207 protein-coding genes, 1 tRNA gene, 1 other RNA gene, 1 pseudogene and 2 riboswitches (2 of these 212 cut by a window edge) are annotated in these 230686 nt (G+C 34.7%); of the genes and pseudogenes, 154 read left to right on the forward strand and 56 right to left on the reverse strand.

Annotation, left to right across the window (positions count from 1 at the left end; translation table 11 throughout):
• Positions 1-356 carry the 3' portion of a DHHW family protein gene (locus tag QO263_RS08600; protein WP_285628869.1) on the forward strand. The gene continues 769 nt to the left of window position 1, outside the view, so 356 of the gene's 1125 nt are visible here — the last part of the coding sequence; its start codon lies off the left edge, out of view; it ends in the stop codon at positions 354-356.
• A 120-nt stretch (positions 357-476) separates the two neighbouring features.
• Here QO263_RS08600 and QO263_RS08605 read toward each other — a convergent pair whose 3' ends face one another.
• The 4 genes from QO263_RS08605 to QO263_RS08620 all read right to left on the reverse strand — a co-directional run bounded on the left by QO263_RS08605 (position 477) and on the right by QO263_RS08620 (position 6955).
• Positions 477-1868 (reverse strand): MATE family efflux transporter, encoded by a 1392-nt coding sequence (locus QO263_RS08605; protein WP_285628871.1) that lies wholly within the window; start codon positions 1866-1868, stop codon positions 477-479.
• A 304-nt stretch (positions 1869-2172) separates the two neighbouring features.
• Positions 2173-3111 (reverse strand): AAA family ATPase, encoded by a 939-nt coding sequence (locus QO263_RS08610; RefSeq protein ID WP_285628873.1) that lies wholly within the window; start codon positions 3109-3111, stop codon positions 2173-2175.
• A gap of 162 nt (positions 3112-3273) precedes the next feature.
• The gene (locus QO263_RS08615) at positions 3274-5619 is read right to left on the reverse strand and encodes a DUF4129 domain-containing transglutaminase family protein (RefSeq protein WP_285628874.1); all 2346 of its coding nucleotides are present in this window, start codon (positions 5617-5619) and stop codon (positions 3274-3276) included.
• Positions 5612-6955 carry a DUF58 domain-containing protein gene (locus tag QO263_RS08620; protein WP_285628875.1) on the reverse strand — a complete coding sequence of 448 codons (1344 nt, stop codon included), beginning with the start codon at positions 6953-6955 and terminating at the stop codon, positions 5612-5614. The genes QO263_RS08615 and QO263_RS08620 overlap by 8 nt, the downstream gene beginning before the upstream one ends.
• 238 nt (positions 6956-7193) lie before the next feature.
• Between QO263_RS08620 and QO263_RS08625 the strand changes: the two genes are divergently transcribed.
• From QO263_RS08625 to QO263_RS08635, 3 genes are all read left to right on the forward strand, one after another.
• Complete coding sequence (locus tag QO263_RS08625) at positions 7194-8276, forward strand: ArsR/SmtB family transcription factor (RefSeq protein ID WP_285628876.1); 1083 nt, start codon at positions 7194-7196, stop codon at positions 8274-8276.
• A gap of 22 nt (positions 8277-8298) precedes the next feature.
• A complete protein-coding gene (locus QO263_RS08630; RefSeq protein ID WP_285628877.1) occupies positions 8299-10095 on the forward strand; it encodes an ABC transporter ATP-binding protein in 1797 nt (598 codons plus the stop codon).
• Between the two features lie 335 nt (positions 10096-10430).
• Positions 10431-10724 carry a hypothetical protein gene (locus QO263_RS08635; RefSeq protein ID WP_285628878.1) on the forward strand — a complete coding sequence of 98 codons (294 nt, stop codon included), beginning with the start codon at positions 10431-10433 and terminating at the stop codon, positions 10722-10724.
• 189 nt (positions 10725-10913) lie between these two features.
• On the opposite strand, the gene QO263_RS08640 is transcribed toward QO263_RS08635, so the two are convergent.
• Both QO263_RS08640 and QO263_RS08645 read right to left on the reverse strand, forming a co-directional pair.
• Positions 10914-11357 carry a winged helix-turn-helix transcriptional regulator gene (locus QO263_RS08640; RefSeq protein ID WP_285628879.1) on the reverse strand — a complete coding sequence of 148 codons (444 nt, stop codon included), beginning with the start codon at positions 11355-11357 and terminating at the stop codon, positions 10914-10916.
• A gap of 113 nt (positions 11358-11470) precedes the next feature.
• Positions 11471-12769, reverse strand: a complete 1299-nt coding sequence (locus QO263_RS08645; protein WP_285628881.1) for a cytochrome c biogenesis protein/redoxin — start codon at positions 12767-12769, stop codon at positions 11471-11473.
• Between the two features lie 218 nt (positions 12770-12987).
• On the opposite strand from QO263_RS08645, the gene QO263_RS08650 reads away from it, so the two are divergent.
• The gene (locus QO263_RS08650) at positions 12988-14208 is read left to right on the forward strand and encodes a MalY/PatB family protein (RefSeq protein ID WP_285628882.1); all 1221 of its coding nucleotides are present in this window, start codon (positions 12988-12990) and stop codon (positions 14206-14208) included.
• Between the two features lie 205 nt (positions 14209-14413).
• A complete protein-coding gene (locus QO263_RS08655) occupies positions 14414-15589 on the forward strand; it encodes a cation diffusion facilitator family transporter (RefSeq protein ID WP_285628884.1) in 1176 nt (391 codons plus the stop codon).
• 188 nt (positions 15590-15777) lie between these two features.
• Here the strand turns inward: QO263_RS08655 and QO263_RS08660 are convergent, their stop codons facing one another.
• From QO263_RS08660 to QO263_RS08705, 10 genes are all read right to left on the reverse strand, one after another.
• Positions 15778-16623 (reverse strand): alpha-helical endospore appendage domain-containing protein, encoded by an 846-nt coding sequence (locus QO263_RS08660; protein ID WP_285628885.1) that lies wholly within the window; start codon positions 16621-16623, stop codon positions 15778-15780.
• A gap of 158 nt (positions 16624-16781) precedes the next feature.
• Positions 16782-17276, reverse strand: coding sequence for a BclA C-terminal domain-containing protein (locus tag QO263_RS08665; RefSeq protein WP_352169725.1), 495 nt, complete (start codon positions 17274-17276; stop codon positions 16782-16784).
• A gap of 50 nt (positions 17277-17326) precedes the next feature.
• A complete protein-coding gene (locus tag QO263_RS08670; protein WP_285628886.1) occupies positions 17327-19009 on the reverse strand; it encodes a recombinase family protein in 1683 nt (560 codons plus the stop codon).
• 87 nt (positions 19010-19096) lie between these two features.
• Positions 19097-19357 (reverse strand): DUF6870 family protein, encoded by a 261-nt coding sequence (locus QO263_RS08675; RefSeq protein ID WP_285628887.1) that lies wholly within the window; start codon positions 19355-19357, stop codon positions 19097-19099.
• Positions 19358-19790: 433 nt separating this feature from the next.
• Positions 19791-20042, reverse strand: a complete 252-nt coding sequence (locus QO263_RS08680; RefSeq protein ID WP_285628888.1) for a helix-turn-helix domain-containing protein — start codon at positions 20040-20042, stop codon at positions 19791-19793.
• On the reverse strand, positions 20035-20466 hold the full coding sequence (locus QO263_RS08685) for an RNA polymerase sigma factor (RefSeq protein WP_285628890.1): 432 nt from the start codon (positions 20464-20466) through the stop codon (positions 20035-20037). The genes QO263_RS08680 and QO263_RS08685 overlap by 8 nt, the downstream gene beginning before the upstream one ends.
• Positions 20467-20926: 460 nt before the next feature.
• A complete protein-coding gene (locus QO263_RS08690) occupies positions 20927-22207 on the reverse strand; it encodes a hypothetical protein (RefSeq protein WP_285628892.1) in 1281 nt (426 codons plus the stop codon).
• Between the two features lie 145 nt (positions 22208-22352).
• Positions 22353-23753 (reverse strand): sensor histidine kinase, encoded by a 1401-nt coding sequence (locus tag QO263_RS08695; RefSeq protein WP_285628894.1) that lies wholly within the window; start codon positions 23751-23753, stop codon positions 22353-22355.
• Positions 23737-24405 (reverse strand): response regulator transcription factor, encoded by a 669-nt coding sequence (locus QO263_RS08700; RefSeq protein WP_285628896.1) that lies wholly within the window; start codon positions 24403-24405, stop codon positions 23737-23739. The genes QO263_RS08695 and QO263_RS08700 overlap by 17 nt, the downstream gene beginning before the upstream one ends.
• 51 nt (positions 24406-24456) lie before the next feature.
• Positions 24457-24630, reverse strand: a complete 174-nt coding sequence (locus QO263_RS08705) for a helix-turn-helix domain-containing protein (RefSeq protein ID WP_285628898.1) — start codon at positions 24628-24630, stop codon at positions 24457-24459.
• Positions 24631-24785: 155 nt separating this feature from the next.
• On the opposite strand from QO263_RS08705, the gene QO263_RS08710 reads away from it, so the two are divergent.
• From QO263_RS08710 to QO263_RS08740, 7 genes are all read left to right on the forward strand, one after another.
• Positions 24786-25139 (forward strand): helix-turn-helix transcriptional regulator, encoded by a 354-nt coding sequence (locus QO263_RS08710; protein ID WP_285628901.1) that lies wholly within the window; start codon positions 24786-24788, stop codon positions 25137-25139.
• A 231-nt stretch (positions 25140-25370) separates the two neighbouring features.
• Positions 25371-25700 carry a plasmid mobilization protein gene (locus tag QO263_RS08715; protein ID WP_285628903.1) on the forward strand — a complete coding sequence of 110 codons (330 nt, stop codon included), beginning with the start codon at positions 25371-25373 and terminating at the stop codon, positions 25698-25700.
• The gene (locus tag QO263_RS08720) at positions 25661-27010 is read left to right on the forward strand and encodes a relaxase/mobilization nuclease domain-containing protein (protein ID WP_285628906.1); all 1350 of its coding nucleotides are present in this window, start codon (positions 25661-25663) and stop codon (positions 27008-27010) included. The genes QO263_RS08715 and QO263_RS08720 overlap by 40 nt, the downstream gene beginning before the upstream one ends.
• A 77-nt stretch (positions 27011-27087) precedes the next feature.
• Positions 27088-27339, forward strand: a complete 252-nt coding sequence (locus QO263_RS08725; RefSeq protein ID WP_285628908.1) for a helix-turn-helix domain-containing protein — start codon at positions 27088-27090, stop codon at positions 27337-27339.
• 2 nt (positions 27340-27341) lie between these two features.
• The gene (locus QO263_RS08730) at positions 27342-27662 is read left to right on the forward strand and encodes a hypothetical protein (RefSeq protein ID WP_285628911.1); all 321 of its coding nucleotides are present in this window, start codon (positions 27342-27344) and stop codon (positions 27660-27662) included.
• Position 27663: 1 nt separating this feature from the next.
• Positions 27664-28032, forward strand: a complete 369-nt coding sequence (locus QO263_RS08735; protein WP_285628914.1) for a DUF6050 family protein — start codon at positions 27664-27666, stop codon at positions 28030-28032.
• A 60-nt stretch (positions 28033-28092) separates the two neighbouring features.
• Positions 28093-29403, forward strand: a complete 1311-nt coding sequence (locus tag QO263_RS08740; protein WP_285628916.1) for a hypothetical protein — start codon at positions 28093-28095, stop codon at positions 29401-29403.
• A gap of 169 nt (positions 29404-29572) precedes the next feature.
• On the opposite strand, the gene QO263_RS08745 is transcribed toward QO263_RS08740, so the two are convergent.
• The 20 genes from QO263_RS08745 to QO263_RS08840 all read right to left on the reverse strand — a co-directional run bounded on the left by QO263_RS08745 (position 29573) and on the right by QO263_RS08840 (position 51637).
• The gene (locus tag QO263_RS08745) at positions 29573-29938 is read right to left on the reverse strand and encodes a cysteine-rich VLP domain-containing protein (RefSeq protein WP_285628919.1); all 366 of its coding nucleotides are present in this window, start codon (positions 29936-29938) and stop codon (positions 29573-29575) included.
• Complete coding sequence (locus QO263_RS08750) at positions 29935-30141, reverse strand: transposon-transfer assisting family protein (RefSeq protein WP_285628922.1); 207 nt, start codon at positions 30139-30141, stop codon at positions 29935-29937. Before QO263_RS08750 ends, QO263_RS08745 begins: the two co-directional genes overlap by 4 nt.
• A gap of 2 nt (positions 30142-30143) precedes the next feature.
• Entirely contained in the window at positions 30144-31088 is a 945-nt protein-coding gene (locus QO263_RS08755) for a hypothetical protein (protein WP_285628925.1), read from the reverse strand.
• A gap of 4 nt (positions 31089-31092) precedes the next feature.
• Entirely contained in the window at positions 31093-34515 is a 3423-nt protein-coding gene (locus QO263_RS08760; protein WP_285628928.1) for a YodL domain-containing protein, read from the reverse strand.
• Positions 34516-34661: 146 nt separating this feature from the next.
• Positions 34662-36770 carry a DNA topoisomerase 3 gene (locus tag QO263_RS08765; protein ID WP_285628930.1) on the reverse strand — a complete coding sequence of 703 codons (2109 nt, stop codon included), beginning with the start codon at positions 36768-36770 and terminating at the stop codon, positions 34662-34664.
• Positions 36767-37408, reverse strand: a complete 642-nt coding sequence (locus QO263_RS08770; protein WP_285628933.1) for a DUF4366 domain-containing protein — start codon at positions 37406-37408, stop codon at positions 36767-36769. Before QO263_RS08770 ends, QO263_RS08765 begins: the two co-directional genes overlap by 4 nt.
• A complete protein-coding gene (locus QO263_RS08775; protein ID WP_285628936.1) occupies positions 37398-37655 on the reverse strand; it encodes a DUF4315 family protein in 258 nt (85 codons plus the stop codon). The genes QO263_RS08770 and QO263_RS08775 overlap by 11 nt, the downstream gene beginning before the upstream one ends.
• Before the next feature lie 32 nt (positions 37656-37687).
• Complete coding sequence (locus QO263_RS08780; protein WP_285629254.1) at positions 37688-39745, reverse strand: CHAP domain-containing protein; 2058 nt, start codon at positions 39743-39745, stop codon at positions 37688-37690.
• Between the two features lie 38 nt (positions 39746-39783).
• Positions 39784-40734, reverse strand: a complete 951-nt coding sequence (locus QO263_RS08785) for a DNA-methyltransferase (protein ID WP_285628938.1) — start codon at positions 40732-40734, stop codon at positions 39784-39786.
• Positions 40731-43130 (reverse strand): VirB4-like conjugal transfer ATPase, CD1110 family, encoded by a 2400-nt coding sequence (locus tag QO263_RS08790; protein WP_352169647.1) that lies wholly within the window; start codon positions 43128-43130, stop codon positions 40731-40733. Before QO263_RS08790 ends, QO263_RS08785 begins: the two co-directional genes overlap by 4 nt.
• Positions 43096-43482: a PrgI family protein gene (locus QO263_RS08795; protein ID WP_195199042.1), complete on the reverse strand. Its 387-nt coding sequence runs from the start codon at positions 43480-43482 to the stop codon at positions 43096-43098. The genes QO263_RS08790 and QO263_RS08795 overlap by 35 nt, the downstream gene beginning before the upstream one ends.
• Before the next feature lie 26 nt (positions 43483-43508).
• A complete protein-coding gene (locus QO263_RS08800; protein ID WP_285628940.1) occupies positions 43509-44378 on the reverse strand; it encodes a VirB6/TrbL-like conjugal transfer protein, CD1112 family in 870 nt (289 codons plus the stop codon).
• A gap of 16 nt (positions 44379-44394) precedes the next feature.
• The gene (locus QO263_RS08805; RefSeq protein ID WP_006773673.1) at positions 44395-44610 is read right to left on the reverse strand and encodes a Maff2 family mobile element protein; all 216 of its coding nucleotides are present in this window, start codon (positions 44608-44610) and stop codon (positions 44395-44397) included.
• Positions 44611-44805: 195 nt separating this feature from the next.
• Positions 44806-46644, reverse strand: a complete 1839-nt coding sequence (locus QO263_RS08810) for a VirD4-like conjugal transfer protein, CD1115 family (RefSeq protein WP_285628943.1) — start codon at positions 46642-46644, stop codon at positions 44806-44808.
• Positions 46641-47123: a PcfB family protein gene (locus tag QO263_RS08815; RefSeq protein ID WP_285628946.1), complete on the reverse strand. Its 483-nt coding sequence runs from the start codon at positions 47121-47123 to the stop codon at positions 46641-46643. The genes QO263_RS08810 and QO263_RS08815 overlap by 4 nt, the downstream gene beginning before the upstream one ends.
• A gap of 41 nt (positions 47124-47164) precedes the next feature.
• The gene (locus QO263_RS08820) at positions 47165-47377 is read right to left on the reverse strand and encodes a DUF5348 domain-containing protein (protein ID WP_285628949.1); all 213 of its coding nucleotides are present in this window, start codon (positions 47375-47377) and stop codon (positions 47165-47167) included.
• Between the two features lie 15 nt (positions 47378-47392).
• Positions 47393-48292 carry a DUF6017 domain-containing protein gene (locus tag QO263_RS08825; RefSeq protein WP_285628952.1) on the reverse strand — a complete coding sequence of 300 codons (900 nt, stop codon included), beginning with the start codon at positions 48290-48292 and terminating at the stop codon, positions 47393-47395.
• 332 nt (positions 48293-48624) lie between these two features.
• On the reverse strand, positions 48625-49272 hold the full coding sequence (locus QO263_RS08830) for an alpha-helical endospore appendage domain-containing protein (RefSeq protein WP_285628955.1): 648 nt from the start codon (positions 49270-49272) through the stop codon (positions 48625-48627).
• A 38-nt stretch (positions 49273-49310) separates the two neighbouring features.
• The gene (locus QO263_RS08835; protein WP_285628958.1) at positions 49311-50423 is read right to left on the reverse strand and encodes a BclA C-terminal domain-containing protein; all 1113 of its coding nucleotides are present in this window, start codon (positions 50421-50423) and stop codon (positions 49311-49313) included.
• A gap of 95 nt (positions 50424-50518) precedes the next feature.
• Positions 50519-51637 carry a glycosyltransferase gene (locus QO263_RS08840; RefSeq protein WP_285628961.1) on the reverse strand — a complete coding sequence of 373 codons (1119 nt, stop codon included), beginning with the start codon at positions 51635-51637 and terminating at the stop codon, positions 50519-50521.
• A 181-nt stretch (positions 51638-51818) separates the two neighbouring features.
• On the opposite strand from QO263_RS08840, the gene QO263_RS08845 reads away from it, so the two are divergent.
• Entirely contained in the window at positions 51819-52928 is a 1110-nt protein-coding gene (locus QO263_RS08845; protein ID WP_285628963.1) for a tetratricopeptide repeat-containing glycosyltransferase family 2 protein, read from the forward strand.
• Positions 52929-53015: 87 nt separating this feature from the next.
• On the opposite strand, the gene QO263_RS08850 is transcribed toward QO263_RS08845, so the two are convergent.
• The 4 genes from QO263_RS08850 to QO263_RS08865 all read right to left on the reverse strand — a co-directional run bounded on the left by QO263_RS08850 (position 53016) and on the right by QO263_RS08865 (position 55510).
• Entirely contained in the window at positions 53016-53549 is a 534-nt protein-coding gene (locus QO263_RS08850) for a nitroreductase family protein (RefSeq protein ID WP_285628966.1), read from the reverse strand.
• Positions 53550-53667: 118 nt separating this feature from the next.
• Complete coding sequence (locus tag QO263_RS08855; protein WP_285628969.1) at positions 53668-54450, reverse strand: hypothetical protein; 783 nt, start codon at positions 54448-54450, stop codon at positions 53668-53670.
• Positions 54444-55142 carry an ABC transporter ATP-binding protein gene (locus QO263_RS08860; RefSeq protein WP_285628972.1) on the reverse strand — a complete coding sequence of 233 codons (699 nt, stop codon included), beginning with the start codon at positions 55140-55142 and terminating at the stop codon, positions 54444-54446. The genes QO263_RS08855 and QO263_RS08860 overlap by 7 nt, the downstream gene beginning before the upstream one ends.
• The gene (locus QO263_RS08865) at positions 55139-55510 is read right to left on the reverse strand and encodes a GntR family transcriptional regulator (RefSeq protein WP_285628976.1); all 372 of its coding nucleotides are present in this window, start codon (positions 55508-55510) and stop codon (positions 55139-55141) included. The genes QO263_RS08860 and QO263_RS08865 overlap by 4 nt, the downstream gene beginning before the upstream one ends.
• Positions 55511-55867: 357 nt before the next feature.
• Here QO263_RS08865 and QO263_RS08870 point away from each other — a divergent pair, with 357 nt between their 5' ends.
• The 11 genes from QO263_RS08870 (at position 55868) to QO263_RS08920 (ending at position 72779) form a co-directional block, all read left to right on the forward strand.
• Positions 55868-57250, forward strand: a complete 1383-nt coding sequence (locus tag QO263_RS08870) for a TraB/GumN family protein (RefSeq protein WP_285628979.1) — start codon at positions 55868-55870, stop codon at positions 57248-57250.
• 209 nt (positions 57251-57459) lie between these two features.
• On the forward strand, positions 57460-58983 hold the full coding sequence (locus QO263_RS08875) for a YfcC family protein (RefSeq protein WP_285628982.1): 1524 nt from the start codon (positions 57460-57462) through the stop codon (positions 58981-58983).
• A 69-nt stretch (positions 58984-59052) separates the two neighbouring features.
• A complete protein-coding gene (locus tag QO263_RS08880; RefSeq protein WP_285628985.1) occupies positions 59053-60501 on the forward strand; it encodes an aminoacyl-histidine dipeptidase in 1449 nt (482 codons plus the stop codon).
• A gap of 203 nt (positions 60502-60704) precedes the next feature.
• On the forward strand, positions 60705-61157 hold the full coding sequence (locus tag QO263_RS08885; protein ID WP_285628988.1) for a MarR family winged helix-turn-helix transcriptional regulator: 453 nt from the start codon (positions 60705-60707) through the stop codon (positions 61155-61157).
• 26 nt (positions 61158-61183) lie between these two features.
• On the forward strand, positions 61184-62986 hold the full coding sequence (ftsH, locus tag QO263_RS08890) for an ATP-dependent zinc metalloprotease FtsH (RefSeq protein WP_285628991.1): 1803 nt from the start codon (positions 61184-61186) through the stop codon (positions 62984-62986).
• 177 nt (positions 62987-63163) lie between these two features.
• Positions 63164-63973, forward strand: a complete 810-nt coding sequence (locus tag QO263_RS08895; RefSeq protein WP_285628994.1) for a glycosyltransferase family 8 protein — start codon at positions 63164-63166, stop codon at positions 63971-63973.
• Positions 63974-64146: 173 nt separating this feature from the next.
• Positions 64147-64677, forward strand: a complete 531-nt coding sequence (locus tag QO263_RS08900) for an RNA polymerase sigma factor (RefSeq protein WP_285628998.1) — start codon at positions 64147-64149, stop codon at positions 64675-64677.
• Positions 64674-65513: a hypothetical protein gene (locus QO263_RS08905; RefSeq protein ID WP_285629001.1), complete on the forward strand. Its 840-nt coding sequence runs from the start codon at positions 64674-64676 to the stop codon at positions 65511-65513. The genes QO263_RS08900 and QO263_RS08905 overlap by 4 nt, the downstream gene beginning before the upstream one ends.
• Before the next feature lie 480 nt (positions 65514-65993).
• Complete coding sequence (gene helD / locus QO263_RS08910) at positions 65994-68285, forward strand: RNA polymerase recycling motor HelD (RefSeq protein WP_285629003.1); 2292 nt, start codon at positions 65994-65996, stop codon at positions 68283-68285.
• Between the two features lie 554 nt (positions 68286-68839).
• The gene (locus tag QO263_RS08915; protein ID WP_285629005.1) at positions 68840-71500 is read left to right on the forward strand and encodes a cation-translocating P-type ATPase; all 2661 of its coding nucleotides are present in this window, start codon (positions 68840-68842) and stop codon (positions 71498-71500) included.
• Between the two features lie 208 nt (positions 71501-71708).
• Positions 71709-72779 (forward strand): DNA polymerase IV, encoded by a 1071-nt coding sequence (locus QO263_RS08920; RefSeq protein WP_285629007.1) that lies wholly within the window; start codon positions 71709-71711, stop codon positions 72777-72779.
• A 74-nt stretch (positions 72780-72853) separates the two neighbouring features.
• On the opposite strand, the gene QO263_RS08925 is transcribed toward QO263_RS08920, so the two are convergent.
• From QO263_RS08925 to QO263_RS08940, 4 genes are all read right to left on the reverse strand, one after another.
• Positions 72854-73624 (reverse strand): protein-glutamine gamma-glutamyltransferase, encoded by a 771-nt coding sequence (locus QO263_RS08925; protein WP_285629009.1) that lies wholly within the window; start codon positions 73622-73624, stop codon positions 72854-72856.
• Positions 73621-74427, reverse strand: a complete 807-nt coding sequence (locus QO263_RS08930) for a hypothetical protein (RefSeq protein ID WP_285629011.1) — start codon at positions 74425-74427, stop codon at positions 73621-73623. The genes QO263_RS08925 and QO263_RS08930 overlap by 4 nt, the downstream gene beginning before the upstream one ends.
• A gap of 579 nt (positions 74428-75006) precedes the next feature.
• The gene (locus QO263_RS08935) at positions 75007-76101 is read right to left on the reverse strand and encodes an FAD:protein FMN transferase (RefSeq protein WP_285629013.1); all 1095 of its coding nucleotides are present in this window, start codon (positions 76099-76101) and stop codon (positions 75007-75009) included.
• A 123-nt stretch (positions 76102-76224) separates the two neighbouring features.
• Complete coding sequence (locus QO263_RS08940; RefSeq protein ID WP_285629014.1) at positions 76225-77316, reverse strand: hypothetical protein; 1092 nt, start codon at positions 77314-77316, stop codon at positions 76225-76227.
• Between the two features lie 553 nt (positions 77317-77869).
• On the opposite strand from QO263_RS08940, the gene QO263_RS08945 reads away from it, so the two are divergent.
• The 13 genes from QO263_RS08945 to QO263_RS09005 all read left to right on the forward strand — a co-directional run bounded on the left by QO263_RS08945 (position 77870) and on the right by QO263_RS09005 (position 91465).
• Complete coding sequence (locus tag QO263_RS08945) at positions 77870-78154, forward strand: 5-oxoproline transporter, DUF979 family subunit (RefSeq protein WP_285629015.1); 285 nt, start codon at positions 77870-77872, stop codon at positions 78152-78154.
• Positions 78155-78409: 255 nt separating this feature from the next.
• Complete coding sequence (pepF, locus tag QO263_RS08950; RefSeq protein WP_285629017.1) at positions 78410-80227, forward strand: oligoendopeptidase F; 1818 nt, start codon at positions 78410-78412, stop codon at positions 80225-80227.
• A gap of 134 nt (positions 80228-80361) precedes the next feature.
• Positions 80362-80874 (forward strand): spore coat protein, encoded by a 513-nt coding sequence (locus QO263_RS08955; RefSeq protein WP_285629019.1) that lies wholly within the window; start codon positions 80362-80364, stop codon positions 80872-80874.
• Between the two features lie 143 nt (positions 80875-81017).
• Positions 81018-82139, forward strand: coding sequence for a coiled-coil domain-containing protein (locus QO263_RS08960; protein WP_285629021.1), 1122 nt, complete (start codon positions 81018-81020; stop codon positions 82137-82139).
• A 23-nt stretch (positions 82140-82162) separates the two neighbouring features.
• Complete coding sequence (locus QO263_RS08965; protein WP_285629023.1) at positions 82163-82846, forward strand: cell division ATP-binding protein FtsE; 684 nt, start codon at positions 82163-82165, stop codon at positions 82844-82846.
• Positions 82830-83717, forward strand: coding sequence for a cell division protein FtsX (locus QO263_RS08970; RefSeq protein ID WP_285629025.1), 888 nt, complete (start codon positions 82830-82832; stop codon positions 83715-83717). Before QO263_RS08965 ends, QO263_RS08970 begins: the two co-directional genes overlap by 17 nt.
• A 115-nt stretch (positions 83718-83832) precedes the next feature.
• On the forward strand, positions 83833-84042 hold the full coding sequence (locus QO263_RS08975; protein WP_285629026.1) for a DUF1657 domain-containing protein: 210 nt from the start codon (positions 83833-83835) through the stop codon (positions 84040-84042).
• A gap of 312 nt (positions 84043-84354) precedes the next feature.
• On the forward strand, positions 84355-85449 hold the full coding sequence (locus QO263_RS08980; protein WP_285629028.1) for a DUF3810 domain-containing protein: 1095 nt from the start codon (positions 84355-84357) through the stop codon (positions 85447-85449).
• Between the two features lie 331 nt (positions 85450-85780).
• Positions 85781-87418 carry a peptide ABC transporter substrate-binding protein gene (locus tag QO263_RS08985; RefSeq protein ID WP_285629030.1) on the forward strand — a complete coding sequence of 546 codons (1638 nt, stop codon included), beginning with the start codon at positions 85781-85783 and terminating at the stop codon, positions 87416-87418.
• A gap of 115 nt (positions 87419-87533) precedes the next feature.
• Positions 87534-88472, forward strand: coding sequence for an ABC transporter permease (locus tag QO263_RS08990; protein ID WP_285629032.1), 939 nt, complete (start codon positions 87534-87536; stop codon positions 88470-88472).
• The gene (opp3C, locus tag QO263_RS08995) at positions 88472-89485 is read left to right on the forward strand and encodes an oligopeptide ABC transporter permease (protein ID WP_285629034.1); all 1014 of its coding nucleotides are present in this window, start codon (positions 88472-88474) and stop codon (positions 89483-89485) included. The genes QO263_RS08990 and opp3C overlap by 1 nt, the downstream gene beginning before the upstream one ends.
• Positions 89486-89502: 17 nt before the next feature.
• A complete protein-coding gene (locus tag QO263_RS09000; RefSeq protein ID WP_285629036.1) occupies positions 89503-90552 on the forward strand; it encodes an ABC transporter ATP-binding protein in 1050 nt (349 codons plus the stop codon).
• The gene (locus QO263_RS09005; protein ID WP_285629038.1) at positions 90542-91465 is read left to right on the forward strand and encodes an ABC transporter ATP-binding protein; all 924 of its coding nucleotides are present in this window, start codon (positions 90542-90544) and stop codon (positions 91463-91465) included. Before QO263_RS09000 ends, QO263_RS09005 begins: the two co-directional genes overlap by 11 nt.
• A 115-nt stretch (positions 91466-91580) precedes the next feature.
• On the opposite strand, the gene QO263_RS09010 is transcribed toward QO263_RS09005, so the two are convergent.
• Positions 91581-92123, reverse strand: a complete 543-nt coding sequence (locus tag QO263_RS09010) for a hypothetical protein (protein WP_285629040.1) — start codon at positions 92121-92123, stop codon at positions 91581-91583.
• Positions 92124-92526: 403 nt separating this feature from the next.
• Here QO263_RS09010 and QO263_RS09015 point away from each other — a divergent pair, with 403 nt between their 5' ends.
• The 12 genes from QO263_RS09015 to QO263_RS09070 all read left to right on the forward strand — a co-directional run bounded on the left by QO263_RS09015 (position 92527) and on the right by QO263_RS09070 (position 105293).
• On the forward strand, positions 92527-94524 hold the full coding sequence (locus QO263_RS09015) for a S9 family peptidase (protein ID WP_285629042.1): 1998 nt from the start codon (positions 92527-92529) through the stop codon (positions 94522-94524).
• A 71-nt stretch (positions 94525-94595) separates the two neighbouring features.
• On the forward strand, positions 94596-96293 hold the full coding sequence (locus QO263_RS09020; RefSeq protein ID WP_285629044.1) for a M3 family oligoendopeptidase: 1698 nt from the start codon (positions 94596-94598) through the stop codon (positions 96291-96293).
• A gap of 285 nt (positions 96294-96578) precedes the next feature.
• Positions 96579-97019: a GNAT family N-acetyltransferase gene (locus QO263_RS09025; RefSeq protein ID WP_285629046.1), complete on the forward strand. Its 441-nt coding sequence runs from the start codon at positions 96579-96581 to the stop codon at positions 97017-97019.
• Between the two features lie 167 nt (positions 97020-97186).
• Positions 97187-97717, forward strand: coding sequence for a sigma-70 family RNA polymerase sigma factor (locus QO263_RS09030; RefSeq protein WP_285629048.1), 531 nt, complete (start codon positions 97187-97189; stop codon positions 97715-97717).
• Positions 97710-98018, forward strand: a complete 309-nt coding sequence (locus QO263_RS09035) for a DUF5345 family protein (protein ID WP_285629050.1) — start codon at positions 97710-97712, stop codon at positions 98016-98018. Before QO263_RS09030 ends, QO263_RS09035 begins: the two co-directional genes overlap by 8 nt.
• A gap of 234 nt (positions 98019-98252) precedes the next feature.
• Entirely contained in the window at positions 98253-98966 is a 714-nt protein-coding gene (locus tag QO263_RS09040; protein ID WP_285629052.1) for an ABC transporter ATP-binding protein, read from the forward strand.
• On the forward strand, positions 98959-100557 hold the full coding sequence (locus QO263_RS09045; RefSeq protein WP_285629054.1) for a putative ABC transporter permease subunit: 1599 nt from the start codon (positions 98959-98961) through the stop codon (positions 100555-100557). The genes QO263_RS09040 and QO263_RS09045 overlap by 8 nt, the downstream gene beginning before the upstream one ends.
• Positions 100558-100749: 192 nt before the next feature.
• Positions 100750-101364: a hypothetical protein gene (locus tag QO263_RS09050; RefSeq protein ID WP_285629056.1), complete on the forward strand. Its 615-nt coding sequence runs from the start codon at positions 100750-100752 to the stop codon at positions 101362-101364.
• Positions 101365-101599: 235 nt separating this feature from the next.
• Positions 101600-102841, forward strand: coding sequence for an HD-GYP domain-containing protein (locus QO263_RS09055; protein WP_285629059.1), 1242 nt, complete (start codon positions 101600-101602; stop codon positions 102839-102841).
• Between the two features lie 18 nt (positions 102842-102859).
• Complete coding sequence (locus tag QO263_RS09060) at positions 102860-103429, forward strand: DUF5317 domain-containing protein (RefSeq protein WP_285629061.1); 570 nt, start codon at positions 102860-102862, stop codon at positions 103427-103429.
• 201 nt (positions 103430-103630) lie between these two features.
• On the forward strand, positions 103631-104224 hold the full coding sequence (locus tag QO263_RS09065) for a GNAT family N-acetyltransferase (RefSeq protein ID WP_285629063.1): 594 nt from the start codon (positions 103631-103633) through the stop codon (positions 104222-104224).
• Between the two features lie 151 nt (positions 104225-104375).
• The gene (locus QO263_RS09070; protein ID WP_285629065.1) at positions 104376-105293 is read left to right on the forward strand and encodes a DMT family transporter; all 918 of its coding nucleotides are present in this window, start codon (positions 104376-104378) and stop codon (positions 105291-105293) included.
• A gap of 189 nt (positions 105294-105482) precedes the next feature.
• On the opposite strand, the gene QO263_RS09075 is transcribed toward QO263_RS09070, so the two are convergent.
• Positions 105483-106094 (reverse strand): DNA-3-methyladenine glycosylase, encoded by a 612-nt coding sequence (locus QO263_RS09075; RefSeq protein ID WP_285629067.1) that lies wholly within the window; start codon positions 106092-106094, stop codon positions 105483-105485.
• 236 nt (positions 106095-106330) lie between these two features.
• Here QO263_RS09075 and msrC point away from each other — a divergent pair, with 236 nt between their 5' ends.
• Positions 106331-106828: a free L-methionine (R)-S-oxide reductase MsrC gene (gene msrC, locus QO263_RS09080; protein ID WP_285629069.1), complete on the forward strand. Its 498-nt coding sequence runs from the start codon at positions 106331-106333 to the stop codon at positions 106826-106828.
• A gap of 107 nt (positions 106829-106935) precedes the next feature.
• Here the strand turns inward: msrC and QO263_RS09085 are convergent, their stop codons facing one another.
• Complete coding sequence (locus QO263_RS09085; RefSeq protein WP_285629071.1) at positions 106936-108549, reverse strand: DEAD/DEAH box helicase; 1614 nt, start codon at positions 108547-108549, stop codon at positions 106936-106938.
• Positions 108550-108812: 263 nt separating this feature from the next.
• Here QO263_RS09085 and mnmA (QO263_RS09090) point away from each other — a divergent pair, with 263 nt between their 5' ends.
• The 20 genes and pseudogenes from mnmA (QO263_RS09090) to trmB all read left to right on the forward strand — a co-directional run bounded on the left by mnmA (QO263_RS09090) (position 108813) and on the right by trmB (position 128615).
• Complete coding sequence (mnmA, locus tag QO263_RS09090) at positions 108813-109901, forward strand: tRNA 2-thiouridine(34) synthase MnmA (protein ID WP_285629073.1); 1089 nt, start codon at positions 108813-108815, stop codon at positions 109899-109901.
• Positions 109902-109991: 90 nt separating this feature from the next.
• A complete protein-coding gene (locus QO263_RS09095; protein WP_285629076.1) occupies positions 109992-112262 on the forward strand; it encodes an ATP-dependent Clp protease ATP-binding subunit in 2271 nt (756 codons plus the stop codon).
• Positions 112263-112382: 120 nt separating this feature from the next.
• Positions 112383-113060: an L-serine ammonia-lyase, iron-sulfur-dependent subunit beta gene (gene sdaAB / locus QO263_RS09100; RefSeq protein ID WP_285629078.1), complete on the forward strand. Its 678-nt coding sequence runs from the start codon at positions 112383-112385 to the stop codon at positions 113058-113060.
• Between the two features lie 4 nt (positions 113061-113064).
• Positions 113065-113937, forward strand: coding sequence for an L-serine ammonia-lyase, iron-sulfur-dependent, subunit alpha (gene sdaAA, locus QO263_RS09105; RefSeq protein WP_285629080.1), 873 nt, complete (start codon positions 113065-113067; stop codon positions 113935-113937).
• Positions 113938-114039: 102 nt separating this feature from the next.
• Positions 114040-115143, forward strand: coding sequence for a tRNA 2-thiouridine(34) synthase MnmA (mnmA, locus tag QO263_RS09110; protein WP_285629082.1), 1104 nt, complete (start codon positions 114040-114042; stop codon positions 115141-115143).
• Positions 115144-115163: 20 nt separating this feature from the next.
• A complete protein-coding gene (locus QO263_RS09115; protein WP_285629084.1) occupies positions 115164-116621 on the forward strand; it encodes an aminoacyl-histidine dipeptidase in 1458 nt (485 codons plus the stop codon).
• A gap of 118 nt (positions 116622-116739) precedes the next feature.
• Positions 116740-117105, forward strand: coding sequence for a DUF1292 domain-containing protein (locus QO263_RS09120; RefSeq protein ID WP_352169669.1), 366 nt, complete (start codon positions 116740-116742; stop codon positions 117103-117105).
• A 192-nt stretch (positions 117106-117297) separates the two neighbouring features.
• The gene (locus QO263_RS09125; protein ID WP_285629087.1) at positions 117298-118599 is read left to right on the forward strand and encodes a M18 family aminopeptidase; all 1302 of its coding nucleotides are present in this window, start codon (positions 117298-117300) and stop codon (positions 118597-118599) included.
• A 106-nt stretch (positions 118600-118705) separates the two neighbouring features.
• Positions 118706-119341: a regulatory protein RecX gene (locus QO263_RS09130; RefSeq protein ID WP_285629089.1), complete on the forward strand. Its 636-nt coding sequence runs from the start codon at positions 118706-118708 to the stop codon at positions 119339-119341.
• A 25-nt stretch (positions 119342-119366) separates the two neighbouring features.
• Positions 119367-120203 carry a Cof-type HAD-IIB family hydrolase gene (locus QO263_RS09135; RefSeq protein WP_285629091.1) on the forward strand — a complete coding sequence of 279 codons (837 nt, stop codon included), beginning with the start codon at positions 119367-119369 and terminating at the stop codon, positions 120201-120203.
• An 84-nt stretch (positions 120204-120287) separates the two neighbouring features.
• The gene (locus QO263_RS09140) at positions 120288-120476 is read left to right on the forward strand and encodes a DUF378 domain-containing protein (protein ID WP_285629093.1); all 189 of its coding nucleotides are present in this window, start codon (positions 120288-120290) and stop codon (positions 120474-120476) included.
• A 142-nt stretch (positions 120477-120618) separates the two neighbouring features.
• A complete protein-coding gene (locus tag QO263_RS09145) occupies positions 120619-121365 on the forward strand; it encodes a peptidylprolyl isomerase (RefSeq protein WP_285629095.1) in 747 nt (248 codons plus the stop codon).
• A gap of 506 nt (positions 121366-121871) precedes the next feature.
• A complete protein-coding gene (locus QO263_RS09150; protein ID WP_285629097.1) occupies positions 121872-123470 on the forward strand; it encodes an ATP-binding cassette domain-containing protein in 1599 nt (532 codons plus the stop codon).
• Complete coding sequence (locus QO263_RS09155) at positions 123457-125043, forward strand: ATP-binding cassette domain-containing protein (RefSeq protein WP_285629099.1); 1587 nt, start codon at positions 123457-123459, stop codon at positions 125041-125043. Before QO263_RS09150 ends, QO263_RS09155 begins: the two co-directional genes overlap by 14 nt.
• 166 nt (positions 125044-125209) lie before the next feature.
• Positions 125210-125485, forward strand: a complete 276-nt coding sequence (locus QO263_RS09160; RefSeq protein WP_285629101.1) for a helix-turn-helix domain-containing protein — start codon at positions 125210-125212, stop codon at positions 125483-125485.
• A gap of 56 nt (positions 125486-125541) precedes the next feature.
• Positions 125542-125721, forward strand: a complete 180-nt coding sequence (locus QO263_RS09165) for a hypothetical protein (protein ID WP_285629103.1) — start codon at positions 125542-125544, stop codon at positions 125719-125721.
• A gap of 217 nt (positions 125722-125938) precedes the next feature.
• Positions 125939-126466, forward strand: a pseudogene (locus tag QO263_RS09170) (oligopeptide/dipeptide ABC transporter ATP-binding protein); the annotation flags it as partial.
• A 34-nt stretch (positions 126467-126500) separates the two neighbouring features.
• Entirely contained in the window at positions 126501-126692 is a 192-nt protein-coding gene (locus QO263_RS09175; RefSeq protein WP_285629105.1) for a hypothetical protein, read from the forward strand.
• A gap of 212 nt (positions 126693-126904) precedes the next feature.
• The gene (mnmL, locus tag QO263_RS09180; protein ID WP_285629107.1) at positions 126905-127864 is read left to right on the forward strand and encodes a tRNA modification radical SAM protein MnmL/YtqA; all 960 of its coding nucleotides are present in this window, start codon (positions 126905-126907) and stop codon (positions 127862-127864) included.
• A gap of 112 nt (positions 127865-127976) precedes the next feature.
• The gene (gene trmB, locus QO263_RS09185; RefSeq protein ID WP_285629109.1) at positions 127977-128615 is read left to right on the forward strand and encodes a tRNA (guanosine(46)-N7)-methyltransferase TrmB; all 639 of its coding nucleotides are present in this window, start codon (positions 127977-127979) and stop codon (positions 128613-128615) included.
• A 29-nt stretch (positions 128616-128644) separates the two neighbouring features.
• Here the strand turns inward: trmB and QO263_RS09190 are convergent, their stop codons facing one another.
• Positions 128645-128818 (reverse strand): DUF1540 domain-containing protein, encoded by a 174-nt coding sequence (locus tag QO263_RS09190; protein ID WP_285629110.1) that lies wholly within the window; start codon positions 128816-128818, stop codon positions 128645-128647.
• A gap of 132 nt (positions 128819-128950) precedes the next feature.
• On the opposite strand from QO263_RS09190, the gene QO263_RS09195 reads away from it, so the two are divergent.
• The 4 genes from QO263_RS09195 to QO263_RS09210 all read left to right on the forward strand — a co-directional run bounded on the left by QO263_RS09195 (position 128951) and on the right by QO263_RS09210 (position 131866).
• A tRNA-Val gene (locus QO263_RS09195) sits at positions 128951-129026 on the forward strand.
• Positions 129027-129113: 87 nt separating this feature from the next.
• A complete protein-coding gene (locus QO263_RS09200) occupies positions 129114-130478 on the forward strand; it encodes an RsmF rRNA methyltransferase first C-terminal domain-containing protein (protein ID WP_285629111.1) in 1365 nt (454 codons plus the stop codon).
• A gap of 24 nt (positions 130479-130502) precedes the next feature.
• Complete coding sequence (locus QO263_RS09205; RefSeq protein ID WP_285629112.1) at positions 130503-131237, forward strand: pseudouridine synthase; 735 nt, start codon at positions 130503-130505, stop codon at positions 131235-131237.
• Between the two features lie 68 nt (positions 131238-131305).
• Positions 131306-131866 carry a DUF6648 family protein gene (locus QO263_RS09210; RefSeq protein WP_285629260.1) on the forward strand — a complete coding sequence of 187 codons (561 nt, stop codon included), beginning with the start codon at positions 131306-131308 and terminating at the stop codon, positions 131864-131866.
• A 119-nt stretch (positions 131867-131985) separates the two neighbouring features.
• Here QO263_RS09210 and QO263_RS09215 read toward each other — a convergent pair whose 3' ends face one another.
• A complete protein-coding gene (locus QO263_RS09215) occupies positions 131986-132549 on the reverse strand; it encodes an MltG/YceG/YrrL family protein (protein WP_285629114.1) in 564 nt (187 codons plus the stop codon).
• A gap of 184 nt (positions 132550-132733) precedes the next feature.
• Between QO263_RS09215 and QO263_RS09220 the strand changes: the two genes are divergently transcribed.
• The 5 genes from QO263_RS09220 to QO263_RS09240 all read left to right on the forward strand — a co-directional run bounded on the left by QO263_RS09220 (position 132734) and on the right by QO263_RS09240 (position 137419).
• A complete protein-coding gene (locus QO263_RS09220) occupies positions 132734-133708 on the forward strand; it encodes an RluA family pseudouridine synthase (protein WP_285629116.1) in 975 nt (324 codons plus the stop codon).
• A 38-nt stretch (positions 133709-133746) separates the two neighbouring features.
• Positions 133747-134181, forward strand: a complete 435-nt coding sequence (locus tag QO263_RS09225; RefSeq protein ID WP_285629120.1) for a CBS domain-containing protein — start codon at positions 133747-133749, stop codon at positions 134179-134181.
• A 145-nt stretch (positions 134182-134326) separates the two neighbouring features.
• Positions 134327-135961, forward strand: coding sequence for a nucleoside kinase (locus tag QO263_RS09230; RefSeq protein ID WP_285629262.1), 1635 nt, complete (start codon positions 134327-134329; stop codon positions 135959-135961).
• A gap of 17 nt (positions 135962-135978) precedes the next feature.
• On the forward strand, positions 135979-136896 hold the full coding sequence (glsA, locus tag QO263_RS09235; RefSeq protein WP_285629121.1) for a glutaminase A: 918 nt from the start codon (positions 135979-135981) through the stop codon (positions 136894-136896).
• Positions 136897-136963: 67 nt separating this feature from the next.
• Complete coding sequence (locus QO263_RS09240) at positions 136964-137419, forward strand: NUDIX domain-containing protein (RefSeq protein WP_285629124.1); 456 nt, start codon at positions 136964-136966, stop codon at positions 137417-137419.
• Positions 137420-137447: 28 nt separating this feature from the next.
• Here QO263_RS09240 and QO263_RS09245 read toward each other — a convergent pair whose 3' ends face one another.
• From QO263_RS09245 to QO263_RS09255, 3 genes are all read right to left on the reverse strand, one after another.
• Complete coding sequence (locus tag QO263_RS09245) at positions 137448-137672, reverse strand: YgaP family membrane protein (RefSeq protein WP_285629126.1); 225 nt, start codon at positions 137670-137672, stop codon at positions 137448-137450.
• 81 nt (positions 137673-137753) lie between these two features.
• Positions 137754-138866, reverse strand: a complete 1113-nt coding sequence (rodA, locus tag QO263_RS09250) for a rod shape-determining protein RodA (protein ID WP_285629128.1) — start codon at positions 138864-138866, stop codon at positions 137754-137756.
• Positions 138867-138930: 64 nt separating this feature from the next.
• Positions 138931-140346, reverse strand: a complete 1416-nt coding sequence (locus QO263_RS09255) for an aminotransferase class V-fold PLP-dependent enzyme (RefSeq protein WP_285629130.1) — start codon at positions 140344-140346, stop codon at positions 138931-138933.
• 218 nt (positions 140347-140564) lie between these two features.
• Here QO263_RS09255 and QO263_RS09260 point away from each other — a divergent pair, with 218 nt between their 5' ends.
• From QO263_RS09260 to QO263_RS09520, 52 genes are all read left to right on the forward strand, one after another.
• Positions 140565-141092, forward strand: a complete 528-nt coding sequence (locus QO263_RS09260) for a TIM barrel protein (protein ID WP_285629264.1) — start codon at positions 140565-140567, stop codon at positions 141090-141092.
• A gap of 172 nt (positions 141093-141264) precedes the next feature.
• Positions 141265-141828, forward strand: a complete 564-nt coding sequence (gene lepB / locus QO263_RS09265) for a signal peptidase I (protein ID WP_285629131.1) — start codon at positions 141265-141267, stop codon at positions 141826-141828.
• A gap of 11 nt (positions 141829-141839) precedes the next feature.
• Positions 141840-142955 carry a tRNA epoxyqueuosine(34) reductase QueG gene (gene queG / locus QO263_RS09270; protein ID WP_285629133.1) on the forward strand — a complete coding sequence of 372 codons (1116 nt, stop codon included), beginning with the start codon at positions 141840-141842 and terminating at the stop codon, positions 142953-142955.
• 174 nt (positions 142956-143129) lie between these two features.
• Positions 143130-144320: a glycine C-acetyltransferase gene (locus QO263_RS09275; RefSeq protein WP_285629135.1), complete on the forward strand. Its 1191-nt coding sequence runs from the start codon at positions 143130-143132 to the stop codon at positions 144318-144320.
• A 184-nt stretch (positions 144321-144504) separates the two neighbouring features.
• The gene (locus QO263_RS09280) at positions 144505-145314 is read left to right on the forward strand and encodes a nitroreductase family protein (RefSeq protein ID WP_285629137.1); all 810 of its coding nucleotides are present in this window, start codon (positions 144505-144507) and stop codon (positions 145312-145314) included.
• A 160-nt stretch (positions 145315-145474) separates the two neighbouring features.
• Complete coding sequence (locus QO263_RS09285) at positions 145475-145756, forward strand: DUF503 domain-containing protein (RefSeq protein WP_285629139.1); 282 nt, start codon at positions 145475-145477, stop codon at positions 145754-145756.
• A 16-nt stretch (positions 145757-145772) separates the two neighbouring features.
• Positions 145773-146423 carry an endonuclease III gene (nth, locus tag QO263_RS09290; protein ID WP_285629140.1) on the forward strand — a complete coding sequence of 217 codons (651 nt, stop codon included), beginning with the start codon at positions 145773-145775 and terminating at the stop codon, positions 146421-146423.
• A gap of 93 nt (positions 146424-146516) precedes the next feature.
• Positions 146517-148502 (forward strand): cell division protein FtsA, encoded by a 1986-nt coding sequence (locus QO263_RS09295; RefSeq protein WP_285629141.1) that lies wholly within the window; start codon positions 146517-146519, stop codon positions 148500-148502.
• Between the two features lie 39 nt (positions 148503-148541).
• Complete coding sequence (locus QO263_RS09300; RefSeq protein WP_285629142.1) at positions 148542-149219, forward strand: DUF2225 domain-containing protein; 678 nt, start codon at positions 148542-148544, stop codon at positions 149217-149219.
• Complete coding sequence (locus QO263_RS09305; protein WP_285629145.1) at positions 149209-149757, forward strand: methylated-DNA--[protein]-cysteine S-methyltransferase; 549 nt, start codon at positions 149209-149211, stop codon at positions 149755-149757. Before QO263_RS09300 ends, QO263_RS09305 begins: the two co-directional genes overlap by 11 nt.
• Before the next feature lie 147 nt (positions 149758-149904).
• Complete coding sequence (locus QO263_RS09310; protein WP_285629147.1) at positions 149905-151236, forward strand: lipase family alpha/beta hydrolase; 1332 nt, start codon at positions 149905-149907, stop codon at positions 151234-151236.
• Between the two features lie 105 nt (positions 151237-151341).
• On the forward strand, positions 151342-152301 hold the full coding sequence (locus tag QO263_RS09315; protein WP_285629149.1) for an ABC transporter substrate-binding protein: 960 nt from the start codon (positions 151342-151344) through the stop codon (positions 152299-152301).
• Positions 152302-152319: 18 nt separating this feature from the next.
• Positions 152320-153372, forward strand: a complete 1053-nt coding sequence (locus tag QO263_RS09320) for a FecCD family ABC transporter permease (protein WP_285629151.1) — start codon at positions 152320-152322, stop codon at positions 153370-153372.
• Positions 153373-153493: 121 nt separating this feature from the next.
• Positions 153494-154006: a chemotaxis protein CheX gene (locus QO263_RS09325; protein ID WP_285629153.1), complete on the forward strand. Its 513-nt coding sequence runs from the start codon at positions 153494-153496 to the stop codon at positions 154004-154006.
• 99 nt (positions 154007-154105) lie between these two features.
• Positions 154106-154576, forward strand: a complete 471-nt coding sequence (gene trmL / locus QO263_RS09330; protein WP_285629155.1) for a tRNA (uridine(34)/cytosine(34)/5-carboxymethylaminomethyluridine(34)-2'-O)-methyltransferase TrmL — start codon at positions 154106-154108, stop codon at positions 154574-154576.
• Positions 154577-154634: 58 nt separating this feature from the next.
• Entirely contained in the window at positions 154635-156239 is a 1605-nt protein-coding gene (locus QO263_RS09335; RefSeq protein WP_285620377.1) for a Na/Pi cotransporter family protein, read from the forward strand.
• A 181-nt stretch (positions 156240-156420) separates the two neighbouring features.
• A riboswitch (glycine riboswitch) is annotated at positions 156421-156523 on the forward strand.
• 1 nt (position 156524) lies between these two features.
• A riboswitch (glycine riboswitch) is annotated at positions 156525-156599 on the forward strand.
• Between the two features lie 75 nt (positions 156600-156674).
• Entirely contained in the window at positions 156675-157052 is a 378-nt protein-coding gene (locus tag QO263_RS09340; protein WP_285620381.1) for a GrdX family protein, read from the forward strand.
• A gap of 144 nt (positions 157053-157196) precedes the next feature.
• On the forward strand, positions 157197-158141 hold the full coding sequence (trxB, locus tag QO263_RS09345) for a thioredoxin-disulfide reductase (protein WP_285620384.1): 945 nt from the start codon (positions 157197-157199) through the stop codon (positions 158139-158141).
• Between the two features lie 46 nt (positions 158142-158187).
• On the forward strand, positions 158188-158505 hold the full coding sequence (trxA, locus tag QO263_RS09350; RefSeq protein WP_285620387.1) for a thioredoxin TrxA: 318 nt from the start codon (positions 158188-158190) through the stop codon (positions 158503-158505).
• 116 nt (positions 158506-158621) lie between these two features.
• Entirely contained in the window at positions 158622-159908 is a 1287-nt protein-coding gene (locus QO263_RS09355) for a glycine/sarcosine/betaine reductase component B subunit (RefSeq protein ID WP_285620390.1), read from the forward strand.
• 41 nt (positions 159909-159949) lie between these two features.
• A complete protein-coding gene (gene grdA / locus QO263_RS09360; protein WP_285620393.1) occupies positions 159950-160426 on the forward strand; it encodes a glycine/sarcosine/betaine reductase complex selenoprotein A in 477 nt (158 codons plus the stop codon).
• A 43-nt stretch (positions 160427-160469) separates the two neighbouring features.
• Positions 160470-161780: a glycine reductase complex selenoprotein B gene (gene grdB / locus QO263_RS09365; RefSeq protein WP_285620396.1), complete on the forward strand. Its 1311-nt coding sequence runs from the start codon at positions 160470-160472 to the stop codon at positions 161778-161780.
• 313 nt (positions 161781-162093) lie between these two features.
• Positions 162094-163632, forward strand: a complete 1539-nt coding sequence (grdC, locus tag QO263_RS09370; protein WP_285620398.1) for a glycine/sarcosine/betaine reductase complex component C subunit beta — start codon at positions 162094-162096, stop codon at positions 163630-163632.
• A gap of 11 nt (positions 163633-163643) precedes the next feature.
• The gene (grdD, locus tag QO263_RS09375) at positions 163644-164828 is read left to right on the forward strand and encodes a glycine/sarcosine/betaine reductase complex component C subunit alpha (RefSeq protein WP_285620400.1); all 1185 of its coding nucleotides are present in this window, start codon (positions 163644-163646) and stop codon (positions 164826-164828) included.
• A 571-nt stretch (positions 164829-165399) separates the two neighbouring features.
• The gene (locus QO263_RS09380; protein WP_285620403.1) at positions 165400-167046 is read left to right on the forward strand and encodes a gluzincin family metallopeptidase; all 1647 of its coding nucleotides are present in this window, start codon (positions 165400-165402) and stop codon (positions 167044-167046) included.
• Between the two features lie 621 nt (positions 167047-167667).
• Positions 167668-167817 (forward strand): hypothetical protein, encoded by a 150-nt coding sequence (locus QO263_RS09385; RefSeq protein ID WP_285620406.1) that lies wholly within the window; start codon positions 167668-167670, stop codon positions 167815-167817.
• A 91-nt stretch (positions 167818-167908) separates the two neighbouring features.
• Positions 167909-169534, forward strand: coding sequence for a gluzincin family metallopeptidase (locus QO263_RS09390; RefSeq protein ID WP_285620408.1), 1626 nt, complete (start codon positions 167909-167911; stop codon positions 169532-169534).
• 569 nt (positions 169535-170103) lie between these two features.
• Positions 170104-170256 carry a hypothetical protein gene (locus tag QO263_RS09395; RefSeq protein ID WP_285620411.1) on the forward strand — a complete coding sequence of 51 codons (153 nt, stop codon included), beginning with the start codon at positions 170104-170106 and terminating at the stop codon, positions 170254-170256.
• Between the two features lie 122 nt (positions 170257-170378).
• The gene (locus tag QO263_RS09400; RefSeq protein WP_285620414.1) at positions 170379-172019 is read left to right on the forward strand and encodes a gluzincin family metallopeptidase; all 1641 of its coding nucleotides are present in this window, start codon (positions 170379-170381) and stop codon (positions 172017-172019) included.
• Between the two features lie 41 nt (positions 172020-172060).
• Positions 172061-173419, forward strand: coding sequence for a radical SAM/SPASM domain-containing protein (locus QO263_RS09405; RefSeq protein ID WP_285620417.1), 1359 nt, complete (start codon positions 172061-172063; stop codon positions 173417-173419).
• Positions 173420-173462: 43 nt separating this feature from the next.
• Entirely contained in the window at positions 173463-174395 is a 933-nt protein-coding gene (locus tag QO263_RS09410; protein WP_285620420.1) for a M55 family metallopeptidase, read from the forward strand.
• Positions 174396-174404: 9 nt separating this feature from the next.
• The gene (locus QO263_RS09415; protein ID WP_285620423.1) at positions 174405-176078 is read left to right on the forward strand and encodes an ATP-binding cassette domain-containing protein; all 1674 of its coding nucleotides are present in this window, start codon (positions 174405-174407) and stop codon (positions 176076-176078) included.
• A 51-nt stretch (positions 176079-176129) separates the two neighbouring features.
• Positions 176130-177458, forward strand: coding sequence for a radical SAM protein (locus tag QO263_RS09420; protein WP_285620425.1), 1329 nt, complete (start codon positions 176130-176132; stop codon positions 177456-177458).
• Between the two features lie 283 nt (positions 177459-177741).
• The gene (gene rpoN / locus QO263_RS09425; protein WP_285620428.1) at positions 177742-179121 is read left to right on the forward strand and encodes an RNA polymerase factor sigma-54; all 1380 of its coding nucleotides are present in this window, start codon (positions 177742-177744) and stop codon (positions 179119-179121) included.
• A gap of 576 nt (positions 179122-179697) precedes the next feature.
• Positions 179698-180735 carry a sugar-binding transcriptional regulator gene (locus QO263_RS09430; protein WP_285620431.1) on the forward strand — a complete coding sequence of 346 codons (1038 nt, stop codon included), beginning with the start codon at positions 179698-179700 and terminating at the stop codon, positions 180733-180735.
• A gap of 29 nt (positions 180736-180764) precedes the next feature.
• Entirely contained in the window at positions 180765-181775 is a 1011-nt protein-coding gene (gap, locus tag QO263_RS09435; protein WP_285620433.1) for a type I glyceraldehyde-3-phosphate dehydrogenase, read from the forward strand.
• Between the two features lie 86 nt (positions 181776-181861).
• Complete coding sequence (locus QO263_RS09440) at positions 181862-183058, forward strand: phosphoglycerate kinase (RefSeq protein WP_285629266.1); 1197 nt, start codon at positions 181862-181864, stop codon at positions 183056-183058.
• A gap of 12 nt (positions 183059-183070) precedes the next feature.
• Complete coding sequence (tpiA, locus tag QO263_RS09445; RefSeq protein ID WP_285620435.1) at positions 183071-183814, forward strand: triose-phosphate isomerase; 744 nt, start codon at positions 183071-183073, stop codon at positions 183812-183814.
• A gap of 12 nt (positions 183815-183826) precedes the next feature.
• On the forward strand, positions 183827-185359 hold the full coding sequence (gpmI, locus tag QO263_RS09450) for a 2,3-bisphosphoglycerate-independent phosphoglycerate mutase (RefSeq protein ID WP_285620437.1): 1533 nt from the start codon (positions 183827-183829) through the stop codon (positions 185357-185359).
• A 139-nt stretch (positions 185360-185498) separates the two neighbouring features.
• Positions 185499-186794: a phosphopyruvate hydratase gene (eno, locus tag QO263_RS09455; protein ID WP_285620440.1), complete on the forward strand. Its 1296-nt coding sequence runs from the start codon at positions 185499-185501 to the stop codon at positions 186792-186794.
• A gap of 170 nt (positions 186795-186964) precedes the next feature.
• Complete coding sequence (gene secG / locus QO263_RS09460; RefSeq protein ID WP_285620442.1) at positions 186965-187198, forward strand: preprotein translocase subunit SecG; 234 nt, start codon at positions 186965-186967, stop codon at positions 187196-187198.
• 27 nt (positions 187199-187225) lie between these two features.
• On the forward strand, positions 187226-189241 hold the full coding sequence (locus QO263_RS09465) for a sodium-translocating pyrophosphatase (RefSeq protein ID WP_285620444.1): 2016 nt from the start codon (positions 187226-187228) through the stop codon (positions 189239-189241).
• 255 nt (positions 189242-189496) lie between these two features.
• Entirely contained in the window at positions 189497-190270 is a 774-nt protein-coding gene (locus QO263_RS09470; RefSeq protein WP_285620446.1) for an alpha/beta fold hydrolase, read from the forward strand.
• A gap of 90 nt (positions 190271-190360) precedes the next feature.
• Positions 190361-192004 (forward strand): UDP-N-acetylmuramoyl-tripeptide--D-alanyl-D-alanine ligase, encoded by a 1644-nt coding sequence (locus tag QO263_RS09475; protein WP_285620447.1) that lies wholly within the window; start codon positions 190361-190363, stop codon positions 192002-192004.
• A 130-nt stretch (positions 192005-192134) separates the two neighbouring features.
• Entirely contained in the window at positions 192135-193304 is a 1170-nt protein-coding gene (locus QO263_RS09480) for a D-alanine--D-alanine ligase family protein (protein WP_285620450.1), read from the forward strand.
• A gap of 537 nt (positions 193305-193841) precedes the next feature.
• Positions 193842-195953, forward strand: a complete 2112-nt coding sequence (gene rnr, locus QO263_RS09490; protein ID WP_285620454.1) for a ribonuclease R — start codon at positions 193842-193844, stop codon at positions 195951-195953.
• 73 nt (positions 195954-196026) lie between these two features.
• A complete protein-coding gene (gene smpB, locus QO263_RS09495; protein WP_285620456.1) occupies positions 196027-196491 on the forward strand; it encodes an SsrA-binding protein SmpB in 465 nt (154 codons plus the stop codon).
• A 125-nt stretch (positions 196492-196616) separates the two neighbouring features.
• Positions 196617-196965: a transfer-messenger RNA gene (gene ssrA / locus QO263_RS09500) on the forward strand.
• A gap of 454 nt (positions 196966-197419) precedes the next feature.
• Entirely contained in the window at positions 197420-197947 is a 528-nt protein-coding gene (locus QO263_RS09505; protein ID WP_285620459.1) for a helix-turn-helix domain-containing protein, read from the forward strand.
• The gene (locus QO263_RS09510; RefSeq protein WP_285629268.1) at positions 197890-198786 is read left to right on the forward strand and encodes an IS3 family transposase; all 897 of its coding nucleotides are present in this window, start codon (positions 197890-197892) and stop codon (positions 198784-198786) included. Before QO263_RS09505 ends, QO263_RS09510 begins: the two co-directional genes overlap by 58 nt.
• Before the next feature lie 675 nt (positions 198787-199461).
• A complete protein-coding gene (locus tag QO263_RS09515; RefSeq protein ID WP_285620462.1) occupies positions 199462-200124 on the forward strand; it encodes a response regulator transcription factor in 663 nt (220 codons plus the stop codon).
• Positions 200109-200675: a sensor histidine kinase gene (locus tag QO263_RS09520; RefSeq protein ID WP_285620467.1), complete on the forward strand. Its 567-nt coding sequence runs from the start codon at positions 200109-200111 to the stop codon at positions 200673-200675. The genes QO263_RS09515 and QO263_RS09520 overlap by 16 nt, the downstream gene beginning before the upstream one ends.
• 83 nt (positions 200676-200758) lie before the next feature.
• On the opposite strand, the gene QO263_RS09525 is transcribed toward QO263_RS09520, so the two are convergent.
• The 3 genes from QO263_RS09525 to QO263_RS09535 form a co-directional block, all read right to left on the reverse strand.
• Positions 200759-201352 carry an SOS response-associated peptidase gene (locus QO263_RS09525; RefSeq protein WP_285620470.1) on the reverse strand — a complete coding sequence of 198 codons (594 nt, stop codon included), beginning with the start codon at positions 201350-201352 and terminating at the stop codon, positions 200759-200761.
• Between the two features lie 299 nt (positions 201353-201651).
• Positions 201652-203115, reverse strand: a complete 1464-nt coding sequence (gene gltX / locus QO263_RS09530; protein ID WP_285620474.1) for a glutamate--tRNA ligase — start codon at positions 203113-203115, stop codon at positions 201652-201654.
• Positions 203116-203313: 198 nt separating this feature from the next.
• The gene (locus QO263_RS09535) at positions 203314-203499 is read right to left on the reverse strand and encodes a hypothetical protein (RefSeq protein ID WP_285620477.1); all 186 of its coding nucleotides are present in this window, start codon (positions 203497-203499) and stop codon (positions 203314-203316) included.
• 197 nt (positions 203500-203696) lie between these two features.
• On the opposite strand from QO263_RS09535, the gene QO263_RS09540 reads away from it, so the two are divergent.
• The 8 genes from QO263_RS09540 (at position 203697) to QO263_RS09575 (ending at position 213241) form a co-directional block, all read left to right on the forward strand.
• On the forward strand, positions 203697-204455 hold the full coding sequence (locus tag QO263_RS09540) for an REP-associated tyrosine transposase (RefSeq protein WP_285620479.1): 759 nt from the start codon (positions 203697-203699) through the stop codon (positions 204453-204455).
• A gap of 314 nt (positions 204456-204769) precedes the next feature.
• The gene (locus tag QO263_RS09545) at positions 204770-205903 is read left to right on the forward strand and encodes a BMP family lipoprotein (RefSeq protein WP_285620481.1); all 1134 of its coding nucleotides are present in this window, start codon (positions 204770-204772) and stop codon (positions 205901-205903) included.
• Between the two features lie 164 nt (positions 205904-206067).
• Complete coding sequence (locus tag QO263_RS09550; protein WP_285620484.1) at positions 206068-207615, forward strand: ABC transporter ATP-binding protein; 1548 nt, start codon at positions 206068-206070, stop codon at positions 207613-207615.
• On the forward strand, positions 207605-208801 hold the full coding sequence (locus tag QO263_RS09555; RefSeq protein ID WP_285620486.1) for an ABC transporter permease: 1197 nt from the start codon (positions 207605-207607) through the stop codon (positions 208799-208801). The genes QO263_RS09550 and QO263_RS09555 overlap by 11 nt, the downstream gene beginning before the upstream one ends.
• Positions 208801-209766 (forward strand): ABC transporter permease, encoded by a 966-nt coding sequence (locus QO263_RS09560; protein WP_285620489.1) that lies wholly within the window; start codon positions 208801-208803, stop codon positions 209764-209766. The genes QO263_RS09555 and QO263_RS09560 overlap by 1 nt, the downstream gene beginning before the upstream one ends.
• Positions 209767-209961: 195 nt before the next feature.
• A complete protein-coding gene (locus tag QO263_RS09565; RefSeq protein ID WP_285620491.1) occupies positions 209962-211248 on the forward strand; it encodes a glycoside hydrolase family 18 protein in 1287 nt (428 codons plus the stop codon).
• A 285-nt stretch (positions 211249-211533) separates the two neighbouring features.
• Positions 211534-212586, forward strand: coding sequence for an inorganic phosphate transporter (locus QO263_RS09570; protein ID WP_285620494.1), 1053 nt, complete (start codon positions 211534-211536; stop codon positions 212584-212586).
• Positions 212587-212617: 31 nt separating this feature from the next.
• Positions 212618-213241, forward strand: a complete 624-nt coding sequence (locus QO263_RS09575) for a DUF47 domain-containing protein (RefSeq protein WP_285620497.1) — start codon at positions 212618-212620, stop codon at positions 213239-213241.
• Positions 213242-213316: 75 nt separating this feature from the next.
• Here QO263_RS09575 and QO263_RS09580 read toward each other — a convergent pair whose 3' ends face one another.
• Complete coding sequence (locus QO263_RS09580; protein ID WP_285620500.1) at positions 213317-214765, reverse strand: aspartate ammonia-lyase; 1449 nt, start codon at positions 214763-214765, stop codon at positions 213317-213319.
• 486 nt (positions 214766-215251) lie between these two features.
• On the opposite strand from QO263_RS09580, the gene QO263_RS09585 reads away from it, so the two are divergent.
• The 14 genes from QO263_RS09585 to QO263_RS09650 all read left to right on the forward strand — a co-directional run.
• Positions 215252-216094 (forward strand): fumarate hydratase, encoded by an 843-nt coding sequence (locus QO263_RS09585; protein WP_285620501.1) that lies wholly within the window; start codon positions 215252-215254, stop codon positions 216092-216094.
• Positions 216095-216123: 29 nt separating this feature from the next.
• The gene (locus QO263_RS09590) at positions 216124-216660 is read left to right on the forward strand and encodes a Fe-S-containing hydro-lyase (RefSeq protein ID WP_285620504.1); all 537 of its coding nucleotides are present in this window, start codon (positions 216124-216126) and stop codon (positions 216658-216660) included.
• Between the two features lie 20 nt (positions 216661-216680).
• Positions 216681-217856, forward strand: a complete 1176-nt coding sequence (locus tag QO263_RS09595) for an NAD(P)-dependent malic enzyme (RefSeq protein WP_285620505.1) — start codon at positions 216681-216683, stop codon at positions 217854-217856.
• A 137-nt stretch (positions 217857-217993) separates the two neighbouring features.
• Complete coding sequence (locus tag QO263_RS09600; RefSeq protein ID WP_285620507.1) at positions 217994-219457, forward strand: sigma-54 interaction domain-containing protein; 1464 nt, start codon at positions 217994-217996, stop codon at positions 219455-219457.
• Positions 219458-219738: 281 nt separating this feature from the next.
• Positions 219739-220593, forward strand: a complete 855-nt coding sequence (locus QO263_RS09605) for a 3-hydroxyacyl-CoA dehydrogenase family protein (protein ID WP_285620509.1) — start codon at positions 219739-219741, stop codon at positions 220591-220593.
• Between the two features lie 89 nt (positions 220594-220682).
• Positions 220683-222251 carry an acyl CoA:acetate/3-ketoacid CoA transferase gene (locus QO263_RS09610; protein WP_285620512.1) on the forward strand — a complete coding sequence of 523 codons (1569 nt, stop codon included), beginning with the start codon at positions 220683-220685 and terminating at the stop codon, positions 222249-222251.
• 46 nt (positions 222252-222297) lie between these two features.
• Positions 222298-223614, forward strand: coding sequence for a GntP family permease (locus QO263_RS09615; RefSeq protein ID WP_285620515.1), 1317 nt, complete (start codon positions 222298-222300; stop codon positions 223612-223614).
• 236 nt (positions 223615-223850) lie between these two features.
• Entirely contained in the window at positions 223851-224612 is a 762-nt protein-coding gene (locus QO263_RS09620) for an enoyl-CoA hydratase/isomerase family protein (protein WP_285620520.1), read from the forward strand.
• 18 nt (positions 224613-224630) lie between these two features.
• Positions 224631-225770 carry an acyl-CoA dehydrogenase gene (locus tag QO263_RS09625; RefSeq protein WP_285620523.1) on the forward strand — a complete coding sequence of 380 codons (1140 nt, stop codon included), beginning with the start codon at positions 224631-224633 and terminating at the stop codon, positions 225768-225770.
• 13 nt (positions 225771-225783) lie between these two features.
• Positions 225784-226572 carry an electron transfer flavoprotein subunit beta/FixA family protein gene (locus tag QO263_RS09630; protein WP_285620527.1) on the forward strand — a complete coding sequence of 263 codons (789 nt, stop codon included), beginning with the start codon at positions 225784-225786 and terminating at the stop codon, positions 226570-226572.
• 18 nt (positions 226573-226590) lie between these two features.
• A complete protein-coding gene (locus tag QO263_RS09635; protein WP_285620529.1) occupies positions 226591-227598 on the forward strand; it encodes an electron transfer flavoprotein subunit alpha/FixB family protein in 1008 nt (335 codons plus the stop codon).
• A 25-nt stretch (positions 227599-227623) separates the two neighbouring features.
• Positions 227624-228085 carry a MaoC/PaaZ C-terminal domain-containing protein gene (locus QO263_RS09640; RefSeq protein ID WP_285620532.1) on the forward strand — a complete coding sequence of 154 codons (462 nt, stop codon included), beginning with the start codon at positions 227624-227626 and terminating at the stop codon, positions 228083-228085.
• A gap of 354 nt (positions 228086-228439) precedes the next feature.
• A complete protein-coding gene (locus QO263_RS09645; protein ID WP_285620534.1) occupies positions 228440-229999 on the forward strand; it encodes an acyl CoA:acetate/3-ketoacid CoA transferase in 1560 nt (519 codons plus the stop codon).
• 122 nt (positions 230000-230121) lie between these two features.
• A protein-coding gene (locus QO263_RS09650; protein ID WP_285620536.1) for a thiolase family protein crosses the window boundary here: on the forward strand, positions 230122-230686 show its start. The gene runs 647 nt beyond the window's last position; the window shows 565 of its 1212 coding nt (coding positions 1-565); the start codon lies at positions 230122-230124; the stop codon falls past the right edge of the window.

The following is a 230686-nucleotide window of genomic DNA, read 5'->3' on the forward strand; positions in this document are numbered from 1 at the left end:
AAATAAAATATAAAATAAAGATTAATGGCAAGGAAGAAACTCACAGCTTATATGATGAGACTTATTTAAATAAGACAGACAAATATTCATATTTTTTAAGTGGAGATAAATCATTAATAGAAATAGAAACATCAGTAAAAAACAATAAAACCTTATTAGTAATAAAGGATTCTTTTGCAAACAGCTTTATTCCATTTCTGATAAATCATTATGAAAAAATTATAGTGGTAGATCCAAGATATTTTAATATGGGTATGGAAGAGCTTGTAAATGAAAAGGGAGCTGATGAAGTATTACTTCTTTTTAATGAACAAAACTATGCGAAGGAAAAGTCTTTATTTGTTTTGGGAATGTAAAGGAGTCACCGGTTTAGATTATTATTTCTTAAAGATATATGAATCCATGAAACAGTGAGAAGGAGCAGGAGACAAAAGCATTTTAAATCTGCTCCACTTTCATGTTTGTAGCTTTTTTTATCAATGAGACTCGTTAACAAGTCCTTTTGTGCGCCATTTACCTTTCTTGAAGTAAATCGTAGTTATAATTGCTCCCATCGTCCAAGAAACTAGCAAGGAAATGAAAGTAGCTTCAGGTCTTCCAGTAGGATAAGCAGCACTTCGTGTTAAATAGGCAATACTATAGGCTACAGGTACACGAATAACAACTGTAGTGATAAGTGAAATCCACATAGGTGTCATTGTATCTCCTGCACCACGCATGACTCCAGATAAGCTTTGAGTTACTGCCATTGCAATATAGCCTACTGCAAGAATTCTCATCATATGCATACTTAAATCAATCAATTCTATAGTGTCTGTGAAAACAGCCATAAGATATCTGCCAAAAATCAAAATTAAAATAGTTATCATAGTAGAAACTCCAACAGCAATCATAGTACCATCTTTAGTGCCTTTTTCTACTCTATCTATTTTCTTAGCACCTATGTTTTGCCCAGTATATGTTGTCATTGCACTTCCAAAAGAGAAGTTTGGCATCATAGCAAATCCGTCTACACGCATAACAATGACATTGCATGCAATAACAAGCTCACCAAAACTATTGGTCAAGGATTGAACAACAATCATAGCAAGAGAAAATATTGCCTGTGTCAAGCCTGATGGCAGACCAAGCTTTATGAGTCTATAAGAGTATTCCTTATTTAGCTTCAACATTTTCCACTTTAATTCAAAATTACTTTTCATTTTTATTAATTTAATAATACAGAGTACTGCCGATATTCCTTGAGCAATGATAGTTGCCAATGCAACTCCAGGAACTCCCATATTTAGCTTTGCAACAAACAAAATATCAAGTATTACGTTTATAATTGTAGAAGCAAGTAAAAATATAAGTGCTGATAAGGAATCGCCAAGACCGCGCAGAACACCGGACAAAATATTATAGTAGGCAAAACCTGCAATGCCAACGAAATAAATGATAAGGTAATCTGCACACCAGTCAATGATAGTATCTGGCGTATTAAGAAAATTAAGTAATGGTCTAGTGACAATAGGGCCGATGATCATAATTGCTATAGAGGCTATAGCAGTAAGGGATATACATATACCAATGGTATGAGAGAGCTTTTCACGGTCTTTAGCTCCGAAATACTGAGCTACCATAATACCTGCACCAACAGAAATACCGACAAAAAGTACAAGTAAGAGATTTAATATGGGAGCGGCACTGCCAACGGCAGCCAGTGCAAAATCGCCAACGTATTTACCAACAATAATGGAATCAGCAGTATTATAAAATTGTTGTGCTATATTACCAATCAGCATTGGTATTGCAAATTCAGTAATTCGTTTCCAAGGAGTACCTTCTGTTAAATCCTTTGGGGCAAACAATTCTTTGAATTTTGTCATATATCTACCTCCTAAAAATTAATAAGTTGTAAAAATCGATTATTCCTTTTTCTTCGTCTATATAAACTCAGATAGAATCTAGTTTATATTAATAGCCTCAATTTGTCAATTTAGCGCAGTGAAACAAAATGAGTGTTCCTATAATCGGAGCACACATTTTGTTTCACTTCAACTTTTCCTGTATTCTGCTTTCACAAACTTAAGATGGTAATAAGTTACAGGATTCCAATTCGTAATGAGTTTCTCCATACTGCTGAGGATAATTTAGATATCCCATTAATTTAACTACCAGCTTTAAATCTAATCATTTTATTTTCACGGGTACAAAGACACTATTTAGAACTCTACTTAGAACATCTTCAGTATTTCTTTTCTCGATTTTAGCCTCTGGTGAAAGAATCAGTCTATGTCCCAGGACAGATGCTGCCATACTTTTCACATCATCTGGAATAACATAATCGCGACCTGATAAAAATGCCCTTGCCTTTGCGGCCTTTAATAAATCAATAGAGGCTCTAGGGCTAACTCCTAGCTGTAAATCCTTATAATTACGAGTTGCATTGGAAATACCTACAATATAGTCCATAATATCATCATGGACTGTTAAATCATCTACTCTAGATTGCATCTCTAATATATCATCATTTGATGCAACAGGTTCAATAAGGTTGAGATTTTTTATTGATTGATAGTTCTTTAGTATTTCTATTTCATAGGATTTTCCTGGATATCCAAGTGACAAACGCATCAAAAAGCGATCAAGCTGTGCTTCTGGCAATGGGAAGGTTCCCTGATATTCAAGCGGATTTTGAGTTGCTAGAACCATAAATGGCTTCTCCAAAACATAGTGACCTTCTTCTGTAGATACTTCTCCTTCCTCCATAGCCTGTAGTAAACTAGACTGAGTTTTTGGAGAAGTTCTGTTAATTTCGTCAGCCAAAAATATTTGATTGAATATGGCACCTTTTTTAAAAGAAAAGGTTCCGGTGTCTTTGTCATAGATACTAACTCCTATAATATCTGAAGGCATTAGATCAGGAGTAAATTGAACTCTTTTATAAGATAAATCCATACTTCTTGCAAGGGCTTTAACAAGAGTAGTTTTACCGACTCCAGGCACATCTTCTATTAATAAATGACCTCTTGCAAGTATAGCAATCAAAACTTTTTCCAATACATCGTCCTTACCAATTATGACTTTCTTTAGATTTTCTAAAATATCCAATGCTTTTCTATTATTCATGTCTTCCCCCATTTCAAAATTGACATAAAATTTGAAATAATCTTGTTATTATAAATATATCATTTTCTAAATTAAATAAAAATGTTAAGTGAATTTGTTTCAAAAAATTAATGTAGCTTTTATTTTAGATATCTTTTTATTGTTGTAACTCAATTTGTGATATTATTTAATTTTGCTTACCGAATGTCCTTTTTTCATATATTTACGATAATAATAGACTATAGGATTCCTGTTTCTAAGATATTTTTCAAGATCTTTTCTGTATTCCTTTAGCTCCATTATATCTTCATCAGAAGCAGGGAAGCCTCCGTATTTACTTCTAACAAAGATATCTGTTATCTCAAATGTTCCTTTTACATTGTATGTGTACAATCTGTGTACAGTTCGTTTAGCATATTCATAGTGGGTCTCTCCAGATTTCTGAGGATAACCTAGAAATTCTATAAGCTTAACTATTTGTCCATACAAACAAATAACTCTATCATTATTTGATAATTTTTTAGTCTGAGCTTCCTGATAAACATATTTCGAAAATCCTATCAAAAACCGCATGGGAAGCATCAATAGCAAGACAATTAGGAGACTATCTGCAATCTTTTTTCGCAATTCAAATTCATTAGGTATATTTTTGGCTGGCTCGTTATAGGCTGGATTATTTTCGTCGTATAAAATATCTATGCCATTGTCTATTATTTGATTATAGAAATTAATCACAGGGCTTTTATTATTCAAGTCTATTTCATCAGTAGTTTTATCATGTAAGTCTATTCCATTGATAGTTATATCGTCAACTTTATCTTCAACAGGCTGATAATCTTCTAATCTAGGCTGTACAGGATAAGCAGGTGTAGGTTCAAAGGTCATCCAGCCAACGGGCTCTATAAATGCTTCCACCCATGCATGAGCATTTTTACTTCTCACCTCATATATTCCAGGCTCATCTGTTTCCTGAGTCAAATATCCTTCAACATATCTGCTAGGTATTCCTTCAAGCCTAAGCATTATTGCCATAGAAGTAGCAAAATAGGTACAGTAACCCTCTTGTTCCTCAAATAAGAAATAATCAATGAACTCCTTCCCTTCCGGTACCTGGTTTACATTTAGATTATATTTATAGTTATTTCGAAGAAAGCCTTCAATGGCTTGTGCTTTTTGAAAATCATTGTGTGAATCCTTAACTATTTCCTTAACTAGGTTTTTTGTCCTTGATGTTATTCTATCTTTAGGTATCTGGAGGTATTCTTCTATACTGGTCATATATGTCCTTTTTTGATTTATACCAAGGGATATCAACATCCCATATGGAAGTGGCTTCAGTGCTTTGACAGTATAACTTTCCCTATCATGGACTCCCTCTGAGAAAAATAAAATATTATCACGATTTACATTCAAAATGTGGTAGTCTTCAGAGTAGACTTCTACTGCTCTATAAGGGCTAAAAATAGTTGTTGAGGCAAAGGAACGATTAGTAATAGTAATATATTTTTCATCATAGTAGGTTTCTTGTTCGTATTCCGAAAGTCCGCTAAAATCTTGTTTTAGTTTATAATTTCTTAAAGGACCTGTGATTGTCTTCCATTGATCTCCAGTATATGTATGCTTTACACTTCCTCTGAGATATATATTATCGTCTGAATATACTGTCATGATTTTCTTGTCGCTTAAGCTTACAGGTCCCCCTAATTTTGAGCTACTTTCGTGATAGTCAGTAAATGAAAAATCAAATATTGAGGCTTTGCTTGACTCTCTATCAGAAATATCATTGGAACGTAAGTCTTCAATACCTGGAAAGGCATTATAAACTGCTTGATACAGCCAAGGCCATCCTATATAGCTGTTACTTTTAGGCAAAAGCAGTGCTATAGAGACAATTAATATACTATACGTAATAGCTATTTTAAGCCAGCGTACATAGGAGCCTTCGAAAGAGTAGCTTGTTGAATTTTTAACCTTCGTTCTTTCCTTGCAATATTTATTTAAACCCATAAGAACAAAAAAGAATATAAAAAATATAGAAATCATCAAATATGCCTGATCGTAGTAATTGTACCAGTAGACAAGGAATAAGCCTATATAAACAGGGAGCAGCCAATAGATACTTTTACTTTTAAACAGTATGAAGGCAGTAAAAAATGATAGGAAAACTATTAATATTCCCCAGAGCAGAAGTAAATTATCCGAGGCAATGTTTTCTTTGCCTTGGAGATTATTGATAATATTATTGAACAAATAAATAGCTTTATCTGCCATAAGAAAGGCTATAGGTGTGATAAAACGATGTACTAGAATAATTCCTAAAACACAAGCAGTTAAAAGAGTAAATAAAACAATTGGATTTAGTAAAAAAAACTTGACTACCATACTTCCTATAAAAACTATCAGAATTTGCATTATAATATTTAACCTTAAATCCATTCCCAAACCAAGCATGTACACGAGGCTAAACACTAGAGAAGCATAAGCAAGGTTAAATATAAGCTTTTGAATTCTATCTGATAATCTATACATTATATACCTCCAATGCCTCTCTAATATTAGTATTGTGATCTAAGATATATATAGGTATATTTTCTCGCCTGAGCATTATCTCAATTTCTCGATCAATATATCCCATGCTATTTTCCATATCAGTTATAAGGATGAAAAGAGGGTTGAAATTTCTCATTTTAAGTTGAATCCCTAGTGTACCCATCTCTTTATCAAAATTTGGAGTTATAATAATCACTGTTGAATTTTTTTTTAGAGTCTCAATTCTAGTTATGAGTAGAGACTTGAAGTCAATAGCACCATTACCCTTAAATCTTGCTAAAGCTTCAAGAAAAGGCTTATAGTCAGATTTTTGTTGACCTTGTATTTGTATATATTTCTGAGCATCCTGAGTTTCTAGACTTACGTCTATGCCTTGATCTAAACAGTAATTAATTATGCTGAGAGCAGCACTTGCAGCTTTATCCTCAATATGGCGATTTACATCGCGTTTGTAGTGCTTTGATTCATTGTCAATGAATATTGTAGCGTAGGTATCACCGTAGTTTTCATATTCTCTAATAATAGGGATATCTTTTTTTGCTGTAAGCTTCCAATGGATAGCCTTGACAGAGTCACCTTCTTTGTATTCCCTTAAGGATGCAATCCTGCTTTTATCCTGAAATACTGTGTTTTGTATCAGAGCCTCTCCAGATTGATGGCTAGAGGTTATTTTAAATGTGGATAGTTTAGTTGCTTTTGGATAGACCAAAATAGAAGTGGTACTACTAATCTTTTTCTTGAAAGAGTAAAATCCTAATACGTCATGTACTGTTACAATCATCTCTTCAAGTTCATAATAACCTCTTCTTTTTAAAGTTATAGTTTCACTATGGGCAAAGGTTCCTTTTTTTTCTAATGATAGAGCTACAATAGGAGAATTATTTCCTATGAGCTGTTTTGAGATATTACTATGAATTTCTAAATAGGGAATATGAAAAATACTATCGTTTTTCACCTCATATTCTAAGATAATGCTTCCACCAGCGAATAAGGATTCACTTGGAACCCTAATATAGCCTTTTAAATTCATGAGAATAACTAGATTATAAATTAGTGGGATAAGGAATGTGAGCAAAAATATATAGAATAAAAAATAGGGAATAGTTCCGCCGACGAGAAGTACAAAGATAAAAATAGTTAGAAATATTAATAAGAAACCGATTTTAAATTTGCTCATTTTGTTGCTACTAATCAAGATTCCCTTTAGAACATCTTTGGCATTTCGTTTTTTGATTTTAGCTTCTGGAGAAAAAATAAGTCTATTTATGATTTTCTTTAGATTTTTTAAAATATCTAATGCTTTTCTGATGTACATATCGTCCTCCTATTTTGAAATTGACGAAAAATTAGAAATAATCTTGATATTATAACTATACCATTTTCTGATTATATTGAAAATGATAAGTAAATTTGTTTCAAAAAATTAAATTATATGGAAGAATACCTACCTTTAACTACATAGAAAATTATATTTGACATACATAAAACATATTTGACGTTCATCTAATATAATGATATATATAAATTAAGACGAAGAAAGGAGAGCATTATAAATGAACTATAGTATTCGCAATACACCAAATTGGCTATTTGAAGCAGCAGCATGTATTTCAGAGCAATATTTAAATCACGAAGAAAAAGTAATAGAGAATCATAACAAGTTTGGAATGACAAAGGAAGAAATGACAGTTTTTTTTAAGAATTATAAGGCTTATAAAAAAGCTGTACTTGAAGAAATTACGCCTATTTGTAATAATTATTCCTCATTAAAATGGCTCTTTGAACCATTGAAAACTGAAACAGAAGAGAAGGACCCCATTGGACTTTCTATAGTAACCTTTTGGGAGGATAGAATATCTTCAGATATAAATGAAGAGGAGATTGATGAATTTTTAGATGAGCTTATATCAAGTATAATATCCGAATATACAACTGACACAGAAAAGAAAGATTTGGTTATTAAAAGTCTTTCGGATTTAGTAAATATACTTGATAATGATAATATTGACGATAGCTTTAAAATGCAGTTAATAAAGCTATATAACAATAGATATGAAGTCTTTGGGAAACTGTGGGAAATGCTCCATTTATGTATTCCCATTTGCCAAAAGCATTTTTATATTATAAAGGAAGATTTTGAGAGAGCCTTAGAGTCATTAGAAAAAATAGACGACTTGGGAAAATTTATTGATTCATCTGTGGCTATAAAAATAAACACAAATCTCAACTATAATATCTATCTCAGCATATTACATTTTAATGGATTTAGGATGGAGCTTCATAGTGCTATGGATTATTGTTATATAGGTATTTACTTTTTCTCATTAGTGGATTTAAAAGAAAAAAATAGATTCAATGATAGTGATATGATTACTGACTTAAAGGCTCTTAGTGATGTTACAAGGCTTAAGATGATACATATTCTTTTAGAAAAAAATATGTATTTGCAGGAGCTAGCTGAAAACTTAGGGCTAACTCCTTCAACTGTTTCTCATCACATTAATATTTTACTAAAATCAGAATTGATTTCAATTACAATGGTTAGAGATGAGAATACAAGAAAAGTTTTTTATGAAATAAATAGAGCAAAGCTGGAGAGCATAGGAGACTCTATAAAAAAACTAGCAGCAATTTAAGATTAAGAGGAGGAATTTGAATATGAAGGGAAAAATTGATTATCCTTTTTTCAAAATGATAAAGCGCTTACTTAAAAATGTAAGAAATCAAAATAAAAAGATATATATTTGTTTTGTGATTTATACTATTGCAGCGACAATATATCCTCTTTTTTCAGTTGTACTTCCCAAGCTTTTAATTGGAGAATTATCTCTTGGCAATGCTGCAAATGTGGAAAATATACTTGCTATTATCTTAGGATATTTATTGCTAACGTCTATTTTTGGATTTATCAGGACCTATATGAAGGATTTTGCCTATCCTCAAATTACAAGACTTAGAATAGATTATATAAGAGATACCTTTGATAAAATTGTAAGCATTGATTATAAGTATATGGAGGATGCAACCTTTTTTGAGAAAAATGGCAAGGCTATGGAGGCTACAAGCAGCAATAATAACGGAGTAGAGGGAGTATATCATAAGCTCTTTGAGACTCCATCTATGCTTATAACCACAGTGATTTTTGTAGTATTCATAGGCATGTTAAATATCTTCATATTATTTGGATTAATATTGAATATTATTGTGTCCATGTGGATAAGCAGACGAGTTCATCACTATAGATATGGTAAGCAAGAAGAACTTACCCATGCAGAAAGAAGAAAACGCTATTATTATACAACAACTCATGACTTTGCCTATGGTAAGGACATTAGAATTTATAACTTCAAAGATAGAATTTTAAACAATTACTCAAAAGAAATATTGGGCTATATAAATATACATAAGATGATAGCGAATAAAGAATATGCATTGGGTTTTTTAGGGCTAATTACACTTTTATTAAGTGATTTAGCTACTTATGGCATACTTATCTATAAAACAATAAATGGCATGTCCATAGCAGATTTTTCTATGTATCTGGCGGCAATAGTTAGCTTATCGCTTCTTTTGAAGACACTAATAGAAAACATTTCTTTTACCATAAATGAAGGTCAGTATGTCCATGACTTCTACGAATTCATGGATAAGGACTTAGGTGAAGAGGGAGGAGCAAGAGGGGCAATAAAAGATGATACCCTTGAAATTGAGTTTAAGAATGTAAGCTTTAAATATCCTAACACAGATAGATACATATTTAAAAATTTAGACTTTAAAATCAATAAAGGTGAAAAATTAGCTATTGTAGGTATTAACGGAGCAGGCAAAAGCACATTGATTAAGCTGATGACAGGACTTTTTGATGTTACAGAAGGAGAAATCCTAATAAACGACATACCTATAAAGGAATTCAATAAAAAAGAATTGTTCTCCATGTTTTCAGTAGTTTTTCAGGATGTCAATATTCTTGCATATACAATAGGAGAAAATGTTGCATGCACCTCTAATGAAATAGATAAAAATCGGGTTATGACTGCACTTGATAAGGTTGGATTAGGAAGCAAAGTAAAAGACTTTTCAAAAGGACTTAATCAAATGATGCTTAAGATAATCGAAGAGGATGGTACTGAGTTCTCAGGCGGTGAAAGTCAAAAGCTTGCCATAGCAAGAGCCCTTTATAAAGATGCTAATATGGTAATAATGGATGAACCAACTGCTACATTAGATGCACTAGCAGAAGCAGAAATCTATGAAAGCTTTAGCGAACTTGTTAAGGGGAAAACAGCTATTTATGTTTCTCATAGAATGTCTAGCAGTGTTTTCTGCGATAAAATACTTATAATTGATGAAGGAAAAATATCTGACTTTGACAGCCACGAAAATCTTATGGAGAAAAAGGATAGCTTGTACTATAAATTATTCCAATCTCAGGCTGTTAATTATCAATTTAACTGATAAAGAGTGAAACTTGATTTGAAGAAAATATGATATTAGATATTTTTGATTTAAAAATTCTGTTCGCAACTAATCAAGTAAAAATCAGGCTCTATTAAATTTTATAGAATAAAGGGAATTCTCGACAAGTATAGAATTATTATTGTAGCTATAATTGCATACAATACAATTAGGGCGAATAATGAAAGGAAAAAAGCTATTTATCTTTGCCTTACTGAAAATGACTATTTTAGGTCGTATGACCAACAAATCAGTTTTTAATTCGTACAATTGAGTGCTTCAAGGTACAAGATTAATAGAATTGTGAATGAGAATATTATAAAGGGGGACTTCAAATGACATTTCATAACCTGAACGACCCAGTAGGATTCCCAAGTAACAACCATAATCGAAATTATTATAATAATAGTGGTAGAGGCGGTGGGGGCACTGATGATGTTGTTTCTATTGGTACATGGGTTTTAATACTAATACTGACAGCTATTCCAGTTGTAAATATTATCTCTTTATTTGTTATGGCTTTTGGAATAGGCAATCAAAATATTAAGAACTATGGTAAAGCAGCATTGATAATTATGGGAATTGGAATAGTTTTAGCCATGCTTTTAGGTGCTTGCTCTGATTTTTAGATAACAAATAATCGAGTAGGAGGAAAATAATTATTTATTTTCCATCCTCTCGTACAAACAAGAAAACTATTAGATACTTGGCAGTTTGTTAAGACAGTTTAAAAATTGATCTGACTTAGCAAATTGGATAATTAAACTAAGCTCTATTTACTTATGGCTATCATAAACATTTAAACAGTATAATATGCATTAATGAGGATAATCTTCACCATTTTTTACGGTTATTTCCCTTTTATCAATAGCTTCATTACAATGAGGACAATAATATTGTATATTGATTTTATGGTTACATGAACTGTGAACAAGCTCTTTATAGCATTTATTTAAATGCCTTTCACCCCATAGGATTATACTATAAAAAACATTATCTAAATCCTTGCCGCTCTCAGTAAGTACATATCTATAGCGAGGAGGATGAGATTGGTATAGAACTGGTATAATTAAACCGTCTTCCTCTAAGCTTTTTAATCGATTGGAGAGTAGGTTGCTGGGAATACCCTCTAGATTCTCCAGTATAGAATTATAAGTGTCATATCCATTAGACAATTGGCGTAAAATAAGTAATGTCCACTTATCTCCTATAATGTTTAAAGTTTGTGCAATGTTACAGGGTAAATTATATTGATTTTTCATATGTGAAAAACTCCTTCCTACGAATACTAATCATTCCTAATTAACTACTAGGCATTGCTTAAAGCTTGTAAGCTTTTTTAGGCTACTCAAAGCTTATTTTGCTAACAAAATCTTTAATCTTTGGTATCTAAGGCTTGCTCTATAACGCTTTTCATAATGTCCTTTGTAAGCATTCCAGGAGCATAACCAATAATATTACCTTCCTTATCTATTAAGAAAGTAGTAGGCAAGGAAGAAATACCATAGATACTAAAAATTTCACCGGATTCGTCAAATACTACAGGAAAATTTAATTCGTTATCTTCTAAAAACGTGGTTATTCCTTCTTTATCAGTTTCACGGGTATTTAAGTTATATTCACTTCGTGGATTAGCAACTCCTAAAAATACTACATCATCTTGATTTTGATTATATTCATCATAAAGTGCTTGTATATCTGGCATTTCTTTTCTACAAGGAGGGCACCAAGTTGCCCAGAAATTCAAAAATATTACCTTTCCTTTATAATCGGAAAGCGTGTGATTGCTGCCATATTGATCTGTCAATGTAAAGTCAAAGGCAGGTATAATCTTTGGGTCAGAACTATTTTCATCTTCTGTCTGTTTATTATTATCGACGCTTGACGAATCTAAATCATCATTTAGGTCTTCTTGATGTGTACCGTTGCTTTCTGTTGAAACGAAAGAATTTAAGTATCCTGAGATGCCGTTCATCCATCCTGTAAAGGTCATGATTCCCATGATAATGAGGATAACCCCTCCAGCTTTTACTGTATGCTTTAATAATTTTTGGTGTTTATCTAAAAAGTTTAGTGCTTGGGTAGTGAATAAACCTAATATCATGAAAGGTATAATAAATCCTATGGCATATAAAAACACTAGTAAATTTCCCACAAGAGAGCTGCTGGCACTTGATGCTAATATTAGTACAGAAGAAAGGGCAGGGCCAACACAAGGAGTCCAAGCGAAGCTAAATGTAAATCCCATGATAAAAGCAACTAATGGATTAGTTTTCTTTTGACTTAAATTGTAATTAAATCTTCTGTCACGATGAAGAAAACTCAACTCAAATACACCAAGCTGAAATAAACCTAAAACTATAATAAGTATTCCAGCTAAACGAGTAAACAACAACTGATTATTTTGAAAAAATGAGCCTACAGCAGTAAAAGACATTCCTAAAATAAAGAATGCGAAGGATATTCCCAATACAAAGAATATAGTATGAAAAAGTACTTTTCTTCTATTATAGCTAATGCTCCCATCCTCTCCTATATCATCTGTATTTCCAGCTAAATATCCCATATAGATAGGAATTAACGGAATGATACAAGGTGAAAAGAAGGATAAAAAGCCTTCAAGAAATACGAGAATAAAGCTGATACTATTTGTGGATATCAATGAATTAAACATAGAATCACTCCCCAACTATTTGCTTTATTTTATCATAGTAACTTTATATATTCAAGTAGGTTTATTATATAAAGTTACATAAAAAATAAGACGAGCTGTGTTATAAATTATTTTAATAAGGAATGATTTTTCTATATCGTTTTATGATACAGAAGATCATTTTATTGTGGTATATTAATTATATAAGAGAATACTTTTTTTGTGAGGAGGATTGTTTCGTGAACAATGAAGCATATAAGAAATACGATTTTGAGACAGTTATTGATAGGAAAAATACAGGATCAGCAAAATGGGAACAATTAAAGGAGTGGAATCCTAATGCCTCAGAGAGAGCTGTTCCATTTTCAGTTGCTGACATGGAATTAAAGAGTCCGCCTGAGATAATAAAAGGGCTTCAAGAATATATTGGTTCAAGTATTTTGGGATATACTATACCTACGGAAGATTATTATGGTGCAGTATGTGGATGGATGAAAAAAAAACATAATTGGGATATAAAGCAAGAATGGATTGTTAATACTCCTGGTGTAGTCACAGCCTTTTATGCTGGGATAAAGGCTTTCACTGAACCTGGAGATGGAGTAATAATCATGCCACCTGTTTATTTTCCATTTTATAGTGCAATAGAGCTAAATGATAGAAGCATAGTAAAAAACCCATTAATAAATGCAGGAACAAGGTACGAAATAGACTATGAAGATTTAGAAAAAAAAGCCAAGGATCCTAAAAATAAGGTTTTATTATTCTGTAGTCCTCATAATCCTACTGGTAGAGTGTGGAGAAAAGAAGAATTAGAAAAAGTAGCAGATATATGCTTAAGAAATGATGTATTTATTATATCGGATGAGATTCATGGTGACATTATTATGCCAGGCCATGAGCACACTGTATTTGCCACTATTTCTGATGAAGCTGCAAATAATATGATAGTTTGTACGGCACCAAGCAAAACCTTTAATATAGCAGGCTTGCAAAACTCAAATATTATTATTCCAAATCAGCATATTAGGGAAAAGTATCAAAGGATTCTTGAGTCGAATGCTATAGGTCTAGTAAATATGGTTGGTATGAAAGCCTGTGAAATAGCTTATACGAAATGCGAAGATTGGCTTGAACAATTGTTGAAGTTAATACAATACAACCATTTAGAATTAAAGAAATTTATTGAAGAAAATATTCCGCAAATTAAAGTATATGATCTTGAAGGTACTTATTTACAGTGGTTAGATTTTAATGCTTTTGGATTAAGTAATGAAGAACTAGAGGAATTAATGCATAAAGAAGCAGAACTGTTTTTTGATGAGGGATATATTTTTGGTGAAGAAGGCAATGGATTCGAACGATGGAATATTGCTTGCCCAACTAAGGTTATGATGGAAGGCCTAAAGAGGTTGAAAAGTACATTGCCTTTATTTCAAGAGAGAATTGAGAAAATCTAGCATGAAAAAAGCTAGTAAATATAGTAGACTTTAATAAAGGATATTAGGTATGAGTATAGGGGATGATTGCAAGCAGCATACAGATCGTCTCCTTATGTTATGCTTTATTTAAAGACTATTTTTAGACTGTTTAAGGAAATAATAAATAGAATGATACTTTATAAAGTTATTTACATTATACTTTATGGCTAATAGGGGTGAAGCTTTGACAAATTTGTTAATTAAGCTATTCGTAAAAGATCATCAAAATACTTCTAATTTTCGTGTACGTGAACGTTATGGTAAGCTTGCTAGCATTATGGGAATTGCCTCCAATTTGCTGCTTTTTATTATTAAGATCATTGCAGGAATTCTTTTTAACAGCATTTCCATAATTGCGGATGCTATAAATAACCTTTCCGATTCAGGATCTTCACTTATAACACTAATTGGATTTAAGATTTCTGGTAAGCCAGCAGATGCAAATCATCCTTATGGCCATGAGCGTATGGAATATATTTCTGGATTGATTGTATCCTTTATTATATTAATTTTAGGATTACAGCTTGTTAGAAGCTCTATAAGCAAAATAATCAATCCACAGGCAACTAAATTCAGCATGATTTCTGTATTTATATTAATCATATCTATTATTATAAAACTCTGGCAAAGTATGTTTTATAGGAAAATAGGGAAAGCAATAAATTCTACAACTCTTATAGCAACATCTATTGATAGTCGAAATGATATTCTTTCAACATCTGCTGTATTGATTGCAACAGTTATCACTTATTTAACTAGATTTAATTTGGACGGCTACATGGGTGCTGTAGTTGCTTTGTTTATTATAGTATCTGGCACTAGCCTAGTTAAAGAAACTATAAGCCCGCTTCTTGGTACGGCACCTACAAAGGAATTGGTTGACAGCATATATGAAAAAATTCTAAGCTATGAAGGTATTATAGGACTCCACGACTTGACAGTACATAGCTATGGGGCAGGACAATGCTTTGCAACTGTCCATTGTGAGGTATCTGCTGAAAATGATATTATGGTTAGCCACGATATTATTGATAATATTGAGCGCGATTTTTTAAAAGAGAAGGGTATTAATTTAGTTATTCATCTTGATCCTGTTGTCATTAATGATCCTAAAACCAATAAATTAAAAGCTGAAGTAGAAAATACACTTAAAAATTTATCACCAGAAATAAGTATGCATGATTTTCGCGTTGTATGGGGTGTGAGTCATTCTAATCTAATTTTTGATGTGGTGGTTCCTTTTGATTTTCAGTGGAGCGATGATGAACTGATTAAACTTATTTCTGATAGAATTTATGATTTCGATGCTAATTATCACTCGGTAATTACTGTTGATCATGACTATATACCTAATAACTGATAATAATATGAAAACCGATATATCTAGTGTCATAAAGCAAACCTGTTATATCTGTTGCTGCAAACACATATAACAGGCTTGTTTTATCAAACTTTATGGGTTAATAAGAAGCAGTTAACCATTCTTCTCTCTTTTAAGGAAATACTCTTAAAGGAAAAAGTTAAATAGATACTTTTAAATTGATTTTTCTAGAATAAGGGGTGTTTTTTTCTTGGGATATTTTTTATCTCTAAGTCACCTGAAGATACTAATACTATTCCACTATCATGATTAAATTCTAGTTTTTTAGAACTGATTACCATTTGAAGCTTTTGTTCACATCCAGTATCCCATATTGTAAGGGTAAAAGAAACGGTACATTGGGAAATATTATTCTCTGTTTCTTTTATTGACATTACTCCCTGACCCTTCATGATTAACATATTGAAATCATGGCTAGTATTGCATGGTCTCGTTTTATTGGTGCAGGTAACTTCTATACTTTCTGGAATAGCCATCATAATGACTAAATTAGGTCTACAAGTTCCTTCCTGTTTTTTAGATAATATATATTCTAGTGAAAAAGATACATTATTCTCTGAATCCACACATACACTGGACTCAACCGAAGCCGTGAAGCCATAAAAAGCATCTGTCTTATTGATGATGTATCCACTTCCACAGCCTATAAGTGCACAAGGTGGATGACAGCTAGGTGGCTGAGGACAAGGTGAAGGCTTATGCTTGCATGAGCACTCTTTTTTTTCTTCGCTTAAAATCATAACACTTTCTAGTTTTTCTTGAAGCAGCATTTGTAGTTTGGTCACATCCCGAATGATTCTGTCTATTCCTTGGTTAATATCTTTGATGTCATGAATTGATGCAGATCTACTTATCTCAGACTTCAATACGTATTGTATTTTTTCCCCTTCCGCATTAATGATATGAGCAAGCCCCATTTCCTCCATTGCTATGGAGGCTATTAGCATGTTAAGGGCATCTTCTCTGCTAATATCAATGATTGGAGTTATGTTTGGAATAGTGGGCAACGACATTTTTTATCCTCCTTAAACAATATTATGTAAGCTTTTTGCATTTTGGTTATTACTTGCTCATATTAATTTTACTTATTATGAATTATATAAGGAGAATAAGGCTGCACTACAATTGGCAGCCTTTATCCTTAATTTCCTGCATTTGAAATGTATCAAATTTAACTGAGTCGAATTATCATTAGAGAAGCACCTGCTGCTCCATTTAATAAAACTGCAGTTACGATAAGACCAAACAATTGCAGTGAGATAGTTGAATTTGCTGCTAGGTCAATTACAATTTCATTTGAAAAATTTGATAAGGATAATCCTGATGAAATTGTAGAAGCTGTATTAGGAGATCCATTTATAAAGAGCCTAGAACCTGCTCCTAGAGCAGCTGTAGTATTAATATGATAAGAAATACGATATCTGCCAGCTGTATTAATTGTGAAAACGGTATTAGCTCCATTGACCGAAATATCTGGAGAAAGCAATTGTGCGTTTGGAAGAGCAACTGAAACTCCTCCGAGTGCAACCAAATAACTTGAACCACTTGTATTTGCTGCAAAACCAGCTGTTATTGTGGGATTTGGACCTAAAGCGCCAGTAGCACCAGTAGGGCCAGTGGGACCAGTAGCACCCGTAGCACCAGTAGGGCCAGTGGCGGCATGTATTTTATGACAACGTTGTGTAAATTAAAATGAGAATGGATAAAGCCGCTTGTTTAGCCGACTTTGTTATTCTCTACAACGGTTAGTTCTTTTCTGTTGTTTTCGATAAACTCCACTATGCGGCGGTGTTGGTCTGCAAAGTTAAAGTCTATCGTTACGTCGCCGCCCTCGTGGATATGGATAACTTTGATTAGCTCTGCAACAATACCCCGGTCAAGGCTGCATATGTTCTTGTACTTGCGGAAAGCCTCAAAGTAAGGATTATCAGAAGTTACCCCCTGCGCCATATCCTTATTTTCTTCTTCAAGGTTGGCTATATCCTGCTTTAGCTGCTGTTCCTTTTCCTCAAACTCTTTTTTCATGCGGTGGTATTCCTCACGGGTAATATCGCCGTTTTTCCAATCCACATAAAGCCCTGTGCTGATACCCGAAATCTTTTCAAGCTCCTGTTTCCGCAGCTTGATAGAAGCGGTCAGCCGTTTGGAAACGGTGCGGGGGGCGGGAGCATTGTTTATGTCGTTGATAAGCTCTGCCATGCCGTCAATCAGTGCAATTTGCTTTTGAATGGTTTCCAGAACAATACTTTCGAGCTTATCATTTCTAATGGAGTGTCGGGTACATAATCCCGTCGTGTTATTTGTTCTGCAAGCATAGTACACAAGATTTTTTGATGTTCTGCGTCCCATTGATTTTCCGCAATCGGCACAACGTAGGAAACCGGAAAAGGTGTATAGCTGCCCGGACTGTGGAGCGGTTCGCGTGTCCCTCTGCATTAGCCCCTGTGCTTTATCAAAGGTTTCTTTGTCAATAATCGGTTCGTGGGTGTTCTCAACAATAAACCATTCGCTTTCAGGTGTGTTAATCCTTTTATGCACCTTATAGCTCTTTACTTTCTGCTTTCCCTGCACCATATGACCTAAGTACATTTGATTGGTAAGAATAGCGGTAATGCTGCGGGCAGACCATAGCGGTTCATTGTTCACAATGGCGGGGTTATGGTACTTCATGCCGTTTTGCCGCTTATAAGCAGCGGGGCAAAGGGTTCCCATGCCAATTAGCTTTTTCACAATCCCGTTTTTGCTCATTCCGTCCCGAACAAACCAGTGAAAAATATCCTGCACAATCGGGGCGGTTTCATTATCCACAATTAAGCAATGTTTGTCGTCAGGGTCTTTTAAGTAACCATATGGTGCAAAGGCTCCGATAAACTCACCCTTTTTGCGCTTCATGTTAAAGGTTCCTCGGACTTTGATTGAGGTTTCCCGGCAGTGGTTTTCATTGTACATACTCTGGATAGAAACGCCCATTTCGTACACTTCATCAGGGTTTTTATAACTATCCAGTTTAGGAAGCTCCAAAGAGATAAACCGTACATCTTTTACAACAAACAGATGTTGCAGATACTTTTTGCACTCCCAGTCGTTACGGCTCAAACGCGACAAGTCTTTGACTATGACACAATTTACAATGCCCTTGTCAATATCTTCAAGCATACGCTGAAAGTTTTCCCGGTCGCTGTCTGTGCCAGTGCAGCCATCGTCAATATAGATATCCACAAGCTGCATTTCTTCCTCAAGCATGAGGTTTTCCAAATACTCTTTTAATCGTTGACGTTGGTTTTTTACGCTGTAACTTTCGTCGTTTCCGTCCTCTCTGGATAGCCGGATATACAAAGCCACTTTCCATAGAGCGAGGATTTGTTTGGTTTTATCAAGGCTTTTTCTTACACGAGCCATTATACCTCCCGTCCTCTATAATCACATTATAATTATACCATAGTTGAGCTAAAAAGTCACTGTGTATGATGTGTAAGTTCCTATTATTTAGACTTTTTTTAAGCTGATAAAAAAGTCTTTCAGCTTGTTTTTTAGCTCGTCACCCGCAGGCTCAAACCTTACACGAACAGCACTGTCACCGAACAAAAAGCAATAAGGGTTTTTCACCTGCTCTAAATAATTTATCATTCTCTGTTCCGGGGGCAGGTTCGTATCAATCTTGATTCCACGAATATCCACAAGCCCGGTTTTATCTATCTTTTCTATTCCTGACTGGCTCATTTCGTCCAGTTGTTTTACTGTCAACATTTGTTCCCCCTCCTTTTAGGTATTCCATACAGCATATGCAAAACCGCTTGTACGGTATGTTGTCAAAAAAAGAGGCTTTAATCGGACGGTTTTAGCAAAACCTCACGGGAATTTCACCCCTGCATGGTTCTCATGCAGCCCTACCCATTGCCTGCGACGCTTTAAACGCTCGGACTATGGCTATAAGGGAGTATCATTATACCTTTTTGCGTGTTGTCGCCCGCAAGCCGCTACACTTGCATTGAGTTGTGATGTTGTTCGCTCTCTCTGAAATAAAGGTCATGGCGCACCCAACCTGTGGCTCGGCACAAAAAGAACGTATCCGATTTGCCTTATGATGCGTTGGTGTTTTCTTCCGACGCTTTCTTTGTCAAGGAGCAAAAGCAGGGTAAGGTTTTACACTCTGCGGAAAGGGGGGCGCAGGGTGCTTAACTCAAACCTTGAATGAAAGGACAGCCCGCATGAGCTTTGACCGCAAGCGGTCCCGTATGTCCTCATCTATGCCGTAGTAGGTATTGCCGCGCTCGTCGCGGAGCTTTCGCATAGACAGGCTGGCTATGTAGCTTTCGTACTTCTGTACGACAATTTTCATAGCTTCCGGGTCGCCCTTTGTTGCGGCTATGATTACCGGGTAGGGTAACAAGCCGCGTTCGTCTTGTTCGGTGTTACCAATCATTTCAATCATAGGCGCGTTCCTCCAAATAGCGTTTTAGTAACTCAAAAGAGCTTGTCCGTCGATACTGTACGGTGCTTCTCGGAATTTTATAGAGTTCTGCGATTTCCACGTCGCTCATTTCAAAGAAATAATACAGTAAGACGGCGTTGCGTTTTTCTTCCGGCAAGCTGTGCAGGGCTTCGGCAAGCAGCTTTGCGGTGATTTCCTTTCCCGCCACACAAAAGGATTGTTCAGCTTCATCATCTGCAAAATAGCGGTCATAGGTGTAAAGCTGATTTTCCTCCTGCGGGGTAAGGTCTGAAAAAGTTACCTCGCGTAACTGCTGCCATTTCGTCTGCTTGTGGGCGTTGGCTGCTTCGTTCTTCAACGTCCGTTTGCAAAAGCCGTTAAAGGCGCAACGGATTTGCCACTGGGTACGAACAGGTTCATTCATGGTATTCACCTCCTTTCGCAACCGCGAAAGCGGGTGATGATTTCCCCTTTCGTAAACCCTCAACAAATGGAATTTGAGAACTGCCAAAGTTTCCGATAGATTTCTTGAAAAATTTTTGAGAAAAATCAAAAAAAGCCCGGCTGAAAAATACAGCCGGGCATGAGTGGAACTATTAGATTTTAGTCGGTGATGTGTGTGTTCATATTGATAGCCGTAATATCCCATTGGAGAGAATAGGCTTTTTTTGATAAGTTGAAATTAGGTGGAGCATGGGGATTAAAAATAGACACGGCGATACCTCCTTTGATACCGCCGTGTCCTTAAAAAAGGGCGCAATTAATACACCCTCCGTAATTCGTCTTTTTCAAAAGGAAAACGGCGGTTATGCTTTAACCGCCGTTGTGCGTGACCAATGTAAACAAAATCACCATTACAACAACGGTTTAGTTTTTAGGTGTTGTCAATTCAATGATTGGATATTGCTCTGTAAATCATGGGCTTGAAAGGCGGCAATATCAATGTTTGCTTGAATTTCAGTGTTGTTAAACTGTTGTTCCAGTCTGCTTGTTTCTGCCTTTAACGTCAGTTCGCCATTTATAAGCTCATTTTCTGTTTGTTTATCAATGAAAGTCTTAATCCCGTCCGTAATCCCAATAAGAAAAGTGTCCCGTTCTTGAACGCTAAGACCTTTACTATCCAACACGGTATAGTTGAGGATATAATCAATGAATAATTCAAAAACAGGAATTTCCTGCCCGTCCACTACCTCGGTTTCCCTTTTTTCAATGCGGTATCGGAGGGACGGCGTTTTGCTTTTGTTCTGAAATTTTGCGGTAAACTCCTGACTTGTTGCTTCCAAAGTAATAGTGAGAAAAGCCCGTTCTTCATCAGAAAGCGTTACTTGAATGTCATTCATTGAAATATCTCTTTGCACTCTTGCATAGCTGTCCTGAAAGCCCTCCTTTTGCACCAATTCAATGTAGTTCTGAAAAAAATCCTCTACGGACATTTCTTGATAGCCCTCTGCTTTAAGAGATAATAGTAGACGATAATCTGCTTCTGTGCCTACATCGCCCCGCTGCTCCGTAACCGTTTCCCCGTTAGGGAGTATCCTTTCTGATGGAGCATTATTTACCCGGTAAGATAGCTCTGCCATAATTTGAAAAGCAGCATTACTAAATTCTTCTGATAGTTTTTGGGCTTTTATTTCCAGAGCCTTTTGCATTTCAATCTCATTAGAAAGCTGCTCGGCTGTGCCGCCATTTACAACATCTTCAAAACCTGCCACCATTTCAGAAATGGCGCGGTTTCGTTCATCCATCAAAATATTTTCCGCGTTATCAATGGCATAATGGATTGTGTATTCCGTTGTGGAAATATCCTTTATGACAGAGCCTTGAAAGCTCCATTCATTCCATTTTTCAGCGACCGTCGGGACAAGAACATATTTGACAAAATAAGCGTCTGTATTGGTGTCGTGTATGCTTACATCTTTACCAACGCTATCAAGTAAAGAAAAATAGCCTTTTTCATCTGTTGAAATAGTCTGCCATACTTTTCCCCGGTATTCTGCTATGCTCATGTTCTCATAGTCATCAAACCGCAAAGCCAAAATCTCGGCGGGTACATCTGAAACAACGGAATCTGTGGTTGAATATGGCTGTGCCATATCGGAGCAGCCCCCAAAAAATCCAATGCAAAGCAACATAGCTAAACTTGATATAATCCTTTTAATTTTCATAGATAAACCTCCTGTTTTATTGGAATGATTTCAGTTTATTCCTGTTGTTTGGATTGGAATTGAATTGATTATGGAGCAAATATGGAGTTGAAAAAGGACTATCAAGTTTTTAACTTGATAGCCCTTTTTCTGCGAATGTCTGTATTTAGAACATAATAGTAAAAATCACACCGTCTTTTGAATTTTCCATACCGTATTTTGCTTCGTGCATATCTAATACGCGCTTCACAATGTATAATCCTAAACCGCTGCCCCCGGTTTGACGGCTGCGGGAGTGGTCGGGGCGGTAAAACGCTTCAAAAATCCTGCTTAAATCTTCCTCCGCAATATGCGTACCCGTATTCTCAATCGAAAAGTAAATGCTTTCGTCCCTTGTCGTCATAGAAACCGATACCCTGTTTCCGGCAGGGGAATATTTTAATGCGTTAATAATCAGATTGTCAAATACTCTTTTTAATAGCTGAATATCGCCATTATAAATTACATTGTCGGGTAAATCTGTATTTAGCTGCATTTCATTCTGTATAAAAGCGTCCTCCTGCGCGATAAGGCATTGCTTTACCAATAAAGCTAAGTCAAAAGGCTTACGACTACATACATATTCCGGGGCTTCCATTCTTGAAATTATCAGCAATTCCTGTACCATTGTTTCCAACCCATTCAACGCTTGAAGTGATTGAATGAGGTATGTGTCCCGGTCTTTATATCTTCCAATACCGCTAATCATGCCTTGAAGCTGTCCCTTTACAATGGTAATCGGTGTTTTAAGCTCATGGGATATGGCAGAAAAAAGCTCTGTCCGCTGCTGCTCCAGTTGCCTTTCTCGGTTAATGTCGTCTGATAATTGAGCATTTGTTTTTTCAAGCTCTTTCAAGGTAAAAGACAATTTTTCTGCTAAAGCAGACAGATTATGATATACCGTCCCTAATTCGTCCGTTCGGCTCGTTTTATAGTTCAGGTCAAAATCCAAGGCAATCATTTTTTTAGAAGCCTTGCTGATTTTCACAATGGGATAGGTAATGTACCGGGAATATACAAAGGCTGCAAAAATAGAGATTACTAAAACCATAACAATAAGGTACGGAAATATGCGGTTTACAGCTTCCACCGCATAATTAACAGCCTGTGAGCCGTCGGCAAAGAAAAAGGTAAATTCTTCTGTGTTGTCCGCGAAAGTAAAGCGGTATTCTCTTGTCCGCTGGATTGCATAATAATCCTTTATGTCTTTCTTCAAGGAGCCGTTTCCAAAAACTTCTAATCCGCTTTTGTCAAATATGTGAAGCTCCACACCGTCACCATATCTGTCTTGTGCGGTTTTTTCAATATCCATTGCGATAACCATAATATCATCATAATCAACATGTTTTAATTCTTCCGTGATATTATCCGCAAAAGATTTGACAGCTTCCAAGTCTACCTGATTAGGATAGGTTTTGGGAATAAGCCATGCGATAAAGGCATATGTGGCAATACAGCATATCGTCAGTAAGAGCATAGTCAAAAGAAAAATCTTTGTCGTCAAAGAGCTTTTATATTTCTTTATCAATTCTGTACCCCACCCCTCTAATGGTATCTATCAAATCTATGTCTAATTTTTTACGCAAGTTTTTTATATGAGTGTCTACAATACGCTCGTCACCGTAAAAATCATACTTCCACAAAAGATTGATTAAATTATCCCTTGTTAGTATTCTTCCCTGATGGGAAAGAAGCTCCCGCAATATTTCAAATTCCCGTGGCGTTAGCTCAATGTTATTACCATCAACATAGGCTTTGTAAGCGTCAACATCTAATTGCAAATTTTTATATTTTATAAACTGGCTGTCTTTATCGTTCGCTGATGTGCGCCGTAAAACAGCAGTAAGTTTCCGCATTAATACAGGCATTGAAAAGGGCTTCGTCACATAATCGTCCGCTAATAAATCAAACCCTTTGATTTGATCATTCTCACTATCCATAGCGGTCAAGAAAATAATTGGAATATTTGACCTCTTTCTAATTATTTCACAAACGCTATACCCATCTATTTTAGGCAGCATAATATCCAGCAGAACCAATTCAAAATTATGTGTTGAGAAAAGCGTTACAGCTTCCACGCCGTCCGAGGCTAAATATACCTCAAATCCCGCTTCCTGAATATAATCGTGCAATAGCTCTTGTATAGATATATCATCTTCAACAATCAAAATTTTCTGCATTGTGACACCTCCCATTCAAATCTATCATTCTAATTTGTAGTACATATGGAGCTACGGATTATTTTTATATCGCTCATCTTTCGGTTTCTCTGCGTCTTTTGGAATAAGCCACATACGACTAAAACGGGCAACGCCCGGTATTCTGTTTTCTTCGCAAAGTTTTTGCACTCGCCGCTCTGAAATACCCCACTTTTTTGCGGCTTCCGGGGCAGAGATATATTCCATACTCACCCGTCCTTTCATTAGCATTATCCTATATTATATACGGCGAACCGAATAATAGCAAGTATATTTTATGATTTATTTAAGTCAATCATATGCTATGTGTAATCATATCTAAAGCATGGGGTGAGCAGTAAAATGTAGTAGGGTGAAATAATATGAATCGAAAAATCGACAAATACGATTTTAAGGCTTTCGGTCAAGCCATAAAAGCAGCACGAAAAGCAAAGGGAATATCGAGAAACCAATTAGCAGAACAAATGAACATAGCCCCTCGATATATTGCGTCCATTGAGAACAGCGGACAGCACCCAAGCCTACAAATCTTTTATGAGCTTGTTACTCTTTTAGATGTATCGGTAGACCAATTCTTTTTTCCAAATAAGGTAACAGAAAAATCCACGCAGCGCAGACAGCTTGACAGTCTGCTTGATGATATAAGCGACAAGGGATTACAAGTTGTCACCGCCACCGCAAGAGAGATTAAGGAAGTCGAAACAGGGGACGCATGAATGTCCATACCACAATCGAATAATTATTGAAAAGCGTTGCAACCTTTGAGGATTGCAGCGTTTTTTCTTTTGCGCTTCTTTGGCAAAATGGGTTTTTCTTTTGTTGTAGGTAGTAGGGAAAAAGAAACGTAGCAAGCATAGGAAAGGGGTACCCTTTCCGTATTTTGCCCTACAAAATTGCTTGTTGGGAAGTATCCCAAACCCTCTAAAAACGGAAAGGAGCGGCGGCGTATGAACGGACGAAAAAGGACAGTGCAAATCAAGTTTCGTGTGACGGAAGAAGAACGCACATTGATAGAGGAAAAAATGAAGCTCATACCCACCCGCAATATGGCGGCGTATCTGCGGAAAATGGCAATCGACGGGTACATCATTCAGATAGACCATAGCGACATAAAGGCAATGACAGCAGAGATACAGAAAATCGGGGTTAATATCAATCAGATAGCGCGGCGCGTGAACAGTACAGGCAGCGCATATCAAGAGGACATAAACGAGATAAAGGGGGCGTTAGATGAGATATGGCGGTTACAAAGATTAAGCCTATTAAAAGCACATTGAGCAAAGCCCTTGACTATATTCAAAACCCGGACAAGACAGACGGAAAAATGCTTGTTTCCTCTTTCGGCTGTTCCTTTGAAACGGCAGACATTGAGTTTGGATTTACCCTTTCGCAAGCGTTGGATAAGGGAAACAACCTCGCTCACCATTTAATACAATCCTTTGAGCCGGGGGAAGTGGATTATCAGACCGCCCATGAAATCGGGCGGCAGCTTGCCGACGCTGTTACCAAAGGGCAGCATGAGTACGTTTTGACGACGCATATTGACAAGGGTCACGTCCATAATCACATCATTTTTTGTGCGGTCAATTTTGTAGACCTCCACAAGTACAATTCCAATAAAAGAAGCTATTACGGCATACGGAACATGAGCGATAAGCTGTGCCGGGAACATGGCCTATCCATTGTCGTTCCGGGCAGAGGAAGCAAGGGAAAAAGCTATGCGGAGTACCAAGCAGAAAAGACCGGGACGAGTTGGAAAGGAAAGCTGAAAATTGCGGTTGATACCCTTATCCCCCAAGTGTCCGATTTTGAAGAATTATTGCGCCGATTGGAAGCGGCGGGCTATGAAATCAAGCGGGGAAAATATATATCATGCCGCGCACCCGGACAAGAACGGTTTACCCGTTTGAAAACCCTCGGCGCAGATTATACAGAGGAAGCCCTAACAGAACGTATCAAGGGCAGACGCACCCGCGCCGCTAAAGCCCCACGGACAGAGAAAAAGGGCGTTTCCCTGCTGATAGATATTGAAAACAGTATCAAGGCGCAGGAGAGCCGGGGATATAAGCAATGGGCGAAAATCCACAATCTGAAACAGGCGGCAAAGACGCTGAACTTCTTAACGGAAAACCGTATAGAACAGTATACGGACTTGACCGCTAAGATTGCGGAAATCGCGGCAGAGAGCGAACAGGCCGCCGACGCATTAAAGACCGTCGAAACCCGGCTTGCGGACATGGCGGTGCTGATTAAGAATATCACTACCTACCAAAAGACAAAGCCCGCCTATGACGCATACCGCAAAGCAAAAAACAAAGAGAAATACCGCGCAGAGCATGAAAGCAATATCATTCTGCATGAAGCGGCAGCCAAAGCGTTAAAGGCGGCGGGTGTGTCCGGCAAGCTCCCGAATGTCGCCGCCCTGCAAGCAGAGTATGAAAGTCTGCAAGAGGAAAAAGAAAAGCTATATGCCGAATATGGCAAACTGAAAAAACAGGTCAAGGAGTACGACGTTATCAAACGGAACATAGACAGCATTTTACGGCAGGACAAAGAGCCTGAACGGGGAAAGGAAACGGAACGGTGATAATGTATATTTATGGTAGAAATACAGTGAAAAAAGTGATACGATATAATTATCCAACAATAACAGGAGTTTTCAGAATGGCAGAAAAGAATATGCCGGATTACGATACAATCCAAGCCGCCGTTGCAGGTAAAGCATGGGCAGTGAAAAAGGTGCTTGACTGTTATTCAGGCGAATTAGACAAGCTCGCAACGGTTGAAAAGAAGCAGCCGGACGGAAGCATGAAAAAGGAAATTGACGCGGATATGCGGCAAACTCTTGTGCTGAAGCTCATAGAAGCTATCCCGCAATTTCTGTCTGCTTGGCGAAATGGAAAGAGAAGCGTATAGCAATGGGAACAAAAAACCATAAACAGATAAACGGCAAACTTCTACGGACAGATAAGCAATTCCGGCACTTAAAGCAGCGGCAGAAAGAGAACATCAGCGCATGGCTGTATGAGGAATACCGCCGCTTATGGATAGAAACCGGGCATGAGCCACACCAACGGAACAACTGGAAAATCGTAGCTGCTGTCATGGAACGGATAGAAGCTGCGGATATATGGATACCGGAATTTGAGGTACGCGATTATTTCTATCGGCGCAAAAGCCACTACCGCAATCGGATTGAAAAAGAGCTTCAACAGGCAGAGGAAACGGAGGGATTATGATATGACACGCGGGGAAATATGGAAAGATTTTTTCAAGAAAACGGTTTTGCCCGCCGCTATTGCATTATTTCTATTCTTCATGTTCAAATCAGTATTTACCAATAACAGCGAAACAAATTATTTTTATGTATGGCTGTGCTGCGGTATCCCATTTGGTATTCGCCGTATGTTTGTCTGGCTTGTGCCGCATGGGTATGACTTAGGCGGTACGGTGGGAATTATCGCCCTCAATTTCATTTTGGGCGGTATCATTGGCGGCATCATTCTGATATGGCGGCTTCTTTGCGCCGCGTGGTACATACCTTTGACAGCGTACCGATTGTTGACGATAGGCAAAGGCAATACGGTTGAAATCAACTTTAAGGAATAAGCGCAAAAAAGAACGGGACAGGTAGAAAAATACATAAGATTTCAGACATAGGGGGTTCAAATGTGCAGATGTATATACTGTAATTCAGAGGATTTATCAGTTTCCGATATTATTTCATACGCTTTAACTGGTGCTAAATTAACAAAAAAGTTTGTATGCCATAAACATAATGCGTTTACAAATGAAAATTTTGAAAAAACAGCAATAGCCAATCTTGTTTTTTTTCGCAACTCATTAGGGTTGACAGAAAGAACTGGTAATGACATAAAATATAAAGCTAATTTAATTATTGATGGGATTACTATACCCAACGTATTTGTAAGTAACAGGGCTTCAATTTATGAAGATAAAAAAAGGCTTTTTCCTGCTGAACAAGATGGTAAAAAAGTCTTAATAGGTAATACTGATAAGTTGAAGCAAAAGCAAGGGGTCACTGACGATAATATTAAAATTTTAGATATAAAAGACAGTATTGTAAGTGTTACATTTTCCATAGAGAAATTATTTGCTTCAGATGAAATGTTAAGAACAATTTCTAAAATTGCATATGAATGGTACTGCTACACTAATGAAATTAATAATTTTTTGCCTGAAACGTACCAAGACATTGTTGATTGCATTTTAATGAAGCGTCCTGTTACTGAATTTGTAGAAATTGTTGTTGATGGAAATCTTGATTATGCTTTAAAGGATATTTGCTATTTGGGAAGCCACGGGTTGTTTGAATATATTGATGTTGATGGATACAAATATGTAATTTTGAATTTTTGGGGTATTGTCTACTATAAAATTCGTATTTGTAACTTAAATAATCCTAATTTGGATTTAGCTAACTATTATAATTTATACCTATATGGCATAGATGGAGAAAAATCACAATCTTGTTTTGGCACATTAAGAGTGACAGAAACAGTAGAAAAATCCTCCTTTGTTTCAATGCCTGCAACACAGGCGATACAACAATTTCATAAGGTATATACATCTAAGTTGGAGCAGTTAGTGAAAACAACTGTCCTTACCCTATCTAAAACGAAAGATTGTGTAGATTCATTACGTAAATCTATAAATGCATATCAACAATATCATGATTTTGCTCGTCTTGTTGAATACGAAGATAATGAACGAGTATCTACAATTCGTTTGCTTCTGTTTTTGGTGGAGCATAAAAACGACTATGCAATGGATAAAACCTTTAACGAAAACCTTAAGGGATTGTATAAAATCGAGGACACTTTAACGGTGACTGTAGAAGAAAAAATAGAATACCTCAAATATTTGCTATCATTGCATGAGAGAGATTCATTACTTAATATAATTGCAGATGGAATAGAGTTTTTTGATAAAATATATGCCAATGAGAAAGGAATATAAAGAACGGGACGCGGCAGCCGATAGTGGCCACCGCGCCCCGTCTTTTTATGGGTGCAGTTTTAAGTGTCCGTTACGCAGTAGAACACCATTTTTGAGGGGATAGGTATAAATACCTTACCCTATGAAAAACAAGCTGAAAAAGTGGCATGATACAAGGCTTTTTTCGCCCCTACTGCGTAACAAGGACGCGTCTTTTTCTCATGCGCTCTGCGGCCTGCCTGTTGGTAATACGCTTGCGGCAATCTGGGCAGTATTTGACATTGTTAGAGCTTGACGCAAAGGACGCGCCGCACACCAAGCAACGCCGCTTGTCCTCGGCTGCGTAAAGCTCGGCATATAACACTTTATCAAGGGGCAGGACAGCGGCGCGAAACCATTTGCAAAGCAAGGAGTATGAAATAAGCTGCGGACAAACGCACTCGTCCCCGTCGTCAAGCAATATGCAATTCCCGTCAAAGCAGTTGCAGCACTCTTTTTTCACAAGGGCGTTTACCCGTCTGCTTTGGGGCGGTGTCAGCCGCTTAATCTCACTCATATTTCATCGGCGGCGTAAACGGCAAGCTCCGCGTACTCCGCTTCACTCAACGGGGCGATTTTTTCAAGGGTACGCGCCGCAAGCTCCCGTATATCCGCGTCCATATAGGGCAGCGCGGCGTTGATGTTGGTGGTAACCTCCTGCTTGCCGCCCTCGTTATAAATGCTCAAAAGGTTTGTTTCCTCAATGGTAAATCTATTCATGCTCATACCTCCAAATCGTGATTTTTTGATTTTGCCGCCGCCTTTTTCGTGGCGGCCTTTTCCTTGTCCTTTGCAAGCTGCGCCCGGATTGACTGGTGGGGCTTGCGTAAGCCCTTGTCCCGGTTCTCGTCCTTTGCAACCATAGCGTAAATGCCGCGTCGGTCTTTCAGATTGCCAAGGGTCAGTGTCTTATAGGGCAGCATGGCAAGCAGACGGTCGGTGTCTTTGCTTGACGCAAGCTGCGTAAAATACGGCGATACTTCTATCATGAAATGGGTCGTATTAGGGCTGTTCGGCTCTTTGAGGGTTTGAAGCCCGGACAAAATACGTCGGGCTTCGCTTTCAATCCGGCTGCCCTGCAGGGCGGCGATATGCTCTTTGAAATTTCCCTGCGTCAGCTTATCCCGGCGGTGTTTTTCCTCTTGCAGAAGATAGCGCAAGGCTTCGGGGTCATTGGGCTTCGCTTCAAAGCGTTCAAACTTGCCAAGCTGCGGGTCGGGTGTTGCGTCAAAAGGCTGCTTCGCGGGCTGCTCCCGTTCTCCGTTCTCATAAATCAGCGTGTAGGTGTCGGCGGGCAAAGCATGGTCGATAACATGCTTGAAATGCTGCGGGTAGTCAAGCTCATATAAGCTGCCTTTCATTTTCCCGTCCTCGCTGCCGGTGATTGTAACAGCATAGGCAAGGATATGGTCGCGGGTCTGCTCGGCATAGAAACGCCATGTATTATGGGGTCCGGTGTCCTTTAGAAAAACGTCGCGCTCTCTGAAACAATGCGTCCCCGACGGGCGGGAAAGCCAAAGCAGCGTTTTATCCTCGGCGGCGGGGCTTGCCGCCGCCTTTTGGATAATCTGTTTGTCAATCTCAAAATCGCTTTGGTAAAATGCGGTGTTCTGCCGCATGATAGCGTCAAGGGATACGAAAACGTCCACATTTTCAAACTTGTGCATAGGGTCAACTCCTTTCCAAATCCTGCGTTTTATTCTTTGCGGGCTTTTTCTGCGCCCGTTCCTTATCTGTCCTAAGCTGCGCCCGGATAGAGGGCTTTTCTTCCTGCTTGCCGACGCGCTCCTTGTCGGCTTTGATGGCATTTGCAAGGTCAGTAAGGGAAATCGGCTCACCCGCCTTTGCTTTCTGCTCCAATTCGCCTACGGTGGGTGTCTGTGGCGTGTTATTGATAATCCCGTCAAAGTTGTTGTCGTTTTGCTCTACGGTGTCCTCGATATGCTTCAAATAATTTTGGGGCTGCTCAACCGCTACGGCAAAAGCCCGTGTACCATTCCCCATGATGTAATATTTTCCGTCGTCTGAATTGTGATGAACGCCGTACCCGGCTTCTTTCATCTGCTCCATGCTCATAGAGGTTAAGCGGAAGCTGCCGCGCGGCGTTGTGATTTTCTCCCCGGTCAAAAATTCGTCCGGGGTCAGTTCTTTTTGCTGCTCCTGCAAAAACTCCGGCACTTGCCGATAGCCGAAACTGTCTACATAATGGGCGGCGTCCTGCCCGTTCTGATGAAGCACCACTACGTCGGAAACGGAAAGGCTATGTCCCTTAAAATCTTTCGGGTGGTCGATATTAAACTTTTCCAAAATGCTTTCAAGGGTCATATCCGGCGCAAGGGGCGCGGAATAGATAAGGTCATAGTTCGCAGGGGCAACCGTGTGTCCCTCCGCTTGCAGACGGTCGTAAGGCTCAAAGCGTAAATCCCGCGTTTCGTCGCCACGCTTCAACTGATAAATGGAGTAGGTATTTTCGTCCTGCCCGGTTTCCTGTGTCGGCTGCTCCTGCGATTTTGCGAAAAGCTCCTTTACCTGTCCCTGTGTCAGTTCTCCGGCGGTAAGCCGGCCCATAAGCTCGCGGCATTTTCCCGGTGTACCGACAAACAGAATATCGCCAATCTTTGCCGTTCCGTCCTCCTGCGGAATGTAGGCTTGCAGCAGATAGCGGTTTTCTATACTGTCGCTGCGGGGGTTGGCGTGTACCTTGTAGATGTATTCTTGCGGCTGCTCCTGCTTGACTTCCTGCGCCTTTTGGATTTCTGCCATATGGGTATCAATGGAATTGATAATCTCGGCGGCGGTGCTGCGGATTGTTTCAAGAGAGCTTTTCAGTTCCGCAAGCTCCTTTCCGCTGCTCCACCCGGCAACATATCCAAAGGAATAATCCGACGTATCAAGTCCGTAATGCTGGCAGACAGTGTATGCGATACTTTCCGCTTCCACTTCGCGGGTGCGGCGGTCGGGGCGGTTTTGCTGTTCTTCTTTTGGGGCGGTCAAATCAATGTCGTGCAGCTTCGCATGGGCGATTTCATGTATCAAGGTTTTAAGGGTCTGCAACTGGCTTGCGCCCTCTAAAAGCGCAATCCGTTTATCCTCCAAATGGTAGTAGCCCTGTGTGCCGCCTGTCATTTCCTCAAAGCCTACGGGAACGGGGGAAGTTTTTTCAAGGGCGGCGAAAAAATCCTTGTACTGTTCCACATCACCCGTCAAAGCGTCCACGGCAATGTCGGGCAATTCCTTTCCCTCGGTCTGCGAAACATCAAAGACGGAAACCACCTTAAAAGCGGGAATGGTAATTTCCTTTTCTTCGGTAACGGGCTTTCCGTCTTTTCCGATAACGGGCTTCTGCGTATGCGGGTCGATTTTCTCCATTTCCTTTTTTACTTTGAATGGGGACGGGGCAATGATTTTGATACCCTTTTCACCTTTTTTTACATTGCGCTCAAACTGATTTTTCCAAGAGGAAAAGCCCGCGATAAGGGAAGCGTCCGGTTTCTGCATGGCGATAAGCAGGGTATTGTTAAAGCTGTAATTGTGAAACTTTGACATGACGCTTAGATACTCTTTATAGCGGTTACTGTCAAACAGTTCAGAAATACCCTGCTCCAAGCGGTCGGTAATCTCTTTGAGCTTTTCGGCGGGTTTCTCGGAAGTAAGGACAAGAGGGATAACAGGGCGCGGCTGCGGCGGCTCTGCGGTCTGCATTGCGCTGATAGCCTCCATATCTGCCTTTTCGGGGTCGGGTCGCTGCGGCTGCGGGAAACTCATAATGCGGTATTCTTGCGGGATTTCCGTTATCGGCTTCCATTCCTCACCGTTTGGAACGATATACCCATACTCGGTAAACACGCCTTTTTCATGCTCGGCGGCAAGCTGCCCCAACATTTCAATGTCAACCGCTGCCGCCCATTCGTCGGGTATCTGTATCAAGCCGGAATGTTCAAAGGTATGCTCCCCAAGCTGTATATTGCTGAAAATATCAGGGTGAAAATCATAAACACCCGTGTTCTGCGTAAGCTCAACAAGTCCGTGAACGTCGTAACGGCCTGTCATAAATTTGGTTGCGGCGTTCAGCTTGTCAATCTGCCTGCTATCGCGTGATTGCAAAGCCGCCGCCAAATAGTTCAGCTCATCCACTCCTGCGCTTCGCACATTTTCAAGAGATAGACGGGTAACGCTGTCAAGGACGCTTTCAAAATCCTCAATTAAAAAGTCTTGCGGGTTGTTTGCCGTAATATCCATTGCTTTCATAGCTTCGTGTAGCTGCTCGGCGGTGGCGGGAAGTTTCAGCCAATACCCGTGTTCGCCGTTTTCATATTTCGCGCTGTTGCTTATCCGTATAGATAAAGGGTCATTCATGCCCTCACGCTCCTTTCGCTGTTCCGTATTTTGTTGCTGTGAAATAAAATCGCCGCCGTTATTTTCTACGGCGGCGTGGTCGGCTTGTTTCGGTTCCTCACCCTCTATGGTGTAGCCCGGTAAAAGCTGCCCGTTTACCTTGAATTGCTGTGCATATTCCTGCGGGATAGGCGGCGATATTTCTATGAACAGGTGGGAATATGCCTTGATACGCCCATTCAGATATTTTTCCATAGCCGCCTTGTCTGCAAATACCTTTCTGTCCTGTACGGCAATCCGCGCCTGTCGGTACCCGTCCGGGCTGTTTGTGCGGACGCTCCATGTCAAACTCCAAGAGTAAGGAACAGATTGCTTTGTTTCCCTGTCATACCGGGTATTCTCGTAAATGTGGTAATTCATTTGATAAACCATGTTGCTGATAGCATGGTGGTATTCCTCGGCTTCCCATTGATTAGAGGTGTGCTTGACGGTGGGGGTTCTCGTGTACTCAATCGCTTTGTCAAATAAAAGCGTTTTGCCCGCCTGTTCCTCCCATGCGGCAGCGTGTTCTTGCAGACTTTGAAAAATTGTCTGTTCAGCAGCCGCGCTTTCCTCGCGCATTTTTTGTAGCTGTTCCAACGGCAAAGCGGTTAAGGTGGAAATATCCGCTTTTTCGCTTTCAAAATACATTCTGCGCTCTATCCTCATGCTTTCGGCTGGGTCTAAGTTATCGTGTTCATAGGCAGAATAAGATTTCATTTAGCACGTCCTTTCTCAAATTTATTGGTTTGGCGTTTTTCGGTTTTTATAGAGGGTTTGGGAAACTTCCCAACAAGCAAATTCCCGCCGTTCTCTGCGAGAAAAGGCGGGGATTTGACGGAAAGGGTACCCCTTTCCTATGCTTGCTACGTAAGTTCTTTGTCCCTCTGAATGGTAATGCGGTAGTTGACGTATTTCCCGCCTGTGTCGGCTAAAAGCACTGTTCCGTCGTAGGTTTTGTCCGTCTTTGGGGAGTAAATCCCCTTGACCTTTGCCTTACCGTTTTTTAGGAGAGCGGCGGCAATTTTAGAGGTAAAAGCGGTTTTCCGTTCCTCAAAGAAGCGGTCATTTTTCCACATAACAAAAGCGCAATCCTTGTTTTCGCAATAGTAATTTTTCTTGCCCTCATAGACATTGCCGCAGCAGCGGGGGCAGTTGCCGATAACATGCTTTTCGTCCTTGAAACGCTCCTTGTCCGTATCGGAAAGGGACGGATAGGCTTTCACAAGTTCCCGCGCCATTTCTTCAATCCCATGCATGAAGCTGTCCGGGTCGGCGGTTCCCTTTGCAATCTGCGTCAGGGCGTTTTCCCACTGGGCGGTAAGCTGCGGAGAGGTCAGGCTATCCGGCAGCACACAAACAAGGTTATTTCCGTCTGTGGTGGGGATAAGCTGCTTGCCCTTGCGCTGCACAAAGCCGGATTTTACCAACTTTTCAATAACGGCGGCACGGGTGGCGGGTGTACCAAGCCCGCGGCGTTCCGCGTCCGGGTCGGTGTCCTCATTTCCGGCGCGTTCCATAGCGGAAAGCAAGGTCGCTTCGTTGTGGGGCTTCGGCGGTGTCGTGTCATGCGCCGTTACCCTTGCGGCGGGGCGGTCAAAGGTCTGCCCCTCGGCAAACGGCGGCGCGTCAAGCTCCAATACCTCGTTGTCGTCGTCCTCTGCGTCGGGTTTTGCTTTCAGCGTAGCCCGGTAACGGCGTTCAAGCTCTTTCCACCCGGCGCAAAGTACCGTCTTGCCCTTTGCGGTAAACTCCTTGTCGGCGCACATAAAAACTACCGTAACCGCTTCAAAGGTGTGCGGTTCAGCAGCGGCAAAGAGCAGACGCGCCCCGGCAAGGATAAGGATATTCCGTTCGCTTTCCGGCAGCGCGGCAAGGTCGGTTTTCCCAAGCTCGGCGGTAGGGATAATGGCGTGGTGGTCTGATACTTTTTTACTGTCAAGCAGACGGGAAACGTCCGGGGAAAAGTCCACGCCCTGCATGAAAGGCAGCTTGCCGCAAAGCAGGGCGGCAATACCCGCCGCCGTACCGCCCATGTCGTCGGTCAGAAATGCGCTGTCCGTTCTCGGATAAGTCAAAAGCCGCTTTTCATATAGGCTCTGTGCAAGGTCAAGGGTCTGCTTCGCGGTGTAACCGTGAATACGGTTTGCTTCCCGCTGCAAGCTCGTAAGGTCAAATAACCTCGGCGGGGCAACGGTTTTCTTTTCGCGGGTCAGAGAAAGGCAAACGGCCTGCGACGCTTCGCAAGCCGTTTTCAGTGTGTCCGCTTCCTCGGCGGCGCGGATCCTCGCGCTTGCCGCTTCCGCGCCGCCTATGCTAAGGCGCACATGGTAGTATTTTTCTTTTTGAAAACCTGTGATTGCCGCGTCCCGGTCTACAAGCATTTTCAGCGTCGGGGTCTGCACCCGTCCCACATTCAGGGTCTTGCCGTACAAGCAGGAAAAAAGACGGGTGGCGTTGATACCGATAAGCCAATCCGCTTTTGCCCTGCATAGGGCAGACGCAAAGAGGGGGGCATACTCCCGTCCATCTTTGAGCGCATTAAACCCTTTTTTAATTGCCGCGTCCTCCATAGAGGAAATCCAAAGGCGGCGCATAGGTTTTTTGCACCCTGCCACATGGTAGACGAAACGGAAAATCAGCTCGCCCTCACGCCCTGCGTCGCAAGCGTTGATAACCTCGGAAACGTCGGTGCGGCGCATAAGGTCTTTTAAAATTTTGAATTGCTTTTGTTTGTCGGCCGCAACGGTGTATTTCCATTCCTGCGGCAGAATGGGTAAGGTTTCATAGCTCCATTTTTTGTACTGCTCCCCATAGGCGGCAGCTTCGGAAAGCCCCACCAAATGACCGACACACCAAGAAATAAGATAGTCCGCGCCCTCGATATACCCGTCCTTTTTTCCCTTTGCTCCAAGAACGGCGGCAATAGTCTGGGCGACGCTCGGTTTTTCTGCAATGACTAACGCATAGCTCATTCCTCGTCCTCCTGTTCTTCTTCGTCAGTTTCGGGCTGTTCGTCCCCGGCTTCCTTGTCGTACTCGTCAAAATCAAATTCGTCAAGGTCGGTATTGCCCTTGACCGCCTGTTTCGGCTTCAAAACCTTAAAGTAATAGAACGCGCCGCCAATCCCGGCAAAGAGCAGCAGCACCATGAGCAGCGTACCGCCCGTATTGCTTTTTTCCTCTTTGGGCTGTTCCGGCTCCGGCTGCGGTGTGGGTTCGGGGGTCGGCTGCGGGGTGGCTTCTGAATTTTGCGGTAGTTTATCCTCGTCTATGAGAGCCATTAAGTCGGATTCGTCCACCTGATTGAGGAAATGGACGGTGTTTTCGCCCTGTGCGGCGTTGTCAATAATGATGTAAAAGTAGTTGCCGCCCTTGCTTTGCACAACAATAAACTGCTTATCCTCGGCGGCGGCGCCCGCTATGTCGTCCACAAGGCTCATGTTACCCTCCGGGGTAAGGGGCTGCGGCTCGGCGGTTTCTACAATTACGTTACTGTCGTCGGTGGGAATGTCCTCACCACCGCCCGCATAGGCGGTAACAGAAAAGCCGCCCATCAAGATAAGGGCGGCAAGCAGTACAAAAAAGCTGCGGAAAAGTTTTTTATTCTTCATTCTCGGTGTCCTCCTGTTCGTCATAGTCTGCGGGAACGGCAGCAATGCCGGGGATAGGCTCGCCGGAGAGCATAGCGGTAAGTTCCGCAGGTGTCAGGCGCATAGAGCGCACAAGCTGAACGATTTGCAGATTTTCCGCTTCTGTTTTCTGCGCTTCAAGCCCTTTCAATTTGTTCTGATACTCTGTAATTTTTTCGCGGGTCTTTTGGATTTCCCGGTCGATACGGTCAATTTTGTTATTTGCCATTGTGTCATACTCCTTTCAATTTTCAAAAATAGTCAGTCCCAATTCATCAGCCCATAGCCTTTGATACAAGCATAGTCAAGGGAATAGCTCTTGATTTTGCAGGCGTCGCCGGAATTGCCCTCAACGGTGTAAACACGGCTTCCGTCTGTGCCGATAACAAGCCCTACATGGTCTGCACTCCCGTCTGAATCCCAATCGAAAAAGATAGCGTCGCCGGGGGCTATGTTGCTGTAATTTCGGTCACCCCATTGTCCGCGAGAGGTAAACCACGGAATCCCCTGCGACTGGCAGGCTGCAAAACGCGGCTCGGATAAGCCTGCTTGCCCGTAGCACCAGGATACGAAACAGGCGCACCATTCCACGCGGCTGTTAAAGCCGTACCAGCTCCAATAGGGAGCGCCGCCCACATTCCCGACTTGTGACTTTGCAAGTTCTACAAGCTGCGGATTGCCGGGACGTGTGCCGTTTACCAAGTGAACGCCGCTTAAATCCTCGGACGGGTTCACATCGGGAGAGCCGCCGCCGAACAGTAACGGCTTGTTGCCGCTTGTTTCCAAGTAAACGCGGTACATTTCAAGCTGTTCTGCCGTTAAAAGCTCCGGCACGAAAGAGGATATCGCCTTATTTGTCAGCTTGACATTGAGAATGTAATAGTTGTAGGGTACTTCGACGGTATAGGTGTCTGTATGGGTGTTTCCGTCCTCGTCCGTCCATGTATCGGTACGGGTTTCCGTCCGATAGCGTACCTCCACGGTTTCGGTGAGCGTCAGCGTATACTGCCTGTCAAAGACGCGCTGCAATTCTGCCTGTGCGCTCTGCGGGGTGTAACTCTGCAAAAGGGCGGTCAGATAGGAAGCCAGTTCGTGGGGGTTATGCCCGATATTATCAAGGTCATAGCGGTATTCATCATAGCCGGGGTTATCGCGCTCAATATTGTCTATCCTGTATTGCAGTTCATTTTCCTTTGCGGCATAGCTGTTTTCCACCGCCACAAGGTCGCTGTCCTCCGACGTGTACGACGTTCCCAATATGCCGTTTAAGGTGCCGGAAAACATAGAGGAAAAAGAGGACAGTCCCGCAAAAATAATAATGAACAGCAGCAGCGCGGCAATGGCAATGATGACACCTGTCGGGTGCCGCGCCACAAATGCAAATCCTTTCCGCGTCTGCTCGGCGGTTTTCTTTGCTGCCTTGCCGACATTCTTTGCGGTCTTTACACCGCCCGACTTTACCGCTTTTGCATACTGCCGCTTGATTCGCTGCTTCTGCCAAAGGCGGGAAAGGGGGTTGCTTTTAAGCTGCGGGTTATTATGCAGCGTCTTATGATACTGAAAATCCACGTTTGCCTGAAACGCTGCTTTTTCCGCTTTGGCTGCCGCCCTGTAGGGTTTCAGCCTATGGCTGCGGTAGCCCTGCCGGATTTTCCGCGCCCCGTATTTTGCGCCGCGCTCCGCTAATTCCTCGGATTTGTGCGCTCCCTCAACGCCGGAATTGTCCTTTTCAACGGAATGTATCTTGTTATGGATAAAACTACCCGCTTCCTGCGCGGGGCGGGGCAACGGGTTTTTGTTGGTTTTTCCGGGCATGGGCTTTTCCCGTTCTTCAAAGTGCAGGCGGGTTTTGCCTTTACCTGTGGCTTCGTCAAAGGTGCGCTCCGCAGCAAGTTTCTTTTTCTTCGGAATAGCCGCCTTTGCCGCGTCTAAGCGGTCAGCCGCTTTGTCGGATTTCCTGATATACTTTTCAAGCTCCGGGTTATGAAGTTCCTCGTCGGTAAATTGCAGACGGGACGATTTCATTTGTGCGGCAGCTTCCCGCTGCGCCCGCTGTACCGCCTTTTTGGACGCTTTGCGGGTATGCGCTGCGTCTATGCGGTGAAAAAGCTGCTCGGCATCTCCCGTGTCCTGCCTGTGGGATAGTTCGGGCGCAGGGGGCAAAGGGGCAGCATTGGAAGATACAGGGTCAAGCTGCGCCGCGTCCTGTGCCGCCTGTTGTTCCGGCGTTTTCTGAAAATCCGGGTCTTGCTCCCGTTTACTCACGCGCTCGGTTTCGCCTGTGGTTTCGTTTTGCCTCATCAGCCCGTCACGGCTCATTTTCTGCGTGATTTTGTCACGGGGCTTTAAGGGGTCTTTCAAGAGTTATCACCTCCAATCCGCGCCCTTGCAAGGGCGCAATACTCGGTATTTAGTTCAATGCCAATATAGCGGCGGTCAAGGGTTTTCGCCGCAAGCCCCGTCGTGCCGCTTCCAAAGAACGGGTCAAGGACAATGCCGCCTTTCGGACAGCCCGCCATAATGCAGGTTTCCGCTAACTTCGGGGGAAAGGCAGCAAAATGACCGCCTTTGTAGGGTACGGTATTGATAAGCCAAACGTCGCGCTTGTTGCGTATGGTGGGGATAAGCGCGTCGTCATAATAGCCGCCTTTTCTCGCCCTGTTGATACCTTGTACCTTGCCTTGTCCGGGTACTTCCCCGGCGTATTTGTGATTTGCGCCGCGCCCGGATTTGTATCGCGCCGCCGTTGTGGGGGCTATGGGTTCGGCAATAGCGGCAGCGTCATAGAAATACTTTTTTGACTTCGTAAGCAAAAAAATGTGTTCATAGCAGCGGCTCGGACGGTCTTTGACGCTTTCGGGCATGGGGTTGTCTTTCTGCCAAATAATATCGCTGCGTAAAAACCACCCGTCAGAGCGCAGGGCAAAAGCTAAAAGCCACGGAATACCGATTAAATCTTTTTGCTTGCAGCCCGCCGCCTGTCTTGCGATATATACGCCTTGCCCGTTCCTGCCTTTGGGGTTTTTGGGGTCGGTGTAGCTGCCCTTACTGCCTGTGCCGCAATAGGTGTCCGCGATATTTAACCAGAATGTACCGTCTGAACGGAGTACCCGGCGCAGTTCCCGAAAAACCGCAACAAGCCTTTCAATGTACTGTTCCGGCGTGTCCTCGCGTCCAATCTGGGCTTCAAGCCCATAATCCCGCAAAGCATAGTAGGGCGGTGATGTTACGGCACAATGGACGCTTTCGTCGGGAAGCTCCCGCAAGGCAAAGAGCGCGTCCCTGTTGATGATTGCGTCCGTTTTCATGCGCCCCTCACTTCCTCCGGCTTCGTCGTCATGACCCGGTAAAGCTCGGTATTCTGCGGGAAACGGTCTACAAATGGCAGTACCACGTTGCCGTAGAAGATAAGCCCCTCGCCCGCTTCGGTGTGGGTAACGTACTTCATTTGCTGCGGGGAAATGTTAAGCTGCTTTGCAAGGATAGCCCGGTCACCGGCGGCCTGATTGAGCATAAGCACAAAATCGGAGTTTTCAAAAATGTTTTCCACCTCGCGGCTGCTCAAAAGGTCTTTCACGTTCTGCGTGATTGCGGTTGGTATGCCGCCCCACTTTCTGAATCGCTTCCAAATTTCCACGCTGTAAGCGGCGGTCTGTTCCTCTTTTAAAAGTAGATGAAACTCGTCCATATAATAGCGTGTTGCCTTATGCTCGGCGCGGTTGACTGTTACCCGGTTCCATACCTGGTCTTGCACAATGAGCATACCTAACTTTTTTAGCTGCTTTCCAAGCTGCTTAATATCAAAGCAGACAAGGCGGTTTGAAAGCTCCACGTTGGTACGGTGATTAAAGACGTTAAGGCTCCCCGAAACGTAAAGCTCCAATGCCGACGCGATACGCGCCGCTTCCGGCTCCGGCTGCTTTAAAAGCTCGTCGTAAAGGTCGCCCAAGATAGGCATTTTCACCGGGTCGGGGTCGGCAAGAAACGGACGGTAGACGTTGCGGACAGCCCGGTCAATGACCGTTTTATCCACGGGCTGCAAGCCCTCTTTCCCGCCAATGACCAGCTCGCAAAGGGAAAGAATAAAGTCGCTTTTCAATGCAAGGGGGCTGTCGTCCTCGCTGTAATTTAAGTTAATATCCATAGGGTTGACGTACTGTGTGCTTGTGGGCGAAATGCGGATAACCTGTCCGTGAAGCCTTTGCACAAGGGGGTAATACTCGGCTTCCGGGTCGCAGATAATAATATCGTCGTCGGTAATGAGAAACGCATTTGTGATTTCCCTCTTTGCCGCAAAAGATTTACCGCTTCCCGGCGTTCCCAAGATAAGCCCGTTCGGGTTTTTCAGTTTCTTTCGGTCACATAAAATCATGTTGTTGGAAAGAGCGTTCAGCCCATAATAAAGGGCTGCGCCCTCTTGAAAAAGCTCCTGTGTGATGAACGGAATAAAAATTGCGGTGCTGCTCGTCGTTAAGCCCCTTTGAATGGGAATAAGATTTTCCCCAATAGGGACGCTTGATAGAAAGCCCGCTTCCTGCAAGTAGTCAAGACGGGTCAAAGCGCAGTTGTATTTTTGCGCGATACCCTTAACGGCGAACACGTCATTTTCAAGTTTGCGCTTCGTGTCTGCCATGTTCACCACAAGGAACGTAAGTAAAAACATGCGCTCATTCCTGCTCTGTAAATCCTGCAAGAGATTTTTCGCTTCGCTGCCGAATGTGGCAAGGTCGGACGGGATAATATCCATGTCATACCCGCTGCGGACAGCTTTTTTCTGTTCCTCGATTTTCATTTTGTCAAGGTCGGTAATTTTGCGCTTAATGGTCTTGATTGCTTCGCTCTGGTCGATACTGCGGATATGCAAATTGACAATAACGCCCGTTTCAAGGTCGAGAATATCCGCAAGCATACGGTCATTGAGTTCCGGCGCAAGGATTTCAAGGAAGCTCGCCGCACCGATTTTCTTACCCATGCGGAATGTGCGCCCTTCGCCAAAACGAAAAGAGGACGGGGCAATAAAATCCTTTGTAGACAACCCGGACGGGGCAAGCCAAGAAAAATCAAAGGAAAAAGGTTCTCCCTCCGGGTGAAATACGCCATGCAGCATTTTCAGCCGTTCATAGCCCGTCATGGGGCGGGCTGATACGCCAAGCACCTTAAAGTTGTTGAGTACGTCGGTTTCGATACGGGCAAGCCGTGCCTTTGCTGTGGCAAGGTTATCCGCTTCAATGGAAAAGGTAATTGCCTTGTACTTGACAATCCCGTTGTTGCCTTTTTCAAGCTGATTTTTCAGCATGGCTGCATACTCGGCGCGAATGGAGTTGAAAGCGTCCTCCTGCGTGGGAATGTCGATAGCCTTTTCTGCTTCGCTTCGCTGCGTCCCTTGATTGATAAAGGAAAGCTGCACCGATACGGAAGCGTCAAAGTAGTTTAGAAAATCGCACCAGTTTTCAAAAATGGCGGTTTTGTCGTCTGCCTGTGCAAGCTGATAGTTAATATCTTCAAACACAATGCTCTTGCTGTATTTCTTTTCTGTTACCCTGCAAATCCCGTCCGGGTACATGGTAAGATAGGGAATCGTCTGCTGCGCGGTATGCGCTTTCCCGTCGCCCTTTGCCTTTTGGATAATGGCGGCAATCTGCTTTTTCTCGGCGCGGGTCAGCTTGCGCTTATTTCCTGCGGGTTTTGTTTTTGCCGTTGACAATAGCCGATACCTCCTTTTCAAGTTTTCGCTGCCGTTCCAAAACGGCGTAAAAGTTTTCCGTTTGATACGGACGTTCTTTGGGTCGGATAAATTTTGTCTGAATGATGTTTTTTGCCACGACTTCAAGGGGTTGCCCGTGCTTCTCATACATGGCAATGAGGAAGCAGGGCAGCATGACAACAATCATTACAAACGCCGCAAAGCTCGTTCCCGTGCTGTCTTTGAGTAAAAAGAAAAGCGGCAATCCGATTAGGAGAGCCGCCGAAAAGCAGATGATTTGCCGCTTCGTCAGGTTGAGAGCGACTTTTGTTTTGATACGGGATAGGTCTTTTGGTACGGGTACATACGCCATAAAATACCTCCTTTCGGTTCAGTCTGCTAATGGGCTGAAAAAATTGATTTTGCAAGTGTGCCGGATTTGAACAGGGAAAAACAGAGGATAACGGTATAGGCTGCAAGGGAAAATATTGCACTGTGCAGATTGTCCGCTATTATCATGTCGTTTACCAAAACCGCGTAAATGCCGACGCATATCATAATTAAAAAGCCTTGAAAGCCAAGAGCAAACAGGCTTTTAAGGTAGTTGTTTCCTATCTGCCCCCACTCCCGGTTTGTCATGGTTGCGAACGGAATAGGGGATACGGAACAATAAAGGTAAATTTCTATCATACGCCCGTACAGGATTACCGTTATCAGCACCGACATGATTTTCATGCAAAGGCTAACAAGGCTTGTTTCCATAACGAGCAACAGCAGTTCGGGGATTTCCATAGCGTCAAGCCCGGATTGCATGGACGCAAGCGCGGCGGCAACATCAATGTTTGTGTTGCCGCCGATTACGCCCGCCGCACCCGATACGACGTGCTGCGCCATATCGAACACCGCCATAGTGATAGTAAAGGTATTGGTAACAAGAAACACCGCTACCCACGCCTTAAAAAACCACTTAAAGAACATGAACGTATCTATGTCGTGCATGTTGTTCTTTTCCGTTACCATGCTGATAAGCTCGTAGCATAGAACGTAGGTAATCACAAGCCCCGCAATGGGTACGATTACATTTTCCGAAAGGGTCTGAATCATGGAAAAAATATTCGCGTTCCAACCCTGCGGGGTCTTGCCTACCTCGGCGGCGATTGTGCCGACTTTTTCGTTTACGTCCCCGAACATAGTTGACAGATTCCCGTTAATGGCTCCGATAAGGATTTCCTTTATCCATTCGTTAATCGCGTCAAGTATGCTCTGCATAGGCGTTTACCCGCCCTTAACCGAACAGGCCGGAAAGCAAAGGTACAAGGGTTGCGCCAATCAAAGCAACGCCGCCGCCCGCCATGAGCTGCTTCATGCCTTGCGATTTTGCGCCCGGATTGTCGTTGCCATATCCCTCCAAAAGGTTGATAACACCCCAAATTCCCAAACCCGCACCCAATGCGATTACGAGTGTCTGCAAAACTCCTACCGCCGAATTAAAAAATGCCATAAATGACCTCTCTTTCTGCCGCTTTTGCGGCTCACATATTTTTTTGATTTTACTTTTGGGTACAAAAAAAGCGATAGTCCGTAAACTATCGCAAAAGAAATACCGCCCCATAGTTGGCGGCATATTGTTATGAAATTGTAGTAGGGGCGCGTACCCAATAGCCCCATGTTTCTTTATAGATTGTATCACCTCCTGTTACTGCTCCTGCAAAGCGGCTTCGTCGATTTCGTAGTAGTCAAAAACCTCGTCCGGCTTTACGATTGCGGGGCGTCGTCTTAAATGCTTTTCCATGTCAAAAGCATTTTTCGGGTCTGCGTCGGAAAGGTATTGATACTTCGGGTGCCGGGTTATATCGTACTTATCAGAGAGAAACGGGCGCACGCCGCGTAGCTGTAAAATGCACTTCCCGCCGTCCATAACGGCGATTTCGTCCTGCGTCATCAACTCCTTTCCCAATTTCTGATAATTCAGCCCGTGGGAAACTTCCCGCCCTCTGTTTTCGGACGTGTTAAAGCTGTCTATCGTTTCCTTTCCCAAGATTTCAGAGATTTCTTTCAAGGTGGTTTTTTCTTTGCCGCCCAAGAAAAGCGTGGTGTCGCAGTTGCCGATTATGGTATCGGCGTTGTCCTTGTAAATAGCTTTTAGCTGTGACTGGCTCTGCAAAATAATAGAAGCCGAGATTTCCCGGCTTCGTATGGTGGCTATGAGCTTTTCAAACTTTGGTATTTGCCCGATATTCGCAAATTCATCTAACAGGCAGCGGACATGGACGGGCAGCCGCCCGCCGTAAACGTCGTCGGCCTTGTCGCAAAGTAGATTGAAAAGCTGTGTGTAAAGAATGGAAACAACAAAGTTAAAGGTGTCGTCCGTATCGGAAATGATAACGAACAACGCCGTTTTGCGGTCGCCTATGGTGTCAAGCTCCATTTCGTCGGTTTCCATTAGCTCCCGCAGTTCCCGTATGTCGAATGGGGATAACCTTGCACCGCAGGAAATGAGGATTGACTTTGCGGTTTTGCCCGCCGCAAGTTTATATTTCTTGTACTGCTTCAAGGCAAAGTGTTCCGGGTCTTTTTCTTCCAAGCGGTCAAACATGAGGTCAACGGGATTTTGAAAGTCCTCGTCGTCCTCACGGGCTTCCGACGCATTTATCATTTCAAGCAGGGTCGTAAAGTTCTTTTCATTCTCCGGGGCTTCATACCAGATATAGCCGATTAAGGCGGTGTAATAGAGCTTTTCCGCTTTCACCCAAAAATCCTCCGTGCTTTTTTCACCCTCGCCTTTGGTGTTGCTTATAATAGTCGTAACGAGCTTCAAAATGTCCTTTTCGCTGCGGATATAGACAAAGGGGTTGTACCGCATACTTTTCTTAAAATTGATTGTATTTATCACCTTGATACGATACGGCTCATAGACTATTTTCCCATTTCTCATTACGGGTTTCCCGTCCTCACCGATTTTCGGGGTGCCACGGGCAAGCATTTTTCCGCACTCTAATAAAACCGTTCCTTTTGGGTCGGTCACAACATAGCTGCTGTGCATTTGCATAAGGTTAGGCTTGACGAAAAAGCGGGTTTTTCCGCTGCCGCTGCCGCCGATTACAAGCACATTTTTATTTCGTGCATACTTCGGCTGCTTCGGGCGGCTGCTCATCATCAGCCGTTCGGTCTGGGTAAGAATGACGTTGTTTTCAAATACCGGGTCAACATAGGGCTTTATATCTGCCGCGCCGCCCCAACGGGCAGAGCCGTATTCAATGCCCTTGCGGTACTTTTTCGCATTCCTGCCTTTGATATAAACGGCAAGCCGGATAAGTACCGCGCCCCCAATGCCAACGAGTAAATCCACCGGGTTAAAGCTCGGCGCGGCAGAAGAAAAGGCGGCAGTAAACCCGTTCCCGATTGACAGGAGCTTTGCGCTCATGTTAGCCCCCGGCGCAAGCCGGAAAGCCTGTGCCGCTTTGTCAAAGAGATACACAAAGAGCAGATAGGGAATGTTGGGGATAATCAGCTTTTTCAGATTTATATCGCTCATAGCTCAATCCCCCTGTCCTTTTTATTCACCTTGACGCGCTCGCTGTTCTTTGCCGCCGCCTTTTCTTTCATGGTGGAAAGCAGTTTGCGGATAGAGGGCTTTTTATGCTCTGTCAGCTTTTTTGCAGAAAATTCCTTAAAGGCTGCGGTCAGCGCGTCCGCGTCGCGCCCTTTGAAAAACACAAGGTAATGGGGAGGGGTTTCGGAATTGTCCTTTTTCAAGGCAAAGTCAATCCCATACTTTTTCGCGGTACTCTCAAAGGCTTTGATATTTCCGTCGGTGATTTCAATGTTGGAAACGCCTGCGTTCTGCTTCACAAGCTGTTTTAGGGTCTGCTTGCCGTGGGGCGTCGCCTGTTTTTCAAGCTGCTTTCTCATCTGTGAAAGCATGAATTTCATAGCTTTTTGCAGCAACTTTGCAGATAGCTTTGTCGCCTTTATGGATATGGCAATCGTCTTTTCGTTTACTTCATCTTGCATTTACCGTCCTCCTTTCACGGTATGGCGGTGGTTTTGGGCATTTATATCCGCACCCGCAGCCCGTTCAAATCCTCGGCACGGACACCCACAAGATACCAGTTTTCAGCCATTTCAATACGAGTCGGCTTCCATTTGCCGCCGATAAATACGTCGAAACATTCCCCGCAATACAGCCCGCCGTAATAATCGGCAAGGTCAAAGCGAATGTCGTAACGGTCTGTCTGTTCATCAAAAATCAATGCTCCCTGTTTCATGGAATAGCTCCTTTCTCATTCGCCGCCGTACAGGTCGTGGTTGACAAGGGCGGTATAGTAGCTGTCAATGGTGGTCGGGGCGTTAAACAAAACCGCCCGTAGATACTGCTTGATATTGCGGATTTTGGTGGTGTTCTCCCGCATACAATCAAAGACAAATTGAATATGGCTGCTGTTCAGCTTCAAAAACTTAGATTTCACAAGCTCGGCGGGGTAATCGTCCCCGGCAATGCGGATTGTCTTTCTTGCTGTGCATATGGTTTCAAGCATGAGGTCAACAATTTCATTCAGACGGTCGTTGTCGATATGGGGGTCTTGCAGAAGATAGTCGTACTCGATATTGTCCTGTATGATTTCCCGGTATATTTCAATCGCGCTTTGGGTGGACGCTTCCTTTCCGTTCCTTTCCTCATAAGGCAAGGGGTTTAGGGAATGGATAGGAATGGAATCGGTACTTGATAAATCCGTATTTGATTTATCTTTTTTTGGTAGGTCAGTTCTTTGTATCTCTTTATTTAATTGCGTTGGATTTTCCAACGTAGGGTTATCCTGCGTAGGTTTTTCCAGTGTTGGATTATCCAATATTGGATTTTCCAATGTAGGTAAATCCGATATAGGCGGCTGCGGCTGCTCGTAAATCACATAGTCCGCGCCCCGCAAGCGTCCTTTTTCGTCGCGCTCCCTTGACCGCATGATATATCCGGCGCGTTCAAGTTCCCGCACCGCTTCGCGTATCGCGTCAATTTTTTCCCGGTTGATATGGGACAGCCCCGCAAGGGTATAGTCCCAATCCTCCGGCAGGGATAGCATTTGAGATAGCAGCCCCTTTGCTTTCAGGGTTAAATCCTTATTTCGCAGGTGGTGATTGCTCATAACGGTATAACCCTTGTTGCGTTCTACTCGGAAAACTGCCATAGCTTCATCAACTCCTTTGCTGTGGATTCTGTTACGCAGTTAAAGAGCGATTTTGAGGGAAAAGGCATATTCCCCTTGCCGCGCCAGAAACACGCCCGCAAAGCTGCGTAAATCAAGGCTTTTTCTGCTCCTACTGCGTAACATGAGGGCATAAAAAAACGACGTTCCTATCTTCCCAAAAGGGAATTAGTAAACGCCGCCGCAACACTTAAAAACGCCAATTCAAGGGTTGTCCTCCTTGCAATCGGCGTTTTAGGTGTGATTATAGATATGTTTAATTGTCTTTAGATTTTTTGAAAACCCTGTATTCATGCGGTTTTCCGTGGTTGTCATTAAATACACGGTGCGGTAGGTCCAGTAGGTCCAGTAGGGCCAGTAGGGCCGGTATCACCAGTAGGTCCAGTAGCACCAGTAGCACCGGTAGCACCAGTAGCACCAGTAAGGCCAGTAACACCAGTAGCACCAGTAGGTCCAGTAGCACCGGCAGGACCAGTAGCACCAACAGGGCCTATTGCTCCGTCAGTTCCAGTAGGACCAGTAGGGCCTATAGTACCAAGGGGACCAGTGAGGCCAGTAGCACCAGTAGCACCAGTAGGGCCAGTAGCTCCCATAGCACCAGTAGGACCAGTAACTCCCTCAGCAGGACCAGTAGGGCCAGTGGCTCCGGTAGCACCAGTAACACCAAGAATAACAGGTGCACTCAAAGCATTTCCTGCTTTTATTCCTAGAAACATTTGATTACTTGAAATAGTACTGAGCATTTCTTGAACGCTTTCATTTGTAGTTAATACATCGCTAATAGTTGCAGGTCCTCCAGTCATTCCTGGAATTGTCCCTAAAACAAATTGAATTTTTTCTCCTTCTGAATTAATTATATGACTTAATCCGAGCTCTTCCATTGCAATTGAAGATAAAATTAAGTTGATTGCCTCATCCCTTGTTATAGATGGACTAAGGCTTGGAAAACTAGGCTGTGACATGTTTTATAGCCTCCTTTCAATACAATTATCAGGTATCTCTAACTTAAACGAGTAATCATTAGAGAAGCGCCTGCTGCACCGCCTAGTAAAATAGCATTTCCTGCTAAACCAAATAATTGAAGCGTAATGGTTTGCCCAGCCGTAAGGTCTATTAAAATTTCATTTGAAAAATTAGATAAACTTAGTAGAGGCGCTACTGTAGAAGCAGTATTTGGTGTTCCATTTATAAGAAGTCTTGTGCTCATGGCTAGTGCAAGAGTAGTATTAACATAATAGGAAATTCTGTAACGTCCTGCTGTGTTTACGGTAAACACTGTGTTAGTGCCATCTACAGTTATATCAGGAGGTAGTATTTGGTTATCAGGTAGAGGAACTGCTGTTCCACCAACGACAACTGCAATAGTTGGTCCACTTGTGTTTGCCGCAAAAGCAGTGGTAGCAGTCACATTGGAACCAGTAGCACCAGTAGCACCAGTAGCACCTGTTGGTCCAGTAGGTCCAGTAGGTCCAGTAGGCCCTGTATCACCTGTTGGCCCTGTTGGTCCAGTAGGTCCTGTAGCTCCTGTAGCTCCTACAGAACCAGTAGCACCGGTAGCACCAGTAGCACCAGTAGCGCCAGTAGCACCTGTGCTGCCAGTAGGGCCAGTATCTCCAATTGGCCCTATAGGTCCAGTGGCACCGGTGGCACCAGTAGCACCAGTAGGTCCAGTGGCACCAGTGGCTCCAGCAGGACCAATTGCACCAGTAGCGCCTATAGCACCAGTAGGGCCAGTAGGTCCAGTAGCACCAGTAGCACCAGTAGGTCCACCTGCTGGTCCAGTAGGGCCAGTAGCTCCTGTTGCACCAGTTGGACCTTGCATAGTTGAAGAATTCAAGATATTTTGCATTTTACTATTGAGCAAAAGCTGATTTTGTATTGCACTTTCTAGTACTGAACGAACACTATCATTTGCATCAAGGACATCACTAATTGTTGCGGGGGGACTAGTGACACCAGGAATAGTGCCCATCACATACTGTAATTTTTCACCTTCTGCGTTCATTATATGACTTAAACCAAGTTCTTCCATTGCTATTGATGTGAGCAATAGATTTATAGCCTCCTCCCTTGTGATTGGAGGGCTAATGGCAGGAATAGTAGGTTGAGACATAAGGTTAAAACCTCCTTAAACAGATATATTGAAATATAATCTTTTTGCTATATTATACTTACAAGTCATAAAATTGTTACAATTATAGAAATATTCTATGAATCCACATCAGGTTTTCTCATCCTTAACTTAGCTTCCTCATAATCAGGATATAAAGCTAGGGATTGTCTATAAGCTTTTCGTGCCTTTACAGGGTTATCTAGACCTTCGTAGCATCTCCCTATTAGATACCATGATTGATAGCTTCCATTGCCTGTTTTTGTAAGAAAAAGAGGATTATGCTCTTCTCCTAATTTAATGCAATGATAAAATACTGATATGGCTTCCTCATATTTTTTCTGGGCCATAAATATTATTCCCTTGTAAAAATGAAGGTCAACATACTTGGGATACATGGTAATTGCTTTCTCTATACCGGGCCACGCTCCATCAAAGCTTCCGAGAGTAATCAATATATCATATTTTAATTTATATAATAGGGCAGGAGGAAGTTGTTTTTTTTCAATAAACCTTTTGATAGATAGATTCACTAGATCAAAAGCCTTTTCATAGCATTCTTCACGATAGTATTCACTTGCAATATGGTAGTCAATCCAAGGACTATAATCAGAAGCTTCTTTTTCTTTTTGAAGTAAACTAAGGTTGCGTACAGATTTGTTTTTATCTTCTACAACAGAATCCATATAGCCATAATGATGGATTTTGGCAAAGCTCATTATTTCTGGACTGTTTAAATCAGAAATGTCCACAATGTTCAAATGCTCGTGTATATTACCTACAAATTTAAAGCCCTTATGGTTTCTAAAAAGCCTATGACTGGCATAAAGGTAAGCTTTATTAGAATCAGGTGGAAAATTGCCATAATAATTAATTGTAGGAATCAAAACTACGTTATTTTTTGTCTGCTGCAATACATTATGAAATCGGTTTATGTCTTCAATATATAATTCTTCATCTGCATCGATATATAGAATCCAATCTCCATTTACCTTGCTCAGACCAAAATTACGAGCATCTGCAAAGCTATCATTCCAATCATAGTCATATAACTTAACTGGGAAACTCGTACAAATTTCTTTTGTTTTATCCGTGGAGCCTGTATCTACAATGACGATTTCATCAACAATGTCTATTACACTGTTGAGACATCTTTCTAACCATTTTTCTTCGTTTTTTACAATCATAGATAGTGATATGGACAATCTTTTTTCCAATAGTATAATCCTCCTTAAACATAATAAGGATATTTCTCATAATGTACATTTTATGCTATATCTCTACTAAAGGTTCGGACTTAAATATATTAAATCAAGAGATTTATTATTATGGAAAAGCCCATATTTTGTATCTTAGGAATATCTATAGAAGTATAAAACTTTTATTGAGGTGAAATTTGTGAATACTATTAGTCTTTGCATGATAGTAAAAGATGAAGAAAAGGTACTTGAAAGATGTCTAAACTCAGTTTTAGAGCTAGTGGATGAGATTATTATTGTAGATACAGGCTCTAGAGATAATACTAAGAGTATAGCTAAAAAATATACTGATAAAATCTTTGATTTTCAATGGATTGATGATTTTTCTAGGGCACGTAATTTTTCTTTTAGTAAAGCAACAATGGATTATATATTTTGGCTAGATGCAGATGATGTTTTAGAGGAAGAAGATAGAGTAAAATTTTTAAAATTAAAAGAAGAATTAGATAATACAGTTGATTCTGTAACTATGAAATATAATTTAGCCTTTGATGAGGAAGGAAATTTAACTTTTAGTTTGCGAAGAAATAGATTGGTGAAAAGAACTAATGATTTCAAATGGATTGGAGTTGTTCATGAATATCTTCAAGTATGGGGGAATGTCCAGCATAGTAATGTAGCTGTTACTCATAAAAGTATTCACAAAAGTGGAGATAGAAATCTAAAGATATATGAGAAGAGACTTGAAAGAGGGGAGGAGTTCTCACCTAGAGATTTGTATTACTTTGGAAATGAACTATTAGATCATAAGTTTTATGAGCGTGCAGCTGTATTCTATAAAAAGTTTCTGTCAGATGGTAAGGGTTGGGTAGAAGATAATATTGCTTGTTGCAGAAAATTAGCATATTGCTATCAGTATATGAATGATTCAGAAAGCGAAATACAGGCTATACTGCGTTCCTTCCGTTATTCAAGCCCTCGATCAGAATTTTGCTGCTGGTTAGGTAGCTATTTTTTAGAAAAACAGGATATTATGTCGGCTATTTTCTGGTATCGTTTGGCAATTCAACAAAAACCAGATGATACTTTTATAAATTTTTACAACCCAGCCTTTTCCACATGGCTGCCTCATCTACAGCTTTGTGTCTGTTATGATAAAATTGGTGCAGATAAGCTAGCTTATCTGCACAATGAGGTAGCACTGCAATACAAGCCTAATGATTTAAATATACTGAAAAACCAAGCTTATTTTTATTCTATTCTTGGTAAAGAGATAATAGATGAATTAATGTCTCAAATTAAAGGTTAAAATTCCACAAAAAATATACTTTTAACCGAATAAAAAAATTCCTCCAAACAAGAAATACGAAGGTGCTATTTGGAGGAATTTTTAAAACTATTTAATGTAATTTGTTGAGATTTTATTAGCAGGAATATCCCTTTCAACTAACTTTTCTGTTGGATATCCAAGTGTAATAGCAGAAGTTGGATTGTAACCTTCTGGTATTCCTAATTCTTGCTTTAAGCTATCGTTAATTGCGCCTGCTCTTATAAATCCAAGTAGATAAACACTGCCAAGTCCAATATCAGTTGCTGCAAGGTGCATGTTTTCGACAATACAAGCAGCATTTGCATATGTAGTACCGATTTTGGAAGCATCCTTTAATTTAGTAGACACAATAACAATAGTTGGTGCCCCATAGAATGGATTAGCATCTGGATTTTTAGAGACTTCTGCTGTAGATTTTACGATTCTATTTAATAAATCAGAATTTTGTACAACAGTAAGATGAACATCCTCATATAATCCATTTCCAACAGGTGCTGCATAAGCTGCGTATAATACTTTGTCTAGCTCTTCACTTGTAATTTGTTCTGGTTTGTAGCTTCTTGTTGATCTTCTCATTTTTATAGTCTTAGTAAATTCCATATAAATCACTCCTTTAATATATATTATACATTTTTAATAAAAAAATTAAAGTATATACATAAGTAGGAAATACAAATTTCCCTCTGCCATCGTACATGTGACAGAGGGAATATTGTGTCTAATCCAAGTTCAACTTATTTTCAAAAATATGATTAGTTGCTGTATAAAAGGCTATACAAGTTAATGAAATAATTAGAATGATAACAGGAAAGATTTGAGGAATTATGTTTGTGAAGTCTATATTTCCAGATAGAATAAAGCTTAGGATAACTAGTACAATTATCATAATCAGCTGTATAGCGTTATAAATAACAGCGTAAGATACAAAAGATGCGATAATCTTATGTTTACTAAATAACTGTCCTATTGCAATAGAAGTATAAACCATTAGTATATTTGAAATAAAACCTACAAGTATCAATAGAATCAGTTCAAAAAGTAACAGTGACCATTTTCCACCGAAGGCAACATTTAATTCTGCAAAAGCATTTTGTATTTCTGCTATTATTAGACTCATATTATTTGAGGTAATAAAGGCTATATATAGTGATGACAATATAATTATTATACTAACAAATGTCCAAAATAGCGTAACTATAAGCTTAGATATAATCAATTGATGAGTATTCACTGGTAAAGTAAACATCAAGTATCCTTCGTCGCTTAGAAGATTTTTATAAAATCGAGTTATCATAAATAATATTGTTGTGATCAATATTACAACAATAATCAAAATCTGAGTAGTTGCAAGAAATCCAGCAAAAATTTTAAAGATTGTTCCCTCAATACTTGTTTGAAATATAAAGCGATTTATTGTTGATATAAATAATAAAACTAAATATAAAGGTACCAATAATCTTGAAGTTGCATTTAACTCATGCTTCATCAATTTTCCTAGCATTTGAACACCTCCCTAAATAGTGAATCAATTGATTTGTTTTCCTTTATCCTCACATCATCCACAGAAGAATGAAGAGTGACAGTTCCGTCTTTAATGAAAATAACTTCATCTAATACCTTCTCAATATCCGCAATAAGGTGTGTAGATATTAATATGGTTGAGTTTTCTCTATAGTTGTTAATAATAGTATTTAGTATATAATCTCTTGATGCAGGATCGACTCCACCTATAGGCTCATCAAGACAGTATAGATCTGCTTTACGGCTCATAACCAAAATTAATTGAACCTTTTCCTTTGTACCCTTTGACAAGGTCTTTAGCTGCTTATTTGGATTAATCTTAAGATCTATCAGCATCTCATAGGCTTTTTTAGAATCAAAATCTTGATAAAAGTCTTGAAAAAATTCAATGACCTGAGTAACCTGCATCCAGTCTGCTAAGTAGGTTTTTTCGGGTAAATAAGAAACGATTTTTTTAGTTTCAACCCCTGGATTGTTACCTGAAATACTAATTGTTCCACTATCAGGTACTAGAAGACCATTAATCAATTTAAGCAAAGTAGTTTTTCCACTTCCATTTGGTCCTAAAAGTCCGATAATACGACCTCTTTCTAATGTTAAATTTACATCAGAGAGGGCAGTAAATCCTGAATATCTTTTTGTTAATGATTTGCACTCTATAATAGGATTCATTTTTTCATCTCCTCTAATATTTTTGTTATACTTTCAAGAATCTCTTCTTCCTTATAGCCAATCTGCTTCATTTTTTCTATAAAATCTAGAATTATATTTTTAGCAGATTGCTTCTTTAATTTCTTAATAATTTCCGCATCTGAAGTTATATATCTGCCACTAGTTCGATTAGTAAAAACCAATCCAGTTTGCTCTAATTCAGCCAATGCCCTTTGCATGGTATTAGGATTGACTCCAGCTTCAGCCGCTAATTCTCGAACTGAAGGCAGCTTATCTCCAAGATTAAAATGACCTGAAATAATACCTGCCTGTATCTGCTCAATTAACTGAATGTAAACTGGTCGTTCAGAGTCAATATTCCATTGCATTCCATCACTCCTATTGTACTATTGTATTAAGCGCTTAATACAATAGTACAATATATTTTTATAAATTGCAATAGGAAATTTATAAAAATTAAGAATTTGTTTTATATTTGGAGAAGATAAGGTTTTATTAAAGTATAGTGAAGTATTCAATGTAAACCATAAGCTTATTATTGAAAGAAATAATTCTATTGCGTTAGAATATCATTTTATGATTGACTTTTCTTAAAGATAGAACAATAATGGTAGTATGGACATTAGCTTCGATATTTTTTTAATAAGCAAATATCTTTCTAATAGTCTTATGCTATAAATCCATAAGTTAGGGTAAAAAATATTTTGAGTGTGAGGAGAGATAGTATGGACAGAATATTTAAGAAGCCATCAAGAAAGGGTATAGTAACCTTATTGTTATTAGTAATGATGACTTTAACCACAGTTATGCCAGTTTGGGCTGAAGAAATACAAGCTCCTGATATTAGCCAATGGGCTATAGGAGACTTAAATGAGGGAGAAAGATATGGCATCTATCCTATAGAATGGTACTATGATAGCTTTAGAACCGAAATTTCTCAAGAAAGATTAGAGATTTTGTTAGAAAATACTTCTAATAAAATAGAAGTATTAGAATTAAACAAGAAAGCAGATTTTGTGCCAGACTCACATAATGGAGCTAGTACAAGAGGAGATGTCATAACAAGGCTGTATAACATCTTAGCTCAATATGAGTTAGCTGGAGGAGAATCACCGGTTGACTATATGCAAGAACGAAAAATACTCGTAGGAACTACTAAAGGATTAGAACTAGATCAAATCTGTACTACAGAACAAGCTGTAATATTTGCAACTAGATTAATTCAAGATACATATAATCAATTACAAGCAGGATCAAAAGGACTCGCTTGGAAAGTAGAACATAATGACAATACCATATATTTCTTAGGCTCAATCCACGTAGGCAGTAGTGAGATTTATCCATTGAATCAAAGACTAAAACAAGCATTTAATGAATCTGATGCATTGATTGTAGAAGCTAATTTGTTTGATCAACAAGGTGGAATGGATTATTATATGGAAAAAGCTATATATCAAGATGGCACTACGCTAAAAGATAATTTAAGCGAAGAAACTTATCAAAAATTACAAGTCATATTTGGAAAATATGGATTACCAGAAGAAGAGTACAACCAGCTTAAACCTTGGAGTATAGCAAACAACTTAACTGTTATTTCTATGACTAATTCAGATAACCTTCAACAGGGAGCTCAATCAGCTAATTTAGGAATAGATATATATTTCCTTTCAAATGCATTGTTAGCTCAGAAGCCAATTATTGAACTAGAAGGCATGAAATATCAAACAGATTTGTTTGATGGATTATCTGCTGAATTTCAAGAGGTTTATTTGAATAGTATAATAGATAGTATTTTAGAACCTAAAACTGAAGAAACTATTGACTCTGCAAAATTATTAGAGGAATGGTTAATTCAATGGAAAAATGGAGATATTGAAGGATTTACCAACAGCTATGGTAATACCACAGAGGAATCTGAAGAAAATGAGCTCACTAAAATGTTATTCGGGCAGAGAGATAAGGATATGGCTGAAAAAATAATCGAGCTTTTAGAATCAGAAGGAGAAGGTACATATTTTGTTGTTGTAGGAGCAGGTCATTTAGCACAAGAAAATACAGTATTTCAACAATTAATTGAAAAAGGCTATAATGTTGAAATATTACAATAAGCAATAAAAAAATCACCTATCATTTATTAAGGTAAATGGTAGGTGATTTTTTTATTTATAAAATAGAATATAAATACTCATACTGTAAAAAAGAGAAATATTAAATATATATAATAACTAAAGCACTTTTACATATAATAAGTAAAATTGAGTATAAAAGTTTATAATACATTATTTTAAATCCACTTAACTCACGAGGAGATGAAAGTATGAAAAAACAAGAGAAAAAGAAAAGAAGACTTCAGTTTCCGACAGCTTTTACAGTACTATTTATTATTCTAATACTGGCTGCTGTACTAACTTATATAGTTCCAGCAGGGCTCTATTCAAAATTATCCTATGATTCAGAGCCGAATATATTTTTAGTAGAAAATCATCTGGGAGAAGTTACTACTTTTCCAGCTACACAGGAAACACTAGAGAATTTAAATATAAAGATGAATATTAGCAAGTTTGTAGATGGCAGCATTAAAAAACCTATTGCTATTCCGGGTACCTATCAAAGAATTGAGCAATCACCTCAAGGATTGTTATCAGTTATAATGTCACCTATCCAAGGAATAATGGATACTGTCGATATTATGGTTTTCGTATTGATACTGGGAGGAATTATTGGCTTAATCAATAAAACAGGCACATTTGACGCAGGAATTGCAGCACTATCAAAGAGAACTAAAGGGAAGGAGTTCTTATTAGTAGTCTTTGTTTCTTTGTTGATAGCAATAGGTGGTACTACCTTTGGATTAGCTGAGGAGACCATTGCCTTATATCCCATACTAATGCCCATATTTCTAGCAAGTGGATATGATGCTATAGTCTGTATTGCAGCTATATATATGGGTTCTTCTATTGGCAGCATGTTTTCAACTGTAAATCCTTTTTCGGTAGTTATTGCTTCAGATGCTGCTGGAATATCATTTAATGAAGGACTTGCATTTCGTGGAATAAGCCTTGTACTGGCTATGATAATAACACTTATATATATTTATCGTTATGCAAGAAAAATAAAAAATGACCCACAAAGTTCTCTGATTTACGAAGATAAAGAAAAAATAGAAGAAAAGTTCTTAAAGCATTATGATCCCGAAAATGTAGTTCCATTCAATTGGAGAAGAATTCTAATGCTTGTCGTATTTTTAGGTGCATTTCCAGTTATGATTTGGGGAGTATCCACAGGGGTTTGGTGGTTCCCAGAAATGTCAGGCTTATTTTTAACAGTGACGTTCATAATTGCATTTTTATCAGGATTTTCTGAAAAAGAAGCCGTTAATACATTTATAGAAGGTGCAGCAGATTTAATAGGTGTTGTACTTATCATTGGTGTTGCAAGGGCAATCAATATAGTAATGGACAACGGGGTGATTTCTGATACATTACTTAACTATACATCATCAATTATCGGGAATATGAATAGAGGCGTTTTTTCAGCAGTTCAGATGGTGCTATTTAGCTTCTTAGGTTTTTTTGTACCATCTTCATCAGGACTTGCAACGCTATCTATGCCTATAATGGCACCATTGGCAGATACGGTGGGGTTATCAAGAGCTGTTGTAGTTACTGCATATAACTGGGGTCAAGGCTGGATGGCATTCATCACTCCAACAGGGCTAATATTGGCGACCCTTGAAATGGTGGATGTAACCTATAATAAATGGTTAAAATTCATACTTCCGCTAATGGGTATAATTGGAGTTTTCTCTATTATAATGCTTGTACTTCAAACAATGTTATAAAAGATAATATATTGTACACTATCTGATATAATTAATATTAGCTACTAAAATCGAGAATGGAGGGAATTTATGATTAAATTAGAAGATTTAGAGCCGAGAAGAGTTTTTTATTACTTTGAGCAAATATCCAAAATACCGAGATGCTCCTATGGTGAAAAAAATATTAGTAATTATATAAAAAATGTAGGAGAAAAATTAGGGCTTGAGACGATTCAGGATGATGTGCTTAATGTTATAATCAGAAAGCCTGCTACATCAGGATATGAAAATTCTGAGGGAGTTATCATACAGGGACATATGGATATGGTATGTGAAAAAGAAGATGACAGCAGCCATGACTTTAGCAAAGATCCTATTAAATTAATAATAGATGGTGACTATATACATGCAGATAAAACTACATTAGGGGCAGATAATGGAATTGCAGTAGCAATGGGTTTAGCCATACTTGAAGATAACTCCCTAGAACATCCCAGTATAGAATTGCTTGTTACATCGTCTGAGGAAACTGAGATGGACGGGGCTCTCGGGTTATCGGAAAATATTTTAAAGGGTACTAGATTACTCAATATAGATTCAGAAGAAGAAGGCGTACTTATATCTGGTTCTGCTGGGGGAGAATTAATTGAAGCAAGAATACCAGTTGAATATGAAGAAGTTACTGATTATATTGAAATAGACATAACAGTACGAGGTTTAATGGGAGGACATTCTGGTGGGGAAATCCATAAGCCTAGAGGTAATTCCAATAAGATTTTAAATGATATGTTAAAAAAAATAGCAGAGACTATAGATATAAGGCTGGTATCTATTACAGGTGGAACGAAGGATAATGCAATACCAAGGCAAGCTACAGCTAGGATTGCAGTAGAATCAGAAAAATTATCTGAATTTAATAATAAAATCGAGGAAATAAAAAATAGGATTGTAGCTACATATAAGACAGAAGAGCCAGATATAGACATAATCATAACTAAAGGTGGATTAGTATCAAAAGCCTTAAGCAAGAGCGTTCTTGATTCCACAAATTTACTTCTTGATTCTATTCCAACGGGAGTATTCACATGGCTGCCTCAAAATAAAGAGATAGTTGAAAGCTCTAGTAACCTAGCCATAATTAAAACAGAAAAGGATAAAATAATCATCCAAGTATCCATTAGAAGCTCAGTTGAAAATGTATTATTGGAGCTACGTAAAAATATTATAGAAAAAACAAATGAAGCTAATGCTGAATACAGTATTAGTGGTAATTATCCAGAATGGGAGTACAATTCTAAGTCAAAATTAAGGGATACAGCATTAGCTTTATATAAAGAGATGTTTGAGAAGGAAATGATATCAACAGTTATTCATGCTGGACTAGAATGTGGAGTATTTGCAAAGAAATATCCTAAGTTAGATATCATATCATTTGGACCTAATATGTATGATGTTCATATACCTAAGGAAAGTCTTAGTATCTCATCTACTAAGAGAGTATATGAATACTTAATTGAGCTGTTGAAGAGACTAAGATAGTAATATGCCTCCATAGATTAATACCAGACTTATATGCGGCGAGTGATATATTTATGACACTTGTCGCATATTTTATTCTCTGGATATTTTGCCAATGGTGATTTTAAGAAGTAACATGATATTTCCAAATTATATATTGACCACTTTATATATAAACTATATTATATATATATAATAAATAATATAATTCATGGAGGAAAGACATGGATGTATCTGATTTTAGAAATATTATTATGGATTATACAAGGCAAATTACAGATAGTTTAGGAAATATTCTTAGTCCATTATGCGATCAATATGGATTAACAATGCTGCAATTAAGAATTCTTATGGAATTATATCAGTATGGCTCTCACACAGTAGGAAGCTTAGCAAATAATATGAAGGTTGCAGGAGCCAATATATCTCCTATGTGTAAAAGACTTGAGAGTAAGAGGCTCTTAGAACGTATCAGAGATCAAGAGGATGAGAGGGTAGTAAAGATTGCTCTCACAAAAATGGGAAAAGATATGGTATTGGAAATAGATAAAGAATTAAATGAAAAGTTTTCACAGCAAATAAATAATGAGACAGAAGAAGCTTTTGAAGATATTATTTTAGGATTAGAAAAGCTAAATACATTGCTGCAAAAAATCAATCAAACTGAAAATAAGTAAATATTATTAGCGAAGGAGATTATCATATGAAAGAACAAAAAAACCCTAAGAAGCCAATTATTTATTATTATGTTATTGCAATTACTATTGTAATGCTACTAAACGCTTTTGTATTTCCTCATATATTAAAAAGACAGATTATTGAGGTGGATTATGGAACATTCTTAACCCAAATTGAAGCTGGAAAGGTAAAAACTGTAGAAGTAGGAGATAATCAAATTGCTTTTGTAGCCATTGATGAGAAAGGAAAAGAAAAAGTATACATTACTGGCCGTATGGATGACTCAGAGCTAGCTAATCGTCTTTATGATGCAAAAGTTAAGTTTTCTAAGGTTATACCAAAAGAAACTTCGCCACTACTGAATTGGATAATTTCAGCAGCTATTTTTATAGGAATTGGTCAGATTTTTGCTTACTCAATGCGAAAGAAAATGGGTGGAAATGCAATGACCTTTGGGAAAAGCAATGCAAAGGTTTATGTTGAGGCACAAACAGGTAAAACCTTTTCTGATGTTGCAGGACAGGATGAAGCTAAAGAAGCTTTAACGGAGATTGTAGATTTTCTTCATAATCCTGAAAAATACAAGAAAATAGGTGCTATTATGCCAAAGGGAGCTTTACTAGTAGGACCTCCTGGAACTGGTAAAACACTTCTTGCAAAGGCTGTTGCAGGAGAGGCAAAGGTTCCTTTTTTCTCAATCTCTGGCTCAGAATTCGTTGAGATGTTTGTAGGTATGGGAGCAGCAAGAGTGCGTGACCTTTTTAGTCAAGCTCAAAAGAAAGCTCCATGTATTGTGTTTATTGATGAGATTGATACTATCGGGAAAAAACGAGATAGTGGCAGCCTAGGTGGCAATGATGAGAGGGAGCAGACGTTAAACCAGCTATTGACTGAAATGGATGGGTTTAGTGGAGAAAAAGGAGTTGTAATACTTGCAGCAACTAACCGACCTGAGTCACTGGATAAGGCATTACTTCGTCCAGGAAGATTTGACCGTCGTATACCAGTGGAATTACCTGATTTAGCAGGACGTGAAGCAATTTTAAAGGTTCATGCTAAAAAAGTAAAGCTTGATAAAGATGTGGACTTAAATGCCATAGCAAGAGCAACTTCTGGAGCTTCAGGTGCAGAGCTTGCTAACATCATAAATGAAGGAGCCTTAAGGGCCGTAAAATGTGGGCGTATGCAAGTAGAGCAAAATGATTTAGAGGAATCAGTGGAAATTGTAATTGCTGGATATCAACGAAAGGGTGCTGTTATTTCACCAAAAGAAAAACAGATTATTGCATATCATGAAATTGGACATGCCATTGTTGCAGCAAAGCAGACTGAATCTGCCCCTGTTCATAAGATTACAATAATTCCAAGAACATCAGGTGCCCTTGGTTATACGATGCAAGTATCTGAGGGAGAAAATGTGTTAATGACTAGAGATGAAGCCTTTAATAAAATTACTACTTTTACTGGTGGACGTGCTGCTGAGGAATTGGTTTTTAATATTTCTACTTCAGGTGCTTCTAATGATATAGAGCAGGCAACTAAACTTGCACGTGCTATGGTGACTAGAATGGGCATGAGTAGAAACTTTGATATGATGGCTCTAGAAACTGTCTCTAATCAATATCTTGGAGGAGACCATTCTTTATTATGCTCATCAGAAACTGCAACAAAGATTGATGAGGAAGTACTTGAAATAATTAAAAAAGCGCATGAAAAGGCCATTAACATATTAAAGGATAATATTGACAAGCTTCATGAGCTATCTTTGTACCTTCTTGAAAAAGAAACTATAACTGGCGATGATTTTATGAGTATATTGTCAAGATAGCTTGATAAAAGTGCAACCATTAGTGTTGCACTTTTTAAATACATTAGAGGTTTTTACTATATTTTGTTGAATTAACATATTGAAGCTGATAATATCTTATTGATAATCAAATTAAATCACATGATAGATTAAATTATTAGCAGTAAATTAGAATAGCTTATAGAAAAGGAATGATTTATGTTGAATGTACTTGTTACTTTAGATTCTAACTATATTAAACCTTTGAAGGTTATGCTTAAATCGCTTTTTTTAAACAATCAAAAAGAAAGGTTTACAATCTATCTAATGCACTCAAGTCTTACCTCAAATGAGTTAAATGATTTAGATGACTATATTAAAGCTCATGGCAGCCAATTGCAAATCGTAGATATTGATGATAGCTACTTTGTAAATGCACCAACCTTACTTCACTATACTAAAGCTATGTATTACAGATTACTAGCATTTAAGTTTTTGCCTGAGGAGCTTGATCGTATTTTATATTTAGATCCTGATATTTTAGTAATCAATTCAGTTAATGAATTGTATAATACTGATATTAAGAAATATCTATATGCTGCTGCATATCATGATTTAATTCCTATTAAAGAAGTTAATAGGCTAAGACTAAATCAGTACAAGATTGATGCATACTATAATTCTGGAGTACTTTTAATGAACTTAGAAAGACAGAGATTATCTATCGATGAGAATACTATTTTCGAGTTTGTAGAAAAAAATCATTCAAAACTAATCATGCCAGATCAGGATATATTAAATGCTTTATATTCAAAGCAGATAAAAGCCTTAGATGAAAAGCTATACAATTACGATGCAAGATATTATCGTTATTATAAAATGAAGACTAATGGAATATGTGATATGGATTATGTCATAAAAAATACAGTCGTTCTTCATTTCTGTGGTAAAAGAAAGCCGTGGAAAAAGAGCTATAGTGGTAAATTCCATGCATTATATAAGCATTATGAAAAGCTGGCATTATATTAAGTACGATATAAAGGAGATTTTATACAGCGAGCATAATTGGTTTGCAGAATCTACAAAAAGGTCATTTTCCTATGGGGAGGCCTTTTTTTATTTTAATATGTCACAAAAGCTAGCTTTAAACCGTCTTATATATGAAAATGCATTTTCAATAAAATTATAAGGAGGCAGATAAGGTGATTAATATTAGAGACTTCATTAATGGCAGTGAATATGAGTTAGAGCTTGTTATAAAACGATTTACTGTACCTTTAATGAAGTATTGCTATAGTATTCTATGCAATTACAGTGATGCAGAAGATGCAGTTCAAATGACTTTTATCAAGATATATGATAGACGAAAAACATTAAAGAAGGACGAGGCATTTTCATCATTTCTTTACAGAACAGCGTATACTACTTGTATAGATATAATAAGAAAGAGAAAATTTTTAATGATTCCTTTTAAAGAAGAACAAGAAGATAGACTAAACTATATGTCTGAAGAACTTGAAAATGCTTTGAAGAAACTGTCTTTACTTGATAGAGCCTTGATTTATGGAAGAGTAATAGAAGAATATTCATATGAACAATTGTCTATCATTCATGGAAAGTCAGAGGCAAGCTTACGTAAAAGATATCAGCGTGCAAAAGAGAAATTAGCAAAGAATTTAGAAAATGATGAATATAACTATTATATTTATTCAAATAAGGAGGAATCAATATGAATAACCGAGAAGAAATAATTATAAAAAGAGCATATCAATCTATGAAACTACCAGAAATGGATTTTACTGACTCTGTTATGAATAAAATTAGAAATAAAACTTCCAATAAGCCTCAGTCTTATATGAGGATAGCAACTGTTGTAGCTACTATATGTTTAGTGGTTATAATAACATTTAAAGGAACGGCTATTACTACTTTTGCCAAGAATTTGATTGCAAGCTGGAGTTCCAGTATTACTGTGGAAAATGGAACAGTAGGGATTGGAGACAGTATAGATATCATCAAAATAAAGTCAATTGAAGGCTTAGATTATAAAGGACGCAAAAAATATAATTCCTTTGCAGACATTGAGAAAGAACTTGAAGTTGAGTTATTAGAAAGCTCTTTATCTCAAAATACAGGCTCAGAATTGATTTGTTTGGAAGCCTATAGATTAGATACAATTAATGCTGTTCGAATTTTTGCTCCGTATTACATACTAGGAGATATAGAAGATATTGAATACTATGGTGATGATTTTCTACCTGGTGCTTCTTACAAGCCAGGAAGAGAATATTATTCACCAGTGAAAGCAACACTATTTTTTGTGACAAGTGAGGAAAATACCATAAAAGAGGAACGTCGTGCTAGAGGAATTGAATTTAAAGAAACCTATTTAAGCAAAGAGAATGACATTGAAGCATATTTTTTTATAAATAATGAATATTATGATGATTTGAATGGAACAAGAAATGCTTTAATAACTGCTTTATTCGTACATAAGAACGTAAAATACGAACTAGAGGGTATGGTTTCTATTGACACAATGAAGAAGATAATTGATTCATTCAACTAAAATAAAGGAGAATCAAAAATAGGAAAAATAAAATTAAAGAAAAATAGAATATCTAAACCTTTATTAATATAAATAATTACCATGAAAATTTTAATATTAAAGCAAGTTTCAATATATGTGATTCCAATTTATAAACCGGGAATATAATAAATAACAGGATTATTATATTATTTATGAAGTTAACGCAATTAGTTTACATAATACAAAAAAGAAGGTTAATCTCCTAGCGAGAAGACCTTCTTTTTCTTTTCTGAGTATAGTATAGCCTAAAAACACTAAACATACAAGAAATATTTTGAAATAGTAAGAATTATAAAGATTACGTGATATAATAATTTTCTTGTATATTGGTGTCCTATATTTATTGATTACATGAGCTTTATTTTTCTTGATGTATTGTATAGAATTAATATACTGTCATTTCACCGCATGAAGTATTTTAAAGTTTAATTATGAATTATTATAGGAGGTGTAATGTATATGCAGGCTCAGAAGCACCCAGCATTTGATGAGGAAAATGGGTATTTAAAGGATACTTGCCAGTGTATGGATAAGGAGATAGATTATCTTGAAAATGAAATAGAGCAAATGAATAAAGACTTATCAAAGCTGAAAAAATCTGTAGGTGGCAATTATAGTGATGATGTCATTGTGCAAACTACCATTCATGAAACTAATAAGAAAAAACTTAATCAGCTTAAGAGAGCTGAAGGGAAACCCTATTTTGGAAGAGTAGATTTCAAAGACCTTGAAAAGTCTGAATATGAAACATTCTATGTTGGCAAGACTAGCCTAACCAGAAGAAATGATGATAAGATAATAGTTCTTGACTGGAGAGCCCCTATGGCGAGCTTATACTACAGTGGTGAAATAGGAGAGGTAATGTATAACGCGCCTGATGGGCTGATAATAGGGGATTTGAAGCTTAAAAGGCAATATGAGATAGAGAATAAAAAATTAATTAATATTTTTGATAAGGGGCTTACTCCCATGGATGAGTATCTTCAAACTGCATTATGGGAAAAGAAGGATAATAGACTAAGGGATATAGTCAATACCATACAAGGTGAACAAAATGATATAATAAGAGCAGACAAAGGAAAGGTTCTCATAGTGCAGGGAGTAGCAGGTAGTGGAAAAACTACAATTGTATTGCATAGAATAGCATATCTTATGTATACTTACCAAGAGGTATTTGATGCTGAAAAGCTACTTATCATAGTACCTAATAATCTTTTCTTAAACTACATTTCTGATGTACTGCCAGATTTGGGAGTAGAGGAAATAAAACAATCTACTTTTGAAGACCTCGCAATGTCATTATTGAATACCGAATATAAGCTAGTTGACATTGAGACTAAATTTTATCAGCTACTAGACTATCAAAAATTATCAGAAGAATATAGAAAGAAGCTGCAATTTAGCTCATATTTTAAAGGTTCAATGACATTTAAAAATATAATAGATAAATACGTTGCGCATCTGTCTTCAAGCTTTGTTCCCAAAATTGATCTCAAAATAAATGATTTTATCGTATATTCATACGATGAAGTACTTAAAATGTATGAAGAAGACTATAGGTACCTTCCTATTGTATCCCGCTCGAAAAGAATTCGAAAATATATGGAATCAAATGTATCAGATAGGGTTAAGAATATTCAATCAAGGATTACAAAACAATATGATGCTAAAGTAAAGCTTTTAAAGGCTTCTGTAGAAGATATTGAATCCATAAGAAATGAACTTATACAGCTATATGATAAGAGAGATAATATTAATCGTGAATTGGAAGATTCTAAGCATAAGGCTATAAAACAATATTTTGAACAATGGCAGAATCTTGATGTAGGCATGCTGTATAAAACACTATTATCAGATTGCAAAAATTTTAAACTATATACTGATGGTGAATTTCATGATGAAAACCTTGAATTTATCAGTAACTATTCTAGAAATATATTTGATAATGGAATGCTGGAGAGAGAAGATTTAGCTGCGCTATTATATCTGCATTTAAAACTTGAAGGTCTATCTTTAAAAGGGAGATACAACCATATAGTAATAGATGAAGCTCAAGACTATAGTGAACTCCAAATGTATATATTAAGGCAGCTTAGTAGCAATGATTCTTTTACGATAGTGGGAGATATTTCGCAAGGGATACACTCATATAAGGGTATAGGGAATTGGAAAGAGCTGATGGAGGATGTATTTTCAGATTGTGATAAGGAGCTATTGAACTTAAAAATATGTTATCGTTCTACAATGGAGATAATGAATTTTGCCAATGAAGTTATAAAAAAATGGAGAAAAGATAATATTACTCTTGCAGAGCCTGTTTTAAGATCGGGAGATAAGCCTCTTATTATGAAAAAAAATAGTGAGGATGAGATTATAAACGATATTGCATTAAGAATAAAAGAGCTTAAAGGCGAAGGACATAAGTCAATTGCTATAATATGCAAGACTACGCAGGAGAGCATAGATGTATATGAAATATTGAATAAAACTGTAGATGACAGCATAAATATAATTACTCATAAGGATACCTCCTATGGAGGCGGAATAGTGGTGATTCCAACATATCTGTCAAAGGGATTAGAGTTTGATGCAGTCATAGTATTCAACTGTTCAAATGATAATTATATCGCCGATGAACTTCATATTAAACTATTATATGTTTCTATAACAAGGCCTTTGCATAAGCTTCTTATATATTATAAAGATAGGCCGTCAGTTTTACTAGATATCGATAGCAAATATTATCAATAATACTCAGTTCTCAAATAATAAAATTAAATATGCTACACTTTTTATGAAAGTGTAGCATATTTTTTATTATATTATTTTTTTGCAATTTTTAAAATTTTGCTAGTGTATAAGTGCTTTACTTGAATTCAATACCTCACCCATATTTGGGAAAACACATAAATTAACTAGCAGAACAAATTAAATTTAAAAACATATTGTATTCGTATGACAAAAATGATATCCTAATAGTATTAAGATATTAAATAATATTTGTTTGTTAAAGGGGAGTAACTTCCTTAGGGTGATAAAGTCAACAACCGGTAGAGATAATACTGCCTGGCTTTATCCTTTGACATGTCAAAGAAGTAAGACCTTTAGCAATATTTTATCCTTTTAGGATAAGATACTGCTAAGGGTCTTTTTTGTTTGATATTTATTTTATCTAAATTAATTCTGAGGAGGTGGGTAAAATATAAAGTGTGACAAATGAATAGCAAAATCTCTTATGGTAACAACAGGCTTAATACTAAAAAGTAAAAAACAAATTCGTATTTGATAAGGGAGTGTGATTAAATATGTGGTTTTCAAAATCACAGGAGGAAGTACTGAAAGAATTCAGTGTAAATCCAGACACAGGACTGACTACTGAAGAAGCTAATTCCAGGCTTCAGAAGTATGGTGAAAATAAATTAAAAGGTAAACCAAAGAAAAGCTTAATATCATTATTTCTTGCACAGCTTAAAGATATGCTAATCTATGTTCTTTTAGGTGCTACAGTTATAACAATTGCAATTGGAGAATATGGAGATGCTATAATAATTCTTTTAGTTGTAATCCTAAATGCAGTAATAGGAGTGGTGCAGGAATATAAGGCAGGAAAAGCTATTGAGGCACTACAGCAGATGACTACTCCAAAAACTCTCGTAAGACGTGATGGTGAAGTCAAGGAAATAAATTCAGAACAAATAGTACCGGGAGATATTGTTATTATAGATGCTGGTAGATATATACCTGCAGATATTAGGTTAATAGAAAGCGCAAACCTTCAAATAGAGGAATCTGCTTTAACAGGTGAATCTGTGCCTACAGATAAGGAGGCAAATGACATTCATGAAGATCCCAAGACTCCTATAGGTGATAAATCCAATATGGCGTTTATGTCTACTCTTGTTACTTATGGTAGGGGTGAAGGCGTTGTTGTGGCAACAGCAATGGAAACCGAAATGGGTAAAATAGCTAAGATATTAGATGAAGATGATGAAGAAATGACTCCTTTACAAAGAAGACTAGAGGAGCTTGGCAAAATTCTTGGATTTATAGCTATTGGAATTTGTGCACTTATATTTGTAATTGCTTTATTCCAGAGAAGAGATTTATTCAATATGTTCTTAATTGCTATTAGTTTAGCAGTTGCAGCAATTCCAGAAGGGTTAGCTGCTATAGTTGCTATAGTGTTGGCAATTGGAGTTACTAGAATGTCTAAAATTAATGCCATAGTTAAAAAGCTACCAGCAGTTGAGACATTAGGCTCTGTAAATATTATATGCTCAGATAAAACTGGTACCCTTACTCAGAATAAGATGACAGTTGTAAAAAATTATACACTTAATAATATAAAGGATTTACCTACTGTAGAGACTAGCTTTGAGGCTAATAAGGACGAGGCTGAATTAATTAAGACTTTAGTCTTATGTTCAGATGCTACTTATGAAAATGGCGAAAGTACTGGAGATCCTACAGAGGTAGCCTTAGTAGTATTAGGAGATAAATATAAGCTTACAAAAAGGGAATTAAACTTAAAGCATAAAAGAATTGCAGAAAAACCATTTGATTCAGGTAGAAAGCTAATGTCAACCTTAAACAAAGAAGAAGATGGCTTTAGAGTTCATACAAAAGGGGCTATTGATAATATATTAAAGATTTCGACTCATGCCCTTGTAGATGGTAAGGTAGTTCAATTAACTGAAGAAATGAAAACAAAGTACTTAAAAGTAGCAGAGGAAATGTCAGATGATGCGCTTAGGGTACTGGGTGCAGCTTTTAAAGATACAACTGATATAATAAGTCCTGAGGATATGGAAAAAGATTTAACTATCATAGGGTTAGTGGGAATGATAGATCCTCCAAGAATTGAGGTTAAGGATTCTATAAGAGATGCAAAGATCGCAGGTATTACTCCTGTAATGATAACTGGAGACCACAGAAATACAGCTGTTGCAATTGCTAAGGAACTTGGAATTGCAGATTCTATAGAACAGAGCTTGACAGGTGCTGAAATAGATGAGCTATCAGATGAGGAGTTTTCAAAAAGAATTAATGATTATAGAGTATTTGCTAGGGTTTCACCAGAACACAAGGTAAAGATAGTCAAGGCATATAAATCTCACGGAAATATAGTGTCAATGACTGGTGATGGTGTAAATGATGCACCCTCATTAAAATATGCGGATATAGGTGTTGCCATGGGTATAACTGGTACAGATGTTTCTAAGGGTGCTAGTGACATGATACTTACAGATGACAATTTTACTACCATTGTTCATGCTATAGAAGAAGGCAGAAACATTTATAATAATATTAAGAAGGCTGTAATATTTCTTTTATCATGTAATCTAGGAGAAGTTATTACAGTGCTGGCTTCCATCTTATTCCGTTGGCCAGTTCCGCTTCTAGCTCCACAAATATTATGGATAAATCTAATAACTGATACTTTTCCAGCGATTGCACTTGGCGTTGACCCTGGAGATAAGGATGTAATGAAAAAGAAACCAAGGGATCCTAAGGAAAGCTTTTTTGCTGAAGGAGCAGGAGTTAGGGCTGTTATTGGAGGAACACTAATAGGAATACTTACATTGGCAGCTTTTTACTTTGGATTAAGTGAACATGGATATAGCTTGGGATCAGAGAATATACCTGAAAATGTACTAACTTATGCTAGAACTATGTCATTTGTTGTGTTAGCAGCTTCACAGTTATTTTATTCATTAACAATGAGAAACTCAACTAAGTCAATATTTCAAATAGGCTTATTCTCTAACATGTACCTAATAGGTGCTATAATTATAGGATTTATTCTACAGTTTGGTGTTATTTCAGTGCCATTCTTTGCAAATGTATTCGAAGTGCATAATCTAAGCTTAGGAGACTGGGGATTAGTTATAATATTTGCCTTAGTTCCATTAATAGTAAATGAAATAATTAAAGCGTTTATGAGATTAAAGGAGAAGGCATCATAATAATGTATATTTTAAAGCATTACATAAAATAGATTTAATAACAGTTCGTTTCTATATGAAATGAGCTGTTATTTTTTGAAGCTTTGATGCAGATTGTTTTATATTTAGGTTAGAATTCAGGTTAAAATTCAAACATTTACACGGAACATGAGTTCGGGTATAATGTAAGTAGTACTATCTAGGTAAAGGGGTGATATCAATATATCCTTTGCAAGATGTAATTCAATCAAAACAACTAAGTATTATTCATGTAGATATGGATGCTTTTTATGCATCTGTTGAAGAACATGACAATCCAAATCTGAAAGGACTGCCTATTATTGTAGGCGGCATGAGTAATCATGGAATTGTAACTACTGCCAATTACCCTGCCAGAAAATATGGAATACATTCTGCTATGCCTATTTTTATGGCAAAACAGAAATGCCCGAAAGGATGTTTTTTACCTGTAAGAATGGAGAGGTACAAAGAGGTTTCTAGACAGGTTTTTGATATATTATACAAGGTTACCGATTTAGTAGAGCCTTTATCCATTGATGAGGCATACATAGATGTATCAAATATCAATACTAATCCTATAAAAATTGCCGAGGAAATAAAATGGAAGGTAATGGAATCTACTGGATTAACTATATCTATAGGTATTTCGTATAACAAATTTTTAGCTAAGCTTGCATCTGACTGGAATAAGCCTAATGGGATGAAGATAATAACAGAGGATATGATACCAGATATTTTGCTTCCGCTTCCTGTTAAATCTGTATATGGAATAGGGGCAAAATCTACTAAAAAGCTAAACAATATAGGCATCTATACAGTTGAAGATTTAATGAGGCTATCAGAGGAATTTTTAATAGAATTTTTTGGAAAGGCTGGCAGTGAGATATATAATAGGATTCGTGGTATAGATTCTAGAAAAATCAATATAACTCGTGAAAGAAAATCTATAGGGACAGAAAGCACCTTCTCTGATTATACAAAGGATAAAGAAGTTTTAAAAGATTTTTTGCGGAATTTTTCCATTGATTTAGAATCTTCTTTAGAAATGAAAAATCTGCAAGCTAAGACCATAACCTTAAAGATTAAAGATATAAGCTTTAGAACTCGAACTAAGAGCAAGACTTTAAATAACTACATTAATAGCTTTGATGATATTTTTGAAGTTGCTGCCAATCTATTATATGAAATAGAAATAGATCAAGATATTAGGCTAATAGGTCTAACGGCATCAAATCTAGAAACCTTAAAGCTAGAGCAGCTTTCATTGTTTGATTTTTAAAAAGCTTGCATGAGCTTATAGAACTCAGGCAAGCTTTTTATATTAGTTTTATAATATAGTGGAAGTGGAGAAATTCAATTCGTAGAATGTGTGAAGCTATAATACCTAGAATACAGATATTTAAAACCTGGACGAGTTGCCGAATCCATCAAATAAGCAGATCTTGTTGCACCTACTTTTCTATTTCTATTTAGAGCCCTGATTATTCCATTTGCAGAAGATATTCCTATTCCATGACCATAATAGGTTCCATCGCCTAAATCAATAGTATTTTCGCCTTGCCATTCTGGAGTTAGAGGATTTACATCAGGATTTTTAAAATATCTACAGTCTCCGGGAAAGTAATCAACTTCATCAGAATAATAGCCAATATCAAGGTTTTTGTTAATATAGTGCCAATTCATTAGATGTATACTTGAAAACATTGTATTAAAAAGTTCTTCGGGGTATGAATCCAGTACTGCCTTATAAAAGATTATGACCATTGCTGTAGCACATTCTGTGCCATATTTACGTCCATTTACAAATATATCATTTATTGCATCACTAGGCTTCACATTGCTTTTTAACAGAAAACCACCTTCATTGGTACGAGTCCAATAATCTGTATTACAAAAGGATTTTTTGAATACTCTAAATGAGAAATTGCTATTATTGAGCTGTCTAGCAGCATTAATTATACTCATACGTAAATCCAGTTCAAATTTAAGCTGACTCAAGGATTCATAATCGTATATTCCGTTGCTGGAACTCATTGTGGTGATTATATCTCTTTGAATACTGTTTAATGAATATTGATTACTAATATTTTCGGGAGTAACTGGACGTCCTGAAATCCTAATCATTGTGTCCCTCCTATCCCAGTATTTGCATACATGATTTGATAGGGGATTGGATAGGTTATCCATATATTCCACCAGTTCTTATTCATATGGTGCATTCTGTATGAAAATTGTGAGAGAAGATTTTGTGTATTGTAGTCAAGCTTGTTAAATTCACTTAGCAGCATATGTTCTTTATTAGTTAAGTTTTGCATGAAATGACCTGTATTGACAGATACAGGTTTACATAGATATTTAGCTTCTAATATTACCTCATAAGGAATGGGATTACTTGTCAGGTTATAGCTTTCACCAGTATAATGCAAAAACAAACTATTCTCCTCAAACCAATTAACAAAATATGAATATAGCTGTTCGTTACTTAAAAATTCAGCACTATTCATTTCAGGTATAAAGTCTAAGAGCTCACGAGCCATCGTTACATCCTTTGGTTCTGCAGATAATAGCTTATTTGCTATTAAATATAGACTATTGATGTCACATGATTCAAAAAAAGCCCATATTAAGTCGTGATTAAAGCAGCATTTTCTGTGTCTTTCAAATATTAAATCTGCTATTGTAGGTAGATTTTCCTTATCCTTATATATAACTGCCAGTAATATTGCAGTTTTATCTAATACTTCATCAAGTTGATCTTCTGGAATTTCAATTGTACTTCTAGATTCCAATATCCATTTCAAAGCAGAATAAGATAGCTGTACATTATTAACTGATAGGCTTTCATTGCTTGACATGCTATTAATGCCTGAAATGAATTCTTTAATAAATGTCATAGCCGTCTTTTGTATTAAGCTTAAATCCTCCATATAAACATCTCCTTTTTTTATGATAATAGGGGATATATTATATAGTATTGTTTATATGGCAATTGTGTCCTTAGTTAGACTTAGCAAAAAAACAAAAATGGCTATTAAAATATTCCAATAGCCATTTTCTTAGTATAATGCCTTGTTTCAGGTTTTATTATCTGCCAACTGCAGATGGCTTTTCAGTTCACTTTGAGAAAAAGCCTTTTTCGTCAGGTATTCAGAAGTTTACTTCGCCAGTATTACGGTTGATAATGATGTATTCTTGGCCAGCAGAAAATGACATGATATCACCTCCTTATTAGTAGTTTGACCATATTATAGATAAATATAATATTACATTAAATAACTATAGATAAAATCTATAGCAAATAATTAAACGCTTTTCATTTTTATCTTTTATTCAAATCTCATATTTACAAGTGTTAGAAAATTGTCATATAAAAATATTATGTTTGAGGAGCAAATAATATGATGAATATGGAGCATGACATATTTTGAATATATATTTGAAAAACAATATAGAATCAAGATAAGAAACAAAAAATAGATAATGGAATATTCCACTATCTATTTTCTTTAATTAGGATTGGCACCGGAGGCACCATTACTTTTCATAATTTTTTTCATTCCTTCAGTAGCTTCTACAGTTCCATCCTTTGTAACCCATATGGCTTCTACTCCATCAAGGCTATCTACTAATTTGCGACCTTTTTCATAGGGCATTAGAAATACTGTAGTAGACAAAAAATCTGCTAATCCAGAATCCTCTGTGACTACTGTAACAGAGCGGAAATATTCTCCCGGCATAAGAGTTTGAGAGTCAATTAAGTGATGGATAATTTTATCATCAACAACATAATATCTTTGATAATCACCACTAGTTACTACGGAAGAGTTATTGATAAAAATAGTGTCTAGTAATTCTGAGTCATCAGAAAAAATAAACTTCTTAGGGTCTTGTATTCCTATCCCCCAGCGTTCACGAATGCCATCAAGAGGCTTTCCTAAGACACGTACATTTCCTCCTGCACTTATCATTCCAGATTCAAAGCCCTCAGCCATAATTTCCTTTGCAACAATTTCTGTAGCGAAGCCTTTTGCAACGGCTCCTACGTCTAGATTCATTTTTTTATCTTCTAGATATACTGTACTTTTTTCTGTATCAATTATTACTTTATCTATGTCTGTGTAATTATTGGCTTCCAATAGTTCCTCCATAGGAGGTATTTTAGCATTTTCAGGGTCGTATTCTGCTTCTTCTCGGTAGCGGCTCCATATACGAAGAACAGGCCCCATGGCTATATTTGTCTTCCCATCTGTACGCTTATACCAATCCTTAGAAAAAAGAATAAGATCTATTATCTCCTTGTCTACTTTAACTGGCTTTATACCTGCATTGTCATTAATAGTTTTAATATTGTTTATTCCCTCATAGCTGTCATATATATCATACAGATTATGAAGCTCTCGAAACCTTTTGTGAATTTTATCTACATAAGAATCAAATTCCTCTTCATTTTTGGTATAACCTACGACTTGTGTTAAAGTATCAAAGGTATCAAAAAAACTTTCACTATATTTTTGGTAAGGGTTTTTATCTACTTTCTGACAACCACTAACAACAGAGGCAACTAATAATAAAACTAAAAATCCTATAATTATTCTTCTCATAATATCACCCTTGTTAATAATATCAAAATTATATTTACATAGCAATATTCTAATTTGTGTATCTAAGCAAAACTCCTCCAAAATGTTTGGAGGAGTTTGTAAAGTTTAATCTTATTCTATTATTTATTTTGCGTTTGCATAAGATTCTACAACAGATGAGATATAGCCATCAACAGTTACGGTAACAGATGATGTTAATTCTGCTTCATCTGGTCTTGATTCTTTAAGCTTTATAGCTTTGATTTCATTTGCTGTTTTACCAACCATCCATTTTTCAAGTTCAGCTATTTGCTCGAACCATTCCTTGCCAACCTTAGAATTCTTAATCATTCCATATTCTGGTCCTAGTTCAACTTTAGTTTTGAATACACCTGCTTTATCAGTAGTTAATTTACCATCTTTATCAAATTGAACTTTTGTTTGTGCAGTATCGATTATAGTAGCAACTACTTTACCATCTTTGTCAAATGCTGTAGCAGCCATAGTTGTATTAACCTCTGCTGCTGGTAATGTTTCTTGGCCATCTACGTTTGCATATCCTTTTGATTTACTTATAGATATATCATGTCCAAGACCTAGTGTTACTGCTCCTGAATTAGTATCTATTGCATTATTGTATGCTTCTTCAACAGCTGCGATATAGCCATCAACAGTTACGGTAACAGATGATGTTAATTCTGCTTCATCTGGTCTTAATTCGTTAAGCTTCATAGCCTTGATTTCATCTACAGTTTTACCAATCATCCATTTCTCAAGCTCAGCTGCTTGTTCGAACCATTCTTTACCAATCTTCGAATTCTTGACCATTCCATATTCTGGTCCTAATTCAACTTTAGTTTTATTTTCTGCAGCAAAGTCAGAAATAACTTGAAGATCTTTGTCAAATTCTACTTTTGTTTGAGCGGTATCAATAGTTATTTTAACAACTTTACCGTCTTTGTCAAATGCAACAGCAGCCATTACTGTATCAACTTGACCAAGTGGAAGAGTTTCTCCATCTAGATCCTTAGATTTATCTATCGATGTAATATGTCCAAGCCCTATCTTAACTATGTCTGTCTCATCTGCTGGTGTTGAATTATCTTGAGATGAGTTATCTCCTGATGCAGGAGTGTTATCTTTAGGTGTATTGTTAGCAGGTTCTTTTGGTGAACAACCGATTAGCATAGTTGCCATTAAAATAAGTACTAAGAAAATTGAGATTGTTTTTTTCATGTTATTACCTCCACTTATTAATTAAATGTTTTACATAATGATTATAGCATAATTGTTTATAGATAAACGATTTCCGTGAATAAAGGTCATAAGTAAAGCATTTAATTCATATTGTTCATAAATTAACAAAGTATTTTGTACATAAAATTAAAATTACATTCAAAACTTTTTTGCAAAACATATAGCTTATAAAACTTGAAGAATTAAGGATATATGCCTGTTAAGTAAAATAATAAATAAAAAATATAATCCAGAAATCTATTTAAATTACATATAATAGCTTATTTTTCTCTTAAAACTATACATGCTTTCAATGTAAGAAAAAGAATTAAATTGATAGATAAATAACTATCAATTCATGATAATTGGGAAAATGAGGAATTAATTAAACGATATTTATTAATTAATTATCAAGCAATTGCTATTAACTATGGTAATAGATAAAATTATCTGTCAATATTAGAAGGAACTTTTTAAAAAATGTTTAATTTTTAGTATAAAGCTTTGTGTCTAGAAATATGAAGTAGGCAATAAATCATATGAGGAGGGGATAATGATTAAATTAATTGGTATCATAATAGTTATTATTGGATTTGCATTTAAATTTGATCTTATTGGCATACCTTTTGTTATTAAGCTTGGGTTAAATCAAAATGTAATTGGAATACTTGGACTGACATCAGGCTTTTGTGGAACGCTTATGACTCCAATGGCTGCAAATTATAATGTGGTTCCCGTAGCAGTTTTGGAGATGAAGGATCGCTATGGAGTTATAAAAAAACAAATACCAGTTGCGCTTATATTTCAGATAATAATAATGTATATAATGGGAAGATAGGAGTGAGAGATTATATGAAAATACTTGTTACTGCTTTTGATTTTTTTGGAGGAGAAACTGTTAATCCCGCTTATGAGGCTGTAGTTAGAGAACATAAGAGTTAAAGCAGTATAATAACATTTTGTTGTATAGAAGATATCCTTATATCAGCAGCTAAAAGATAGAGGGAGATTTTTTATGCTTATGCTGTTGAAATATTTCGCCTCCCGTAATATAATTTGTTTTAGAGAGTAAAAATTAAAAGGGGGTAGTGCTTTGAGCAAAGAGTTAAAGGCAAGAAAAGATGTGGATCAATTACTTACATGGGACTTATCTGCAATATTTAAAACTGAAGGGGAATTTAATTCTGCTGTAAATGAGGCACAAGAGCTTACAGAGGAAATTGAAGGAAAGTATAAGGGCAGATTGAATTCAGCTACTGTGATTAATGAATGCCTGGATAAAATGAAAAAAGCAGTACAGGTAATTAATCTAACTAGTACATATGCATATTTATCAGTGGCAGTTGACCAAACAAATACTGAAAATCAAGCTAGACAGATGAAGCTATCAAATATTTTTTCTAATCTTAACAGTAGATTAAGCTTTGTAAAAAGCGAGATTATAGAAGCTAGTGAAGATATTATTAATGAAGCCATAGAACAATCTATAGAAAATAGCGGATATTTAAAGGATATAGTGGAAGCTAAAAGGCACGCACTTCACCCTGAGGCTGAAAGAGTATTATCTGCTCTATCTGGGACATTGAATTCTCCATATAGCATATACAATAGAGCGAAGCTTGCAGATATGGATTTTGGAACATTTACTGCAGATGGGAAAGAATATCCTCTAAGCTTTGTATTATTTGAAAATGAATGGGAATTTGAAAACAATCATGAAATAAGAAGAACAGCATTTAAAGCTTTTTCGAATAAACTTAAAGAATATCAGCATACCGTAGCAGCTGCATACCAAGTTCAGGTTCAAAAAGAAAAGACTATGGCGACTCTTAGAGGCTTTGATTCAGTAATAGATAGCTTGTTATTCCATCAGAAGGTAGATAGAGAATTATATAATAGACAAATAGATTTAATCATGGAAAAACTAGCTCCTCATATGAGAAGGTATGTGAAGCTGCTTCGGAAAATTCACAATATTGATGAAATGACTTTTGCTGATTTAAAGCTAGTAGTAGACCCTGATTTTGAACCTGCAATATCAGTAGAAGAATCTAAAAAGTATGTAGAGGAAGCATTATCTGTATTAGGCCAAGACTATTTAGATATGGTTAAAAGAGCCTATAATGAGAGATGGATAGACTTTGTTCAAAACAAGGGAAAATCTACAGGCGCTTTTTGCTCAAGTCCTTATGGAAGTCATCCATTCATACTGATTTCATGGACTGAAAGAATGAGAGAAGTATTTGTATTAGCTCATGAGCTTGGCCATGCTGGACATTTTTATTTGGCTCATCAAAGCCAAAATATATTTGATACTAGGCCATCTCAATATTTTATAGAATCACCATCTACTATGAATGAAATGCTTATGGCAAACTATTTAATGAAGAATAGTGAGGATTTAAGATTTAAGAGATGGGTATTATCCTCTATGATTAGCCGTACCTACTATCATAATTTTGTAACTCATTTATTGGAAGCTGCTTATCAGAGAGAAGTATATAAGATTATTGATGAGGGCGGAAGTGTACAGGCATCAAGGCTTAGTGCATTAAAGAAAACTGTGCTAGAGAAATTCTGGGGAGATACTGTAAACATAATAGATGGAGCAGAGCTTACTTGGATGAGACAGCCTCATTATTATATGGGATTATATCCATATACATATAGTGCTGGATTAACTATTGCTACTGAAGTAAGCAAAAGAATTTTAAATGAAGGACAGTCTGCGCTAGATGATTGGAAGGAAGTACTAAAGGCAGGAGGAACTAAGACACCAGTAGAGCTTGCTAAAATGGCAGGAGTAGATATAACGACAGAGAAGCCGCTGTTAAATACTATAGAGCATATAGGAAATATAATAGATGAAATTATAGAGCTTACAGAAAAATTAGAAGGTATAAGCTTATAAAATAAGACTCAGTTCAGAGGAGAAAATCCTTTATGAACTGAGTTTTTTATTTTCAGCAGATTTTATTATTCTATATGCTTTTATTTTGAATATTTTTTCCCTTATTGTAAATTCTATATACAGGAGGTGTTATTATGTCACAATTAACTCAAAAAGAAAAATATCTATTAGAAGACCAAAAAAGTCAAGAAGAATTATGTGTTAAAAAGTACAATAACTATGCACAACAAACTCAGTGTCCACAGCTAAAGCAGTTATGCCAACAACTAGCTCAGCAAGAGCAGCAGCATCTAAATACTATCAATCAGATACTTAGTGGGCAAACTCCTAGTATGGGTCAGCAACAAGGGCAACAGCAAGGCCAAAAACAAGGTCAGCAAGGCCAACAACAGGGTCAACAAAATTCAAGTATGCAAAGCATGTCGTCATCAGGACAAACAGGAATGACAAATCAACAGGATGCTGACTTATGTACAGACCTTCTATCAACAGAGAAGTATGTTTCTGGAGTATACAATACAGCAATATTTGAGTTTAGAGACCCAAGTATTCGCCAAGCCTTAAATCATATTCAAAAAGAAGAGCAGCAGCATGGGGAACAAATCTTTAACTACATGCAAAGTAAAGGCATGTACAATCCTAAATAAGAACAGAGAAAAAATAGCACATAGTACATCAATTAATGATGAACTATGTGCTATTTTTTTATTTGGAAGGAAACTTAATCCTAATGTAGAATAATATTATATGAGATAAGAAGTAAGCTGGTTATATTGTTGGGGGAAGATAAATGAGGAAGCTAATGTATTTGGGTTTGATTTTCAGTATGATAGCTGGACTTTTTATTACTAGTATTGTAGCAGCAGCTCCAGATGAGCCTAATAAAGACAAATCCTTATCAGAGATTCATGAAAGTCTGACTGGTGTCTCTGAAGAGGAGAAGGAAGTGCTTGAAAAGCTTTTTCTTCTATCACAGGATATAGAGGAAATGGACAGAAAGAAAGGCCAGATTCTAAAGGAAATAGAAAGCCTCAATGAAGAAGTGAAAAAAATAGAAAATTTGATTGAAGCTGAGACACTTTCCTATGAGGAAAATCTTAGTATAATGGAAAATGTCCTAAAAAACTATCAAAGAAGCGGACCAGGCTCTTTCATTGAGCTCATTCTGAGCTCAGACAACCTAAAGATTTTATTGCAAAGACTTAACGCTTTAGGAGATATAACAAGAAACACCAATAGACTTTTAGAATCTTTACAGGAAAGTAAAGCTAAATTAGATACGGAAAAAAACAGAATAACTAATAAGCTTATACTTGCCCAAAAACAGCAGGAAGAGCTGGAGGAAACCCTTGAAAAGAGTGTTGCTTTAAAGGAGGAGCTTGAAGTTCAGCTGACTTCTTTAGAAGGGGAAAGGACAAAGTATGAGGAATATTTAATTAAAATAGATCAATACTGGTCGCAGCTGAAACCATTGTTTGCTGAGACTGTCAGCGTATTTTCAAATATGCTTCATGACAGTAGTATCCCACCAGACGCTATAAAGATAGAATTTTCTATTTTGAGTGTTAAAGGAATAATAGAAGAAAAGACTTTTAAGGAGATTATTGCAGAGCAATCCTTCCCTACGAAATTAGAACTTGAATTTTCTTCTGATAAATTAGAGCTTATCATGCCTGATGAAAATCTCCACTTGGTGGGAGACTTTGCAATTGTAGATGGAAAAAAACTTATTTTTGAAGTAGATGAAGGCAGCTTTTTCGGAATGCCACTTGAGAAAGCTACTATAGAAGATCTATTTAGTGATGGTTATATGGAACTTGACTTGGAACAGGTATTAGGTAAGAATAAATTAAAATCTATAAAGATAAATGATGATAATATAGAACTACAGATTACTCCTGTGTTTTTTTAATAATATTTAGGGGGACAACTTTTATGATTGAGGCAAAAGACTTATGTTTAATATATGCTGATGGAACATTGGCACTACAGAATATTCATATACATATAGCCACTGGTGAAGTAGTATTTATTACTGGTCCCAGTGGTTCAGGCAAAACAAGTCTTCTAAAGCTCTTAATGGGAATGGAGTATCCCACATCTGGAAGCTTAAGCGTTTTAGGTCAACCTATAATGAAGGATAAAAGTTATGAGATTAGGAGAATGAGAAGGGCTATGGGGCCTATTTTTCAAGACTTTAGGCTGCTTCAAGGTAGAACAGTAATTGAAAATGTCCTTTTAGGCATGAGATTTTTAAGCTTCAATAAGCAGCAAATGATGACATATGCCAATGATGCCATCTATAGAGTGGGATTATCTCATAAAACAAATTCATCAGTAGATAATCTTTCTTGGGGAGAGCGTCAGAGGGTAGCAATAGCAAGGGCGGTGGCTAGAAAGCCTAAGCTAATTATTGCAGATGAGCCTACAGGTAATCTAGATAAAGATAATGCAGTAAATATTTTACAGCTTTTAACCTCATTTAAGGATAAGGATACTACAGTAATTATTACTACTCATGCTACTCATTTAATTGAAAATATGGATGGAGATATGATGATTCAAATTGACAAAGGAAATATACAATGGGGAAGGTTAGGCTATGAAGAGCATTTTTAAAAATATCGGATATTTTTTAAAGGAAACAAAAACTATTTTAATACTAGATTTTCTTTCCAACATTTTTTCTATTCTTAGTATGGGATTTATATTTTTTATGCTTTCAATGGTGGTTTCGGGTGTGTGGATAAGCAGTCAAATGGTTGAGCTAATTAAAGAAGAAGCAGAGATTAATGTCTATTACGATGAAAAATTAGAGGATACTCAGATTCATGACACCATAAACCAAATAGAGGCCATTGATGGTGTTCGAGAAGCAAGGATTATTGATAAGGAGAAAGCCTATGATAGAATGATGGAGATTATGGGCGAGAACTCAGGCATCTTGAAATTCTTTGACCATAATCCTTTTAGTGCTTTTATTGAAGTTAAAATTGAGTTAGATGAAATGGACTCAATAGTTGAAAAAATAGAGAGAATAAGTGATGTTGATTATATTAAGGACAATCAAAGTGTCTTAAATAGGCTTAGAAGTATTTCAAACATAGTAAGAGTACTGGGGATTTTAATAGTTTCAGCAGTTGGTATATCCACATTAGTCATAACATCACATATTATTAGACAAGGTATATATAGTAACAAGGAACAGATTAATACATTGAGACTTCTGGGGGCACCAGAATCTTTCATAGTACTTCCATTTTTTCTAGAGGGACTATTTTTAACATTAATAGCTGCCATATTTGCAGTGGCAATGGGGATTCTTGGACTTAAGTATATTTATATTCAGACAGCAGGGCCATTACCTTTTATTCCGCTTCCAGCTCTGGATAATTTAATCAAAGGTAACATTATAATGATATTATCTGTTAGCATTATTTTGGGGATTATAGGCAGTTTCTTTGGTCTTGCATCGGCAGATAAAAATTAATAGGAGCTTCTTCTCCTTTTTGATTTTTTTGGATAAAGTATTAAAAATACATATCTTAATATTTTTATGAAATATGTAAATACTAAATTTGTAAATAATTAAAGGAGAGAAGATAATGACCACAATAAATAAACTAGAGCAGGCATTAGCAAGTGCAAAAGGTTTGGCAGCAGATTTAAAGACTTTTTCTTTGGATACAGATGATAAAAATGCAAAGCAAATGTTCAATATGTTATCTACAAATGCTGAAAATATGGCACAGATGCTGCAAAACAGAGTGAATTTTGTTAAGAGCGAGGAACCTCAATACAATCAGCCTCAATAAAATACTTACATACATTAATCGAAGAACCACTAAAGCAATAAGGTATGCAAATCTATCAATCTTGCATACCTTATTGCTTTCTAGCTGTTAATAAACTATTCTCAATGATTCTATATTCTTCATTTCATAAATCTTTTAAGAATTGATCCTATTATATAAAAACTGAATTATTGATAGTATTTTATATTTGACGTAAAATATAGCTAAATATATAAAACAGTATTTAGATGATTTTATTATGATAAGCTAAGATTTACTTCAGATGGAAAAATTCATATTCTTTGACTTCATATGAAGAGGAGGCGTTTTGCTTTGAAAGCAAAAATAAAAATTAATAGTATATGGTTTTTAATACTGCTACCTTTGGGATTCATTTTAGTTTTTATATCACAAAGAAATCCTAATCTAGTTGAAAAGTTATATTCAAGTGGAATATATAAATACATAGGAGCTACTATCAGCATAACAACTGGTATCCTTCCTTTTTCATTAGGCGAGGTGCTGGTCATATTTAGCTTATTGTTCATAATTGTGTCTATAATATGGATTCTATATAAAGCCGTGACTAGAAGGATGGGATATAAGAAAGTAATCATATATGTTAGGAATGTACTTGTAGCGCTCAGCATTGTATATTTTTTATTTAATATTTTATGGGGATTAAACTATTATCGTCTGCCATTTTCAAAAATAGCCAATATCGATGCAAGACCAGCAACTATACATGAGCTAGTGGCCTTATGCGACGACTTAATTATAAAAACCAATGAATTGAGAAGGAAAATTGATTTGAGTAAAGATAGTAAGTCCATTGAAAATGACTATAAATACATACTAAAAAACGCCTATAAAGGGTACGAAGTGACTAAAGCCATCTATCCAGAATTAGGAGGAAGCTATGGAAGGCCTAAGGGAGTTTTACTTTCTAAGGCCATGTCTTATATGGGGATAACAGGTATTTATTTTCCCTTTACTGGAGAGGCAAATGTAAATATAGACACTCCTATGATTTCACTTCCCTCAACAGTTACACATGAAATGGCACATCAAAGGGGCTTTGCACGGGAGGATGAAGCAAATTATATAGCCTATATAACCTGTAAGCTGCATCCAGATTTAGATTTTCAATACTCTGGATATATATTAGCTTTAACTCACTCTATGAATGTTCTCTACAGCAATGATAAGGAACAATTTAATGAATTAAGTAAAAAATATAGCAATGGTGTAAAAGAGGACTTAATTAATATAAACAGACATTGGGCACAATACGAGGGTCCTATAGAAAAGGCTTCTAATAAAATGAATAATGCATATTTAAAATCTAACAATCAAAAAGATGGAGTAAAAAGCTACGGCAGAATGGTAGATCTTTTAATTGCAGAGTATAGAATGAAGAATAAATAAAAATTAGAAATGACTTAGGTATATTGCCTAGGTCATTTTTTCTGAAAAAGAAATACATGCAAGTTTGACTTTTGAAAATTGCATTAATTTCAATATACTAAATAACAGATTGATAAATCTAAACAAAGGAAAACCTTTGCCATACTAAGTTTGGCATAAATTAACAAGTAGGGATATAACTAAGATAAAACACGATATGAAAATAAGAAAACGGTATCATGCAGAATTCAGAAAATTTACTATTGACAGTCAATTGCTCGGTATATATAATAACAATAATAAAAAAATTCTAGAGGAAATCAATAATAAACAAAGGAGGCTCTAAATTAATATGAAGAAATCAAAGAAATTATTAATTATTTTATTAGCATTAGTACTAGTATCATCTTTAGCTTTATCTGGATGTGGACAAGGCACTACTTCAGCAAACAGTAACAAATACTTAAGGATAGCAAAGGATGTTGACATAGTATCTATGGATCAACATGTTGCTACAGATGAACTATCCTTCGAATCAATAGCTGCAACAATTGAAGGACTATACACTATAGATAAAGGTGGAAATATAATCCCGGCTATTGCTTTGTCAGATGAGGTAAGCGATGATGGATTGACTTATACCTTTAAGCTTAGAGAAGATGCAAAATGGTCAAATGGAGATCCTGTAACAGCTAATGATTTTGTATATAGTTGGAGAAGATTAGCAGATCCTAATACTGCAAGTGAGTATAACTTTATTATGGATGTAGCAGGTGTAAAGAACGCTGCTAAAGTCACAGCAGGAGAACTTCTGAAGGAAGATTTAGGAGTAGAAGCTATAGATGAGCATACTTTAAAAGTAACCTTAGAGAGACCAACACCATATTTTAGATCCCTTACTACCTTTGCACCATTCTATCCACTAAATGAAAAATTTGTAACTGAAAAAGGTGAGAAATATGCCCTTGAGCCAGAAAATCTATTAGCTAATGGGCCCTATAAAATGGTTGAATGGAATAAAGGATATGGATATAAGCTTGATAAAAATCCAGATTACTATGATGCTAAAAATGTAAAGATTGACGGACTGGATTTCCGTATTATAAAAGATAGCCAGACTGCAGCACTAAAATTTGAGTCAAATGAATTAGATGTGGTGAAGCTATCATCTGAGCTAGTAGACAAATATAAATCCCAGCCAAGCTTTAATCAAATAAGCGGTGGATTTACATGGTATATGTCGCTTTACCATAATACAGAAATATTTAAAAATATTAATGCACGTAAGGCATTTAGCTATGCAATCAATAAAGAGCATATTGCTAACAAAATTCTTAATGATGGTTCCATAGCAGCAGATTTTCTTGTTCCTAATGGGTTGTCAACAGGACCTGACGGAAAAGACTTCCGTGAAACTGCAGGTACCTATTCTAAATATGATAAAGCCTTAGCGTTAGAATATTGGAATAAAGCTAAATCAGAGTTGGGAAAAGATAATTTCGAAATTGAACTGCTATTTGATGATTCAGAAACAGTTAAAAAGATGTCAGAATTCATACAAGCAGAGCTTGAAACTAATTTACCAGGATTAACTGTTAAACTGAAAGCACAGCCAAAGAAGAATCGTCTAGAATTAATGCGTGAAGGAAGCTTTGAAGCTGGTATTACTCGTTGGGGTCCTGACTATGCTGATCCATTGACTTATTTGGAGCTATTCTTAAGTGATGGAGGTCAAAATACCCCTAAATATGTAAGTAAGGAATATGACAAGCTTGTTAACGACTCCAGCCGTGGAGAATTGGCTGGAAACCCAGAGGGAAGATGGGAGGCTATGAAGCAGGCAGAAAAAATATTATTAGAGCAGGATGCTGCCATAGTGCCTATATTCCAAAGTGGCTCTGCTTTATTGATTAACCCTAAGGTAAAAGGAATAGAAGATCATACTGTTGGAACGACATTTATTTATAAAAACGTAGAAATTGGGGAATAGGAGTTTTGTTTTAGACCTGCTGTTTAGAGGAAGCTTTTCTCTAGATGGCAGGTCGTAATAAATAGCTATAATTATTTTTTACTGTTAGATGAAACTCGGAAAGGAGTTGATTAATATGCTTAAATACATTCAGAAAAGATTGATTATTTCTGCAATTACATTATTTATTATTCTAACATTACTATTTGTTTTACTAGAGTTTATGCCTGGCTCCCCATTTAATGATGAAAAATTAAGTCCGGATCAGCGTACTCTTTTATATAAAAAATATAATCTAGATAAGCCATTATATATAAGATATATTGCATATATGAAAAATGTAATATTGAAGGGCGACTTTGGAAATTCATATGCAATACAGAAGGATGCTCCCGTTTCTGAATTGTTGAAGAATAGATTATCCATATCCATTAGACTTGGAATACAGTCGCTTATACTAGGCTCATTTGTTGGACTGGTATTTGGAATAGTAGCCGCAGTTAAGAAAAATTCAAGGCTAGATACTCTCACTACTATATTTGCTGTAATTGGTATATCGGTGCCATCTTACGTATTTGCATTGGGATTAAGTTATTTCTTGGGCTACAAGCTGAAGCTATTTCCTTTTACCTATGATATTTACAGATCTTTTGAATCAAGTATTCTGCCAACCATTGCATTATCTATGTTTGTCATAGCAACAGTTGCTAGATTTATGAGAACAGAGCTTGTAGAGGTTTTAGAAACAGAATATATCCTGCTGGCAGAGGCTAAAGGATTGAAAGCAAAAAAAGTCATTATAAAACATTCCATAAGAAATGCACTTATACCAGTAATAACAGTTTTAGGGCCTATAACTGTAAGCCTAATGACAGGCTCTCTAGTTACTGAGAGGATATTTGGTATACCTGGGATTGGAGATTTATTAGTTACTGCAATAGGTGTAAATGACTTTAATGTAGTGATTTCAATAGCATTTTTCTATAGTGTGTTTTATATTTTAATGATGCTAATAATTGATGTATTATATGGGATAATTGATCCTAGAATTCGTGTGGCAAAGGAGGTAAACTAATGGAAAATATAAGAACATATTTTAATAGCAGCTCCTTTGAAAGAGTATTAAAAGATGAAAAGCTTCAAACTGACGTAGTCTATGAAGGCGTAAGCTTTTGGAAGGACGTAACCTTAAGATTCAGTCAAAATAAGGGTGCATTAGTAGGACTTATTTTGATATCAATAATCATCTTTATGGCATTTGTGGGACCTCAAATGAATCCTCATACCTATAAAAGTATAAAGACAGAGCATATGAATCTTCCGCCTAGAATACCTGTAATAGAGAAATTAGGCATATTTGATGGAGAGATTAATGGGGTAAATGTCTATAAAGAAAATGGATTTGATGATGTATATTATTGGTTTGGTACTGACAATTTGGGCAGAGATATCTGGACGAGGGTATGGGTTGGTACTCAAGTATCATTGTATATTGCTATTCTTGCATTAGTAATAGATATGGTCATAGGTATGAGCTATGGACTTATATCAGGCTATATAGGCGGGCGTGTAGACATAGTTATGCAAAGAGCTATTGAAATACTAAGTGGTATTCCAAATCTTGTAGTAGTTACACTGTTTGTCATGGTTTTAAATCCAGGGATATTGTCAATTTCTTTGGCATTAGTCATAACAGGATGGATAGGAATGAGTAGAGTTGTACGTTCTCAAGTATTAAAGCTAAAAGAATTAGATTTCATTTTAGCATCAAGGACATTAGGCTCAAGTAGTATGCAAATAATTAGAAAGGATTTATTTCCGAATATTTTTGGTCAGGTTATTGTAATGAGTATGTTTTCTATTCCCAGCTCTATTTTTTATGAATCATTTTTAGCTTTTATTGGATTAGGATTACAGCCGCCTATGGCTTCATTAGGAGTATTGATTAGTGATGGATACAAATCTATTTTAGTATACCCTCATATTATAGTGGCACCGGTTATTGTTTTAGGAGTATTAATGCTAAGCTTCAATCTATTAGCCGATGGCTTAAGAGATGCATTAGATCCAAAGATGAAGGTAAATTAAGGAAAGAGAGTGAAAATATGAAGGAAAAAATATTAGAAGTCAAAGATTTACATGTATCCTTTAAAACCCATACTGGTGATATTAAAGCTATTCGGGGAGTTAGCTTTGATCTATACAAAGGGGAAACCTTGGCAATTGTAGGTGAAAGTGGTTCGGGTAAATCAGTAACAACTAAGGTGCTAATGGGCATCCTTGCAAAAAATGGTGTAATTGACAGTGGAGAAGTACTATATAAAGATAAGGATTTAACTAAATTTTCAAAAAGTGAAATGACCTCAATAAGAGGCAAAGAAATAGCCATGATATTTCAAGATCCAATGACATCATTAAACCCAACAATGACTGTAGGGTACCAGATTACTGAAAGTATAGTGGAGCATCAGAGAATGAGTAAACCGGAAGCTAAGAAAAAAGCGATAGAGTTAATTAAGCTTGTTGGTATAACTGAGCCTGAAAAAAGATATAAGCAATATCCACATCAATTAAGTGGTGGTATGAGACAAAGAATTGTAATAGCTATAGCTCTTGCATGTAATCCAAAGATATTGATTGCAGACGAGCCAACTACTGCTCTTGATGTTACTATACAGGCACAGATATTAGACTTAATAAAGGAATTACAAAGTAAAATTGGATTATCTATAATATTTATTACACATGATTTAGGCGTAGTTGCTAACATAGCCGATAGAGTGGCTATAATGTATGCTGGAAAGATTGTAGAATATGGGACTTCAGAAGAAATATTTTTTGATCCACGCCATCCATATACATGGGGACTATTGGCTTCTGTGCCTAACATGGAAAATCAGCAAAAAGAATTATATGCAATTCCAGGAGCACCACCTAATATGCTTTATCCGCCTAAAGGAGATGCCTTTGCCCTGAGAAGTGATTATGCACTTAAAATTGATTTTGAAAAAGAACCTCCTTTCTTTAAAGTATCGGATACACATTATGCCGCAACATGGCTTCTGCATGAAAAGGCACCCAAAATTCAAATGCCTGGAATTTTAAAACAGAGGATTGAAAATATGAAAAAGGAGGTGCCTTCAAATGTCTGTTAATAAAGAAGCTATACTAGATGTGAAAAATTTAAAGCAGTACTTTAGACTTGATAGAAAAAATGTACTGAAGGCTGTAGACGATGTATCCTTTACCGTTTATAAAGGCGAAACCTTTGGACTTGTAGGAGAAAGCGGTTCAGGTAAATCAACGACAGGCAGAAGTATAATTAGACTGTATAATCCAACTGCTGGTGAAGTGAATTTCTGTGGAAAAAAAATCTCAGGTAATATTGATAAAGCTACTGAGAAAATCCTTAGAACAAAGATGCAGATGATATTTCAGGACCCTATGGCTTCTCTAAATCCTAGAAAAACAGTATTGGATATCGTAGCACAGGGACTAGACATTCACGGGCTTTATAGAACAAAGGAAGAAAGAAGGAAAAAGGTCTACGACATTCTTGAAACAGTTGGATTGTCTAGGGAACATGCCCATAGATATCCCCACGAATTTAGCGGTGGTCAAAGGCAAAGAATAGGAATTGCTAGAGCCCTAGTTGTTAATCCAGACTTTGTCATAGCAGATGAGGCAATAAGTGCATTAGACGTTTCTATTCAAGCTCAGGTTGTAAATTTATTAAAAAAATTGCAAAAAGAAAGAAACTTAACGTACATTTTTATTGCCCATGATCTTTCCATGGTAAAATATATTAGTGACAAAATAGGGGTTATGCATTTAGGCAAAATGGTGGAATTAGGACCAGCAGAAGCTATTTATAACAATGCTGCACATCCATATACTAAATCACTTTTGTCAGCTATACCTCATACGAATCCTATTTTAGAGAGAACCAGAAAAAGAATTCATTATGATAAATCAAATATAGATTATGATAAAGGAGAATTCATCGAAATAGAAAGGGGGCACTTTGTTCTAGGAACCAAGGAAGAAATAAAGCAATGGACAGCATGACATATATAAAGCCATAGATTTTATATACACATAAATCTATGGCTTTAAATGGGGTCATGTTTTTATAATTTGCTTTCTGTAGTATGAAGCCTATTCCCCTTGACTTATACTAAGATTACTTGATTTCAGTGACACCAGTTACGGAGCTTTCTTCGTCTATAGTAGCCGAAGTCTTATACTCTTCGTTAGCAAAATATAAATTTCCTTCTATTTTAGCATCTACTAATTGGAAACCATTTGCTTCTACATAAACATCTCCTACAAAAGTACCACTTTGAATTCTAGCATTTTCGCTTTTAACGATTAGTTTTGGTGCTGTTAATGTATATCTTGCAGTTACATTTCTGTTATCATCTTGTTCATAAAGAGCTATTTTACGTGCAGTCTCATTTTTATTAGTAAAATCTCCTTCTAATACAATGTCCTTATCAATAGTTATATCTTCTAATACTGCAATAATCCAAGTACCTTCCTTTCCTGCTGCTTTTAAGAAAGCATCTGCATTATTCACTATTGAAGGTGTTGTTGATACCTCTGCTTGATTTCCTTGTTGCTCTTGCTGCTGCGGCTCTTGTTGTTGTGATTCTTGTTTTGGTGTACATCCTGATAAAAGAGCAGCACCTAAAGCTAAAGATAAAAGCAATGATTTAAACTTCATTAATATCTCCTCCTTATGTATGCTTACTATTCTTTAGTTTTATTTTATCATATATTTTCCATAATAACAATTTTATCATAAAACTAAAAAGATTTATTTTGTTCAGCATTGTAATTAAATTAATAATATTGGTTATTTGCCAATTTTTCATGTTGTAATCTGTAGATTTTATTGATTGCTCACTAATGTCCATTCCATGCATTATTTTTTCAAGCTTATTATATACAAAGTTAAACCTTTTATACAAATATTAGTAAAATAAGAAGGTAAGTTTTATGATTTTCCCTAGTTTTATGGGTGACACTTCGTAGAATATTATTTTTTTTATTTTAACTATTCCTAATCTTCAAAAAAGCTTGTATAATATATTTAGGGTCTCAAAATAATTGACGGGGGTGTTTTTATGGAAAATTTAAGGCTTGATGATTTTACTAAATATAAGTTTTTGTCTGGTATCAAAGCTTCACCAGCAGGACAATATTTAGGTTTTGTGCTTCACCAAATGGATGTAGATGAAAACAAATATCTTTCTAACATCTATGTTCATGATTTAAAAGAAGGAGTATCTATTAAGTTAACTTCATTAGATGAAGAAAGGTCCTTTGTATGGAAAGATGAAAATACTATGCTATTCCCTTCAATACGAAATAAAAAGGATAGGGAGAGAAAAGAAAAAGGAGAACAATTAACCGCATATTATGAAATAAATCTAAAGGGTGGAGAAGCAAATAAAGCTTTTGAAGTTCCACTTAATGTTACCAATCTAGAAATATTAGATGAAGAACATCTGTTGTTAACAGCAGTATATGATCATAATTATCCTAAGCTAGATGAATTAACCAATGAGGAAAAAGAAAAAGCTTTAAAGCAAGTAAAAGAGAACAAGGACTATGAAGTATTAGATGAGATTCCTTTTTGGCTAAATGGTCAGGGCTTTACAAATAAAAAAAGAAATAGGCTATATATTTATAACATAAAAGAAGGCAAAGCTATTGCTATAACTGATGAATATACTGATGTAGGCAGCTATAAGCTTAATCGTGAAAGGACAAAGGCTCTTATAATTGGCTCTACATATACTGACAAGATGGAAATGAAATCAGACATTTATATTTTGGATATAGAAAATAACAGTCTAAAAAATATTTCTATGGGAACTCTTTTCAGATACTCATCAGGAAGCTTTTTAGGAGATAAAATAATATTTACAGGACATGAAGCTAAATCCTTTGGCCTCAATGAAAATCCTAGCTTTTATACAATGAAATTAGATGGTTCAAATGTTGAAAAAATATCGGGTGATTTTGAGTTTAGCATCTGGAATTCAGTTGGCTCTGATTGTAGGTATGGCGGAAGTCAATCCATGAAGATTGATGGCAAGTATTTATACTTTGTGACTACTGAGTGGGATAGTTCTTTTATCAATAGAATAGATTTAAATGGAAATATTGAAAAGCTATCGGCTGGGAAAGGTTCTATTGACGGTTTAGAAGTATTAGATGGTAAAATACATTTCATAGGATTAAGAGGGCTTAAATTACAAGAGCTATACTCTTTAGAAGGAGAGCAAGAAATACAGCTGACACATTTTAATGATTGGGTATTAGAGGAAAAGAAAGTGTCAGCTCCTGAAAAATTATCTTTTGTAGTAGAAGATAATATTACTATTGAAGGATGGGTGTTAAAGCCTGTAGATTATAAGGAAGGTGAGAAATATCCTGCAATACTGGATATTCACGGTGGGCCTAAAACAGCTTATGGTGAGGTTTTCTTCCATGAAATGCAATATTGGGCTAATGAAGGATATGTAGTTTTATTCTGCAATCCAAGAGGGAGTGATGGCAGAGGTAACCAATTCGCAGATATTCGTGGTAAGTATGGTACTATAGACTATGATGATTTAATGAAATTTACTGATTTAGTATTAGAACAATATCTATGCATAGACAAAGACCGAATTGGAGTAACTGGCGGCTCCTATGGTGGATTCATGACAAATTGGATTATAGGACATACAAATAGATTTAAGGCAGCAGCATCTCAGAGAAGCATATCAAACTGGACTTCAAAATTTGCTACTACTGATATCGGATATTACTTTGTAGATGATCAAAATGCAGCTACACCTTGGTCTGATTACGAAAAACTATGGTTCCATTCTCCAATGAAATATGCAGACAAGGTAAGTACACCGACTTTGTTTATACATTCTGAAGAGGATTATCGCTGTTGGCTTTCAGAAGGTATTCAAATGTTCACCTCATTAAAATATCATGGAGTTGAATCTAGACTTTGTATGTTTAGAGGAGAAAACCATGAGCTAAGCAGATCAGGTAAGCCAAAGCATAGAATTAGAAGACTTGAGGAGATTACAAACTGGTTTAACAAATATTTAAAATAATTGTTATAAAGATAGTATTTTTCTCCATAACATGGTAATGTTATATTGATTATATACAAGGAGGGGTTTTGATGATTAAGTTCAAGGATTATGAGTACAATAGACCTGATTTAAATAAAGTCGGAGAACAATTTGAAGGCCTATTGTTAAGATTTAATAATGCAGAATCATTTGATGAACAAAATCAAATAATGGCAGAAGTAAACAAGATTCGTTCCAATGTAGAAACTATGGCAAACCTAGTCTACATTAGACATTCTATTAACACTGAGGACGAGTTTTACGCAAAGGAACAGGACTTTTTTGATGAAAACATGCCTAAATATCAAAATATTACTTCTAAATTTTATAAGGCATTAGTTGAATCAAAGTATAGAAAAGAATTAGAAAGAGTTTGGGGCAGACAAATATTCACACTAGCAGAATTGGAATTAAAAACATTTTCAGAAGAAATTATAGAGGATTTAGTAAAAGAAAATAAGCTAGTAACTGAATACGATAAGCTCATAGCCTCAGCTAAAATAGACTTTGAAGGTGAAGAAAGAAATCTAAGTCAAATGGCACCTTTTATGCAGTCAAAAGACAGGACTATGAGAAAAAAAGCTTATGAGACTTACATAAATTTCTTTAAAGAAAATGAATCAAAGTTTGATGAGATATATGATAGCTTAGTTAAAGTAAGAGATGGAATGGCTAAAAAATTAGGATATGAAAACTATGTAGTTATGGGCTATGCGCGTATGTCTAGATCAGACTATAATGCTGAAATGGTAGCAAACTATAGGAAACAAGTTTATGAAGACTTGGTACCTGTTGTAGTTGAACTAAAAGATAGACAGAGAAAAAGACTTGGGCTTGATGAGTTTAAATATTACGATGAGCCATTAGGATATACTACTGGTAATGCTACTCCTAAGGGTGAGCCTGAATGGATTTTAGAAAATGGCAGGAAGATGTACAAGGAATTATCAAAGGAAACAGACGAATTCTTTACATTTATGGTAGAGAGAGAACTATTAGATCTAGTAAGTAAAAAAGGGAAGATGAGTGGAGGCTATTGTACATATATTTCTGATTACAAATCGCCATTTATATTCTCTAATTTCAATGGAACCAGTGGAGATGTAGATGTGCTAACTCATGAGGCAGGCCATGCTTTCCAATCTTATTTGAGCAGAGATTACGAAGTGCCTGAGTACAGCTTCCCAACGTTAGAAGCATGTGAAATCCACTCTATGAGTATGGAATTTATTACATGGCCTTGGATGGAATTATTCTTTGAAGATGAAGTAGATAAATATAAATTTAGTCATTTAAGCGGAGCTGTAAACTTTATACCTTATGGAGTTACTGTAGACGAGTTTCAACATTTTGTATATGAAAACCCAGAAGCAACTCCAGAGGAAAGAAAGGCTAAATGGAGAGAAATAGAGCGTAAATATCTTCCATTTAGAGACTACGAAGACAATGATTTATTAAACAGAGGTGGCTATTGGTTTAGACAAGGCCATATATTTGGTTCTCCATTCTATTATATTGACTATACTTTAGCTCAGGTTTGTGCTTTCCAATTTTGGATTAAAATAAATCAAGATAAAGAAAAAGCGTGGGAAGATTACACTAGACTATGTAAAGCAGGAGGAAGCAAGTCTTTCCTAGAATTAGTAGAGCTTGCAAACTTAGAAAATCCATTTGTGGACGGTACGATTAAGAAGGTAGTAGGACCAATAAAAGAATGGTTGGACGGAATAGACGATAGAAAGTTCTAGAACAATGAGGCTTAGGCTTTTATAATTTTGTAAAAGCCTAAGCCTCATACACTTTCATAAAAAATGTGAGAGGAAAAGCATAAGATATATAGCGATAAAAAATGTAAGATATAGGAAGATAATAAAGAAATACATAGTAAGAACTATGAATTTACTGCAAATATTGATATAAAAAACGAGAATAGAATTGCTCAGAATGGATTAAAAATTAAATTTGATAAGATTATAAAAGTCTGCCTTGAACTTATAAAAGGTTGATCATCTATGTTAAATAGGAGGAAAGATATGCTAGAGATAAGAAAAGTTAATCCTGAAATGACTTATAGTATTAGACATAGTGTCCTACGTCCGCATCAGACATTTGAGGACTGTAAATATGATACAGACTATGCAGACAACGCATTTCATGTAGGGGCATTCTATCAAGGAAAACTAATAAGCGTCGCATCATTTTGTGTAGAAAAGTATCCAGATTTTTCTATTGAGATTCAATACAGATTAAGAGCAATGGCAACTCTTGATAGTTTTCGATACTTAGGAGCCGGAAGATCAATAGTTAATTATGCTGAAAAATTGTTAAAGGAGCAGGACATTAACTTTTTATGGTGTAAAGGGAGAACTACAGTACAAGAATATTATAAAAAACTAGGCTTTAAAATACATGGTGAAGTATTTGATTATCCTCCTATTGGTCCTCATATCATTATGTATAAAAAGTTGATATAAATGGCCAATGACTAATGAATGAGTAAATATGTATAGGGTCATGCTTTCATAATTTTGTTTTTTACGAAATCATAAAAGCATGACCCTAATTTAAATTTTCACTAAGTGAACAAAATAATATTCTAAACCGTATAACAGATGTAAAGAATATTTAAGAGGTGATGCAGTTGGATGAAAAGACAATTGAATTAATAAAAGCAGCTCAAGGTGGTAACAGATACGCATTGGCACAACTGCTGCATGAAAGCTATACAGCTGTTTATAGGTATCTTCTTAAATTGACTTTAAATGAATATGAGGCACAGGATATTGCTCAGGATGCTATGGTTAAGGCTATAGAAAAAATTAATATATATAATTACGAGAAATCTTCTTTTTCTACATGGATGATTACGATAGCCAAAAACTTATTCATAGATAGAGTAAGAAAACAAAAGCTTTTTGACAAATATGCTATAGAAAACTTACACATTGAACAACATTCTACTCCCTTAGAGGATTTTTTAGAAAAGGATGAAATAATATCGTTTCTAAGCAAGCTTTCACCGAAGTTAAGGGCTCCCATTGTTTTAAAATACGGATTCGATTTTTCCTATGAGGAAATAGCAAAATACCTAAAAATTCCTATAGGAACTGTGAAATCAAGAATTTCAAATGGAATAAAGGCTATGAGAAAGGAGATGGGATTCTATGAATAATGATTCAATAGAAAAAAAGATATCAGATGCTATAAAAAAAATTGATGATATTAAAGTAAAAGAGCCTGAACTAAATTGGTTTGTTGACTTAGTTTCAGATGAACAGCTGAGAATAGCAAAGAGACAAAATAAACAGCTATCAATTTTTTGTGCTTTAGGAGTGATTATTATTGCTTTATCATTTTCCCTATATGCTTTTTTCTTTTCTGCTTTTGTTGTAGTGCAGTCTATGTCATTAATATTCCCTATTGTAATATTTGTTATGGCAAGGCTAGTATCAAAGGAGGCTAGGATACAATGATGCATCCTAATTTAAATGATTGTCCTATTTGGCTACTAGTTATTCTTTTATCTTTAATAGCCATATTGTTATTTACTCAAGCCTTGTGGCTCTTTAGAAATGCACAGAAAAGAGGAATTTTCCCTTGGATTTGGGGACTTTGGGGTTTAATTCAATTTCCGTTGCCATTAATTTTCTTTTATTTTTTTGTAATTAGAAAAAACAAATTAAGGAATGAAGAAAGGAAGATGTGAAATGCTAAAAATAGAGAATGTCTCAAAATCTTATAAGGGTGGTAAAAAAGCAGTAGATGGTCTTAGTCTAAAAATAGATAAAGGGGATATATATGGATTCATAGGTCATAATGGAGCTGGTAAAACCACAACAATTAAATGCATCACAGGAATATTGGATTTTGATGAAGGAGATATTTTTATCGATGGAATGTCAATAAAAGAAAGACCCATAGAATGTAAAAGGATAATGGCCTATATTCCTGACAATCCTGATTTATACGAGAACATGACTGGCATACAGTATTTAAGCTTTATTTCAGATATATTTAGTATCTCCAAAGAAACCCGTGAGAGAAATATTGAAAGGTACTCTGATGACTTTGAGCTAACAAAAAATCTTGGCGATTTAATATCGTCATATTCACATGGAATGAAACAAAAGCTTGCAATTATTTCTGCCCTAATACATCAGCCAAAGCTTCTTGTATTAGATGAGCCTTTTGTCGGTCTAGACCCTAAAGCTGCTCATATACTAAAGGAATATATGAAGGATATGTGTCAGAAGGGCAGTGCCATATTCTTTTCTACCCATATCTTAGAGGTTGCAGAAAAATTATGCAATAAAATTGCTATTATTAAAGCTGGGAAGCTAATTGCTAGCGGAGATACTCAAAAGGTTAAAGGCGACAGTTCCCTTGAACAATTGTTCTTAGAGGTGACAGAAAATGAATAATGTAAAATTACTCATTAAAGCTAATATTATAAATTCCTTTGGCTTAAACAGATTTTTAAAAGAATCCTCTAAAGCAGAAAAAACAAAAATGTTTTTTATAGGTATAGCGATATTATGGGCTGTTGTAGCTGTATTCGCATCTGTATTTGCTTATTTTTATATGATATCAGATGTTCTAATACAGCTCGATGCTTTAGCTATGCTTCTAGTGATTTCTTTTGTAAATGTGAGCCTAATCTCATTATTTATGAGCATTTATAAAGCTTCAGGATATTTGTTTTCTTTTAAAGATTACGATCTACTTATGTCATTGCCAGTAAAAACATCTGAAGTATTCATAAATAAATTGCTGTTATTATATAGTACAAATTTAATGATATCAATTATTATAGGTTTACCTTCATTGATAGTTTACGGTATAAAGTCTTCGAGCGGTACTATATATTATATCTTTGCATTTATAGCAATGTTTTTTATAGCATTGATTCCTATGATTATTGGAGCAGCTCTATCCTTTGTTTTGGGAAAGATATCAACAAGGTTTAAATCAACAAATATAATTATGATAATTGGTTCCTTTGTCTTAATCATATTATTGATGGCAGGCTCTAATCTTTTAAGCAATATGTCACTAGAGTTTGTTCAGAATATTGCTGAATTGATGGAGGCTATATCAAAGGCATATTTTCCCATTATATTTTATGTAAATGCACTAGTTAACCTTGATATTCTTTCTTTAGTAGTCTTCATTGGAGTTACAGTAATACCATTTGCTTTGTTTGTTTCAATATTTGCAAAGAGCTTTAAGTCTATTAATTCAAAGATGAATGAAAGCTTTAAAGCCTCTAGCTATAAGATGAGCTCATTAAAGGTATCATCATCTCTAAAAGCGCTATATAAAAAAGAGATTAGCTTTTACTTTTCATCATATATATACGTTTTAAATACTTCAATTGGTGTCGTGATGATGACTATTTTTACTATAGGAATAGCTATTTTTGGCGGAGATAAAATGGCAGAGGTTTTAGATTTGCCTATGATAAAACCATTCATAGTCCCTGCAGCTACAGCAATTGTGTCTCTATGTATATGTCTAGCCTGTACCACTTCATCTTCAATATCTCTTGAAGGTAAAAATCTTTGGGTAGCAAAATCTCTTCCCATAAAGCCAATAGAAATATTGAAGAGCAAGATATTAGTGAATTTAACAATTATTATTCCAGCTCTACTAATTGATATTGTAATTTTAGCAGTATCATTTAAAATGAAATTACTATCTTGTTTGCTATTTTTAGCTATTACAGCTCTATATGCCTTTTTGATTTCAATGATAGGAATAATAATAAATTTATTCTTACCGAAGCTTGAATGGAAATCTCATATTGAAGTTGTAAAGCAAAGTTCCAGTGTAATTGTTTCAATGCTGGCAGGTGCTATTTCAGTAGCTATACCAATATTGCTATATAAACTTTTAGAACCAACGAACTATGACATGTTTTCTGCTTTTGTAGCAATAGGGTTATTAATAGTAAATATGTTTTTATGGGCAGCTATCAGAACTAAAGGTGTAAAAATATTTAATAGTCTTTGAGATTAACGATAAAAAGCATTCAATCTTTCGGTTGAATGCTTTTTAAATGCGATTAAATCTCACTAAAAATAAATCTGTTTTTAATAGATTAAGATTGTAACACAGATATAATAATGGTAAAATTAAAGTGTATTTGAAAAATAATCATATTTTATGTAATATTTTGATACGATTACGCTTTGGAGGGATAATATGAATGTAGAGATTGTGGAACAGAGTCTAGGAAAATTGGATTCTGTAATATCTTGTAAAATTATTTTAGGTGAGAATAATAGTATTGATGAAATTCATATTGTCTCTAATGGAAGTAGAAATGTTAAGCAGATAGTTAGGGACGTACAATCTGTTCTCATAGCTACATATAATATTCAAATAGATCATAAGAAAATCAGCATTGCTGAGATTATAGATGAAAGCCTTAAAAGAATGGAATGCAGACCTAGAATAATGTCTGTTTCCCGTGAGAACAATGGACAAAAAGCTACAATTAGAGTTGCATTAACTAATCAAAAAGGTGTTTATGAGAATTCAATGACAGGAATTAACACGGGTAGAAATATTGATAGAATACTAGTAGATACTACGCTGAGGACTGTAGAAGAAGCAAGTGGATATGAAGAAATTTTCATATTAGAGGATGTTAAGACTGTGAATATCTCTACTGATGAGGCAGTGCTTGTTGTCATAATATGCATTGAAAATGGACAAGAGCAAAGACTTTGTGGTTCCAGCATGATTAAAAATGATTATAATGAAGCCGTTGTAAAGGCTACATTAGATGCAATTAATCGCTATATAACAAAATAGTTATCAATGCCGGCTAATGATCTTTATTAAAAAGAGCGAAGCGAATATAGCATGCTGCACTAGCGAACCAGCATAGTATCCTAAAAAGGGGGCTATATTCGATGAAAAAAGTATTATTAGTTATACTTAGCATCATTGCTTTAGTTTTATCAGCTGGAGCAAACTGGTCTTTAATCTAATATTTCATATACAGTATTAAAATTAGCCGGCTAAGATATATAGGGAGATGGGTTAGTTGAAGTTAAATAAAAAAACATCTATTTATATTGCCACTCTATCCGTAGTGGCTATATCCTTATATTCTTTTTTATTTAATAGATTTGATATTCCAAGCTTTAAGATGCTATTTTTTTGGTCTTTATTATCTATAGTTGTTGAATCTTTGCTAATACCCTTACCAAATAATACAGTAGGCATATCAGTTGGATATGCTATAAATATAGCCTCTATTATTGTGGGAGGACCATTATTAGGCGCTACATCTGCCTTTTTAGGATTTTTATTTAGAGTACCAAAAATAAAAGGAAGAGGTTATGTAACTCTGTTTAATATACCTATCTATAAAACTATTTTTAATATTGTTCAAAGTATTATTGTAACATCATCTATTGGACTAATCTATGTTTTACTTGGAGGGAAAATTGGGCAGTTTACTTCATTCCCAACTATTCTAATTCTTTTATTAGGTACATTATTTAATACAATAATCATTTCTGGATTTCTTTCTTTAGCAAATGATCAAAAATTTATTGGAATATGGATAAATAATGTGAAGGGAATGTTGATTAGTGCTATTGCTGTAGGTACAATGGGTATTATAATAGCATTAGCTTTTATTAGCTATGGCTATGGTGCTGTTATTCTATTTTTTGGACCATTATTATTAGCACGCTTTTCATTTAGATTATATGTGGACATGAGAAGCCTATATCTTTCAACTATACAGGCTTTAAATAAAACAATAGAGGCTAAAGATCCTTATACAAGTGGGCATGCTTCCAGGGTAGAAAAATATGCTGTTGAATTAGCAGAGGTCTATGGATTGTCCTTCGAAAAAATTCAAGACATTAGAACAGCATCTATTCTGCACGACATTGGCAAAATTGGTGTAAACGATAATATATTAAATAAAACTACAAAGCTAACTCAGCCTGAGTTTCAGGAAATTATGAAACATCCTAGTATTGGATCAGAGATTATCAGCAAAGTGGATTTTTTGAAAAACATACCTCAAATTGTAAGATATCATCATGAGCGATATGATGGATTAGGATATCCAGAGGGCTTAGCAGGAGACAATATACCTATAGAAGCCTGTGTACTTGCTATAGCTGATTCCTATGATGCAATGACCTCTGATAGACCTTATCGAAAAGCTTTAGATAAAAAAGAAGCCTTAGAGGAGATTAGAGTCAATGCTGGAACACAATTTCATCCTGTTCTCGCACAAGTATTTGTAAGTATGCTTAGCCAATAGACTAAGGGAGTGGTTTTCTTGTTTATAGAGCCAATTATTCTTTCGTTTATCGTTGCGAAATTAAGGGGAGGTAGAATTAGACATATTGAACAGATAGATATCAAAGGATGGTATCTATTTATTTTTGCTGCCATTATACAATTTTTAATTTCACTAATAAAAGGTATTGATATTGACACTGGAACGGAATTGCTCAATAAATATTTTATTTACTTCCATGCTTTTACATATCTGCTATTGATAATTGGAATTGCTTTAAACATAAGAGCAAATTCTATGAAGCTTTTTCTCATAGGAATTATTTTAAATCTAATAGTGATACTTTTTAACGGTGGACAAATGCCAGTATCTCTGGAAGGGATAAAAGGCATTAATAATTATGTAGAATTACCAGAGAGACAGTTTGATATAAAGCATAACTCAATAACAAAGGATACTAAACTAGCTTTTTTAGCTGATATTATTGTTATTCCGAAACCCTATCCTTTACCTAAGATAATAAGTGTCGGAGATATATTTATAATGACAGGTGTCTTTTTATTTTTTCAAGAAGCCATGGTCAAAGAAAACCTAAAAAGGAAGGCTTGAAACTAAAAAAATAATTATAGGCAATACTAAATAGAAGCATGATGTAGAATTTAATAGTTTTAATAGTAAAGTATTGGATTAGAAGCAATGAAAGCATATAAATAGTAGTTATATTGGATAAACCGAGTTTGAATTTTTTCGACAAAATGCTAACATATATAATATAGAGGTAAAAATAATATTATATTAGAGGTGTTTTTTATGAACTCAAAAGGTTCAGATGAAGAAGATGGCAGTAATAATAATTGTGATAGCGAGGCCCATAATAATAAGTCAATTTTAAGGCTATCACATTATAAGAAGGAAATAATAATAAATATCGCTGATGTTAACGGAGAGATTGGCTATATTAAAGGAGTTTTACTAAATGTAGACAATATCTTCAATGAGTTAAAGTCAGATGAAATCTTGAAAATCCTTGAATTTACAGACAAGGAAGAGGAGGAGGAAATTAAGTCTTTTTATATTCAGGTCCTTTCAAAGGAAAATTGTAAAGATAATGCATTTTATATTACAGAACTTTTTATTGAAAAAGAATATAGAGGCAATGGGATAGGTAGAAGAATATTTGAACAATTACCAAGATTTTTAGACAGAAATATTTGCGAGCCTGTATCATGTATATATTTAATGCCTGGTCCTTTAGAAAAAATCAATGGAGAAGTTGAATATATAATGAATCCAAAAGATGAAAATATGGTACTTTTAAAACAGAGACTAATAAGATTTTATGAGTCAGTGGGATTTAAGAGAATCGGTGAAACGGATTTCTATTATAAGAAAGAGGCTAGTTAATAAAATGTTAATCTATACATTTAATATATAGTAGTAAGTTTTGAAACCTATTCAGAATTTGAATAGGTTTTTCTAGTTATATTCATTGCCTTTAGCAGTGAAAGTTAATATAATAGGGAATTGGGTAATCATAACAAAAGGAGAGATGTAATTGAAAGAAAAAAATGAAGTAATTTTTACGAAAGCCTACATGGTAATGATATTAGGATTATTAAGCTGTTTTTTATGGGGGAGCGCTTTTCCTTCTGTTAAGATAGGCTATGAGCTTTTTTCTATTGGTACTGCTGATACCTTTGAAAAGATTGTTTTTGCAGGCTATAGATTTTTTATATCTTCAATGATGATATTTATATTTTGCTTAATAACTGGAAGATCCATAAAAATTAAAAAAGAGGACATTTCCAAGGTTGGTTTCTTAGGACTTATACAGACCACAATACAGTATATATTTTTCTATATAGGGCTTTCAAATACTAGTGGAACAAAAGGCTCAATACTTGCAGCTACAACCACATTTTTCAGTGTTATTTTAGCTCACTTCTTTTATGAAGAGGATAAATTGAGTATCAAAAGAGTAGGTGGAGTTATATTAGGATTTTTAGGAGTAGCTATTGTAAACTTAAATGGTGGAGGATTTCAAGGTGGATTCAAATTTGCTGGAGAGGGATTTATTATAATTTCTAGCCTGATGGGTGCACTATCAGGTATATATACCAAAAAAATTGCCAAAAACATATCGCCCTTTGCGGTTTCAGGTTATCAATTATTTATAGGTTCAATACTATTAATATTTGCAGGAATATTAGGTGACGGAAGAGGAATAAGCTTTACATTAAAAGGCTCAATTTTACTCTTGTATTTAGGGTTCATATCTGCAGCTGCCTTTACACTGTGGGCAATTTTGTTGAAGTATAATGGTGTAGGAAAGGTCACTATATATAAGTTCTCTGTTCCATTATTTGGAGTTTTTCTTTCCTATATATTTCTAGGAGAAAGGCTTTTAGGAGTAAATGTAATATTAGGAATCATATTTGTTTCGTCAGGGATAATATTGATAAATAAAGAGTGAGAAGCTTCCATTGCCCCATAGTGATAATAGTAAGCTGCTTAGTCGAGCTACTCCTCCCATTGCGAAATGCTGGGAACACAAGAGTAATCCAATAGTACCTATGCATGAATATTTTAATAGTCATGAAATAGGATAGTGAAAGAAAAAAATAATAGAAAATTCTTTATAGTTTTCTATTATTTTTTTATATTAAGGTCTGCTAATAAATCTATTGTCTTTAATATAGAATCTCCAAGGAAAATCTTTTGCCTCTTCAGCGTAATCTATGCCTACTCTTGTAGTTTCAACTATATGGAACTTTTCTTCTGTATCAGAGCAAATATATAATCTGTCTCTAGTTAAATCCTCACCATTCATTTCTCTTGTTATTCCAAAGGCACTGCATAGCTTTCCTGGACCGTTGGTAAGGCTTATAACTTGTGACTTATTTAATTGATTAAAGGGTTTTTTAAATCTATTTAATGACATTGCTTCAAAGCCTTCAATAGGCTCTAATGCCCTTATGAGAACTGCCTGGGCTATTTCCTTTTCCGCCGCTACTACATTAAAGCAATTATACATACCGTATATTATATATACATATGCATGCCCTTCTTCTCCATACATAGTTTCTACTCTTGGAGTTCTTCTACCATTGTAAGTATGAGCTGCTTTGTCATTAAAGCCCATATAGGCTTCGGTTTCAATTATTTTACCTACTAATTTTTGATTGTTATAATTAAATATTAAATACTTACCTAATAAGTCTTTTGCAAGAACTAGAGAAGTTCTTCTATAAAAGCTTCTTTCAAGTTTTTTCATGATGCTTTCCTTTCCAGTATATTTTAGGTGATATATCAAAATGTTATTGAATGACCTATAAAATTGTTTGTATAGCTATTATTGTGTTTTAGCTCATAAAATATTAGCTCATAAAATATTAGCTAATCCATGTATTAGATGATATAATGAAGCTTAAATTCTACCAATTAAACAGAGCACTCATAGCTTTGTTACATTATTATAATGCATAAAATTATGGAATGGAGGTAATTTTTATGATTAAATTAAACGGAATTGAAAGGATGAGTGACAAACAAAGACTAGAATATTTGCTTATCAGTCTTGAAGGTCAATTAAGCTCAGAAAATAACCCATTAGCTAATATTTCTAATGCTTCTGCACTAATATATGCTATCATAGATAGACTTAATTGGGCAGGCTTTTATTTCATGCGAGAAAATGAACTAGTTTTAGGACCATTCCAAGGCTTGCCAGCATGTAATAGAATAAAGCTAAATGCTGGAGTCTGTGGTACAGCTGCAGCTACTAGAAAAACTCAGGTTGTGCCTAATGTACATGATTTTCCAGGACATATAGCATGTGATTCTGCATCAAATTCTGAGCTTGTAGTGCCTATTGTGAAGGATAACACGGTTTATGGTGTGCTTGATTTGGATAGTCCAGAGCTTGAACGATTTACAGAGCTTGAAGCAAAGTATTTTGAGAGATTTGTTAAAAAGCTTAATCAATATATTGATTGGGATGAACTATAAAATAAAAACACAAAACAAGAAATATAGTAGAAATACTAGAAAAACTTCTTTAATCCAATTGAATCCGAAATAGTGAATGCATATTTCTACTATATTCTTTTATCCATTTACTTTCTATTAGCCTTTTCTATGGAAACTTTCTTACCTTTTATCCTAAAGCTCATTTTTGGTGACAGCACTTCCTGAACATATTCTAAAGGTATATCTACAAAAGAAAACTTATCAAAAATATCTATTGCACCAATTTTCTTTCCAGGAAGACTACTCTTTGAGGCAATAGCTTCTACTATATGTCTAGGCTGTATTCTGTCTCTACTTCCCATGTTAATAAATAGCCTTGCCATACCCTTTTCAGCACCAGTTTCCTTATAATCCAGTTTATCTGAATCAGTAAAATCATTTTTACCATTGTCAGTTACTACTAATTTAAGTAATGCAGCAGCTACATCGATGGTAGTTGTATAATTTTCCTTATTATCTACATGAGTGTCTTCAAGTATTTTTTCAATATAGCTCACATATTTTGAAAGATTATTTCTTGCCAAAACAGCTTTTAAATCACTAATAACATTATTTACTTTACTCTCTTCAATATCAGATAAAGATGGAGGACTCATAAGAGTAATTTTTGATTTTGTGTATCTTTGTATGTCCTTCAATCTATAGAACTCTCTGCCAGATACAAATGTAAAAGCTCTACCTGTCTTTCCAGCTCTACCAGTTCTACCTATTCTATGAACATAGTATTCCTCATCATTAGGAATGTCATAGTTGAAAACTGCTTCAACATCGTCTACGTCAATTCCACGTGCAGCAACATCAGTAGCTACTAAGATTTCAATTGCACCGCTTCTAAATCGTGACATTACCCTATCACGTTGAGACTGCTTCATGTCCCCATGTAGAGCCTCTGCCATGTAACCACTGGATTGAAGCCCAGAAGTTAGTTCATCAACTCGCTTCTTGGTGTTGCAGAAAACAAGCGCCAGTTTAATACCTTCCTTGTCTATAATTCTTGAAAGGACATCTAGCTTTGCAGACTCCCTAATTTCCAGATAATACTGTTCAATCCTTGGAACTGTAAGCTCCTTGTGAACTGATTTAACTAGAATAGCGTCTTTTTGATACTTTGATGTCAAGTCCATGATTTCTTTTGACATAGTAGCAGAGAAAAGAACAGTCTGTCTGTCAACTGGTATTTTTTCAAGAATTTCATCGATATCTTCTCTAAAACCCATATTTAGCATTTCGTCTGCTTCATCTAATACTACCATTTTTAAATCCATTAATTTAATGGTACGTCTTCTCATGTGATCCATCAATCTTCCTGGTGTTCCTATGATGATCTGAGGACGTTTTTTTAGTGCAGCTATTTGACGCTCTATTGGCTGACCACCATAAACAGGAAGGATTTTAATCCCCTTTTTGTATTTGGACACATTCTTTAGTTCCTCTGATATCTGTATAGCGAGTTCTCTTGTAGGACATAAGATTAATGTCTGTATGCTTTCATTTTTTGGGTTTACCATTTCAATAGCAGGGATACCGAAAGCACATGTTTTCCCTGTACCAGTCTGAGCCTGACCTATTATATCTCTTCCATCCATTATGTAAGGTATAGATTGAGATTGTATTGGAGTTGCTTCCTCGAAACCCATTTCAGCAACTGCTCTTTCTATCTCTGAAGATAGATTTAATTCTGTAAAAGCTAAATTTTTCATAATTCTTTTTCCTTCTCTATATATTTTTTATATTAGTATAAACAAAAATAATATATTAATAAGTACAAATTCATAATTTCGTCATATTTCCTGTTTAAACCATACTAATTATAAGTTATTTTATTTACAATAGCAACTAAAATTATTACATTTGAATTATTACATTTGTATTTTGTCTTACAAACATTTCATATATGCAACATTTTATGTATGTTATAATATAGTTAGGCTAAACTAAAACACTTTTATAGAAAGGTGATTTAATGGAGATAAGCAAACAAAAAGTAGCCGTAGGCTTAAGTGGTGGGGTAGACAGTACAGTCGCAGCTTATTTGCTTAAAAAACAAGGATACGATGTTATTGGAATAACTATGTTTCTTTTTGATGACTTGGACGAGGAAGGAAAAATAAGAGAGCCTCAATTTGTAAAAGAGGCTAAGGCTATAGCAAGGCTTTTAGATATACCTCATTTTACAATAGATCTAAGACAGGAATTTGACGCTATGGTGAAAAAAGAATTCATTGAAGAATATGTTAGTGGGAGAACTCCAAACCCCTGTGTTATGTGCAATAAAAGAATTAAATATGGAAAGCTGATTGAGGCTGCAAATGAACTAGGAGCTTACTATATAGCAACAGGACATTATGCAAATATAGTATATGACAAAGAATTAGAAAGATATCGTATATTTTCCGGTCAAACAGGTAGAAAAGATCAAGCTTATGTACTTCATTCTCTTACTCAAGACCAGCTTAAACATGTAATATTGCCTATAGGTACATTTAATTCAAAAAAAGAAGTAAGGGAAATAGCAAATACAATAGATGCAAATATAGCAAAGAAATCGGATAGTATGGGAGTATGTTTCATACCAGATGGAGATTATGGAGGATATATTTCTAAAGAAAAGCCTGAATTAGTGAAGAAGGGATTTTTTGTAGATACAAAAGGAAATATTATCGGTGAACACAAGGGAATCGTAAACTATACAATAGGGCAACGCAGAGGATTAGGAGAGTATTTTAATAAGCCTATGTTTGTAGTCGAGATAGATGCCGAAAAAAATATTGTAATTTTAGGTGCTGATGAAGACACGTATTCAAAAGGCTTAATTGGTAAGGAGGCGAACTTCACCCTTTTTGATGAATTAAAAGAAACTAGTGAAGCTGAAGTAAAGGTCTGTCAATGGGGCTTATCTTTACCAGCAACTATTACAAGCTTAGGAGATAATAGGGTAAAGGTAATTTTTCATAAGAAGGAAAGAGCAGTTGCTCCTGGTCAATCTGTAGTATTTTATAGAGGCAATGAAATCATTGGCGGAGCTAAGATAGAATCTATAATAAGAGATTAATTAAATGTTAGTTAATTTATTCAAATAAGGGTATAAAGTGTGATATACTAAAAATATTGTATTTTCATATAGAAGGTAGAGGTGGTTAAGATGAAGTTATGTTCTATTTGTAAGAAAAATATTGCTGTTATGCTAACTACAAAAATAGAAAATGGGAAAACTGAAATTACAGGCGTATGTATGGAATGTGCAAAGAAAATGGGCCTTCCTGTAATAGACCAGCTTATGCAGCAGATGAATATGAAACCTGAGGATCTTGAAAATATTACAAATCAAATGAACAATGTTTTTCAGGATGAAGACATAGAAAAAATAGATTCAGAAAATCCATTTTTGAGCTTTTTCAATGATACAACATCTGACAGAGATGAGAATATTGAGCCAAAGGCTAAAAATATAGATCCAGATATAAAGGAAGCAGATTCTAATGTAAAGGATGAAAGAAAGCCTCGTAGAAAGAAAAAGAAATACTTAGATACTTATGGAACCAATTTGACCAATAAGGCTATAGATAAACAGGTAGATAGAATTATAGGACGAAATAGAGAAATTGATAGAGTAATTCAGATATTAAATAGGAGAACAAAAAATAATCCTGTACTCATAGGGGAGCCAGGAGTTGGTAAGACTGCAATAGCTGAGGGATTAGCTGTTAGGATAGCAGAGAAACAAGTTCCAGCAAAACTCTATGATGCAGAGGTATATCTTTTGGATTTAACTGCAATAGTAGCAGGAACCCAATTTAGAGGCCAATTTGAAGGACGTATGAAGGCTATTATAGATGAGGCAAAAGAGCTTGGAAATATAATTTTAGTTATCGATGAAGTCCATAATATAATGGGGGCAGGAGAAGTCCATGGCGGAGTAATGAATGCTGCAAATATTCTTAAACCATCTCTTGCAAAGGGAGAAATTCAGGTTATAGGTACTACAACACTAGAAGAATATAGAAAGCATATTGAAAAGGATTCTGCATTAGAAAGAAGATTTCAACCTGTATTAGTTGAAGAGCCTACTGTTGAAGAGACCATTGAGATTTTGAAAGGAATAAAAGGGTATTATGAAGAATACCATGGAGTTCAAATATCAGATGAAGTAATAGAGGCAGCTGCAAGACTTTCTGAAAGATATATAGCTGATAGATTTCTGCCAGATAAAGCTATAGATGTTATTGACGAGGCAGGGTCGAGGGTGAACTTAAAGAATCAAGGATTTGTTGAATTAGAAGCATTAAGAGAAAAATTAAAGAAGATACAGGAGTTAAAGGAATCTGCCGCTTCATCAGATGATTATGAAAAAGCAGCAGAATATAAAATGGAAGAATTCAAAATAGAGGACAAGGTTAGAAAACTAGAGAAAACATGTTCCGAGATACAGGTTACCTTTGATGATGTGGCTTATGTAGTAGAAGCATGGACTAAGATTCCTGTTCAGAGAATCACTAAAGAAGAGGCTGCTAAGCTCCTTAATCTAGAAGATATTTTGCATAAAAGAGTGATTGGACAGCATGAAGCAATAGTAAGCTTATCTAAAGCTATCAGGAGAAATCGTTCTGGTTTTAGAAGAAAGAAAAAACCTGCCTCTTTTATATTTGTAGGGCCTACTGGAGTAGGTAAGACTGAGCTAGCTAAGGCACTTGCCTGTGAATTGTTTGGTAGTGAAGATGCTATGATACGTGTAGATATGTCAGAGTTTATGGAAAAGCATACGGTATCAAAACTCATAGGTGCTCCTCCAGGATATGTAGGTTATGATGAAGGAGGACAGCTAACAGAGAAGGTCAGAAGAAGACCGTATTCAGTTATTCTATTGGACGAAATAGAAAAGGCTCATCCAGACGTATTTAACATGCTTCTTCAAATATTAGAGGATGGTAGACTTACTGACAACCAAGGAAGAACTGTTTTCTTTGAAAACACTATTATTATAATGACTTCAAATGCTGGTACTAGCTTCAATACAAATACTATTGGATTTGCTAGAGAAGGATATATAGCATTAGAAAATAGGGCAAAGGATGCATTAAAGCAGACTTTTAGACCAGAATTCCTTAATAGAGTGGACGAAACAATAGTATTTGCTCATTTATCTACAGAAGAACTTCGCAGTATTGTCGATCTAATGCTTAAAGAAGTATTAGAAGATGTGAGAGCCAAAGAGATGAATATTCATGTATCTGACAAAGCAAAAGACTTCTTAGTTGAAAAAGGATACGACCAGAAGTATGGAGCTCGACCTTTGAGAAGAGCTATTCAAAAGTATATTGAAGATGAAATAGCAGAGTTATATTTAAAAGATGAGTTTACAAGTGGTTATACTATTAATGTTGATGTAGAGGATGGAAATATAACTGTTAGGTAGACTGCTGAAAAATTCAGCAGTTTTCCTTTGAAATGCTGATTAATATCATTGAAATAGTAAATATTTCATGGTAAAATTCGAGAAAAATAATAAAACTCATTAAGGGAGAAATTGATATCTATGAGAGAATATAGTGTTTTTGACATATTAGGACCTATCATGATTGGACCTTCTAGTTCTCATACAGCTGGAGCTGCTAGAATTGGAAAAGTTGCAAGATATATTGCAGGTGATGATTTTAGTTCAGTTGATTTTTATCTTCATGGATCCTTTGCTAAAACATATAAAGGGCATGGTACCGACAAAGCTTTAGTAGCGGGAATTCTTGGAATGGAGCCCTATGATGAGGATTTAAAAAATTCCTTAAAGATAGCCGAGGAGAAGGGTATAAAAGTCTCTTTTTTGGAAGCTGATTTAGGTATACAGCATGAAAATACAGTAAAAATTGTTTTTAATAATAATGATGGCAGTAAAACTGAGATTACAGGCTCATCTATTGGTGGTGGAAACATATTAATTACAAATGTAGATGGCTATAATGTCAAGATGACTGGAGATCATCCGACTTTAATTGTAGTACAAAATGATAAAAAGGGAATAATTAGTAGAGTTACTACAGTACTTTCTCAAAATGACATAAATATAGGAATTATGAAGGTAAAGAGAAAGAAGAAAGGCGTAGAGGCTTACATGATTATTGAAACTGATGATGAAGTCTCTGAAGATGTAGTTAATCAGCTAAAAAACACAGAAAATGTTCTAGAAGTAAAAGTAATTAATCCAGTTAAAAAGGGGTGATAATATGTTTAACCATGGATATGAACTGTTAAAATTAACAGATGAATATAATGCTAAGATATCTGAAATAGTAATAAAAAGAGAGTGTGAGATTTCGGAATTACCAGAATCAGAGTTAAGAGAGAGAATGAAAACTATTTTAGATGTGATGAAAAGCTCTGCTAAGAAGAGTATTGAAGAAGAAGTCAAATCAGTAGGTGGAATCATTGGTGGAGATGCAAGAAGAGTCGAAAGCTACAGGAAAAGTGGAAAAACAATCTGTGGGGACTCAATAAATAAGGCTATGGCTATGGCATTTTCAACATCTGAAGTAAATGCTGCAATGGGAAGGATATGTGCTTCGCCTACTGCCGGTTCCTCTGGAATTATTCCTGCTGCTATAATAACAGTTGCAGAGGAGCTTAGACTAGGAGAAGATGACATGATAGATGCTTTGTTCACATCAGCTGGTATAGGAACTATAATAGCGCAAAACGCTACTGTTTCAGGAGCTGAAGGTGGCTGTCAAGCAGAATGTGGATCAGCTGCAGCAATGGCTGCCGCAGCAATAGTAGAAATGGCAGGAGGAACTCCAGAAATGGCCCTTCATGCTGCAGCAACTGCTTTAAAAAACATATTAGGCTTAATATGTGATCCAATAGCAGGACTTGTAGAGGCTCCTTGTGCAAAGAGAAATGCTTCAGGTGTAGCAAATGCTATGATTTCAGCAGATTTAGCTTTGGCTGGGGTTAAAAGCATAGTACCATTTGATGAAGTTGTAGATGCTATGTATAGAGTAGGGAAATCACTACCTATGGAGCTCAGAGAAACAGCACTTGGGGGAGTAGCTACTACTGAAGCGGGAAAAGCCATAAATAAAAGGATTTTTGGAGAGTAACTAAGGACATAATAGGAATATATTCTTATGATTTCAGAGACGAATGATTACCTAATATTTCTATTGTGTTATGAGATAAATCTATTCTAAGGAATGATGTGAATGGCAAAGAACAATAAAAATATAAAGATCGTAGTAGGTATGTCTGGAGGAGTGGATTCTTCTGTAACAGCGTATCTTTTAAAGGAACAAGGATATGATGTTATAGGTATATTCATGAAAAACTGGGATGAGAAAGATGAGGCAGGAGTATGTACTGCTGAAGCAGACTATGAGGATGTTAGAAGAGTATCTGCTCAGCTAGATATACCTTATTACACAGTTAATTTTACAAAAGAGTATTGGGATAGAGTGTTTTCCTATTTTCTTGAGGAGTATAAAAAAGGAAGAACTCCGAATCCTGATGTAATGTGTAACAAGGAGATAAAATTTAAGGCTTTTTTAGATCATGCTATAAAGCTTGGGGCAGATTATATTGCGACAGGTCATTATGCTAGAGTTGACTATATGGATGGAGAATATAAGCTTTTAAGAGGTGTGGATAATAATAAGGATCAAACCTATTTTCTATGCACTTTAGGTCAATTTCAGCTTTCTAAGAGCATGTTTCCTGTGGGAAGTTTAAAGAAATCAGAGGTTAGACATATAGCAGAGAGAGAGGGCCTTATAACAGCAGATAAAAAAGATAGTACAGGAGTATGCTTTATTGGAGAAAGGGATTTTGATAAATTTTTAGATAATTATCTTCCTGCTAAGCCTGGAAATATTATGACTTTAGACGGGAAAATTGTAGGAAAACATTCAGGTCTGATGCATTACACATTGGGTCAGAGAAAAGGGCTTGGTATCGGAGGCATAGGCACGGGAGAGCCTTGGTTTGTTGTAGATAAAGATTTGAAGAAGAATATTCTCTATGTAGTTCAAGGCGATAAGCACCCTATGCTATACTCTAATGGGCTTATGGCAAGCGAGCTTAGCTGGGTAAGTGACAGACCAAAGGAAGAAAGCTTCAATTGTACAGCAAAATTTAGATATAGACAGCCTGATAATGAAGTAAGTGTTTATTTAACTGATGATAACAAGTGTAGAGTTATGTTCAAAAAACCACAGAAAGCTGTTACTCCAGGTCAAGCAGTAGTATTTTATGACGGAGAAGAGTGCTTGGGCGGAGGAATGATTGATAGTATAATAAGAGAAAAAGAATAATATAATAGGGAGTGAGTATTTTGGGCAGAGTGTTAGAAAATCTTGAACCACAAGCAGTTTTCAGTTTTTTTGAGGATATGACACAGATTCCAAGATGTTCAGGCAGCGAAAAGGCTATAAGTGATTATTTGGTAAACTTTGCAAAAAAAAGAAATCTAGAGGTAATACAGGACAAAGCCTTAAATGTGATAATAAAAAAGCCTGGAACTAAAGGGTATGAAAATGCACCAGTAGTGATATTACAAGGCCATATGGATATGGTTTGTGAGAAAAATAAAAACACAAATCATGATTTTTCCACTGAACCATTAAAGCTGAGAGTAGAAAATGATATGGTCATGGCAACAGGGACTACACTAGGAGCAGACAACGGTATAGCAGTAGCATATGCATTAGCCATATTAGATTCTGACGAGATTTCTCATCCTCCATTAGAGGTGCTCATAACTACGGAAGAGGAAACGGGAATGGGAGGAGCCAATAGTTTAGATCCAAACAATTTAAAAGGTAAGATATTAATAAATATAGATTCAGAAGAAGAGGGTACCTTATTAGTGAGCTGTGCAGGAGGTATTAGAAATACACTCAGTATACCTATTGAATGGAATGCTTGTCCAGATGACTTTTTGGCATATGATTTAAGAGTCAGAGGATTAAAGGGCGGTCATTCTGGAATGGAAATCAATAAAGAAAGAGGAAATTCTAACATTATTTTAGGCAGAATACTCAAAGGAATATCAGCTAATAATGATATTTATATATCACAAGTTAGCGGTGGAGCAAAGATGAATGCCATACCTAGAGAAAGTGATGCTGTTTTACTAGTAAATAGACAGGATAAGGCTAAGCTTGAAAAGGAAATAGAGAAATGGAACAGGATTATTGGAAATGAGTTAAAGACAGCGGATTCAGATGTAAGAATAGAGTTAGAATTATTAAATTCTAAACATGAAAAAGTATTTTCTAAAGAAACTATGAAGAAGGTTTTAGCTGCATTGGTTTTAATTCCTAATGGAGTGCAGACTATGAGTGTAGAAATAGAGGGCCTAGTTCAAAGTTCAACAAATTTAGGAGTGCTGACTACTACTGAAAAAGAAGTATTGCTAGAATGTGCCATAAGAAGCTCAGTTAAGACTTTAAAGCTAGACATTGTCAAGAAAATGGAAGCATTAGCAGATTTAATTGGTGCGAAATCAACTAGTGAAAGCGATTATCCTGCTTGGGAATATAGAAAGGACTCATATATAAGAGATATATTTGTTGATTCTTATAAGAAAATGTATGGAAAAGAACCAATAATAACTGCTATACATGCTGGACTTGAATGTGGCCTATTTGATGAAAAACTTGATAATGTAGATATGATTTCTCTTGGACCTAATATGTTTGATGTGCATACTCCAAATGAGCGTGTAAGTATTTCATCTACAAATAGAGTTTGGGAGTATTTATTAGAGGTGATTAAGTCTATTAAATAGTTTTAAAACTTTTAAAATTTTTATATTTAATCTATATACTAATTTTAGGGAATGATATATTATATAGAATATACATACTTTTTAGGGTATGAAATAAATAATAAAGGAGAATGAAAATATGACAGATAATAAACATAAAGATGGCTGCTGCTGTGGCCATGAACATGAAAATGAGCATGAACATGAAGGTTGCGGCTGTGGTCATGACCACGAAGAAATGGAAATAATGACTCTAACTTTAGATGATGGTACTGATATGGAGTGCCAAGTATTAGGAGTATTTGGGGTAGAAGACGAAGAATACATAGCTCTTCTTCCTTTAGACGATGAGAATGTTTTGCTATATAAATATGGTGAGACTGAAGAAGGAATAGAATTAGAAAATATTGAAGATGACAGCGAGTATGAACTTGTTGTAGAAGCTTTCTATGAATTATTTGGTGACGACGAAGACGATTATGATGAAGAGGAAGACGAAGAATAAATTAAGCTAAAGTACAAGTACTTCGGAAGTGTTTACCGAGGTACTTACTTTTTTATGACCTAACCCGATTTTCCGAACGCTTTTATCGGAAAATTGCTGGTAGGTCAAACGCAACGAGAACCAAATTTGTGCGACCGAAGGGAGTAAACAAATTTGTGTTTCGAGACTGCGGCAAATAGGGGAGGGCAAGATATGATAAAAGAGATAGATTTTGCACAGGAGCTTATTGATTTTATATATGAAAGTCCAAGTAATTTTCATGTAGTGAAAAATATAGAGAATATATTGGATAAAAAAGGTTTCAGGAAACTAGATATTAAGGAAAGATGGAACATTGAAAAGGGCGGGAAATATTATATAGAAAAAAATGGGACTGCATTGATAGGCTTTGTAATTGGTTATGGTGAAATAGAAGAGGAAGGCTTTAGAATCATTGGAGCTCATACAGATGCTCCAACCTTTAGAGTTAAGCCAAATCCAGAAATGCTTGTGGAAAATAATTATTTGAAGCTTAATGTAGAAACTTATGGTGGACCTATTTTGTCATCTTGGTTAGACAGACCGCTTGGATTGGCTGGAAGAGTTAGTTTAAAATCTGAAAATCCGTTGCATCCAAATGCGAAGCTTTTAAATATTAATAGACCCGTTCTAATAATACCGAATCTTGCTATACATATGAATAGAAATGTAAATGAAGGAGTAGAGCTTAATAAACAAAAGGATATGCTGCCTTTACTTTCTTTAATTGATAAAGAATTTACAAAGGATAATTTCTTAATCAAACTCATTGCTCAAGAATTGAGCATAGATGCTAGCGAAATAATAGATTTTGACTTATTTTTATATGAATTTGAAAAAGGAAGCATCATAGGCTTAAATAATGAGTTTATTTCATGTGGAAGATTAGATGATTTAGCCATGGTACATGCTGGAATAGAAGCTTTGGCAGAGTGCAGCGATTCTAAGGCTACTAAAATTATGGTTTGCTTTGATAATGAAGAAGTTGGGAGCAGTACTAAACAAGGTGCGGATTCTCCAATGCTTAAAACTGTATTAGAAAGAGTAGTATATGGTCTTGGAAAAGATAAAGAAGATTTTTTTAGGGCTTTATATAGTTCATTCATTATTTCCTCAGATATGGCTCATGCACTGCATCCAAACCATGCAGATAAACATGATCCTACAAATAGGCCAGTAATAAATAAGGGACCTGTAATAAAGATAAATGCAAATCAGTCATATACAACAGACAGTGACTCAAGTGCTGTATATGAGATGGTATGTGAAAGGGCTGGAGTCCCAGTTCAAAAATTTGTAAACAGGTCAGATTTAAGAGGAGGTTCTACTATTGGGCCAATATCCTCCACACATCTTGATATGTGCTCAATAGATATAGGAAATCCAATGCTTTCAATGCACTCCATTAGAGAACTTGGGGGAGTATTGGATCATAATTATATTAAAAAATCCTTTGATGAATTTTTCAAAATATAAAGTTTAATGGATTTATCAGATCCTTCGCTACATTCAATGTGACTGATTATATTGATTGAGGGAAGGATCTATTATTATCATTCCTAAAAACAGGAAGGAGATATGAATGCATATTATTACGAAAATAGAACAGCAAAAAAAGAATATCCATAGATACTCTGTATTTTTAAATGAAGAATATTCTTTTTCAATCAGTGAAGATACTTTAGTAAAGCTAAGACTTAAAAAAAGTATGGAGATTGACAAGGATAGACTGGATTATATATTAGAGCAGGAAGAAATAGATTCTTGTAAAGCTTATGGACTAAAGCTGTTAAGCTATAAAGCTAGAAATGAATATGAAATAAAAGATAAAATGCTTAAGAAAGGCTATAATGAGAACCATATTGAAGAAGCTATAAAATATTTAAGAGAACAAAATTACATTGATGATGAAGAATATGCAAAAAATTATATACAGGATAGAGTGAAAATTAAAAAACTAGGATACAATCGCATTAAAGGTGAGCTTTTCCAGAAGCGTATTGATGGTGAAATAATTGAGGACACGCTAAATGAGCTTATAGATATGGAGGATGAATATAAAAGAGCATTGGAATTGGCAGAAAAAAAGGTGAATACTACCTATAGAAACGATGATACTCAAGCTGTTTACCGGAAATTAGGAGGTTTTTTGCAGAGAAAAGGGTATTCTATGGACATTATTATTAAAGTACTTAATAAAATATTGAAACATGAATAAATAATATATTCTAAGGGGTGCTGTTGTGTATTATAAACTTGTGGCTATTGATTTAGATGGAACTTTACTTACGGAGGAAAAAAGAATACCTACAAAAAATGCAGATGTATTGAGAAAACTGTCAGATAGTGGGGTAGAAATAATTATAGCAACTGGAAGAAGGTATTGGTCTGCGAGGAAGTTTATGAAAGAGATAGACATGGACTTAACAGTTGTAGCTAATAATGGAACTATTATAAGAAGTATGCACAATGACAAGGCAATATTAAATAAGTATTTAGATAAAGAAGATTTTTACACATTAATAAAAGAGGGTAGAAAAAGAGGATTATATCCTGTTATTCATGTAGATCACTTTGATGAAGACTATGACATAATTATAGAATTAGATAAAGAGCATAAAAAATACTCATCATATTTATATGATATACCTGATAGATACAAGCAAATAGAGGATCTGCTTTTCTATGAAGATCCAAGAGTATTATCAGTAGTATTCCCTGGAGACATTAATCTTCTCAAAGAGTTTCATGGACTACTTAATGATACACATAGAGATAAATACTGTTCTCATATATTAACTAGTTTAAGTAAAGTAGGCCCAATACTGGAGATCATGGGACCCTTAGGCTCAAAATGGAAGACCTTGTCAGATTATGCAACGCAAAAAGGTATAACCCGGGAAGAAATAGTAGCCATAGGTGATGATGATAATGATATAGAAATGATACAAAATGCAGGCTTAGGTATAGGCATGAAGAATTCATCCAGTGGAGTAAAAAAAGTAGCCGATATAATAACTGAAAAGACAAATGATGAATGTGGAGTAGGAGATATTTTAACTAAGATTTTTAGACTATAGATTGCATAATATTTAAGAATATCTGAATAAAAATGTGAATAAGCTAATATATTTTACTAAAGATAAAAATTGGGGGGAGTTTCTATGAATATTGTAACAGGTATTGCTTCCATACTACTCATATTAGGTGCAATAAACTGGGGACTTGTTGGCTTATTTAACTTAGACTTAGCTGAAATATTATTCAGAAGAAAAGACACAATGACAGCAAAAATATTATATTCATTAATAGGATTGTCAGGAGTATATACAGTTTTATATTTGTTTTTTTAGCCCAAGTCAATTACTTGGGTTTTAATTTTGTGCATTTTAAATGTATTACAAACAACAAAATAGACATAAACTCTTATTTCTGATAGTATTAGAGTGTACATGAAATGGTATACTCTATATTAAAATAAAGGAGAGTTTTTTAATGAAAGAAAACAAAATATTGGCAACAGTCAATGGGAGAGAAATCACTGAAAATGAAGTAGAAAACTTCCTACAAAGCCTTGCTCCACAAGTAGCAGTACAATTTGGAGATAAAGAAGGAAGAAAAAAGCTGTTGCAAGAGCTTGTGAATCAAGAATTATTTTATCTTGATGCTATTGATAATAGCTTAGATAAAGAAGAGGCCTTTGTAGCTGAACTTGAACGTATAAAAATAAATGTTCTAAAACAGTATGCAGTTTCTAAGATATTAAATAATATTATTGCTACTGAGGATGAAATAAGAGACTATTATGAGAAATTTAAAGATACATTTAAAAAGCCTGAAAGTGTTAGAGCAAGCCATATACTAGTTGATAATGAGGATACAGCTTTAAGCATAGTAAAAGAAATAAAAGAAGGACTTGAATTTACAGAAGCTGCAAAAAAATATTCTAAATGTCCTTCAAATGCCAATGGCGGAGATCTTGGATTCTTTACTAGAGGAAAAATGGTTCCTGAGTTTGAGAAAGCAGCATTTGAATTAAGCAAAGATGAAGTAAGTCAGCCTGTTAAATCACAGTTTGGATATCATATTATTTTAGTAACTGATAGAAAAGAGGCTTCTGAAAGCACTATGGAAGAAGTAAGAGCTGATTTAGAAAGACAGATTATCATTGTAAAGCAAAATGCTGCATATAGTGAAAAGGCTACAGAATTAGCTAATAAGTATGAAGTGAAAATTCAATAGATTATCTCTATTAAGGGAGTATTGTGGGCTACTTTAAAAAGTAGTTTTGCAATACTCCCTTTTAATATCATTTGATTTAGCTGTATTAGAGAAAAGCAAATTTTTTCTTTTATTATTTAATTTCTAGTGATTTTTTAGGGATTTCTTATCTAAATTTACTATTATTTCATGGAATTTTCTTCTGATATTAGTTAAATAATAAAGTCTTTTTATGTTTTATCAGCACTACAAGGCTTATTTGCAATATAAAGACTTTATACAATTATGTCAATTTTTAAAAAATTCTGGCAACTGCTACGAATATATGTTAAAATGAAACGGAAACTTAGTCTTTTTGGAATGAAAAAGACAGGTTGGACTATTTATTATTACAAGACATAGAATTTTGGTATATACATATATATTGCAATTACAAATAGCTTATTCACATAATATAGTTGCTATTTCATAAAAGATGAGCTTGCAAAAAAATTCTACTAAAATAAGGGAGGTAAAGGAGGGCGTCTGTGCAAACATTTAAAATATACTTAAAAGCTAACAGAACAAAAGTGATTACTCTTCTGCTATTTACACTACTAATCAGTTACCTTAACTTTGTAATATACGATAAATTGGATTCGTTCTTTAAGGAAATCACTGGTGGTACATTGAGCTTCGACTTTAATATTGTCGCTATCTTAATATTCTTATACTTTCTGTTGCTCGGCATCAATATTTTATCGAATTTAATTGAGGTCAAATTACTTCAAAAGGGCATCAGTAATTTATTGAATTTCTTTATGAAAAAGGTATTCTACGGTGAAGATGTATATACATTAAATCAAAATTCAAATCTACTTCTGAGTAAAGCTACCATGAGCTGTAATTCAATTTCAAAATACTACACTTCAATAATTAAAATAGTTTCTTCAGTAATCATTCTAATTGCATATGGAAGTATTATAGCCCAGATAGATTCAACTGTATTGATTCTATGCATATTATTAACACCTTTGATTATTCTTTGTACTATAGGGATTAAGCAAAAGATCACACATTATCAGACAAGATTTTTTGACCACTCAAAAAATAGGACAAGTAGAGTTTTAGATGCTTTTGGCAATATTAAAAACATAAAGGTAAAAAATGAGTATGACTTGTTTAAACGTAAAATTCTCAATGAGCAACTATCACTAAAAAAGAATACAACTATATATACATCTTTTTACTCCTACTTTGATAGCATAGTTAATTTCATAATTAGTCTGGCACCGTTACTAGTCATATATACATATATATTTTTCCTTAAAAACAATACCTTAAGTAGTGCTGAAATTTTAATATTATTTATTTTTATACCTATGTTCTTGTATAGTTTCTCTAATCTATATAGTATTTTTAGAGATTACTTTGAATGCAAACCCTACCTGCTTACTTATAAGGAAATATATGATTTAGATACTGAATTAACAGGTAATCGAATAATTAAGGAATTTGAAGTCTTACAGACAGAAAACCTGACTGTTCAGCTTGATAATGCAAGGGAACTAAAAATACCTGATATGATAGTGAAAAAAGGAGAAAAAGTGCTGATAGTAGGAAAAAGCGGGATAGGTAAATCTTCATTTTTTAACATTCTATTGGGTTTCATAAAAAGCTACGAGGGGACCATTTCTGTAAATGCCGTTAATTTGAAAGAATATGATATCAAATCAATAAGAAATGTGTTCGGAATATCATTTCAAAATAATGGCTTATTTTCACTTAGTCTAGAAGATAATATTACCTTGGGCAGCAAAGTAGAATTTGAAAGTATTCTAAATTTATGCCGATTAGACAAGCTAAAAAATGACTCTAATTCTGTTATCAACAAGAACCAACTATCAGGTGGTGAGAAATCAAGGATAAGTCTGGCACAAAACCTTATAAGAAATCCTGATGTTGTCCTTATAGATGAGTCTTTTTCCAGTTTAGATGAGTGCAATGTAGATTTAATTATGCGGGCGATTCAAAAAAAATATAAGGAATCTACTATTATTTGTATAAGTCATAATTTATCCTTAGAAAAGTACTTCGACAGAACCATAAGTTTTGAAGAAGGGAGTGTGTCTATTGAAAAATGCTAGAATTTATTTAAAAAACAATATCATAAACAATATACTCTTATTTTTAGTAACTGTTTCTGTAGGGGTACTTTCAGTAAAAAACATTTCATTAATAGAAAGCATCTTAGACAAAGTCATAGCAGCGGCAAATAGTTCAGAATTGAATAGGAATATGATTTTATTTCTAATAGCGTCAATATCATTATTCCTACTAAACATTATATTATCAGTACTAAAAACCGTTACTTACTGGAAAGGGTGTACCAATTTTATTGATAATACACTATCTAAGGTATTTTCAGCAGATTATGTCCAATTGTTCCTTAAAAAAGATTCAAGCAAATTATGGACAGATATTAATCTTAGCACCTCATATATATGTATGTATTATGACGCATTCATTAATATGATATATCGCGTAATAAAATTACTGATATATTTTGCAGTTTTAATCTCTATAGATTTATACGCAAGCACGATAATATTGATTGTTTTCATTATAAACATGGTTATAGTAAACAAAATAAAGAAAAAAGTTCAGTACTATCAGCAGCAATTTTTGCTTAGTTCTCAAAATTTAAGTTCCTCAATTGTTGAATATATAAAATTGATTAGAAATATAAAGTCGAAAAACAAAGAAGAGTATTTCGTTGGAAAGATTGATGAAAATCAATATAAGCTTAATGATAACGTAATCAAGAATAGTCTTATACAAAATATATCCGGCAATTTAATTAACTTCATTTCTAACATTACTCCAATTCTCGCTGTTACTGTGATAATCAAGCTCTCAGGACATAGCTTCACTTCAGTAGGGAATATTGTATCAGTGTATTTATACATTCCTATAATCTTAGCGGCATTGCAGGATATTCATTCTCTGATACTCCAAATGATCTCCTCAAAGCCATATATGAAAAGTCTAAGTGATTTGTGTGAAATTGAACCAGAAAAATCAGGTTCCGTTTCGATAACAGATTTTAAGAAGCTTAAAATCAAAGATTTAATGGTCACCCTTGATGACAATACTTCAATAAAATTTGAAGATTTGATTGTCAATAAAGGGGACAAGATCTTAATTAGTGGAGCCAGCGGTTGTGGCAAGTCTACATTCTTCAATATACTTTGTGGATTCATTAAGAACTATGAAGGAACCATAGAAATAAATGATATTGATTTTCGGATGCTCAATTTAACAGATTTGAGAAAAGTCATTGGGATTACATTTCAAGATAATCGAGTTTTCAATCTACCTTTCGAAGAAGCTATTAAATTAAGTACTGATAGTCCCATTGATGATGTTGTGAAGGTATGTGAAATTCAAGATATATATGAGCATAATAAGTCAGGTTGCATTAACAATGACAAACTTTCTGGTGGTGAAAAGTCAAGAATAAATTTAGCTCAAAGTTTGATTAGGGAACCAAAAGTATTACTTATCGATGAATCCCTCTCAGCTTTGGATGAAGAAATGGAAATAAGGATCTTGAATAATATAATCAATAGGTTTAAAGAGATTACAATAATTCTTATCAGTCATAGAAAAGCATCAGAAGGTTTTTTTGATAAAGAAATCTCATTTACTATTCAGTGATTTGGCTAGTTACAAAAGATATTACGTATTAGTATAATAACTTCATGGGCCTCATATAAGGAAATAAAAGATAGATTATTCGATATTGCCACATTTAAAGTAAATGATTTTAATTTCGGTTAATTAAAGCTTTAGACAATATGAATTAATGTGAAAGGAGATGAATATGTTAACACTTAAAGAAGTATCTAAAATTCTTGGAGTAGGTACACAAACAGTGACTGAGTGGTCTGACAAAGGAAAAATTGAATTTATATCTATTGATGGTGAGTACTATTTCACGAGAGATTCTATAGATTCCTTTATTTCAGAAACAGGTATTAAACTAGTTGAGCCTACGGTTCTCAATGTTGAAAAGATAATGAATAAGCACTATGAAGAAAAGAATATTCTAACTCCTGAAGAGATAGAAAACCTATTAAAAGAAGAACAGAAAAAATAGACGTTTATGAAAGTGTTAGAATACAAATTGGGACAGTTAAGAACTATTAACTAAATATGAACAAAAATAATTTTAAGAAAAATACTATCCTTGTAATAAAGAAAGGGGTAGTATTTTTATGCCAAGGCAAGCTTGGAGCTGCAGAAGAAAGCATATTAGAAGTAGCCACCTTTCTAAGCCTTGAACTAGAGTATCTAAAGAACAAGGCTGTATTAAATCTAAGTATTCTTCTATAAAATGAGCCACTAGTCCAGCTAAAGTGAGGCACCATTCCTACTTAAACTGAGCCATTTACATAAAACCCTTTAAAAGTACGATTAAGTCTTTCAATAATCTGCTTTAATGGACGAAGTTCTTTAGAAACAGGATCTTCATTAGTAAGCCCAATAACCTAATAGACATCAAAGAAAAAGAAAATATAATGCCATTTACCATTAACCCTGATGTAAGTTTCATCACCACAAACAGAGCCAGAAAGCTCATAGTGGTGGACAAAGGCAGGGAATAGGCATTGCAAGAGCACTGGCACTAAACCCAGAGTTCATAGTATGTGATGAACCTGTTTCGGCATTGGATGTGTCTATACAATCGCAAGTTATCAATTTACTTATGGATTTACAAGATGAAATGGGCTTAACATATTTGTTTATATCTCATGACTTAAGTGTAGTTAAACATATAAGTGATCGAATAGGAGTTATGTATTTAGGAAGTATGGCAGAATTGGCTCCAAAGGAAGAATTATATTCTCATCCACTTCATCCTTATACACAGGCACTCCTATCAGCTATTCCTATTCCAGATCCAACATTAAAGAAGAGCAGGATTATATTAAAAGGGGATATACCGAGTCCGGCCAAACCACCTAGTGGCTGCCGTTTTCATACTAGATGTCCATATGTAATGGATAAGTGCAAGGAGGTATCACCAGAGTTTAAGGAAGTAGCTACGGATCATTTTGCTGCTTGTCATCTAAAATGACTTTTGCTATAATCAGTTTAACGGAGGGATAATCATGCTTAAGAAACATTTTAAGCAGCATTCTAAGAAATCTTCTAATCAAGGTATAGACGAAGATTTAGATTTTGATTGGAAAGATATTTTAGCATTTACCATAGCATTTTTTCAGGTTTTATTCCCCTACGTGTTACTTTTGATAATATCATTTTTTGTAGTGATGTTAATTATGAGTCTTTGGTTAAACTAAATTAAAGTCAAATATATAAATAGGGGGGGCAACCCTCCTTGCTTTATGACCTAACCCGATTTCCTGAACATTTTTATCAGGAAATCGCTGGTAGGTCAAACGCAACGAGAACCAAATTTATGTGAGCGGCAGTGAGCAAATAAATTTGTGTTTCGAGACTGCTTACTATTGCAGAGTTGCCTAATGGGTGCAATAATTATAAAAAGGAGATAATGATGGAAGAAAAAAATTATTATAGGGTATATTCTGATTATCTAAAAGAAAAATACGGTACAAAAGTGTATAAATTGCCTATAAATCTTCCGCTTACATGTCCAAACAGAGATGGCTGTGTTGGATATGGAGGCTGTGTTTTTTGTGGCGAAGATGGAGCAGGCTATGAAAATCTCTCTAATACTATATCAGTACGAGATCAACTTTTAGAAAACAAGAAATATATTAGAAAAAAATATAAGGCAGAAAAATTCATAGCTTACTTTCAGAATTTCTCTAATACATATATGGACTTGGAGGCCTTTAAGAGGTATGTTAAGGATGCAATTTTAGAAGATATTGTAGAGATAAGCATTTCAACTAGGCCAGATTGCATATCAGATTCATATTTAGAGTTTCTTTCAATTATAAGGGAAGAGAACAATATTAATATAAGCTTTGAGCTTGGATTGCAGACTGTGAATTATCATACTTTAAAAATAATTAATAGAGGACATTCTCTAGCAGAGTTTATTGATGCTGCATTAAGAATCAAACCCTATGGCTTTGATATATGTGCTCACGTTATATTAGATTTACCATGGGATACCATGGAGGATGCTATTGAGTGTGCTAAAATACTATCTGCATTATCAATAGAACAGGTAAAGCTACATTCACTATATATAGTTGAAAATACAGTACTTGAAAGAATGTATAAAGACAGTGAGATTATTTTATTGTCTAAGGATGAATACATAGATAGAGCAATAGCATTTCTTGAGTACCTACATCCTAATACAGTGATTCAAAGAGTCATTGGAAGAGCACCAGAGGAAAACACTCTTTTTGTTAATTGGAATACAAGCTGGTGGAAAATAAAAGACGAAATCCTTGAAAAAATGGCTCAAATGAAAACATATCAGGGTAAGAAATTTGATTATCTTAATGGAAAAGCCCTTAAAAAATTCGATAAATAGCTTAATGTCTTTTTAAGGCAAAGCCGAAAAATTTGTCATTCTGAAGCGAAGCTGAAGAATCTCATGTTTTAATAGGAAAGTTATTTATAAAGCAATGGAGGAAATAGTAGTTATGAGAAGAAGAAAAAAGTCAGGTGCTAAAGATGAATTGTTAAAATTGGATAATATGCTAATACTAAACCCAGAAGAACATAAAGGAAATTGGAAGGATGTTGCTGGGAATAAAAAAATACATGTTGAGCTTGGAACTGGTAGAGGGCAATTTATTAACAGTCTTGCAGAAAAACACAGAGATACATTTTTTATAGGAATAGAAATAAAAGAAGAAATTCTTTTAGAGGCAGTGAGAAAATCAATAGATAAAGATTTAGACAATATAAAATATTTATGGCATGATATTAATGATATTGATTCTATTTTTGATGAAGGTGAAATAGAGAGGTTTTATATAAACTTTTGCGATCCTTGGCCTAAAAAGAGGCATAGCAGCAGAAGACTTATTCATAGAAACTTTTTAGTCAAATACAAGAAGATACTAAATTCAAATGGTGAAATACATTTTAAAACTGATGGAGAAGAACTCTTTGAGTTTTCCTTAAATGAAATGCTTGAGATGGGGTATACTGTGAAAGATGTGTCATTGAATCTTTATAGAGAAGAAAATGTTGATACAATAAAGACTGAATACGAAGAAAAATTTATCGCTCAGGGGAAAAACATATATAGATTATCGGCGCAAAATAATAAATAGGCAGAAAAAATTCTGCCTAAGGAGTAATACTATTTCATTGTTGGAGTGAAAGTTGCGCAATCTGTTTCTTCAGTTGAACTTGCGTTTCTTGGTTGTATCTCAATTTTTGAAGCTTGGCAGTAGTCTCCCTGTGAATGGTAGTGGCAAGTGTTAACTACACATTTAACTCCATCTAAATTTTTATCTGTTTTTTCAATACGCATTGATCATACCTCCTTATTTTAGTATTACCTCAATCATTATTGTGTGAAAAAGCAGAGGAAATATTCATTCATTTGAATAATTTAAATAAAACAGTTGAAAAATATATAAAAAATATGTATGATATCTATTATGGGGAGTTAACTCAGCTGGTAGAGTATCACCTTGACATGGTGGAAGTCGTAGGTTCGAGTCCTATACTCCCCACCATTTATACAAGTATATAAACCGATATACAGCACTCCATAGTGAGTGCTTTCGTTGTCTTATAGATATAAAAAACAATGGGGTGAAAAAATGAAGCTACCTTTAGCTTTTACAGAGAAAATGGAAAAGCTGTTGGGGGATGAATATAATCAATTTATCTCTACATATGATAATGATCATTATAAAGGTATTAGAATAAATACAATAAAAGCATCAGTAGAAGAATATTTAAGAATTACACCTTTTGATCTTAAGCCAATACCCTGGATAGAAGAAGGCTTTTACAATATAAATTATGAGGAACAAGATAGACCAGGAAAGCATCCTCATTACCATTGTGGGCTATATTATATTCAGGAGCCAAGTGCCATGATACCAGTAGAAGTATTGGATCCTAGGCCCGGTGATAAGGTCTTAGATATTAGTGCAGCTCCAGGAGGAAAATCAACTCAGATAGGTGCAAAACTCCAAGGTGAAGGAGTACTTGTAGCAAACGATATTAGTCCAAAACGTACAAAAGCATTGGTTAAGAATATAGAGATTTTTGGAATTAAGAATTCTATAGTTACAAATGAAGAGCCAAGGAAACTAGCATCAAACTTTGAAGAATATTTTGACAAGATATTAGTAGATGCACCTTGTTCAGGTGAAGGAATGTTTAGAAGAGATCCTAAGGCTACTCGAAGCTGGAGTGAATTCTCTGTTAATGAATGCTGCAATATGCAAAAAGATATTTTACAATGGATACCTAAATTATTAAAGCCAGGTGGAAGGCTTGTATATTCCACATGTACATTTTCACCAGAGGAAAATGAAGGCACAATAGACTGGTTTCTAAAGAAGTTTCCTGAATTTGAAATCGAAAATATAGAAGGCATAGAAGGATTAGACGTAGGAAGACCTCAATGGATTCAGGCCAATAGTGAATTAATAAAGGCAGGAAGAGCATGGCCTCATAAGCTTAATGGTGAAGGGCATTTTGTTGCACTGCTAAGGAAAAAGGATAATCCTCTAACTGCCTCTTTTAAATCATTTAGTTTAAATAAAAAAGATTTAGATGAATATCTAAGATTTGAAGAAGAAAATTTAATAATTGATTTTAAAGATAGACTTCATAGGGTAGGAAATAGATTATATGCTATACCATGTGACATACCGGAGCTTACTGGCATAAATGTAGTAAATACTGGCCTATATATAGGAGAGTTTCTAAAGAACAGGTTTGAACCTAGCCAGGCCCTTGCAATGGCATTAAAAAAAGAAGAAGTAGTTAGCTATGTAGACATTTCAAGTGAAAGTATTGAGGCAATTAAGTATTTAAAAGGCGAGACGCTTTTATTAGATGGAGAAAAGGGATGGAAGCTAGTGTGCATAGATGGATATCCAGTAGGATGGGGTAAACAAATTCAAGGCAGCCTTAAAAACTACTATAGAAGTCAGTGGAGAATGTTATAAAGACTGTATGTGGGAGGTGCTCATATGCAAAAAAAAGAAAGATTAGATAAAATTCTTTCTAATTTAGGGTACGGAAGCCGAAAAGATGTGAAGGGCTTAGTTAAGTCTGGCAGCATAGAAATCAATGGGAAAGTGGTTTCAGATAGCTCAATTAAGATAGACCCTTACAGCTCAGTGATAAAGATAGAAGGAAAAACTGTAGAGTATAGAGAGTTTATCTACTTGATGATGAATAAGCCTCAAGGAATAATTTCTTCTACAGATGATTTTAGAGATAAAACAGTAATTGATTTAATTTCTGAGGAGTATAAGGCATTCAATCCTTTCCCAGTTGGAAGACTGGATAAGGATACAGAAGGTCTCATGGTACTTACTAACGATGGACAATTATCTCATCGTGTTTTGTCTCCTAAAAAACATGTTGAAAAGGTATATTATGCTGAAGTAGAAGGAGTAGTGACGGAGGAAGATAAACTGTTGTTTAATGAAGGAGTAATACTTGATGATGGATATAAAACACTTCCAGCCAAACTAGAAATTATGGCTTCTGATAATTTTTCTAAAATATATCTAACAATTGAAGAAGGTAAATTTCATCAAGTAAAAAGAATGTTTTTAGCAGTTGGGAAAAAAGTTGTTTATTTAAAAAGAATGGCTATTGGTGGACTAAGATTAGATGAAAGCTTAGGTCTTGGTGCATATAGAGAATTAACAAAAGAAGAAATATTACTTATTGAAAGAAAAGGATTGTCTGAGTAGTTTCTTTTTCCATAGAAGATTTAATTTTTTGTGATATAATAGATTAAGTGAATACAAGATTAGATAGGGTGTTATTATTGAAACAGTTTAAAAGACAGAGTATTTTTGACAGATTTTTTGAGCATAGAGACTCTCTGATAATCCAGTACAAAAACGGAGACATATCGAAAAGAGAATTTCTAGAGGGAAATTTTGAATTTGTACAGAGAATAAAACTTAAGCCTTTTTCAAAGGTAGATAGTTTTGAAAAGGGTATATACAACTATCAATACAACAATGTACTAGCAAAATATTACAATATGCTTTCAGCTGATATTAAAAATGATCCCAATTTTATAAGGCAATATAAATCCTGTAGATATAAGGCAAATTATTATTATAATGAAAAAGATAAGGCCACATTACAATTACTGAGATTTCTAGAATTTAAAAATGTTGAAGCATATTTTATTAAAGTTGAATCAATTTATCTAAAGGATAAACTCTATGAAATTGTGCTTTTAGATTATGAATATGCAATATTCCACTCTAAAAGTAAATGGCTTATAAAAATTCTTAGAGAAGAAGGAGTATTTTTGGAGAAGAAAAAAACTTCATTGATTGACGGCTATATCAATGAAAAATATTAATAAATTGCTTAAATAAAAAAGATAGGATAAATAGCATCCTATCTTTTTTATTTAAGCTACTGCATAAGCGATTTGCACAGAATCAAAGAGTATGGCTACTCGCCTACACAATATAATCCTTATTTTGCTAATATTCTTATTATCTCCTCTAAGCTAGTTCCTTTTTTAATATTAAATTCCCCAGATTTAAGCTTTGTATCAAGCTTAAGCTCTTGAGATTTTATTAAGAAATCCATTTTATTATCTATAAGCCCCTTCTCGAGCAAAATATTTGCAATAGCAGGAGGAAATGAGCCACTAGGGATTTTAAAAGTGATTATTTCATCTGTGTTAGTTTCTGCATCTGTATTTTCATCTTTATTATCGGATTCTGAGCCATTATTATTTGATTCCTGATTATCTTTAGCTTCAGAGCTATTATCAACAGAATCCTCAGAGTCGTTGTCATCTGTGTCGTTTTTTGCTGCATTCTCATCATCATTATGATTATTATCGTTATTTGACGGCGCATCAGTTATTGGAGCTTTATCATGATCTGCAACAGACTTGTCCATATCTTTGGCAAATAATATATCTAGCCTCCATCCTATAACAGCTACAACACCTACTATTATAACTAATATCAACACATAATCTGTGGCATCATACAAAAAGTCTTTCATCTTTTCCACAAAGTTTTTCATTATGTATACCTCCACTATTTAGTACTAATTAAATAATATCACACATAGTATATAGTTTTCAATAATCTTAGGTGCCAATATTTGAGATTATAAGTATAAATATTAAACTGTTTTATTTTCATAAATAGTTGGATATAATGGAATCACAGTCTAATATGTAACAGAAAAAAGGAGAGTTTAATTAATGAAGGAGATATTAATAGATAAAAATGAACATGATCAGAGGCTAGATAGATTTTTAAAGAAGTACTTACCTAATGCCTCTTTAGGCTTTATATATAAGATGCTAAGGAAGAAGAATATTAAGCTTAATGGAAATAAGGCACAGCCAGAGGATGTTATTAAAGAAGGAGATGCAATACAGTTATATTTTTCAGATGAAACCATTGATAAATTTACTTTAAAGCCAAAGGAAATTAGTAAAGGTAAAAAATTAAATATTATCTATGAAGATGATAATATTGTTCTAATAAACAAGCCAAAAGGCATGTTATCACATGGAACAGGAAAAGCCCATGAGAATAATGTTGTGGATAGCTTAATTAGTTATCTCTATGAAAAAAAAGAATATGTACCAAGGCTGGAAAAGACATTTACTCCTTCAATATGCAACAGGCTTGATAGAAATACTAGCGGTCTTGTTATTGGCGCTAAAAACTTTACATCTCTTAAGCTGATTAATGAGGCTATTCGAGAAGGACACATAAAAAAATATTATATAGCTTTAGTAAAGGGGAAAATAGACAAAGAAATAGAGCTTAAAGGATTTCTTATAAAAGATGAAGAAGAAAATAAAGTACATATAACTAGGAAAAACATAGAAGGTTCAAAGGATATAAATACAATGGTGAAGCCTATGTATACCAATGGTAAATATAGTCTTGTTGAAATTGATTTGATTACTGGCAGAACTCACCAGATAAGGGTTCATTTAGCCTCTATAGGTCATCCGGTAGTAGGTGATTTAAAGTATGGAGATATGGAAATAAACAAAAAGTTTAAGAATGAGTTTAGCCTAATAAACCAGTATTTACATGCTTATAAAATTATTTTTAATGGACTTCCAGAAGAATTATCTTACCTTAACAATAAGGAGTTAATTGCAGAGCTTGACGAACAGCTTGCAAATATTGATGAGAAATTGTTTAAAAATCTTTAAAATTACATATCCTAAACATGAAAATATTAAGGAGGATGATGGTTTTGAAGATTAAAGATATTATGACAAAGGATGTCAAAACAGTTAGTGAAAGCTGCACTATTCAAGAAGTAGCAGAGCATATGAGAAAATTGAACGTAGGCTCAATTCCAGTGTGTAACGAGTCAAATAAGCTTGTAGGAATGATTACGGACAGAGACATGGTTATTAGAGGACTTACTTCTGGAGGAGACTCCAATATGCCAGTAAGCCAAGTAATGTCTACAAATCCAGTTACAATAGGTCCAGATACTGGAGTTCATGAAGCAGCTAGGGTTATGGCTAAAAATCAAATTAGAAGGCTTCCAGTAGTTGAGAATAGTGAAGTAATAGGAATCGTCTCCATAGGAGACCTTGCAATAAGAGATATTTATGTAAATGAGGCTGGAGATGCATTGTCTAGCATCTCAGAACAAAACGGCACGCTGATGTAAAATATAAGTTCCTGCCCTGCAGGAACTTACTTATTTTATGGGACCTCTTGAAAAATGGGGGATAAGTGATATAGAATAGGATTAGATAAAGAATTAAATATGTTAAGAGAGGGGTCTTTTTTTGAGTGCAGAAAAGATTAAAGTAATGATAGAAGGCTATGGTACTGTAGATATAGACAAAGATATAAGACTACTAGATTTAGCAAAGAAGATATTTAAAAATGATTATAAAAAATATTTAGGCGCTATTATAAACAATGAGGTTAAGCATTTAGAATATAAAATAGAGGAAAGCTGCAATATTAGATTAATAGATATGAGCGATAAAGATGGGCAAAGAATCTATACACGAACACTTTGTTTTATATTTGTTAAGGCATGTAAAGATATATTTGATAATTGTGAAGTGACAATAGAACATTCATTAAGCAAAGGTATATATTCAGAAATACATAAAGAAGAAGCACTTACTTCAGATGATACAATTAAGATAATGAAAAGAATGAATGAAATAATAAAATCAGATTACAAAATACACAGGGAAGAAATAGATATAAATAAGGCTAAAGAAATATTCTCAAGACAGAATATGCAAGATAAGATAAGACTTTTAAATCATGTTTCAAAAACAAAAATCCATATATATAGTGTAGATGATTTATATGACACATATTATGGATACTTAGCTCCTTCTACAAGCTATATTAATAAATTTAATTTAGTGTATTATAAACCTGGAATTGTACTTCAGTACCCTCTAAGAAAACAAGGCTTTAAGGTTCCAGAATTTGAAGAACATCAGAAGCTATTTAAAATTTTCAGGGAATCTGAAAAGTGGGGAGATATACTAGATGTAGGTTATGTAGGAGCATTGAATGATAAAATAAAAGATGGATTGATGAGCGAAATGATCAGAATATCAGAATCATTACATGAAAAAAAGATTGCTAATATTGCTGATAAAATATGTGAAAATGATGATATTAAAATAATACTTATAGCTGGTCCTTCATCTTCGGGTAAAACTACTTTTGCTGAAAGATTGAGTATTCAGCTTAAGGTAAATGGGAAAAAACCTATTTCTATTTCCGTAGATGATTATTTTGTGAATAGAGAGGATACTCCACTTGATGAGAATGGAGAGTACGATTTCGAGTCAATTGAAGCAGTAGATTTAGAGCTTTTTAATAGAGATTTATCAAAGCTATTAGCTGGTGAAGAAGTAGAGATTCCTACATTTAACTTTGTTTTAGGCAAAAGAGAATACAACGGGAAAAAGATACAGATAGATGAAGAGCATCCAATTATAATTGAGGGGATTCATTGCTTAAACGATAGACTTACAGCTTCTATACCTCAAAATAATAAGTTTAAAATCTATATAAGTGCATTAACCCAGTTGAATCTCGACTCCCATAATAGAATTCATACTACAGATACAAGACTTATTAGAAGAATGGTCAGAGATTATAAATATAGAGGATATAGCGCAGAAACAACATTAGAACGATGGGATTCAGTAAGAAGAGGTGAAGAAAAGAACATTTTTCCATTTCAAGAGGAAGCAGATATTATGTTCAATTCATCTTTAGTATACGATTTGTCTGTCCTAAAAAAATACGCTGTGCCTCTACTACAGGAAATTGATAAGACCAGCGTACATTATAAAGAAAGCAAGAGATTATTAAGATTCTTAAGTTATTTTGTAGACATTTATGATGAGCAGCCAATACCTTCTACTTCAATAATTAGAGAATTTATAGGAGGGAGCTGTTTTTAAAAGGGGGAAAGGGGTCAATGAATGATTTGTTAAGTAAGATTATTGAAAAAAATAGACACTTAACAAGTAAAGGCAAAGTAGCTAGTTATATACCTGCATTGGAAAGGGTAAATCCTGAATATCTAGGCATATGTATAGCTGATATGAAAGGAAAGCTTCATTTAGCAGGAGATTATGGTCAGAAGTTTACATTACAAAGTATATCAAAGACAATTTCTCTTATGCTTGCTATCATAGACAATGGAACTGAGAAGGTATTTAATAAGGTTGGAATGGAGCCAACAGGAGATGCCTTTAATTCTATTGTTAAGCTTGAGATAATTTCTCCTTCTAAGCCATTAAACCCTATGATTAATGCAGGAGCTATTGCAGTAGCTTCATTAATAAAAGGAGAAGGACCCGAAGAAAAATTTAATAGGCTATTAGCCCTTTTTAGGAAGATATGTCAAAATGAAAAATTAGGTATTAACAAGGAAGTATATTTATCAGAAAAAGAAACAGGAAATAGAAACAGAGCATTAGCGTATTTTATGAAGGATGTAGGAATTATTGATGGAGATGTAGAGGATGTGTTAGATGTTTATTTCAGGCAATGTTCAATCGAAGTGGATTGTGTAGATGTTGCCAGGATAGGATTGTTTTTAGCAAATAACGGTGTAGTTCTTGAGACAGGAGAGAGAATAGCAGAAGAAAAAGTAGCAAAAACCATAAAGACTTTTATGGTGACCTGCGGAATGTATAATGCCTCAGGAGAATTTGCGATTAATGTAGGAATACCTGCAAAAAGTGGAGTCGGTGGTGGAATAATGGCAGCAGTTCCCCTTAGAATGGGTATAGGAGTTTTCAGCCCTGCATTAGATGAAAAGGGAAATTCCATAGCAGGATATGGCTTATTAAAGGATTTATCTGAGGAATTGGACTTGAGTTTCTTTTAGTCCGATGTACCATTAATGACAAATCACTCATAAGATATTATATAACAGTTGTTTAGTAGGTGATAAGATGAGTGAAAATATAGTAGTTAATGGTACTGATGAAGATGTTGAAATCTATTTTGAGAATGAAGTTATTTCAGAGCTTGAAGATTTAGATGAAAGTATTATTTTTATATTTTATAACGACAATTTGGTTATGATATTTGACTCTAAGAAAAAAGTATGGGAATTTCCTTCTGGGAAAAAAGAAAACAATGAAGCTACATTAGAATGCATAAAGAGAGAAGCCTTCGAAAAGGCTGGTGCTATTTTGGAAAATGCTTTTCCAATAGGATTCTATATTACTATGAGGGATACTGACATTATAAAGAGAGCCATTTATTTTGGCAAGGCTGTCAGTTTTGAGACTAGGCCCGAGTGGTGCGAAGCAGAACTAGTAAAGTTATTTGATGAGCTTCCACAGGATGTATTAGACAAAAATATGTATAGTGTGGTTTTAGATTATATTAAATCAAAATATTGAAAAAACAGTCACCTAGGTGACTGTTTTTTCAATAAAATTCCTTGCTAATCTTTATGTTAACACTTTCATCATAAGTTGACAGTCCTAGTAAATATAGTATAGGACAAAATCTAGTTATACCCTCAGCTACCATCATAGAGCCGGCTACTATCATTAAAGTTGATTTCTTTACTATACCTGTACCTAATAAAGTAAATCCACCGCTTAATCTAAGGGTTGCATCAATGTCTCCTACATTTTTTTTATCTCTCAAGATTAACACCGCCTTAGTTTATTATAAAAATAGTCTTCCATATAATAAACAATATTATTAATATAAAAAAGAGATGCTAAATTAAGCATCCCTTGAAAAGCTAAGTCCCTCTCTTTTCATTCCCACACTTAAAACCAGACCGATACAAATCATATTTGAGAGAAGAAAAGTACCGCCATTGCTTATAAATGGCAATGGAATACCTGTAACAGGCATTAATCCCATAGTCATACCAATGTTTTCTAAAATGTGGAACATCATCATGGCAGCTATTCCAACAACCATAACAGAGCCATAAATATCCTTTGAATTCTTAGCTATCTTTATTAATCTATACATCATTATAAAGTATAGGATAATCAATGCCAATCCTCCAATTAACCCAAGCTCTTCACCAATAACGGAAAAAATAAAATCAGTATGCTTTTCTGGCAAAAAACCAAATTGAGTATAATTTCCATTATATAATCCCATACCAAAGATTTGCCCAGAGCCTATAGCAATTTTGGATTGAATAACTTGATATCCTGACCCCAGAGCATCACGACTTGGATCTAAGAAATCAAAGATTCTATTTTTCTGGTAAATGTCAAAAGAAAACCATAGGATAGGAAGACTTACAATACCAGCTATGGCTGCATATAATATATATTTCCAATCTATACCTGCTACAAATAGCATAACAAATATAAAGAAAACAAAAACAATAGCTGTTCCGAAATCAGGCTGTAATAATATTAGTCCTACTGGTATAAAAGCAAAAATAAGAACCTTTAAAAGAGTAAAAATCTGATTTATTTTTTCATGATTCTTTTCAATAAATTTTGCAACGGAAATAATTACTCCTATTTTAACAAATTCAGATGGTTGAAAACTAAAAGAACCCAACTTAATCCAGCTCTGAGCACCCTTATCCTCTACCCCTAAAAATAAAACAGCAATAAGTAATAGGTTAGAAAAGACATATATAACCATGTAGAACTTACCAAATGTCTCGTAGCCTATGAAGACTAAAATAGCAATAGCAATTAATCCTAGTACAAATGCAATACCTTGTGTCTTTAAATAACTCATGCTTCCTTCTCCAGCAGTTGCACTAGAAAGTACAATTAGACCATATATGCCTAGAAGTATTACAGTAAAAAAAAGCGTGAAGTCAAATCTTTTCCAAAAGCCTTTTCGTTTGTTTGACATGTATAAATAACCCTCTCTTTTCTATTACTAGACTACTAAGATTATACCATATTCCAAATATAAATCACAATGTAAACTCAGAGTAAATGTTTTTAGGAAGATTTTTTGGCTCATATCTACCAGCAGAGCTAATATACTTATATTCACTACAAATATCTTTTTTGTTTTTCATTATATAGCTTAACACTTCCATAAATATGTCAATTTCTTGGATTGTATTATACATACCAAAGCTTACTCTTACAAGACCTGGTACATCCTCAAGCCTTCCAAACATCATATCCTGCTGAATTTTACGAATTTCTGTAGGAGAGAGATTCAATAATCTATGGATATAGGGGTGGGCACAGAAACATCCATTTCTTACTCCTATACCTCCTTCATAAGATAGTAGTGCTGCTAAAAGTGAATGATGCAAATCTGGTATATTGAAGGATATTACTCCTGCTGTATCTGGAATTAAAGCTTCATTAGTGTTTGAATAGATTTGTATTTCTGATATTTTCTTTATGTTTTCCAAAAAATACTTAGTCAACATTATTTCATGATCCTTGATATTATCCATACCTATTTCGTTTATGATTTTTATCGATTCAGCTAATGCAACTGCACCGACTATATTAGGAGATCCTGCTTCTTCTCTTTCAGGAGGAGCAGCATAATATACATTATTTTGAGAAACGCTTATTATAGTGCCTCCTCCTGTATATTCAGGCTCTCCGTTTTGAAAAGTAGTCTTTGGGCCTACCAGTACTCCAGTGCCAAAGGGCGCATATAATTTGTGACCAGATAATACTACAAAATCTAAGTGCTCATCAGTCCTATTACCTTTCATATTTATAGCACGGTGAGGTGCTAGCTGAGCGGCATCGACTAGTATCTTAGCTCCATATTTATGACTTAGGCGTGCAATATAATGTATGTCATTGATATAACCAGTAACATTAGAACATCCAGTAACAGTCACAAGCTTTATTCTTCCCTTATGAGCATTTAGCTTTTTTTCTAAATCATTCAAATCTAGGCTGCCGTCTTTAAGTAAATTTATAAATAGAGTATTGCATTTATTTCTCCAAGGCAAATCATTTGAATGATGTTCCATGAGAGAACTAATAACTATATCGTTTTTATCTAGCTGCAGTCTATAGGATAGCTTATTTATAGCCTCAGTAGAGTTTTTTACATATATTACAGCATTTTTTTCAAAATCAGCATTTAAAAAATCAGCAACTATTTTTCTGGAATCATCGTATGTACGCGTTGATATTACTGATTTGTATCCTGCACCTCTATGAATACTTGAATACCATTCTAGAAATTCACTTACTTTCTCTAATACAGGAATTAAGGCGGGAGTACTGGCAGCATTGTCAAAGTAAATATAGTTTGTGCTTTTACCATTTCTAAGGATTACTTTTTTATTTATACCTATAATATTTTTTCTAATATTATCTATAGAAAGCTTATTTTTAAAAAGCATAGCCGGTCCTCCTAAATATTTAATAATGGGTTACAATATCAAATTATGTTATTTATTATACTAATGACACAATTAAAATTGATGGCATTGGTTGTAACTGAATAATGAGGGTATAATAATGCTTAGTGTTAGTGTAAGCTCATTATATAAAGAGGAGTGATGATGTGTATATAGGAAGCCATTTATCTATATCTCAAGGCTTTACAAAGGCAGGGGAAATGGCATTAAGTATAAATGCTAATACATTTCAGTTTTTTACCAGAAACCCAAGAGGAGGAAATGCTAAAGAGCTTGATATAGAGGATATTGAAGAATTAAAGAAAATAATGAAGGAAAACAGCTTTGGCCCCCTTTTAGCTCATGCACCTTATACGCTAAATATGGCATCATATAAGGAAGATACATGGGATTTTGCTAAAAGGGCATTTAAGGATGATTTACAAAGACTTGAAATTATTCCATGTTCATTGTATAATTTCCACCCAGGAAGCCATACAGGAAAAGGGGTTGAATATGGCATAGAGAGAATAAAAGCAATACATTTAAACGATAGTATGAAGGAGCTTGGCAGCAAGAAGGACAGACATGCAGGAATAGGAGAAGGAACCATAGGAATAGATGCCCTAATAAATGTCATAAAACATCCTCAGTTAAAACATTTGCCTTTTTTCTTAGAAACTCCACATGAACCTGAAGGACATAAAAGAGAAATAGAAGCTATAAAAAATATACTTAAAAACGGCTAATGATATCAAACCTCCTAAAGGAGGTTTTTTAGAATTTTTTAACCTATTTATGAATAATAATTTACAAAGATTTCTGTATAAGTAAGTGAAAGGCTATAAAAAATCAAAAAATAGCAATAATACTAACTATACAGTGTCTTAGAAATTATTAACATAGATAGGAAGTGTAAAAATGACTAAGGGATTTTTTTATAATATAATTAAAATAAGCAAGATATTTATATTATTATTGTCATTATTTTTATTTATAGAAAGCTATATAATAGGACTTACAGTAGTAAGCGGTGAATCAATGATGAATACTATTAAAGATAATGATAGAATATTAGTAAACAAGATATCGTATTTTTTTGAAAGCCCATTAAGAGGAGATGTAATTATCTTCAGCCCTCCTATTGATGGCAGAGAAAATGAACTCTTTATTAAGAGAGTAATTGCAATATCAGGAGACTATTTTGAAATAAAGGATAATATATTATACTTAAATGATACAGTCATTACTGAGGATTATATAAATATCAATAAATCTTATAAAAAAGAGTTTAAGCTCCTAGAAGGGAAAGTTCCAGAAGGATATGTATATGTACTAGGAGACAATAGAGACAATAGCAATGATAGCAGAGTATTTGGATTTGTGCCAATTAAGAATATTAAAGGAAAGGCAATAACAAAAGTTTGGCCAATAGGTGGGATTAAAAGCTTAGCAGTACACTATGGAGATAATACAAATGAGTGAGGAACAAAAAAATGAACTTAAAACAATATATTATAGACCAATCCAAGAAGGCTGGTATTGACATAATAGGATTTACAAAAGCAGAAAGATTAGAGGATATGGTCAGCGTTTTAAAAGAAAGAAGAGAAAAAGGATATGATACAGAATTTGAAGAAAAGGACATTATTGCAAGAATAGATCCTTCTCTTTTGCTACCAGAAAGTAGGACAATCATAGCCATAGGTATTTCATATAATATTGAATATAAGATATCATCCCCTAAAGGCATAAAGTGGTATGGATTATTATCTAAATCTTCATGGGGAGAGGATTATCATAGAGTTTTAAGAACTAAAATGGAAATACTAGTAAAGAAAATTAGAAATGTTATAGATTTTAAATACACTATTTGTGTAGATACATCGCCATTAATAGATAGAAATATTGCAAAGAAGGCTGGAATAGGCTGGTACGGTAAAAATTGCTCGATAATAAATGACGATTTTGGTTCATTTATATTCTTGGGATATATATTGACAGATTTAGAGTTAGAAGAGGACGAAAAAACCGAAGAGAAGTGTGGTAACTGTAGGCTGTGCATAAAATCCTGTCCTGCTGGAGCAATACAAGAAGGGTATGTTATTAATACTAAAAGATGTATTTCATATTTGACTCAAACCAAGGATAGAATACCCTATGATTTAAGAAAAAAAATGGAGACAAAGCTTTATGGATGTGACACATGTCAGCAGGTTTGCCCTAAGAATAAGGAAATAAGAAAAGGTAATACAGAGGAATTTATTCCTATAATAACCAATGGAATTATTGATATTGAAGAAATCATGACTATTTCAAATAAGAAATTTAAAGAAAATTATGGAGTGATGTCAGGAGCTTGGAGGGGAAAAAATATTTTAAAGAGAAATGCCATAATAGCATTAGCCAATACAGGGGATAAAAGCTGTGTAGGATTACTGAGAGAAGCGCTAAATGATGAAAGTCCAATGATTAGAGAATATGCAGCCTGGGCACTTATTAGAATTGACAAAGAAATTGGGATAAGACTGGTGCAAGAAAGGCTCTTAAAGGAGAAGGCTGCTGAGACATATGATGAAATGAAAAATTTAATTGAAATACAGGAAATATAGTATTTTAAAAATACTTGTTAAAAAAAAGACTTAAATAGAGGAAATTTGATTTTTATGTAGTAATTTTTATATCATGATGTATATACTTTTTTATCGAGAAATACAATTGAAATATCAAAGAGTGTGTATTGCAATTGTATTTAAAAATCCACAAAAAATTAGGGAGGGTATAAAATGAGCAATATTCACGATTTAGTATTTTTAAAAGAAAAAATACAAGAGTTAAAGGATCAAGGTGTTTACAGAAAGCTGCCTGTATTAGAAGGGGCGAATGAAGCAGAAGTTATACTAAATGGTAAGAAAGTAATTAACCTTTCATCCAACAACTATTTAGGATTTGCGAACCATCCTAGATTAAAAAAGGCATCAATAGAAGCTATAGAAAAATATGGAGCAGGAGCAGGAGCAGTTAGAACTATTATAGGTAATATGGCTATTCATGAAGAATTAGAAGAACTGCTTGCAAAATTCAAAAGAGAAGAAGCAGCAATGGTTTATCAGTCAGGCTTCAACTGTAATGCAGGAACTATACAAGCCGTTACAGAAAAAGGCGACATTATTATTTCAGACGAATTAAATCATGCTAGTATTATAGATGGCTCAAGATTAAGTAGAGCCGACAAAGCTATTTATAAGCATGCTGATATGGATAGCTTAGAGCAGGTATTGAAGGAGAACAGAGATAAATATAGAAACATACTTATTATCACAGATGGTGTATTTAGTATGGATGGAGATATAGCGAAGCTTCCAGAAATAGTTGAATTAGCTGAAAAATATGAAGCTATGACTTATGTTGACGATGCTCATGGTTCAGGTGTTTTAGGCGAAAGCGGAAGAGGAACAGTTGACCATTTTGGACTTCATGGTAGAGTTGACTTTACTATTGGAACACTTTCAAAGGCAATAGGCGTAGTTGGAGGATATGTAGCAGGTAGTAAGACTATGCAAGAATGGTTAAACCATAGAGGAAGACCAATACTATTTAGTACTTCTCTAACACCAGCATCAGCAGGAGCTATTATAGAAGCTATTACCATGTTGATGGAAACAACAGAGTATACAGATAGACTTTGGAAAAATGCAAAATACTTTAAACAAAAACTTGGAGCACTAGGATTTAATACTGGACATAGTGAAACACCAATAACACCAGTAATAATAGGTGATGAAGCTAAAACTATGGAATTTAGCAGAAAGCTATTTGAAAATGGTGTCTTTGTATCAGGCATTGTATTCCCAACTGTACCAAAGGGAACAGGAAGACTTAGATGTATGGTTACTGCTGGTCATACAGAAGAGCAACTAGATAGAGCAGTTGCAGCCTTTGAAAAAGTCGGCAAGGAAATGAACATACTTAAGTAGAAGTCAGAATATTCGATTCTGTACTCTAGTACTTATTCAGTAGCTAAATAATAAAAGATGCAGGGCAACCTGTATCTTTTATTATTATGGTTTATCCTTTGAATGTGATTTAACTCATAATAATTGGATATCTATAGACTAAGAAGCTTTGCTGGAAGTAAATCAAAGAATTGGGAGGATTAAGATGAAGTATACAAATATTATTGAAGATATTAGAACTATAAGGGATTTTAAAAAAGAGGAAGTGCCGAATAATTTAATAGATGAAATAATCATAGATGCACAAGATAGTTTATTAGCAGGTAGAAGAGATGATGTATCAATCACATTTATAAAGAATGGACAAAAGCTTTTCAATACTTTATCAGGAAAAGCAGGATATTTTGGAAAGATGATAGAGGCGCCTCATTACATACTGATATCATCGAAAAAATTTGAAGGCTATGTAGAAAATAGTGCATATATAATGGAAAACTTAAGGCTAAAAGCATGGAATATAGGGCTTGGTACTTGCTGGTTAAGCATTGAAGATGAAAAAGAATTATTCACAACTTTAAATATTGATAAAGAATTTATCCCAATATCGTTAATTGCTATTGGCTATCAATACAAGGGCTTTTTTAAGAAGGATACCTCACCTAGGAGCAGCAGGCTTGGAGTAGAGGATATAATATTTGATGGGCAGTGGGGTAAGCAATGTACTACAGAAATGCTGGAGGCAAGAGGTATTGTAAACATTCTTTATTATTCGAGATTGGCACCTTCTTGGGGAAATCTACAACCTTGGAGATTTATATTGGATGATAATAAGATTGTATTAGCTATTGTGGATAAAGATATTCTACAGCACTTAGATGCAGGTATTGTAATGCTATATTTTGAAAAATCAGCACATGAGGAAGGTATACTAGGGAAATGGAGATTAGACATTTCAAATACAGATAAATATAATATACCTGAAGGATATAAGGCTTTAGGATATTTTGAAGTATAAATAAAATAGATAATAAAAAGACATAAAGCCCTATTAACTTTACTACTAAAGTTGTAGGGTTTTTTACTGTATTAGTGATAAAATAGATTATAGTGTATATTTATATTATTATTTTGTATAATCTATTAAGAAGTACTATTTGTCAAACGAGGTGGACAAAATGATAATTGGTGCATGTTCAGTTGAGCTCATGATATATGAATCAAACTCTTTAAAGGATAAAAGACATGTAATAAAAAGCATAATAGGAAAGATACAATCTAGGTTTAATGTTTCAATAGCCGAAGTTGACTTAAACGATACATGGAGAAGCTCACAAATTGGATTTGCCTGTGTCACAAATGATTCTTCACATGCTAACCAAGTCCTATCTAATGTACTTAAATTTATTGAAGGCGATGGCAGGGTGGAAATAGTTGCCCATCAAATAGAAATACTATGACGAGGATGGTAATGTTATGAAAAAAACTTTAAGCAATAATAAGATAAAAGAGGTGCTGGAGATTCTCGAAGCCACTTATCCAGACGCTACCTGTGAGCTTAATCATACAAATCCCTTTGAGCTTTTAATTGCCACTCTTTTATCTGCTCAATCTACAGATAAGCGAGTAAATATAGTTACAGGAGAATTGTTCAAACAGTATAAGGCTCCAGAAGACTTTCTGAAATTAACTGAGGAACAGCTAGCTGAAAAGATACGGAGTATTGGGTTTTACAGGACAAAAAGTAAGAATATCTTAAAGCTTTGTGACATGCTTGTTAATGAATATGGTTCTAATGTTCCCTCCAACAGAGAGGAACTAATGAAGCTGCCTGGAGTAGGGAGAAAAACAGCTAATGTAGTGATAAGCAATGCTTTTGGGCAAAATGCCATAGCTGTAGATACCCATGTGTTTAGAGTGTCAAATAGAATAGGCCTAGCAAATAGTGACAATGTTCATGATACTGAAGAAGATTTAATGAAGAATATAGAGGAAAATCAATGGTCTAGAGCTCATCATCTTATAATATTTCATGGAAGACGCATATGCAAAGCTAGAAAGCCAATGTGCCATGAATGTCCCTTGACAGACTACTGCTTATATTATAAAGAAAATGTGGAGAAATAAGCAGAAATTTGACAAATTAAGAGGAAATAAAATATAAATGGAGAATAGCATAATGGTATTAACAAATTATATTAAAAGGTGGAATACTGGCCTATGGATGTAATTAATATAAATGAAATGATATTTTCTTTAGATATTGGGACAAGGACAGTCATTGGAGTAGTAGGAGAACTACATGATAATAATTTTAAGATTCTAGCAAGCGAGATAATAGAGCATGAAAAAAGGAATATGTATGATGGGCAGATACATGATGTCAACAGTGTTGTCAACATTGTAAAAAAGGTTAAAGAAAAACTTGAGCAAAAACTGAATATTAAACTGGACAAAGTAGCTATTGCTGCTGCAGGAAGAGCACTAAAAACCTATAGAACAAAATTAGAAAGAGAAGTAGATTCCAGTACTGAAATAGATTCAAGATTGGTTGAAAGTCTTGAAATGGAATCAATACAATCTGCGCAGAATTCTCTAGATGAAAAAACTAAAGATGAAGATACTAGATACTATTGCGTAGGTTATACTGTAATAAATTATTATTTAGACGGCAACTTTATGGAAAATTTAGAAGGGCATAGGGGCAATAGAATCGGAGCTGATGTGCTTGCAACCTTTTTACCTTATACGGTAGTGGACAGCCTGTATACAGTTATGGATAGAGTAGGACTTGAGGTAACAAGTCTAACCCTAGAGCCTATTGCTGCTATGAATATTGCAGTAAAGAAGAGCCTGAGGCTTCTAAATATAGCTTTAGTAGATATAGGTGCAGGAACTTCTGACATTGCGATATCCAGAGATGGCACAATTGTAGCATATGCTATGGCTTCAGTAGCTGGTGATGAAATAACGGAAAGTATTGCCAAGACATTTCTTTTAGACTTTGATGCCGCTGAAAAATTAAAAATAGAATTGGCTTCAAAGGAATTACATAAATTTGTGGATATTTTAGGTTTAGAGCATGAAATTGGAACCGATGAGATTTTAGATAGGATAGATAGCACGATTAAAATTATTGCCAAGGAAATTGCAGCTAGGATTTTGGAATTTAATGATAAGGCTCCTAGTGCAATATTTTTAATTGGTGGAGGAAGTCAGTTACCTAGACTTAATGAATATATTGCAGAGAATCTCGGTCTTCAAAAAGAAAGAGTGGTAATAAGAAACACTAGTATTATTGAAAATATTACTAATATTCCAGAACAATTAAATGGGCCTGATGCTATTACTCCAATTGGTATAGGTTTTTATGCATTGGAGAATGCACATAGGGATTTTATAGAAGTAAAGGTTAATGATCAGAAAATAAAATTATTTAACACTAAAACAATAAAAGTTTCAGATGCTTTGACATTTATAGGCTTTAATCCAAGAAAGCTAATACCTAAAAAGGGAGAAGATATAACCTATTACATAAATGGAGAGGAGAAAAAAGCCTTAGGACAATCTGGAGAAGCAGCTAAGATTTATGTAAATGATCAATTAGCTAGCCTTGAGAGAAAGCTCAAAAATGGAGATAGTGTAAGAGTTATTGAGGCAACTCAGGGTACAAAGGCGGAAATCAAATTGTTTGACTGTATTGATATATATAAAAAGATAATAGTGAATAATAAACTACTTAACTTGATTTTAGATGTTAAAGTAAATCAAAAGACTGTATTTGACAACATCAGGATAAATGACAGAGATATAATAGAGGCAAAAGAAATAAGCTATGTTGAAGAACTTTATGGACAGTTAAACATGGACAAGGATGTTCATCTAGCCTATAAAGCTGGAGAACTTCTAAATAATGACTATGTACTAAAAAACAATGATGTCATTGAAATAAAACCACTGGAAGAATCAAAAGAAATAAAATTGAAACAAGAAAACAATAACACCTTGAAATTAATCATAAATGGAGAAGAAACAGAAATACATCACAGCAAGACAAGCTTTATATTTGTCGATATTTTTAACTATATAGAGATAGATTTATCAAAGCCTCAGGGTGAGCTTATTTTAAATGTAAATGGGACTAAGGCTGAATTTACTCAAGAATTAAAGGAGAATGACAGAGTAGAGGTTTATTGGAAAAATTAATCAACGATTATAATTAACATAAGAGAAGGGAGATTGACAATGGAAGTAGAAGCTTTATACAGTAAAAAGGTAAAATGCCCTGCATGTAATAAGGAATTTACTACTAGTAAAATGAGGACAACTAAGATTAGAGTTGATAGGGTGGACGGAGATCTTATGAATCATTACAAAAGTGAGAATCCTATAAAGTACCATGTTTTTGTTTGTCCTAAATGTGGATATGCAGCAATGGAAGGTAATTTCAATAAACTTAGACCTGCCGAAAGAGAAATAATTAAAGAAAGTATTTCGAAAAAATGGAAGGAAAGAGAATATTCTGGATCGAGGACAGACGATGAGGCGATAGAATGCTATATGTTAGCTCTTTATTGTGGAGAACTTATAGGTTTAAAAAAATATGAATTAGGCAATATTGCTTTAAAGATAGCTTGGTTTTTTAGAACAAAAGAGAGCGACGAAGAAATGCGATTCTTGCAGAATGCAGTTGAGCTTTTTGAACAAGCATTTTTTACAGAAGACCTGTCAACTTTATCCACAGACGAAATAACACTTGGATATTTGATTGGTGAACTTCATAGGAGATTGGGAAGAAAAAAAGAAGCAGTGTTATGGTTTGGAAAAACTGTTTCAAATCCTCGAGTAAAAAATAACCCTAGGATAGAAAATCTGGCTAGAGAACAATGGCTTCTAGCAAAGGAGAAAGACGGTGAAGAATGATACAAAAATTTACTGTGAAAGTATGGAGACAAATATAGGAAAATTATGGATTGGGTTTACGAGTAAAGGTCTTGCAAGATTAGAGTTTTCAACAAGGGAGGATAACTTTACTAAAGAACTAAAAAAAAATTATCATAGTATAGTTGAGTATGATGGAGCAGATTCTGATTATAGTAAACAAATAAAATTATACTTAGACAAAAATTTGAAAAGCTTTGATTTACCCTTAGACTTAATTGGTACACCTTTTCAAATGCAGGTTTGGCAAGAACTACTTAAAATACCATATGGAGAAGTAAGATCCTATAAAGATATTGCAGTTGCTGTAGGGAGAGAACAAGGCTTTAGAGCAGTTGGCATGGCTAACAACAGAAATCCAATATCAATAGTAGTCCCTTGCCATAGGGTCATAGGGAGCAGTGGCGAATTAGTAGGTTATGGTGGAGGAATAGAGACTAAAGTAAAACTGTTAAAGCTTGAGGGGCTGAATATAATAGAAAAGGAACACAATGGAAACAGACTATATTTTATTGCTTAATGTATTCTATATCTGCATTCCTTAAGGTTCATAGCTTAAATCAGTAGTCTCGCAACACAAATTTGCTATAATTATTGTAAGTTTTTGTTACACTTAAGAACATATCCCACATATTATATAATAAAATGTTTTAGAGGTGGGATATTGATGTATTATTATACAGAAAATAGAAGTGCAGCTAAATTACCTATAGTACTTATACCAGGTCTTTTTGGTTCCCTTGGTGATGATATATTGCCAGGAACCGGAGACCTTAATTTTGGTATGGCTGAACATGTATATAGGCCTATAATAGAAGATTTAGAAGAACTAGGCTATAAAGAAGGAAAGGATTTATTTATAGCTTTTTATGACTGGAGAAAAGGCTGTGAATATAACACAGAAAAATATTTAATACCCAAAATAGAAGAGGCTAAAAGAGCAACGATGAGAGCTAAGGTAGATTTAATAGGCCATAGTCTAGGAGGAATAGTAGCTAGAACTTATATTCAAGGCTCACTATATAATAAGGATGTAAGAAACCTTATTATGATGGGAACTCCAAACTCTGGTGCAGTAAATGCATACTACTTCTGGAGCGGTGGACAGATGCCTTATGATAAATTAGAAAAGAACGTGATTTATCAATTGCTGAAAATAGGTTTTTTTTGGATATATAGATTTTTACATGGACCAATAAGCGATGTAAATATTTTGAGAAGACTATTTCCAGTAGCTGAAGAGCTGCTTCCTAGTTATGGATATGGAAATTATCTATTTTATGATGATAATGGCGGGATAAAAAAGCCAGTGCCAATTACTCAAATGGAATCAGTAAATAGGCATTTAAATAAAATGAATAAGACTAGTCATTTAATATTTAACCGAGGGGTAATACCATATCATATAATTGGGACTGGATTGGAAACAACTGATATAATCTGTGTAAATAAAAACAATAGAAGCATGGATAAATGGTTTGATGGAAAGCCAATGTACTCTATATCCATGCCTTATGGAGATGGAACTATAACAATAAGCAGTGCAGAAGCAATATATAGCAAGAATTATTATTTGAGTTCAAATCATGGAGATATATTAAAGAAATCAAAGGATATATTAGCTTCAATACTTATGCGTCCGTCATCTCCTCAAAAAGATTATAGAAAGGAAGCAGAACAAAGCTATGTATATAGTATTATACTGAGAAATGTACCTGAAGCAGAAATTCATTATGCCAATACAGAAAAAGTTTTAAATATAGCAGAAAACACAACTACAAGAGATTATATTACTAGAAAAATGGGAGATAATCTACATTGGATAGTACTCAGCTCAAAGGAAAAGGAAAAAATCAAACTCAATTTTAATCCAAAGAAGGAACAAGACTATGAAATGCTAGTATTTTTTGCAGAAAGGAATGGAGAAATTGAAATGATAAGAAAAAGCTTTAAAAGTAGGAACACAACTATAAGTCTTTTTGGAGCAAACTGTTTGTAAATATGACATATTAGCATATATTGTCTTGAATTAACACATTTGATTTGCTATCATTAGGTTATAAAATAATAATATATTACTTTTATACATGAGAGGAGAAAGGCAATGAACAGCATGACTAAAAAAATTACAACTGTTGCATTAGTATTAATATTGGTTCTAACATTAATAACTGGATGTGTAACACAGGGAGAAGAACCTAAAAACGAAGAAAATCCTATAACATCAGGAGAAAGCAATGATATCTATCCAATGGAAGTGGAGGATCAATTCGGGAACAAAGTAACAATAGAAAAACAACCTACAAGAATAGTTTCCCTTGCGCCAAGTCATACAGAAATTCTTTTTGCATTAGGGCTTAAAAATGAAATAGTAGGGGTGTCTACTTACTGTAATTATCCAGAGGAAGCTACTGAGAAAGAAAAAGTAGGGGATGCTTTTAATGTAAATATAGAAAAAATATTAGAGCTGAATCCAGACTTAGTGATTCAATATGGTTCCGGCAAGGAAGACGTGAATAAAAAATTGAAGGATGCTGGCATAGTTGTACTTAGCTATGAGCCTGAATCTGTAGATCAGGTTATTAGTCTTATAGAAGAAATAGGAAGAATTACAAACAGTATGGTACAAGCGAAGGCCGTAACTACAGATATGATGAGCAAGAGAGATTATATAGTCAATAAGGTAAGTAGTGTAGAAAAAAAAGCAAAGGTATTTTTTGAAGTTTGGAATGAACCATTACAAACGGCAGGTCCAGGTTCATTTATAGACGAATTAATAAGACTAGCTGGTGGAGAAAATATTGCCGGTGATGCAGAAGGAGCTTATGCTCAATTTGATTTAGAACAGCTTATAGAAAGAGATCCTGATGTTTATTTGATGTCTAAGGATCTTGAGACTAAGACTATTGAATCAGTAAAGGCAAGACCAGGATATAGTGAGTTAAGTGCGATAAAAAATGACAGAATATATATTTTAGACCCATTGATATCAATACCAGGACCAAGAATAGTTGAAGGATTTGAAATCGTAGCAAAAAGTATATATCCTGAGCTTTTTGAGTAAAAATAGAGTAGGGATAATATGAACGAAAAAAAAGTGAACAAAAAAAGGTGGAGCTTCATTATTGTGGTTTGCGTAATTACTTTGATTCTCAGTATTATAGTGTTTTCAACCGTAGGCTCAGCTAATATCAAAACCACAGACACCTTTAGAATTGTTCTTTCTAAAATACCTTTAATAGGAAAGCAAATTGATATTTCAGACATGCCAAAATCTTACCAGACTATTATACTCAATGTAAGAATACCTAGAGTTTTAATTGGGGTTATTGTAGGAGCAGCTTTGGCTGGTGTCGGAGCCGTATTTCAAGGCATGTTTAAAAACCCTATGGCAGATCCATATGTCATTGGTATTTCTTCTGGAGCTGCATTAGGAGCGGGATTAGTGATTATTTCAGGAATAACTTGGACAGCCCTTGGAATGTCATCTATTTCAATTGGAGCATTTATTGGAGCTATTTCTTCTACTTTTTTAGTCTATTGGATTTCAAAGGTAAAAAATAAGGTTCCAGTCACTATTTTACTGCTGTCAGGAGTTGCTGTTGGTCAGTTCCTGACAGCTATATTATCATTTCTAATGGTAATATATACAAAAGATATGAGTAAAATAATATATTGGACATTAGGCAGCTTTTCGGGGAAAGGCTGGGAGCATCTGGCTTCTGTATCTATTCCCATGATATTGTCGATGATTATTATTAACTTTTTTTCAAGGGAATTAAATATTATGCTCTTAGGAGAAGAGTCTGCACAAAATTTAGGCATTAACGTAGAGAAAACAAAGATAATTATACTCATAATTTGTTCTTTTATTATATCAATTGCAGTGTCAGTTAGCGGAATAATCGGTTTTGTAGGTCTTATTATCCCGCATATAGTGAGGTTAATAGTAGGACCTGACCATAGAATCCTTATACCTACATCTATGCTGGTAGGTGGAATATTTATGATATTTGCAGATACATTAGCTAGAACCATTATATCGCCAACTGAGATACCCGTTGGGATAATAACAGCTCTCTTTGGGGGCCCATTTTTTATATATCTCTTAAGAAAATCTAAGAAAAGCATATAGCTGTATACTATAAAATCTATAAAATCAACATACAAGATGAAAGAAATGCTATTCAGAATGAGAATAAATAGTTGCATAATACACAATAATAGATTCTAAGGAATAATTCCTGGAGTCTTTTTTGTGTAGATATGAAATTATTGGAGGGATAAAAATTCCAAGTCTAGAGATTGCTGAAATATTTAATAAGAATACAAAAGAAATTTTTAAGCAATTTGTTGATATAGATTTAGATGAGAAGATTTATAAAACATCAGATACCAAGCTTTATGATGGGGTATCTGTGATAGTAAGTTTTTCAGGCATAATTTCAGGGCAAATAGTAATTAGCATTTCAGGTGAACTCTCAAAAGTTATCTACCATAGGTACATGAAAGGCATTTTAGCTATAGAAATTGATAAAGATGTTAAAGAGGCTGTTTTTAAATTATCAAAGCTTATAATAGGAAATTCATGTGCTAGCTTCTATGGGAATGGAGTTTCTATGGAGATATGTAGCTATTGTATAGTTGAAGGCTGTGATATTAAATATACATCAATTGATAAAAATGTCACAATAATTGACTATGAAACCTCATTAATGGATATGAACATAATGCTTATATTGGATATTGATGGGAAAGCAGAAAATTAGTGATTTTAACAATTGACTTTATAAAAAAAGATTAGTAAAATCAATTAGGTTGGTATAAATAACATTTTAATTATGAACGTTGAAGTAGGGGGTTAAATAATGCCACTAAATGTCGTGTTAGTAGAACCAGAAATTCCGCAGAACACAGGTAATATTGCTAGAACTTGTGCAGCAACTGGTGCCTCACTACATCTTGTAAAGCCTTTAGGATTTGCTATAGATGATAAGCATGTAAAAAGAGCTGGACTTGATTATTGGAGCTTGCTAGATTTACATGTGTATGAGAACCTAGATGAATTCTTTCAGAAAAACGATGTAAGTAAATTTTATTTTGCAACAACGAAAGGACGTCAGAGCTATACGGATTTCAAATTTGAAGAAGGAGCTTTTTTATTATTTGGAAAGGAAACAGCAGGGCTGCCAAAGGAGATTCTCTCCAAGTATCAGGAGAGGACTATGAGAATACCTATGGTTGAAGATGAAAGAGCTAGATCTTTAAATCTTTCAAATTCTGTTGCCATAATAGTGTATGAGGTGCTAAGACAGCTTAAATTTTCCAACCTGATATAATTTATGAAATAATTCTTTAGCATTATGAAAGAATATTTTAAAAAACAGGAGGTTTATTATGCAAATTGCTTTTGGTGTATTAGGAGGACTAGGATTATTCTTATATGGAATGAATCTTATGGGGACAGGCCTTCAGAAAGCTGCTGGAGAGAAGCTAAAAAAACTTATAGAGGTATTAACCAGCAATAGATTAATGGGAGTAATTGTAGGTACAGCTGTAACCATGGTTATCCAAAGCAGTAGTGCTACAACTGTAATGGTTATAGGGTTCGTAAATGCTGGCTTAATGACATTAAATCAAGCAGTTGGTGTAATAATGGGTGCTAACGTAGGAACTACAGTAACAGCACAGCTTATAGCTTTTAAATTAAGCGATTATGCACCTGTTGTAGTAGCTATAGGTGTTGCAATTTGGCTATTTTCTTCTAAGAAAAAAAATAAGGAGATAGCTGAGATACTTATTGGATTTGGTATTCTTTTTATAGGAATGGACTTCATGTCTAGCCATTTGAAACCATTAGGAAATTCACAAGTTTTTAAAGATTTGATAACTAGTCTTAAAAATCCAGTTTTAGGAATTATAGTAGGCTTTGGATTGACCACTCTAGTACAAAGCAGTAGTGCTTCTATCGGATTGTTGCTTGCTCTTGCTAGTCAGGGTCTTATAACTATAGATATAGCATTACCCATTCTTTTTGGTGATAACATAGGAACTACGACAACTGCACTTATTTCAAGTATTGGAGCTAATAAAACAGCTAAAAGAGCAGCACTTATGCATTTTCTTTTTAACGTAGTAGGAACTATAATTTTTATGGTTATATTAAGAAAGCCTGTAGAAGCTATAGTAATAAAATTTTCACCAAATGATATACAAAGACAAATTGCAAATTCTCATACACTATTTAATTTACTAAATGTAGCAATTCAATTCCCTTTTGCAGGACTATTAGTTCTAGCTGCTAAAAAGCTAATTAAAGGGGATGAAGAGGAAGTAATTAATGGCTTAAAATATTTAGATACAAGAATTATTGAAACTCCTTCTATAGCTGTAGGTCAAGCAAGTAAGGAAGTACTAAGAATGGGAAAAATAGTGAGAGATAATCTGAGGACTGCCATTGAAGCATTCTATTCAAAGGATGAGAAATTAGTTCAGAAGGTTTTTGAGGAAGAAAAAAGGATAAATGAAATTGAAAGAGATATAACAAAATACCTAATCCAGCTTTCCAATGCACCTCTTACAGATGAGCAGCATTCAACTGTAACTACACTATTCCATGCGATTAACGACATTGAGCGTGTGGGAGATCATGCAGATAATATAGCGGAATTATGTCAAAATAGAATAGATAACAAGCTTTGGTTTACAGACACAGCTCTTGATGAGCTGCATATAATGTTTGATAAGGTGGAGGATGTATTTAGTAAATCTCTATTAGCATTTAAAACTGCCGATCCAAGGATTTCAGAGGAAGTAATCAATCTTGAAGCAGAGGTTGATATAATGGAAAAGCATTATAGAGAAAGTCATATTGAAAGATTAAATACACAATCATGTGAGCCTAGCTCAGGAATCGTCTTTCTTGATTTAATAAGTAATCTTGAAAGAATATCAGATCATTCGTCAAATATTGCAATGTATATTTTAGATGCTCTTAAATAATATGAAAAGCGCAGGTATATGTGCTTTTCTACGGAAATATGGCAAATGTTAAAGATATTTAAGAAATTTTCTTACAAAAACATGAAAAAAGGTATTGTGCACAAATTGTTTATATATTATAATAATTTTAAATACAAACATTGATTTTTATTTAACAATTCTATAATTGAAATAAAACTGGATGAAGGATGCGGAAGAGACCAATATATATTGGCGCCGAAGGAGTAAGTCATAAGTTTGCCATTTATGGAGAAGCTCTCAGGCAAAAGGACCGTATTTGGACAGTTCTCTGGAAAGCCTATGGCACCGAAGGGGCAATTCTTTGAAAAAAGAAGAATCTCTCAGGTTTAGAACAGAGTAGAGGGGCACATAATAATGTTACTTCTATTCTGTTTTTTTGTTCAAAATTTTAAAGGATTGTAAGGGGTGAAACCAGTGGGCAAAATAATAGTTACAAACAATCCATTGATAGGAGAAAGATTTGCAGCCTTATATGAAATAGAATTTTATGATAAAGATTACATAGGTATTTTGGAAACCGTGAGAGACAAAATCCATCTAGGACACGAGCTTTTATCCCATCCTTTAGCAGGCAGTATCAAGCCTAATGAAACTCCATATAGGACTGTTATTATTTCAAAAGATAAAAAACAGTTAGATATGAATTCTTTAACTCTTATAGAAAGTGCTATAGTAACTACTAGGAAATTTATTAGCAATAGACCAACGCCAGATTGGAATAATGTTGCACTTTTTGACTTTCAAACCGTAGACTTATCCCTAATTGAAAATGTACTTAATAACGTGATTTAGCCCTGTATAAAACTTGGCAGATTTGGGTAAATTTTAGTTGGTAATAGGCTTTTTGCAAGCAATGAAGTCACATGTCTATACCTTATAAATGTTAACCATAAAACTTAATGGGTATAATTATTACAAAATAAAGGAGTGAGGCACATGACAAACTTATACGATACAATAATAATTGGATCAGGTCCTGCAGGTTTAGCAGCAGGATTATATGCAGCAAGAGCAAAAATGAAGACTCTAATATTAGAAAGAGAAAAAGCAGGTGGACAAATAGTTACTACTGAAGAAGTGGCTAACTATCCAGGCTCAGTTGAAAACGCTTCTGGACCATCTTTAATTGCAAGAATGGTTGAGCAAGCAGATGAATTTGGAGCAGAAAGAGTACTAGACGAAGTAAAAGAAGTTAAATTACAAGACAAGATAAAAGTGATTAAAGGTGCTAAGGGTGAATACCATGCAAAGTCTATAATAATTGCAACAGGTGCTAAACCAAGACCAATGGGCTGTCCAGGAGAAAAAGAGCTTACAGGAAAAGGTGTTTCATACTGTGCAACTTGCGATGCTGATTTCTTTACTGATTTAGAAGTATATGTAATTGGTGGAGGAGACTCGGCAGTTGAAGAAGCAATGTATTTAACTAAATTTGCCAGAAAGGTTACTATAGTTCATAGAAGAGATGAGCTAAGGGCAGCAAAATCAATTCAAGAAAAAGCTTTTAAAAATGATAAAATAAACTTTATTTGGAATTCAGTAGTTAAGGAAGTAAAAGGTGAAGGTATATTGGAGTCAATGGTACTTGAAAACAGAGTAACTGGTGAAATAACAGAAATAGTTGCAGATGAGGATGACGGTACATTCGGAGTATTTGTTTTCGTAGGATATGACCCAGTAACATCACTATTTAATGGAATGGTAGAAATGGAAAATGGCTATATAATAACTGATGATAATATGAAAACTAATATACCAGGAGTATTTGCAGCAGGTGATTGTAGAGTAAAATCTTTAAGACAAGTAGTTACTGCAACTGCAGATGGTGCAATAGCTGCTACACAAGCTGAGAGGTACATTGAAAGCGTTTTCGAGGAATAAAACAATTTTTTTAAATAAAAAAACAAAAATTATAGGAGGGATATCCATGTTAGCAGTTGATAAGGATACTTTTGAACTAGAGGTACTTAAAGCAGAGGGACATGTATTAGTGGATTTTTGGAGTGAGGGTTGTGAACCATGTAAAGCATTAATGCCACATGTTCATGAACTGGCAGAAAAATATGATGGAAAAATGAAATTTACTAGCTTAGACACGGGTAAGGCTAGAAGACTTGCAATTTCACAAAAAATATTAGGTTTACCAGTTATAGCAATTTACAAAGATGGACAAAAAATTGATGAATTAGTAAAAGACGATGCTACACCAGCAAATATAGAGTCCATGATTCAAAAATATATTTAATATATTTATCTAAAATTTGCTTAGGTAACCGACCTATAGAATAGGTTATAAAACCTATCCTATAGGGTTACAATAAATACATGGCATAAGTGAAATATTAAGAGGAGGTGAACTCTATGCGCCTAGAAATAGGTAACATTATCATTAAGGATGTACAGTTTGGAGACAAAACAAAAGTAGAAAATGGGATTTTATTTGTCAACAAAGAAGAGCTTATTGCAGCAATAAGCGATGACGAAAACATCAAAAGTGTAGAGGTAGAGTTGGCAAGACCAGGTGAAAGCGTCAGAATTACACCAGTTAAGGATGTAATAGAGCCAAGAGTTAAGGCTGAAGGTCCTGGTGGAATATTCCCTGGAGTACTTTCAAAGGTTGAGACTGTAGGTACAGGAAGAACTCATGTACTAAAGGGTGCAGCAGTTGTTACAACAGGTAAGGTAGTTGCGTTCCAAGAAGGTATCATAGACATGACTGGACCAGGAGCAGACTATACGCCATTTTCAAAAACAAACAACGTTGTTTTAGTGATTCAACCTAAAGATGGCTTAAAGCAGCATGACCATGAAAGAACCGTTAGATTTGCAGGCTTAAAAGCAGCAGCATATCTTGGAGAAGCTGGTAAGGATGTAAACCCAGACGAGGTCAAGGTATTTGAAACATTACCTTTACTACAGGGAATTCAAAAATATCCAGAGCTTCCAAAGGTAGCATATGTATTAATGCTTCAAAGTCAGGGCTTAATGCATGATACTTATGTTTATGGTGTCGATGCTAAGCAAACTATTTCAACATTAATTTACCCAACAGAATTATTAGATGGTGCTATCATAAGTGGTAACTGTGTTTCTGCTTGTGACAAGAATACAACTTACCATCATTTAAATAATCCTGTTGTACATGATTTGTTTGAAAAGCATGGCAAAGAATTAAACTTTGTTGGAGTAATTATCACAAATGAAAATGTCTATCTAGCAGATAAAGAAAGATCATCAAACTGGTCTGCTAAATTAGCAGAATATTTAGGAGTAGACGGTGTTGTTATATCACAAGAAGGCTTTGGTAACCCTGATACTGACCTAATAATGAACTGTAAGAAAATTGAAAGAAAAGGTATAAAAACTGTTATAGTAACTGATGAATATGCAGGTAGAGATGGTGCATCTCAATCATTAGCAGATGCCGATTCACTAGCAGATGCAGTTGTAACAGGTGGAAATGCCAATGAAGTAATAGAATTACCGGCATTAAATAAAGTAATTGGATATCTTGAACCAGTAAATATAATTGCTGGTGGATTTGATGGAAGCTTAAAGGATGATGGTTCAATAGTAGTAGAGCTTCAAGCGATTACAGGTGCAACAAACGAACTTGGCTTCAATAAGCTAACAGCAAGAGGATTCTAATAATTGAAAACATATATAAAAAAATGAAAGGAAGTGTGATGATGGGACTATTAGACGGTAAAAAAGTTATCGTAATAGGCGATAGAGACGGTATACCAGCACCAGCGGTAGAAGAATGTCTTAAAAATACTGGCGCAGAAGTAGTTTTCGCATCTACAGAGTGTTTTGTCTGAACGGCTGCAGGCGCTATGGACCTAGAAAATCAACAAAGAGTTAAGGATTTAACTGAAAAGCACGGAGCAGAGAACATAGTTGTTCTTTTAGGTGCTGCTGAAGGTGAAGCTGCAGGTTTAGCAGCAGAAACAGTTACAGCAGGAGATCCAACTTTTGCAGGTCCATTAGCAGGAGTCCAGTTAGGACTTAGAGTATATCACGTTGTAGAGCCAGAAATAAAAGATGAATTTGACGCTGATGTATATGACGAACAAATTGGTATGATGGAAATGGTTCTTGACGTTGATGATATAGTAAACGAAGTAAGCTCAATAAGAAATGAATATTGTAAATTTAATGATTAAGTGATAACCCAAATTACCCAAAAATACGAGAGGGGGGAAACTAATGAGTAAAATTAAAGTTGTTCATTATATAAATCAATTCTTTGCTGGAATCGGTGGAGAAGAAAAAGCTGATCATAGACCAGAAGTAAGAGAAGGAGTAGTTGGACCAGGTTTAGCATTGTCTGCAAGCTTTGGTGATGAGGCTGAAATTGTTGCTACAATCATTTGTGGTGACTCTTACTTTAATGAAAACCTAGAAGAAGCAAAAGCAGAAGTAATCGGCATGATTAAAAAATACAACCCTGATTTATTCATTGCTGGACCAGCTTTTAACGCAGGTAGATATGGTGTTGCATGTGGAACGATTACTGATGCTGTTAAGCATGAACTAGGAATCCCTGTTTTAACTGGTATGTACATTGAAAATCCTGGAGCAGATATGTTCAAGAAAAGTGTATATATAGTTGAAACAAAAAATAATGCAGCAGGTATGAGGCCAGCAGTAAAAACTATGGCGGGCTTAGCTCTTAAATTAACTAGAGGCGAAGAAATTGGTTCACCAGCTGAAGAAGGATATATTTCTAGAGGAATCAGAAAGAATGTATTTGTTGATAAAAGAGGCTCTGAAAGAGCTGTTGAAATGCTTATTAAGAAGCTTAAGGGAGAAAAATTCGTTACTGAGTTCCCAATGCCTGATTTTGATAGAGTAGATCCAAATCCAGCAGTTAAGGATATTACAAAAGCTAAAATTGCATTAGTTACTTCTGGTGGTATAGTTCCAAAAGGAAACCCAGATCACATTGAATCTTCAAGTGCTTCCAAATATGGTAAATACGATATTTCTGGAGTAGAAGATTTAACAGAAGCAACTTATGAAACAGCTCATGGTGGCTATGATCCAACATATGCAAACAATGATGCTGATAGAGTTCTTCCTGTAGATGTTCTTAGGGATATGGAAAAGGAAGGCAAAATCGGAGAATTACACAGATATTTTTATACTACAGTTGGTAATGGTACAGCAGTTGCAAGTTCAAAAGCATTCGCAGCGGAGTTTGCTAAAGAACTTAAAGCTGATGGAGTGGATGCAGTTATACTAACTTCCACCTGAGGCACCTGTACACGTTGCGGTGCAACGATGGTTAAAGAAGTTGAAAGAGCAGGTATTCCTGTTGTTCATATGTGTACAGTAGTACCGATATCTTTAACAGTAGGTGCTAATAGAATAGTTCCAACTATAGCTATTCCTCACCCACTTGGTAATCCAAGTCTAGAAAAAGAACAGGAAAAAGCATTGAGAAGAAAATTAGTTGAAAAAGCTTTAGTGGCTTTAACAACTGAGGTAGAAGGTCAAACAGTGTTTGATAAATAATATCTGCTGGCTGCATTCGCAGCTAGCAGCTGCAATCATTATAAAAGGGTGATTTTGTTTTATCACCCTTTTATAAAACAGCTATTATGACTTAACTTGATATATTGAATAAATCGAAGATAGGTCAAATGCGACAAGCACTAACCTTATTGTAGGTTTATGATAAGGATGTCCATTAGAACCACATGACTGTTAAGGAGTAAGCAATTTTGAGCTGCGAGACTGCAAAGCAGTTAGGACTAATATTATGTCTGTAGCTGCCAGCTGCGAGTATTAAGAAACATATTTTTTAATTATTTTGGAGGTGAAGTATATGTCATTCCCAGTATTAAAAGGTGCTGGATATATTCTAGTTCACACACCAGATATGGTGATACACAATGGTACAACACAAACTTCAGAAAGAGTTATTAACCCTAACTCAGAGTATTTAAAAGAACTTCCAAAGCATTTACGTAGCTTTGAGGATGTAGTAAGCTACCCACCAAATCAAACATATATAGGCTCTATAACTCCGCAAGAGTTAGCAAAATACGAAGCACCATGGCATGATAAAAAAGTAGAAGGTGCTGATAGATTCGGAAAGCTTGGAGAAATCATGCCTCAAGATGAATTTATAGGCCTAATGCAAATATGCGATGCTTTTGATCTTGTTAGGTTAGAAAAGAATTTTGCAGCTGATGTAAAAGGAAAATTAGAAAAGCATCCATTAATTAGAGAAGAGTTAATTGGCAAAATTAAAGAAGGCGAATCAGTAGAAGATATTAAGAAGCTAGTTGATGAGCATCATGCAGAAGCGATTTACAATAACAATGAACTAATAGGCTGTGTAAAGAGAGCACATGAAATAGACATAAATCTAAATGCACATACAATATTTGAAAATCTAGTTGTTAAAGCTTCAGGTGTTCTTGCACTAATGAATCTATTAAATAAAAACGGAATAGATCCAAATAGCATAGAATATGTAATTGAATGTTCAGAAGAAGCATGTGGAGACATGAATCAAAGAGGTGGCGGAAACTTTGCTAAATCTATAGCTGAAATGGTGGGCTGTAGTAATGCTACTGGCTCAGACACAAGAGGTTTCTGTGCAGCACCTACACATTCACTAATAGAAGCATCGGCTTTAGTACAAGCTGGTATATATGAAAATGTAGTATTAGTAGCAGGTGGAGCTTCAGCTAAGCTAGGTATGAATGGTAAAGATCATGTTAAAAAAGGTTTGCCAATACTTGAAGATGCAGTTGCTGGTTTTGCTGTATTAGTAAGCAAAAATGATGGAGTTAACCCTGTATTGAGAACTGATCTAGTTGGACGTCATACTGTGGGAACAGGATCATCTCCACAGGCTGTTATAACATCACTTATTACTACGCCATTAGACAAAGGAAACTTAAAGATTACTGATATAGACAGATATTCCGTTGAGATGCAAAATCCAGATATAACCAAACCAGCAGGAGCGGGAGATGTTCCAGCTGCAAACTATAAGATGATTGCTGCACTTGGAGTTAAGAGAGGCGAACTTGAGAGAACAGATGTAGCAACATTTGGAGATAAACATGGTTTGCCTGGTTGGGCACCAACTCAAGGTCATATTCCATCAGGAGTTCCTTATGTTGGATTTTGTATAGAAGCTATGTTAAACGGCGAAATAAATAGAGCTATGATAGTTGGAAAAGGAAGCTTATTCCTAGGTCGTATGACAAACCTATTTGATGGTGTTTCTATAGTTGTTGAAAAGAATAGCGGGAAAGTTGACGAAGGAAAAGGTGTATCTGAAGAAGAAGTTAAGAGATTAGTAGCAGAGGCTATGAGAGAATTCGCGTCACATCTATTAGGAAATTAGAGGTGATATAAATGTCAGATAATATTAAAAACATAATAGGCAAGGTATTTAATGATATAGCAGATGCTGTAGAGACTGGACAATTTGGACAAAAAGTAAGAGTTGGTATTACAGTCCTAGGTAGCGAGCATGGTGTAGAAAATATTGTTAGAGGAGCTGAATTAGCTCAAAAAAGAAATCCTTCTGTAGAAGTTGTACTAATTGGACCAAAGGCAGATACAGAGCTTAAAATATATGAGGCTAATACAGAAGATGAACAACATAAAAAAATGGAAGAACTTTTAGATAGTGGCCAGATTAATAGTGCAGTAACGATGCATTATACTTTTCCATTAGGAGTATCAACTGTAGGTAGAGTTATAACTCCTGGAAAAGGAAAAGAAATGTTCATAGCTACAACTACAGGCACATCTTCTGCACATAGAGTTGAAGGAATGGTGAAAAATGCTTTATACGGAATAATCACCGCAAAAGCAATGGGAATAAAAAGCCCAACAGTAGGACTTCTAAATGTAGATGGTGTAAGACAGGTTGAAAGAGCATTAAATGAACTAAAAGCAAATGGTTATGAATTTAGTTTTGCTGAATCTATGAGATCTGATGGTGGCTCAGTAATGAGAGGTAATGACTTATTAACTGGAACACCAGATGTAATGGTAACAGATTCATTAACAGGAAATCTTCTTATGAAGATATTCTCATCATATACTACAGGTGGGGACTATGAAGCCATGGGATTTGGATATGGTCCTGGAATAGGAGAAGATTATGAAAGAACAATTCTTATCCTATCAAGAGCATCAGGAGTACCTGTTGTAGCAAATGCAATAGAATTTGCTGCAAATCTTGCACAAGGTAAAGTTATAAGCATTTCAAAAGAAGAATTTGCAAAAGCAAAAAATGCTAGATTTGATGATATACTAAAAGGATTAAAGAAGGATACAAAGAAAGAGAATACTGAGAATGCAGGAGCAGTAGTAGCACCTGCTAAAGAAGTAGTTACTGGTTCAATTTCAGGTGTAGACATTATGGAATTAGAAGATGCAGTAACAGTACTCTGGAAAAATGGTATTTACGCTGAAAGCGGAATGGGATGTACTGGACCAATAGTAATGGTTAATGAAGCAAAAGTAAACCAAGCTATTGCAGTTCTAGCAAAAGCAGGATATATTGCAGGAGAATCTACCTCTTGTTAGCAAAAAAATCTGGACTGATGTCCAGATTTTTTTGCTATTCACAGTTAAATAAAATATGAGACACTCAAAATGATCAGTTTCTATGTCATCCTGAACGTAGTGAAAGATCTCTTTTTTTTATGATATTTTTGTTTATAAAAAATATAGATTTCAGACAATAATATCATTCTACTTTTTTCGAAGAAATAATAATTATTAAGATTTTTTAACATACAACGGCAACGGTTGACAGATTTTGGTTATTCATGCTATGTTAGCTATAAAATTATAAGGTAAGACAATTTATAATTTTACGTATTATATTTTAATGATTTTTTAGGCACTTATTTTATGTCTAGATATGCTCCAAATGGTTTCAAAAACAAAAATTCTTGTTTAAAAGAAAAGAATGTTGAAGAGATCACTGAAAAAAATCTTTTTGCAGGATAAAGGAGTTTTCTCTTTTGAAGCGGTATAAAGAAACTATATGTGGTAAAGTTACCAAAGATTAATGCGAATAAGAGCCTGGAAAGTTAATACAAATAAAGTATCTTAAGAATAGTAGTATAAAAATTTATGTGGGGTGATTTTCATGAAGCGTATAAGTATTATTTTAATACTAACAGTTTTCTTATCAGGCTGTAGTAGCACACAAAGCGTAAGCTATGATTTTAACAATAATTACGAGGGCATAGTACAAAAAGATGGATATATGACAAATTTTGAATATGCATCAACTGATAGATGTACCTACTATTTTGAAGATAATGCTTATAGCGATGAACAAAAAAATGAATTTATCAATGACTTTGAAAAAATATTTGATTATGTAACTAAAGATATGAAAGCAACAATAGACCTACCGATAAATATATATGTGGCTAATAAATTGTTTGTACAAGGCAAGGACAAATCTATATTTTTAAATGATATAAATGCAAAAAATATTAACTCAATAAATGCATTTTTTCAAGGCATTGTAGGTTCAACTCCAAACTATGGCTTAGGATACGGGCTAAGCTTATATGTATACGAAAAAGTATTTAAAGATACATATAAACCAGAGAATGAAATAGCCATGGTATCGGAATATCTTTCAGATGAAAAAAACCTAGATATTTTGGATCTAGAAGTACCTGTATTTGAAGAAGTATATTTTACAAAAGAAGACAATACATATGCACATGATATAGCTTATTATTTAACAAAAGATATAATTAAGCAAAAAGGAGTAGAGTATGCCTTTGAATTATTTAATAAATCAAAGGATTTAGATATTACATTTGAAAAAGAGTATGAAGTTTTAGCAAACGATTGGTTAAAAAGGATAGGTGCACAGGTAAGTTATAAAGCCACTAATGTTCCGCTGAGATATGAAAAGAATGTTGGAAGAAATATAAAGATATACCCATACATAATACAAAGCCCATCTACAGAATCATATATTGAGCTTGGTTTTACGTTAACTAATGATGTTGATATTTTTTCAATGGACTATGGATATATCAAGTATTTTTTCGAATTATTTGAGAAGGATGTTAAAAGCTTGAAAGAAACTGATATATTTTCAAAGTATTTAGAAACTCCTGAGGAGAAACCAATTTGTCAGTTTAGGGAGAAGATTAGTAATATTAAGCTTGGGGGAGGTATAGTTCATAATTATAATGAACAAATCACTATAGAATATAGAGATCCACTATATGCAGGTGTTCACGAATATGCCCATTATCTTGCAATCAAATCTAATAAGCCACGTGCGGGTTGGCTAGAGGAAGGCTTTGCTGTATACTGCGAACATTATTTAGCCGATAGGGGTGTATATAGGCTGATGTATGAATCATGGGGAGATTTTAATAATGCATACAATAATTTTCTAGATAGTGCAAAACCATGTAAACAATTTTATGAAAAGTTAGTAAATGATAAGCCACCATTTAAGAGAAACGAAATTAATTTGTATGCATTGTGTGAAGCACTGGCTTTTCATGCAACTATAGATAAAAGAGTATATACTACTCTTGGGGAATATCGAATGGGTATGGTTGGTGATATTCCAGAAGGATTAGATTTAACCTACCATGAGTCTGGTAGCCTTGTAAATTATCTGATAGAAACATATGGAGAAGAAAAGCTCTGTGAGCTGTTAAAAAACTATGATAGGCTATATGGAATATATGGTAAAACCTTTAAAGAATTGTGTGATGAATGGTATCTTGCACTTAAGGCTAAGTTTGAATAGAAAGAGGTACTTATTATATTAATGACCAGTTTCTGTGTCATTGTCATCCTGAACGCAGTGAAGGATCTTTCCTTTAGCTGTGCATTGCAACGATTTTTTTGCTTATAGAAAAATATAGATTTCAGACAATAATATCATTCTTTTTTTCGAAGAAATAATAATTATTAAGATTTTTTAACATGAAATGTAAGGGTTTGACATATTTCGGCTATGTATGCTATATTAGCTATAAAGTTACAAAGTAAGACAATTTACAATTTTGCATATTGTATTTTTAATGATTTTTCAGGCTCTTATTTTGCGACTAATTATGCTCCAAATAGTTTTAAAGACAAGAAATTTTGTTTAAAAGAAAAAATGTTGCAGAGGTAACCAAAAAAGTTTTTTCCTGTCATCCTGAGCGTTAGCAAAGGATCTCTCTACTAATATTTTTCATAATTTTCAGATATATATACGTAGCAATGATAAACATAAAGCAAACGTTTTCAGACGACTTGATGTAGCAATGCAAGATATTTCAGATGTAAAGGTTTTAAAAACAGATAAACAGAGTATTCTTTAAATAAGATTTTGTTTATCAGTAACGAGTTAAACAAATATTAAATGAGGAGGTGAAATTGAATGGAAACTTTAACTGATCTAATATGGAACGAAGAAGAACTAGATAACAAGGTTTTAGGTGAGCCGAGCGAACCAGTTTTAGCACTTGATTGCCCAATTTGGGGCGTACCAGGCGGACCAATATGTAGTAAACCTGGTTTCAATTCTTAATACAGAATAAGTAAATAAGAGCCTGAAAAATCAATATAAATAGAATCGGAATTAAGAAATAGTAGTATAAAACTTTTGTGGGGTGATTTTTATGAAGCATATAAGTATTATTCTAATATTAGCAGTTTTATTAGTAGGCTGTAGCAGCACACAAAATGTAAGCTATGATTTTAACAATGGTTACGAAGGCATAGTGCAAAAAAATGGGTACATGACGAGCTTTGTATATGCTTCCACTGATAGATGTACTTACTATTTTGAAGATAATGCTTATAGTGATGAGCAAAAAAATGCATTAATCAATAACTTTGAAAAAGTTTTTGATTATGCAATCAAAGATATGAAAGTATCAATGGACCAGCCAATAAACGTATATGTGGCTAATAAATTGTTTGTACAGGGCAAGGATAAGTCTGTATTTTTAGATGATATAAATGCAAAAAATGTTAACTCAATAAATGCACTCTTACAAGGTATTGTAGGTTCAACTCCAAACTATGGATTAGGATATGGGCTAAGTTTACATGTGTATGAAAAAGTATTAGAAGATACATATAAACCAGAGTATGAAATAGCTAAGGTATCAGAATATCTCTCAGATGAAAAAAAACTAGATATATTAGATTTAGCACTGCCTGTCTTTGAAGAAGTATATTTTACAAAAACAGACAATACTTATGCACATGATATAGCTTATTTTTTAACAAAAGATATAATTAATCAAAAAGGAATTGAGTATACCTTTGATTTGTTTAATAAATCAAAGGATTTAGATATTGCATTTGAAAAAGAGTATGAAGTTTTAGCAAACGATTGGTTAAAGAGAATCGGCATACAGGATAATTATAGAGTAATTGATGTCCCACTAAGATATGAAAAGATTATTGGTAAAAACACAAGGATATACCCATATATACTACATTCGCCATCTACAGAATCATATATTGAGTTTGATTTTAAGGCACCTAAGTTTGGCGCTGATGATATTTTAATAGACTATAGCTATACCAAGCATTTTTTTGAATTATTTGAGAATGACATTAAAAGCTTGAAAGAAACTGATATATTTTCAAAGTATTTAGAGACTCCTGAGAAGAAGGTAATTTGTAATTTTATAAAAAGAGCTAATCCTAAATACGGTGGTAGGTATTATTATCAATCAAATACTATAGAGTTAGAAGATCCATTTGGAGCAGGTGTTCATGAATATACACATTATCTTTTAGGAAGACATGCAGAAAATCCAGCTTGGTTGGAAGAAGGAATTGCTACATATTGTCAATATTATTTAGTTGATAAGGGTGTATATAGGCTGATGCATGAAGTATATGATGATTTCAATAATGATTATGAACTTGCAGATACTAGGATAAGGCTATTTTATGAAAGATTAGTAAATGACAAGCCACCATTCGAAAAAAACGAAATTAATTTATATGCATGGTTTGAAGCAGTGGCTTGGAAAGATACTTTACACAAAACAAAAGATCGTACTTTTGAAGGGTATCGAACAGGTGTTAATTTCGATATTAAAGAAGGATTAGATTTAACCTATTCTGAGGCTGGTAGTCTTGTAAACTATCTGATAGAAACATATGGGGAAGAGAAACTCTGTGAACTATATAACAATTATAATAAGCTATATGAGCTGTATGGTAAAACCTTTAAAGAATTGCGTGATGAATGGTATCTTGCACTTAAGGCTAAGTTTGAATAGAAAGAGGTACTTAATTAGATTAATGACCAGTTTCTGGATCATTCTGAAAGTAGTGAAGGCTTTCTCCTTTAGCTGTGCATTGTAACTATTTTTTACTTATAGAAAAGTATAGATTTCAGACAATAATACCATTCTGCGTTTCTGAGGGAATAATAGCTATTAAGGTTTTTTAACATGTAGTGTAAATGTTTGACATATTTCGGGCATACATGCTATATTAGATATAAACTTACAAAGTAAGACAATTTACAATTTTATATATTATATTTTTAATGATTTTTCAGGCTCTTATTTTGCGACTAAGTATGCTCCAAATAGTTTTAAAGACAAGTAATTTTGTTTAAAAGAAAAAAGACGTTGCAGAGATAACCAAAAAAGTACTTTTCTGTCATACTGAGCGTTAGCGAAGGATCTCTCCACTGATAGTTTCCATAATTTTCAGACATATATATACATAACAATGATAAATAATAAATCAAACTTTTTCAGATGTAAAGGTTTTCAACAGAGTACTCTTTTTGTTTATCAGTAACGAGTTAAATAAATATCAAATGAGGAGGTGAAATTGAATGGAAACTTTAACTGATCTAATATGGAACGAAGAAGAACTAGACAACAAGGTTTTAGGTGAGCCGAGAGAACCAGTTTTAGCACTTGATTGCCCAATTTGGAGTGGTGGATGTCCTGTTTTTACTGATCCAAAATGTAGTAATAAAAAATAATGCAAGTGATATGATTAAAATGTAAAAATAATGCAGAATAAACTGATAAGAGCCTGAAAAATCAATATAAATAGAATCGGAATTAAGAAATACTAGTATAAAACTTTTGTGGGGTGACTTTTATGAAGCGTATAAGTATTATTTTAATACTAACAGTTTTCTTATCAGGCTGTAGTAGCACACAAAGCGTAAGCTATGATTTTAACAATAGTTACGAGGGCATAGTACAAAAAGACGGATACATGACAAACTTTGAATATGCATCAACTGATAGATGTACCTACCATTTTGAAGATAATGCTTATAGCGATGAACAAAAAAATGAATTTATCAATGACTTTGAAAAAATATTTGATTATGTAACTAAAGATATGAAAGCAACAATAGACCTACCGATAAATATATATGTGGCTAATAAATTGTTTGTACAAGGCAAGGACAAGTCTGTATTTTTAAATGATATAAACGCAAAAAATATTCATTCAATAAATGTACTCTTACAAGGCATTGTAGGTTCAACTCCAAACTATGGCTTAGGATATGGGCTAAGCTTATATGTATACGAAAAAGTATTTAAAGATACATATAAACCAGAGAATGAAATAGCAAAGGTATCAGAATATCTTTCAGATGAAAAAAATCTAGATATCTTGGATCTAGAAGTACCTGTATTTGAAGAAGTATATTTTACAAAAGAAGACAATACATATGCATATGACATAGCCTACTATTTAATAAAAGATACAATCAAACAGAAGGGAGTGGAATATGCATTTGAACTATATAGCAAATCAAAGGATTTAGATATTGAATTTGAAAAAGAATATGAGATTGTTGCGAATGATTGGTTAAAAAGGATAGGAGCACAGGTAAGTTATAAAGCCTCTGATGTCCCGTTGAGATATGAAAAGAATATTGGAAGAAACACAAGGATATACCCATATATACTACATTCACCATCTACAGAATCATATATTGAATTTGATTTTAAGTTAACGGACTCTTATTTTTATAGGCTAAATAATGATGAAATTTTAATGGACTATAGATATATCAAATATTTTTTTGAATTATTTGAAAAGGATATTAAAAGCTTGAAAGAAACTGAAATATTTACAAGATATTTAGAAATTCCTGAGGAGAAGGTAATTTGTCATTTTCTATGGAGACCTAATGATGACTTTAGGGGGAGATTTTATGAGATGATAAATACAATAGAATATATAGACCCGATACCATCAGGCATTCACGAATACGTTCATTATCTTTCGAGCAAACATAACCCACTTGCAGTTTGGTTAGGAGAAGGCTTTGCTGTATATTGCCAATATTATCTAGCTGATAGGGGTGTATATAGGCTGATGTATGAAGCATGGGGAGATTTTAATAATGCATATAATAATGATTTTGCAGATAGTACGAAACCATTTTATGAAAAACTAGTAAATGATAAGCCACCATTTAAGAAAAACGAAATTAATTTATATGCATGGCGCGAAGCAAGGGCTTGGGAAGATACTTTGGACAAAACAAAAGAAATTACTTTTCAGGGTATATCAAAAGGCGGTTTCGATATTAAAGATGGAGATGATTTAACCTATCCTCAGGCTGGTAGCCTTGTAAATTATCTTATAGAGACATACGGGGAAGAGAAACTCTGCGAACTATATAAAAACTATAATAGGCTATATGAACTCTACGGCAAAACCTTTAAAGAATTACATGATGAATGGTATCTTGCACTTAAGGCTAAGTTTGAATAGAAAGAGGTACTCATTATATTAAAGAAAGACAGGTGAAATCAATGGTTCTATTTAACAATGTTATTGTAAAAATGAAGAATGCTTATATGATGATGAATCTGATATCCTTCCGAAGAAAAATAATATTGGAACAGCAATTTAGTATACTAAAATCACTGAATAAAAAAATAGAAAAAAATTATAGTGGTTTAACTGAGACAGAACAAGACTTCTATAGAGAATTACTTAAAGAAAAGCAGATATTAGATGACAAATCCATAGAATTATTTGAGGAGCAAATTGCTATTTTAAATAAGGAAAGAAAATTGGAGTTAAATATCTCTGATAAAATTCAGATAAATTTAGCTGATGGATGCAATTTTAACTGTACTTATTGCTACCAAAAAAAGTATTCTGCTAAAAATAGAGTACTTAGTCTCGAAGACATAAAAAATATTAAATATGTATGTGATGAGTATATATCAAAAAATGGTTATTCAAATAATATTAAAGAGGTTACTGTAAGTGGCGGTGAATCACTCATGGACAGCCATTTGCCTTTGATTTGGGAAATTAGCAATGTATTTGATAATTCGAAACTAATGATATTGACAAATGGTGTAAATATCAGCAGACTGTGGGATAAATTGCCTTATAAAAAAATTAAGAGTATGCAAGTTTCTTTAGATGGAAAAGATGACGTTATTTCAAAGCTGTCTTTTGGAAATAAGAGCGTTAAATTGTTTGATAGCATAGTAGAAGGTATAGAAAAGGCCTTAGAATACGAGATAGATGTAACTATAAATTCGATTATAACAAAAGACACATATAATAAAAAAGAAGAACTTTTAACTGCCTTAGATAAAAGAAATATTTTATCTAAAGTAAAGCTGAACTTATCCCCAGTTTATGATCATGGAAGTCAAACTGGACTAGATGATAGCTTTTATTCTAAGGATGAGTTTATTGAAATATATAATGAATTAAAAAAACTAGTTGCAAAATATGAAAACGTTTCTTTTTCATCAGGCCTTGCAAATATAAATAGCCTAGCGAACTTAATAAATCGTCCTAATAATACAAAAGTATCAGAATATAGGTTTAATCAGTGTGATGTTGAAAATGGCTTAAAATTAGTTTTTGCTCCCGATGGGAAAATATATTGGTGCAATAAAGTAGTTGATGATCTTGGAGTGGTAGGTAAATTTAAAGAGGATTATTATATTGACAAGGAACTAGTAGCTGCTTATGTAAACAGAAGTTGGCATGAAATTCCAGAATGTAAAAAATGCGAATTTAAATATGTATGCATTGGTGGATGTGTTTTATACAACATTACAAATAATAATGACTTAATGAGCCCAGCATGTGGTTGTTTTAAGGATGAATATGTTTTAGATAACTTGGACAAGCTGTTATAAGATAAGTAAATATGAAATGTACGGAGGTTAATGTGATTTTGCTATGAAAAAAAACATATTAATTATGGCAGATTTAGAAGGCATAATAGGTGTAACTAACCTTTATGACAAAACAGATTGCCAAGAAAAGATGTGCAAGGAAGTAAGTGTTTTACTTGATTGTTTAATAGAAAGAAATGAATTTAATATTTATTTTTGTGATGCTCATGATAATGGTAAGACCACAATGCCATTGTGGGAGCAGTATTCTAATGTAAATTTTATTTCATGCTTTTGGAATATAGATCTTGATATAAAATATGATTATGCAATATTAACAGGCTTTCATGCTAAAAATGGTACAGGCCTTATGGCACATTCCTTTAGGCCTGAGATTGACAAAGTGCATATAGGAGATGTTGAAGTAGGAGAAATAGGAATATTTATTAATTATCTGTCATTTTATAGTATACCAACCATTTTTCTTAGTGCAGAAGAAGAGGCAATTACAGAATTAAATGATATTGGATGCAAATGTGCAGTAAACATATCAAATTACAGTAAAAATGATAAAGAGATAAGCTTAGAAACTAAATACAGACAATACGCTGACAATTTAAACTATGCAATTGATAATAAAGAAAAATATTGCAATAGTTATATTGATGAAAAAATATACATTGAATTTATTCATGAGGACTATTTAAACTATCTAGTTTCCTCTAGTAAATTTAAAATGGAAAACGGAGTTATTAAATTTGAAAACACAATAGATTTTATTGCAAAAGCCTATGGTATGGCAATGTCTCTTAACGAAGTATATCATATTAAATATAATGAGCTTCTAAGAACAATGAGAGCTAACTTTAACAAATTTGATCCTAGTACGATAAAAGATGAAAATTTGAAAAAACTTTTGAATACAGGTATCAGGTCTTATAATTATGATGATTTAAAATACATAAATGATTTATTGTTTAAAGAATTTAACAAGTGAGAGTGCAAGATGAAAAGAATATATTATATTTTCAGAAAAAGCTTTGATTTTTATGAAAATTATAAGATGAAATTTCTGCTTTCAAATATCCTCATTTTATTTATCCTTTTAATAGTTACAATAGAGCCATATATCTTAGCACAGTTAATAACAGCTCTATATAGCTTTAACCAAAATAAGTTTTACACTTTTTTAGGAATTATTATTTTATTAAATCTAAGTAAGTACATAATAAACTATACAAAAGAGAGATTAGATATATTAATCAAGAAAAAAGTAGCCATAAGCATTAAATATAAACTAATGCAAAATATCCTTGAAAGTCATCCTAATACTCTATGTGATTTTACCGAGGGGAAATTATTGACCATAATGTATAATGATTCACTAGTAGTACGTGACTTTGTTTATATTATAAGTGCATATTTTAAAGATTTTATTACCATAGCAATCATTGGAATAATAATGTTAAGGATTAATATTTTTCTGTCTTTCATTGTAATTCTACTATTCCCGTTAATCGCTTATGTAAACAAGCAATTTGGGAATAAGATCAATCAAGAAAGCAGAGAAATATTGAAAAAAACAGATTCTATAATGGAAATGATTAAAAAAAATATAATGTCAATAAATGATATAAAATATAGCAATTCTATGAAAAAAATATTAGCTTTTTTTCAGGATAAAATAAATGAGTTAAATAAAAAAACAATTCATTGTGAGAAAACAAAATTGAATAATTTGTATTTATCAAACATTTTGGGTCTATGCGGTAATATAATATTTTTATTAGTTGGAGGAAGTTTAATTTTTAATAAAACAGTTGAAGTAGGCAATTTTATTGCTTTTTTAACATATTCAAAATATTTTTCTACATCTTTATTTTCAATAACCACAATGTATGGAAATCTACAGCAGCAAATAGTTTCAGCAGAGAGAATTATAGATTTATACAGCAGAACCAAGTGTGATATAGATAATAGAGAAGATATGATGGTGACTAATGATGATATGTGCATAAATATAAATGATGTTTCATTAGCCTTTGGGGAAAAGGTAATATTGAAAAACATTGATTTGGAGATTGAAAAGAATCAAAAAGTGTGCATATTAGGGAAAAATGGTTCAGGCAAAACTAGCTTATTAAACCTGCTGTCTGGTATATACCAAATATCCTCTGGAAGTATCACAATAAATGATACAGATATAAAGCATATAGAATTTAAAGACCTAGTAAAAAACATCACATATGCTAGACAAATACCATATGTTTATAACAATAGTTCTATAAGAGAAAATATATTGCTATCAGATGAAGGCAAAAATATAAGTGAAGATAGACTAAGAGAAATATGCGAGGATTTTCATATAATTGATGACATAATGAATATGCCAGATGGATTTGATACTGTAATAACTGAAAATTATAAACTATCCTCTGGTCAAATGAAAAAAATTCAGCTAATAAGATGCTTTTTGCGTAATACGCCTATTTTATTATTAGATGAGCCTCTATCAAATGTTGACCGAGAATTTATAAAAAGTTTTCCTAAAATAATAGATAAGTATTGTGAAAACAAAATTGTTATTATTTCAACTCATAATTTAAACTGCTATGATAAGTTTGATAAAATCGTAAATCTCAGCCATTTTAATAGATATGATAAACTTGTAGGATACTAGAAGTAGGATATAAATGATGCGGTAGATATTTAACGAAAGGGAAGTGTTGTTATGAAATTAATTTATCACATGTCAATGACGGAACTTGATGCTACAACAAAAAAATGGTTGCTAATCAATGCATTATTTGGTTCTGTGGACATAATTGAAGATAAATATAGCAGAATAATTGATAAATGGTTAGAAAATGATGATATTATCCCAGTAACAGAAGATGAAAATCGTATATATAACTTTTTATTGGAGAGGAAATATTTAATTTCATCATCTGAGGAAGAAAACAATATAAAGGGCAATATTCTAAATAAACTAAGGCTTAACTATAATCATAGGCTAGAAAACATTAGCAATATAGTTCTTGTTTTTAATTATGATTGTAATTTTTCATGCCCTTATTGCTATGAAAATAATAGAGATAATGCAAATAATAAATATTCAATGACCGAAGAAATGGTAGATAAGATATATTTATTGCACTCAAATATTACAGGCATTACTTTATTTGGGGGAGAACCCCTTTTATTAGAAAATATGAGTATTATCAAATATATCATACAAAAATCTCCTAATGCTAGATATAATGTATTTACAAATGGCTATTTTTTAGAGGAATACATACCTTTACTAAAGAAATTAGATATAGGATTTATTCAGGTTACTATAGATGGTGAAGAAGAGGTGCATAACAGAACTAGGATATTAAAAAATGGAGAAGCTACTTATAAAAAAATAATGGAAGGAATCAAAGCTTGCTTAGTAAATAACATTCCTATTAAGATAAGAATGAATATATCAGAAATGAATTTAAACAGCTGTAATATTTTCAAAAAAAATTTCTTAGATGAATTTAGCGATTATAAGCAGAATATTTCATTTGAAATGCAACCACTCTACCAATTAAATGGTAAAGCTAAAATGAAGCTTGATGATGAATTATATTGGAATAGTTCTATTATAGGCAAATATGACGAAGGCTTTACAACGGATAATGTAATATTGAATACAGCATCTCCAATTGTCAAATTATTTTTGTTAAATAACACAAAAATTTATCCACAGTACAGCAGGTGTGCAGTTGAACAAATGAGCAGATTCTATGATTCAATGGGAGATATGTATTCTTGCTTTCTATCGGTAGGTAATGAAAGTGATTCCATTGGAACTTATTATCCTAATTATGCATTAAAAGAGAACTCTTTAATCGATCGCAACATTGAATCAATAGAAAAGTGTTCGAAATGTAGAATTGCATTAATATGTGGTAGTGGTTGTGGAAATGCTGCAAAATCTTCTAACAAAATGATTCCCAATTGTGAGCAAGTTTTAGATGATATATATGTCAAAATTCCGAAGCTGTATAGAATTAAACAGAAGAATTAATATAAGAGAATATTATTTTAGGAGACAAAATACATCCAGCCTTTAAAATAAAAGACCTTTGAGATGTACTCCGAAGAATCTACTCCTTGTTAGCAAAAAAATCTGGACTAATGTCCAGATTTTTTTCTTACTTATAGAAAGACCAGATTTTTTTATATAACATTAAATTTGGCGAAAAAATTATTATCTGTTATAATAGTAATAAAGGACTAATTAACTAGCATAATATATTAAATTACTTTGCATTTATAGATAAAATATTTAGGTGTTAGGAGTGAGCCATATGCGTCTGGGATTTGATCTGACATTAGAACAAGCACAAAAATTAATAATGACACCAGAACTAAGACAAGCTATTCAAATGCTTCAATTTACAAGCCAAGAGCTATGGCAATATGTAGAAAGCCAGATGGAAGCTAACCCACTGTTAGAGTTGGAAAACAAACGAGAAGTTGAAGAACACATTGAAGAGTATGATAATAAGCTTGAGGATGTGGACTGGAAGGAATATTCAGAGCAGTATGATGATATAAGCTATAGGAGTACTGTTAATAGAGATGAAAAGGAGAATACATTTGAAAACTATGTATCGGCGAGAACATCTCTAAAAGATCATTTGCTTTTTCAATTAAATCTATCTATTTTTGATAAAAGACAAAAAGCTATCGGGGAATTTATTATTGAATGTATAGATAAAAATGGGTATTTGAATAATCCAGTGACAGAGATATCTAAGCAATTGAATGTTGAGGAAAATTTAGTTGAAAACGTTATCAAGTTAATTCAAACTTTTGAACCAGCTGGTGTATGTGCAAGAGATTTGAAGGAATGCCTATTGATACAGCTTGAACTTAAGGGGATAAATAATCCTGATATTCGAGAAATAATTAACAATTATCTAGTGGACGTAGCTCAGAATAGATTAGCAAAGATATCAAAGGAATTAAATATTAGCTTGAAAAGTGTTCAATGGATATGTGACTTAATTAAGTCATTGGAGCCTAAGCCTGGAAGAGGATTTGCTCATGATAGTGACGAGATAAAATATATCACTCCAGATGTATACTTATATTATATTGACGGGGAATATGTAATAAGTGTAAATGATTCATCTACCCCAAGACTGATTATTAACAACTATTATAAACAGTTATTAAATAAGTCAAACGATGACGGCACTACAAACTTTCTTACAGAAAGGCTGAACTCTGCTATGTGGCTAATTAGAAGTATAGAGCAGAGAAGAATGACAATCTATAAGGTTGTTGAATCTATATTAAAGTATCAAATAGATTTTTTTGAAAAGGGCAAAAAGTCTTTAAAGCCTCTTACTTTGAAAGATGTAGCAGAGGATATCGGTGTCCATGAGTCTACAGTTAGCAGAGCAACTAACGGAAAGTATATTCAGACACCTAGAGGATTATTTGAACTAAAGTATTTCTTTTCAAGTGGTATATCTAGTAACGATGGCGGAATATCTTCCACAAGTATTAAATCAATTATTAAGGAAATAATTGAGGGAGAAAATCCTAAAAAACCACTTAGTGATCAACAAATAGTTAAAATTCTTAAAGCAAAGGATATAGATATATCTAGAAGAACAGTTGCAAAATATCGTGATGAATTAGGCATTGCCTCATCATCAGGAAGAAGAAGATACTAGAGAACGGAGTCATCCACCTAACCCTATTTTCCGAATGCTTTTGTCGGAAAGTAAAGGAAACTCAGAAAACAAGTTTCTGAGTACTGCAATTACACCAACTTTGATTTTGCTTCTAGAATTAGGAGTGTCCGTCAGGACCAAGTCATAGATTTGGGTAATTGCAGCATAGGTTAAACGCAATGAGTACCAACCTTATTGTAGGCTTATGACAGGGGTGTCTGTTAGGACCAAATTTATGAAGGGTAGCAAGCAAATAAATTTGTGTTGCGAGACTGCGGAAATCTATAAATATGTTTTTTTATTAATAGCAGCGTAAAGGTATTGAATTTTAAATTTATTATAGTATAATAATGGTGAAGATGTTTTTTTATTAGATTACTGGGACAATATTTATATATCTGGGACAATATGAGACCAGCAATGCATGCTGTAATAATAAAAAGTAGCTATAAAGCATAATGATAAAATATATAAGAAATACTATATATTATATTTGACTTATAAGTGGGTAATTATTTTATTGACGGGTCATTTCCCGACATCTTGGACTTATTATGTCCACAAGGAGTGTGTTTTATGAAAGACCTAATAGAACTTCAGAGAAAGATCGCGCCAGAAATAATTGATATTTTAGAGAAACGATATTCAATACTTAGAAATATTTACTATAATCAACCAATAGGAAGACGGGCCTTAGCAAACAATTTAGGGCTAGGAGAAAGAGTTATAAGGACAGAGGTAAGTGTTTTAAAAGAACAAGGACTCTTGGATATTGAAACTAATGGCATGAATGTCACAGAAGAAGGAAAATTAGTAATCGATGAATTAAAAGATTATATTCATGGGTTAAAGGGTCTCAACAGCTTAGAAAAGAAGATTAAAGATATGCTAAGTATAAATAGGGTATATATTGTACCAGGAGATTCAAGAGAAGATATGCTTACCCCTAAAGACATAGGAAAAACGGCATCTATTCTTATAAAACAGGTTACTAAGGATGGAGACATCATAGGAATTACAGGTGGTACAACTATGGCTCAGGTGGCAGAAGAAATGACTGTAGAAAAAGTTAAGAAGGATATTACAGTTATTCCTGCTAGGGGTGGATTAGGAAAGGATCTTGAAACACAGTCAAATAATATTGCTGCAAAATTAGCGAAAAAGCTAGGGGGAAGCTATAGACTCCTTCAAGTCCCAGATAATGTAGGCGTAGAAGCTCTAAAAGCTTTGATGACTGTTCATGAAGTAAAAGAAGTATTAGATATTATTAAGAACATGGATATATTAGTTTTTGGTATTGGTAGAGCAGATGTAATGGCTGAAAGAAGAGAATTACAACAGGATAAGATTAATGAGATAGAAAAGAATGGGGCAGTAGCAGAAGCATTTGGGCACTACTTTAATACTAATGGAGATATAGTTTTAGAAACAAGTACAATTGGATTATCATTAGAAGATTTTAAAAAAATTGACACAGTAATAGGAGTAGCAGGCGGAAAAGATAAAGCAGAAGCTATCGTTGCAATATGTAAATTACATAGAAATATGATACTTATAATAGACGAAGCTGCTGCAAGAAAGATACTGTCAATGTCTAAAAATGCTACTATATAGTAGCTAATAATATAAAAGGAGGAATTTTAATGTCAATTAAAGTTGCTATTAATGGATTTGGAAGAATAGGAAGAAATGTTATGAGGATTGCCTTTGAGAACAATGTAGAAGAACTAGAGATAGTTGCTGTAAATAGCTCACAAAGCCCAGCGAGCTTAGCTCATTTATTTAAGTACGATACTTGCTTCGGAAAATTTGAAGGTGAGGTAGGCTCAACAGATGATGCAATAGTTGTAAATGGCAAGGAGATTAAGGTAGTAAACAGCAGAGATCCAGAAGCTCTTCCATGGGCAGAACTAGGAGTAGATTTAGTAATCGAATCTTCAGGTAAATTTAGAGATAAAGAAAGTAATATGAAGCATATTAGGGCAGGAGCAAAAAAAGTTATAATTACTGCACCGGGAAAAAATGAAGATGCAACTATAGTTATGGGTGTAAATGATAAAGACTATGACCCTGTAAACCATGTAATCCTATCTAATGCATCATGTACAACAAACTGCTTAGCTCCATTTGCAAAAGTAATAGTAGAGAAATTTGGAGTAGTTAAAGGCTTAATGACAACAGTACATGCTTATACAAATGATCAAAGAATTCTTGATGGATCACATAAGGATTTAAGAAGAGCAAGAGCAGCTGCTGAATCTATAATTCCAACAACTACAGGCGCTGCAAAAGCAGTAGCATTAGTAATCCCTGAGCTTAAAGGAAAATTAAATGGTATGGCAATGAGAGTTCCTACACCAACAGTTTCTGTAGTAGATGTAGTATTTGAAGTAGAAAGACCTACAACAGCAGAGGAAGTAAATCAAGCACTTAAGGAAGCAGCTGAAGGCGAGTTAAGAGGTATATTAGGCTTCTCAGATGAACCATTAGTTTCTATAGACTACAGAAAAGACCCTCGCTCATCAATAATAGATGGATTATCAACAATGGTGATTGATAATATGGTTAAAATAGTATCTTGGTATGATAATGAATGGGGATATTCAGCTAGAGTCGTAGACTTAGCAGTATTAATGGCAAATAAGTGGCAATAACATTTAAGACCGGTTTAATAGCCTAGGCTATTAAACCGGCTTTTGAACGCTATGAAATATGTGCTTAAATAGCTACAAGGAGGGATATTATGTTAAGCAAAAAAAGTATAGAAGATTTAAATGTGTCTGGAAAAAGAGTACTAGTAAGATGTGATTTTAATGTTCCTATGAACGATAAGGGCGAGATAACAGATGATAGAAGAATAAGAAGTGCGCTTCCAACCATAGAATACATAATTAATAATGGTGGAAAAGCTATTGTAATGTCTCATTTGGGAAGGCCAAAGGGAGAGCCTAATCCAAAATACACACTAGAGCCAGTAGCAAAAAGATTAGGTGAGCTATTGAACAAGGAAGTAATATTTGCTAAGGATGATATGGTAGCAGGTGAAACTGCAAAAGAAATAGTGAATAATATGAAGGATTCAGACGTTGTATTGCTAGAAAACACAAGATTTAGAAAAGAAGAAGAAAAGAACGGAGAAGAATTTGCAAAGCAATTAGCTTCACTAGGAGATATGTTTGTGAATGATGCTTTTGGTACTGCACATAGAGCTCATGCTTCTAATGTTGGACTTAGCAGTCAATTACCATCTGCATCAGGATATTTAGTTAAGAAAGAAATAGAGATAATGGGTAAAGCAATGTCTAATCCAGAAAGACCTTTTGTAGCCATACTTGGAGGCGCAAAAGTATCTGACAAAATAAATGTAATAGAGAACTTCCTTGACAAGGTTGATAGCTTGCTCATTGGGGGAGGAATGGCATATACATTTTTAAAAGCACAGGGATTAGAAATCGGTAAATCTCTAGTAGAAGAGGATAAGATTGAATTAGCAAAAGAATTAATGGAAAAAGCAAGAGATAAGAAGGTAAACTTAGTACTACCCTTAGATGTAGTAGTGGCTAAAGAATTCAATAATGAGACTGAATTTAAGACTGTTGATATAAATAATATTCCTAAGGATATGATGGGGTTAGATATAGGAGAAAAAGCAATAAGAGTCTTCTCTGAAATAATCAAAGAGGCTAAGACTATTTTATGGAATGGACCTATGGGAGTATTTGAAATGCCAAACTTTGCAAAGGGAACCAATGCTATTGCAAAGGCAATGGCAGAGTCAAATGGAGTAACTATTGTTGGTGGAGGAGATAGTGCAGCAGCAGTAGAGCAGGCTGGTTTAGATGATAAGATGACACATGTTTCTACTGGTGGTGGAGCATCACTAGAGTTTTTTGAAGGAAAGGTTCTTCCGGGTATTGCAGCAATAGAAGATAAATAAGGAGGACTGGATGTGAGAATACCTATTATAGCTGGTAATTGGAAAATGAATAAAACTATAGAAGAAGCTATCCAACTAGTAAAAGAAATAAAAAGCAACTTAAAGGATGGTGTAGAAACTGTAGTTTGTGTTCCATTTACTGCCTTGAGTGAAGTAAAAAAAGAAATATCAGGTACAAAGCTTAAGCTTGGTGCACAAAACATGCATTGGGAAGAAAGTGGAGCTTTTACTGGTGAAATATCACCTTTGATGCTTAAGGAAATTGGAGTGGATTTTTGTATTATAGGTCATTCAGAGAGAAGACAATATTTTGGAGAAACAGATGAAATGGTAAATAGAAAAATAAAATCTGCCTTAAAGCATGGTATTAGTCCCATAGTATGTGTAGGTGAAACTCTAGAGCAGAGAGAAGCAAATATTGAAAAAAAAGTAGTTGAAACTCAGATATTAAAGGCATTTGATGGTATAGTGGCAGAAGAAGTGGAGAAGATTGTAATCGCATATGAGCCGATATGGGCTATAGGCACAGGAAAGACAGCAACTAAAGAAGAAGCCAATGAAATAATTGCATTTATAAGAAAAATAATTATGAATAAATATCAGCAGGAGATATCAGATAAGGTTAGGATACAATATGGAGGAAGTGTTAAACCAGACAATATTACTGATATAATGAATCAGTCAGATATTGATGGTGCATTAGTAGGAGGAGCCAGCTTAAAGCCAGAGGAGTTTATTAAGCTAGTTAGTTTTTAGAGAGGTGTGAATATGACAAAAAACTTAGTAGCAATTATAATACTAGATGGTTGGGGATTAGGAAAAAAATACGAAGGTAATGCAATACTTAAAGCTAAGACTCCTAATTATAAATTATTAGTGGAGAATTACCCAAGTACTAAATTAGAAGCTAGTGGACTTTCAGTGGGACTTCCAGAAGGACAAATGGGAAATTCAGAAGTAGGGCATCTTAATATAGGTGCCGGAAGGATAATATACCAGGAGTTAACGAGAATAACCAAATCAATTGAAAACAAAGAATTCTTTAATAAAAAAGAGCTTTTAGATGCAATAGAAAATTGTAAAAATAACAATTCTAAATTGCATTTAATGGGGCTTTTATCAGATGGAGGAGTTCACAGTCACAATGGCCATTTATATGCACTTTTAGAACTTGCCAAAGCTCATGGATTAAAGGATGTATATGTCCATTGCTTTCTAGATGGCAGAGATGTACCTCCTCAAAGTGGTAAATCATATTTGGAGGAACTAGAAAATAAGCTTGTTGAAATAGGGGTTGGCAAAATAGCCACAGTTTCAGGAAGATATTATGCAATGGATAGAGATAAAAGATGGGATAGAATTAAGTTGGCATATGATGCATTAACTCTAGGTACAGGAAATACAGCAGGTTCATCTCAGGAGATTATTAATAAATCCTATGCAGATAATATAACAGATGAATTTGTAATACCTTCTGTAGTCATAAGCAAGGAAAAACCTATTGCAACAGTTGATGACAAGGATTCTATGATATTTTTCAATTTCAGACCAGATAGGGCAAGAGAATTGACGAGAGCTTTTGTAGATATTAATTTTGAAGGCTTTGAACGTCAAAAAAAGGTTGATACTCATTATGTTTGTATGACTCAATATGACAAGACTATAGAAAATGTGAAAATCGTCTATAAACCTCAAACCTATGTGAATACATTAGGAGAATATATAAGCCTTCTAGGGATGAAGCAGCTTAGAATTGCAGAAACAGAAAAATATGCTCATGTTACCTTCTTTTTCAACGGAGGTGTTGAAAAGCCTAACGAAGGAGAGGACAGAATATTGATACCTTCTCCTAAAGTGGCAACATATGATTTAAAACCTGAAATGAGTGCCATAGAGGTTAAGGATGAAGTAATAGATAAAATTAGGAGTGAGGCATACGATTTTATAGTACTCAATTTTGCTAATCCAGATATGGTAGGCCATACAGGAGATGTTAATGCTACGGAAAAGGCTGTGGAAACAGTAGATGCATGTCTTGATGAAATAGTACAAGAGATTAAAAAAGTAAATGGAAAAGTACTTATAACAGCAGATCACGGAAATGCTGAAGAGATGATAGATGAAAAAACAGGCAGTAGATTAACTGCCCATACTACCAATAAGGTTCCATGTATAATTGTAGGCGAAGGCAATGTAAAACTAAAAGAAGGCATTTTAGCAGATATAGCACCTACATTATTAGATATGATGCAAGTAGAAATTCCCCGGGAAATGACAGGAACATCGTTGATAATAAAGTAGAATCCATTGAGCGTTAAATCATAATTATGAAGTATATTAAAAGAGAGACCTTTCGTTTTACTCAGGGTGACAATCAAGGGGTCATTCTGAGCGTTAGCGAAGAATCTATATTCTTAAAACAAACAAGGAGGTAATAACCATGACAATGATAACTGACATTTATGCAAGAGAAATACTTGACTCAAGAGGAAATCCAACAATAGAAGTTGAAGTTTGGACAGAAAGTGATGGATATGGAAGAGCAGCAGTACCTTCAGGAGCTTCGACAGGAGCATTTGAAGCAGTGGAATTAAGGGATAATAATAAAGAACGATACCTAGGAAAAGGTGTAACTAATGCTGTAAATAACGTCAATGATATAATAGCTCCAGAAATTATAGGTATGGATGCATTAGATCAAGTAGCTATAGATATGAGACTTATAGAGCTTGATGGTACAGATAACAAAGGAAAACTAGGAGCGAATGCAATTCTTGGAGTTTCTATGGCAGTTGCAAAAGCAGCAGCAGATACATTAGGTTTGACACTATACCAATATCTAGGCGGAGTAAATGCAAAAGCTCTTCCAGTTCCAATGATGAATATACTAAATGGCGGAGAGCATGCTGATAACAATGTAGATATTCAAGAATTCATGGTAATGCCAGTTGGAGCTCTAAACTTTAGAGAAGCACTTAGAATGGGTGCAGAGATATTTCATAATCTAAAGAAGGTTCTAAAAGATAAAGGATTAAGTACTTCTGTAGGTGATGAAGGCGGATTTGCACCAAATTTAAGTTCTAATGAAGAGGCTTTAGCTACTATAGTAGAGGCTATTGAAAAAGCTGGCTATAAACCAGGAGAAGATATATATTTAGCATTAGACGTGGCAGCATCAGAAATGTATAGTAAAGAAAGAAAAATTTATTCTTTAGCAGGTGAAGGAAAAGAACTTACTTCAGCTGAAATGATTGATTTTTATGCAGATTTAGTGAAAAAATATCCAATTATATCTATAGAAGATGGCTTAGATGAAGAAGATTGGGAAGGATGGAAGGCGCTAACAGAGAGACTAGGAGATAAAATACAGCTTGTAGGTGACGATTTATTTGTTACTAATACAAAAAGACTAGAACAAGGCATTAAAACAGGAGTTGCTAATTCAATACTGATAAAACTTAATCAAATAGGTACTATTACAGAGACATTGGATGCCATAGAAATGGCTAAGAGAGCAGGATATACAGTAGTTATTTCTCATAGATCTGGCGAGACTGAAGATTCAACAATTGCTGATTTAGTAGTAGCTGTAAATGCTGGTCAAATAAAAACAGGTGCACCTTCAAGAACAGATAGAGTTGCAAAATATAATCAATTGTTGAGAATAGAAGATATGCTAGGAGAAACTAGTCAGTATAAGGGAAAAGAAGTTTTTTATAACATAAAAAGCAAATAAATTAAAGAATTGAATGATTAGCTAAAAAAGCCGAATAATATTAATAGGAGTTTTTTAATATTATTCGGCTATTGCAGTTAAAGATTGAGCAAAATACAAATACTTGTTGATTTTATGCTGTCACTATGTTAAAATTATTGTGTTTATGAAACAGAACAGGAGGTGGGAAGATGCAAATATTATTTTATATTTTAATTGTATTAGCAAGCTTAGTTCTTATTGCTAGTATATTATTACAATCAGGTAAAAGTGCAGGACTATCTGGTAGCATTGGTGGTGGTGCTGAAAGTATTTGGGGCAAGAATAAAGGAAGAAGCTTTGAAGGAATGCTTAGTAAATTAACTACTGTTTCTGCAATAGTATTCGTTATATCAGCACTAGTATTAACTGCATTGCAGCAGTAAACAATATGATTAAGGAGGAAAGAATATATGGATATATTTTTAATCTCAGCACCAGTTGTTGGGATAATTGCTTTATTTTTTGCTTTTTATAAAGCATCTACAATTAACAAAGTATCTCCTGGTAACGATAGAATGCAAGAAATAGCTTCCTATATAGCAGATGGAGCTATGGCTTTTCTTTCAAGAGAGTATAAAACTTTGGCAATATTTGTTATCGTACTATTTATTATTTTAGCAGTAGGAATAAATATATTAACTGCTGTAAGCTTTTTATTAGGTGCAGTTTTTTCTGCTCTAACAGGATTTTTTGGAATGAAGGTTGCTACAAAAGCTAATGTTAGGACTGCAAGTGCTGCAAAAGAGGGTGGCATGAATAAAGCTCTAAGCGTAGCATTCTCAGGGGGAGCAGTTATGGGGATGGCAGTTGTAGGACTAGGACTTTTAGGAGTTGGTATTCTTTATATTACTATAGGTAACCCTGCAATTATTACTGGTTTTGGACTAGGTGCTTCATCAATAGCTCTTTTTGCACGTGTTGGTGGGGGTATATATACTAAAGCTGCTGACGTAGGAGCAGACCTTGTTGGAAAAGTTGAAGCAGGAATTCCAGAAGATGACCCTAGAAATCCTGCTGTTATAGCTGACAACGTAGGAGATAATGTTGGTGACGTTGCAGGTATGGGTGCTGATTTATTTGAATCTTATGTAGGTTCTATTATATCAGCTATCACATTAGGTGTAGTAGTATTTGATGCAAATGGAGCATTATATCCACTAGTTTTATCATCAGTTGGAGTATTAGCTTCTATAATGGGAACATTTTTTGTTAGGGCTAAAGAGGGTTCAGATCCTCAAAAATCTCTTAATACTGGTACTTTAGTTAGTGCACTACTAACTGTTGTAGTTGCATTTTTCTTAAGTAAGTCTTTATTAGATTCATATCAACCTTTTATTGCAGTAGTATCTGGACTTGCAGTAGGTTTAATAATAGCTAGAATTACTGAATATTATACATCAGGTGATCATAAGCCTGTTCAAGGCATAGCAGATGAATCTGAAACAGGAAGCTCAACTAATATAATTGGTGGATTATCAGTAGGTATGATGTCTACTGCGTGGCCAATATTAGTTATAGCAGTAGGTATACTTGTAGCTTTCTATGCTACAGGTGGAGCGACAGCACCAGCTCAAGGTCTTTATGGTATAGCACTTGCTGCAGTAGGTATGCTATCAACAGCTGCTATGACAATAGCTGTTGACGCTTATGGCCCAATAGCAGATAATGCAGGTGGTATTGCAGAAATGAGTGAATTACCAAAAGAAGTACGTAATGTTACAGATAAGCTTGATGCAGTAGGAAATACAACAGCAGCAATTGGTAAAGGATTTGCTATAGGCTCAGCTGCACTTACAGCATTAGCATTATTCGCATCATATACACAGGCAGTAGGGCTTACTAGCATAGATTTAACTCAACCTACAGTAATTGCTGGATTATTGGTTGGTGGTATGCTACCATTCTTATTCTCAGCTATCACTATGAAGGCTGTTGGTAAAGCTGCTTTTAGTATGATTGAAGAAGTTAGAAGACAATTTAAAGAAATCCCTGGATTAATGGAAGGTAAGGCAAAGCCAGAATATAGAAAATGTGTTGATATCAGTACTTCAGCTGCATTAAGAGAAATGATAGTTCCAGGCTTACTAGCAGTTATTGCTCCAATAGCTACAGGAATCATTTTAGGTACTGAAGCATTAGGTGGATTATTAGCTGGTTCTTTAGTTACAGGAGTTCTAATGGCAATATTCATGGCAAATGCAGGTGGAGCTTGGGATAATGCTAAGAAATACATTGAAGAAGGAAACCATGGTGGTAAAGGTAGTGAGGCTCATAAAGCAGCAGTTGTTGGAGATACTGTTGGAGACCCATTTAAAGATACATCAGGACCTTCAATTAACATATTAATTAAGCTTATGACAATAGTAGCTTTAGTATTTGCCCCTCTTTTCTTAAAATTTGGTGGATTAATAATTAATATGTTTTAATTGAATAGTGACTTAAAAGAAGGTGATTTTATTAATTGCCTTCTTTTTTATTTTCAAAAAATGTCGAAAATACTATTTACATGAAAGTTTTAGCAATAATAAAGGTGATTATGGTAAAAAAAGCTAAAATCCAATGGAATATAGACTATGGAATATTAGCCAAAGTTCTGATATAATCATATAGTACTTAATGTTATAGTAAAAATATGACGGTGTTTGAGTAGTAAATTATAATGCTATAGGAGTAAACATAATATGAAAGTAAATATAGAAAATATGGATTTAAACTATATATGTGAAGGGCAAGGGAAAAACATGCTGATTCTTCATGGCTGGGGGGCTAGTATTGACACTATAATGCCAATATTTAATCATTTAAAGAGTAGCTTTAAGGTGTATGCTGTAGATTTTCCGGGCTGTGGAAAGAGTCAGAAGCCAAATGAAGTATTAGGTGCTTATGATTATGCCAGAATTATAAAAGAGTTTATTGATACTATGGAGATGGACGAAATCATATTAATTGGACATTCTCATGGAGGAAGGGTATCATTAGTCTTAGCTAATAAATACCCTGAACTAGTGAAAAAAATGATATTAATAGATAGTGCTGGTCTAATTCCAAAGAGAAAGCTAAAATACTATGTTAAAGTATATACATTTAAGGCATTGAAAAAGCTATACAGTATGGCTTTTTTCTGGATGAATAAGGAAGAAAAAATGGAGCATTTTTATAAAAAGTTTGGTTCTACTGATTACAAGGATGCAGATGGAATCATGAGAAAAATACTAGTAAAATTAGTCAATGAAGATATACGACCATTATTAAAAGATATAAAAGCTTCAACTCTCTTGATATGGGGGCGGGATGATGATGCAACTCCTGTCTATATGGGAGAAATAATGGAAAAGGAAATAAAGGATAGTGGATTAGTAGTACTTGAAAATGCGGGGCATTATGCATATCTTGATCAGTTTATTAGATTTAAAGCTATAGTAGACAGTTTTCTAGAAAAAGATAAGTTAAACTAAAATTAGTCTTTACATGATAAGAGAATTATACTAAATTAAGCAAAGCAATATAATGCTGGAAAATTGTAACCATTTAGGAGAGTGAATTTGATGTTAGGAAATAATAGCCTTATGATAATACTTGCTGTTATTAGTGTTATCATCTGGAATGTATCTTTTTTTTACAGAAGCAGATATATGCTACATATGATGCAATTAGAAGGATATTTAAATGAAAGTTATTTGAGATGGATAAAAGAATTTCAATACAAAGTGTTTTCTTTTAAAATTAATATTCCTATGATAGTGGCTGTAATTTTTGCGTTAATAACCCTTATAACTGGGCAACCGCTACTAAACCTATCAAATATAGTTATTTGGTCTATATTGACTATTCTTTCAACTAATTTTAAAAAAGAAAATGTTAAAAAAGATTTAGTATATACAAAAAGAGCACAAAGACTTTTAGCATCTATGTATGCTGTAAATTTTTTAATATTGATAATTTCAGTAATAATATACAGTTTACTAGCAAAATATTTCTTTGAGAGTTATGCAATTTTACTTTTAATAGGTACTATATTATATTATTTTGCCCCATATACATTGTGCTTAGCCAATATTTTAGTAAAACCCATAGAAGAAGCTATAAATAAGCATTATTATGATATGGCACGTGATAAAGTCAGAAGCTTTGAAAATTTAAAAATAGTTGGGATAACAGGCAGCTATGGAAAGACTAGTGCCAAGTTTATTACTGCAAAAATACTAGAAGAAAAGTTTAATGTTTTAAAAACTCCAGAGAGCTACAATACGCCAATGGGAGTAAGTAAGGTAATTAACAATACCTTAAATGATGAATATAATGCATTTGTAGTAGAGATGGGTGCAAGAAATATAGGTGAAATTAAGGAAATGGCTGATTTAGCAGGACCAAAGATAGGAGTCATTACCTCAATAGGGCCTACACATCTTGAGACATTTATCAATATTGACAATATAATGAAAACGAAATACGAATTAATAGAGGCCCTACCACCAGATGGAATTGCTATATTCAACTATGATAATCAGTATCTAAAGAAACTAGCAGACAAGACATTTAAAGAAAAGATACTCTATGGAACTGAAAATACAGAGTTTCTTGACATATATGCAACTAATATTGAGGTATCTGAGCTAGGCTCAACTTTTATCTTAAATGATAAAAATGGGAACTCCATAAAATGTGAAACTAAACTATTAGGATCACATAATATTGGAAACCTACTAGCAGGTGCTTGTATAGGAGTGGCTTTAGGATTAACATTTGAAGAGATAGCGAGGGGCATTAAAAAAGTAGAGCCAGTGCCTCACAGACTACAGCTTATAAATCCTGGTACTGGGGTAATAATAATCGATGATGCGTTTAATTCAAATCCAGTTAGCTCAAAGGCAGCCTTAGATGTTATAAGTCAATTTAAGGAAGGAAGAAAAATAATAGTTACTCCTGGAATGGTGGAGCTTGGGCAGGAAGAAGAAGAGGCCAACAGACAGTTTGGAAGATATGTAGGAGACACATGTGATTTTGTAATACTTGTTGGTAAAAATAGAACTAAACCTATCTATGAAGGTATATTTGAAAAAGATTTTAATAAAAATAATGTATTTGTTGTGAGTAGTTTAAATGAAGCCACAGCAGTATTACAGAAAATTGTGAGGCCAAAAGACGTAGTATTGTTTGAAAATGACTTACCTGATACTTATAATGAGTAATATTAGCTATTGTGTTATTTTTATCAGCAATGAAGAATCTAAGAAACTAAACTCTTGTTTATACTTGAGGTGACATTCCTTTAGATTTTTCCATTGTAGGTGTTAGTTAAATAAGGAATGGGGGATTTTTATGAAGAAAAGAGTAGGTGTCGTTTTTGGAGGCAGAAGCGTAGAGCACGAAGTTTCTGTCATTACAGGTATGCAGGTTATAGAGAACATTGACAAGACAAAATACGATGTATTGCCTATATATATAAGCAAAGAAGGTAAGTGGCTTACAGGTGAATCTCTGATGAATTTTAAAAACTTTAAGAATGACAACTTAAAGAATTTAAAAGAAGTGATAATGACGCCAAAATATAATGACAATAGATTGTATTCACATCCAGAGGACATAGGCTTTTTAGGTAAGAAGCTTGTAGAAAATGTGGATGTAATATTTACTGCACTTCATGGGACTAATGCTGAGGATGGAACTGTTCAAGGGCTGCTTGAATTAATAGATATCCCATATACAGGAGCAGGAGTCATGGCATCTGCAGTTGGTATGGATAAGATAGTAATGAAGGATGTATTTAGGGCACATGGATTACCTGTAGTAGACTATATGTGGTTCTTTAGAAAGAAATGGTCTACTGATAGAGAAACTGTAATAAATGATGTGGAAAAGAAAATTGGGTATCCTGTTTTTGTTAAGCCAGCAAATCTTGGTTCAAGTGTTGGCATTACAAAGGCTAAGGATAGAGAAAAATTAATAGATGCAATTGAAATAGCAATAAGATATGATAGAAAAATAATTGTAGAGAAAAGTGTTGAAGCTCCTAGGGAAATTAACTGTGCTGTTATGGGATATGATGACAATGTAAAGACATCATTATGTGAAGAACCAGTAGGCTGGAAGGAGCTACTTACCTATGAGGATAAATATATTAGCAGCAATAGTAAAGGCTCAAAGAGTGGAGGAAGAAACATACCTGCTGACCTTCCAGAAGATACAACAAAGCTAATACAAGAAACAGCCAAACAAGCTTTTATGGCTATAGATTGCAGAGGAAATGCAAGAATAGACTTTTTATTGGATCAAGAAGGAAAAGTATTTGTCAATGAAATCAATACACTTCCAGGGTCAATTGCATACTACTTATGGGAGCCAATGGGTATCGACTTTAAAGACTTAATAAGCGAGCTTATAGACATTGCATTATTTGCACATAAAGAAAAGAACGAGAATATGTATTCATATGATGTAGATTTATTCAAGAGAGTAGAATTTGGCGGAAGTAAAGCGAAAAAAATATAGATATATAAAATGCAATAATAACATTACATTCTCTTACTTGTCATTCTGAGAGCAAAGCTAGAAGAATCTCTAGATAAGTGTAACTTAAGAGAAGATCCTCCGCTATTGCTCAGATACGATATAAGGCAATGTAACTTATTTAATGCATTTTATATAATAATAAAACAAACATGATTTTAAAATCATGTTTGTTTTGATATTAGGTTTCTTTATATTATAATCTTGCTAAAAAAGAATTTATCACTTTAATTCAAACTATGCTATAATATGGGATAAGATATAATGACGTTAATTAATTAAAGTCAATTTGTTGTTGCTGCCTTAATTTCTCCAGCAAAAAAGCTTTATGCTATAGATACGCAATTTATAATAAACAGATTTCACGAAAGGACTTTTGCGAGGGGTGCAAACAGAGAACAAATAAGTGCATGTAGTGACTTAGGTCTTACTTTAGAAGAATTTATTAGTATAGGACTTGAATCAATGAGGCAAATTAATGATATATTGGGACTTTAATAAAATGGAGGAATAATATTTATGAACACTAAAGAAAAGATAGTGGAATTTATGGAAAAGCAGGCTTATAAGCCTATGCTGAGAGAAGAGCTTGCTAGAGCATTTGAAGTTGAGCCTATAGATTATAAAGATTTTTTTAAGCTATTAGATGTAATGGAAAATGAAGGTCTTATAATAAAAACGCATAAGGACAGATATGGTATACCTGAAAAAATGAATCTAGTAGTAGGAAGACTGCAATGTCATCAGAGAGGGTTTGGATTTTTAATACCAGAAAACAAAGAGCTTAAAGACGTATTTGTTTCAGCTCAGGATATGAATGGAGCATTGCATGGAGATAAAGTAGTTGTTAGGCTGATTACAAAAAGCAGCGAAGGAAGAAGACAAGAGGGAGAAGTAATCAGACTTTTAGAAAGAGTAAATAAAACAATCGTTGGAGTATATGAAAATAGTAAGAACTTTGGATTTGTAGTTCCTAGTGATACGAGAATAAATATGGATATATTTATACCAAAGTCAGAGATTAATGGTGCAAGGACTAACCAGCTAGTAATAGTAGAGATTACAAAATGGCCTGAAAAAAGAAGAAATCCTGAGGGTAAAATAATTGAAATCCTAGGACATAAAAATGATACAGGAACAGATATCCTAGCTATCATCAAAAAATATGATTTGCCAGAAGATTTTCCAGAAGAAGTTTACGAAGAGGCAGAGAGAATACCTGAGGAGATACGTGAAGATGAAATAAAGAGAAGATTAGATTTAAGGGATAAGAATATATTTACTATAGATGGCGCAGATGCTAAAGATTTAGATGATGCTATTTCAATTGAAAAACTTGAAAATGACAACTATAAATTAGGAGTGCATATAGCAGACGTAACTTATTATGTAAGGGAGAATTCATACTTAGACAAAGAAGCTCTTAAGAGAGGCACAAGTGTATATTTTGTAGACAGAGTTATACCTATGCTTCCTAAAAAGCTTTCTAATGGAGTATGTAGCTTACATCCAGGTGTTCCAAGGCTAACATTGAGTATTTTCATGGAAATAAATAATAATGGAAAAGTTGTAGATCATCAAATAATAGAAACTGTAATAGAAAGTAAGGAAAGACTAGTCTATGATGATATATCAGATTTACTTGAAAACGATGATGCAGAGCAGAAGAAGAGATATGCTCATATTCTAGAGGATTTGAAGTTAGCTGAAGAACTTTGCAGGATTTTAACTAGTATGAGAGAGGAAAGAGGAAGTATAGATTTTGATTTCCCAGAGTCTAAGATAATTCTAGATGAAAAAGGCAAGCCGATAGATGTAAAAAAATATGATAGAAGAATAGCCAATAGAATAATTGAAGAATTTATGCTCATAAGCAATGAGACTGTGGCTGAATATATGTATTGGACTGATGTTCCGTTTTTGTATAGAATACATGAGGATCCAGATATGGAAAAGATAAACGACTTCAATAAGTTTATACATAATTTTGGATATCATTTAAAGGGTTCACAGGAAATACATCCTAAAGAGCTTCAAGAATTGATCAAAAAAATTGAAAATACAAAGGAAGAAACTATTATAAATACATTAATGCTCAGGTCTTTGAGAAAGGCTAAATACAGTGCTGAATCAGAAGGCCATTTTGGATTAGCAGCAAAATATTACACGCATTTTACATCGCCAATAAGAAGATATCCAGACCTTCAAATTCACAGGATTATTAAGGAGTTTATCAATAATAAGATAAATGATCAAAGAATTGATAAGCTAAGAGCTCTTTTACCTAGAGTTGCAGAGCAGTCATCAGATACTGAAAGAACTGCAGATGAAGCATCAAGAGAAACCGATGATTTAAAGAAAGTAGAGTATATGGCAGACCGAGTAGGGCAGGAATATGATGGTATCATATCTGGAGTTATGCCTTTTGGAATATTTGTAGAGCTTGGAAATACAATTGAGGGGTTAGTGCATATAAGTACACTTATAGACGACTATTATGAATATGATCAACCTAATTATAGGTTTATTGGCGAAAAGACAAAGAAGATATATAGAATAGGCGATGAAGTAAGAATCAGAGTAGTAGGCACTGATGTAGCTAATAGACAAATTGATTTTGTTTTGATTTAAAATTCGGTTGACATAATCATATATTTTTGCTATAATTAGACTTGCACTTTAAATAGGTTATGGTGGGGATTTTATGAGTACAAATACACATACTAAAACTCTAGCAACTAATAGAAAAGCTAGACATGATTTTTTTATAGAGGAAACTATAGAGGCAGGGATTGAATTAACTGGTACAGAGGTTAAATCCTTTAGACAAGGCAAGATTAATCTCAAAGAAAGCTATGGTATGGTTGAAAATAGTGAGGTCTTTATCCATGGTATGCATGTAAGCCCTTATGAGCAAGGCAATATATACAATGTAGATCCTCTAAGAAAAAGGAAGCTATTGCTTCACAAAAGAGAAATAAGAAAACTTGTGGGCTATATTACTCAAAAGGGATACTCCCTAGTACCACTAAGTGCATACCTTAAAAATGGAAAGGTAAAGATAGACCTTGCCATTGCAAAAGGTAAAAAGCTATATGATAAAAGAGAAGATATAGCAAAGAAAGATGCAGAGAGAAGGATACAGAGACATTTAAGTGAAAAATATTAATTGTCATTCCTAAGGTTGTGAAGAATCTCTTAGATACTAACTCTCAATCCTCAAAATTGGTTTTTATTTGAATTGTTTGTTGAGTATTTTAATTCTCAACAAACAATTCTTAATTAATATATTTTGGGGGCGAAAAGGTTTCGACGGGGGTGTGGAGTAAAGAGTAGCGAGTCGTTGTCGCCAAACAACGTTAAAAGTGGCAACTAAAATTAAACGCAAACGATAATTACGCATTAGCTGCCTAAGCGCAGCTACGTCTACTCTAACGGTCCTGCCCGTTAGAATCTAGGCGCCAAGTAAGCAGGGAACTATTATAGGGGTACTCCGACCTATAATGGATAAATTGGAGATAGTGTAGTAGGAAGCCTGTTGCTAGGCGTCCTATGAGGCGATAGCTCAAACTAGCAACTGCACTCGGAGAAGCTCTTTATAAAGTGCTTTCGGACGTGGGTTCGATTCCCACCGCCTCCACCAAATCTATAAGAATTTTTACGTTTTGAATAAAATGTAGAGAAAAAAATAAATTGCTATACTCGTAGTGGTTACGGGTATAGCAATTTTTCTATGCTTTTTATATATGTCTACATGATAAGACTAAAATCTCAAAGAGCCAAGGGGACAGAAGAGCCAAGGGGACAGGAAGAGCCAAGGGGACAGGAACTTTGGCTTTTTAAACGAGGAGAATTGATATTACATTAATATCAAAATACAGTAAAGGGTAGATAATTGCACATAAAACCTTATTTAATAGTACAAGACAAGAAATAGAATACTACAGAAATTAAGAAGCATTAAAGGTGTATCTATTAGAAAATTATAAAGAATAACTGGTTTATCAAACAATGATAACTAAGGCATAAGAGCCAAGGTTCTGAAGTGCACCCCAAAAGTTAGACAATAAAATTAACTTTTGGAGGTGCATTTTTAAATGAGCAAATATAATAAAAAAGATAAAATTAAAGCTATCAGATTAATTCAAAACGAAAATTATTCAATAAGAGCTGTTTCAAAAGAACTAGGTATTTCTAAATCTACCATTGCAAGATGGTGGAATAGCTATGATATTCATGGAGAAGCTAGCTTTTCTATGAATCCTAGAAAATATACTGGTGAATTTAAAATAGAAGTAGTAAAATATATGCATAATAACCATCTATCCCTAGACCAGGTATCTGCCCTGTTTGGAATACCAGGTACAACTACTGTTCAAAATTGGGAACGCATATATAATGAGGAAGGAGAAGTTGGTCTTTTAACTGAAAGACGTGGAAGATCACAAAAACAAGGTATGAAAAAAGATAAAAATGAAATAAATATGGACTCCTTAGATAATGCTACAGAAGATAAATTAATATTAGAAATCAAAAAGCTTAAAGCAGAGGTTGCCTACTTAAAAAAATCTATAGCCTTAAAGGAAGAAAAAATGAGCTTAAAAACAAAGAAAAAGCACAGGTAGTAAACTCTTTAAGGCATGAACACGATCTAAATACCCTGCTAGAAGTTGCAGGATTAAAAAGGTCAACATTTTACTACCATATGAAAAGATTCGACATACCAGATAAATATGAAAAAATTAAAGAAAAGATAAGGGAAATATATGATAGCAGTAAAGGTAGATACGGCTATAGAAGAATAACTATGTCCCTAAATAGCTTTGGCTTTGTAATTAATCACAAAACTGTACAAAAACTTATGAAAGAACTAAATATCATATGCCAAGTGAGAATGAAAAAATATAAATCCTATAAAGGTGAAGTAGGAGAAGCAGCACCAAACCTATTGAAGAGAGATTTCTCAGCAGAAAAACCTAATCAAAAGTGGGTTACAGACATAACAGAGTTCTCACTATTCGGGGAAAAATTATACCTATCACCAATACTAGATTTGTTTAACGGAGAGATCATTAGTTATTCTATTACAAGTAGACCACACTTCGGGCAAGTAATGGAGATGCTTGATATTGCATTTGAAAAGCATAAAAACTTAGAAGGTTTAACATTTCACTCAGATCAAGGGTGGCAATACAGACACAAAAGATACAGTTATCGATTAAAACAACTAGGAATAAAGCAAAGTATGTCCAGAAAAGGAAACTGTTTGGACAATTCAGTAATTGAAAACTTTTTTGGTTTGTTAAAATCAGAATTACTATATCTTCAAAAATTTGATGATACAGATCACTTTAAGAGAGAACTAATAGATTACATAGAGTGGTATAATAAATACAGAATAAAGACCAAACTAAAAGGATTAAGCCCTATCCAATATAGAGCTCAATCCTTATCAGTAGCTTAATTCAAAATGTCCAACTTTTTGGGGTCAGATCATTCCTGTCCCCTTAGATTCCCTCCCCTTGGATTCCCAGCTTTTTCCGCATTAAGCATATTTTATGCCTCCTATAAGTGTACAGTGGACATATTTTTCTTATTGCTATTATATACTAGATATATACATAGTGTAAATATAATCAATATTTTATATTTAGGTTTCACTAACCTAAAAGTTGAAATATGTAATTAAAAGAAGGAATTTACTATAAAAAATAGAATTTTTAAAGTTGAAATATGTAAATTGAAGAAGGAATTTACTATAAGAGATAGAATTTATAATGAAAAGTATCTTTATATATTTCTAGTTTGTTTTAACTAAAGCCAGAATGTGTGCATATTACTTACGATAACTATTTCTTGTCCAATATCTTTGAGCCAAGGGGACAGGAACTTTGGCTTTTTAAACGAGGAGAATTGATATTACATTAACATCAAAATACAGTAAAGGGTAGATAATTGTATACAATTGCACATAAAACCTTATTTAATAGTACAAGACATAGAAATAGAATACTACAGAAATTAAGAAGCATTAAAGGTGTATCTATTAGAAAATTATAAAGAATAGCTGGTTTATCAAACAATGATAACTAAGGCATAAGAGCCAAGATTCCTGTCCCCTTGGATTATGAAAACGATTTTGTTGATTGAAGATGATGAAAATTTAAGCCGTGGTATTTTGTTTGCATTTGAAAAAAACGGATACCATGCTATTTCTGCAAGTGGAGTCACGGAAGGGAAACGGCTATTAGAACACCATGAAGTCGATCTTATCATACTGGATTTAGGACTGCCAGATGGCAATGGGATGGATTTATGCAAAGAAATCAGGACATATTCCCAAATTCCTATTATTATGCTTACAGCCTGTGATTTGGATACGGACGAGGTTCAAGGACTTATGTCCGGCGCAGACGATTACATTACGAAGCCATTTTCGCTCTCGGTCTTACGCGCTCGTGTTGAAGTTGTATTTCGTCGATTTGAAGCAAATAATAATCATATCCTTCAATCTGGTAGATTCAGACTAGATGTGAATCTTTGCAAATTTTATCGGGCTGATGAAGAAATCCCAATCAGCGCGACAGAATTCCGGCTTTTCAATTATTGTATGAGTAATGCAGGGCACGTTTTAACTAAAGATCAGATACTCGCGCTATGGGATATGCATGGCAGTTTTGTTGATGAAAACACCTTGTCCGTGAACATCAGCTGCTTGCGTGGAAAAATAGAAAATGACCCTAAAAATCCCAAGATAATAAAAACAATACATGGGATGGGTTACGTATGGTTAAAGGAGTGATGGAACTGACTTATTTGCCCTATATATTCGTTGGTGTGGCTATTATAGCTCTCATTATCACCATCTTTTGCTGCCGAAGGCATGTTATTAACACTTTCAATGCCGCAGATAAGGTTCTGGACCGCATTTTAACGAAAGATAACAATTTACGGTTCGAAATTACAGAAGATGACCGAATATCAAAACTTGCACACAAAGCAAACCGGATTGTGGATCTATACATTTCCGATATAGCGCAGTCGAAAGAAGAAAAAGAAACAATACAAGGCTTCATTTTTGATATGTCCCATCAGATGAAAACTCCCTTATCGAGTATCTCGATGTATTCAGATTTGCTAATCGAAGACAATTTATCCGCAGATGAACAACAGGAATTTTTAACCCGTGTAAAGTTAGGAACGGAAAAACTGCAATGGATGATGGACAGCCTAATTAAAATGTCAAGACTTGAAGTAGGCGCTATTCAGCTTGCTCCAATGAAAGCCAGTATCTGGCAAACTACTTCTGAAAGTATAAGTGGTGTAGTTGCTATTGCCGCCCAAAAAATATAAACATGATGGTTTCTTCATTTGATGACGTAGTGCTTGAGCACCAAGGAGACAGGAACTTTGGCTTTTAAAATTTAGCTTTGCCTTTAATCAGCAGGAGAATAAGTAAGGGTATAATTGTTTTGTGATACTAGAGCATCAATATCATAGCCGTTAAGCCATAGAAACATTTCATCTTTGCTAAAAATCAATGGCATACGATTATGGATAGATGATACATAATCATTTGCTTCTTTTGTTATAATTGTAAAAGCTAAGAAATCTTGCCTACTATTATCTTCAAATAAGCTTAATTGTTTACTGCTTTCAGAAAAGGTGTCATAAAGACCTGCTATGTATAAGATAGAATCAAGATTTTTAAATTTATATTTTTTAATATTATTGTTATCATCTTTTTTCCATTCAAAATAAGCCGATGCAGGGATAATACAGCGTTTAGTATTTACTAAATTTTTGAACATACTTCTTTCTGATAAACTTTCAACACGAGCGTTTATAATTACACCTCTACAATTCCATTTTGGAAAGCCCCATTTCGCTAAAATAGAACCATGTTTTGTTATTATTGGAACAAGATTTGTAGGAAATATTTCATCAGTTTTGTAGATTTCAGCAGAATTCTTTTCTATCTTATAAATAATGTCTCTAAGATTTATATCTATAAAATATCTTCCGCACATTTAAACACCTCTATAGACTAAATTATATCTTATTATATCATAAGGACTGTATCTATAAATAGCAAAAAAATAAGCACTAATACGTGCAAACTTGATTTTTAAGCTAGCACACAGTGTCCATATTTGATGCGAGATACCTTTAAATAAGTACTTTTTCCTGCATTTATTTTGCACTAATGAGATAAATTAAAAGGGAGCATCGCTAACTATTTATTCAGTAGTTTTGCAATACTCCCTTTTATATTGGTTAGAATATTAAAGCTATTTTTTATATATCCTTCTTTATATTCATAGTTTTATTATGACTCTGACAGCTTTTCTATTCCTCTATTAATTCTTCTCAAAGTTTCATCTTTTCCAAGAATTTCGGCTATATCCATGGCTCCCCCTGGAGTTATCATTTTTCCTGATACAGCAATTCTTAATGCCCAGAATATTGTGTTATTCTTTAATTCTAATTTCTCAGAAAGTGAGGATAACGTTTCAAAAAGATATGTTTCTATCCAATTTTCTTCCTTAATTTCCTTCATCAATTCTAATGAGGATCTAAGGATTACAAGTGCATTCTCCTCATTGCATTTTGACTTTTTATTTATATAAAGTGAGTTTGTATACTCCGGAAGGTTTTCAAAAAATCCAACTACTTCTGTTATTTCAGAAAGTACGTTTATTCTGCTTTGCAGCAATTCGCTTATCTTTACAAGGTTTATTTCTTTCGTTATAACATTTTTATAATACGGAATTGCCATTTGATGAAACTCATCTAACGATAATTTTTTTATATATTCACCATTCATCCAAGCTAGTTTATCCTTGTTAAAAATTGCTGAACTTTTATTTATTCTTTTATAGTCAAAGATCTTTACTAGCTCGTCTAAAGAGAAAAGTTCCTGATTATTAGATGGAGACCAGCCTAGAAGCGCAATATAGTTAAGTATAGCTTCTTTTAAATATCCTTGAGAAACTAGATCTCCAAAGGAAGCATCGCCATTACGTTTGCTTAATTTATTCTGCTCATCTTTCATTATTGGAGAACAATGAATATATACTGGTTTTTCCCAGCCAAAATCATCATACAGCCTATTATATTTCGGGGTTGAAGATAGGTACTCATTTCCCCTAACAACATGTGTAATGCCCATAAGGTGGTCATCTACTACATTTGCAAAGTTATAAGTAGGATATCCATCTGATTTTATAAGTACCATATCTTCAAGTTCACTATTATCGACTGTTATTCTTCCGTAAATAATATCATCAAAAGATGTTGTACCTTCTGTAGGATTATTTTGCCTTATTACAAATGGCACTCCGTCTTTCAGCTTTTGCTCTATTTCTTCTTTTGAGAGATGTAGACATTTTTTATTATATCTATATACCTTTTTAGTTGCTTCCTGCTTTTTTTTCTCTGCGCTTAACTCTTCAGGTGTACAGAAACAATAGTATGCTTTGCCTGTTTCTACAAGCTTTTTCGCATACTCCATATATATGTTCTGAGCATTTCTTTGACTCTGAACGTATGGCCCTACGGGTCCGCCTATATCAGGCCCTTCATCATGCTTTAAACCAGTATCCTTAAGTGTATTGTAGATTATATCTATCGAATCTTCAACCAATCTTTCTTGGTCAGTGTCTTCTATTCGGAGTATAAAATCCCCGTTTTCATGTTTGCTTATTAAATAGGCATACAGTGCTGTCCTGAGATTGCCAACATGCATATATCCTGTTGGCGAAGGTGCAAACCTTGTTCTTATTTTACTCATAATTTAATCACCTTTTCTTTATCTTCGTGAATTCTTTAAAGTATATTTTCAATATGTATTTCTATTATAGAAGACATTATTAATTGAATCAACATTATTTATTCCAAAAATCTATGCAAATCCAATGGAAAATTCAATAGAACAGGAACATTGGCTCATTTGTAGGTGTGCTATATTTGACAGGCCTACTAAAATATTTTAAAGTTCTACTATTATTTCATCATGTATGTACCATCCAAGGTCCGATGCAACATCACTTTGATTTGCTAAAATAATTACTTCAACATCTTGCCCAGGATAATAAAATAATCTTGCACTAACACCTGGATCTTCTCCTGTAAGTGCTAGACGAACTATTCTATTATCTTTAGAGATAAACCACATACCGTATCCATGCCAAGGGGACATCCATGCCAAGGGCATGCCAAGGGGACAGGAACTTTGGCTTTTTTAAACAGAAGTCATTGCTAATGCATCAGTAATAGGATACAATAAAAGGTAGTAAAACCATATACCACAGCATATGAAGTGTCATTTAATAATAATATGAAATATCAAATTATTAGACAGGAGTGACTATTATGCCAAGAAAGGCTAGGAGAAAAAGTAAAACTGGAATTTATCATGTTATGCTAAGGGGAATAAATAGGCATTCAATATTTGAAAGTGAGAATGATAAAAGTAGATTTATTTCTATAGTAAGTGAGTATAGAGAATCAGAAAAGTTTAGGGTTTTTGGGTATTGTTTGATGGATAATCATACACACTTATTAATTCAAGAGGGAGAAGACGATATATCTACAGTAGTAAAAAGAATAAGCTCTAGCTATGTATATTGGTATAATAAAAAATATGAAAGAGTTGGGCATTTATTTCAAGAAAGGTTCAAAAGTGAATGTGTAGAAGATGAAAGTTATTTCCTTGCTGTATTGAGATATATTCATCAAAACCCTGTTAAAGCTGGAATAGTAAAATCTATTGATAAGTACAATTGGTCAAGTTACGGCTGTTACATAAAAGAAATTGATATTATAGATTATAAATATGGTCTATCAATTTTTTCGGAAAATACTTCAGAAGCAAAATCTCAATTTATAAAATACATGAGTGAAGAAAGCAAAGCAAATTTTTTAGATTATGACGATTTTTCAAAGCTTACAGATGCAGAGGTAAAGCGAGAAATATTATCTATGGGTGTAAATGAAATAGGCGATCTTAAATCAATTGAAAAAGAAAAAAGGAACTTGATACTGAAAGAGCTAAAAGGTATTAAAGGTGTATCTATTAGACAATTATCAAGAATAACAGGTCTATCTAGAACAATGATTACAGAAGCATAATAGAGCCAAGGTTCCTGTCCCCGTGGCTCCCATAAGGCTGGGAGAGGTGAGCAATATTTGAATGATATAATTATACTATGTTACAAAGGAATAAAGCAATTCAATGTATCTGTTATGCTTTGAAACAAACAATATAATTATGAGGCTTTGAAACAAGCTTAAGATAAAAAATCCTTAGAAAAATTCATGGTTTAATTTTCAAAATAAGGAATAAAATAATAAACGGATAAAATTGTAGTTGTAATTTTATCATAAAAGGGTTATAATTTATCCGAAGGCATTAGTAATTATGAATTAAATAAGGGGGTCATTAAATGAAAAAAGTACTAACGTTTTCTTTGGCAATTTTGCTACTAGCTATGAGCTTGGTAGGATGTAATCAAAACACAAATGCTGAAATAGCACTTATTACCGATAAGGGTAATATTGATGACAAATCGTTTAACCAAGGTTCTTGGGAGGGTGTAGTTGAATTTGCAAAGGCAAATAAAATCTCACATAATTACATAAAACCTGAAGAGTATACAGATGCAGGATATTTAGCAGCAATTGATCTTGCAGTAGAGGGTGGAGCAAAAGTAGTTGTAACACCTGGATACTTATTTGAGGTTGCAGTTTATGAAGCACAAACAAAACATCCAGACGTTAAGTTTATACTACTTGATGGAGCACCACATCCAGCTGGAAGTCATGATGAAGTAATTAACGAAAATGTTGCAAGTATAAAATACTCTGAGGAACAATCAGGTTATCTTGCAGGTTATGCAGCAGTTATGGATGGAATGACTAACCTTGGATTCATGGGTGGTATGGCTGTTCCAGCTGTGCAAGCTTTTGGATACGGGTATCTTCAAGGAGCTGAAGATGCTGCTAAAGAGCTAGGACTTGCTGATGGAGCAATAAAGGTAACATACCATTATACTGGTAACTTTGATGAAACTGATACAAATAAGGCAACTGCAAAAACAATGTATCAAGAAGGTACAGAAGTAATATTTGCTTGTGGCGGCTCAGTTGGTAAATCTGTTATGTCTGCAGCTAGTGAAGCAGAAGCAAAAGTTATTGGTGTTGACGTTGACCAAAGATATGACAGCGAAACAGTAATATCATCAGCTACAAAAGGTCTTGCTCCTTCAGTAGTAAGCGTTCTTGAAGCTATTTACAAAACAAATAGTTGGGATAAATTCGCTGGAACAACAACATATTTCAATGCTGCTAATGAAGGTGTTGGTCTTCCAACTATTGTAATAGGCGATAAAAAAGCAGATGCATTCGATAGATTCCAATCTTTTAACAAGGAAACATATGATAAAGTATTTGCTCAATTAGTAGATGGAAAGGTTACTCCTATTCGTGGAATCGAAGTTGAAGATCCAGCTGGAATTGCTACTGCTGATGAGCTTACAGCTCAATTAAACCTTGTAAAAATTGTAGTTACAACAAGATAGTAAAAAAGCAATAAATTTTACCTGCCATATTAGGCTAGGCCTTATGCAAGTAAGATTCAATCAATGGGAGAAGGCTTAAGTTTTCTCCCATTTTCTGTATAGAAAATTATTTGGAAATCCTTGATATTAGGAAGTAAAAAAATATAATAAAAGAAGAGGTTGACGTGGAAAATTATATTGTTGAAATGCTTAATATTACTAAAAAATTCCCGGGTATTATTGCTAACGACAATATTACCCTAAAACTGAAAAAAGGTGAAATACATGCACTGTTAGGAGAAAATGGTGCTGGAAAATCCACGCTTATGAGTGTACTCTTCGGGCTTTACCAACCTGAAAACGGAGAAATAAGAAAGAATGGAGAGGTTGTCAGGATCAATAATCCTAATGATGCAAATGAGTTAGGAATCGGAATGGTCCATCAGCACTTCAAGCTTGTGGAGATTTTTACTGTACTTGAAAACATTATTCTTGGTGTAGAGCCCAATAGAATGGGATTTATTGAAAAGAAGGAAGCCAGAAAAGAAGTTATTGAGCTTAGTGAAAAATATGGACTTATGGTTGATCCAGATGCCTTAATTGAAAATATTACAGTAGGAATGCAGCAGAGAGTGGAGATTCTCAAAATGTTGTACAGGCATAATGAAATCTTGATTTTTGACGAGCCTACAGCGGTTTTGACTCCACAGGAGATAAAAGAGCTTCTTGAGATCATGAAAGGATTTGCAGAAGAAGGAAAATCGATTCTTTTTATTACCCATAAGCTTAATGAAATCATGGAGGTAGCAGATAGATGTACAGTTCTTAGAAAAGGCAAATACGTTGGAACCGTAGATGTTAAGGATACTACTAAGGAAGAACTTTCCAAGATGATGGTAGGCCGTGATATAAGTTTCAATGTGGATAAAAAAGAAAGGAAAGCTGGAGAAGTGGTACTTTCAGTTAAAAACCTTACTGTAGCATCTAAAACTCATAAGAATTATGCTGTGAAAAATGTATCTTTTGACGTGAGAGCAGGGGAAATAGTATGCCTTGCAGGAATTGATGGAAATGGACAGACAGAATTTGTTAATGCGCTTACGGGACTAGAAAAGGCAAGCTCAGGGAATATCATGCTATGCGGTCAGGATATGACAAAGGCTTCCATTAGACAGCGTTCTATAGCAGGTATGAGTCATATTCCAGAGGACAGACACAAGCATGGTCTTGTGTTGGATTATAAGCTGGAAGAAAATCTAGTACTTCAAAGATACTGGCAACCTGAGTTTCAAAAGGGTGGCTTCATCAAATTCGATGCAGTAAGAAAATATGCTGAAATGCTTATTGAAAAATTTGACATAAGAAGCGGCCAAGGACCAGTTACCATGGCAAGAAGTATGTCTGGAGGCAATCAGCAAAAAGCAATTATAGCAAGAGAAATCGACAAGGATCATGAGCTTCTAGTAGCGGTACAGCCTACAAGAGGCTTAGATGTAGGAGCTATAGAGTATGTACACAAGCAGCTTGTTGCAAGGCGGGATGCAGGTAAGGCAGTATTCCTAGTATCATTAGAGCTAGATGAAGTCATGAATGTAAGTGACCGCATTCTGGTTATATATGAAGGGGAAATTGTTGGTGAACTTGATCCAAAGGCAATAACTGTACAGGAGTTGGGACTCTACATGTCAGGAGCAAAACGTGATACCGTAAAGGAGATTAATGATGCAGGATAAAAACAGTTCATATACAAAAAATAAATTCGATTTTAAGAGTATTAAACAAAATATTGGGTTTTCTTCATTTTCATCTGCGTTAATGGCTATCTTCCTTGGTTTAATTTTTGGTTTTCTCGTAATGATTATTGCAAAACCAGGGAGTGCTTTAGCTGGATTTCAATACGTAGTTTTAGGAGGCTTCAATCGAGTAGGTGATGTTTTTTACTTTGCAACACCAATACTTATGACAGGTCTAGCTGTTGGTTTTGCATTCAAGATGGGATTATTTAATATAGGGGCTTCAGGACAATACACTATGGGTATGTTTTTTGCTCTCTATGTAGGCCTTATGTGGGACTTGCCAAGTAATATACATTGGGCTGTAGCAGTTCTAGCAGGAATGGTTGGAGGTATGATCTGGGGTTTTATACCTGGAATTTTTAAAGCTCTTCTGAATGTGAACGAAGTAATCACATCAATAATGTTTAACTATATCGGAATGTACTTGGTGGATATGATAATTCAGGGAAGTTCAATTATGTATGTATCCAGTAAAACCAGAACTAATTATATACCAGCCGATGCTCAGATACCTTCCCTTGGGATTCCAGGGTCAAATGTAAATTTGGGAATTATTCTAGCAATAATTATTGCACTTATCCTATATATTGTACTTCAAAAAACTACATTTGGCTATGAACTAAAGGCAACAGGTTTTAACAAACATGCTAGTGAATATGCTGGAATGAAAGGCAAGAAAAATATAATCATCACAATGATAATCGCAGGCGGCCTTGCAGGACTTGGAGGAGCATTTGCAATACTTGCCCCATCTGCTATTGCAGGAAGCAGTATGACATATGAGCCTATAAATATAATTGCTCCCAATGGCTTCAATGGTATAGCTGTTGCTCTTTTGGGAAACTCTCATCCAATAGGTACAATTTTTTCAGCAGTGTTTATTTCTCATATACAGCGGGGAGGTACTTTAGCAAGTCTTGTAGGATTTAAGCCAGAAATAATAGATGTTGTCATAGCTGTTATTATTTATTTCTCAGCCTTTGCAATGATAATGAGTTCTGCATTAGGCAAGTTTGTTAAAGGGAGATTTAGAAAAACACATACTTCTAATGAATTAGAAAATGAATTAATACAGACTGATTTTGACCAAGCTTCTGATAATAATACAAGGGAGGCAGAATGATGGATACTGTTTATTATTTAATTCAAAATATGCTTCCTGTAGCAATGCCATTGCTTCTTGTAGCGCTAGGAGGTATGTTCAGTGAGATAGGCGGTGTTGTAAACATTGCACTTGAAGGAATAATGCTTTTTGGAGCTTTCTTTGGAGCTTTGTTTGTTTACTTTGTTCAAGGACTAGGTATGGATCCACAGACGGTTTTACTTTTAGGGATGCTGATTGCTGCAGTTGCAGGTTTAATATATTCATTACTTTTATCTTTTGCAGCAGTTACTATGAAAGCAAATCAGGTTATCACTGGTACTTCCCTTAATATGCTCATACCAGCAGCAATATTGCTATTCTCAAAGATGTTCTTTAATAGTGACGGTATTACTACAAATATGAACTTTTACATTCGAGAAATGCCTATTTTAGGAAAAATACCTGTGCTAGGTCAGATGTTTTTTCAAAAAACTTATCTGACCGTAATAATTAGTCTTATATTTCTTGTAATAGCGGTAATCGTATTCTATAAGACTAAATTTGGGCTACGACTTAGAGCTTGTGGAGAGCATCCTCATGCAGCTGATTCTGTAGGGATAAATGTGCAAAAGATGAGATATGCGGGTGCTAGCATTTCAGGTGTTTTAGGTGGAATAGGAGGATTCTTCTACTCAGTTGGAGTTATGGACGGCAATGTAAATGGACATACAGGAGTGGCAGGATTTGGATTTCTAGCTTTGGCAGTAATGATTTTTGGTCAATGGAAGCCTATAAAGATTCTTTTTGCGGCAATGTTCTTTGCATTCCTTAGAACCTTAGCATACTCTGTAGCTTTGATACCATTTTTGCATAAACTAGGAATCAATCAAAATTATTATAAGATGTTGCCATATTTGGCTACTATGGTAGTGCTCGCATTTACATCAAAGAAATCAAGGGCGCCAAAGGCAGAAGGTATTCCATACGACAAATCACAGAGATAGATTAACATATAAAATTAATTATACTAGAGACTGTTTTGAGTCTCTGCAATAAAAAGCTTTGATTAGATACAATGTTTAGTCAGGGTTTTTTATTTTTTTGCAGATAAGATACTACATTAGTTCAAGCAGAATCAACATTCAAACAATAGAAACATATAATATTATAAACACTTCTGTATGAAGGGAGAATGTGTTATGCAGATACATGTAGTACAAGAAGGACAAACAATATATGGTATAGCTCAGGCATATAATACAACTGCTCAAGAGATTATTACTTCAAATGAAATCAGCAACCCTAATCAGCTTGTAGTAGGGCAGGCATTAGTAATTCCTATTGTAGGAAGCTTTTATTGGGTTCAGCCGGGAGATAGTCTGTACAGCATTGGAAGAAGATTTGGCATAAGTTATCAAACTCTTGCGAGAGTGAATAATATTTCTGTAGAACAACCTCTTATTATAGGACAGCGATTGTATATTCCACCTCAAATAAGAAGCAAAGCAGAGGTCAATGCGTATGTAGAGCCAACTGGGGGAACTGTAAGCCCTTACTTAGAGCAGTCTACCAGAGAAAGTGCCCCTCTTCTAACTTATTTGGCTCCATTTAGCTATCAAATTCAAAGAGATGGCACATTAAAAGCTCCACCACTAAATAGCTTTCCACAAATTGCACAGGAAAATGGAGTTGCTTTAATGATGGTGCTAACAAACATAGAAGAAGGACGCTTTAGCGATGAGTTAGGAAGGATAATTTTAACTGATGAAAATGTACAGAACAATTTATTGGATAATATTGTAAAATCAGCGAATGAAGTAGGCTTTAGGGATATTCATTTTGATATGGAATTTCTGCCTCCAGAAAATCGAGAAGATTATAATAGATTTTTAAGAAAGGCAAAGGATAGACTTTCTAGGGAAGGATTTTTAATGTCTACAGCTCTTGCGCCAAAAACTAGTTCTGAGCAGGTAGGTGCTTGGTATGAAGCACATGACTATAGAGCCCATGGAGAAATAGCTGATTTTGTAGTCTTAATGACATATGAGTGGGGTTATAGTGGTGGGCCTCCAATGCCTGTTTCACCTATTGGACCAGTCAGAAGCGTAGTAGAATATGCCTTATCAGTAATGCCAGCAAATAAAATTATGCTTGGTCAAAACCTATATGGATATGACTGGACACTACCTTTTGTTCCTGGTGGACAATATGCAAGAGCCATAAGTCCTCAACAGGCAATTGATATAGCACGAGCTAACAATGTGCCTATACAATACGATTATATAGCTCAAGCTCCTCATTTTAACTATACAGCTACTGATGGAAAAGAACATGAAGTATGGTTTGAAGATGCTAGATCTATTCAAGCTAAATTTGATTTAATAAAGGAATTGGGACTTCGAGGAATCAGCTATTGGAAGCTGGGGCTTGACTTTCCACAGAATTGGCTATTATTAAGCTCAAATTTCAACGTGGTAAAACGATAAATAAAGAATGATGCAGTGATATTAAATTTAATATCACTGTATGCTTTTGTTTAATGAAAATATGGACTATTTGACATTTATCTAGTCTTTATATGTGGAGATTTTTTGTTGCTTTTTTTGGTATATGTAGCTGTAATAAAAAGCTGTAATAAAAACTAGATTTATACAAATATTATATGGGAATTGAATATTTGCTAAATAAGTGCTATGATAGATGTGGTCAAAGACGATTTTATGATTATTTATTAAGTAAAATGACGAAATCCTTAAGAAAAGAGGTGTAAAATGACTGTTACACTTTTAGATTATTTAAATCAGCTTGTTTCTAATCCAACCCTTGTGATAACTGCTATTTTAACCTTAGGCGTAGTATTGGTTAATGGCTGGACAGACGCTCCTAACGCCATTGCTACCTGTGTATCTACTCGCTCTATGACTCCACGTGCAGCTATTATTATGGCAGCTATTTTTAATTTCCTTGGTGTTTTGTTCATGACTATGTTTAATGCAACAGTGGCGATGACTATTTATAAGATGGTTGATTTTGGTGGAGACCCTTATAATGCTTTGGTAGCACTTTGTGCTGCACTTTTTGCTATTGTTATTTGGGCTACGGCAGCTTGGTGGTTTGGTATTCCAACTAGCGAGAGCCATGCACTAATAGCAGGCATATCTGGTGCAGCTATTGCTCTTCAAGGGGGAATAAAAGGAATCAATCCTGCTGAATGGATTAAAGTCCTTTATGGATTAGCTCTTTCAACTATAATGGGTTTTATATTAGGTGCTTTAGTAGTAAAGGCAATAGAAATGATTTTTAGGGGATTTGATAGGAGAAAGACCTTTGTTTTTTTTAAGAATGCCCAGATTGTAGGTGGCGCTGGAATGGCATTTATGCATGGTGCACAGGATGGCCAAAAATTCATGGGGGTATTTATGCTGAGTATGTTTTTAGCACAAGGGCAAGCAACAGTGACAGAGTTTGTTATTCCAATTTGGTTGATTGTCCTTTGTTCTGCAGTGATGGCCCTAGGTACTTCCATAGGGGGATATCGAATTATAAAGGCAGTAGGAATGGATATGGTGAAGTTAAGTACATATCAAGGCTTTTCTGCCGATTTGGCTGCGGTTATTTGCTTATTTACAGCATCAATTTTAGGCTTTCCTGTCAGTACAACTCACACGAAGACAACTGCTATTATGGGCGTAGGTGCAGCAAAGCGTGTATCATCTGTAAACTGGGGAATAGTTGGCGAAATGGTACTTGCTTGGATATTGACATTCCCAGGCTGTGGATTAATAGGATACCTTATGGCTTTGTTATTTATGAGAATATTTTAAAATAATATAATCGATGAAAAGAGGATAGAATATGGCTCGTAAAAAGGATATAAATTATTTTAGTACCTTTGTGGAACTAGCAGAATATTCCTGTCAGGCTGCAAATTTATTGAATGAAATTGTAAATAATTTTAAAGCAGATGAGTTACATGATAGAATGGAAGAAATGCACGCTATAGAGCATAGTGGAGACGAAGCTAGACACATGATGATAAAAATGCTTGCAAAAGAATTTATCACTCCAATAGAACGAGAAGATATTATGGCTATGGCAGACTCAATAGATGAAGTGACAGATACTATTGAAGATGTATTGATGTGTATGTATATGTATAATGTTTCATACGTACGGGATCATGCATTAAAGATGACAGAAGTTGTTGTAAAGTGCTGCAATGCATTAAAGCTGGCGTTAAATGAGTTTCATAATTTTAGAAAATCTCAGACCTTACATGAATTAATTGTAGAAATCAATCATTTGGAGGAAAAGGCAGATAAACTCTTTATGGAGGCAATAAGACAACTATTTGTAACCTGCAAGGATGTTCTAGAAATTACAGCATGGGATAAAATATTCAATTACTTAGAAAAGTGTTGCGATGTTTGTGAAAATGTATCTAGTTTAATTGAAAGCGTCATTATGAAAAATTCATAATAAGCATATAAATTAAAAAGCACAGAGTATAGATGATAAATCTGTACCCTGTGCTTTTTTTATATTCTATATTAATTATAGGTCGATTTTTTTATGATTAATTAAATATTTTGCTGAAATTCCTGGTTCTGTCATATTAATTGGGTCTAATACATCATTAAGCTCTGCTTCATTTAAAATATTATTATTTAGTATAATATTTCTTATAGGCTCACTAGTACTCATAGCTATTTTTGCAATTTCAGCAGCTTTTTTATATCCTACATGTGGACAAATAGCTGTAACAATTCCTATACTATTTTCCACTAAATCCTTACATCTTTCTTTATTTGCAGTGATACCTTTGATACAATTTTCTGTAAAGGTATTTATTCCGTTAGCAAGCATTTCTATAGACTGGAATAGGTTAAAGAATATTAGTGGTTCAAAAGCGTTTAGTTCTAATTGTCCTGCTTCTGCAGCCATAGTTACTGCAACATCATTACCTATAATCTTAAAGGCTACCTGACTCATTACTTCTGGTATAACAGGATTAACTTTTCCTGGCATTATTGAAGAACCATTTTGTTTTGGAGGAAGATTAATCTCTCCAAAGCCAGTTCTTGGTCCAGAAGACATAAGTCTTAGGTCATTTGCTATTTTTGATAAGCTCACAGCACATGTTTTAATAGCAGAGGATACAGATACAAAGCAATCTAGGTTTTGTGTTGAGTCTATTAGATCTTCTGCTTGATGTAGATCAAAACCTGTTACAAGACTAAGATTAGGTACTACTCTATCAAAATATTCGTCATCTGCATTTACACCTGTACCTATTGCAGTTCCGCCCATATTTACAACCTTTAGCTCTTCTTGTACTTTTGAAAGCCTTGCAATATCTCTTTTTATTACTGAACTATAGGCTTTAAACTCTTGCCCTAGTCTAATAGGAACTGCATCCTGCATCTGAGTTCTTCCCATTTTTATTACATCATTAAATTCTAATGATTTTTCTAAAAAAGCTGCATGCAATCTTTCTAATTCCTTGATAACTTTAGGAAGTAGCTTTAGAATAGTAATTTTACCTGCAGTAGGAATAACATCATTTGTAGATTGGCCCATATTTACGTGATCATTAGGATGAACAAAATTGTAAACCCCTTTTTCTCCTCCTAATATTTCATTGGCTCTATTCGCAATAACTTCGTTTACATTCATATTTGCTGAAGTTCCCGCTCCACCTTGAATAGGATCTATAATAAACTGCTCGTGTAGATTTCCAATAAGTAATTCATCACATGCTTGAATAATTGCACTTTCAATCTTTTTAGTTAAAAGGCTAACCTCTCTATTTGTTATAGCAGATGCTTTTTTTACAAGAGCAAGGCTATTTATAAATTCACTATGCAACTTAAGTCCTGTTATATTAAAATTCTCAGCTGCTCTTAAGGTTTGCACACCGTAGTATGCATCTATAGGAACCTGCTTTGTGCCTATAGAATCACTTTCCTCTCTAAAATTGGTGAAATTATCTGTTGAACTCATACTATTTGTCCCCCTTATAGATGATTTATATTGAAACTATAGTCTGTAGAATGAAATTGAAACTACATGACTAAATGTCCAGACGGAGTTAAAGGCCCTACCTGAACATCCAGTATTTAATGAATCTTTATACTATCCATGGACTAATTATGACAAAAAACATCATTCAAGCTAATTATAGTCCTTTTACTCAGAATAATCAACAGACTGCCAAGCTGCATCCCGCTTGTGCAGTTGTAAACCTTCATTTCATGGCAATACTCTTAGAATATTGAAATATAAAGAATATTTAACAAATTACGTTTTATTCAAATAGTGTATTAAATAAGATAAGTATCATACTATAATTGATATAGCTTGCTAAATAAATAATCTTTTTTGTCGATAAAGAAGGATTTTGCAATTGCTCATAGAATCATGAATAAGGGTAAATTTTAACTGGATACAATAATAATAGATTTTTAATATTTTAAAGAGGTGAAAATAGTGCGAGAAGTAGATGTAAGCATTGTACAAGAATTAGTATCAGAAAGATGTATTTCTTCTAATCTATTTATAGAAGAAGATATAATGAAAGCTTTTGTAAATGCAAAGGATAAAGAAAGCTCATCAGTGGGAAATATGATACTAGACATGCTGATTAAAAATGCTGAGGTTGCTAAGAAAGAGGAAATACCATTATGTCAGGATACAGGAATGGTAGTGGCTTTTGTTGAAGTAGGACAAGAGGTTCACTTTGTAAATGGCAATATAACTGATGCCATAAATAAGGGTGTAATAGATGGATATAGAGATGGATATTTAAGAAAATCTGTTGTTGATGATCCGCTTCTGAGAAATAACACTAAGGACAATTCTCCTGCAATTATATATTACAATATAGTGCCTGGAGACAAGGTAAAAATTGAGCTTATGTTTAAAGGATTTGGCAGTGAAAATATGAGTCAAATAAAAATGTTAAAGCCATCAGATGGAGAAGAAGGAGTATTTGACTTTGTTATAAAGGCAGTTAAGGATGCTGGCCCAAATCCATGCCCACCTATAATAGTAGGAGTAGGAATAGGCGGTACAATGGATAAGGCAGCTAATCTAGCGAAATATTCCTTAATTAGACCAATAGGATCTAGAAACAAATCAGAGCATTTAGCAAGATTAGAAGAAAAATTGCTTGAAAAAATAAACACATTAGGAATAGGGCCTCAAGGATTAGGAGGAGTCACTACTGCATTAGATGTGCATATAGAAGCTTACCCTACACATATTGCAGGATTGCCAGTAGCAGTAAATATTAACTGCCACTCTTCAAGACATAGTACAATAGTTTTATAGATTATATTTAATACTAGGGGTGAACAAAAATGACTGTAAAATCAATAAACACTCCATTAACTAAGGATGTGTTAAGGGAACTAAAAGCAGGAGATGTAGTGTCCTTAACAGGGACAATATATACAGGAAGAGATGCTGCACATAAACGTTTAATAGAAACAATAAAAAATAATGAAGAGCTACCATTTGATATAAAGGATGCAGTAATATTTTATGTGGGGCCTAGTCCTGCAAAGCCAGGAAAGGCAATAGGTTCAGCTGGGCCAACAACTAGCTATAGGATGGATAGCATGACTGTACCACTATTAGAGCTAGGATTATCAGCCATGATTGGAAAAGGCCTAAGAAGTGATGAAGTCATAGAAAGCATGAAAAATAAGGGGGCAGTATATTTTGCAGCCGTTGGTGGCGCAGGAGCCTTGATAGCAAGCTCTGTTAAAGAATCAGAAGTGATAGCCTATGATGATTTGGGACCAGAGGCTATTAGAAAACTAAGGGTAGAAAATATGCCTTTGATTGTATGCATAGATGTACATGGAAACAATCTATACGACAATATAAAATAATTTGAGGAGGATGGTCAATTATGAAAGACTATAATGAATTATCATTGCAAATGCATAGAGAAAATAAAGGTAAAGTTGCTATACAAAGTAAGGTTAAGGTGGAAACTAGAGACGATTTGTCTATAGCTTATACACCCGGAGTAGCTCAGCCTTGTAAGGAAATTGCAAAATGTAAAGATAAAGTATATGAATATACATTTAAAGGCAATTCTGTTGCAGTAGTAAGCGATGGTACATCAGTACTAGGGTTAGGAGATATAGGACCTTATGGAGCAATTCCAGTAATGGAAGGCAAATCAATATTATTTAAGACGTATGCAGATGTAGATGCATTTCCTATATGTTTAAATACAACAGATATAGAAGAGATAATCAGAACTGTAAAACTATTAGAGCCTGTATTTGGAGGTATAAACCTAGAGGACATAGCTGCGCCAAAATGCTTTGAAATCGAAAAGAGATTAGACGAAGAGCTAGATATACCAGTTTTCCATGATGACCAACACGGAACAGCTATAGTAGTGCTAGCTGGTCTTATTAATGGATTAAAAATAGCAGGAAAAGAATTTAAAGACTTAGAGGTTGTTATAAATGGTTCAGGTGCCGCAGGTATTGCAATAGCAAAGCTTCTATTAAGCGCTGGAGTAAAGGATGTAATTCTATGTGATAGAAAAGGAGCTATATCAAAGGATAGACAGGATTTAAATCCAATTAAAAAGGAAATGGCTGAAATAACCAATAAAAATTCGCAAAATGGTGGATTAAAGGATGTAATAGTAAATAAAAATGTATTCATAGGAGTATCTTCAGCAAATTGTTTAACAAAAGATATGGTTAAAACAATGGGTGATAAATCTATGATCTTTGCTATGGCAAATCCTATTCCAGAGATTATGCCAGATGATGCTAAGGAAGCAGGTGCATTTATAGTAGGAACAGGCAGATCAGATTTTGCTAATCAAATAAATAATGTTTTAGCATTCCCAGGAATTTTTAGGGGAGCACTAGATGTAAGAGCAAGCAGAATAACTGATAATATGAAAATTCAAGCTGCATATGGTATTGCAAATATAGTTAAAGAACATGAACTAAGTGTTGATATGATAATACCTAGTCCATTTAACAAGGAAGTTGCAATAGCAGTAGCTGAAGCAGTTAAAAAAGCCGCTATTGAAGACGGAGTAGCTAGGATATAATTGTTAAAAATAAGCCCTAAATAGACTTATAGTTTATTTAGGGCTTTATTTTTGGCTTAGGCTCTATTTGTAATAAATCAAACATTTGGTATAATAGTGTTTAAATAAATCTAAAAAATTCTTGGGGTGATAAAAGAATGAAAGATTTGACAGATGGAGCTTTAGATATTGAACGTGAATTTACCGATATAACTCTTCAGCAATTTAAGGAAATAGTCAAAAACTCTTATGATGGAATATTTGTAACAGACAGGAATGGAGATATTGTTTTTACAAATCCAGCAGCAGCCCTTTATTTAGATAGATCGCCTAATTATATATTAGGTAAAAATATAACGGAACTTTTAGATGAGGGTATATATAATAAAAGCGTAATCCTTGAGGCAATACAAAAAAAACGACAGGTTACAGGCATAGTTAATATTGCTTCTGGTGGAACGGTAATGTCTACTTGTACTCCAATATTTGATGCCAATAATGAATTGATTTTAACTGTAACTAATGTAAGGGTGGATAGTTTACTTGACACATATATCAATGCACTGGAAGCAGAAAGAAAAAAAGTCAGCAAATACAAGTCCATAGTAAATTATCTAGGTGAAGTAGAAAATGCAAATAAAAAGCCTATAGCCGAAAGCGCCGAGATGAAAAATATAATAAAATATGCAGATAGAATTTCAAAAACAGATACTAGCATATTACTTTTAGGCGAGTCTGGTACTGGTAAAGACGTATTTGCAAGATATATTCATAATATAAGCTATAGGTCTAATGAGCCTTATATACCAGTTAACTGTGCTGCAATTCCTCAGAATTTAATGGAATCAGAGTTCTTTGGTTATGAAAAAGGAGCTTTTTCTGGAGCTATTAATACAGGAAAGCCAGGGTATTTTGAACTTGCGGATAAGGGAACATTGTTTTTAGATGAAATAGGAGATATGTCTCTATCTTTACAATCTAAGCTTTTAAGAGTATTAGAGACAGGAGAAGTTCTGAGATTAGGAGGAACTAAGCCTATTAAAACAAATGTGAGAATAATCGCAGCAACTAATAAGGATCTATATAAAATGGTCAATAATAATGAGTTCAGGGGAGATTTGTATTATAGACTTAATATTATTCCTTTAAGGTTGCCGCCCCTTAGAGAAAGAAAAGAGGATATTATTGCTTTATCTAATTATTTTTTGGAGATATATAATAAAAAATACGGAGCTGACAAAAAACTTACTCAAGACACAATAGATAAGTTTATTAATTACTCATGGCCGGGAAATATAAGAGAGTTAAAAAACGTGGTAGAAAGAATATCCATAGTATCCGAAGACGAAAAACTAGAATTATTTGACGTAGGCACTAATAGAAGTATCAAAACTGCAATAAATGATAATGAGGAAAAGGAGCAGTTCGTAAAACAAAAAATTGGTGTAGATATTGATGGGGCGGTTATAAAAAGTGAAAACCTTAAGGATTTCATGGATAAGGTGGAAAAGGATTATATCTATAGGATAATTGAAAAATGTGATGGTAAGATATCCGATGCTGCTGATGTTTTAGGTATTCATAAAACGATGCTTTATAGAAAGATAAAAAAATATAAATAAAACTGATTTCTAAAAAATAGACTTTCATCTACAAAATTGTAGACGAAAGTCTATTTTTTTAGACAAAAATCTACAAATTATAATAGTATGTAGAGTATAAAAAAGCTATTAATCTATAAAATAAAAATTCTTATTGTTTAAATAAATTAGATTCAAAGTATTTAAAAATACAGAAGGATGTATTCTCCTTAATAAAAAAAATCATCTAATAATAAACTTTGGCACAAGATTTGCTCTTATAAGTAATCGTAAGAAAACGATTTTTAAAGGAGGATATTATAATGGAAATAAAAACATTAGGAGTAGTTGGAGCTGGAGCTATGGGAACTGGTATAGCGCATGTAGCAGCTCAAAATGGATATTCAGTCATATTGTGTGATTTAACAGAGGAGGTATTAGTTAAATCTAAGTCTAATATTAGCAAGGTTTTTGAAAAGTCTATTGCCAGGGGAAAAACAACAGAAGAGGAAAAGAACAAGACTCTTGAAAATATCAAAACTACCACTGATTTAAATGAATTAGCTAATGCCGATTTAGTTATTGAGGCTATAGTTGAAAAGCTTGATATTAAAATGGAATTGTTCTCTAAATTAGAATCCATTTGTTCACCAAAGACTATATTAGCTTCAAATACTTCAACCATGTCTATAACGAAGCTAGCGACAGCAACTAAAAGGCCAGATAAATTTGCTGGGGCTCATTTCTTTAACCCAGCTCCTGTTATGAGACTTGTAGAGATTATCAGAGGATACTATACAAGCGACGAAACAGTAAAAGCCTTAATGGATTTTGTTAAGGGCTTAGGTAAAGAAGGCATAGAAGTTAAAAAGGATACTCCTGGTTTTGTAGTAAACAGGCTAATGCTACCACAATTCAGAGAAGCTTATCTTGTATATGAGGAGGGAGTAGCTTCAATAGAAGATATCGATAAAGCTATGACTTTAGGGCTGAATCACCCTATGGGACCATTTACACTAATGGATTTTACAGGAATAGATATAGCTTATGATTCATTAGTATATTTATATGAAGAATTTGGACAATCACATTGGGCACCACCAACTGTCTTGAAAAGAATGATTAATGCAGGAAGATTAGGAAAGAAAACAAATGCTGGATGGTACGATTACGAATAATACTAAATAAATCTATAAGGATAAGTTCTTTATTCTAGATTACATCAAATAAAAGAAGTCTGACTAGGGTAATTAAGGAGGCATTTGTGATGAATAAATTATATAAAATAGACGATGCTATTAATCTTATAAAGGATGGAGATTTTGTAGCAGCATCTGGATTCATGTTAGCAACTTGTGCAGAGGAATTATTCTTTAAACTTGAAGAAAAGTTTTTAAGAGAAGGAACTCCAAGAAATCTTACATTTATGCAGGCAGCTGGTCTTGGAAATACACGTGATCAAGGTACCTATCATATTAGCCACGAAGGACTGATAAAAAGATATATAACCGGACATTTTGCAAGCAACCAAAGAATGATAGATTTAGTAAATCAAAACAAGGTTGAGGCTTATAATTTCCCACAAGGAGTCATTTGCCATCTGTACAGAGCTGCAGCAGCAGGAAAAAGCGGGGAGCTTACAAGAATAGGGTTAAAAACATATGTAGATCCTAGATTAGAAGGCGGAAAAATGAACAGCATAACAACAGAAGACTTAGTTCAGGCAGTCAATGTTGCGGGTGAAGAACTACTGTTTTATAAATCTCCTAAGATAGATGTGGCTATTATAAGAGGTACTACATCAGATGAATATGGAAACATAACTATGGAAGATGAGTCTGCATGTATTGATGCATTAGATGTGGCATTAGCTGCAAAAAATAATGGTGGTAAAGTAATTGTACAGGTTAAAAATTATGTGAAATCAAGTTCAGTAGATAGAACAAAAGTTGTTATTCCGGGAAATTTAGTTGATGCAGTTGTAATAACAAGTGATGCTGAGAGATTTCATAGACAAACACCAGGTGAATTTTATAGCCCTGTATTAGCAGGATATTATAAACTTGATAATGTAGGCTTTGGCAATATCGAACTAAATGAAAGAAAAATTATCGCAAGAAGAGCAGCAATGGAATTAAAGCCTCGTTCAGTAGTAAATTTAGGGATAGGTATTCCAGAAGGAATTGCCTCAATTGCAGCAGAGGAAGGTATTGGAGAAGAATTAACATTGACTATTGAATCCGGACTGATTGGAGGTGTTCCAACTGGTGGACCGAACTTTGGTTCAGCAATAAATGCTTGGGCAGCACTTCCCATGACATCTCAATTTGATCTTTACAATGGCGGGGGATTAAACATGACTTTTTTAGGATTTGCAGAAGTAAATTCTAAGGGAGATATAAATGTCAGTAAATTTGGAACAAAGATTGCGGGCTGCGGAGGATTTATAGACATTAGTCAATCAACTAAAAAAATTGTTTTTTGCGGAACATTCACAGCAGGAAAATTTGAAATGACTGTTGAAAAAGGACAAGTTAAAATTATTAAAGAAGGCGTGAGAAAGAAATTTATTGACAGTATTGAACAGATTACATTTAGCTCTGAATTCGTATCAAAATACGATCAAGACGTTATGTTTATTACAGAGAGGTGTGTATTTAGGCTTACGGATGAAGGTCTTGTTCTTATAGAAGTTGCACCAGGCATCGATGTTGAAAAGGATATAATTTCTCATATGGAATATAGACCGATTATATCTAAGGATTTAAAGCTCATGGATGAAAAAATATTTAAAGAAGAAAAAATAGGTTTAGAGTCTATTGTAATGTCAAAATAAGATACAAGTAGTCTAGAAATTCTGCAATAAAAAAAGGAGGAGAAGTATGAGTCTAGTAGGTGTAATTGGATTATTAGTCGGTCTTGCAGTCTTGATTATATTAACATATAAAGGAATGCACGTAATTCCTGTATCATTAATAGCTTCGTTAATTGTCATACTGTCCAATAACGTTGATATATGGGGAGTACTTTCAGGGGATTACGCAGTATCAATGAAGAACTTCGTTGGGAATTATTTAATTATGTTTTTCCTTGGTTCATTGTTAGGAGAATTGCTTTCATTAAGTGGTGCAGCTAGATCCATAGCTTATAAGCTTGCAGATGTTTTTGGAGCCAAAAGAAGTATTTTGATTGTAGTGTTGGCTTCAGCAATATTATCCTACGGTGGTGTTTCCGTATTCGTTATAGTGTTTTCAGTTTACCCTTTAACATTGTTTTTATTTAGTGAGGCAGATATACCAAAAAAATTAATACCTGCAACAATATTATTAGGAGCAGGTACATTTACGATGACAGCCTTACCAGGAAGTCCATCATTACCTAATATTATACCTACCACTTATTTAGGAACAACACCTACATCAGCTCCTGTCATTGGCGTTATTACAGCAATAGTGATGTTCATAGTAGGATATTTGTATCTAATGAGCAGGGTAAAGAAATATAAAGAGATGGGGCTTCATTTCGTCCCAGGAAAAAATGATAGGGTTGAAAAGCTATCTGATGAAGAAATAGCAAAATTACCTCATTGGGGAATTGCTTTGCTACCTATCCTGTCTATCTTTGTGGTAATATTTGCTCTTAAAGGAAAAGTAGATTCTGTATTTGCTGTTTGTATTGCATTATTTGCAGGAGTGACATTAGGATATATATTATTCTGGAATAAGATAAATGGAAAGCTGGAAATAACAAATAAAAGTGCTTCTGGAAGCATTGGTGCTCTTCTAAATACAGCTTCAATAGTAGGCTTCGGAGGAACAGTACGAGCAGTACCAGCATTTCAGAGCTTTGTAAATTTTGCATTAGGGTTATCTTTTAATCCTATTATATCAGCAGTTTTAGCTGTTAACGTAATAGCAGGTATAACAGGTTCATCATCAGGTGGTATAACAATATTTATGGAAGCTATGGCACAGCATTATCTTGCTATGGGTATCAATCCACAAGTATTTCACAGAATTTCCACCATTGCATCAGGTGTTCTTGACTCGCTTCCACATGCTGGACCGAATGTAACATTTTTAGCAGTAACAAGTTTAACCTATAAGGAAGCTTATCCTCATATGTTCTTTATAACATGCGTAGTACCTTTTGTCGGAACTGTATCAGCAATATTATTGTCTCTAGTAGGACTTGTTTAATAAAATAAGTTTTTTAGTTAGCAGTATAATTAGAGATTAACAAAATAAGTGGCCTTACTAGGATTATAGCTTTATGCTCAGTTGAGGTCACTTATACAATATACAAATATGTGAAAATTATAACTATACAAAGTTTTCTTTTTATTTACATTAAATGAACACTTAATAAAAGAAGTATTTTTCTAGGTTGTTTGTTTTAGATACTAGAACAAAATAGTTTATTAGGAGGCAGACAGATGGTTTTAACAGAAAAGAAAGGCAATATAGGTATTATCACATTTCACAGGCCAGAAGCCCTAAATGCGCTTAATTCTAAGGTCATTGAAGCTCTTGATGAAGCTGTTACTAGCTTTGAGTCAGACGAAGCAATCAAGGTGATTGTATTTATGGGAAGTGGAAGAGCATTTATTTCAGGTGCAGATATTTCTGAGATGGAAAATTTGAGAGGTCTTGATGCCGTAAGATTTACTACAAAGGGAAGAGACTTATTTAGAAAAATTGAATTTATGAGTAAGCCAACGATTTGTGCAATAAATGGGTATGCCTTTGGCGGAGGGTTTGAATTTGCGTTATGTACTGACATAAGGATTGCTGGAGAGAAAGCTTCTTTTGCATTTCCAGAAGCAGGTCTTGGTGTAATTCCAGGTTTTTCTGGAACTCAAAGATTACCAAGATTGATTGGAGCCTCAAAGACGAAGGAATTAATGTTTACAGGCAGGGTAATAAAAGCTGATGAGGCATTGCAATTAGGAATTGTGAATCAGGTTGTTCCTCAAGATAGCTTGATAGATGAAGTACATTCTCTAGCAAAACAAATTGCTGAAAAATCAACTATGGCAATCGAATTTATTAAGAAATCAATAAATTTAGGGCTAGAAATTAACATAGATTCAGCCTTAGAAATAGAAACAGGTTTTGTTACAGCATGCTTTGGTTCACATGACCAAATTGAAGGAATGTCAGCTTTTAGAGAAAAAAGAAAACCTAAGTTTGATTAAATGAAAGGAGACTAGCAAATGGTTTTAAAACTAAACAATGAACAAGAAATGGTAGTAAAATTTGCAAGGGATTTTGCTGAAAAAGAAATAGCTCCCATTGCAGCAGAAATTGACAAAACAGGAGTTTATCCTGAAGAACTATTAAATAAATTGAAAAAAGCAGGCTTTTTCGGCATGAATTTTCCTAGGGAATATGGTGGAGCTGGAATCGACTACTTAACTTATATAATGGTTTGTGAAGAAATTGGCAAGGCCTGTGCTTCTACAGCAGTTATTCTAGGAGGGAACAATTCACTTTCTGCTTGGCCTATATATCAATATGGAACACCTGAGCAGAAGGAAAAGTACTTAAAGCTTTTATGTACAGGAGAAAAAATAGGAGCATTTGCGCTTACTGAACCAAATGCAGGCAGTGATGCTGCAAGTCAGCAGACAACAGCAGTTCTTGACGGAGATGAATGGGTGCTGAATGGAACTAAAATCTTCATTACAAATGGTGGATTAGCAGAAACCTATATAGTAATTGCAATGACTGATAAAAATCAAGGAACAAAAGGAATTTCGGCATTTATTGTAGAGTATCCTACAGCAGGTTTTACTATTGGTAAAAAAGAAGAAAAAATGGGCTTACATGGTTCATCAACTACAGAACTAATATTTGAAAATTGTCGTATTCCTAAGGAAAATCTATTGGGCAAAGTAGGTAAAGGGTTTAATATTGCCATGGCCACCCTTGATGGCGGACGTATAGGTGTAGCAATCGATGCTGTAGCCATTGCTCAAAGGGCTATAGATGAAAGCGTTAAATATGTTAAGCAAAGAGTTCAGTTCGGGAAACCAATTGCAAGAAATCAAGCTATCCAATTTATGCTGGCAGATATGGAAACAAGAACTTCTGCGGCAAGACTTTTAACTTATGATGCAGCAATAAAGAAAATGAATAATATACCTTGCACAAAGGAATCCGCAATGGCGAAATTATATGCTGCTGAGGTAGCCATGTGGGTAACAACAAAGGCAGTACAACTTTTTGGCGGCTATGGATATACAACAGATTATCCTGTTGAACGCTTAATGAGAGAAGCTAAGATACAGGAAATATTTGAAGGAACTTCAGAAGTTCAAAGAATGGTAATAGCAGGACAGATTTTAAGGTAGGAGGAAAAATAATATGAAAATAGTTGTTTGCGTAAAACAGGTACCTGATACTACGGAAGTAAGAATAGATCCTATAAAGGGAACATTGATACGTGAAGGTGTACCAAGTATATTAAACCCAGATGATAGAAGCGCTTTAGAGGAAGCATTAAAAATAAAAGATAATAATGCAAATACACATATTACAGTACTGACAATGGGACCGCCTTCTGCTGAAGCAGTTTTAAGAGAATGCTTCGGCATGGGAGCAGATGAGGCAATATTACTTACAGATAGAGTTTTTGGAGGTTCTGATACTTGGGCAACAGCCAATGTTATTTCTGCTGCAATTAAAAAAATTGGTGACTACGACATAATATTTGCAGGACGTCAGGCAATAGATGGCGATACAGCTCAAGTTGGCCCACAGATAGCAGAAAAGCTTGGAGTGACACAGGTAACTTATGTTCAAAAGCTTGAAGTAGGTGAAGAAGAGCTAACAATTCAAAGGGCATTAGAGGATGGATATGAAGTTATAAAAGCTAAAACACCAATACTTCTAACAGCTATTAAAGAGTTAAATGAACCAAGACATATGACTTTACACAAATTAGTTGATGCTTTTAGAGAAAAGACTATTACTACATGGACAAATGAAGATTTAAATATTTCTGCAGATAAAATTGGTCTGAAGTCCTCTCCTACAAATGTAAAAAAGACCTTTACGCCAGAGGTTAAATCAAAAGGTACGATGATACAAGGAGATGAAGTAAAGGCTGCAGCGCAGTTAGTAAAAATCTTGAAGGAAGAACATCTATTATAAAAGGAAGGAAGGCTAATAATGAGACTTACAGGAAATAAAGATGAATTTAAAAATGTATGGGTTTTTATAGAGCAAAGGCAGGGTGTTTTGCAGAATGTTTCAATCGAGCTTTTAGGAGAAGGACGTAAAATTGCGGATACGCTTGGGGTAGAACTATGTGGAGTTTTATTAGGCAATAATGTTTTAAAGCTTTCGAAGGAATTGATTGAATATGGAGCAGATAAAGTATATGTAGCCGAAGACATACTCCTAGAAAAATATACTACTGATGGGTATGCAACAGTCATAAGCAATATGATTAACGAATTTAAGCCTGAAATAGTTCTAGTCGGAGCTACAAATATAGGAAGAGATTTGGCTCCAAGAATTTCTGCAAGAGTAGATACAGGTTTAACAGCTGACTGTACGCAGCTGGAAGTTGACATTGAGACTAGGACTCTTTTACAGACAAGACCAGCCTTTGGTGGCAACCTCATGGCAACAATCGTCACAACAGAATTTAGGCCGCAAATGTCAACAGTAAGACCTGGAGTCATGAAAAAAGCAGATAGGCAAGCAGGCAGAACAGGTGAAGTTATAGTTGTTGAACCAAAGCTAATGAAAGAACATGTAAGAACAGAAGTAATAGAAGTAATTAAAGCTGCAAAAAAGGGAGTGGCTATTGAAGAAGCTGATATAATAGTTGCTGGTGGAAGAGGATTAGGAAAGGCAGAGGGATTTGAACTGATTAAAAAGCTTGCAGATAAACTAGGCGGAGAAGTAGGAGCATCAAGAGCCTGTGTTGATAATGGCTGGATAGATCAAAGTCATCAGGTGGGACAAACAGGAAAAACTGTACGTCCCAGAATATACATTGCTTGTGGTATCTCAGGTGCTATTCAGCATGTGGCGGGAATGCATGATTCAGATGTAATCATTGCAATCAACAAAAATCCAGAAGCATTAATATTTAAAACAGCACATTATGGAATAGTAGGAGATCTATATAAGGTTATACCTGCTATTATCGATGAAATTGATTCATAATAGTAAGAAAAGAGGAGGCTTCATTGTGGGATATATAAATAGAGGAATTTATTTTGAAGATATTGAAATAGATAAAGAAATATATACTGCAAGAAGAACTATACTTGACTGTGATGTGGCTAATTTCGCAGGATTATCTGGCGATTATAATCCACTTCATATAGATGATGAATATGCTAAGACAAATATTTTTGGAAAGAGAATTGCACATGGAACTTTAGGTATAGCTATTATGACAGGACAAGTAAATCAACTTGGTATATTTGAAGGCACAACTATTGCTTTAATTGAAATGCAGAATAAATTTAAAAAACCAATAATGATTGGAGATACAGTTCATTCAGTGATTATTCCTATAAAAAAAATATCTAGCAAAAATCCTTCAAGGGGAATAGTTGAATGTGATGTTTTCTTAGTAAATCAAGATGATAAGATATTAATAGAAGCGAAATGGACACTAATGATAGCTTGCAAGAATGTAGCTTAAAGGACAATCTAAAGCAATTATTTGAAAATAGACTTTTATCTATACATTTGTAGATGAAAGTCTATTTTTTTAGACAAAAGTCTACAATTTTAGATTCCATAAAGCAATAGCAATTATATCAATCAAGTAATTATAGATTTACGAATATAAGCTATTCCCTAGAACAAGGTAATTACACAGCTTTCAAATAATTCATAGGATATTAAAAGAACAAAAAATACATTTTGCAATTGAACTTTTTTTGGCATGATGCTTGCTATTATATATTGTTGAGAAAATGATACCCAAGGAAAATTAAGGGAAGTTAAGAGACTATAAGCAGTTGATTTAATCATTGAAAGGAGGCAAGTATTAATGTCTAAAGTAATTTCAGTTGAAATGGTGCCAGAATTAGTCAAGAATAATTCAGCTATTGTTTGGACAACTGCCGGATTGTGCGGGTTTGCTGAAGAGATTGCCATTGAGTTGGAGAAAAACTATCTAGAAAAAGGATTTCCTAGAGATTTGACTATTATACACAGTTGTGGATGTGGTGATGGAAAGACAAGAGGAATGAATCATTTAGGGCATGAAGGCTTGGTTAAGAGATTGATTAGCGGTCATACGGGTCAAGCGCCTAAAATGGGAGAGTTAATATTAAAGGAAGCTATAGAGGCATATCTACTACCTCAAGGGGTATTGGCTCATCTATTTAGACATATTGCAGGTAAAAAGATGGGTGTAATTACAAAGGTAGGCTTAGGAACCTATGTTGACCCAAGATTAGAGGGAGGAAAAGTCACTAAAAAAACTAAGGAAGATTTAGTTAAAGTAATTAATCTTGAGGACGAGGAATGGCTGCTATATAAAACTTTTCCAATAGATGTGGCTATTATAAGGGGAACAACAGCTGATGAAAGAGGAAATCTTACTATGGATAGAGAGCCAATATTTTTAGAAGCTATATCTATGGCTCAAGCTGCTAAAAACAATGGTGGAATAGTAATAGCCCAAGTAGAGTATTTATCACTTGAAAAAACGCTCCATCCTCAAAAGGTAAAGGTCCCAGGAGATTTAATAGACTATATAGTAGTTGCAAAGCCAGAGAATCACATGCAGACTCAAGGAACATATTTTAATCCTGCTTTAAATGGAGATGTGAAAATTCCGTTAAAAAGTATACAACCAATGGGGCTTGAGCCAAGAAAAGTTATTGCTAGAAGAGCAGCAATGGAACTAGTTCCAAACTCAGTAATTAATTTAGGAATTGGTATGCCAGAAGGTGTTGCCAGCGTTGCAGCAGAAGAGGGGGTAAGTGATTTATTGACACTCACTACAGAATTAGGGACATATGGCGGTGTTCCAGCTTCTGGAGTGGATTTTGCTACTGCTTATAATGCAGAAGCAATAATAGATCACACTTATCAATTTGATTTCTATGATGGTGGGGGATTAAGCGGTGCATTTTTAGGACTAGCTCAGGTAGATAAAGAAGGAAACCTCAATGTGAGCAAATTTGGTTCGAAGGTCGTAGGGCCAGGTGGTTTTATAAATATTTCTCAGAGTTCAAAAAAAGTGATTTTCTGCGGAACATTTACAAATGGTGCTGAAATTCAAATATCTAATGGAAAGGTTAACATTTTGAAGGAAGGTAACAGAAAAAAATTTGTAGATAAAGTAGATCAAATTACTTTTAGTGGTAAGTATGCTGAGGAATCAAAAAAGCCAGTATTGTTTGTGACTGAAAGAGCAGTATTTACTATTGAAGAGGGAGAGATTACTCTTATAGAAATAGCACCTGGCGTGGATATAGATAAAGACATTTTTGCAGCTATGGAATTTAGACCGAGAGTATCAGAAAATCTTAAAGAAATGCCAGCAGAAATATTCGAGGAAGCTTGGGGAAACTTGAAAAACATACTTTCAAATAAATAAAACAAAGAGTAAGCAATATGTAGTGAATCTAAGTACTATTCTTTAAAAAAGAATGGATTAGCAGTTATATGCTATGAAAAAATGTTGATAATATTTGAATTAATATGAAAGGGATGAAGACTTTGAAAAGATGTGTAATTACTAGCTATGCAAGAACTCCAATAGGAGCTTTTTTAGGAGATTTAAAGGAAGTACCGGTAGAAGAATTGGCAACTATAGCAGTTAAAGAGGCAATTAAGAGATCAAATCTAAAAAATGATGAAGTTGAAGAAGTGGTGTTAGGCCATGTTATTTCTTCAGCGGATGTGGCTAATTTAGGTAGATTTGTTGCCTTAAATGCTGGTCTCGATATAAAAACTACGGGATTTGCTGTCAATAGAATCTGTGGCTCAGGTATTCAGGCAGTAATCTCTGCCGCACAAGAAATACAAACTGGTATATTTGATGTAGTAGTAGCAGGAGGAGCTGAAAGCTTATCTAGAGTACCTTATTACCTTCCACTTAGTGCAAGATATCAAGGCTTTAAGAATGGAAATCAAAAATTAATATGTTCAAATGAAGAACATGCAAGAACTACTGCACCTCGAGATCAATATCCAATTGAAACAATGGGGGAGACAGCAGAAAATATAGTAGAGAGATATGGTATTTCAAGAGAAGCTCAGGATAGATTTGCATTTGATAGTC

The organism is Proteiniborus sp. MB09-C3, assembly GCF_030263895.1.
Taxonomy (GTDB): Bacteria; Bacillota; Clostridia; order Tissierellales; family Proteiniboraceae; genus Proteiniborus.

Coding starts and splice junctions, on each gene's coding strand:
- QO263_RS08800 (WP_285628940.1), bottom strand. CDS start 44,378: ATGCAGAGCATACTTGACGCGATTAACGAATGGATAAAGGAAATCCTT.
- mnmA (WP_285629073.1), top strand. CDS start 108,813: ATGGAGATAAGCAAACAAAAAGTAGCCGTAGGCTTAAGTGGTGGGGTA.
- QO263_RS09540 (WP_285620479.1), top strand. CDS start 203,697: ATGCCAAGAAAGGCTAGGAGAAAAAGTAAAACTGGAATTTATCATGTT.
- QO263_RS08725 (WP_285628908.1), top strand. CDS start 27,088: ATGGCAGAAAAGAATATGCCGGATTACGATACAATCCAAGCCGCCGTT.
- QO263_RS08985 (WP_285629030.1), top strand. CDS start 85,781: ATGAAGAAATCAAAGAAATTATTAATTATTTTATTAGCATTAGTACTA.
- QO263_RS08645 (WP_285628881.1), bottom strand. CDS start 12,769: ATGTTTAATTCATTGATATCCACAAATAGTATCAGCTTTATTCTCGTA.
- QO263_RS09190 (WP_285629110.1), bottom strand. CDS start 128,818: ATGCGTATTGAAAAAACAGATAAAAATTTAGATGGAGTTAAATGTGTA.
- QO263_RS08990 (WP_285629032.1), top strand. CDS start 87,534: ATGCTTAAATACATTCAGAAAAGATTGATTATTTCTGCAATTACATTA.
- QO263_RS09295 (WP_285629141.1), top strand. CDS start 146,517: ATGGATGTAATTAATATAAATGAAATGATATTTTCTTTAGATATTGGG.
- QO263_RS08765 (WP_285628930.1), bottom strand. CDS start 36,770: ATGAGCTATGCGTTAGTCATTGCAGAAAAACCGAGCGTCGCCCAGACT.
- QO263_RS08635 (WP_285628878.1), top strand. CDS start 10,431: ATGACATTTCATAACCTGAACGACCCAGTAGGATTCCCAAGTAACAAC.
- QO263_RS08720 (WP_285628906.1), top strand. CDS start 25,661: ATGGCGGTTACAAAGATTAAGCCTATTAAAAGCACATTGAGCAAAGCC.
- eno (WP_285620440.1), top strand. CDS start 185,499: ATGACAATGATAACTGACATTTATGCAAGAGAAATACTTGACTCAAGA.
- QO263_RS09300 (WP_285629142.1), top strand. CDS start 148,542: ATGGAAGTAGAAGCTTTATACAGTAAAAAGGTAAAATGCCCTGCATGT.
- opp3C (WP_285629034.1), top strand. CDS start 88,472: ATGGAAAATATAAGAACATATTTTAATAGCAGCTCCTTTGAAAGAGTA.
- QO263_RS09220 (WP_285629116.1), top strand. CDS start 132,734: ATGAAGGAGATATTAATAGATAAAAATGAACATGATCAGAGGCTAGAT.
- queG (WP_285629133.1), top strand. CDS start 141,840: ATGAACTTAAAACAATATATTATAGACCAATCCAAGAAGGCTGGTATT.
- QO263_RS08960 (WP_285629021.1), top strand. CDS start 81,018: ATGAGGAAGCTAATGTATTTGGGTTTGATTTTCAGTATGATAGCTGGA.
- QO263_RS08780 (WP_285629254.1), bottom strand. CDS start 39,745: ATGAGCCGTGACGGGCTGATGAGGCAAAACGAAACCACAGGCGAAACC.
- QO263_RS08805 (WP_006773673.1), bottom strand. CDS start 44,610: ATGGCATTTTTTAATTCGGCGGTAGGAGTTTTGCAGACACTCGTAATC.
- ftsH (WP_285628991.1), top strand. CDS start 61,184: ATGAAAGAACAAAAAAACCCTAAGAAGCCAATTATTTATTATTATGTT.
- QO263_RS09420 (WP_285620425.1), top strand. CDS start 176,130: ATGAAATTAATTTATCACATGTCAATGACGGAACTTGATGCTACAACA.
- QO263_RS09000 (WP_285629036.1), top strand. CDS start 89,503: ATGAAGGAAAAAATATTAGAAGTCAAAGATTTACATGTATCCTTTAAA.
- QO263_RS09085 (WP_285629071.1), bottom strand. CDS start 108,549: ATGAAAAATTTAGCTTTTACAGAATTAAATCTATCTTCAGAGATAGAA.
- QO263_RS09005 (WP_285629038.1), top strand. CDS start 90,542: ATGTCTGTTAATAAAGAAGCTATACTAGATGTGAAAAATTTAAAGCAG.
- lepB (WP_285629131.1), top strand. CDS start 141,265: ATGACTAAGGGATTTTTTTATAATATAATTAAAATAAGCAAGATATTT.
- QO263_RS09620 (WP_285620520.1), top strand. CDS start 223,851: ATGGTTTTAACAGAAAAGAAAGGCAATATAGGTATTATCACATTTCAC.
- QO263_RS09020 (WP_285629044.1), top strand. CDS start 94,596: ATGATTAAGTTCAAGGATTATGAGTACAATAGACCTGATTTAAATAAA.
- QO263_RS09355 (WP_285620390.1), top strand. CDS start 158,622: ATGCGCCTAGAAATAGGTAACATTATCATTAAGGATGTACAGTTTGGA.
- QO263_RS09410 (WP_285620420.1), top strand. CDS start 173,463: ATGAAAAAAAACATATTAATTATGGCAGATTTAGAAGGCATAATAGGT.
- QO263_RS08615 (WP_285628874.1), bottom strand. CDS start 5,619: ATGTATAGATTATCAGATAGAATTCAAAAGCTTATATTTAACCTTGCT.
- QO263_RS08860 (WP_285628972.1), bottom strand. CDS start 55,142: ATGAATCCTATTATAGAGTGCAAATCATTAACAAAAAGATATTCAGGA.
- gap (WP_285620433.1), top strand. CDS start 180,765: ATGTCAATTAAAGTTGCTATTAATGGATTTGGAAGAATAGGAAGAAAT.
- QO263_RS08940 (WP_285629014.1), bottom strand. CDS start 77,316: ATGAAAAAAACAATCTCAATTTTCTTAGTACTTATTTTAATGGCAACT.
- QO263_RS09400 (WP_285620414.1), top strand. CDS start 170,379: ATGAAGCGTATAAGTATTATTTTAATACTAACAGTTTTCTTATCAGGC.
- QO263_RS09385 (WP_285620406.1), top strand. CDS start 167,668: ATGGAAACTTTAACTGATCTAATATGGAACGAAGAAGAACTAGATAAC.
- QO263_RS09470 (WP_285620446.1), top strand. CDS start 189,497: ATGAAAGTAAATATAGAAAATATGGATTTAAACTATATATGTGAAGGG.
- QO263_RS08915 (WP_285629005.1), top strand. CDS start 68,840: ATGTGGTTTTCAAAATCACAGGAGGAAGTACTGAAAGAATTCAGTGTA.
- QO263_RS08810 (WP_285628943.1), bottom strand. CDS start 46,644: ATGAGCGATATAAATCTGAAAAAGCTGATTATCCCCAACATTCCCTAT.
- QO263_RS08815 (WP_285628946.1), bottom strand. CDS start 47,123: ATGCAAGATGAAGTAAACGAAAAGACGATTGCCATATCCATAAAGGCG.
- QO263_RS09545 (WP_285620481.1), top strand. CDS start 204,770: ATGAAAAAAGTACTAACGTTTTCTTTGGCAATTTTGCTACTAGCTATG.
- QO263_RS09015 (WP_285629042.1), top strand. CDS start 92,527: ATGGAAAATTTAAGGCTTGATGATTTTACTAAATATAAGTTTTTGTCT.
- QO263_RS08640 (WP_285628879.1), bottom strand. CDS start 11,357: ATGAAAAATCAATATAATTTACCCTGTAACATTGCACAAACTTTAAAC.
- QO263_RS09390 (WP_285620408.1), top strand. CDS start 167,909: ATGAAGCATATAAGTATTATTCTAATATTAGCAGTTTTATTAGTAGGC.
- QO263_RS08760 (WP_285628928.1), bottom strand. CDS start 34,515: ATGAAATCTTATTCTGCCTATGAACACGATAACTTAGACCCAGCCGAA.
- QO263_RS09565 (WP_285620491.1), top strand. CDS start 209,962: ATGCAGATACATGTAGTACAAGAAGGACAAACAATATATGGTATAGCT.
- QO263_RS08855 (WP_285628969.1), bottom strand. CDS start 54,450: ATGCTAGGAAAATTGATGAAGCATGAGTTAAATGCAACTTCAAGATTA.
- QO263_RS08730 (WP_285628911.1), top strand. CDS start 27,342: ATGGGAACAAAAAACCATAAACAGATAAACGGCAAACTTCTACGGACA.
- trmB (WP_285629109.1), top strand. CDS start 127,977: ATGAGAAGAAGAAAAAAGTCAGGTGCTAAAGATGAATTGTTAAAATTG.
- QO263_RS09570 (WP_285620494.1), top strand. CDS start 211,534: ATGACTGTTACACTTTTAGATTATTTAAATCAGCTTGTTTCTAATCCA.
- QO263_RS08775 (WP_285628936.1), bottom strand. CDS start 37,655: ATGGCAAATAACAAAATTGACCGTATCGACCGGGAAATCCAAAAGACC.
- QO263_RS08715 (WP_285628903.1), top strand. CDS start 25,371: ATGAACGGACGAAAAAGGACAGTGCAAATCAAGTTTCGTGTGACGGAA.
- QO263_RS08955 (WP_285629019.1), top strand. CDS start 80,362: ATGTCACAATTAACTCAAAAAGAAAAATATCTATTAGAAGACCAAAAA.
- QO263_RS09465 (WP_285620444.1), top strand. CDS start 187,226: ATGGATATATTTTTAATCTCAGCACCAGTTGTTGGGATAATTGCTTTA.
- QO263_RS08660 (WP_285628885.1), bottom strand. CDS start 16,623: ATGTCGTTGCCCACTATTCCAAACATAACTCCAATCATTGATATTAGC.
- QO263_RS08705 (WP_285628898.1), bottom strand. CDS start 24,630: ATGGAATATATCTCTGCCCCGGAAGCCGCAAAAAAGTGGGGTATTTCA.
- QO263_RS08850 (WP_285628966.1), bottom strand. CDS start 53,549: ATGGAATTTACTAAGACTATAAAAATGAGAAGATCAACAAGAAGCTAC.
- QO263_RS08975 (WP_285629026.1), top strand. CDS start 83,833: ATGACCACAATAAATAAACTAGAGCAGGCATTAGCAAGTGCAAAAGGT.
- QO263_RS09045 (WP_285629054.1), top strand. CDS start 98,959: ATGAATAATGTAAAATTACTCATTAAAGCTAATATTATAAATTCCTTT.
- QO263_RS09200 (WP_285629111.1), top strand. CDS start 129,114: ATGAAGCTACCTTTAGCTTTTACAGAGAAAATGGAAAAGCTGTTGGGG.
- QO263_RS09275 (WP_285629135.1), top strand. CDS start 143,130: ATGAGCAATATTCACGATTTAGTATTTTTAAAAGAAAAAATACAAGAG.
- QO263_RS09255 (WP_285629130.1), bottom strand. CDS start 140,346: ATGCTTTTTAAAAATAAGCTTTCTATAGATAATATTAGAAAAAATATT.
- QO263_RS08735 (WP_285628914.1), top strand. CDS start 27,664: ATGACACGCGGGGAAATATGGAAAGATTTTTTCAAGAAAACGGTTTTG.
- QO263_RS09240 (WP_285629124.1), top strand. CDS start 136,964: ATGAGTGAAAATATAGTAGTTAATGGTACTGATGAAGATGTTGAAATC.
- QO263_RS09140 (WP_285629093.1), top strand. CDS start 120,288: ATGAATATTGTAACAGGTATTGCTTCCATACTACTCATATTAGGTGCA.
- QO263_RS09580 (WP_285620500.1), bottom strand. CDS start 214,765: ATGAGTTCAACAGATAATTTCACCAATTTTAGAGAGGAAAGTGATTCT.
- QO263_RS08880 (WP_285628985.1), top strand. CDS start 59,053: ATGATTAAATTAGAAGATTTAGAGCCGAGAAGAGTTTTTTATTACTTT.
- QO263_RS09625 (WP_285620523.1), top strand. CDS start 224,631: ATGGTTTTAAAACTAAACAATGAACAAGAAATGGTAGTAAAATTTGCA.
- QO263_RS09160 (WP_285629101.1), top strand. CDS start 125,210: ATGTTAACACTTAAAGAAGTATCTAAAATTCTTGGAGTAGGTACACAA.
- QO263_RS08870 (WP_285628979.1), top strand. CDS start 55,868: ATGGACAGAATATTTAAGAAGCCATCAAGAAAGGGTATAGTAACCTTA.
- helD (WP_285629003.1), top strand. CDS start 65,994: ATGCAGGCTCAGAAGCACCCAGCATTTGATGAGGAAAATGGGTATTTA.
- QO263_RS08965 (WP_285629023.1), top strand. CDS start 82,163: ATGATTGAGGCAAAAGACTTATGTTTAATATATGCTGATGGAACATTG.
- QO263_RS09320 (WP_285629151.1), top strand. CDS start 152,320: ATGAACGAAAAAAAAGTGAACAAAAAAAGGTGGAGCTTCATTATTGTG.
- QO263_RS08680 (WP_285628888.1), bottom strand. CDS start 20,042: ATGATTGAAATGATTGGTAACACCGAACAAGACGAACGCGGCTTGTTA.
- QO263_RS09380 (WP_285620403.1), top strand. CDS start 165,400: ATGAAGCGTATAAGTATTATTTTAATACTAACAGTTTTCTTATCAGGC.
- QO263_RS09040 (WP_285629052.1), top strand. CDS start 98,253: ATGCTAAAAATAGAGAATGTCTCAAAATCTTATAAGGGTGGTAAAAAA.
- QO263_RS08625 (WP_285628876.1), top strand. CDS start 7,194: ATGAACTATAGTATTCGCAATACACCAAATTGGCTATTTGAAGCAGCA.
- QO263_RS09025 (WP_285629046.1), top strand. CDS start 96,579: ATGCTAGAGATAAGAAAAGTTAATCCTGAAATGACTTATAGTATTAGA.
- grdC (WP_285620398.1), top strand. CDS start 162,094: ATGTCATTCCCAGTATTAAAAGGTGCTGGATATATTCTAGTTCACACA.
- QO263_RS09505 (WP_285620459.1), top strand. CDS start 197,420: ATGAGCAAATATAATAAAAAAGATAAAATTAAAGCTATCAGATTAATT.
- QO263_RS09595 (WP_285620505.1), top strand. CDS start 216,681: ATGAAAGACTATAATGAATTATCATTGCAAATGCATAGAGAAAATAAA.
- QO263_RS09165 (WP_285629103.1), top strand. CDS start 125,542: ATGAACAAAAATAATTTTAAGAAAAATACTATCCTTGTAATAAAGAAA.
- QO263_RS09280 (WP_285629137.1), top strand. CDS start 144,505: ATGAAGTATACAAATATTATTGAAGATATTAGAACTATAAGGGATTTT.
- QO263_RS08675 (WP_285628887.1), bottom strand. CDS start 19,357: ATGTTGACAGTAAAACAACTGGACGAAATGAGCCAGTCAGGAATAGAA.
- QO263_RS08685 (WP_285628890.1), bottom strand. CDS start 20,466: ATGAATGAACCTGTTCGTACCCAGTGGCAAATCCGTTGCGCCTTTAAC.
- gltX (WP_285620474.1), bottom strand. CDS start 203,115: ATGAGTAAAATAAGAACAAGGTTTGCACCTTCGCCAACAGGATATATG.
- gpmI (WP_285620437.1), top strand. CDS start 183,827: ATGACAAAAAACTTAGTAGCAATTATAATACTAGATGGTTGGGGATTA.
- QO263_RS09205 (WP_285629112.1), top strand. CDS start 130,503: ATGCAAAAAAAAGAAAGATTAGATAAAATTCTTTCTAATTTAGGGTAC.
- QO263_RS09285 (WP_285629139.1), top strand. CDS start 145,475: ATGATAATTGGTGCATGTTCAGTTGAGCTCATGATATATGAATCAAAC.
- QO263_RS08865 (WP_285628976.1), bottom strand. CDS start 55,510: ATGCAATGGAATATTGACTCTGAACGACCAGTTTACATTCAGTTAATT.
- QO263_RS08690 (WP_285628892.1), bottom strand. CDS start 22,207: ATGAAAATTAAAAGGATTATATCAAGTTTAGCTATGTTGCTTTGCATT.
- QO263_RS08875 (WP_285628982.1), top strand. CDS start 57,460: ATGAAAAAACAAGAGAAAAAGAAAAGAAGACTTCAGTTTCCGACAGCT.
- sdaAB (WP_285629078.1), top strand. CDS start 112,383: ATGAGAGAATATAGTGTTTTTGACATATTAGGACCTATCATGATTGGA.
- msrC (WP_285629069.1), top strand. CDS start 106,331: ATGATTAAATTAAACGGAATTGAAAGGATGAGTGACAAACAAAGACTA.
- QO263_RS08620 (WP_285628875.1), bottom strand. CDS start 6,955: ATGTACATCAGAAAAGCATTAGATATTTTAAAAAATCTAAAGAAAATC.
- QO263_RS09600 (WP_285620507.1), top strand. CDS start 217,994: ATGAAAGATTTGACAGATGGAGCTTTAGATATTGAACGTGAATTTACC.
- QO263_RS08885 (WP_285628988.1), top strand. CDS start 60,705: ATGGATGTATCTGATTTTAGAAATATTATTATGGATTATACAAGGCAA.
- QO263_RS09335 (WP_285620377.1), top strand. CDS start 154,635: ATGCAAATTGCTTTTGGTGTATTAGGAGGACTAGGATTATTCTTATAT.
- QO263_RS09225 (WP_285629120.1), top strand. CDS start 133,747: ATGGTTTTGAAGATTAAAGATATTATGACAAAGGATGTCAAAACAGTT.
- QO263_RS08930 (WP_285629011.1), bottom strand. CDS start 74,427: ATGGAGGATTTAAGCTTAATACAAAAGACGGCTATGACATTTATTAAA.
- QO263_RS09130 (WP_285629089.1), top strand. CDS start 118,706: ATGCATATTATTACGAAAATAGAACAGCAAAAAAAGAATATCCATAGA.
- trxA (WP_285620387.1), top strand. CDS start 158,188: ATGTTAGCAGTTGATAAGGATACTTTTGAACTAGAGGTACTTAAAGCA.
- rnr (WP_285620454.1), top strand. CDS start 193,842: ATGAACACTAAAGAAAAGATAGTGGAATTTATGGAAAAGCAGGCTTAT.
- mnmA (WP_285629082.1), top strand. CDS start 114,040: ATGGCAAAGAACAATAAAAATATAAAGATCGTAGTAGGTATGTCTGGA.
- QO263_RS08835 (WP_285628958.1), bottom strand. CDS start 50,423: ATGTCTCAACCTACTATTCCTGCCATTAGCCCTCCAATCACAAGGGAG.
- QO263_RS09405 (WP_285620417.1), top strand. CDS start 172,061: ATGGTTCTATTTAACAATGTTATTGTAAAAATGAAGAATGCTTATATG.
- QO263_RS09095 (WP_285629076.1), top strand. CDS start 109,992: ATGAAGTTATGTTCTATTTGTAAGAAAAATATTGCTGTTATGCTAACT.
- QO263_RS09590 (WP_285620504.1), top strand. CDS start 216,124: ATGACTGTAAAATCAATAAACACTCCATTAACTAAGGATGTGTTAAGG.
- glsA (WP_285629121.1), top strand. CDS start 135,979: ATGAATGATTTGTTAAGTAAGATTATTGAAAAAAATAGACACTTAACA.
- QO263_RS09050 (WP_285629056.1), top strand. CDS start 100,750: ATGAATGTAGAGATTGTGGAACAGAGTCTAGGAAAATTGGATTCTGTA.
- QO263_RS08750 (WP_285628922.1), bottom strand. CDS start 30,141: ATGAATAGATTTACCATTGAGGAAACAAACCTTTTGAGCATTTATAAC.
- QO263_RS08605 (WP_285628871.1), bottom strand. CDS start 1,868: ATGACAAAATTCAAAGAATTGTTTGCCCCAAAGGATTTAACAGAAGGT.
- QO263_RS09145 (WP_285629095.1), top strand. CDS start 120,619: ATGAAAGAAAACAAAATATTGGCAACAGTCAATGGGAGAGAAATCACT.
- QO263_RS09075 (WP_285629067.1), bottom strand. CDS start 106,094: ATGAAAAAACTTGAAAGAAGCTTTTATAGAAGAACTTCTCTAGTTCTT.
- QO263_RS08700 (WP_285628896.1), bottom strand. CDS start 24,405: ATGCAGAAAATTTTGATTGTTGAAGATGATATATCTATACAAGAGCTA.
- QO263_RS09120 (WP_352169669.1), top strand. CDS start 116,740: ATGACAGATAATAAACATAAAGATGGCTGCTGCTGTGGCCATGAACAT.
- QO263_RS08785 (WP_285628938.1), bottom strand. CDS start 40,734: ATGAAAACGGACGCAATCATCAACAGGGACGCGCTCTTTGCCTTGCGG.
- QO263_RS08610 (WP_285628873.1), bottom strand. CDS start 3,111: ATGAATAATAGAAAAGCATTGGATATTTTAGAAAATCTAAAGAAAGTC.
- QO263_RS09035 (WP_285629050.1), top strand. CDS start 97,710: ATGAATAATGATTCAATAGAAAAAAAGATATCAGATGCTATAAAAAAA.
- QO263_RS09480 (WP_285620450.1), top strand. CDS start 192,135: ATGAAGAAAAGAGTAGGTGTCGTTTTTGGAGGCAGAAGCGTAGAGCAC.
- QO263_RS08925 (WP_285629009.1), bottom strand. CDS start 73,624: ATGATTAGGATTTCAGGACGTCCAGTTACTCCCGAAAATATTAGTAAT.
- QO263_RS09520 (WP_285620467.1), top strand. CDS start 200,109: ATGGTTAAAGGAGTGATGGAACTGACTTATTTGCCCTATATATTCGTT.
- QO263_RS08820 (WP_285628949.1), bottom strand. CDS start 47,377: ATGAAACAGGGAGCATTGATTTTTGATGAACAGACAGACCGTTACGAC.
- QO263_RS09475 (WP_285620447.1), top strand. CDS start 190,361: ATGTTAGGAAATAATAGCCTTATGATAATACTTGCTGTTATTAGTGTT.
- QO263_RS08895 (WP_285628994.1), top strand. CDS start 63,164: ATGTTGAATGTACTTGTTACTTTAGATTCTAACTATATTAAACCTTTG.
- QO263_RS09395 (WP_285620411.1), top strand. CDS start 170,104: ATGGAAACTTTAACTGATCTAATATGGAACGAAGAAGAACTAGACAAC.
- smpB (WP_285620456.1), top strand. CDS start 196,027: ATGAGTACAAATACACATACTAAAACTCTAGCAACTAATAGAAAAGCT.
- QO263_RS08710 (WP_285628901.1), top strand. CDS start 24,786: ATGAATCGAAAAATCGACAAATACGATTTTAAGGCTTTCGGTCAAGCC.
- QO263_RS09615 (WP_285620515.1), top strand. CDS start 222,298: ATGAGTCTAGTAGGTGTAATTGGATTATTAGTCGGTCTTGCAGTCTTG.
- trmL (WP_285629155.1), top strand. CDS start 154,106: ATGCCACTAAATGTCGTGTTAGTAGAACCAGAAATTCCGCAGAACACA.
- QO263_RS08770 (WP_285628933.1), bottom strand. CDS start 37,408: ATGAAGAATAAAAAACTTTTCCGCAGCTTTTTTGTACTGCTTGCCGCC.
- QO263_RS09175 (WP_285629105.1), top strand. CDS start 126,501: ATGCTTAAGAAACATTTTAAGCAGCATTCTAAGAAATCTTCTAATCAA.
- QO263_RS09610 (WP_285620512.1), top strand. CDS start 220,683: ATGAATAAATTATATAAAATAGACGATGCTATTAATCTTATAAAGGAT.
- QO263_RS09065 (WP_285629063.1), top strand. CDS start 103,631: ATGAACTCAAAAGGTTCAGATGAAGAAGATGGCAGTAATAATAATTGT.
- QO263_RS08825 (WP_285628952.1), bottom strand. CDS start 48,292: ATGGCAGTTTTCCGAGTAGAACGCAACAAGGGTTATACCGTTATGAGC.
- QO263_RS09645 (WP_285620534.1), top strand. CDS start 228,440: ATGTCTAAAGTAATTTCAGTTGAAATGGTGCCAGAATTAGTCAAGAAT.
- QO263_RS09125 (WP_285629087.1), top strand. CDS start 117,298: ATGATAAAAGAGATAGATTTTGCACAGGAGCTTATTGATTTTATATAT.
- QO263_RS09010 (WP_285629040.1), bottom strand. CDS start 92,123: ATGAAGTTTAAATCATTGCTTTTATCTTTAGCTTTAGGTGCTGCTCTT.
- QO263_RS08945 (WP_285629015.1), top strand. CDS start 77,870: ATGATTAAATTAATTGGTATCATAATAGTTATTATTGGATTTGCATTT.
- QO263_RS09560 (WP_285620489.1), top strand. CDS start 208,801: ATGGATACTGTTTATTATTTAATTCAAAATATGCTTCCTGTAGCAATG.
- QO263_RS08970 (WP_285629025.1), top strand. CDS start 82,830: ATGAAGAGCATTTTTAAAAATATCGGATATTTTTTAAAGGAAACAAAA.
- QO263_RS09215 (WP_285629114.1), bottom strand. CDS start 132,549: ATGAAAAACTTTGTGGAAAAGATGAAAGACTTTTTGTATGATGCCACA.
- secG (WP_285620442.1), top strand. CDS start 186,965: ATGCAAATATTATTTTATATTTTAATTGTATTAGCAAGCTTAGTTCTT.
- QO263_RS08795 (WP_195199042.1), bottom strand. CDS start 43,482: ATGGCGTATGTACCCGTACCAAAAGACCTATCCCGTATCAAAACAAAA.
- QO263_RS08755 (WP_285628925.1), bottom strand. CDS start 31,088: ATGCACAAGTTTGAAAATGTGGACGTTTTCGTATCCCTTGACGCTATC.
- QO263_RS09535 (WP_285620477.1), bottom strand. CDS start 203,499: ATGTGGTTTATCTCTAAAGATAATAGAATAGTTCGTCTAGCACTTACA.
- QO263_RS08670 (WP_285628886.1), bottom strand. CDS start 19,009: ATGGCTCGTGTAAGAAAAAGCCTTGATAAAACCAAACAAATCCTCGCT.
- QO263_RS08935 (WP_285629013.1), bottom strand. CDS start 76,101: ATGAGAAGAATAATTATAGGATTTTTAGTTTTATTATTAGTTGCCTCT.
- QO263_RS08740 (WP_285628916.1), top strand. CDS start 28,093: ATGTGCAGATGTATATACTGTAATTCAGAGGATTTATCAGTTTCCGAT.
- QO263_RS09415 (WP_285620423.1), top strand. CDS start 174,405: ATGAAAAGAATATATTATATTTTCAGAAAAAGCTTTGATTTTTATGAA.
- rpoN (WP_285620428.1), top strand. CDS start 177,742: ATGCGTCTGGGATTTGATCTGACATTAGAACAAGCACAAAAATTAATA.
- QO263_RS09310 (WP_285629147.1), top strand. CDS start 149,905: ATGTATTATTATACAGAAAATAGAAGTGCAGCTAAATTACCTATAGTA.
- mnmL (WP_285629107.1), top strand. CDS start 126,905: ATGATGGAAGAAAAAAATTATTATAGGGTATATTCTGATTATCTAAAA.
- grdD (WP_285620400.1), top strand. CDS start 163,644: ATGTCAGATAATATTAAAAACATAATAGGCAAGGTATTTAATGATATA.
- nth (WP_285629140.1), top strand. CDS start 145,773: ATGAAAAAAACTTTAAGCAATAATAAGATAAAAGAGGTGCTGGAGATT.
- QO263_RS09635 (WP_285620529.1), top strand. CDS start 226,591: ATGAGACTTACAGGAAATAAAGATGAATTTAAAAATGTATGGGTTTTT.
- QO263_RS08630 (WP_285628877.1), top strand. CDS start 8,299: ATGAAGGGAAAAATTGATTATCCTTTTTTCAAAATGATAAAGCGCTTA.
- rodA (WP_285629128.1), bottom strand. CDS start 138,866: ATGTCAAACAAACGAAAAGGCTTTTGGAAAAGATTTGACTTCACGCTT.
- QO263_RS08745 (WP_285628919.1), bottom strand. CDS start 29,938: ATGAGTGAGATTAAGCGGCTGACACCGCCCCAAAGCAGACGGGTAAAC.
- QO263_RS09230 (WP_285629262.1), top strand. CDS start 134,327: ATGATAGAAGGCTATGGTACTGTAGATATAGACAAAGATATAAGACTA.
- QO263_RS09430 (WP_285620431.1), top strand. CDS start 179,698: ATGAAAGACCTAATAGAACTTCAGAGAAAGATCGCGCCAGAAATAATT.
- trxB (WP_285620384.1), top strand. CDS start 157,197: ATGACAAACTTATACGATACAATAATAATTGGATCAGGTCCTGCAGGT.
- QO263_RS09315 (WP_285629149.1), top strand. CDS start 151,342: ATGAACAGCATGACTAAAAAAATTACAACTGTTGCATTAGTATTAATA.
- QO263_RS09575 (WP_285620497.1), top strand. CDS start 212,618: ATGGCTCGTAAAAAGGATATAAATTATTTTAGTACCTTTGTGGAACTA.
- QO263_RS09630 (WP_285620527.1), top strand. CDS start 225,784: ATGAAAATAGTTGTTTGCGTAAAACAGGTACCTGATACTACGGAAGTA.
- QO263_RS09260 (WP_285629264.1), top strand. CDS start 140,565: ATGGCATTAAGTATAAATGCTAATACATTTCAGTTTTTTACCAGAAAC.
- QO263_RS08830 (WP_285628955.1), bottom strand. CDS start 49,272: ATGTCACAGCCTAGTTTTCCAAGCCTTAGTCCATCTATAACAAGGGAT.
- QO263_RS09525 (WP_285620470.1), bottom strand. CDS start 201,352: ATGTGCGGAAGATATTTTATAGATATAAATCTTAGAGACATTATTTAT.
- QO263_RS08905 (WP_285629001.1), top strand. CDS start 64,674: ATGAATAACCGAGAAGAAATAATTATAAAAAGAGCATATCAATCTATG.
- QO263_RS09555 (WP_285620486.1), top strand. CDS start 207,605: ATGCAGGATAAAAACAGTTCATATACAAAAAATAAATTCGATTTTAAG.
- sdaAA (WP_285629080.1), top strand. CDS start 113,065: ATGTTTAACCATGGATATGAACTGTTAAAATTAACAGATGAATATAAT.
- QO263_RS09605 (WP_285620509.1), top strand. CDS start 219,739: ATGGAAATAAAAACATTAGGAGTAGTTGGAGCTGGAGCTATGGGAACT.